Annotated in this window: 192 protein-coding genes, 4 tRNA genes, 2 other RNA genes, 2 pseudogenes and 1 CRISPR repeat array (1 of these 201 cut by a window edge); of the genes and pseudogenes, 22 read left to right on the forward strand and 178 right to left on the reverse strand. The window is 27.0% G+C overall.

Going from position 1 to position 186,387, the window contains the following annotated elements:
- From ftsH to dltD (VJI95_RS01965), 7 genes are all read right to left on the reverse strand, one after another.
- Window positions 1–1,707, reverse strand: partial view of an ATP-dependent zinc metalloprotease FtsH gene (gene ftsH / locus VJI95_RS01935; protein ID WP_324010045.1) — the 5' portion only. Its footprint begins 252 nt before the window's first position; only the first 1,707 of its 1,959 coding nucleotides appear in the window; it begins with the start codon at window positions 1,705–1,707; its stop codon lies off the left edge, out of view.
- Between the two features lie 18 nt (window positions 1,708–1,725).
- Entirely contained in the window at window positions 1,726–2,286 is a 561-nt protein-coding gene (gene hpt / locus VJI95_RS01940; protein ID WP_323998754.1) for a hypoxanthine phosphoribosyltransferase, read from the reverse strand.
- A complete protein-coding gene (tilS, locus tag VJI95_RS01945) occupies window positions 2,274–3,647 on the reverse strand; it encodes a tRNA lysidine(34) synthetase TilS (RefSeq protein WP_324010046.1) in 1,374 nt (457 codons plus the stop codon). Before tilS ends, hpt begins: the two co-directional genes overlap by 13 nt.
- Window positions 3,648–3,699: 52 nt before the next feature.
- Entirely contained in the window at window positions 3,700–3,987 is a 288-nt protein-coding gene (locus VJI95_RS01950; protein ID WP_324010047.1) for an FtsB family cell division protein, read from the reverse strand.
- Between the two features lie 60 nt (window positions 3,988–4,047).
- Window positions 4,048–4,287: an RNA-binding S4 domain-containing protein gene (locus VJI95_RS01955; protein WP_323998757.1), complete on the reverse strand. Its 240-nt coding sequence runs from the start codon at window positions 4,285–4,287 to the stop codon at window positions 4,048–4,050.
- Entirely contained in the window at window positions 4,287–4,805 is a 519-nt protein-coding gene (locus VJI95_RS01960) for an adenine phosphoribosyltransferase (RefSeq protein WP_323998758.1), read from the reverse strand. The genes VJI95_RS01955 and VJI95_RS01960 overlap by 1 nt, the downstream gene beginning before the upstream one ends.
- A 104-nt stretch (window positions 4,806–4,909) precedes the next feature.
- On the reverse strand, window positions 4,910–6,064 hold the full coding sequence (dltD, locus tag VJI95_RS01965) for a D-alanyl-lipoteichoic acid biosynthesis protein DltD (RefSeq protein WP_323998759.1): 1,155 nt from the start codon (window positions 6,062–6,064) through the stop codon (window positions 4,910–4,912).
- A gap of 481 nt (window positions 6,065–6,545) precedes the next feature.
- Here dltD (VJI95_RS01965) and dltD (VJI95_RS01970) point away from each other — a divergent pair, with 481 nt between their 5' ends.
- Window positions 6,546–7,688 (forward strand): D-alanyl-lipoteichoic acid biosynthesis protein DltD, encoded by a 1,143-nt coding sequence (gene dltD, locus VJI95_RS01970; protein WP_324010048.1) that lies wholly within the window; start codon window positions 6,546–6,548, stop codon window positions 7,686–7,688.
- A 235-nt stretch (window positions 7,689–7,923) separates the two neighbouring features.
- Here dltD (VJI95_RS01970) and dltB read toward each other — a convergent pair whose 3' ends face one another.
- The 26 genes from dltB to uvrB form a co-directional block, all read right to left on the reverse strand.
- The gene (dltB, locus tag VJI95_RS01975; protein WP_323998761.1) at window positions 7,924–9,096 is read right to left on the reverse strand and encodes a D-alanyl-lipoteichoic acid biosynthesis protein DltB; all 1,173 of its coding nucleotides are present in this window, start codon (window positions 9,094–9,096) and stop codon (window positions 7,924–7,926) included.
- Between the two features lie 2 nt (window positions 9,097–9,098).
- A complete protein-coding gene (gene dltC, locus VJI95_RS01980; RefSeq protein ID WP_323998762.1) occupies window positions 9,099–9,326 on the reverse strand; it encodes a D-alanine--poly(phosphoribitol) ligase subunit DltC in 228 nt (75 codons plus the stop codon).
- A 10-nt stretch (window positions 9,327–9,336) separates the two neighbouring features.
- The gene (gene dltA, locus VJI95_RS01985; protein ID WP_324010049.1) at window positions 9,337–10,851 is read right to left on the reverse strand and encodes a D-alanine--poly(phosphoribitol) ligase subunit DltA; all 1,515 of its coding nucleotides are present in this window, start codon (window positions 10,849–10,851) and stop codon (window positions 9,337–9,339) included.
- Between the two features lie 366 nt (window positions 10,852–11,217).
- Entirely contained in the window at window positions 11,218–11,589 is a 372-nt protein-coding gene (locus tag VJI95_RS01990) for a RidA family protein (RefSeq protein WP_323998764.1), read from the reverse strand.
- A 17-nt stretch (window positions 11,590–11,606) separates the two neighbouring features.
- The gene (rsfS, locus tag VJI95_RS01995; protein WP_323998765.1) at window positions 11,607–11,915 is read right to left on the reverse strand and encodes a ribosome silencing factor; all 309 of its coding nucleotides are present in this window, start codon (window positions 11,913–11,915) and stop codon (window positions 11,607–11,609) included.
- 4 nt (window positions 11,916–11,919) lie between these two features.
- Window positions 11,920–13,065 carry a nicotinate (nicotinamide) nucleotide adenylyltransferase gene (gene nadD, locus VJI95_RS02000; RefSeq protein ID WP_324010050.1) on the reverse strand — a complete coding sequence of 382 codons (1,146 nt, stop codon included), beginning with the start codon at window positions 13,063–13,065 and terminating at the stop codon, window positions 11,920–11,922.
- Window positions 13,065–13,361: a ribosome assembly RNA-binding protein YhbY gene (gene yhbY, locus VJI95_RS02005; RefSeq protein ID WP_323998767.1), complete on the reverse strand. Its 297-nt coding sequence runs from the start codon at window positions 13,359–13,361 to the stop codon at window positions 13,065–13,067. Before yhbY ends, nadD begins: the two co-directional genes overlap by 1 nt.
- A 12-nt stretch (window positions 13,362–13,373) precedes the next feature.
- Window positions 13,374–14,639 (reverse strand): GTPase ObgE, encoded by a 1,266-nt coding sequence (obgE, locus tag VJI95_RS02010; RefSeq protein ID WP_323998768.1) that lies wholly within the window; start codon window positions 14,637–14,639, stop codon window positions 13,374–13,376.
- A gap of 72 nt (window positions 14,640–14,711) precedes the next feature.
- A complete protein-coding gene (rpe, locus tag VJI95_RS02015) occupies window positions 14,712–15,371 on the reverse strand; it encodes a ribulose-phosphate 3-epimerase (protein ID WP_323998769.1) in 660 nt (219 codons plus the stop codon).
- Window positions 15,372–16,247, reverse strand: a complete 876-nt coding sequence (gene rsgA, locus VJI95_RS02020; protein WP_323998770.1) for a ribosome small subunit-dependent GTPase A — start codon at window positions 16,245–16,247, stop codon at window positions 15,372–15,374.
- Window position 16,248: 1 nt separating this feature from the next.
- Window positions 16,249–18,189 (reverse strand): Stk1 family PASTA domain-containing Ser/Thr kinase, encoded by a 1,941-nt coding sequence (pknB, locus tag VJI95_RS02025; protein WP_323998771.1) that lies wholly within the window; start codon window positions 18,187–18,189, stop codon window positions 16,249–16,251.
- A complete protein-coding gene (locus tag VJI95_RS02030) occupies window positions 18,183–18,935 on the reverse strand; it encodes a PP2C family protein-serine/threonine phosphatase (RefSeq protein WP_323998772.1) in 753 nt (250 codons plus the stop codon). The genes pknB and VJI95_RS02030 overlap by 7 nt, the downstream gene beginning before the upstream one ends.
- Before the next feature lie 116 nt (window positions 18,936–19,051).
- Window positions 19,052–20,263: a S41 family peptidase gene (locus tag VJI95_RS02035; RefSeq protein ID WP_323998773.1), complete on the reverse strand. Its 1,212-nt coding sequence runs from the start codon at window positions 20,261–20,263 to the stop codon at window positions 19,052–19,054.
- Window positions 20,264–20,275: 12 nt separating this feature from the next.
- On the reverse strand, window positions 20,276–21,472 hold the full coding sequence (locus tag VJI95_RS02040) for a murein hydrolase activator EnvC family protein (protein WP_323998774.1): 1,197 nt from the start codon (window positions 21,470–21,472) through the stop codon (window positions 20,276–20,278).
- Window positions 21,473–21,482: 10 nt separating this feature from the next.
- Window positions 21,483–22,379, reverse strand: coding sequence for a permease-like cell division protein FtsX (gene ftsX / locus VJI95_RS02045; protein ID WP_323998775.1), 897 nt, complete (start codon window positions 22,377–22,379; stop codon window positions 21,483–21,485).
- A complete protein-coding gene (gene ftsE / locus VJI95_RS02050; protein WP_323998776.1) occupies window positions 22,366–23,055 on the reverse strand; it encodes a cell division ATP-binding protein FtsE in 690 nt (229 codons plus the stop codon). The genes ftsX and ftsE overlap by 14 nt, the downstream gene beginning before the upstream one ends.
- Window positions 23,056–23,193: 138 nt before the next feature.
- The gene (gene ptsP / locus VJI95_RS02055; RefSeq protein ID WP_324010051.1) at window positions 23,194–24,858 is read right to left on the reverse strand and encodes a phosphoenolpyruvate--protein phosphotransferase; all 1,665 of its coding nucleotides are present in this window, start codon (window positions 24,856–24,858) and stop codon (window positions 23,194–23,196) included.
- A gap of 46 nt (window positions 24,859–24,904) precedes the next feature.
- On the reverse strand, window positions 24,905–25,165 hold the full coding sequence (locus tag VJI95_RS02060; RefSeq protein ID WP_323998778.1) for an HPr family phosphocarrier protein: 261 nt from the start codon (window positions 25,163–25,165) through the stop codon (window positions 24,905–24,907).
- A 267-nt stretch (window positions 25,166–25,432) separates the two neighbouring features.
- Window positions 25,433–25,900, reverse strand: coding sequence for an OsmC family protein (locus VJI95_RS02065; RefSeq protein ID WP_324010052.1), 468 nt, complete (start codon window positions 25,898–25,900; stop codon window positions 25,433–25,435).
- On the reverse strand, window positions 25,893–27,074 hold the full coding sequence (locus VJI95_RS02070; protein WP_324010053.1) for a cobalamin-independent methionine synthase II family protein: 1,182 nt from the start codon (window positions 27,072–27,074) through the stop codon (window positions 25,893–25,895). The genes VJI95_RS02065 and VJI95_RS02070 overlap by 8 nt, the downstream gene beginning before the upstream one ends.
- Window positions 27,075–27,081: 7 nt before the next feature.
- Entirely contained in the window at window positions 27,082–27,903 is an 822-nt protein-coding gene (locus tag VJI95_RS02075; RefSeq protein ID WP_324010054.1) for a phosphate/phosphite/phosphonate ABC transporter substrate-binding protein, read from the reverse strand.
- Window positions 27,904–27,976: 73 nt separating this feature from the next.
- A complete protein-coding gene (locus tag VJI95_RS02080) occupies window positions 27,977–29,104 on the reverse strand; it encodes an acyl-CoA dehydrogenase family protein (protein WP_324010055.1) in 1,128 nt (375 codons plus the stop codon).
- 418 nt (window positions 29,105–29,522) lie between these two features.
- Window positions 29,523–30,569, reverse strand: a complete 1,047-nt coding sequence (rlmN, locus tag VJI95_RS02085) for a 23S rRNA (adenine(2503)-C(2))-methyltransferase RlmN (protein ID WP_324010056.1) — start codon at window positions 30,567–30,569, stop codon at window positions 29,523–29,525.
- On the reverse strand, window positions 30,559–31,149 hold the full coding sequence (locus VJI95_RS02090; protein WP_324010057.1) for a DJ-1 family glyoxalase III: 591 nt from the start codon (window positions 31,147–31,149) through the stop codon (window positions 30,559–30,561). The genes rlmN and VJI95_RS02090 overlap by 11 nt, the downstream gene beginning before the upstream one ends.
- Entirely contained in the window at window positions 31,142–33,979 is a 2,838-nt protein-coding gene (gene uvrA, locus VJI95_RS02095) for an excinuclease ABC subunit UvrA (protein ID WP_324010058.1), read from the reverse strand. Before uvrA ends, VJI95_RS02090 begins: the two co-directional genes overlap by 8 nt.
- On the reverse strand, window positions 33,972–35,945 hold the full coding sequence (uvrB, locus tag VJI95_RS02100; protein ID WP_324010059.1) for an excinuclease ABC subunit UvrB: 1,974 nt from the start codon (window positions 35,943–35,945) through the stop codon (window positions 33,972–33,974). The genes uvrA and uvrB overlap by 8 nt, the downstream gene beginning before the upstream one ends.
- 308 nt (window positions 35,946–36,253) lie before the next feature.
- Here uvrB and VJI95_RS02105 point away from each other — a divergent pair, with 308 nt between their 5' ends.
- Both VJI95_RS02105 and VJI95_RS02110 read left to right on the forward strand, forming a co-directional pair.
- Complete coding sequence (locus VJI95_RS02105) at window positions 36,254–36,952, forward strand: ABC transporter ATP-binding protein (RefSeq protein WP_324010060.1); 699 nt, start codon at window positions 36,254–36,256, stop codon at window positions 36,950–36,952.
- A 1-nt stretch (window position 36,953) separates the two neighbouring features.
- Window positions 36,954–39,263 (forward strand): ABC transporter permease, encoded by a 2,310-nt coding sequence (locus VJI95_RS02110; protein ID WP_324010061.1) that lies wholly within the window; start codon window positions 36,954–36,956, stop codon window positions 39,261–39,263.
- Window positions 39,264–39,425: 162 nt separating this feature from the next.
- Here VJI95_RS02110 and VJI95_RS02115 read toward each other — a convergent pair whose 3' ends face one another.
- The gene (locus tag VJI95_RS02115) at window positions 39,426–39,845 is read right to left on the reverse strand and encodes a hypothetical protein (RefSeq protein WP_324010062.1); all 420 of its coding nucleotides are present in this window, start codon (window positions 39,843–39,845) and stop codon (window positions 39,426–39,428) included.
- 419 nt (window positions 39,846–40,264) lie between these two features.
- On the opposite strand from VJI95_RS02115, the gene VJI95_RS02120 reads away from it, so the two are divergent.
- Window positions 40,265–41,152 carry a PSP1 domain-containing protein gene (locus VJI95_RS02120; RefSeq protein WP_323998785.1) on the forward strand — a complete coding sequence of 296 codons (888 nt, stop codon included), beginning with the start codon at window positions 40,265–40,267 and terminating at the stop codon, window positions 41,150–41,152.
- A 123-nt stretch (window positions 41,153–41,275) separates the two neighbouring features.
- On the opposite strand, the gene VJI95_RS02125 is transcribed toward VJI95_RS02120, so the two are convergent.
- The 6 genes from VJI95_RS02125 to VJI95_RS02150 form a co-directional block, all read right to left on the reverse strand.
- A complete protein-coding gene (locus VJI95_RS02125) occupies window positions 41,276–41,701 on the reverse strand; it encodes a deoxycytidylate deaminase (protein WP_324010063.1) in 426 nt (141 codons plus the stop codon).
- 14 nt (window positions 41,702–41,715) lie between these two features.
- Window positions 41,716–42,486: a DpnI domain-containing protein gene (locus tag VJI95_RS02130; protein WP_324010064.1), complete on the reverse strand. Its 771-nt coding sequence runs from the start codon at window positions 42,484–42,486 to the stop codon at window positions 41,716–41,718.
- A gap of 7 nt (window positions 42,487–42,493) precedes the next feature.
- A complete protein-coding gene (locus VJI95_RS02135; RefSeq protein ID WP_323998789.1) occupies window positions 42,494–43,015 on the reverse strand; it encodes an NYN domain-containing protein in 522 nt (173 codons plus the stop codon).
- Window positions 43,005–43,742 carry a 23S rRNA (guanosine(2251)-2'-O)-methyltransferase RlmB gene (gene rlmB / locus VJI95_RS02140; protein WP_324010065.1) on the reverse strand — a complete coding sequence of 246 codons (738 nt, stop codon included), beginning with the start codon at window positions 43,740–43,742 and terminating at the stop codon, window positions 43,005–43,007. Before rlmB ends, VJI95_RS02135 begins: the two co-directional genes overlap by 11 nt.
- Window position 43,743: 1 nt before the next feature.
- Entirely contained in the window at window positions 43,744–45,129 is a 1,386-nt protein-coding gene (gene cysS, locus VJI95_RS02145) for a cysteine--tRNA ligase (RefSeq protein WP_323998791.1), read from the reverse strand.
- Window positions 45,130–45,414: 285 nt separating this feature from the next.
- Window positions 45,415–46,311, reverse strand: coding sequence for a glycerophosphodiester phosphodiesterase (locus tag VJI95_RS02150; protein ID WP_324010066.1), 897 nt, complete (start codon window positions 46,309–46,311; stop codon window positions 45,415–45,417).
- A 146-nt stretch (window positions 46,312–46,457) separates the two neighbouring features.
- Here VJI95_RS02150 and VJI95_RS02155 point away from each other — a divergent pair, with 146 nt between their 5' ends.
- Genes VJI95_RS02155 through VJI95_RS02170 form a run of 4 tightly spaced genes read left to right on the forward strand, consistent with a single transcriptional unit; the run spans window position 46,458 to window position 49,528 of the window.
- Window positions 46,458–47,324, forward strand: coding sequence for a YitT family protein (locus VJI95_RS02155; RefSeq protein WP_324010067.1), 867 nt, complete (start codon window positions 46,458–46,460; stop codon window positions 47,322–47,324).
- A 12-nt stretch (window positions 47,325–47,336) separates the two neighbouring features.
- Window positions 47,337–48,167, forward strand: a complete 831-nt coding sequence (locus VJI95_RS02160) for an aminoglycoside 6-adenylyltransferase (RefSeq protein ID WP_324010068.1) — start codon at window positions 47,337–47,339, stop codon at window positions 48,165–48,167.
- Window positions 48,168–48,199: 32 nt separating this feature from the next.
- Window positions 48,200–48,628, forward strand: coding sequence for a GNAT family N-acetyltransferase (locus tag VJI95_RS02165; protein WP_324010069.1), 429 nt, complete (start codon window positions 48,200–48,202; stop codon window positions 48,626–48,628).
- Window positions 48,629–48,682: 54 nt separating this feature from the next.
- Window positions 48,683–49,528, forward strand: coding sequence for an amidohydrolase family protein (locus tag VJI95_RS02170; protein WP_324010070.1), 846 nt, complete (start codon window positions 48,683–48,685; stop codon window positions 49,526–49,528).
- Window positions 49,529–50,499: 971 nt separating this feature from the next.
- On the opposite strand, the gene VJI95_RS02175 is transcribed toward VJI95_RS02170, so the two are convergent.
- The 36 genes from VJI95_RS02175 to VJI95_RS02350 form a co-directional block, all read right to left on the reverse strand.
- Entirely contained in the window at window positions 50,500–50,775 is a 276-nt protein-coding gene (locus VJI95_RS02175) for a hypothetical protein (RefSeq protein ID WP_323998795.1), read from the reverse strand.
- Between the two features lie 143 nt (window positions 50,776–50,918).
- Window positions 50,919–51,377, reverse strand: a complete 459-nt coding sequence (locus VJI95_RS02180) for a methylated-DNA--[protein]-cysteine S-methyltransferase (RefSeq protein WP_324010071.1) — start codon at window positions 51,375–51,377, stop codon at window positions 50,919–50,921.
- An 8-nt stretch (window positions 51,378–51,385) separates the two neighbouring features.
- The gene (locus VJI95_RS02185) at window positions 51,386–52,528 is read right to left on the reverse strand and encodes an acyltransferase family protein (RefSeq protein ID WP_324010072.1); all 1,143 of its coding nucleotides are present in this window, start codon (window positions 52,526–52,528) and stop codon (window positions 51,386–51,388) included.
- A 47-nt stretch (window positions 52,529–52,575) separates the two neighbouring features.
- On the reverse strand, window positions 52,576–53,670 hold the full coding sequence (dprA, locus tag VJI95_RS02190) for a DNA-processing protein DprA (RefSeq protein WP_324010073.1): 1,095 nt from the start codon (window positions 53,668–53,670) through the stop codon (window positions 52,576–52,578).
- Between the two features lie 2 nt (window positions 53,671–53,672).
- On the reverse strand, window positions 53,673–55,199 hold the full coding sequence (locus tag VJI95_RS02195; protein WP_324010074.1) for a YifB family Mg chelatase-like AAA ATPase: 1,527 nt from the start codon (window positions 55,197–55,199) through the stop codon (window positions 53,673–53,675).
- Window positions 55,200–55,206: 7 nt separating this feature from the next.
- Window positions 55,207–55,698 (reverse strand): MogA/MoaB family molybdenum cofactor biosynthesis protein, encoded by a 492-nt coding sequence (locus tag VJI95_RS02200; protein ID WP_004833040.1) that lies wholly within the window; start codon window positions 55,696–55,698, stop codon window positions 55,207–55,209.
- A gap of 8 nt (window positions 55,699–55,706) precedes the next feature.
- On the reverse strand, window positions 55,707–56,051 hold the full coding sequence (locus VJI95_RS02205; protein ID WP_324010075.1) for a YraN family protein: 345 nt from the start codon (window positions 56,049–56,051) through the stop codon (window positions 55,707–55,709).
- Entirely contained in the window at window positions 56,041–56,673 is a 633-nt protein-coding gene (locus VJI95_RS02210; protein ID WP_324010076.1) for a ribonuclease HII, read from the reverse strand. Before VJI95_RS02210 ends, VJI95_RS02205 begins: the two co-directional genes overlap by 11 nt.
- The gene (gene ylqF, locus VJI95_RS02215) at window positions 56,663–57,544 is read right to left on the reverse strand and encodes a ribosome biogenesis GTPase YlqF (protein WP_324010077.1); all 882 of its coding nucleotides are present in this window, start codon (window positions 57,542–57,544) and stop codon (window positions 56,663–56,665) included. The genes VJI95_RS02210 and ylqF overlap by 11 nt, the downstream gene beginning before the upstream one ends.
- A 134-nt stretch (window positions 57,545–57,678) precedes the next feature.
- Window positions 57,679–57,933, reverse strand: a complete 255-nt coding sequence (locus VJI95_RS02220; protein ID WP_324010078.1) for a hypothetical protein — start codon at window positions 57,931–57,933, stop codon at window positions 57,679–57,681.
- Between the two features lie 195 nt (window positions 57,934–58,128).
- On the reverse strand, window positions 58,129–58,656 hold the full coding sequence (locus VJI95_RS02225) for a hypothetical protein (RefSeq protein ID WP_324010079.1): 528 nt from the start codon (window positions 58,654–58,656) through the stop codon (window positions 58,129–58,131).
- 382 nt (window positions 58,657–59,038) lie between these two features.
- Window positions 59,039–60,523: a CRISPR direct-repeat array (repeat unit 36 nt; unit sequence GTCTTAGTACCTATGTAGATTACATTACTCTCAAAC).
- 53 nt (window positions 60,524–60,576) lie between these two features.
- Complete coding sequence (gene csn2 / locus VJI95_RS02230) at window positions 60,577–61,242, reverse strand: type II-A CRISPR-associated protein Csn2 (RefSeq protein ID WP_324010080.1); 666 nt, start codon at window positions 61,240–61,242, stop codon at window positions 60,577–60,579.
- Complete coding sequence (gene cas2 / locus VJI95_RS02235; RefSeq protein ID WP_248166768.1) at window positions 61,239–61,544, reverse strand: CRISPR-associated endonuclease Cas2; 306 nt, start codon at window positions 61,542–61,544, stop codon at window positions 61,239–61,241. The genes csn2 and cas2 overlap by 4 nt, the downstream gene beginning before the upstream one ends.
- 4 nt (window positions 61,545–61,548) lie before the next feature.
- Window positions 61,549–62,430: a type II CRISPR-associated endonuclease Cas1 gene (gene cas1 / locus VJI95_RS02240; protein ID WP_324010081.1), complete on the reverse strand. Its 882-nt coding sequence runs from the start codon at window positions 62,428–62,430 to the stop codon at window positions 61,549–61,551.
- Entirely contained in the window at window positions 62,430–66,404 is a 3,975-nt protein-coding gene (cas9, locus tag VJI95_RS02245) for a type II CRISPR RNA-guided endonuclease Cas9 (protein WP_324010082.1), read from the reverse strand. The genes cas1 and cas9 (VJI95_RS02245) overlap by 1 nt, the downstream gene beginning before the upstream one ends.
- A complete protein-coding gene (gene cas9, locus VJI95_RS02250; RefSeq protein WP_324010083.1) occupies window positions 66,385–66,657 on the reverse strand; it encodes a type II CRISPR RNA-guided endonuclease Cas9 in 273 nt (90 codons plus the stop codon). Before cas9 (VJI95_RS02250) ends, cas9 (VJI95_RS02245) begins: the two co-directional genes overlap by 20 nt.
- Before the next feature lie 403 nt (window positions 66,658–67,060).
- Entirely contained in the window at window positions 67,061–67,591 is a 531-nt protein-coding gene (locus VJI95_RS02255; protein WP_324010084.1) for a hypothetical protein, read from the reverse strand.
- A 248-nt stretch (window positions 67,592–67,839) separates the two neighbouring features.
- On the reverse strand, window positions 67,840–68,196 hold the full coding sequence (locus VJI95_RS02260) for a PBECR3 domain-containing polyvalent protein (protein ID WP_324010085.1): 357 nt from the start codon (window positions 68,194–68,196) through the stop codon (window positions 67,840–67,842).
- Between the two features lie 98 nt (window positions 68,197–68,294).
- An RNA gene (gene ffs / locus VJI95_RS02265) (signal recognition particle sRNA large type) lies at window positions 68,295–68,561 on the reverse strand.
- Window positions 68,561–68,651, reverse strand: a tRNA-Ser gene (locus tag VJI95_RS02270). Before VJI95_RS02270 ends, ffs begins: the two co-directional genes overlap by 1 nt.
- 54 nt (window positions 68,652–68,705) lie before the next feature.
- Window positions 68,706–69,260 (reverse strand): tRNA (mnm(5)s(2)U34)-methyltransferase, encoded by a 555-nt coding sequence (locus VJI95_RS02275; RefSeq protein WP_324010086.1) that lies wholly within the window; start codon window positions 69,258–69,260, stop codon window positions 68,706–68,708.
- Complete coding sequence (locus tag VJI95_RS02280) at window positions 69,241–69,630, reverse strand: hypothetical protein (protein ID WP_323998807.1); 390 nt, start codon at window positions 69,628–69,630, stop codon at window positions 69,241–69,243. The genes VJI95_RS02275 and VJI95_RS02280 overlap by 20 nt, the downstream gene beginning before the upstream one ends.
- Window positions 69,630–70,322, reverse strand: a complete 693-nt coding sequence (locus tag VJI95_RS02285; protein WP_324010087.1) for a pseudouridine synthase — start codon at window positions 70,320–70,322, stop codon at window positions 69,630–69,632. Before VJI95_RS02285 ends, VJI95_RS02280 begins: the two co-directional genes overlap by 1 nt.
- Complete coding sequence (scpB, locus tag VJI95_RS02290) at window positions 70,309–70,890, reverse strand: SMC-Scp complex subunit ScpB (RefSeq protein WP_324010088.1); 582 nt, start codon at window positions 70,888–70,890, stop codon at window positions 70,309–70,311. The genes VJI95_RS02285 and scpB overlap by 14 nt, the downstream gene beginning before the upstream one ends.
- Window positions 70,883–71,617: a segregation and condensation protein A gene (locus VJI95_RS02295; RefSeq protein WP_324010089.1), complete on the reverse strand. Its 735-nt coding sequence runs from the start codon at window positions 71,615–71,617 to the stop codon at window positions 70,883–70,885. The genes scpB and VJI95_RS02295 overlap by 8 nt, the downstream gene beginning before the upstream one ends.
- On the reverse strand, window positions 71,617–72,228 hold the full coding sequence (locus VJI95_RS02300; protein WP_324010090.1) for a site-2 protease family protein: 612 nt from the start codon (window positions 72,226–72,228) through the stop codon (window positions 71,617–71,619). The genes VJI95_RS02295 and VJI95_RS02300 overlap by 1 nt, the downstream gene beginning before the upstream one ends.
- A gap of 1 nt (window position 72,229) precedes the next feature.
- Window positions 72,230–72,748, reverse strand: a complete 519-nt coding sequence (locus tag VJI95_RS02305) for an NUDIX hydrolase (RefSeq protein WP_324010091.1) — start codon at window positions 72,746–72,748, stop codon at window positions 72,230–72,232.
- The gene (recN, locus tag VJI95_RS02310; protein WP_324010092.1) at window positions 72,733–74,451 is read right to left on the reverse strand and encodes a DNA repair protein RecN; all 1,719 of its coding nucleotides are present in this window, start codon (window positions 74,449–74,451) and stop codon (window positions 72,733–72,735) included. The genes VJI95_RS02305 and recN overlap by 16 nt, the downstream gene beginning before the upstream one ends.
- A gap of 7 nt (window positions 74,452–74,458) precedes the next feature.
- Window positions 74,459–74,911, reverse strand: a complete 453-nt coding sequence (locus VJI95_RS02315) for an arginine repressor (protein WP_323998814.1) — start codon at window positions 74,909–74,911, stop codon at window positions 74,459–74,461.
- Between the two features lie 8 nt (window positions 74,912–74,919).
- Entirely contained in the window at window positions 74,920–75,654 is a 735-nt protein-coding gene (locus VJI95_RS02320) for a TlyA family RNA methyltransferase (protein ID WP_324010093.1), read from the reverse strand.
- Complete coding sequence (locus tag VJI95_RS02325; protein WP_324010094.1) at window positions 75,654–76,502, reverse strand: polyprenyl synthetase family protein; 849 nt, start codon at window positions 76,500–76,502, stop codon at window positions 75,654–75,656. Before VJI95_RS02325 ends, VJI95_RS02320 begins: the two co-directional genes overlap by 1 nt.
- Window positions 76,502–76,759 carry an exodeoxyribonuclease VII small subunit gene (gene xseB, locus VJI95_RS02330; RefSeq protein ID WP_029949726.1) on the reverse strand — a complete coding sequence of 86 codons (258 nt, stop codon included), beginning with the start codon at window positions 76,757–76,759 and terminating at the stop codon, window positions 76,502–76,504. Before xseB ends, VJI95_RS02325 begins: the two co-directional genes overlap by 1 nt.
- The gene (xseA, locus tag VJI95_RS02335) at window positions 76,749–77,948 is read right to left on the reverse strand and encodes an exodeoxyribonuclease VII large subunit (protein WP_324010095.1); all 1,200 of its coding nucleotides are present in this window, start codon (window positions 77,946–77,948) and stop codon (window positions 76,749–76,751) included. The genes xseB and xseA overlap by 11 nt, the downstream gene beginning before the upstream one ends.
- A gap of 15 nt (window positions 77,949–77,963) precedes the next feature.
- Window positions 77,964–78,311, reverse strand: a complete 348-nt coding sequence (locus tag VJI95_RS02340) for a hypothetical protein (RefSeq protein WP_324010096.1) — start codon at window positions 78,309–78,311, stop codon at window positions 77,964–77,966.
- Window positions 78,312–78,333: 22 nt separating this feature from the next.
- Window positions 78,334–78,738, reverse strand: a complete 405-nt coding sequence (gene nusB / locus VJI95_RS02345) for a transcription antitermination factor NusB (protein ID WP_324010097.1) — start codon at window positions 78,736–78,738, stop codon at window positions 78,334–78,336.
- Between the two features lie 9 nt (window positions 78,739–78,747).
- Window positions 78,748–79,086 carry an Asp23/Gls24 family envelope stress response protein gene (locus VJI95_RS02350; protein ID WP_323998820.1) on the reverse strand — a complete coding sequence of 113 codons (339 nt, stop codon included), beginning with the start codon at window positions 79,084–79,086 and terminating at the stop codon, window positions 78,748–78,750.
- 404 nt (window positions 79,087–79,490) lie between these two features.
- On the opposite strand from VJI95_RS02350, the gene VJI95_RS02355 reads away from it, so the two are divergent.
- Window positions 79,491–80,285, forward strand: a complete 795-nt coding sequence (locus VJI95_RS02355) for a hypothetical protein (RefSeq protein WP_324010098.1) — start codon at window positions 79,491–79,493, stop codon at window positions 80,283–80,285.
- A gap of 50 nt (window positions 80,286–80,335) precedes the next feature.
- Here the strand turns inward: VJI95_RS02355 and VJI95_RS02360 are convergent, their stop codons facing one another.
- Genes VJI95_RS02360 through VJI95_RS02370 form a run of 3 tightly spaced genes read right to left on the reverse strand, consistent with a single transcriptional unit; the run spans window position 80,336 to window position 82,425 of the window.
- Window positions 80,336–80,785, reverse strand: coding sequence for a pyridoxamine 5'-phosphate oxidase family protein (locus VJI95_RS02360; protein ID WP_324010099.1), 450 nt, complete (start codon window positions 80,783–80,785; stop codon window positions 80,336–80,338).
- A gap of 13 nt (window positions 80,786–80,798) precedes the next feature.
- Entirely contained in the window at window positions 80,799–81,398 is a 600-nt protein-coding gene (locus VJI95_RS02365; protein WP_324010100.1) for a response regulator transcription factor, read from the reverse strand.
- Complete coding sequence (locus tag VJI95_RS02370; protein WP_323998824.1) at window positions 81,379–82,425, reverse strand: sensor histidine kinase; 1,047 nt, start codon at window positions 82,423–82,425, stop codon at window positions 81,379–81,381. The genes VJI95_RS02365 and VJI95_RS02370 overlap by 20 nt, the downstream gene beginning before the upstream one ends.
- A gap of 178 nt (window positions 82,426–82,603) precedes the next feature.
- Between VJI95_RS02370 and VJI95_RS02375 the strand changes: the two genes are divergently transcribed.
- The 3 genes from VJI95_RS02375 to VJI95_RS02385 are packed head-to-tail and all read left to right on the forward strand — an operon-like array spanning window position 82,604 to window position 85,691.
- Window positions 82,604–83,533 carry an ABC transporter ATP-binding protein gene (locus VJI95_RS02375; RefSeq protein ID WP_324010101.1) on the forward strand — a complete coding sequence of 310 codons (930 nt, stop codon included), beginning with the start codon at window positions 82,604–82,606 and terminating at the stop codon, window positions 83,531–83,533.
- Window positions 83,533–84,576, forward strand: coding sequence for an ABC transporter permease (locus VJI95_RS02380; RefSeq protein WP_324010102.1), 1,044 nt, complete (start codon window positions 83,533–83,535; stop codon window positions 84,574–84,576). The genes VJI95_RS02375 and VJI95_RS02380 overlap by 1 nt, the downstream gene beginning before the upstream one ends.
- Window positions 84,576–85,691 carry an ABC transporter permease gene (locus tag VJI95_RS02385; protein WP_323998827.1) on the forward strand — a complete coding sequence of 372 codons (1,116 nt, stop codon included), beginning with the start codon at window positions 84,576–84,578 and terminating at the stop codon, window positions 85,689–85,691. Before VJI95_RS02380 ends, VJI95_RS02385 begins: the two co-directional genes overlap by 1 nt.
- A gap of 153 nt (window positions 85,692–85,844) precedes the next feature.
- Here the strand turns inward: VJI95_RS02385 and VJI95_RS02390 are convergent, their stop codons facing one another.
- The 7 genes from VJI95_RS02390 to queA form a co-directional block, all read right to left on the reverse strand.
- Window positions 85,845–86,447, reverse strand: a complete 603-nt coding sequence (locus VJI95_RS02390; RefSeq protein WP_324010103.1) for a hypothetical protein — start codon at window positions 86,445–86,447, stop codon at window positions 85,845–85,847.
- Window positions 86,448–86,456: 9 nt separating this feature from the next.
- Window positions 86,457–87,059, reverse strand: a complete 603-nt coding sequence (locus tag VJI95_RS02395) for an ABC-2 transporter permease (RefSeq protein ID WP_324010104.1) — start codon at window positions 87,057–87,059, stop codon at window positions 86,457–86,459.
- Complete coding sequence (locus VJI95_RS02400) at window positions 87,060–87,890, reverse strand: ABC transporter ATP-binding protein (RefSeq protein ID WP_324010105.1); 831 nt, start codon at window positions 87,888–87,890, stop codon at window positions 87,060–87,062.
- A 2-nt stretch (window positions 87,891–87,892) separates the two neighbouring features.
- On the reverse strand, window positions 87,893–88,258 hold the full coding sequence (locus tag VJI95_RS02405) for a GntR family transcriptional regulator (protein WP_269755411.1): 366 nt from the start codon (window positions 88,256–88,258) through the stop codon (window positions 87,893–87,895).
- A 171-nt stretch (window positions 88,259–88,429) separates the two neighbouring features.
- A complete protein-coding gene (locus VJI95_RS02410) occupies window positions 88,430–89,116 on the reverse strand; it encodes an SdpI family protein (RefSeq protein ID WP_324010106.1) in 687 nt (228 codons plus the stop codon).
- A gap of 2 nt (window positions 89,117–89,118) precedes the next feature.
- Window positions 89,119–90,237 carry a tRNA guanosine(34) transglycosylase Tgt gene (gene tgt, locus VJI95_RS02415; protein ID WP_324010107.1) on the reverse strand — a complete coding sequence of 373 codons (1,119 nt, stop codon included), beginning with the start codon at window positions 90,235–90,237 and terminating at the stop codon, window positions 89,119–89,121.
- Window positions 90,237–91,280 carry a tRNA preQ1(34) S-adenosylmethionine ribosyltransferase-isomerase QueA gene (gene queA, locus VJI95_RS02420; protein ID WP_324010108.1) on the reverse strand — a complete coding sequence of 348 codons (1,044 nt, stop codon included), beginning with the start codon at window positions 91,278–91,280 and terminating at the stop codon, window positions 90,237–90,239. The genes tgt and queA overlap by 1 nt, the downstream gene beginning before the upstream one ends.
- A gap of 212 nt (window positions 91,281–91,492) precedes the next feature.
- Here queA and VJI95_RS02425 point away from each other — a divergent pair, with 212 nt between their 5' ends.
- Window positions 91,493–92,128: an ABC transporter ATP-binding protein gene (locus tag VJI95_RS02425; protein WP_324010109.1), complete on the forward strand. Its 636-nt coding sequence runs from the start codon at window positions 91,493–91,495 to the stop codon at window positions 92,126–92,128.
- Window positions 92,115–93,272: a hypothetical protein gene (locus VJI95_RS02430; RefSeq protein WP_324010110.1), complete on the forward strand. Its 1,158-nt coding sequence runs from the start codon at window positions 92,115–92,117 to the stop codon at window positions 93,270–93,272. The genes VJI95_RS02425 and VJI95_RS02430 overlap by 14 nt, the downstream gene beginning before the upstream one ends.
- Window positions 93,273–93,349: 77 nt before the next feature.
- Here VJI95_RS02430 and ruvB read toward each other — a convergent pair whose 3' ends face one another.
- The 28 genes from ruvB to VJI95_RS02570 form a co-directional block, all read right to left on the reverse strand.
- On the reverse strand, window positions 93,350–94,357 hold the full coding sequence (gene ruvB, locus VJI95_RS02435; protein WP_004833004.1) for a Holliday junction branch migration DNA helicase RuvB: 1,008 nt from the start codon (window positions 94,355–94,357) through the stop codon (window positions 93,350–93,352).
- Window positions 94,358–94,365: 8 nt separating this feature from the next.
- On the reverse strand, window positions 94,366–94,965 hold the full coding sequence (gene ruvA, locus VJI95_RS02440) for a Holliday junction branch migration protein RuvA (RefSeq protein WP_324010111.1): 600 nt from the start codon (window positions 94,963–94,965) through the stop codon (window positions 94,366–94,368).
- Window positions 94,966–94,972: 7 nt separating this feature from the next.
- On the reverse strand, window positions 94,973–95,467 hold the full coding sequence (gene ruvC / locus VJI95_RS02445) for a crossover junction endodeoxyribonuclease RuvC (protein WP_324010112.1): 495 nt from the start codon (window positions 95,465–95,467) through the stop codon (window positions 94,973–94,975).
- A gap of 132 nt (window positions 95,468–95,599) precedes the next feature.
- Window positions 95,600–96,118 (reverse strand): hypothetical protein, encoded by a 519-nt coding sequence (locus VJI95_RS02450; protein ID WP_323998842.1) that lies wholly within the window; start codon window positions 96,116–96,118, stop codon window positions 95,600–95,602.
- Between the two features lie 113 nt (window positions 96,119–96,231).
- Window positions 96,232–97,161 carry a DMT family transporter gene (locus tag VJI95_RS02455; protein WP_324010113.1) on the reverse strand — a complete coding sequence of 310 codons (930 nt, stop codon included), beginning with the start codon at window positions 97,159–97,161 and terminating at the stop codon, window positions 96,232–96,234.
- Window positions 97,162–97,188: 27 nt separating this feature from the next.
- A complete protein-coding gene (locus tag VJI95_RS02460) occupies window positions 97,189–98,493 on the reverse strand; it encodes a glycoside hydrolase family 73 protein (RefSeq protein WP_324010114.1) in 1,305 nt (434 codons plus the stop codon).
- 202 nt (window positions 98,494–98,695) lie between these two features.
- Window positions 98,696–100,150 carry an alanine/glycine:cation symporter family protein gene (locus VJI95_RS02465; RefSeq protein ID WP_323998845.1) on the reverse strand — a complete coding sequence of 485 codons (1,455 nt, stop codon included), beginning with the start codon at window positions 100,148–100,150 and terminating at the stop codon, window positions 98,696–98,698.
- Window positions 100,151–100,397: 247 nt separating this feature from the next.
- Window positions 100,398–101,465 carry a peptide-methionine (R)-S-oxide reductase MsrB gene (gene msrB, locus VJI95_RS02470; RefSeq protein WP_323998846.1) on the reverse strand — a complete coding sequence of 356 codons (1,068 nt, stop codon included), beginning with the start codon at window positions 101,463–101,465 and terminating at the stop codon, window positions 100,398–100,400.
- 117 nt (window positions 101,466–101,582) lie between these two features.
- Window positions 101,583–102,227 (reverse strand): deoxyribose-phosphate aldolase, encoded by a 645-nt coding sequence (gene deoC, locus VJI95_RS02475; protein WP_323998848.1) that lies wholly within the window; start codon window positions 102,225–102,227, stop codon window positions 101,583–101,585.
- Complete coding sequence (deoD, locus tag VJI95_RS02480; protein WP_324010115.1) at window positions 102,227–102,925, reverse strand: purine-nucleoside phosphorylase; 699 nt, start codon at window positions 102,923–102,925, stop codon at window positions 102,227–102,229. The genes deoC and deoD overlap by 1 nt, the downstream gene beginning before the upstream one ends.
- An 80-nt stretch (window positions 102,926–103,005) precedes the next feature.
- Window positions 103,006–103,473 (reverse strand): 2-amino-4-hydroxy-6-hydroxymethyldihydropteridine diphosphokinase, encoded by a 468-nt coding sequence (gene folK / locus VJI95_RS02485; RefSeq protein WP_324010116.1) that lies wholly within the window; start codon window positions 103,471–103,473, stop codon window positions 103,006–103,008.
- Between the two features lie 8 nt (window positions 103,474–103,481).
- Window positions 103,482–104,456, reverse strand: coding sequence for a dihydropteroate synthase (gene folP / locus VJI95_RS02490; RefSeq protein ID WP_324010117.1), 975 nt, complete (start codon window positions 104,454–104,456; stop codon window positions 103,482–103,484).
- 119 nt (window positions 104,457–104,575) lie between these two features.
- Window positions 104,576–105,964, reverse strand: coding sequence for a beta-Ala-His dipeptidase (gene pepD, locus VJI95_RS02495; protein ID WP_324010118.1), 1,389 nt, complete (start codon window positions 105,962–105,964; stop codon window positions 104,576–104,578).
- A gap of 1 nt (window position 105,965) precedes the next feature.
- Complete coding sequence (gene pepT / locus VJI95_RS02500) at window positions 105,966–107,177, reverse strand: peptidase T (RefSeq protein WP_324010119.1); 1,212 nt, start codon at window positions 107,175–107,177, stop codon at window positions 105,966–105,968.
- A 77-nt stretch (window positions 107,178–107,254) separates the two neighbouring features.
- The gene (locus tag VJI95_RS02505) at window positions 107,255–108,037 is read right to left on the reverse strand and encodes a J domain-containing protein (RefSeq protein ID WP_324010120.1); all 783 of its coding nucleotides are present in this window, start codon (window positions 108,035–108,037) and stop codon (window positions 107,255–107,257) included.
- 1 nt (window position 108,038) lies between these two features.
- Window positions 108,039–108,260: a YdbC family protein gene (locus tag VJI95_RS02510; protein WP_324010121.1), complete on the reverse strand. Its 222-nt coding sequence runs from the start codon at window positions 108,258–108,260 to the stop codon at window positions 108,039–108,041.
- Window positions 108,261–108,269: 9 nt separating this feature from the next.
- Window positions 108,270–109,088 carry a hypothetical protein gene (locus tag VJI95_RS02515; RefSeq protein ID WP_324010122.1) on the reverse strand — a complete coding sequence of 273 codons (819 nt, stop codon included), beginning with the start codon at window positions 109,086–109,088 and terminating at the stop codon, window positions 108,270–108,272.
- Window positions 109,085–109,372 (reverse strand): GIY-YIG nuclease family protein, encoded by a 288-nt coding sequence (locus tag VJI95_RS02520; RefSeq protein WP_323998855.1) that lies wholly within the window; start codon window positions 109,370–109,372, stop codon window positions 109,085–109,087. The genes VJI95_RS02515 and VJI95_RS02520 overlap by 4 nt, the downstream gene beginning before the upstream one ends.
- Complete coding sequence (locus VJI95_RS02525; RefSeq protein ID WP_324010123.1) at window positions 109,369–109,986, reverse strand: regulatory protein RecX; 618 nt, start codon at window positions 109,984–109,986, stop codon at window positions 109,369–109,371. The genes VJI95_RS02520 and VJI95_RS02525 overlap by 4 nt, the downstream gene beginning before the upstream one ends.
- A 99-nt stretch (window positions 109,987–110,085) precedes the next feature.
- Window positions 110,086–111,199 (reverse strand): peptide chain release factor 2 gene (gene prfB, locus VJI95_RS02530; protein WP_324010124.1). Its coding sequence is split into 2 segments (ribosomal slippage): window positions 110,086–111,123 and window positions 111,125–111,199, totalling 1,113 coding nucleotides; the frame shifts between segments, so codons are not numbered across the junction.
- A gap of 192 nt (window positions 111,200–111,391) precedes the next feature.
- On the reverse strand, window positions 111,392–111,889 hold the full coding sequence (locus tag VJI95_RS02535; RefSeq protein WP_324010125.1) for a hypothetical protein: 498 nt from the start codon (window positions 111,887–111,889) through the stop codon (window positions 111,392–111,394).
- A gap of 156 nt (window positions 111,890–112,045) precedes the next feature.
- Entirely contained in the window at window positions 112,046–112,744 is a 699-nt protein-coding gene (locus VJI95_RS02540; RefSeq protein ID WP_324010126.1) for a DNA alkylation repair protein, read from the reverse strand.
- A 16-nt stretch (window positions 112,745–112,760) separates the two neighbouring features.
- Entirely contained in the window at window positions 112,761–113,279 is a 519-nt protein-coding gene (locus VJI95_RS02545; RefSeq protein WP_324010127.1) for a nitroreductase family protein, read from the reverse strand.
- An 11-nt stretch (window positions 113,280–113,290) separates the two neighbouring features.
- Window positions 113,291–113,500: a DUF951 domain-containing protein gene (locus VJI95_RS02550; RefSeq protein ID WP_009372460.1), complete on the reverse strand. Its 210-nt coding sequence runs from the start codon at window positions 113,498–113,500 to the stop codon at window positions 113,291–113,293.
- Window positions 113,493–114,323: a mechanosensitive ion channel family protein gene (locus VJI95_RS02555; RefSeq protein WP_324010128.1), complete on the reverse strand. Its 831-nt coding sequence runs from the start codon at window positions 114,321–114,323 to the stop codon at window positions 113,493–113,495. Before VJI95_RS02555 ends, VJI95_RS02550 begins: the two co-directional genes overlap by 8 nt.
- Window positions 114,316–114,588: a DUF3343 domain-containing protein gene (locus tag VJI95_RS02560; protein ID WP_314720443.1), complete on the reverse strand. Its 273-nt coding sequence runs from the start codon at window positions 114,586–114,588 to the stop codon at window positions 114,316–114,318. The genes VJI95_RS02555 and VJI95_RS02560 overlap by 8 nt, the downstream gene beginning before the upstream one ends.
- An 11-nt stretch (window positions 114,589–114,599) precedes the next feature.
- Entirely contained in the window at window positions 114,600–115,616 is a 1,017-nt protein-coding gene (locus VJI95_RS02565; RefSeq protein WP_324010129.1) for a hypothetical protein, read from the reverse strand.
- Window positions 115,617–115,624: 8 nt separating this feature from the next.
- Complete coding sequence (locus VJI95_RS02570; protein ID WP_324010130.1) at window positions 115,625–116,917, reverse strand: NAD(P)H-dependent oxidoreductase; 1,293 nt, start codon at window positions 116,915–116,917, stop codon at window positions 115,625–115,627.
- A 237-nt stretch (window positions 116,918–117,154) separates the two neighbouring features.
- On the opposite strand from VJI95_RS02570, the gene VJI95_RS02575 reads away from it, so the two are divergent.
- Entirely contained in the window at window positions 117,155–118,213 is a 1,059-nt protein-coding gene (locus VJI95_RS02575; RefSeq protein WP_324010131.1) for a rod shape-determining protein, read from the forward strand.
- A 1-nt stretch (window position 118,214) separates the two neighbouring features.
- Entirely contained in the window at window positions 118,215–119,132 is a 918-nt protein-coding gene (locus VJI95_RS02580) for a TIGR01212 family radical SAM protein (protein WP_324010132.1), read from the forward strand.
- 55 nt (window positions 119,133–119,187) lie between these two features.
- On the opposite strand, the gene VJI95_RS02585 is transcribed toward VJI95_RS02580, so the two are convergent.
- The 12 genes from VJI95_RS02585 to VJI95_RS02640 all read right to left on the reverse strand — a co-directional run bounded on the left by VJI95_RS02585 (window position 119,188) and on the right by VJI95_RS02640 (window position 130,277).
- Window positions 119,188–119,667: a GNAT family N-acetyltransferase gene (locus tag VJI95_RS02585; RefSeq protein WP_324010133.1), complete on the reverse strand. Its 480-nt coding sequence runs from the start codon at window positions 119,665–119,667 to the stop codon at window positions 119,188–119,190.
- Between the two features lie 16 nt (window positions 119,668–119,683).
- Window positions 119,684–119,947, reverse strand: a complete 264-nt coding sequence (locus VJI95_RS02590) for a DUF2087 domain-containing protein (RefSeq protein ID WP_323998869.1) — start codon at window positions 119,945–119,947, stop codon at window positions 119,684–119,686.
- A gap of 303 nt (window positions 119,948–120,250) precedes the next feature.
- The gene (locus tag VJI95_RS02595; RefSeq protein WP_324010134.1) at window positions 120,251–120,688 is read right to left on the reverse strand and encodes a GNAT family N-acetyltransferase; all 438 of its coding nucleotides are present in this window, start codon (window positions 120,686–120,688) and stop codon (window positions 120,251–120,253) included.
- A gap of 501 nt (window positions 120,689–121,189) precedes the next feature.
- On the reverse strand, window positions 121,190–121,954 hold the full coding sequence (locus VJI95_RS02600; RefSeq protein WP_324010135.1) for a class I SAM-dependent methyltransferase: 765 nt from the start codon (window positions 121,952–121,954) through the stop codon (window positions 121,190–121,192).
- Between the two features lie 338 nt (window positions 121,955–122,292).
- Complete coding sequence (gene rsmB, locus VJI95_RS02605) at window positions 122,293–123,597, reverse strand: 16S rRNA (cytosine(967)-C(5))-methyltransferase RsmB (RefSeq protein WP_324010136.1); 1,305 nt, start codon at window positions 123,595–123,597, stop codon at window positions 122,293–122,295.
- Complete coding sequence (gene fmt, locus VJI95_RS02610; protein WP_324010137.1) at window positions 123,597–124,520, reverse strand: methionyl-tRNA formyltransferase; 924 nt, start codon at window positions 124,518–124,520, stop codon at window positions 123,597–123,599. Before fmt ends, rsmB begins: the two co-directional genes overlap by 1 nt.
- Entirely contained in the window at window positions 124,520–125,014 is a 495-nt protein-coding gene (gene def, locus VJI95_RS02615) for a peptide deformylase (RefSeq protein ID WP_324010138.1), read from the reverse strand. The genes fmt and def overlap by 1 nt, the downstream gene beginning before the upstream one ends.
- Before the next feature lie 9 nt (window positions 125,015–125,023).
- Window positions 125,024–127,420: a primosomal protein N' gene (priA, locus tag VJI95_RS02620; RefSeq protein WP_324010139.1), complete on the reverse strand. Its 2,397-nt coding sequence runs from the start codon at window positions 127,418–127,420 to the stop codon at window positions 125,024–125,026.
- Complete coding sequence (gene coaBC / locus VJI95_RS02625; protein ID WP_324010140.1) at window positions 127,414–128,595, reverse strand: bifunctional phosphopantothenoylcysteine decarboxylase/phosphopantothenate--cysteine ligase CoaBC; 1,182 nt, start codon at window positions 128,593–128,595, stop codon at window positions 127,414–127,416. Before coaBC ends, priA begins: the two co-directional genes overlap by 7 nt.
- 1 nt (window position 128,596) lies before the next feature.
- Window positions 128,597–128,794 (reverse strand): DNA-directed RNA polymerase subunit omega, encoded by a 198-nt coding sequence (gene rpoZ / locus VJI95_RS02630; protein WP_068473103.1) that lies wholly within the window; start codon window positions 128,792–128,794, stop codon window positions 128,597–128,599.
- Between the two features lie 12 nt (window positions 128,795–128,806).
- A complete protein-coding gene (gmk, locus tag VJI95_RS02635) occupies window positions 128,807–129,379 on the reverse strand; it encodes a guanylate kinase (RefSeq protein ID WP_324010141.1) in 573 nt (190 codons plus the stop codon).
- 13 nt (window positions 129,380–129,392) lie between these two features.
- Window positions 129,393–130,277: a YicC/YloC family endoribonuclease gene (locus tag VJI95_RS02640; RefSeq protein ID WP_324010142.1), complete on the reverse strand. Its 885-nt coding sequence runs from the start codon at window positions 130,275–130,277 to the stop codon at window positions 129,393–129,395.
- A 198-nt stretch (window positions 130,278–130,475) separates the two neighbouring features.
- Between VJI95_RS02640 and VJI95_RS02645 the strand changes: the two genes are divergently transcribed.
- The 6 genes and pseudogenes from VJI95_RS02645 to VJI95_RS02670 all read left to right on the forward strand — a co-directional run.
- On the forward strand, window positions 130,476–130,862 hold the full coding sequence (locus tag VJI95_RS02645) for a hypothetical protein (protein WP_324010143.1): 387 nt from the start codon (window positions 130,476–130,478) through the stop codon (window positions 130,860–130,862).
- Between the two features lie 58 nt (window positions 130,863–130,920).
- Window positions 130,921–131,268, forward strand: a transfer-messenger RNA (tmRNA) gene (ssrA, locus tag VJI95_RS02650).
- Window positions 131,269–131,498: 230 nt separating this feature from the next.
- Window positions 131,499–131,927 (forward strand): sunset domain-containing protein, encoded by a 429-nt coding sequence (locus VJI95_RS02655; RefSeq protein WP_324010144.1) that lies wholly within the window; start codon window positions 131,499–131,501, stop codon window positions 131,925–131,927.
- Between the two features lie 40 nt (window positions 131,928–131,967).
- Entirely contained in the window at window positions 131,968–132,522 is a 555-nt protein-coding gene (locus VJI95_RS02660) for a hypothetical protein (RefSeq protein ID WP_324010145.1), read from the forward strand.
- A 344-nt stretch (window positions 132,523–132,866) separates the two neighbouring features.
- A pseudogene (locus tag VJI95_RS02665) lies at window positions 132,867–133,919 on the forward strand (YeeE/YedE family protein).
- A gap of 52 nt (window positions 133,920–133,971) precedes the next feature.
- A pseudogene (locus VJI95_RS02670) lies at window positions 133,972–134,145 on the forward strand (sulfurtransferase TusA family protein); the annotation flags it as partial.
- Window positions 134,146–134,293: 148 nt separating this feature from the next.
- On the opposite strand, the gene VJI95_RS02675 reads toward VJI95_RS02670, so the two are convergent.
- The 52 genes from VJI95_RS02675 to VJI95_RS02930 all read right to left on the reverse strand — a co-directional run bounded on the left by VJI95_RS02675 (window position 134,294) and on the right by VJI95_RS02930 (window position 186,145).
- A complete protein-coding gene (locus tag VJI95_RS02675) occupies window positions 134,294–134,476 on the reverse strand; it encodes a hypothetical protein (RefSeq protein WP_324010146.1) in 183 nt (60 codons plus the stop codon).
- A gap of 11 nt (window positions 134,477–134,487) precedes the next feature.
- On the reverse strand, window positions 134,488–134,808 hold the full coding sequence (locus VJI95_RS02680) for a hypothetical protein (protein ID WP_324010147.1): 321 nt from the start codon (window positions 134,806–134,808) through the stop codon (window positions 134,488–134,490).
- A gap of 120 nt (window positions 134,809–134,928) precedes the next feature.
- Window positions 134,929–136,662 (reverse strand): Rqc2 family fibronectin-binding protein, encoded by a 1,734-nt coding sequence (locus VJI95_RS02685; RefSeq protein WP_324010148.1) that lies wholly within the window; start codon window positions 136,660–136,662, stop codon window positions 134,929–134,931.
- A gap of 17 nt (window positions 136,663–136,679) precedes the next feature.
- Window positions 136,680–137,498, reverse strand: a complete 819-nt coding sequence (locus VJI95_RS02690) for an energy-coupling factor transporter transmembrane component T family protein (RefSeq protein WP_324010149.1) — start codon at window positions 137,496–137,498, stop codon at window positions 136,680–136,682.
- Window positions 137,498–138,352 (reverse strand): energy-coupling factor transporter ATPase, encoded by an 855-nt coding sequence (locus VJI95_RS02695; protein ID WP_324010150.1) that lies wholly within the window; start codon window positions 138,350–138,352, stop codon window positions 137,498–137,500. The genes VJI95_RS02690 and VJI95_RS02695 overlap by 1 nt, the downstream gene beginning before the upstream one ends.
- The gene (locus VJI95_RS02700; RefSeq protein ID WP_324010151.1) at window positions 138,352–139,197 is read right to left on the reverse strand and encodes an energy-coupling factor transporter ATPase; all 846 of its coding nucleotides are present in this window, start codon (window positions 139,195–139,197) and stop codon (window positions 138,352–138,354) included. The genes VJI95_RS02695 and VJI95_RS02700 overlap by 1 nt, the downstream gene beginning before the upstream one ends.
- Window positions 139,198–139,321: 124 nt before the next feature.
- Complete coding sequence (locus tag VJI95_RS02705) at window positions 139,322–139,738, reverse strand: cytosine permease (protein ID WP_324010152.1); 417 nt, start codon at window positions 139,736–139,738, stop codon at window positions 139,322–139,324.
- Between the two features lie 26 nt (window positions 139,739–139,764).
- Window positions 139,765–140,754 (reverse strand): cytosine permease, encoded by a 990-nt coding sequence (locus tag VJI95_RS02710; protein ID WP_324010153.1) that lies wholly within the window; start codon window positions 140,752–140,754, stop codon window positions 139,765–139,767.
- Window positions 140,754–140,936 carry a hypothetical protein gene (locus VJI95_RS02715; RefSeq protein ID WP_324010154.1) on the reverse strand — a complete coding sequence of 61 codons (183 nt, stop codon included), beginning with the start codon at window positions 140,934–140,936 and terminating at the stop codon, window positions 140,754–140,756. The genes VJI95_RS02710 and VJI95_RS02715 overlap by 1 nt, the downstream gene beginning before the upstream one ends.
- Window positions 140,929–142,719 (reverse strand): NTP transferase domain-containing protein, encoded by a 1,791-nt coding sequence (locus tag VJI95_RS02720; protein WP_324010155.1) that lies wholly within the window; start codon window positions 142,717–142,719, stop codon window positions 140,929–140,931. The genes VJI95_RS02715 and VJI95_RS02720 overlap by 8 nt, the downstream gene beginning before the upstream one ends.
- A gap of 143 nt (window positions 142,720–142,862) precedes the next feature.
- On the reverse strand, window positions 142,863–143,399 hold the full coding sequence (locus VJI95_RS02725) for a hypothetical protein (protein ID WP_324010156.1): 537 nt from the start codon (window positions 143,397–143,399) through the stop codon (window positions 142,863–142,865).
- Window positions 143,400–143,414: 15 nt separating this feature from the next.
- On the reverse strand, window positions 143,415–144,026 hold the full coding sequence (locus VJI95_RS02730; RefSeq protein WP_324010157.1) for a hypothetical protein: 612 nt from the start codon (window positions 144,024–144,026) through the stop codon (window positions 143,415–143,417).
- 226 nt (window positions 144,027–144,252) lie between these two features.
- Window positions 144,253–145,761: an oligosaccharide flippase family protein gene (locus VJI95_RS02735; protein WP_324010158.1), complete on the reverse strand. Its 1,509-nt coding sequence runs from the start codon at window positions 145,759–145,761 to the stop codon at window positions 144,253–144,255.
- Window positions 145,762–145,778: 17 nt separating this feature from the next.
- Window positions 145,779–146,591, reverse strand: coding sequence for a LicD family protein (locus VJI95_RS02740; protein WP_324010159.1), 813 nt, complete (start codon window positions 146,589–146,591; stop codon window positions 145,779–145,781).
- A gap of 9 nt (window positions 146,592–146,600) precedes the next feature.
- Window positions 146,601–147,410: a LicD family protein gene (locus VJI95_RS02745; protein ID WP_324010160.1), complete on the reverse strand. Its 810-nt coding sequence runs from the start codon at window positions 147,408–147,410 to the stop codon at window positions 146,601–146,603.
- Window positions 147,410–148,387 carry a glycosyltransferase family 2 protein gene (locus VJI95_RS02750; RefSeq protein ID WP_323998893.1) on the reverse strand — a complete coding sequence of 326 codons (978 nt, stop codon included), beginning with the start codon at window positions 148,385–148,387 and terminating at the stop codon, window positions 147,410–147,412. The genes VJI95_RS02745 and VJI95_RS02750 overlap by 1 nt, the downstream gene beginning before the upstream one ends.
- A 116-nt stretch (window positions 148,388–148,503) precedes the next feature.
- Window positions 148,504–149,277 carry a class B sortase gene (gene srtB / locus VJI95_RS02755; protein ID WP_323998894.1) on the reverse strand — a complete coding sequence of 258 codons (774 nt, stop codon included), beginning with the start codon at window positions 149,275–149,277 and terminating at the stop codon, window positions 148,504–148,506.
- A gap of 3 nt (window positions 149,278–149,280) precedes the next feature.
- Entirely contained in the window at window positions 149,281–149,781 is a 501-nt protein-coding gene (locus tag VJI95_RS02760; RefSeq protein ID WP_323998896.1) for a dihydrofolate reductase, read from the reverse strand.
- 242 nt (window positions 149,782–150,023) lie between these two features.
- Window positions 150,024–150,674 (reverse strand): TipC family immunity protein, encoded by a 651-nt coding sequence (locus tag VJI95_RS02765; protein ID WP_324010161.1) that lies wholly within the window; start codon window positions 150,672–150,674, stop codon window positions 150,024–150,026.
- Between the two features lie 87 nt (window positions 150,675–150,761).
- On the reverse strand, window positions 150,762–151,433 hold the full coding sequence (locus VJI95_RS02770; RefSeq protein WP_324010162.1) for a TipC family immunity protein: 672 nt from the start codon (window positions 151,431–151,433) through the stop codon (window positions 150,762–150,764).
- Window positions 151,423–153,222, reverse strand: coding sequence for a hypothetical protein (locus VJI95_RS02775; RefSeq protein WP_324010163.1), 1,800 nt, complete (start codon window positions 153,220–153,222; stop codon window positions 151,423–151,425). The genes VJI95_RS02770 and VJI95_RS02775 overlap by 11 nt, the downstream gene beginning before the upstream one ends.
- Before the next feature lie 18 nt (window positions 153,223–153,240).
- Window positions 153,241–153,375 carry a hypothetical protein gene (locus tag VJI95_RS02780; RefSeq protein WP_324010164.1) on the reverse strand — a complete coding sequence of 45 codons (135 nt, stop codon included), beginning with the start codon at window positions 153,373–153,375 and terminating at the stop codon, window positions 153,241–153,243.
- Between the two features lie 176 nt (window positions 153,376–153,551).
- On the reverse strand, window positions 153,552–153,821 hold the full coding sequence (locus tag VJI95_RS02785) for a hypothetical protein (protein WP_324010165.1): 270 nt from the start codon (window positions 153,819–153,821) through the stop codon (window positions 153,552–153,554).
- A 336-nt stretch (window positions 153,822–154,157) separates the two neighbouring features.
- Window positions 154,158–155,075, reverse strand: a complete 918-nt coding sequence (locus VJI95_RS02790) for a TDT family transporter (protein ID WP_324010166.1) — start codon at window positions 155,073–155,075, stop codon at window positions 154,158–154,160.
- A 74-nt stretch (window positions 155,076–155,149) separates the two neighbouring features.
- Entirely contained in the window at window positions 155,150–155,950 is an 801-nt protein-coding gene (locus VJI95_RS02795; protein WP_324010167.1) for a DUF169 domain-containing protein, read from the reverse strand.
- A 302-nt stretch (window positions 155,951–156,252) separates the two neighbouring features.
- Window positions 156,253–158,346, reverse strand: coding sequence for a Tex family protein (locus VJI95_RS02800; RefSeq protein ID WP_324010168.1), 2,094 nt, complete (start codon window positions 158,344–158,346; stop codon window positions 156,253–156,255).
- 57 nt (window positions 158,347–158,403) lie between these two features.
- Window positions 158,404–159,804: a dihydrolipoyl dehydrogenase gene (gene lpdA, locus VJI95_RS02805; RefSeq protein ID WP_324010169.1), complete on the reverse strand. Its 1,401-nt coding sequence runs from the start codon at window positions 159,802–159,804 to the stop codon at window positions 158,404–158,406.
- A gap of 152 nt (window positions 159,805–159,956) precedes the next feature.
- Window positions 159,957–160,664 carry a CPBP family intramembrane glutamic endopeptidase gene (locus VJI95_RS02810; protein WP_324010170.1) on the reverse strand — a complete coding sequence of 236 codons (708 nt, stop codon included), beginning with the start codon at window positions 160,662–160,664 and terminating at the stop codon, window positions 159,957–159,959.
- A 49-nt stretch (window positions 160,665–160,713) separates the two neighbouring features.
- The gene (locus VJI95_RS02815; RefSeq protein ID WP_324010171.1) at window positions 160,714–161,433 is read right to left on the reverse strand and encodes a CPBP family intramembrane glutamic endopeptidase; all 720 of its coding nucleotides are present in this window, start codon (window positions 161,431–161,433) and stop codon (window positions 160,714–160,716) included.
- Between the two features lie 67 nt (window positions 161,434–161,500).
- Window positions 161,501–162,223: a CPBP family intramembrane glutamic endopeptidase gene (locus VJI95_RS02820; protein ID WP_324010172.1), complete on the reverse strand. Its 723-nt coding sequence runs from the start codon at window positions 162,221–162,223 to the stop codon at window positions 161,501–161,503.
- A gap of 60 nt (window positions 162,224–162,283) precedes the next feature.
- Complete coding sequence (locus VJI95_RS02825) at window positions 162,284–163,009, reverse strand: CPBP family intramembrane glutamic endopeptidase (RefSeq protein ID WP_324010173.1); 726 nt, start codon at window positions 163,007–163,009, stop codon at window positions 162,284–162,286.
- 30 nt (window positions 163,010–163,039) lie between these two features.
- Window positions 163,040–163,753 (reverse strand): CPBP family intramembrane glutamic endopeptidase, encoded by a 714-nt coding sequence (locus tag VJI95_RS02830; RefSeq protein ID WP_324010174.1) that lies wholly within the window; start codon window positions 163,751–163,753, stop codon window positions 163,040–163,042.
- A gap of 947 nt (window positions 163,754–164,700) precedes the next feature.
- Window positions 164,701–165,351, reverse strand: a complete 651-nt coding sequence (locus VJI95_RS02835; protein ID WP_324010175.1) for a YaaA family protein — start codon at window positions 165,349–165,351, stop codon at window positions 164,701–164,703.
- Between the two features lie 206 nt (window positions 165,352–165,557).
- Complete coding sequence (locus tag VJI95_RS02840) at window positions 165,558–165,776, reverse strand: GIDE domain-containing protein (RefSeq protein WP_323999920.1); 219 nt, start codon at window positions 165,774–165,776, stop codon at window positions 165,558–165,560.
- Window position 165,777: 1 nt separating this feature from the next.
- Window positions 165,778–166,152, reverse strand: coding sequence for a hypothetical protein (locus VJI95_RS02845; protein ID WP_323999923.1), 375 nt, complete (start codon window positions 166,150–166,152; stop codon window positions 165,778–165,780).
- 109 nt (window positions 166,153–166,261) lie between these two features.
- Window positions 166,262–168,019: an ABC transporter ATP-binding protein gene (locus tag VJI95_RS02850; RefSeq protein ID WP_324010176.1), complete on the reverse strand. Its 1,758-nt coding sequence runs from the start codon at window positions 168,017–168,019 to the stop codon at window positions 166,262–166,264.
- Complete coding sequence (locus VJI95_RS02855; protein WP_324010177.1) at window positions 168,012–169,766, reverse strand: ATP-binding cassette domain-containing protein; 1,755 nt, start codon at window positions 169,764–169,766, stop codon at window positions 168,012–168,014. The genes VJI95_RS02850 and VJI95_RS02855 overlap by 8 nt, the downstream gene beginning before the upstream one ends.
- A gap of 88 nt (window positions 169,767–169,854) precedes the next feature.
- Complete coding sequence (locus tag VJI95_RS02860; protein ID WP_324010178.1) at window positions 169,855–171,027, reverse strand: cation diffusion facilitator family transporter; 1,173 nt, start codon at window positions 171,025–171,027, stop codon at window positions 169,855–169,857.
- A 2-nt stretch (window positions 171,028–171,029) separates the two neighbouring features.
- Window positions 171,030–171,524 carry an anaerobic ribonucleoside-triphosphate reductase activating protein gene (gene nrdG, locus VJI95_RS02865; protein ID WP_323999937.1) on the reverse strand — a complete coding sequence of 165 codons (495 nt, stop codon included), beginning with the start codon at window positions 171,522–171,524 and terminating at the stop codon, window positions 171,030–171,032.
- A 12-nt stretch (window positions 171,525–171,536) separates the two neighbouring features.
- Window positions 171,537–173,660, reverse strand: a complete 2,124-nt coding sequence (nrdD, locus tag VJI95_RS02870) for an anaerobic ribonucleoside-triphosphate reductase (protein WP_324010179.1) — start codon at window positions 173,658–173,660, stop codon at window positions 171,537–171,539.
- A 234-nt stretch (window positions 173,661–173,894) separates the two neighbouring features.
- On the reverse strand, window positions 173,895–174,296 hold the full coding sequence (locus VJI95_RS02875) for a YbaN family protein (protein ID WP_324010180.1): 402 nt from the start codon (window positions 174,294–174,296) through the stop codon (window positions 173,895–173,897).
- Window positions 174,297–174,356: 60 nt separating this feature from the next.
- Window positions 174,357–176,012: an ABC transporter ATP-binding protein gene (locus VJI95_RS02880; RefSeq protein ID WP_324010181.1), complete on the reverse strand. Its 1,656-nt coding sequence runs from the start codon at window positions 176,010–176,012 to the stop codon at window positions 174,357–174,359.
- Complete coding sequence (locus VJI95_RS02885) at window positions 176,002–177,792, reverse strand: ABC transporter ATP-binding protein/permease (protein ID WP_324010182.1); 1,791 nt, start codon at window positions 177,790–177,792, stop codon at window positions 176,002–176,004. Before VJI95_RS02885 ends, VJI95_RS02880 begins: the two co-directional genes overlap by 11 nt.
- A 119-nt stretch (window positions 177,793–177,911) precedes the next feature.
- The gene (locus VJI95_RS02890) at window positions 177,912–179,615 is read right to left on the reverse strand and encodes a proline--tRNA ligase (RefSeq protein WP_324010183.1); all 1,704 of its coding nucleotides are present in this window, start codon (window positions 179,613–179,615) and stop codon (window positions 177,912–177,914) included.
- Between the two features lie 389 nt (window positions 179,616–180,004).
- Entirely contained in the window at window positions 180,005–180,448 is a 444-nt protein-coding gene (locus VJI95_RS02895) for a Dps family protein (protein ID WP_323999952.1), read from the reverse strand.
- 115 nt (window positions 180,449–180,563) lie between these two features.
- Window positions 180,564–181,247 (reverse strand): aspartate/glutamate racemase family protein, encoded by a 684-nt coding sequence (locus VJI95_RS02900; RefSeq protein ID WP_324010184.1) that lies wholly within the window; start codon window positions 181,245–181,247, stop codon window positions 180,564–180,566.
- Complete coding sequence (locus tag VJI95_RS02905; RefSeq protein WP_324010185.1) at window positions 181,247–182,437, reverse strand: carboxylate--amine ligase; 1,191 nt, start codon at window positions 182,435–182,437, stop codon at window positions 181,247–181,249. Before VJI95_RS02905 ends, VJI95_RS02900 begins: the two co-directional genes overlap by 1 nt.
- A gap of 11 nt (window positions 182,438–182,448) precedes the next feature.
- The gene (gene asnB, locus VJI95_RS02910) at window positions 182,449–184,272 is read right to left on the reverse strand and encodes an asparagine synthase (glutamine-hydrolyzing) (protein ID WP_324010186.1); all 1,824 of its coding nucleotides are present in this window, start codon (window positions 184,270–184,272) and stop codon (window positions 182,449–182,451) included.
- A 73-nt stretch (window positions 184,273–184,345) separates the two neighbouring features.
- Window positions 184,346–185,821, reverse strand: a complete 1,476-nt coding sequence (locus VJI95_RS02915; protein WP_324010187.1) for a UDP-N-acetylmuramoyl-L-alanyl-D-glutamate--2,6-diaminopimelate ligase — start codon at window positions 185,819–185,821, stop codon at window positions 184,346–184,348.
- Between the two features lie 87 nt (window positions 185,822–185,908).
- A tRNA-Cys gene (locus VJI95_RS02920) sits at window positions 185,909–185,982 on the reverse strand.
- A 9-nt stretch (window positions 185,983–185,991) separates the two neighbouring features.
- Window positions 185,992–186,066: transfer RNA gene (locus tag VJI95_RS02925), tRNA-Gly, on the reverse strand.
- A 3-nt stretch (window positions 186,067–186,069) separates the two neighbouring features.
- A tRNA-Phe gene (locus tag VJI95_RS02930) sits at window positions 186,070–186,145 on the reverse strand.
- Window positions 186,146–186,387 lie beyond the last annotated feature (242 nt).

Consider the following 186,387-nt stretch of genomic DNA (forward strand, 5'->3'; position numbering starts at 1 on the left):
ATTTTGAGCAGTTTCATAAGCTTGATCAAGAAGATCTTTAACTTCTCCATCTATAAGTTTAGCAACATCTTCAGAATAAGACCTGCCTTTACCAAAGTCTTTTCCTAAGAAAGTTTCTTCTTCTCCAATATCATAATTTATTGGTCCAATTTTACTACTCATACCATAAGTTGTAACCATACTTCTTGCAATTTTTGTAGCTCTTTCAATATCACTGGATGCGCCAGTTGTAAAATCTTCAAAAATTATAAGTTCAGCTGAACGCCCACCAAGCATCGTTGCAAGTCTTGACTTCATAGCATTCACAGTCATATATTGACTATCTTCATCTTGAGAATAAGCAGTAAATCCACCTGCTCTTCCTCTTGGTACAATAGTAATCATTTGAACTGGATCTGACAATGGTACAAATCTTGAGACAATAGCATGTCCCGCTTCATGGTAAGCCGTAATTTTTCTATCTCTATCAGTTACAACAGCTGATTTCTTTTCAGGTCCTGCAACAACTTTTATTGCAGCTTCTTCAAAGATTCTCATAGGAATACTATTTAAGTTTTGTCTTGCAGATAAAAGAGCAGCTTCATTACATAAGTTTTCAAGATCTGCAGGAGTAAATCCTGTTGTATGTTTTGCAATAGCTTTAAGGTCTACATCTGGATCTAATCTTTTATTTCTAGTGTGAACCATAAGAATTGCTTCTCTCTCTTTTACATTTGGAATTCCAACATAGATTTGTCTATCAAATCTACCTGGTCTTAAAATAGCTGGGTCAAGTATATCAGGTCTATTTGTTGCAGCCATAACAATGATTCCTTCATTTACACCAAAACCGTCCATTTCAACAAGTAATTGGTTTAATGTTTGTTCTCTTTCATCATGTCCACCACCAAGTCCTGCACCTCTTCTTCTACCAACAGCATCTATTTCATCGATAAATATTATACAAGGAGCATTCTTTTTAGCTTCTTCAAATAAATCTCTAACTCTTGAAGCTCCTACACCGACAAACATTTCAACAAAGTCAGAACCACTTATGCTGAAAAATGGAACTTTTGCTTCTCCTGCTACAGCCCTTGAAAGATATGTTTTACCAGTTCCCGGAGGACCAACCATCAAAACACCTTTTGGAATTCTTGCACCTATATCACTATATTTTTTTGGAGATTTCAAGAAATCTACAATTTCTTGTAATTCCTCTTTTTCTTCCTCAAGCCCAGCAACTTCAGCAAAAGTAACATCATTTTTCTTGTCCTTATGAAGTTTTGCCTTGCTCTTTCCAAAGTTCATTACTTTTCCGCCACCTTGAGCTTGTTTCATAAATACGAACCAAACGACTCCAAGTCCTACCAAAAGTAATAGAGTTGGTAAAATTTCAATATAAAAAGGCTTTGTAGGTTCAGCTTTACCATTATATTTCAAAGTATTATTCTCTACCTTTGATTTTAAATAATTTTCATAAAATTGAAATCTAAATTCTTGTGGTAAGTAAGCTTTAAATTCAGTTTTATCCTTATCATTTAATTTTCCGGTAATATAGGCACCTTGAGTTGTTATCTCTGAAACTTCATCATTTTTTATTTTTGATACAATCTCTGTAACTGTATATTCTTTAACTACAGGAGTTGAAGTTTTTATTACAAAAAAATACACAGTTAAAAATATAATTGGTATCAAATATATAAGATACGCTTTACTTTTTTTATTCACGTTTTTCCTCCTATTATTTTATTTATAAACTTCTTCTTTTAGTGAAATTATATATGGTAGATTTCTATATGATTGATTATAATCTAAACCATAACCAACAATAAAATCATTTGGAACTGCAAACCCTACAAAATCTCCTGAAATTTCAACAAGTCGTCTTTCAGGCTTATCCAACATGCTAGAAATTTTAACAGTTTTAGCTCCCCTTTCTCTAAAATAATTTAATAGATATTTTAAAGTCTTCCCTGTATCAATAATATCTTCAACTATCAAAATATTTTTTCCAGTAACATCTGCCTCTAAATCTTTTATGATTTTTACAACTCCACTTTCAGATGTATTACCATAAGATGAAATTGCCATAAAGTCTATGGAAATTGGTAAATTTATATATCTAATCAAATCCGCAAAAAACAAAGTAGATCCTCTTAAAATTCCAACCACAACAAGTTCAGATTCATCATCTTCATAATGTTTAGTTATTTCTTTTCCAAGTTCTTCAACTCTACTTTTTATAGTTTTTTCATCAAATAACAATTCTTTCATATCCAACTTAACGACATTATCTAATCTCTCCATAAAATCTCCTTTGATAAAACTTTAATTTTTATAATATCCTCATTTCCTTCAACTAAATATCTGTTAGATCTTCTAATATTAGGAACCCAAACAATATTATTTTTAATTTCAAAAATAGGTATGTTTTCTCGAATATCTTTACTGATTTTTTCATCAATAAAGATATCTTTCAACTTCTTTTTCCCAAAATCAAATTCTAAAAAATCTCCATTTTTTCTTTTTCTGATTTTTATAAAATCAAGATATTTTTTATTTATAAAAAGCAAGTTCTTATTATGTTTTAATTTTTTAAATTCTTCAAAACATGACTGCTCTATAATTATATCAAAAAATTTTGTAGAATACAAAGAAAAATCTAAATTTTCAAAATAAAAATTCGACTCTAAATTTTCAAAAATATTTTTATCATAAATGAGAAGTTTATCATATTCAATTTTAAAAATTACATTTTTAATTTCTATATATTTACCCGTTTTTGAAAAAATCAAATTATCAATTTCTTCAATTATTTTATAATTTATTCCATCTGGATTCTTACTAAAAAATTCAAAGAATTCTCTATACATAATATTTCTAAAAGACCTAGATTGAAGTTTTAATTTTTCAATATAAACCAGTATTTTTCCCTTATTAAATTCCCATAATAATCCTTCTTTTGAAGCAATATATTCTCTTGAAATGCTACTATAATCAAAAGCAATATTAGACAATCTAGAAAGAGCGTCTAAAATTTTAGGATTATATTCATTTTTTAATATTGGAAATAAATTTAATCTAATTTTATTTCTTAGATACAAATCCTCAAAATTAGTTTCATCTTCAACAAAAGGTATATTATTATATTCAATATATTTTTCTATTTCATCTCTTGAAAAATTTAAAATTGGTCTAATTAAATCTCCTCTTTCAGATTGTATCCCTACCAGTCCGTTAATACCGGTTCCTCTTAAAATTCTCATAATAACAGTTTCTGCTAAATCATTCTTATTATGAGCAGTTGCAATATATTCAATATTTTCAGCTCTTTTAATTTCATCAAAAAATTTATATCTTAAAAATCTTGCTCCCTCTTCAGTAGATAATTTATTTTCATTTGAATAAAGGAGAACATCTTCTTTTTTGGAATAAAATTTTAATCCATATTTTTCACATTGAGATTTTACAAATTTTTCATCTCTGTCAGCATCTTCTCTTAAAGAATGATTAAAATGGCAAGCAACTAAATCTAATTTTAATTCATCTTTAAAACAATTAAACAAATCTAGCATAGTCATAGAATCTTTACCACCTGATATGGCAAGTAAAATTCTAGAATTTTCAAGATTATAGTCTTCTAAATTTTTTAAAAATTCATCTTTCATAAAAATTAAAAAACCGAGTAAAAACTCGGTCCCCTTTCTTTACTAAATTAAACTAATCGTTATCCTTATACTTTACTACTATCTCGTCTTTTTCAACCATTTTAAGTTTTTCTCTAGCTACTTTTTTAATAAATTCTTCAGTATCAACTTTTTGAAGATTGTCTTTTGCTTCTGTGATTTCAGAATCCAACTTATCTTTTCTATCTTTTAAAGTTTGAATCTTGTTATTTAATCTGTTTTTTTCCTTGACTTGATAAATAAAAGTCTTTCCAAAAACAATGCAAAGAGCAAAAAATATTAAACTGTAAACCCTGATTCGACTTTTATTTTTCTTTTTCATCAAGTCATCACCCCTATCTACTATAGATTATATAACAAAAAATATAAATTTTCAATACTTTTAGAGATTTTCATACATTTTTTGTGCATCTTCTTTCTTTTGACTGTCAGTAATATCTAAAACTTTAATTTTAACTTCAGAATTTCCGAACTTTAACTCTATAATATCTCCAACTTTTACCTCATCAGAAGGTTTCATAGCTTTTCCATTTCTAAAAACTCTTTCTTTTTCACAAGCTTCTTTAGCTACTGTTCTTCTCTTTATAAGTCTTGAATTTTTTAAAAATTTATCAATTCTCATTAAATATTATACTCCATAACAGCATCTATCTGATATTCTTTATTTTTTTCTCTACCTTTTAGGTCTGTCAATTCCATTAAAAATTGCATTGATACAACTTCCGCCCCTTGTGATTCGATTAATTTTGCACAAGCATTAATAGTTCCACCTGTGGCAAGCAAATCATCTACTATTGCAACTCGATCTCCTGGCTTTAACACATCTTTACAGATTTCAAGTACATCTGTTCCATATTCTAATGCATATTCAAAAGATACAGTTTTTCCAGGTAATTTTCCCGGTTTTCTAACTGGAATAAAACCTATATTTAAGGCATAGGCAACGGCAGAACCAAAAACAAACCCTCTCGCTTCAGGCCCAACAATATAATCTATATTTCTATTTTCTAAATTTCTTTTCATAATATTAACAGCTTCATTAAAAGCTTCTGCATCACTAATTAAAGTAGTTATATCTTTAAAACTGATTCCTTCTTTAGGAAATCCATCAATAACTCTTATCTTTGATTTTAAATCCATAATTTCCTCCTAAAATTTTGCTGGCTACTCATTATATAACATTTTAACTTTTTTTGCAATGATTTAGGACAATTAATTGAATTTAAAATACTTTTTTCTAATAATTAGTCATTATATTTTAATAAATCTTCTTGTAATTGTAGAAGCCCTAGTCTTCCTAAATGTGTAGCATCTTTAAAGAAATATGGAGTATAAGAATATTTACTATAATCAATCAAATTCACATTATTTTTCGCTGAAATATCTCTGATTTTTTTGTAAAAATATTCTATCTCTGATTTTGGAACTCCGGTATAATCAGCCCATTGCCCTTGTAATGGAACTAAAACCAAATTAACTTTTATTCCTAAATCTTTGGCAACATCTAAAAATAATTGTAAATCTCCATATTCTTCTTTACTTCTATACTTTGTATCCTTTGCAGAATCTTTTAACTTATCCAAATTTTTCTTGAAATTCTTATCAAAATATTTATTTTCTATAAAAAATTTATTTTCATTTGTTTCTGCTTTTGCAGTTTCTATTGCTTCTTTCTTTAATTGTTCCCAATCAAATTTTTCAGGTGCTTTTTTATCATTTACACTATCGTCCCTATGATATGAACTTAGAAATTTACTATTTGCAATCAATTTGTATTTTTCATAATTTACATTATTCATTGTTCTATCTATAGGATTGTCTCGTTTTAAACTTTCAACCATCCTTTTAACAATAGGATTGCGCTTAGAAAGTTGTAAAATTCTATCATAAATTTTTTCTTTAGTTTCTTGAGATATTTTTTCACTCTTATACAAATTGTATAAATGATCTATTGAAAATCTGGATTGAAATGCTTCAGGCAAAATTCCCTTCTTTTCAAACCATTGCATTGATAATATTAAATTAACAGTTTTCACCTGAGATTTTTCCCCTATTGAACCCAAAGTTATGGCTTGAATTAGAGATTGATAATATCCTTCTCCTATCTGCATTATATTTTTATCTGAATAATCTAAAAGTTGTTTTGGATGCTCTTTCCAATCATTTGTTACAATTAACTCAGAAGAACCTAGAAGTAAGATAGTTCCCTTTCCTATATTCTTCACTATAGCATCATGTGATTTGTACTTAGAAGGAGAATCACTATATCTTATTGAATTATTCTTGACAGATAATTCATCAAAAGCTTGTTGCTCTTTTTTTGTATAAAAATTTAAAAATGTAAAAGAAATAATTGAAGATAAAATAATTGCTACTGCTAATGCTTTTAACCTTTTCATAAACGCTCCTAAAATTTGATGTATAAATTTTTACGATATAAAAATCGTACAATATGCTAAAATTATAGACTTTTAAAAATTCTTAATAAACTTATTTTAATTTAAAAACTTCATAAATTACTCCAAGTAATTCTACAATATAAACTTTAAATTAAACTAAAATTATCATATTACTAATTTCAAAAATAATGTAAAAATTTTTTTAAAATTTTAAGATATCTATATTTAACGAATACTATTATACCATAAAATCAAGAAAATTCAAAAAATTTTATTTATTATTTTATATGTTTGATAGTTATATACTATTGTGAAATCTTAGTAACGAAGAATTGAAATTTTTTTCTGCATATGCTATAATTCCCTCATTAAAAGTTATAGATTTTTGTATATTATACAAATTTTAAACGTACTAGAACATAAAAATATTGGTTATATTTGTTTTTATAAATTTCAAATATGGTAAAGTTTAGGAGAATTTATGAAAAGATTAAAAGCATTAGTAATTTCATTAATTTTGTCTGTTATTATATCCTCTTTTATACTAATGTATTATTCAAAAAATATTGAAAAAAATATCGTTGTAAAAAATAATAGTATAAAATATAATACTTTATACTCAAAGTATAATTCTTATGATGTGTTGATAAAAAATATAGATAAAAATACAATTTTACTTATGGGTTCATCGGAACTTGTAACAACACTAGAAAATGAAGAACATCCAAGACAATTGTTAAATTATTCAGATAAAAATATAATGCAAATAGGCGGAGGTAATTATCAGAGTTTATTACAGTCCATTGTTTTAGGTTCTATTGGAAGTGATATACCTGTTAAAAAAGTTAACTTAATATTATCAATGCAATGGTTTGAAAAAAAGGGTTTAGAAAAAGAAGCTTTTGAAAATAGAGTTTCATTAGATCATCTTTATCATTTCTTTGATAATAAAAATATTTCTAATACTACTAAAGAAAAAATGTATAATAGAATAAAAAATTTAACTGATTCAACAAGTTTTATCAATTCAACTGTAGATAATATCTATTTCCCTAATTTTTTCTACAAGCTTATAAACCCTATTTTAAAGTTTAAATATAATTTACAAGAAAAGAGAAATTTCGTTAAAAAATATGAATATGATAGTTCTGTAAATAATCTAAAATTTAAAGGAATAGATTGGGAAGTTTTAGAAGAAGAAGCTACAAAAAGAGCAGAGAAAGAAACTGATAATAATAAATTTTATATAGAAAATAGATATTATAATAAATATATAAAGGATGATTTTAAAAAATATGAAGGCTATATGAGTAATCAAAGTTATTCAGCAAGTCCAGAATACGATGATTTAAGATTATTTTTAACTGTTGCAAAAGAGCTTGGTTTTGAAGTAAATCTTATAATGATTCCATTGCAGGGATATTGGGCAGATTATACAGGTATTTCTAAAGACTCAATAAATGAGTATTATGATAAAATAAAAGAGATTGCCAAAGAAAATCAAGTACAACTTACAGACTATAGTATGTATTCCTATAAACCTTACTTTTTTAACGATGTAATGCATTTAGGAAGGTTAGGTTTTATAAAATTACAAAAAGATTTATTAAAACAGAATGACTAAAGTATGAAAAAATAAGGAGTAACTATTATGTAAGCTACTCCTTTTTAATAGTTAGATTTTTCACAAAAAAAAGATTGAGAATACTATTTTCTCAATCTTAAAATTTATACCTAAAAATTACTATATATAAATTCTTTTACGACGTTAAAATCATATAATACACAAAAAATTATAATACTGGTGATCATCACAGTATAAAAAACAACTCTGAATATAAATTCTTGTGTTTCTTTTTTTACCATAATCTACCTCCTAATATTCGTAAAATGTAAACAAATTTTTCTGAGAATATGAAAAATCCAAACATAACCAAATTAAAAGTAATAAAAATAGATGAATATTCAAACCATTTTTTGCTTTTATTATTTTTATAAAATTTAGTTTTTTGGAATAATTCTGTAAATGCAAGAACAACTCCATGATAAAATCCATATAAAAGATAGCTTAACTTTAATCCATGCCAAACACCCATCACAGACATATTAACAATATAGGCAACCATAGCAGTAGTTAATGAACTTTTTAAAAGTTTCCTTTTGAACATTCCAAAAACTAATCTACTAAAAACAAAATCTCTAAACCAATGTGATAAACTAATATGCCATCTGTTCCAAAAGTCTTTCATATCTTTTGCCAAAAATGGTTTATTAAAATTCATTGGAGTTTCAATTCCGAATATTTTGCTAACACCAACAGCCATTAAACTATACCCAGCAAAATCAAAAAACAAATAAAATCCATATAGATACATATATATTAATAGATTAGGAACTGTGTAGTGTCTTTCAGCAACAACATTCATCTTATCAAAAATTAACTGTGATAAAATCATTTTGTAGACAAGCCCTTGTAAAATATATTCTATCCCTTTTCCTAATTTATCTAAGTATTCACTTTTAGTTATTGTAGATTCCAAGTCTTTAAAAAATCTTCTGCTTCTATCAATTGGTCCTGATGAAAGGGTTGGAAAAAATATCATAAAAGATAAATAGTCAACAAATTTTACTTCTTTTATTAAATTATCTTTTATTTCTACAAGTATTTGCATTACTTTAAAAGTGATATATGATATTCCTAAGAATCCTAATCTATAATGTATTTTTGTAAAAGGTAATACACGAGCTAAAATAAGTGGTAGTAAACTTAAAAGTACAAATATATAAACTTTGTCAAAATTTTTCTCTTTTTTAAGCTTTAAAAATAATTTAATCAATAAAAACTCATATATTACAAATATAGTTAATGATATTAATGAATTTATTTTTTTCGAATAAACCATAACGCAAAAAACAAGAGAAACTCCTAAGATATAGTATTTACTTTTCTTTTCTCTAATACCTATAATAACTGCAGGTATGGACATTAAAATAAATACCAACCAGAAATTTAATCCGCTAAAAAAACTCATTTCTACTTCCTACTATTTAAAAATTCAATTATTTTATTTGGTGTATTAACTACTTCCTTATCTAATTCCATTATTCCTAAAGTTATTCCCAATCTTTCTTCAACTTCAACAATAAATCTAACAAGCCCAAGAGAATCCATAAGACCTTCTTCAAAGATATTCACATCAGGAGTATCTCTTAAATCCTCTTCACAAATGTCTTCTAAAATTTCATAAACTTTTTCTTCCATGTAAATCTCCCTATCTATTTTCTAAAATTTTTTTTAATTCTTTTCTATCAACTTTTCCATTATTATTCATTGGTAATTTTTCTAAAAATTTGAATTTTTTTGGTACCATATAACTTGGAACATATTTCTGTAATTCTTCTTTTAAAAACTTTATATATTCTTTTTCATCATCAATCACTTTACTTACTATGAAAGCTGTTATGCTCTTAACTTTATTATCTGAATCATAATTCGGCAATGCACAACAAGAACTTATACCATCAATATTTAAAAGATTGCTTTCAATATCTCCAAGTTCAATTCTATACCCATTTAATTTAACTTGAAAGTCTTTTCTATTGGAAAAAAATAAATTTCCATCCTTATAATATCCTAAGTCCCCTGTTTTATAAGCTCTTTTATTATCTTCAGTAACAAAAAATGCTTTTTCAGTTTGAACAGGATTTTTATAGTATCCGCTACTTACTGTATCTCCAATAATGACAATTTCTCCAATTTCCCCATCACCAAGAATTTTATCATCTTCTCGTATTTCAATCTTACTTCCATTTTTAACATCTCCAAGTGGAAGTATATCAAACTTTTCTAAAACTTCGTCTGTAATTAAAATATCAGTAACACATACTGTAGATTCAGTAGGCCCGTAAGTATTAATAACTTTTGCATTTGGAAATCTCTTCCTTAACCTTTGTGCTGTTTTTTTTGTCAAAACTTCTCCACAAAATAGAAAATAATCTATATTCTTTATATTTTCAGAATTAAATTCTTGTAAAGACAAACACATATCTGCAAATGAAGGAGTAGAAACCCAATTTGTAATACCAGATTTTTCCAAATTTTGATAAAGTTTAGAAAAATCTTGTTGGTCTTCCTTCGTTATAGCAAATAAAGTGGATTCAGAAAACAAAGATAAGTATAAATCCATTACTGATAAATCAAAAGAAAAAGGTGCTTGATTTAAGTAAATTTTATTTTTCTCATTTCCTACAACATTATGTATCCATCCAATATAATTATTTAAATTATCATATGTTATTTGAACTCCCTTAGGCTTTCCTGTACTTCCAGATGTAAAAATTATATAAACAATATCTTCTGGTTCAATTTTATATAGGCCATCATTTGAAATATCATCATATTTTTCATCATTAATAATATTCAAAATCTCTTTTTTATTTAAAATATTAAATTTTTCATCTACAGTCAAATCTTCTGTAAAAATTGAAAATTTTGAATCAGTTACAGTCAACACATCTTCAACTCTATTTCTAGTAAAAGATATATCCATCGGACAATATGGATGCCCTGATTTTGTACAGGCTAAAAAACTAACCAACATTAAAAAATCTTTGTGTCCATAAACTGCAATTGCATCTTTATTCCCAGCTCCAAAATTTTGTAAAATATATTTTGCAAGTCTATCAGAATATAACATAAGCTCCCTATATGTAATGGATTTGTCATCACAAATATAGGCAATTTTTTCTGAACTCTTATAACTATTAAAAGTTTCTAAATACTTCACAAAAAATCCTCCAAATCATTAAAAATTTCAAAGTGTATCTCTCCGTAATATTACTTTTTTATTTTATTTTATTTTTAATCTAATATTTAATATCTTCAATATTAAACTAAACTCAAAATAAAGTATATCGTAATACGTTTATATTTTATACTATAAACTTTAAATAAACCTAAAATACTAAATTTATTTACGATAATTATATTCTCATAGGTTATATTATACCAAAAATAGAAGAAAAACAAAAGCCTGATAGCGCAACTATCAATAAATAATTTAACTTTTTAACAAAATAATTGAATAATTGTACCGCAAAAATATATTTTTGCAAAAAAATACTGATGTATTTAAACATCAGTATAAAAATTTTTAAACAGCTGCTACTGCTTCTATTTCTATTAGAGCATCTTTTGGTAATTTAGCAACTTGAACTAAAGCTCTTGCTGGTTTATGATTTCCAAAAAATTCAGCATAAACTCCATTAATTGCTTCAAAATCATTCATGTCTTTTACAAAAACATTAACTTTAGCAATACTTTCTATGCTTCCACCACCTGCTTTAATAATTTCTAAAACATTAGTTAAACTAGCAAGTGTTGCAGCCTTTATTTCAGTTTGTAATTCTCCATTTGTAATTGGTAATTGTCCAGAAACAAATATTAAATTACCAACCTTTCCAGCTTGTGAATAAGGTCCAATTGCTGCTGGAGCCTTATCAGTTTTTAAAAATTCTACGCTCATTTTTTTACCTCCTAAATCTATGCCCACAATCTTTCAAGATTGTAATAGCTTCTATAATCTTCTGTCATAATATGAACTATAATTTCTCCACAGTCCAATAAAATCCAATTTCCATCTTTATATCCTTCTGTACTTAAACAGTCCATATTATTCTTTTTTAATTGGAACTCAATTTCATCACAAATAGCTTGATTGTGATTAACCACGCTCCCAGTTGCGATAACAAAATATTCAGCAATTGATGATCTTCCTTTTAAATCAATGCTTACAACATTTTCTGCAATCTTATCATCCAATGCTTTCAATATAACATCAAGTTTTTCCATAAAATCACCTCATATTTACTAAATAATCTCTTGCTTTAATTGACAAGGGATGAATTTTTTGAGAGTTTTTTTCTAAATATTCAAAACTATCATTTAAAAACTTTATTATAGCTTTATCTATATCATAATCTGCAATTTTTCTAAGCTCATCAGCTGTATCATACATTCTATTAGGCTCAATCTTGTCTGATATAAACAAAATCTTTTCAATTAAAGACATATTTTCCCTTGCTGTTGTATGATAACGAACCGCTGAAATAATTTCATCGTCAAAGATACCATATATATTTTTACAAACAGCTGCCCCTATTGGTGCATGTTGAATTTTTGGATTATTTTTTTCTTCAACATCCAATATTATATCAGAATTTACTATTTTATTCAACATATAATATTCTTCTAGATTCTTTGCACAATCATGAACAAGTCCAGATAAATAAGCCTTGTGTTCATCAGCATTATATATTTTAGCAAGTCTTTTACAGTATTCTGCAACCCTTAAAGAATGTTCATATCTATTCTTTGAAAGTTTTTCCTTTAAATCTTTTCTTATTTTAAGTATATCAAAATAATTAAGCTCTTCATAAATATAGTCTCTTACTTTTTCGGGTATAAGATATTCTATAGATTTCTTTTCATTCATTCTATTTCTAATTTCTGTAGATGAAATTGAAATAACAGAATTTGTAATAATATTAATATCATATTTTTCAATTATTTCTCTATTTTTTTCTAAAATAAAATCATAATCGTATTTTCTTAGAAAAACTATAACTGAAGTAAGCTCTAAAAGTTTTTCATATTCATACCAAGACCTTACACTTAAAAACTCATCATCTCCCATTATGAAATAAAATTTATCTTCACCATTGTAAAAATTTTCACTAATGGTATTATAGGAGTAATGAACTTTTGTAGAATCATTTTCGACAAGAGAAATTTCAAAGTTTTCATTATCTTCTAAAGCTAATCTTAACATTTCAACTCTTGTATCAAAACTAAATTTATCTACAGCCTTATGTGGAGGATTTGAGTTTGGAAGAAAAATTATCTTATCAAGTCCTATTTCTAGCAAACAGTCCTCAGCAATTTGTAAATGACCATTATGAATAGGTGAAAAACTTCCACCAAAAATTCCAATTTTTTTCATTATTCTGGTAACTCTATTCTATCTTTATCTTTTCTTTTTCTTCTATAAATAACAAATTTATTTCCAATGTGTTGTACAAATTCTGCTCTAGTTTTTTGTAAAACTAAATCTACTATTTCTTTGTTATCGTCCAAATTGTTATTTAGAATTTTGATTTTTACAAGCTCTCTTTTCTCTAAAGCCAAATCTAATTGTCTTATAGTTTCATCATTAACTCCATGCTTTCCTATATTCATAATAGGTTCCATAGAGTGAGATAAAGACTTTAGAAATGCTCTTTGCTTTGGGTTTATCATATTTTCTCCTTATTATTCAAAAAATTCAAATTCCATTTCTCCAATTACAATGGATTGACCTTCTTTTACTCCTTTTTGTTTTAATTCTTCAATTACTCCCTTATCAGTTAAAACTTTTTGGAAATATTTTAAAGAATCATAATCTTCAAAATTAGTTATATAGACTAAATAGTCAATAAGAGGTCCTTCAACATAGAATGTCCCGTCTTCACTATAAATTTCATAAGCCTCTTTTTCAACTTCTTCTATATATTCATAATCTTCATCAAAAGTCTCATAATCTATTTCGATTTTTGATAATTCATCAAATATTTTATATTTTAATTCCTTTACTCCCATTTGTGTAACAGCAGAAATTTCTAATACTGTTCTATCTTTAAAATATTCCTTTACTCTTTTTAAATTCTCATCAGAAGTAAGTAAATCTATTTTATTTGCAACAATTATCTCTTTTTTATTCTTAATATTTTCATTATAAAGCTCTAATTCCTTATAAATAGTATTGTAATCTTCAATAGGATCTCTACCTTCAATTCCAGAAATATCCAAAACATGAACTAAAAGTCTTGTTCTTTCAACATGTTTTAAAAATTCAAATCCAAGTCCAATCCCATCACTAGCACCTTCAATAAGTCCAGGAATATCAGCTATTACAAATGATTTGTTTTCTTCAACTCTACAAACTCCTAAATTAGGTTCCAATGTTGTAAAATGATAATTTGCAATCTTAGGTTTTGCATCACTTAAAACAGAAAGCAAAGAAGATTTTCCAACATTTGGAAGACCAACAAGTCCAACATCAGCAATTAGTTTTAATTCTAATTTTATAGTTCTCTCTTCTCCTTTTGTTCCGGGTTGTGCAAAACGAGGTGCTTGTCTTGTACTTGTGGCAAATCTTGCATTTCCCTTACCACCTCTACCACCTTTAGCAACTATAAATTTATCATCTTTAACTTTAAAATCATGAATAACTCTATTAGTTTCAAAATCCTTAATCAATGTACCAACGGGAACTTTTACAATTAAATCTTCCCCTTTTTTCCCATATTGTTTTTTAGTTTTTCCATTTTCTCCGTTTTGAGCGAAGTAATGTTTTTTATATCTGAAATCCATAAGAGTTCTTACACCTTCATCAGATATAAAAATTACACTTCCTCCATCTCCGCCGTCGCCACCGTAAGGTCCGCCATCAGGTTCATATTTTTCTCTTCTAAAAGAAACACAGCCATCTCCGCCTTTTCCGGCTTTTAATTCTATTTTTGCAATATCTATAAACATATTAACCTCTTTTTCTTATTTAATTTTAAAAAAGATTGAAAGCTCAATCTTTTTTTAATGACAAGCTCATAATTATTTTTCATAATTTTTAAAAATTTCTTTATAAGCTCTAATTCTATTTTCTTTATCCGCAAAAACGTCTGAACCTGAAACTATCAAATCTGCTCCGGCTTCAATGACATCTTTAACATTAGTAGTTTTTACACCACCATCAACTTCTACTATAACATTTAAATTTCTTTTTATTATCTTTTCTTTTAAATTTTTTATTTTATCAATAGCTGAAGGAATAAAACTTTGTCCCCCAAAGCCTGGATTTACACTCATAATTAAAACTAAGTCTAAATCTTCCAATACATAATCTAAAACGTCAATATTAGTTGCAGGATTTAAAGAAACTCCAGCTTTCATTCCCAATGATTTAATATAAGAAATAGTTCTATGAAGATGTTTGCAAGCTTCATAATGTACAGTTAAAATATCGGCTCCTGCGTCCTTAAAATTTTGAACATATCTATCAGGTTCTTCTATCATCAAATGAACATCAAAAACCATATTTGTTAAAGGTCGTAACTGCTTAATTATCATTGGACCAAAAGAAATATTTGGAACAAACATTCCGTCCATTACATCTAAATGTAAATACTTAACTCCATTTTTATCTAAAACTTCTATTTCAGATTTTAAATCTGTAAAATCAGCTGATAATAATGATGGTGATAATTCTAACATTTAATACCTCCTATTTTTTAGATATTCATTTAAGTAAAATATATAACTGTCATATCTACTTTTACTTATACTTCTGTTTTCTAATTTAACTTTCACATAACAATTAGGTTCATTGATATGCCTACAGTCTGAAAACTTACATTTAGAGCCAAATTCAAATTCCACAAAAGCATCTCTAATTTGAGCCTCGCTATCTATAAATTTAGTAAGATCAAGAGAAGTAAACCCTGCTGTATCAATAATGAATGAGTTGTCAAAAAATTCATATAAAGTAGCAGCTCTTGTTGTATGTTTACCTCTTTTTGTCTTATTACTTATCTCTCCAACCCAAATATTATAATCTGGATTTAAAAAATTTAAAATCGTACTTTTACCAACTCCTGAAGCACCTGTAATAACCGAAATTTTGTCTTTACAAATTTCTTCAAATAGTTTTCTATTATCTAAGTTAATGCTATTAAAAATTATCTTGTAACCAAGTCTTTCATAAGTATTTCTAAAATCAATTTCCGTTTCTTTATTGATTAAATCACATTTATTTAAACATAAAATTATTGGAATTTTCATTACTTCATAATACATTATATATCTATCAATGATTTTATATGAAATTTCTGGTTCTTTCAAAGAAAAAACTATTATAGCTTGATCTACATTTACAACTGGAGGTCTTAAAATTTTATTTTTTCTATCAAAAACTTCTACAATGTAGGCAGTATTATCTTCGAAAATTTCAATTTTAACATTATCTCCAACCATTGGGGAAAATTTTTGCTTTCTAAAAACCCCTCTTGCTTTTGACATATATCTTTCAGTTGGAGTTTTTACATAATATAAATCTTTTGAAATATCAAATATAACGCCAATTTCAAACATATTAATTTTCACCTGATAGAATAAGTTCTCCATTTACATAAATATTGAATTTATCACTAGATTTAGCTTTTATATTTATTGTCAATTTTCCACTACCTGTAACCATTGTTTTTTCATATATCTTTGTTTCACCCTTTTCTGTATTTTTGGTAATCCGTAAAAGATAATTTTTATCGGGTTCATTAATAGTATACCTCTTTGTAACTGCATCATCTTCCGTATAATGGCTTAAATTTAATACATTGTCCTTTGTTGCTTTCCCTGAACTTACAACAATATCAATCTTAGTTGACGCATCAACCTTTACGCCTTTGCCATAAGATTGCCAAATTACAGTTCCAGCTTTTTTAGAATCCGCCTTTTTCTCTGTTCTACCAACTGCAAGCCCACTATCGTATAATGCTTTAATAGCTTCAGCTTCAGTTTTTCCAATCAAATCAGGAACTTCTACCTTTTTATCTTCTTTTCCCCTACTTACTACAATGTCAATTTTAGTTCCTTTTTCAACCTCATCACCATAATTCACACTTTGGCTTATTACCTTGTTTTCATCAACTTTATCGTCATATTTTCTTTCAACTTTACCTAATGATAAATTACTCTTTTTTAATAATTCTTCAACTTTTTCAAACTCAACATTTGAAAGATTAGGAACTATCGTTTTATTTTTGCCTACACTTACAGTTAGTTCAACATTTGTTCCCTCTTTTGCTTCAGCGTTAGGAGCTGGGGATTGTTGAACAATTTTTCCTGCCTCAACAGAATCATCATTTACAGTCTTGACTATAAGTCCATTAAGTTTCTTTTCTTTTAATACTCTAATTGCTTCATCTTTATCCAATCCAATTACTGGAGGAACTTTTACAGTATTTGTAGCTTTATTAGAAACTGCCAATCTATATATAAAGAATACGGAAGCTACTATGAGTAAAGCTAATACAACATAAGTTATACTATAATCAAAGATTCCCTTTTTCTTTTTTAGACTTTCTCTATTTTTATTATTATTTTTTATAATCGGTTTGTTAAAATCTTTTTGCTTATCTGCCTTATAAACAGATTCTCTATATAAAGCTCTGTCTGTATTATCGTTAAATGCAACTGTTTGGTTAGTTCCTACATTCTTATCTTCCAATGCCCTAATTAGACTTTCAGCACTTTCAAATCTGTTTTCTGGATCTTTTTCCATACATTTTACAATTATTGCATTTAACCAAGGTTCCATATTTGGAACAAGTCTAATTGGCTCAACCAACGGTTCATTTATATGTTGCATTGCTATTCCAACTGCATTATCCGTATCAAAAGGAACTCTACCTGTTATCATTTCATACATAACAACACCTAAAGAGTAAATATCAGATTTTTCATCAATAAATTTTCCCTTTGCTTGTTCTGGAGAAATATAATGAACTGTTCCAAGTACAGAAGAAGTGTAAGTTATAGTTGAACTTGTTGCAATTCTAGCTATACCAAAATCTGTAACTTTAACATTTAAATTTTCATCAATAATAATATTATGTGGCTTAATATCCCTATGTATTATATGATGTTTATGAGCGCAATCTAAAGCATTAGCTATTTGCTTAGAGATTGAAACAACTGCATTAGAATTTAGTTTTCCATTATCCTTTATTAATTCATTTAGAGTCTTTCCTTTAATATATTCCATTACAATATAGTTAAATGTTTTTTCATTTTCAATATGTTGCCCTACATCATAAATCTTAACTATATTTTGATTGTTTAAATTAGCAACAGATTGCGCTTCAATAACAAATTTTTTTATAAATTCTCTATCTTCAAGATATTGTTCCTTCAAAACTTTAACGGCAACAATTCTTTTTAAATAAATATCCTTAGCTTTGTATACTATGGCCATTCCGCCAATTCCAACTTTTTCAATTATCTCATATCTGCCATTTAAAATTGATCCTAACATATAATCTCCTCATCATTTTTAAAAATTCCAACAGTAACATTATCTCTTGCTAAACCATTTTTAACAGTGGAAATAATATTATAAACCATTTCTTTTGCATTATATTTAAAGTCTAACATTTCTGAAATTTCGTTATCTTCAAGTTCATTTGTAAGTCCATCAGAACAAACAAGTACAATATCTTTAGGTTTAATTCTAATTGAATCAACATCGACTTCTACATGTTTTTCCATCCCGATTGCTCTCAAAATAGAATTTTTATCATTATAATTTTTTACTTCCTCTTCTGTTAATGCCCCACTTGAATATAAATATTGAACTAAAGAATGGTCTTTAGTTAACAATCTAAAATTATCATTTTTAATATATATTCTACTATCACCAACATGTCCAAAGTATAAAATATCTCCATCAAATAAAAGAACTTCTAAAGTTGTTCCCATAAGTCTATTTGATATTTTATTTTCTCCTGAATTTTTTTCTAAATTTATCTCATAAATAACTTTATTGGCATCACAAAAAGCATCAACTAATAAATGCAAATAATCTGAATATAGTTTATAGTTACTTTTTATGTATTCCATAACTATATTTACTGCATAACTTGATGCAATTTCTCCATCTTCATGTCCTCCTACACCATCAGCTAAAATTAAAATATTTAGTTTTTCAAATTGTTCAAAAAGAAAACTGTCTTCATTATTCTGTCTAACATTTCCTTTATCCGAATCCATATAAAAAGACATAAAACACCCCTTTAAAAAAATACCTTTATGAAAACCAACAATTTTCATAAAGGTATTATATCATTTTTTTTTTAATTTAACAACTAATAAGATTTTTCAACAATTAACAGACAAAACTACTTTAACAATTCTATAGCTTTCTGTAATTGTGGGTCTGTATCTAAATGTTCTATCCCTATTTTAGAATTTCCTTTTTGCTCAACTTTATGATCAGGTTCCAATCCTACTTTATTAATCTTAGTACCATTAGGTCCAAAATATTCAGCAATAGTCATTTTTACTCCTTCTGTTTTACCATCATTATCTATAGGGAAAACTGTTTGAATAATTCCTTTACCAAAAGATTTTTCTCCAACCAATGTAGCTTTTTTATTATCACGAAGTGCAACACTTAGTACTTCAGATGCTGATGCTGAACCTTTGTTAATCAAAACTACTATCGGAATATCAGTTCCTTTTCCAGTTGCTTTTTCAAGAGTTTCGTTCCCCTTACTATCTACAATTTTCATAATTGTAGAAGCAGGTAAAATTTTATCTGCAACTTGCTTAACGGCAGTTAATAATCCTCCTGGATTATTTCGAAGGTCAATTATCAAAGATTTTGCACCCTTACTAATACCTTCATCAACAGCCTTTTCAAAATCAGCTCCTGTCTTTGCAGCAAAATTAGTAATTTGCACATATAAAACTCCATTATCTAAAAGTTTTGAATTAACAGATTCTGTAGTTATTTCTTCTCTCTTTATTGTAAAATCTAAAATCTTTTCTTCTGAATCTACAATTCTCTTAACTGTAACCTTAACTTCTGAACCAACTTCTTCATTTCCTCTCATTAGTTTGATTGTTGATTCTAAATCATTTTTTTTGACTTCTTCATCATTTACTTTTACTATAATATCTTCTGATTGTATTCCAGCCTTTTGGCTTGGACCTCCTTTTATAGGAGCGACAACAACTATTTCTCCATTTTCATTTACACTTACTTGAACTCCTATTCCAACGAATTTTCCAGAACTCACTTTTTGAAGCTCCTTCATATCTTTTTCAGTAAGATATTGAGTATACGGATCTCCTAAAGAAGAAAATATAGCCTTCTTTATTTCAGTATTCATTTTTTCATAGTCTATATTGAAATAATACTTCTCTTTTATTGAGTTTACAAATGACTGAAATTTTCCATAATCTGTATTGTCTTGATCAGTAGTATTATTTGTTGTAGTTGTTTTGTTAAAAACAGCTGCAGAATTTTTTCCAGCCTTATATGATATAAATGAACACAAAAATATCATTAAGACTAGAAACGCAGTAAGCCTTTTATTTTTTATCATATATTATTACTCCTAGTGATTCAAATATCTAAGTGGATCTACTGGTGAGCCGTTATATCTAACTTCAAAGTGTAAATGTGGCCCTGTTGAATTTCCTGTAGAACCTACTAAAGAAATAACTTGTCCTTTACTTACTCTTTGTCCAGCTTTTACAACTAAGCTTGAATTATGTCCATATACAATAACAATATTATTTGTATATTTAATCATAACAGCATTACCATAACTTCCATTCCATCCTGCTGAAATTACTACTCCATCTGTTGCAGAGTACACAGGTGTTCCTGTTGGAGCAGGAATATCAATTCCTCTATGTCTTTCTCCACCACTACCAATTGGTGCATTTCTCCATCCAAATGGACTTGAAATTCTATAATATCCCTTCAACGGCCACATCATTTCTCCATTTGAAGGACGTGCATCTATTTTACCGTCATCAATATCTTTTTGAATTTTTCTTTCGTTTATTCCTCTTAGAATATCTGCTTTTACTTTTTCTTCAAAACTTATATTTGCATTTAAATTTTTAACTTTACTTTGTAATTGGTCAATTTCAGATTTTGTATACTCTATATTTTGTTCCAATTTTGCTATAAGTTGTTTGTTTTTTTCAACTTCTTCAGTATAAGCTTGATACTTTATTTCCATTTCTTTTTTCTTAACTACTTTTTCTTCTTTTCTTGATTCAAGTTCTTCTTTTTCTGCTACTAAGGCAAGTTTATCATTTTTCAAACTTGTAATTAATTTTTTATCATAATCAGCAATTGATTGCATCATAAAATATCTTGAAATAAAATCTCCTATACTAGATGAAGAAAACAGAACTTCAATAGAGCTTAAATCTCTATTACCATACATAACACGAACTCTCTTTTTAAATAGTTCTTGTTTTTCAGTAATTCTATCTTCTAAAATTGATATTTTTTCTTTAGAAACTTGAATTTCTTCAGAAATCTTATTAATCATATCTTCTAACTCTGTAAGATCTTTATCCAATTGGTCAATATTTTTTTGTTTTTCAACAATTTCTTTGAATGCTGTATCTTTTTCAGTAGTCATATCATTAATAGATTTTTTCTTGTTTTCTAGATTTTTTTCTTGATTTTTTTTCTCTTTCTTTAGATTGTCTACTTTATCAGCATAAGAAATCACACCTGAACCAAGCATTGAAAGCATAAGTATCAACGCTACAAATCTTCTCTTTTTCATATACAACCTCCTATACATTCATATACTTTCTACTTGAAAATATTGATGCTAATATTCCAATGCCCATACCTATTATAAAATAAGAAATAGCTATATAAATTCCAAAAACATTAACAGGCAAAAAATAATTAGAGAATATACCACCTATTCCCCAAGCAAAACTCTCATAAACATACTTATAAGCAAAGAAAATAATTGCAAAAGATATTCCTGCACCAAGTCCTCCGAGCAAAATACCTTCAACAATAAACGGACCCGTAATACTCATATTCGTAGCACCAATATATTTCTTTATACTTATTTCTTTCTTTCTTGCAATAACTGTCAATTTTATAGTTATAGACATTATAAAGAAACTTACTAACAGTAATACTCCAACCAATGTAATTCCTACATATTTAACTATCTCTGATACTTTTGCAATCTTTTCAACAATATCTTTATAATAAACAACTTTTTCCACATCTTTAATATTATAAATACTAGATGCAACAGCATTTGAATTTTCTATATTTTCAACTTTTAACTCATAACTTTCAGGCAGTGCTGATTCCATTCCGTCTAATAAAAATGCATTTTCCTTCCATTGTGCTTTCATCTTTGCAAGAGCTTGTTCTTTTGAAACATAATTTACAGATTTTACATTTTCAATTTTTTGCAATTCTTCTTTTATTTTTAAAACTCTGTCGGATGTAACTTCGGGTGTCAAAAGAACGTCTATTTGATCAACTTTGGTCTTCATATCTTCTACTATATTATTAGCCACAAAAACTCCAAAAGTAATCCCGCCAAGAATTAAAAGCATTGAACAAATTGAAACTATCGACGCAACACCCATGGATTTATTTCTCCAAATACCAACCAAGCCTTCTCCTATCGCAGAAAAAAATCTTCTAATTGAACTCATCGAAATAACCTCCACGTTCTTCGTCATTAATCATTTCTCCATGGTTCATACTGATAACTCTCTTTTTGAGCTTGTTAACTATATCTTTATCATGAGTAGAAACAATTACCGTTGTTCCTTTGGCATTTACATCCAAAAGCAACTTCATTATATCTTCTGAAGTATTTGGATCTAAATTTCCTGTAGGCTCATCAGCTATTAAATATTTCGGCCTATTTACAATTGCTCTAGCAATACAAACCCTTTGTTGTTCTCCACCAGATAGTTGATTTGGGAAAGAATTCGCTCTTTCTGATAAACCAACCAGTTCCAAAAGTTCCTTAACTCTTCTATTTATTTCTCTTTTTGAAACTCCTAGAATTTGTAGTGGATACTTTATATTATCAAAAACTGTCTTTCCTTCTAATAATCTAAAGTCCTGAAAAACAATACCCATCTTTTTTCTAAGATGAGGTATTTTTCTATTTCTTAATTTAACTATATCAATATCATCAACTATTATTTCACCTGATGTAGGTTTTACTTCTCTTAAAAGCATCTTTATAATACTTGTTTTACCAGCTCCACTGGCTCCTATTAGAAATACAAACTCTCCATCTTCAACCCTAAAACTCAAATCTTTCAGGGCACAAACGTCATTTTTATATATTTTAGTTACTTCTATAAATTCTAACAAAATATCACCTCAAATAAATTTCTAACTAATCGATAGTACTATTATATCATAAAATTTATAAAAAGTAGTAAAAAAACCAAAAAAGTTACAAAATAATGACAAAAATATTACAAAAACTTAATAAATCTTTGTTTTATTTTATTTATTATCAAAATAATATAGAACTGAACGTCCTGTTTTAAACTTATTTAACTTGTCAAAAAAGTCCAAATAATTATTATAATCAAACAACTTTATCCTTTTCTTTATTTTTTGTAAAACATCATTAGTAACACTGAATTCATCAATTCCCAGTAAAATTAAAAGTTCAACAGCATCCAACTCACTTGCAAAGTTTCCACACATTGAAACAATTTTTCCGTTTCTATGAGCAATATCTACTACACGATTAATTGAGCGAATAACCGAAGGATGATAGCAATCATAGAGTTGTTGCATCTTAGAATTTTCTCTATCACAAGCTAACATATATTGAACTAAATCATTTGTTCCAATACTTACAAAATCAACCTCTTTAACCAAGATATCAAAAAGAAACACCGATGCAGGAGTTTCTATCATAATTCCAAATTCAATATTTTCATCAAAATCGACTTTTTCTTCTCTCAATTCATCTTTAATTTTTAAAATTTCATTTTTTATCCACAAAACCTCTTCAAGTGTTGTTATCATGGGAATCATAATTTTTACATTTCCAAAAGCTGAAGCTCTTAGAATTGCTCTTAAATGCTTTCTTAATTCTTTATAAAATTCTTTATATATTCTAAAACCTCTAAGACCCAAGAAAGGATTTTTTTCCTCATCAAGTCTAAAAAATTTTGATTTTTTATCTGCTCCAATATCAAAAGTTCTAATTACAATAGGTTTTTCTGTACTTTGTGCAAGCTTTTTAAAAATCTCAAATTGATATTCTTCTGTTGGAGATTCATCAGACATATATAAAAATTCTGTTCTAAATAATCCACAGCCGTCTGTACCATTATTCAAAGATACTTCAAACTCTTCAAAACTTGAAATATTACTACAAACCCTTACATATCTATTGTTTTTTGTCCTAACAATATTAGTATCTAAAAATTCTTTTTGAGATGCTTTTAATGATTTTTTATATGAATTAACAGTGTCTCCATCAGGATTTATAATCAACTTTTCTTGATCACAATCCAGAATACAATCAAAACTTTTATTTTTTAACTCTTGAAAATCCAATGAATTACAAATTATATAAGGAATTTGTAAGTTTTTAGCATACAAAGAAGCATGTGAGGTTTTTCCACCATTTTTTGAAACTATTCCTATTAATTGATCTTTATACTTATCAATTAGTTTTGGAGATAAATTTTCAGTAAAAAGAATAAATTTATTTTCATAAATTTTAATTTCCTCAACTGATGTTAAAGTCCTAATAAATTCTTCTTGAATCGAAATATAATCATAAATTCTGTCTCTCATATAGTCAGAATCAAGACTATTTAATTCATAACAAATATGACTGAATGTCTCTTCTATTGATTTTTCTAAAGATTTATTTTCAGTCAATATTTTATTTTTTACCGTATCTTTTAAGAATGGATCATCTATCAATTCAATATGAACATTTAATAAATTTTCTAGTTTTTCATCCTCGTCCATTATTCTATCCGATTCTAAAAAACCTGATAATAAACTTTCAAATCTTAAAAGTTCTTTTTCTTTTTCATTATCAAGAATTTTATCTTGAATAAAAATCTTTTCATAAAATAATGTAACAGCTTTGCCATATGCTATTCCGTCAGAAACGGAAAATCCATCATATATTCTCATAATACTCCACCAAAAAAGCTTCTCTTTTGAGAAGCTATCCTTAAAATTAATCAGCTAAATTTTCTATGAAGTTTACAACTTCTCCTAAAGTTTTCTCTTCATTTTCCCCATCAACTCTCAATGTTATTTCCATTCCCTTAGAAATACCTAAACTCATAACATTAAAAATACTTTTCGCATCTGCAACCTTGTTATCTAAAATAATTTCAATACTCTCATCAAATTTCTTAACAAATTGAACTAAAGATGCAGCAGGTCTTGCATGTAATCCTGTTTCATTTTTTATTATAACGTTTTTTTCAATCATAATAAGCCTCCTAAGTTTCTCATATTTAAACTACATATATATTTTACCATTATTGTTTAAACAATTCAATAGTTTTATCAAAAATTTTTAAAAACGTTTTTCATAATTGTTAAATTAATTTAGTATGTAATTTTTTACATAAAATATAATAAAATTCATAAAAAAATCTATATTAATAAATTTTAATATTGTTAAAAACATCTATCAAAAAAAGACTTCAAATAATTAATCTTTTTATTAAAAATTTGAAGTCTATTATTAATATTTTTATAAAATTGAAATAAATCTTATATTAATATTCATTACATCCTTGAGTGTATTATAAATAAAACAACTATTCAAAGATTTCTTACAAAAATCAAATAACTCATCATCTTCAAGATCTGAAAATAAATATACTATGATATCACAACTATCAATTTTAGCTTCCTCTGAATAGCCTTTAACAGCTAATATTGTCAGTGGATTTTTTAATTTTATTTTAATTTTTCCCTCAATATCCTCTAATTTTATATTAAGTTTTTTTGAAACAAAAATTAAATTATGAATTATCCCCGAAATAATTGAGCTTGCAAAATAATTAAAAGAAGTTTTATTACTATCTTCTACATCAAAACTTATCTGAGAATTCACTTCAATAAAATCTTTTTCTGTAAAAACTTTTACAACATCGTTATAACTTAAAATAGCCCTGTAAGAAGCATCATAATTATATGATTCATATAAACTACTCATACATTTCCCTTAAAGCATTTTTAGCTATTTGTAATTGTTCCAACTTCTTTTCAATTATTTCAAATGTACTTACAGGTCTATTTGAAAAAGTAGCAAAGCCACAATCGGGATTTAACCAAAGTCTTTCTTTAGATATAAATTTCAACGCTTCTCTAGCTCTATCAATTATTGATTGTGCTGTTTCAATAATGTCTGTCCTAGGATTTATAACTCCAAGTGCAAGAATTGAATTTTCTTTGATTTTTTCACTTGATAATAAAGAATCAAGTTCTCCTGCACGAGGAGTCGAAAATTCAAGTGCCAAAATATTTGGAGATGTTTCTTCAAAAAGAGGAACAAGAGGTGTATATGGTCCTTCAAGCAAAATACTCTCATCCTTACTCCAGTTTCCTCTACAAACATGAAGTGAACTAAGTATAGGTTTATCTTTCATATAATCCATAACACATTTTATTAAATTAGTAGCAAATATTAATTCCTCTGTAGGATCCTTTCTTTCAGAAAGAGCAGCACACATAAAAGATCTTGTTTTTCCTTCAGAAAAAACAACTTCTGTAAGTACAGGCTCATCGAACTGGATTATATCAACACCAGCTTCTATTAAATTGTCAATCTCTTGTTTTAAAATTTTTACTACATCTTTACCTAATTCTTCTTTGCTATTATAAAATTTTTTACTAAGAGCAGGAAGCCACATAGATCTTGTCATAAGATAGGGACCCGGAAGTGTTGCTTTTACAGAAGAAGTTGTAATTTTTTTCAAGAATTTTATCTCATCGGAAACTAAACTTTTATTATATTTCAAAACACCGTTACAAATAGCATTTTTTATACTAACAGATGGAACATCAAGTGTTTCCAAGATTTGTTCGAACGCCTGTTTATCGTCTATATATTCAAGCATATCACCCATATTCATCATAACAACTCCATCTATCCTATCTGCTACAAAAGAAACATAATTATCTCTTGCCAATTCTCCATTAGTTATTATATCTATTGAATATTTTTCTTGAAGTTTAACCAATTTTTCCGTTTCGATTTTTATTAATTCATCATATTCCTTTTTGAAATCTACATCAGATTTTAATCTTCTCTTCAAAGCCATTATCTCTTTACTTCTTGGCAGACTTCCTATAAGAGAAGTTGTAAATGGTTTAAAAGTTTTTTTCATCTCATACCTACTTATAAAAAGTTTCTAAAAAATTAATATATTCATTTGCATTTTTAATTTGTTCAAATCCTGTTGTTCGACCAATAACCCACTTTTTTAGCCCTTCCATATCCATCATTTCTTTATGTTCAGGGTTATTGTAATCCATTTTGTGTAAAATTTTTGCAAACATTTCAAATTTTTCAACTTTAAGATCAGGTCTTCCTGAAAAAATGCAATGATCAAAAAACGGAGTTTTATAAATTATATCAACTTGATTTTTATCAATAGTTCCGTCTTGTATCCATGCATCATAATTCAAATCCAACATCCAAGTAGCATCAACTTCGCCATTAAGCATAGCTTTTGCTGAATCCAATTCTCCACCGACATGATCTCCATAAAGTCCAATTCCTATATCAAATCTTTTTTCAACATAATCTTTATTAAATTCAAGACCATGTTGATATAAATTATATATAGGTATAAGTCTGGCTTGAGGAGAATCAATAGCACCAAAGCCTATTATTTTTCCCTTTAAATCTTCTATAGATTTTATATTTGAAGATTTTTTTACAACCAAATAAGTTGAACGATCATTATCTGTATCTCTCATAGAACCATTTAGTGCTTTCCCATTAGTTCTTAAATTAGCATCTAACCACGCAAGAGGAGAATTCCAAGCAACATCAATTTCTCCTTTCATAAGTCCGTCAACTTGTGATCTATAGTCTTTATAATAAATAGGTTCAATTTCAAAACCTTCTCCTTTAAAGAAATCAGCGATTATTCCCCAAATAACGGTTACTCTAGGTGCATAAACTACTGCACCGACTTTTAATTTATTCATATATGTTCCTCCTATTTTGTAAATATTTAAGATAAATCTAAGCAAAAAAGCTTATTTATTAAAAAATTAAAATTTAGATTAAAGGTAATCCTAAAAGAGCTCTTCCTAACCAAAGAATCAAAACATCAACACTTGGCGCCATAATTTGTCCTGCATAAGAATCCCTTAAAAGTCTTTCCATTATTCCCATTTTATTATAAGCTTTTCCTCCACCAACTCTCATTCCTAATCTCGCAACTTCAATAGCAGCCTCTGACGCAAAAATTCTAGCTGATATAATTTTCACTATAGCATCACTCTCTCCAGCATCAGCAGCTCTGGCTGCTTCTTTTGTTCCTAAGATTGCAGCATTAGTTTGAGAATATATTCTTGAAATATGTGTTTGTACAGTTTCATATTCTGCAAGTTTAGAACCAAAAGTATGTTTCCTATTTGTTGCATGACTTAACGCTTCTGAAAGAACAGCTTCACAAACACCTGTATAAACTGAAGCTAAACCTGTAATAAAGAAAGGTGCAACAACTTCAAAAATATGAGTCATAGCATCTCCAATTTTACCTATTCTATATGATTTCGACAAATGAGCATCTACAAATTCCATAGGACAAGAAACATTTCCTCTCATTCCTAAACCTTGCCATTCGCTTTGCTTAAATTCAACACCTTCAGTTTCAATAGGAACAATCCAGTTATCAATTCCTTCACCTGATTCTGAAGAAGAAAGCAATAGATAATAAGAAGCTTGTCCAGCAGATGTAACCATACTCTTTGTTCCATTTAAAATTACTTCTTTCTCATTAAACTCAGCTTTAATATCAGGTCGATAAAAATTTGTCCCTGATCCAAACTCTGAATAAGCAAATCCTAAAAACTTATTATTTTCAACAACATCTTTAACAATTTTGCTTTTTAGCTCATCGCTAGCATATTTCAAAACAATACTTAAACAAACATTATGCATCATATAACAAAGTCCGGCTGTTGCGCTACTTTTAGCAAAAGCCATACATGCTTCAGAATGCTCTGTCATTCCTTTTCCTAATCCCCCAAGTTCAGTAGGAATCATCAATTTGAAATATCCAGCTTTTCCCATTTCTTTAAAAGATTCAACAGGAAATTCCATCTTTTCATCAATCTCTTTTGCATAAGGCAAAATATGTTCTTTAGCAAATAATAATGCATCTTCATAAAACTTACTCATACTAACCTCCAATTTTAAAATATAAACAATCTTTATAATCATTAAAGATTATTAAATGTTTGCCCATTATAGCATAATAATAATCATTTTTAAAAATTTGATTTGATAGTCTAAATAATTTTTTCTTATTTTATAATTTATTGAAATTTCAATATTTATAAGCGTTTATCAATAAATATTACTTATTATATAAAATACATATATATAAATTTTTTATATAATTAATTTTAGTAAATATTGAAATTTACAAATAATAAAATTATCAAATTATAAAAACTTTTAATAATGAATATTGATTGTTCTAAATATTTTATTAGAAATTTTTTTAATAAGAACCCAACCCTTCCACGATGCTTCGCATCAGGTGGGTTCCCGGGAACCTTGTTGTTTTACAATAAAAAACTGACTTCACAGTCAGTTAATTCTCCTCTTCTAATACACCTTGTCTAAGTTGTCCACAAGCTCCATTTATATCATCACCCTGTTTCTTTCTTATCGTGGCATTAATTCCGTAGTTTTCAAGCATTGACTTAAATACATAAATATATTTTGTACTAGGAGCTTCTCCATCAAACTCTTTTATTGAATTTAAAGGTATTATATTAATATGACAATTTAAGCCTTTCAAAATATTCTTAAGTTCTAAAGCGTGTTCTCTTGAATCGTTTTGTCCTTTAATTATTGTATATTCAAAACTCACTCTTCTTGAAGTTTTATCAAAATAATATTTACAAGCCTTTAATATTTCATCAATTGAAAAACTATCTGAAATAGGCATTATCTCTCTTCTTTCCTTTTGGAACGGATTATGTAGCGAAATTGTAAGTGTTATGGGTAATTTTTCATCAGCTAATTTATATATATTATGAACAAGCCCACATGTTGAAATTGTAATATTTCTTAGGCTCAAATTTTTACCTTTTTCAGAATTTATAATTTTCAAAAATCCTATTACATTATTATAATTATCAAGTGGTTCTCCAATACCCATAATAACAACATTATTTATAGTTAAATTCAAATCATTCTCTATTAGATAAATTTGATTTAACATTTCACCAGAAGTTAAATTTCTTTTAAAATTTTCTTTTGTTGAAGCACAAAAAGTACAGCCCATTCTACAGCCTACTTGACTTGAAATACAAACTGTACAATAACTTCCATAGTCCATAAATACAGTTTCAATTATTCTATTATCAAATAATTTAATCAAATATTTTTTTGTATTATCTAGCTTTGATTCATACTTTGTATAAATTGAAGAAGTATTTATATATCCTATATCCTTTAGTTTTTCAATTAAAACTTTAGGTAATTGCTTGCAATTTTCTATTTCAAAGTTTTTCTTTTGATGCATAAATCTAAAAAATTGTTCAGCCCTAAACTTCTTTTCTCCCAAACTCAAAAATAAATCTTCAAGCTCTTCAATTCTCAAAGAGTTAAATTCTATTTTTTTATTTCCCATTCTTTTCTTCCTTTAGAATAAAATCCCTCAACAAATAATCAACGGACATAAAACGAACTTGTTTTTCTTGAACTTTTCCTTTTATTTTTCTAATCAATGTATAAGCAAGTTCTCCTGCAAGTCCTGCTCCTCTTGCAGTAATTATATTGTCATCAATACAAATTGCATCTTCTTTAACATTTGCATCAAGCAACTCATCTTCCATTCCCGGATAAATTACAGCATTTCTTCCGGATAAAACACCTGCTTTTGCAAGAACTGAAGGTCCTGCACAAATTGCAGAAATTAATTTATGCTCTTCGTCAAATTTCTTTATTATTTCTAAAACTCTTTTATCCTCTCTGATGTCAAAAGCAGCAGGAAGTCCACCAGGAATAATAATTCCTGCATATTCTTTTAAATTTATATTTTCAATCAAATCATCTGCTAAAACAGTTATTCCTCTGTTACTAGGAACTTGAAGTTTTCCTGTAATTGAAATCATATCTACCTTAATATCCGCTCTTCTAAGATAATCAACTTGAGTAAGTGCTTCAACTTCTTCAAAAGTGTCTGTTAAAATTAAAATATATCTATCCATTTTGTCCTCCTAATATTTTTCTTAAAAATTGACCCGTATATGACTTCTCACATTTTGCAACTTCCTCCGGAGTTCCTGTTACGACAATAGTTCCACCACCGTCTCCACCTTCAACACCTAAATCAATTATATGATCTGCAATTTTTATCATATCTAAATTATGTTCGATAACAATAACAGTATTTCCTTGTTCAACTAAGGTATTTAAAACTTCAATCAATTTTTTAATATCATCAATGTGTAATCCTGTAGTTGGTTCATCTAAAATATAAACAGTTTGTCCCGTTCCACGTTTAGCAAGTTCAGATGCAAGTTTAACTCTCTGAGCCTCTCCTCCTGAAAGCTCTGTTGAGCTTTGACCAATCTTAATATAATCCAATCCTACATCATATAAAGTTTGTAATTTTCTTTTTATTGAAGGATGATTTTCAAAAAATTTAAGTCCATCTTCAACAGTCATTTCCAAAACATCTGAAATATTTTTTCCATTATATGTTACTTCCAAAGTTTCTCTATTATATCTTTTACCACCACAAACTTCACAAGGTACATATACATCAGGCAAAAAGTGCATTTCAACCTTTATTGTTCCGTCTCCTTTACAAGCTTCACAACGACCACCATGAACATTAAAACTAAATCTACCTTTGCTATATCCTTTCATTTTTGCCTTTGTAGTCATGGCAAAAACATCTCTTATATTATCAAAAAGTTTAGTATAAGTTGCAGGATTTGAACGCGGAGTTCTACCTATCGGACTTTGGTCAATTTCAATAACTTTATCAAGTTTTTCATAGCCCTCTATCCTATCAAATTTTCCTGTTTTTTGTTTGCTCCTATTTAATTTGTTTGACAATTCTTTATTTAAAATTGAATTTACCAAACTGCTCTTTCCACTTCCGGAAACACCAGTTACACAAGTAAAAACACCGATAGGAAATTCAACATCAATATTTTTTAAATTATTTTCTCTTGCTCCAAAAACTTTAATTGTATCTGTGTATTTTCTTCTTTGTTTAGGAACTTCTATTTTACTTTTTCCTGAAAGATATGCACCTGTAATAGATTTTTTACTCTTCATAATATCTTTAAGAGTTCCCTGTGCAACAACCTCTCCACCATGAATACCTGCTCTTGGTCCAATATCTACAATATGGTCGGCACAACGAATAGTATCCTCATCATGTTCTACTACAATCAATGTATTTCCAAGATTTGTTAAATTTCTTAAAGCATTTAAAAGTTTTTCATTATCTCTTTGATGTAAACCGATACTTGGTTCATCCAAAACATAAACAACTCCAACAAGCCCAGAACCAATTTGAGTTGCAAGTCTAATTCTTTGACTTTCTCCTCCTGAAAGAGTTCCTGCACTTCTTGCCAAAGTTAAATATTCAAGACCTACATCTTTTAAAAATTTAAGTCTTTCTCTAATTTCCTTTAAAATTCTTTCACCAATAATACTTTCAGTTTCTGTTAATTCTAAATCATTAAACCATTCATTTAATTTTTGAACAGACATTGCAGTAACATCTGAAATATTTTTATCTCTTATAAAAATTGAAAGAGCTTTTTCATTAAGTCTTTTTCCTTTACAAGTTTCACATTCCATTTCAGACATCACTGTTTCAATTTTTTCTCTCATAGAAGACATTGGAGAAGAAGCATATCTTCTTTCCAAATTCTTTACTATTCCTTCAAATGGTTTATTAAAAGTTTTATTTTCATTTGTGAACTTACTTTCAAACCTAAATTTTATATTTCTTGATCCTGTCCCATAAAGAAGTTCATCTATAGTTTCTTTACTTAAATCTTTAAAAGGAGTATTTTCATCAAAACCGTTATATTTTATGATTTCGTGAAATATTTTGTAATAGTATCCATCTTCCCCAGTAGTCATGTTGTAACATTCAATAGCTCCCTCTAAAAGTGATTTATTTTTATCAGGAATTACCAAATCCGGATCTATAATTTTATGGCTTCCAAGTCCATTACAATCATGACACATTCCAAAAGGACTGTTAAAAGAAAAAGTTCTAGGTTCAATTTCATCAAATGAAATATGCCCGTTAGGACAGGACATTTTTTCAGAAAATAAAATCTCTTCCCCATCAACAACTTTAACCTTAACAATACTATCACTAAATTTAAAAGCTGTTTCTAGACTCTCTGTAAGTCTTGACTCAATTCCTTCTTTTACAACAAGTCTATCAACTACGATATCAATATTATGTTTTTTATTTTTATCTAATTCAATTTCTTCAGTAAGTTCATATTCTTTATCGTCGATAATTACACGAACAAAACCTTGAATTTTTATATTTTCTAAAAGTTTTTTATGCTCTCCCTTTTTTCCACGAATTACAGGAGCTAACACAAATATCTTACTTCTCTCTTCAAGCTTCATAACTCTATCAACCATTTGGTCGATACTTTGACTTTTAATTTCAGTACCACATATTGGACATTTTGGAATTCCAATTTTTGCAAAAAGCAATCTTAAATAATCATAAATTTCTGTAACTGTTCCAACTGTAGATCTTGGATTTCTATTTGTAGTTTTTTGATCAATAGAAATTGCCGGACTTAGTCCATCAATATATTCAACATCAGGTTTATCCATTTGACCTAAAAATTGTCTTGCATAACTTGATAAGCTTTCAACATATCTTCTTTGCCCTTCGGCATAAATTGTATCAAAAGCCAAAGATGATTTTCCACTTCCACTTAGACCTGTAAAAACAACCATTTTATCTCTTGGAATTTCCAAATCTATATTCTTTAAATTATTTACTTTTGCTCCTTTAATTCTAATTGTATTTTTAGACATCTAATCCCCACATTTCTTTTAACCTCTTTATTTCATCTCTTATTGATGCTGCTCTTTCAAAATCTAAAGAATCGGCAGCAGATAACATTTCATTTTTCAAATCTTCAATGAAACTTTCATAATCTGTAATTTCAACATCTTCTGTTTTATAATCCACATTATCCTCAGCAACCTTTGTAGCTTGAATAATCTCTCTAATATCTTTCTTAACACTCTTTGGAGTGATATTATGCTCTATATTGTATTTATTTTGAATTTCACGTCTTCTATTTGTTTCCTTAATTGCCACATCCATTGACTTTGTAATTCTATCAGCATACATAATAACTCTTCCGTTTACATTTCTTGCAGCACGTCCGATTGTTTGTATCATAGAAGTTTCAGAACGCAAAAAACCTTCCTTATCTGCATCCATAATTATAACCATACTTACCTCAGGCAAGTCAAGTCCTTCTCTTAATAAGTTTATTCCAACCAAAACGTCAAACTTTCCAACACGCAAATCTCTAATTATTTCCATACGTTCAATCGTATCAATATCGCTATGCAAATAAGTTGTTTTTATTCCTACATTTTTTAAATAGTCTGTTAAGTTTTCAGCCATTTTTTTAGTCAAAGTTGTAATTAAAATACGCTCTCCTTTTTTAATAACTGAATTTACTTCACCGATTATATCATCAATTTGTCCTTCTGTTTTTCTAACTTCAATTAAAGGATCTAATAGTCCAGTAGGTCTTATAATTTGTTCAACCTCTTCTAAATTATGGCTTTTTTCATACTTGCCGGGAGTTGCAGATACATATAAAATTTGATTAATCATATTTTCAAATTCTGTAAATTTTAAAGGTCTGTTATCTAAAGCTGAAGGCAATCTGAAGCCGTAATCAACTAAATTTTGTTTTCTACTTCTATCTCCTTCATACATTGCACCTATTTGTGGAACAGTAACATGACTTTCATCTACAATAATTAAAAAGTCATCAGGAAAATAATCAATCAAAGTATAAGGTCTAGAGCCTCTTTCTCTACCGCTTAGATGAGCAGAATAATTTTCTACACCACTACAAAATCCAATTTCTTGTAACATTTCCAAATCGTATTTTGTTCTCTGTTCAAGTCTTTGGGCTTCAACTAATTTATTTTCTTCATTTAAAACTAAAAGTCTTTCTTCCAATTCTTTTGAAATTGTACCGATAGCTCTTTCTATTTTTTCCGAACTTGTGGCGAAGTGAGATGCTGGATAAATTGCAACATGCTCACGTGTTCCAATAACATTACCTGTTAAGGCATCAATTTCTGAAATTTTATCTATTTCATCTCCAAAAAATTCTACCCTAATACTATTTTCAGATGAAGAAACCGGAAATATTTCTAAACTGTCTCCCCTTACACGAAAAGTTCCACGAATAAAATTAATATCATTTCTTACATACTGAATCTCTACAAGTTTTCTAATAACTTCATCTCTATCTTTTATCATTCCTGGTCTTAATGAAACTACTAAATTTTCATAGTCAATCGGGTCTCCTAAACCATAAATACAAGAAACGGAAGCAACAATAATTACATCTCTTCTTTCAAAAAGAGACATTGTCGCGGAGTGTCTTAGTTTATCTATCTCATCATTTATAGAGCTGTCTTTTTCTATATAAGTATCGGATTGCGGTACATAGGCTTCAGGTTGATAATAATCATAGTAGGACACAAAAAACTCAACAGCATTGTCCGGAAAAAATTCCTTAAATTCACTCGCAAGCTGATAAGCCAAAGTCTTATTATGTGCAATTACAAGTGTTGGTTTCTGAACTTTCTCAATAATATTTGCCATTGTAAAAGTCTTTCCACTTCCCGTAACTCCCTTTAAAATTATTTCTTTATTTCCTTTTTTAATTGAATCCGATATTTTTTCAATAGCCTCAGGTTGATCTCCCGTAGGCTTAAATTTTGAATTTAAAACAAACTCCATAATGTACTCCCATTTATTAATCAAATATTTTTACTATATTTAAAAGAATTCATCTATATTATACTATATTTTTTATCTATAATATAATTAATATACCACAAAATTATATTTCATAATCGAATTAAAAAGTTCTTTTTATTATATATTTTTTATAAATATACAATAACCTAAAATTTTAATATTTTAAATTATTTTTGCTAAAAAATCATTTAATCTATGACAAATAATTTTAAATTCCATTTGTTGATAACGTATATTGAAAGTGCTATAATTGGTTTATAATGAAATATATTTTTAAGGAGGTATTTATGTTTTTAGTTGTAAAAAATTTAAACAAATCTTATGGAACAAGTGAAAATAAAATTTCTGTTTTAAAAGATATAAATTTTTCTTTGGAAAAAGGTGCACTTTGTACTCTATTAGGACCTTCCGGGTCTGGAAAGTCAACATTGCTTAATGCTATTGGTGGACTTGAAAAAATCGACAGTGGTTCTATAGAGATAAATGAATATGAAATTTCAAGTTTAAAACAAAATGCCCTTTCAAATTTTAGAAGAAAATATTTAGGTTTTATTTTTCAATTTTATAATCTGATTCCAGATTTAACTGTAACAGAAAATATTCAAGTAGGTTCTTTTATACATAACGACCCTATGGATATTGAAAAATTAATAAAAGATTTGGGTCTATGGGAACATAAAAATAAATATCCTAGACAATTATCAGGTGGACAACAACAAAGATGTGCAATAGGCCGTGCTTTAATAAAAAAACCTGAAATATTACTTTGTGATGAGCCTACGGGTGCTTTAGATTATAAAACTTCAAAGGATATTTTATCCCTACTTCAAAGAATAAATAAGGAATATAAAACTACCATTATTCTTGCAACTCATAATGAAGAAATAACAAAGATGTCTAATATTACAATAAGGCTAAAAGATGGAATTATATGTCAAGAAATTGAAAATGACAAGGTAATGGATGCACAAGAATTGGAGTGGTAACATGAGAAATTTAAATAAAAGAATTCTTAGAGGATTAAAAGCTCAATGGTCAAAAAATTTATTTCTCTTTATACTTCTGTTTTTTATGATTTCCACAACTTCAGGCACGTTAGTTTCATCAGGAAGTATCAAGACTTTATATTATGAACTTATGTCAACTGGAGTTGTTGAAGATGGAAAAATATTATTCGCATTTGACCCTACAGATGAAATATTAAAATCCATTGAAAAAACTAATGTTAAAGTCGAAAAAGCTCCTTACGTTGATGCAAAAATTAATAAAATTAAAGATGATAAAGATGAAAAAACAATTAGACTTTATACAAATAGAAAAAATATAAATTTCCCTGTTATAAATGAAGGTAATCTTGCAAAAAATAAAAATGAAATAGCTATTAATAGACTATTTGCTGAAAATAATAATTTAAAAATAGGTGACAATATTACTTTTAAAAAAGAATTTTTTAAAGATAATAAAGAACGTATTTTTAAAATAGTTGGTTTAATAGCAACTCCAGATTATAATTCATCTTTTCAAAAATCTACAGATTTAATATTTAATGCAATAGATTTTGGAGTAGGATTAGTATCTGATAAAGACAAAGATATCTTTAACGAAAGCAAGTTAAAATATCAAGTTTCATATAGATTTAACGATAGAAACCTAAGTGAAAAAGAAACGAAAGAAAAAAATAAAGAAGTTGTAAATTCTGCAAATATTTCAAAAACAGTTTTAGAACAACTTCCAAAAAAAGATAATAATGCTATAAGTTATTTGATTGACGATATGGGTGGAGATAGGCCTATGGTCATTGTTATGCTTTGTCTAATGGTAACGCTAATAGGATTCATATTTGCACTTTCTATTGTGAGTAAAATACAAGAAGAATCTGAAATAATTGGAATACTTCTTGCGAATGGATATAAAAAATCAGAGCTCGTTTTAAATTATATTGCAAACTCTGTAATAATAACTTTTTTAGCTGCTATTTTAGGAAATATTCTAGGTTATACTGTTTTTACAAATTTGTTTAAGTCTGTTTACTACAAAACATTTAATATGCAGAACTTCACTCCTAGTTTCAACTTGGAAGCATTAATAATTACAACTATAATTCCTATTTCAATAATTTTAATTTTTAATTATATCTATATTTATAGGAAATTAAATTTTACTCCTTTAGATTTTTTAAGAAAGAATTTAAAACATTATAAAAATAAAACAAAATCAAAACATGAAAACGAATTAAAAGTCAACAAAAACTTTTTAGGTTCATTTAGAAAATCAATTATAAAATCCAACAAAGGAGATTATGTAGCAATAATACTCGGAATATTTATAACTTCAATATTATTCCTTTTTGGTATTTCTGCAAAACCTACATTCGACAACTACGGAAATAACTTAAAAGAAAATTTGATTAGTAAATATCAATATGTATTAAAAGCTCCTATAGAAACAAATAACAAAAACGCTGAAAAATATACAACTGCACCCGCACGAGTTTATCACAGCATCAAAAAATCAGATGAAGATATCCTACTTTTAGGAATTACTGAAAATTCAAAATACTTTGAAAATACCAAACTTCCTGAAAATAAAAATGAGATAGTTATTAGTGAAAACCTCTCAAAAAAACTTAGAAAATATGTCGGAGATGAAATAACAATTAAAGGAAAATTATCTGACAAGGAAAAGATTTATAAAATAGTTGATATACACAAAAAGTCTGCTAATCTTTCAGCTTTTATAAAACAAGAATATTTGAATGAGGAATTAGAACAAAATAAACAATTCTTTAATGGATATTTTAGTGATGAAAAATTGGATATTGATGAAAAGTATGTATCAACAACAATAGATGAAAATTCAATGACAGATGTTTCTAAACAGATGTCTAAACTCATGGGACCAATGCTATCTGCATTTATAGCTGTATCTACAATATTCTTAGCAGGCTTTACTTACAGTCTAATGAAAATAATAACAGATAAAAATACTATCCAAATTGCATATTTAAAAATTTTCGGTTACACGAATAGAGAAATTTCAAAAATCTATATTCGACCAGTAACTCTAACAGTATTATTAAGTTTAATAGCTTTAATACCACTTGAAATATATACAGTAAAACAAATAATGTATTATTCAATGCTAAAATTTTCAGGATATTTAGAGCTTGATATTTCGCCAAAAATTGTAATAATGTCAATTGTGATAACTATTGCTACTTATTTATTTGTAAGTATATTACAATTTTATAGAATATCAAAAATGAATTTCAGCGAAGTTTTAAAAAACAGAGAATAATTTACTATAATTTAACTCTATTATGCATCAATATAATTTTATATTTAACATAAAAAACAGTGGACAAAAATGATGTGAACCCCTAAATCCTAACAAAGGATTTAGGGGTTTTTATACATCTGTATCATAACAATTTAAAATTTATTTAAAATATATATGTTATTATTTTGGTAATTCTTCCAATATCCAAGGTAAATAAATATAAAATCGCAGGTCAAAATGTGGAGTTGGAAAATCTGAGGCTGCATAAGGGTATCTTTCATGATAACAACTTACGTCTTCAAAATCTTCATTAGAACTTTCTTTACTGATAATGTTTCCGGCAACACGATAACTAAGTTCATAATAGTGTTGATTGTTATCTCCAAACAATTTACATACATAAGTTGCTTTTTCAAGTGGAATATTTAACATATCCAATAAATCTCTATAAAAATCCGGAAATTCTCTTTTTCTTGCAACCTCTGAATAATTTTGACAATCTCCACACTCACAGTTCCATCCATCATAAGTTTCATACCAACTTTTAGTTTTTTCTTCATCAATTTCTACTTCATACAAACCTATTTTATATTTTTTCATAATTTATCACCTTTTTCATATTTAACTATAAAAGTATAATAGAATCTATTATCCTAATAATATATATACAACAAAAATATATTTTTAAAATTTTTCAATGTCTATAATTTAATCATTTAAGAATATAAATTCCATTTTTTGTTTATAGTAGCAAATTAACACAGTACATTATACATATATACTAACATATATTATACTAATTTTCAATAGTTTATAGAAATATTCTTACTTTAAGTTAAAATATAAAATGTAATATCATCCGTTTATATAAAAAACAAAAAAATTTAGAAAGTAATTATTCCCTTATAGTTTTTTATGCATATTAATATCGAAATAACTTTAAATCTAGTGCATTTATATATCTAGTATTCACCAGAAAATTGTGATATAATATTTATGGATAAATTTTAGGAGGAACAATGAAAAAAGTAGTCGGGATAAGATTCAAAGAAGCCGGAAAAATTTATTACTTTGATCCCTGTAACTTTAGTATAAATAAAAATGACAATGTAATCGTTGAAACTTCTCGTGGTATAGAATATGGAAATGTAGCCATTGAACCAAGAGAAGTTGAAGAATCAAAACTCGTCTCTTCATTAAAACCTGTTTTGAGAATTGCCGACAATATGGATGATTATATACATGAAGAAAATAAGAAAAAAGCTAAAGATGCTATCGAAATTTGCAAAGTAAAAGCAAATGAACACGGCTTAGATATGAAATTAGTTGATTGTGAATATACTTTTGACAATCAAAAAGTAATTTTTTATTTTGTTTCTGATAATAGAATTGATTTTAGAGAATTGGTTAAAGACCTTGCATATATATTTAAAAACAGAATTGAACTTAGACAAATTGGAGTGAGAGATCACGCAAAAATAGTTGGTGCTATCGGTTCTTGTGGACAAGTTTGTTGTTGTAAGAGATTTTTAGGAGAATTTGCTCCTGTAACTATAAAAATGGCAAGAGATCAATCTTTATCTTTAAATCAAAACAAAATATCTGGAACATGTGGTAGACTTATGTGTTGTTTGAAATATGAACAAAATGTCTATGAAGAAAAATTAAAAAAAATACCACCTTGTGGAACATATGTCATAACAAATGAAGGTAAAGGCATTATAGTTGACAGTTATACTCTATCAGAAATTGTAAAAGTAAAAATAGTTAATGAAGATAATAATACAGAAACTATTAGGCCGTTTTTTGTAGATGATATTGCAGTTACAAAAGAAAGAGATATGGCTTACGCTAAAAAAGATGAAGATATTCAATTTGAATATATTGAAGAATTATTACAAGGATAAAAACTACACCCTTCCTCGATGCTTCGCATCGGGTGGGTATCCGTGAACCTTCTTATTTCATAATTAAAAAATAGAGTTGAAACCAACTCTATTTTTTTGTTCAATCAATTAGTTTTTTATAATCTAATCTCCAATTTTAATATATTCTATCTTGTTTTTTTCCAATAATTCTATTGCGTATTCATCCATTCTATAACTATTTTCATAGTAAATTTTTGAAATTCCCGCTTGAATTAATGCCTTAGTACAATTTAAGCAAGGAAAATGAGTTACATAACAAGTACAACCCTTTACTTTTATTCCTTCTCTTGCACAATATAAAAGTGCATTTTGTTCTGCATGGATTGTAGCAATACAATGTCCATCTCTCATTGTATGACCTATTTCATCACATTGAGGATTCCCTGAAATTGAACCATTATATCCAGTTGAAACAATTCTATTGTCCTTATTAACTAAAACACAACCAACATAAGCCCTATCACAAGTTCCTCTTGTTGCGACCATCTTCGCCAAATCCATAAAATATTCTTCCCAAGGTTTTCTCATATTCCCTCCTATTTTTAAAATAATTTTCTATATTTCCCTCTTCCGATAAATTCTATAACTTTTCTATCCCTTAAAATTTGTAATTGTTGTCTAATTTTAGCTCTTACATTATTATTGTTTAAAAATTTTTTGTGAAAATAATCTTCAAAATTATACATATCAGCCAAACTAAACTCAACTGTTGGAATAAGATTTATACAATTTAATATTTCCATTAACCAACCTCTACTTTTTATATCTTTAGTTATAAGTCGATTACTAATATTTACATAATTAATAATATCAGTCTTATTACAGATTTCTCCATTCGAAATAATAAATATTTTTCCTTGAATAGGAATTTTATTAACTAAAATATTACAACCTATCCACCCTGCTCTTTTTGCACTTTGAGATAAGGGATTTCTCTTTTCTATTATTTCAGGTACAAAAAAATGCTTTGGAACAAATATTAAATCATTAACTTTCCATTCTACATTAGAATACCTCATAAACAAAAAATCAGGATTTTTATTACTTATTATTCTCCTTATCATAGTTTCATAAAAACCATCATTAATTTTTAAACTTACATTTTTAGTATTACTTTTTAATTCATATTCGTTTTTACAAGAAGGGCAAAAGAAGTCCGCCACCGGTCTATTATTTTCAAAATGATTTAAATTAAAATTCCCACATCTAGGACAATACATATTTTCATTAACCCAATTTTCGGTTAACACTCTAGCTTTTTGAGAATTTGATTTGTAATTTTTAATTTTTTCAATATCAAATTTTAAATTCATAACCCTTCTACTTTCCAAATAATTTTTTCTCTATTTCATCCAATTGATTTAAAGCTTTTTCGTCTAAGGAATTGAAATAGCTTTTGTTTGTAATTCTGTTTTTAGTTTCATAACGGTTACTTTTGTTTTTTAAATTTTCGTAACGATACAATAATTCTTTGGAAGTTAATACAATCCCACCTCTTTGTGTTACGAGTTTTTGAATAAGAGTGTCATCCGTTCCGACCGAAACTGAAATTTTTCTTCCTATTTCATCCAATTTTTTTTCAATAAATTGGTCTGCAGTTTCATTCTGTTTCGTGTAGATAACTTCAATTCCTTTTATAACTTCCGAACTTCCTTTAAAATTAATTTTATATGCGTCAAAGACAAGTAGCAAATCTATTCCAATTAATTTTGAAAATTCACCCATATCATTAATTAACTCCTGTCTTGCATTTTCAAAACTCAAATTTAAAAATGGTTTGTATTTTTCCCAAGCATTTAGAATATTGTAACCATCGATTATTATTAATTTTTTAGTTTTCATCTCTCTGTCTTAATGCCTCATAAACTAGAATTGCACAGGCATTTGATGCGTTAAGGCTTGAAACTTTACCCTTCATTGGAAGTTTAGTTAAGAAATCACATCTCTTTCTTATGAGCTGTCCTATTCCCTTACCTTCATTTCCAATTACTATTGCAACATTTCCTTTAAAATCCATGTCTGTGTAAATTTTTTCGGCCTCTCCACAAGCACCATAAACCCATACATTTTCTTTTTGTAATTTTAAAATTGTATCTGCAATATTAGCAACTTTTGCTATTTTTATGTGATTTACTGCTCCGGCAGATGATTTTTGAACAATTGAAGTAACCGGTGCTTGATTTCTTTTTGAAACTATAATTCCATGAACACCAACCGCTTCACAAGTACGAATAATCGCCCCAAAATTATGTGGATCTTCAATTTCATCAAGAATTACCAAAAATAAATCTTCATTTTTATTTTTTGCGATTTGTAATATTTCTTCAATAGTTGAATATTCAAAACTTGAAATCAATGCACAAACTCCTTGATGAACAACTCCATCTGCCATATTTTCTAATTTATGCTTATCAATTTCTGAAATTAATATACCATTTGCCTTTGCTTTCCCAATTATTTTATTTATTGAACCTTTTAAATCGCCTTTTAAAATATATATTTTCTCTACTTTTTTATCACTTTCTAATGCCTCTAAAACAGCATTTCTACCAAATATATAGTCACTCATATTACACCCTTTTCCAAATAACACCATTTCTAGTATCTTTCAATTCTATATTCATTTCTTTTAAAGTATCACGAATTTCATCCGCCCTTTTAAAGTCTTTATTCTTTCTAGCTTCTTCTCTTTCTTCAATAAGTTTTTCAACTTTTTCATCTAAATCATCATCTTCTTCCTTATAGAGAAGGCCTAAAACAGAAGTTAAGTCGGAAAGCAACTTAACAGCTCCTTTTACTAATTTTAAATCAGTATTTTCATCAAATGTATTTGTATAACGAATAAGTTCATAAACTTTAGAAATAGCGTCAGCAGTATTTAAATCGTCATCCATAGAGTCTAAAAATTCTTTTTTAAACTCAAGTAATTTAGAAACATCTGCATTTTCTCTTTCCTCACAAATTTCCAAAAGTCTTTCTAAATGTTCTTTACCATTATACATTCTTTCAAGTCCGTTTTTAGTTTGTTCCATAACTTCTCTACTGAAATTTAGAGGATTTCTATAATGAGTTGATAAAATCCAAAGCCTAATTACTTCCAAATCATATTCTTTTTGAATATCCTTTATTGTAAAGAAATTTCCTTTTGACTTACTCATCTTTACATTATCTATATTAATCATTCCATTATGCATCCAATAATTAGCAAAAACTTTTCCATTACAACATTCTGACTGAGCAATTTCATTTTCATGATGTGGAAATTGTAAATCTTCTCCCCCTGCATGAATATCTATTGTATCACCCAAGAATTTTTTTGCCATAACGGAACATTCAAGATGCCAACCAGGTCTTCCCATTCCCCAAGGACTTTCCCAAGCAGGTTCTGTTTCATCTTTTCTTTTTTTCCAAAGTGCAAAATCAAGAGGATTTTTCTTTTCATCAGAAATATCAATTCTTGCCCCAGCTCTTAAATCATCAATATTTTTTTTAGATAGTTTTCCATAATCTTTAGCCTTTGTAATATCAAAATAAACATTACCATCTACATTATAAGCAATTCCTTTTTCTTCTAGGACTTTTACAAATTCAATCATTTCGTCAATACATTCTGTAGCTTTTGGATGAATTGTATGACTTTCAAAAAGATTTAATCCATAACTATCTTCAAGATATGCATCAATGTATTTTTTTGTAATATCTGTAAAAGGTACATTTTCATCTTTTGCTCTATTTATAATCTTATCATCAATATCCGTAAAATTACTAACAAATTTAACATCATAACCAATATATAAAAGATATCTTCTCAAAGTATCATAAACAATCATAGGTCTTGAATTTCCAATATGAATATAATTATAAACAGTTGGTCCACAAACATAAATCAGTACCTTTCCTGCTTGTATAGGTTTAAAATCTTCTTTTTTTCTTGTTAATGTGTTGTAAATCTTCATGTTACACCTCTCTATTTTTATTCATTGTATTCGCCACTTAAAAAATTTTTATATAAAACAAAACGTCCCTTGAAAAAACAAGAGACGAAAAAATTCCGCGGTTCCACTCTAATTGAAAAATCTACTTAAATTGCTATAAAGTAGCAAACAATACTCCAAGGATGCACCTTCAACTTGATGTTTCTCACCACACAACATCTCTCTTAAAATCGTTGTTTCTTTTCCTTTTCAACATATATATTCATTTATAATAGAATACTAAATTATTAAGAAAAAGTCAATATTTTAATTAGACTTTTCTTCTTTTATTTTTAAAAGCAAATCAACTCTATCAGTAATAATTCCATCAACTTTTTTATTTATAAGCTTTCTCATATCTTTTTCTGTATTAATTGTCCAATAACATACAGAGATATTATGTTTATGGAATTTATAAATTAAATATTTTGTATCTAAAGGCAATTTTTCAAATTTCGGAATCATCATTGCATGAGTATTAAATTTTTTAAAACTATCATATCCAAAATATGAAGCCAAAACGACTTCAGTAGTCTTTTTCATAGATCCAGAAATAATTATTTCTCCATGACTTATTTTTCTTAAATGTTTAAGATTATCTTCGCTGAAACTTGAAAAAATTACATTTTTTTCTAAATTGTACTCTTTTACGAATTTGTATAAAAGTTCTGCAGACTTTAAACCAATTTCGCCCTCATCCTTAACATCAATACTATACACAACCTTATCTCCAAATTTTTCAAAAAGTGCTGAGACTTCCATTGGAAATAACCCATATTCTCTATTATCTACATAAGGAGAATCTCCATTGATATCTTTAAACTTATAACCAAAATTAAATTCCTTTAATTCATCATATGTATAATCAATAACATTCCCTGTTCCATTTGTTGTTTCATCAATATCTTCATTATGCTGAGTTACTATTTTGCCATCTTTTGTAAGTCTAATATCAGTTTCAAAAGCATCAACTCCCATTTCAAAAGATTTTGTAAAAGCTAATTCAGTATTTTCTGGAAATAAATGACTTGATCCTCTATGAGCAAAGACAAGCGGAAAATCTCCATTTCTAAAAACTTTTCTAGCCTTTCTTTCCTTTTTAAAACACGAAAATTGTAATAAAATATAAATTGTCAATATTAAAATTAATAAAAATAAACTCATAAACTCATCTCCTAAAATTTTAATTACATTAATTTAAATATTTGTAAGAAAAATATGATATAATTAGTATAATTATATCATATAAATAAAAATTATGATATAATTATGTTGTTATATTTTATTAGAGAAATTAGCAGAGGTGTGTTATGTTAGAAGAATTCTTTGGAGATAAAAAATATTTTTTAAGAACTATTTTTTATATCCTATTAGGTGATTTAGTTTGCTCATTTGCAGTTGTCAAATTTTTAGTACCTGCTGGACTTCTTTCAGGTGGACTAGGTGGTATTGGACTTATGATTGAGTACTTAACAGGTCTTCCTACGGGAGTATCGGTTTTTGTATTGAATTTGCCAATGATGATTGTCGGTGCATTTTTTTTGAATAAAAAGTTTATGACTTACGCATTTTTATCCACATTCATCTATTCATTTATATTAATTGCTATGCGTCATATTCCGATCGACTTAAAACTTGATAACAATATGTTATATGCAATTTTTGGTGGTTTCATAAATGGTCTTGGAATGGGAATTTTATTCAAAAATGGCGCTTGTCAAGGTGGACTTGATATTTTAGCAACTATTTTTAAAACAAAACTTAATGTAAACATCGGCTCATCTCTCCTGGCTATAAATGCAATCATAATAGGAGTTGCCTCTTACATATTTAGTCTTGAAAGAGGACTTCTAACTATTGTTGCAATGTATGTAGCTTACAAAATGCTTGATAAAATCCAAATGGGTTTTGGAGATACAAAACAAATTATGATTATAACATCTAGACAAAGAGAAGTTACAGACAGAATTTTATCAGATTTGCATAGAGGTGTTACTCTTCTTCATGGAGAGGGTGCATTCACTCATAAACAACAAAATGTCGTATATTGTATTGTAAGTACAAGACAAGTAGTGACTATAAAAAGAATATTAAGCGAAGTTGATCCGGCTTCATTTTTAATAATATCTGAAGCGTATGAAGTTAAAGGTAGAGGATTTAGAGTACAAGAAATTTAGGAGGAATTTGTTTTGAATAATATTTTAACATATAATGAACTTAAAGAGATAGCAAAAAAAATAGCAATGAAAGATAGCAGAGTTGAAAAGCTCTTTATTGAACAACTTGAATCACAAAGTATGTCCAGTAATGTAGGATTTTTTAATGTTCTATTTTTAGTAAAAGATTTATCATTTGATGATGACTCCTTTGAATATATTGGCGATTTTGGCGATATATTAACAATGTTTGAAAATACTGAAAATGAAAATGTAATTGAATATAAAATAATTTATGAAAATTTCACTCAAGGACTTTTTAGAATAGTTTCAAAAGATTCAATGGACTCTTTAGGAGAATTAGAAGAAAAATATATTTGTGTACTTAATAAAGATGAGACCAAAAAAGCCAGTGTATATATTGAAAGAAAAACACATAAACTAACAGAAGAAGCATTTTTGGAAAATACTTGTGAATTTTTCTGGAATATCTTAAAATTTGGAAATAAATTATATACAAAAGAATTTTTAAATGTATCAGAAGAATATAGAAAAGTTTTATCTTTACTAGATGAACATTTAAAACACTATGTTTTATCAGAAAACAAATATGTTATAGATCTTGGAAAAGATAATAAATTAGTTTTTAACTATGTTGATACGGAAATTTTCGAAAAATATCTACACTGTTACTCAGAATTAGAACTAGAATCTCTTTGGTCTGCACTATTTAACATCTGTGGACTTTTCAGAAGACTTTCTCTTCAAATATCTCTTAACTTAAGATTTGACTACGCAAAAGAATTAGATAGAAACACAGTAACATTTTTAAGAGAATTAAAACAAAAAGCAATTAATAGATAAATCGGATAATTATTTTTTCAGGAAAATAAAGTATGGATAATATGAAATTTATAAAAATAACAAATGATAAGTTTGACGAATTAAAAATTTTACAAACAAAATATAAATCTGAAATAGGTGAAGAAGAACCTACTTATGAAAATTTTCTAAATTTAAAAAGAGCAATATCAGACGAAAATATTTACTTTTTTGGTTGTATCTGTAATGGTAATTTAGTTGCTTGTTGCTCAATAAGTATGATATTTTCTACTTTTAACTACGAAAAAGGAGGAATCCTTGAAGATTTTTTCATTATCAAAGAATATAGGCACAAAGGAATAGCTAAACAATTAATAAAATTTGCATACAAAGAAAGTAAAATAAGTTCTTTGATAGTTGGTTCTGCAGATTGTGATGTTGATATGTACAAATCATTAGGATTTAAAATTTTAATTGGAAATATGTTAGCATTTGAAAATTAATTTTAACTTTTATAATTCCATACTTGTCTATAAATTTTTTACAAAGGAGAAAATATGATTGATTGGAAACAGCTTCCCAAAATTGATGCTCATATTCATCTAACTCCACAAGATGTAATAGATGCAAATATCGAATATGACGGTGTATTTATTACAAATGGTTCTATTGATGATTATATTGAAATAATGAAAAAATACAATATAGAATGTGCTTTTATTATGCCATTCAATGACCCATATATGTTATCTATGGATTTCACAGTAGAAACGTCTCATAAAAATCTTTCAAAAATGATAAAAGATAAGCACTCAAAATTTTATTGTTTTGCCGATATTGACATTAGGAAAAATATAAAGGACACAATTAAAGAAATAGAAAAAATCTTAAAACTTGAAGAATTTATAGGAATAAAAATTCACTCAACGAATACTTATTACCCTATTGATGGTTTTTATTATGAAAAAATATTTGAATATGCGAGTAAAAATAATATTTTAATAGAAATTCATTCTTATCCCAGAAATCATTTGTCAGATGATGTATGTTCTCCAAGCAGAATAAAAAATATTCTTAGTAAATATCCGAATTTAAGACTATCAATAGCACATTTAGGCGGTTTTCAATATGAAGAATTAATTGGACTAAGTACGTATTTTAATATGTCAGCAATTTTGCCTGATATGGTTAATAAGTTAGGAATAGAAAAAACAAATAGAATATTACGTTCATTAGGTGTGGATAAATTAATTTTTGCTTCAGATTATCCTGACAGCAGATGCTTAAAACCAAACGAAATTTATGATAAATATTTTGAAATATTGGAACAAATGGATTTTTCACAAGAAGAAGCCGAAAAAATTTGTAAATATAATGCTTTAAAGATGATAGGTAAAATATAAAAGCAATAAGAACTTCACCCTTCCACGATGCTTCGCATCAGGTGGATTTCCAGGAACCTTGTTGTTTTACAATAAAAGTGCATCAAATTATAAAATGATGCACTTTTTATATCTAAATATTTAATTTTAGTTTTAACGAAATCCAAATTTCTTTACACTTGAACTTCAATTTTAGTTTTTGTAAATCTATCAAAAATAATACTTTAGCATAATCTAGCTAATCACCGATATATCTATTCTATCAACAACCCTCTTTTCTTATTCTACACATACAACCTTATGATAAATCTACAACCACATTGCTTGTAATATCTTTTGTGTCTATATATTACTTCACATTGCATCTTTAGTATAATTTAGTTTTACTATTCTTTAATCACCGTATTAGTATATACAACACCAAACTGATATAATTTTTAAATACTCAAACATCTTAACATCCTCATATCTCTTCTATAAAATACTAGAATCTTTTGCTTCCTTTATATTTAATATTAACACTCAAATATCTTAATATTCTCATATTTAACTTTAATACCAAAATTTTTATCATACAACTTAACACTTCGATTTTGTTAAAAATTTAGATTAGTTTTTTGAGTTAATTATACTATTTTCCAACCTTCTAATTCACAAAATATATTATCTGCTGCTCAAGTTGCTGGCATCGTAAGTTTTTACTAAAAACCAATGATTCAGCAACTCTGATGAAATTGTTTTTAAAATTTTCATTGGTCTTACCTCCAGTCTTCAAACTATTTAACGCGTTATCTTGTTTGTTATCTATATTATACCCCATTAAATTTAATTTGTCAACACTTTATTGTAATTTTTTTAAATTTTTTTCACTTTTTTTGCTATTTTTTAAAATATTTTCGTTTTTTATGTTTTCTTCTTATTTTTTAATTAATTTTTTACACTAAAAAAGCAGTTTAAAAGTTTTAGACTAACTCCAATACTGCTTTGTTTTTTTATTTATTAGTAAATAATACCACAATTGCTAAAATGGATAATATTATTGTTACTAATAGAAGTAATAATATTTTTTTGTTAGAAATTTTATTATTATCGTCTTTATTTAGAAAAATATTAAGTCCAAATGTAAAAATATTTAATAATAACAATGCATACAATAAGCTTCTTCCTTCATCATAACCAATTTTCCCAGAAATACTTAATATAAAGAAAACGGCTAATAAAATATTAATTACGATACCAGCAATAATATTCAATTTTTTAAAATTCATAATTCGCTCCTTTCAGTTTTGAAGAAATTTAGATTATTTGTATTATTCATCATTTATATTTTTTTACTTTATCTTTTTTACTAAATTCATTATACAATATAAAAAAATATTTGTAACTTTTTGTAAACTCTTTATTTTCCTTATTATCTTAAATTTTTTCTTTCCAACTCCAAAAGTTTTTGTTTTATTTCAATTCCATCTGCATATCCAACAAGTTTTCCATCGCTTCCTATAACTCTATGGCATGGAATCAAAATTGGTAATTTATTTCTATTATTCGCCCCACCGACTGCTCTTTGTGAATTTTCATTTCCGATTTTTCTTGCAATGTCTTTATAACTACAAGTTTCTCCATAAGGAATTTCCATTAAAGTCTTATAAACCTTTAATGCAAACTCACTACCATTTACTTTAAACGGGAATGTAAATTTTTTTCTTTTTCCACAAAAATATTCTACTAATTCTTTTTTTGCCAATCTTAAAATTTCTGTTTTAGGATTAACATTTTTCTCATCTTTTACAAATTTAATCTCAATTACTTTATTATCTTCTTCTATTACTTTAATCTTTCCAACTAAAGACTCAAAAACTATATAATTCATAAATTCTCCTATTTATTCAAGTTCAAAACTATATATAATTTTTTAAAAAATAAGTTCAAAAAATACGAACTTATTATAGTTAATCCAAATAGAGTTAAAAGATATAATATATCTACTTTCAAATATACAGCTAATATTCTCATAATAAGTCCATGAATCATATACATTTCAAAAGAAATTTTTCCTAAAAAAGATAGTATTCTATTTCTTATCAAAACAAATTTAGAATAAAACTTGTTGCTTTCTGCAATGAAATTCACATTATATTTTCCAATAGACTTTGTTCTTTTACTTTTATGAATTACAAGTTCTCTAAAATTGATCTTCTTTGAAATTAATAATATCATGATTATAAAATTCAAACAAAGCATATTTTGAACAATTGTACAATTAGAGTATATTCCTACTTTTGAAAGATTTTTTATAATATTATACTCTCTATTGTTAGCAAAATAGAATGACCAGATGGACAAAATCAACAGTATTTTATAAAAATGAGTACTTAACACTCTTTTAATTTTTTCTTCAAAAATTTCAAAACACATTCCAAAGATTATTCCAATCATACTGTTATACCACCACATTCCAAAGCCAATTCTTTTTAAAACAAAGATATAAGCCAATATCAAAAATGAAAAACTTAAATATGATATTTTTATATTTTTGAAAAATTTAAAACTAAAGTAAAATATTAGATATATAACTAAGATGGAATTTAGATACCAACCATTATTTATTATAGATGAGCCACTTTTATATACATTAATTATTGAATTTATTGTATATGATTTATGGAAAACTAAAATATTTAAAACTATATAAATAATAGTTACTATAGATATTGGTAATAACAATTTAAAAATTCTCTTTTTTAAAAATCCACTTAAATATTTTTCTCTGTTAAGTTTTAGCTGTTTCGTAATTCCATAAGCAGAAATGAAGAAAAAAACACCAACTGCATACATTCCAAAATTTGCAAAGTAATGTATTATTGGTAAATTATTTTCCACTTGAGAAATATGATGCAAAATTACTATAGTAGATAAAATCCCTTTAAATGCTAAAGTATCTTCCTTAGACATCAAATCATAATTTCGATTTGGTATAAACATAATTATAAAAGGTAAAATTAAAAAAAATATTTTAATCATAAATCCTCCATTTTTATAAAAAAAGAGATGAAATTCATCTCTTAAAATTAATCAACTACAAAAATTCCCCCATTTAGTTCTTTTATAAATCCCTTAAGTTCCAATGCAGTTAAAATTGTATTTGTTTCTATAATTGAAAAACCTGTTATTGTTGAAATTTTATTTTGAGACTTTGGTTCTTCATTTATTAAATTATAAATCAAAAGTTCTTTTGCATCTAAAATATCCAAATCTTTTTCTTCTTTATTTTTATTTAAAATAAATTCTGAAAAATCAATAACACCATCTATAATATCCTGATAATCCGTAGCAATCAATGCTCCATCTTTTATCAATTTATTCGTTCCTTTGCTGTATAGACTGTTTATATTTCCTGGAAGTGCAAAAATTTCTTTTGACTGTTCATTTGCAAATCTTGAAGTTATAAGTGTACCTGAACGATCTTGTGCCTCGATAACCAATAAAGCTTTTGAAAGTCCTGAAATAATTCTGTTTCTAACAGGAAAATTATGAGCTAAAGGTGGCATTCCTATAGGAAATTCACTCATAACTGCACCATTTTCTATAATTACATCATACAATCTGTAATTAGTTTTAGGATATGCTATATCAACTCCACAACCTAAAACAGCTATTGTTCTTCCACCTGACTTTAAAGCAGATCTATGTGAAATGGAATCAATACCCAAAGCCATTCCTGAAACAATTCTTATTCCAAGTTCTGAAATTGACCTTGCAAAATGTTCCGTTGCCCAAGCCCCATAATTAGTACATTTTCTGGATCCCACAATTGAAAGTGCAAATTCGTCTTCAGGTAAAATATCTCCCTTATAGTAAATAACTTGAGGAATATACTCAATATCCCTTAAATTAATTGGATAATTTTCACTCAAAATACTTACATATTTAACTTTCTTTTTCTCTAAAAAATCTCTATAAGCATCTGAATTAAATTTTTCTCTCTCTTCAACTAATTTTTCAATATTATTTTTAGTTAAAAGCTTATTTTCTTTAAAATATTCTCCGGATAAATCAAAAATCTCCTCGATATGTTCCAAAGTAAAATGATTTAACAATTCATCTTTAATTTTATAATCAAAATTCAAATAACTCAAAAACAGTAAAGCATCTTCATTTTTCATAACTAACTCCAATATTTATTACTCAAACTTCTATATCTGATAGCTTCTAACAGATGTTCTTCCTTGATTTCTTCACTTCCGTCCAAGTCTGCAATTGTTCTTGTTAACTTCAAAATTTTATTAAAAGATCTCGCTGAAAACTTAAACTTTTTAAATGCAAACTCTATAATTTTTTCAAGTTTTTCATCTAAAATAATATATTTCTTAATCTGTCTTGCAGAAAGATTCGCATTATTATATATTTTTTCATTTTTATATCTTTCAAGTTGAATTTTTCTAGCTTTTTCAACTCTTTTTCTAATATCAGCAGAAGTTTCTAAAACTTCCTTTGAGGATAAATCGTCATATTTTACAGGCTCAACTTCAACTTGAATATCAATTCTATCAAGTATCGGTCCTGAAATTTTACTTAGATATCTTTGAATTTGTAACTGTGAACAAGTGCATTTTTCAGTTTGTGATCCATAATTCCCACAAGGGCAAGGATTTAATGCACAAACAGTTACAAAGTTTGAATAATAAGTAATTGATGAATTAGCTCTTGAAATAGTAACTTTTCCATCTTCCATAGGCTGTCTTAAAACTTCAATAGCCTGTTTTGAAAACTCAGGAAATTCATCCAAAAACAAAACTCCATTATGAGCAAGAGAAACCTCTCCAGGTTTTGGAATTTTACCTCCACCTACAAGAGAAATAGGACTGCTTGTATGATGTGGAGATCTGAAAGGTCTTTGAGTAACCAATTTATTATTTTTAAGTTTTCCTGCTATTGAATAAATTTTTGTACATTCAATACATTCATCAAAAGTTAATTTAGGTAAAATTGTCGGTAATCTTTTAGCAATCATAGTTTTTCCACTCCCCGGAGGGCCAACCATCAGCAAATTATGTCCTCCTGCAGCAGAAATTTCCATTGCTCTTTTTAAATTTTCCTGACCTTTTATATCTGAAAAATCTATATCATATTTTATTTCCTCATCTAAATTTACTTTTACAATATCTTCTTTCTTTATTTCGATAACTCCATTTAAACAATCAACTAATTCTTTTAAATGTGAAATTGGATAAATCTCTATTCCTTGAACTACATTAACTTCATTTTTAATAGCATTAGGAATAAAGAATTTTTTAAAACCAAGTTCTTTTAAAGAGATAATCATAGGTAAAGCTCCGTCAAAAGTTATAACTCTTCCATCAAGAGAAAGCTCACCTAAAAAAACAGTTTTATCATCAGGCAAATACTCGATAACTCCAATAGCAAGTAACATACTCACAGCTATTGCTAAATCAATTTGAGAGCCATCTTTTTTTAAATTTGCAGGAGCTAAATTTATCGTAACTCTCCCTGGTGGAATTGAAAATCCACTATTTGAAATCGCTGATTTAACCCTTTCCTTAGATTCTTTTATAGATAAATCAGGAAGCCCTACAATATTAAAAGCCTGAAGTCCACTTGATAAATCTGCTTCAACATCAATATCATAACCATTTAATCCATTTAACACACAAGTCTTAGTCTTTGAATACATATCTTACCTACTTTCTAGCACATTCGGATGCCGTTCCCAAAAGTATTTGAAGTCCATGCTCTACAGAATCTATAATATACTCTAAAGATTCCCTAACAGCTTTCGGACTACCGGGTAAATTTATAATTAAGCTGTCGTTTCTAATAACTGAAACAGCTCTTGAAAGCATTGCTCTCTTTGTAATTGTCAAACTGTATTGTCTGATAGAATCACAAATTCCAAATGCATTTTTAGTCGCAACATTCAAAGTTGCTTCAGGCGTAACATCTCTCTTACTAAAGCCTGTTCCACCTGTTGTTAAAATTAAATTAGCCCCTAAAACATCACTAGCATATTTTAATTTTTCTTCTATTATTGCTTGATCATCCGGAATAATAATCTTATCAAGAACTTCATAATTATTTTCTTTTAGTATCTCAACAATTACTTCGCCTGAAGTATCAACTCTCTCCCCAATTGAACCCTTATCAGAAACGGTAATTACATAAGCAGTAAACATAAATCCTCCTAAAAAGCATTTTCTATATGTGTAATTTTATGATTGTCAAAAATTATTTCTATAACATCAAAACGAATTTTTGCTCCAAACAATTTTTTCTCCATCATATAAATCTGTGCAACATCTTGTATCTTTTTTATCTTACTTCCATTTACAAACTCTCTGGGAAAACCGAAATTTATATTTTTTCTAGCCTTAACCTCAATAAAAACTAAAAAATCTTTATCCTTTGCTATTATATCAATCTCTCCAAAAGGTTTTAAAAAGTTTCTCTCAACAATTTCATAACCCTTTTCTAAAAGAAATTTAACAGCCCTTTCTTCCCCTAAATTTCCAATATCTTTAGCTTTCATAATCTTTTTTCTTTTCAAAATATTTTTTCAAAAAAGTTACTCTATGAATAGGAGTAACCCCATTTTCATCAATTCCCTTATAATGAGCCTTTGTTCCGTATCCTACATTTTTTATAAAATTATAGTTCGGATACTTTTTCTCATACTCAACAAACATACTATCTCTGTATTCCTTTGCAATTATTGAAGCACAAGAAACTACATAAGAAAGCTCATCTCCATGAATTAAATTAACCTGTGGAATATCAACATCAACTTTTTCTGCATCGGTTATCAAAAAATCACCTGAAACTTTATTTCCTTCTAAATCCTTTATATTTGAAATTGCAATCTTCATAGCAAGTCTACTCGCCTGCTTAATATTAATTTCATCAATTTTTACATTATCTACAATTCCAATTCCATATCCTACACATTCTTCTAAAATCTTATCATAAAGTGCAAGTCTTTTCTTTTTAGAAAGTTTCTTACTGTCCGTTACTCCCTCAATCTTACTATCTTTTTTCATAATAATTGCACAAGAAACCACAGGGCCGGCAAGACAACCCCTTCCAACTTCGTCAACACCGATAATTAAATTATATTTTTTGTAGATATTATCCAGTTCTTCTCTAATTTCCATTATCTTCCTCAAATTTTTCAATATCTTCTACAGTCTCTAAAGTTATTCTTCCAAGTTTTACTTTTCTAAAATCATCAAAAACTAAATTTGCAACCTTAAAATAATCAATTTCATTTTTCTTTAAAATTGCTCCTCGATTTCTTCCAATTTCATCCATTAAATACAAAATGTCCTCATAAGAATCTTCAGATAGATTATATCTATTTTTCAAAATATTTACATCTCTTTTATTTAACTCATCAATAAAACGAAAAGCTAAATTTTCAATATCCATAATCTCATCCTTAATTGCACCGGTAAAAGCTAAGTGCAAACCAATTCTTTCATCTTCAAACTTAGGCCAAAGAACTCCAGGAGTATCTAAAAGCTCTAAATCATTCTTTGTCTTTATCCATTGAACCTGTTTTGTAACACCAGGTCTATCTCCTATTTTTGCACTCTTTCTCTTTGAAATGGAATTAATAAAAGTAGATTTCCCAACATTCGGAATTCCTACAATCATCATTCTGATTGTCTTTGAAGAAAGATTTTTTTCTTCAAGCTTTTTAAACTTATCAGCCAACATCTCTTTAGCAACTGAATAAATCTTATCTAAACCCTTTGAATGAAGTGCATCTACGACAACAGCTCCATAACCTTTTTTTCTATAATAACTAAGCCACTTCTTAGTCTCATTTTCATCAGCCATATCCGATTTATTTAAAATCATAATTCTTGGCTTATCCTTTAAAACATCATCAATAACAGGGTTTTTACTGCTTATTGGAATTCTTGAATCAATAATCTCTCCAACAATATCAACCAACTTTAATGACGCTCTTATATTATCCATAGTCTTTTTCATATGACCTGGATACCAATTTATATTCATTATTTCCTCCAAATTTATAAATCAAAATCTATTATAATTAAAATGAATTTTTATTTGTTTGTATACAAGTAAGGAGGTAGAACATATCTCCCTCCTTATATAATTTTACGAATCTCAAAAATGATTATAAAAAACTATTTTTCTTTTTCAAACATTTTTATAAAATAAACTATAGCTGATATTACAGATAACACTAGTAAAATACCACAAAGTACAACACCTATAATTTTAGTAGTATCTAAATTTCCAGCTTTAAGAGTACAATATAAAGTATATATAATCACCAACGATAACATTAACATCAATGAAAAATAAATATGATTTTTATAACGGGTACTGTCAATCTTTTTTATAACTGCGTTTGCTAAATATCTACTAATTAATCTCATAAAATATACCTCCTATTATCATACTTTTATCGTATAAAATAAATTCTTTTTAATAATATAACACAATTAAATTATAAATCTATAAAAGTATTTTGTCAATGTTTAAGAATTTAGTACTTTATTTTAATTACAAAAAAAGAGTTAAATATTATAACTCTTTCATAAAATATTTACAAAGGCTATTTTATCTAATCATTATCGTGTTAATATATATATTATAGATGGACAATAGAATAAATATGGTGCTGTAAAAACAGCCAAACTCAATGCTAATTTTTTCTTATCTTTTATGTCTAAATCTAAATTTTTAAAACTATAGTTTAGGTTTAATTTATAGATACAAAATCCTGAAATTACAACTGGAATAGTTATTACTATAAATGCATAAATACTATAAAAAGCAGTAGTCATCAAACCCTCAACCACATTATTACTAATCCATCCAACAATTCCGGACATATCAGCTCCTATTCCAACCATAATTGTTATAAAAAATAGACAAATTATCCCTACAATGTTTGCTAAAATTCCATACAGAAATACTTTCCTGATGACTTTACCGGCCTTTTCAATAATATCATATGTATTTAAAAATTTTAAAGTGATACAAAGTACAAAACTTTGTCTGAGAAGATCTAAAGGCAAAGCTATAATCCAAGTTAAAGGAAACAGGAGTACTATCCATGCTGGAAAAAAAATACTATAAAGTTTATTATTTTTCATAATTACCTCCTTTTAGTTGCTATTATCAACTTATAAAATAATTGTCAAAAATAAAAGCTATAAAATACTTATTTATTCCACTATAATATACCTATTTTTTTACTTTTTGTCAATTATTTAAAATCTAGAAATTATATTTTAACTATACAAAAACAGAGTCAGATTGACCAACTCTGTTCTTTAACTGTTTACTAAAACTTTATATTAATTATATAATTACTTTGCATTCTATATAAGGAGGTGAAACTATTGACCTCTATTGATGCTATAATTTTATTAACGTTATTGATTCTGTTATTAAAATTGCTAAAGAATTTTAAACAATCAACATAAAAAGTCAACTCTTTTAGAAAAATATATTGTAATTTAATAATTTTTCTATATATTAGTACCTATGTAGATTACATTACTCTCAAACTTTACACTTTAAATGTTGAAATATCAACAAGTCTTAGTACCTATGTAGATTACATTACTCTCAAACAATCAAAATTATTATTAAACATTTTTTTCTGTCTTAGTACCTATGTAGATTACATTACTCTCAAACGTGTGTATTTTAGTTCTAAATCTTTTGCTAGTCTTAGTACCTATGTAGATTACATTACTCTCAAACCAGATGTTGGTAATCCTGAATTTGAAACAGGTCTTAGTACCTATGTAGATTACATTACTCTCAAACCTTCTTGTTTTTCTCTTTCTTCTTCTTTTGTCTTAGTACCTATGTAGATTACATTACTCTCAAACGTTATTCTCTTTTTGTTTTATAAAAGTCAAGTCTTAGTACCTATGTAGATTACATTACTCTCAAACGCAAGTCGATTAAGATTATATGGAATACTTGTCTTAGTACCTATGTAGATTACATTACTCTCAAACTATAGGATATAGGATGATTTTACAAAAGAAGTCTTAGTACCTATGTAGATTACATTACTCTCAAACGTATATCTTGTATGCCATTATAAAAATCAGTCTTAGTACCTATGTAGATTACATTACTCTCAAACTGTAAATTCATCTGCTTGTTTATTTGTATGTCTTAGTACCTATGTAGATTACATTACTCTCAAACATATTTTTTAGTATACAATATTGAAAACTTGTCTTAGTACCTATGTAGATTACATTACTCTCAAACTACCCTTTATTTTTTCTTTATATAGGAGAAGTCTTAGTACCTATGTAGATTACATTACTCTCAAACATAAGCAATCCCAATATGCTCTAAATCCGGGTCTTAGTACCTATGTAGATTACATTACTCTCAAACGAATATAATAATTTAGAAGATTTTAATGAAGTCTTAGTACCTATGTAGATTACATTACTCTCAAACCATCTTTTCTTATTCTTAAAGTTGCACTTGTCTTAGTACCTATGTAGATTACATTACTCTCAAACCATAATGATTGCAAATATTCAACCTCTTTTGTCTTAGTACCTATGTAGATTACATTACTCTCAAACCTAAGTAGAGATGAAGAAGAGTCAAGAAAGGTCTTAGTACCTATGTAGATTACATTACTCTCAAACTTTTGCTATGTTTAAAACTGTTTCTCCGTTGTCTTAGTACCTATGTAGATTACATTACTCTCAAACCAATTTCATATCATTTAATATAAAGTTTTTTGTCTTAGTACCTATGTAGATTACATTACTCTCAAACTATATACTCAACATCTTCAATAAATTTATTGTCTTAGTACCTATGTAGATTACATTACTCTCAAACTTCGTTTGTTAGAAATTGCAATTTTTCAAAGTCTTAGTACCTATGTAGATTACATTACTCTCAAACCCAATACTTTCAGAAGTTTTTATTTTGCCAGTCTTAGTACCTATGTAGATTACATTACTCTCAAACCTCAAATGTAAGATTTGAGGTGAAAATTTTTACGGTTACGAGCCGATATGTAATCAATATATTTCACATAGGTCTTCGTCAATAACATAAATTTTTTCTTTAGTTTGAACAGTTTTTAGATTATTAGGTTCAACTAAGACTATACTAAAATCATTATAGATTATATATTCAAAAAAGTCAAGAATTTCATCTTCTGTAAAATACTCTTTAAAACCAATAAATACAAAATATTTAATTCCAAATATTTCATTTATTACATTGATATAATTTATAATTTTATCAAGTAGTAATTCACTATATTGTTTTATTTTTACATTCAAAGATTTCAATATTTCTGTAACATCCAAATCGCAAGATATATCCAAATACATATCATATTGCTTAGTAAGATTATACACATATTCTTCAATTTTACTTTTTAAATTCGCAGTTTCAATTGAATATTCCAATATGGATATTTCTTTTAATTTTTTATAAAACTTAGTAAGTGCATATTTATTGATATCAAAAGTAAAATAATCATAGAAAGTGAATAAATATTTATCTGGTACTAAAAGCTCAATATCCTTTGATAGTAAAATATTTCCATCTCGGATATTTAATTCATTAACAAACGAATTTACAATCTTTCTATATTCAATTTTATTTTCAACAATAATTGTATTAATTTTTTCATCCAAATCAATACTAAAATTAAAATTTTTTAATTGTAGTTTCAAAACACTTCTATCCTTTCATCACTATCTAAAATAGCAGTTTCATATTCACCAACTAAAGTTTCCATTTTTTGAAATTGCTTCTCTGTTATTGTAATTACTTGAACTAACCCTTTTGGAGGCAAGTTTTTCTTTAATTTAGATAAAAAATTGTCTGCAGAGGTTGAGTTCAAAAGCATTTTTACATAGCAAGATTCTTGTAACATCATAAATCCGTTACTTATTAAAAACTTTCTAAAATGTCTATACTCTTTTAAATCCTCATTTTCTAAAGTTGGTAAATCAAAAAATAATAATATTCTCATAAATCTATAACTCATTTTCGTAAAACCATAAATTTGTTAAATCTCTTTCGTCTAAACCATCTAATAAACTTTTAGTATAAATTTTAATAACATCCTGTAAATAATATTCTTTATTTTTTATATATAATTGAGTAGATAAAAGTTGTTGTAAATTTCTTTTTTCATCAGTGCCAAAATTGTCAATTCCTATTTCTACTACCAATTTGTCAACTAAAGGTCTAAAAGGTTCCATCAAATCACAAGATAAATTAAAAGGATTAAATTTGTTTCTGTGAAATAGCCCAATATTCGTTATATAACCATTGCTAACAACTTCTCTATTAAAAAGAGACAGCAAGATAGAGTAACCATAGTCCAAAGCCATATTTATAACATTTTCTTTATCATCTCTATTAAAATTAACTCCAAAAAGTGAATTAAAATATACTTTTGCAGCATGTCCCTCTCTGTTTGTTGCATCAAAATGTTCTACTTGAAACATATAATTTTCTAAAAGTTTATACTCCTTAAGATTAAAATACTTCAAAACTTCCATTTGTTTTCTTATCTTTTCTGATACTATTAGTGTCCAAAGACTTTCTTTGATTTCATCGTCCCAAAAGATTTGACTTTTTATTCTTTCACTTGAATCATAACCACCATAATAAGGAATTAATTCTGATTCAGGATTATGAGTTTCATCACAAAAAATAACTTTAATTTTATTTTTCATAAGTTCACTAAGTAAAGCAGAAGTTATAGAAACAGATGTGCTTTCTATAATAAGAACACCTATTTCTGAAATATTAACCTGTTTTAAACTTTCATTTTTTCTTATATTCATATTGTTATATCTTAAATCAAGCTTACATCTTTCCGTTATTACTATTGTTCTCCATCCTGCCATTATTCAAGCCTTTCTTTTTCAACAAATAGTCCTGTAACTGATTCATCAATTATTTCAACACCCAATTTTAATAATACATCTAAACTCTTTCCATGTAATTTCCCAAAACTGTTTACCAACCCAATTTTTCTTAAGTCACTTATTGTTTGTCTATTAAATAATTTCAATACTTCTGTTATCACTTGTGCTTTTTCATATAATTTTAATTTCAAAAACTTATCTTTAGATGTAACTATTTGTATTGATTTTTCACTATTCATATAATTTTCATAAAAACTTTTATTAAATGATTCACATAAAATATCAAAAATAATATTAAATTCTTTATGGTATCTAGAAATTGCTTCATCATAATCTTCATTCTTGCTACCATTAATTTTCTTTTTTTCAAAACTTATAATGTAATCTTCAATATCTTCAGAATTTTCACCTTTTTTCCTATTAACTTCTATTTTATCAGCATTCACTTTTAATAAATTTACAGCATTTTTTATCATTTTAAGGTTTACATCATCTAAATATAAAGAGTTAGCATTTTTCAATTCTAATTTGCCATCTGTAAATCCAGATATTCTGTAAGGGAATCCTTTTATCATAACTTTTTGTTTTAAATTAATTTTTCTTAAATATATAGGATTTTTATATTTCAATTCTTCTTCAAGATAATTTTCTACTTTTTCTGTAGATTTTATTTTATCTTTATCTACAATACATATTCTATCAAATCCATACTTTCTTTTTCCTTTATTATCTTCATAACTAAAAAGTATGAAATGAGCTGGATTTAGTGTTCCATAATATCCATATTTTCTTGCAATATCATAGCAAGGAATATTCTTATTTTTTAAACTTTTTGGAATATTAGCTACTATTCTTAATTTTTTATTACTAACATCTTTAAATTTCTTCTTTAAATTTGCATCAAAAAATCCATATCTTTTTCCTCGTTTTTCTCCTTTTCCCTCAACAAGCATTTCAGTAATATTTGCTGTCCTCTTATTTACAATATCTTTTACAGTATTTATTGTATTAATTTCTTTATTTTCTTTTGAAAATACCCATGCCACATTTTCATTTCTTATTACATCATAATTATATATTTTTTTAAAATTAGTACTCTCCTTAATTTCTTCTTTACCTCTATCCTTAATAAATTTCCAATAATCTTTTGTAAATTTAGTATCAAAAACATTTCCTACAACTATATTTAAATAGGCATCTTGAGCATGATGGGCATCATTTACTTCTCTTACCTTAATAATATCAAATTTTTCTCTAAAATCACTAACAAGATGTGCTTTTGTACATACAACATCAGCTATCTCTGTTTCAGTTGAAAAAATTAATTCAAAAAGTTTTTTTACTTCTAAAGTAGCTTGTCTTGTGGTAACTAACTGTCTAGCAATAAAATCAGCTAATTCATTATCAGTGAATTCTGTACTCCTATTTAATCTATTATATTTTTCAATACTTATAAATCCTTTTTCACGTAAAAATCTCCAAAAACTTTTCATATTATTTCTAATAGAAAAATCTAAATAGTCATGATTTAATTTATCTTCATTAATAGTTTTTTCAGTTAATACTATATTATCAAAACTATCATCTTTAGTTTTTGACTGAGGAATGATATGATCAATATCATAGGTGTTAGTTCTAAGTAATACATTTAAGTCTATATCTTTACCTGTATACATAGATTTTCCCATTTGCATAAAATACAAAAATAGTTTCTTTTGTCTTAACTCATTATTTTCGAAAGATTCAATATTTTCTTTTAAACTATCTAAATTATTTAAAAATTCATTATTTGGTTCTTTCATATCATCATATAATTTTTTTATTCGTGTTTTTCTACTTTCAGGAACTTTTCCTTTTTCACCTTCACCTCTTGCCATTTCAATAAATATTTTTTTTGGATTTTTACCTGTAATTTTCTTTATTTCCATAGCTATTTTATAAGTTTGAATAATCGAACGCTTAACTGATGGTGATACATATAAATCATCAACATATTCATTAATATTAAATTTTTCTAAACCACTATCAAGAACATTATCTTTTATTTTATCTAATAAATTAAACTTTTTAGACATAAATTCCATAAAATGAAAATTAGTTTGTCTTAAAGCATCAATAATACTTTCAAAAAATTCTCCATCAATCATATCTTTAAAAGAAATTTCTTTTAATAGTTTTTTAGAAAATCTTCCCCACTTATTAAATTTCATTTTATTAATCTTTTTTAATTCATCATCAGTTATAGAATTCTCAACATAATCTTTAAACTCTGTATTTTTAATAGCTTTTTCAAATAACTCTTTATCATCTCCATAATAACATTTAAACTCTATACATTTTTCTACGAAATTATATCCTTGTGTAGTATCTATTTTTTCTCCAATTATTTTTTTAAATTTAATATAACTATCTAATTTCGATTTAAACTCATCACCAAGTCCAGATATGTCTTTTTTTTCTACAAAAACTTGTTTCGTCTTTAAATAATTTATAAATTTTGTTATAGTAACTTTTGAAGTCGTTTTAAAAAGTTCATTTATAATTTGATTTTTTAAATCTAGACTTATTAACTCATTTTTTATTTTAATTTTATTTAATTCATTTAAAAGGTCAAACTCAGATAATAATAAAGAGTTTTTAGGAAGAACATTTTCCGATTTTAAATAAGTACATCTATTTGTCATTCTTTTAATGAATTCTCTAGCACTATATTCCTTATTTATTGCTTTTTCAAAGTTCCACGGTGTTATTTTCTCCATTTCAAATTCTTTATTAAATACTGTCCAAGAATATTTTCCTTTTAAAGGTCCAATGAAATATGGAATTCTAAACTCAAAAAGAGTTATAATTTTTTTACAAACATTTTCGTTAAGAAAAGGGTGATGTTTAGATTGATTGCTTAAAATTTTTTCTAACTCAACTTTATTAATTTGATATGGTATTACTACATTATCTTTTGTTTTTAACTTTGGAAATAATTTCTTTTCTTTAGCTTTATTTTTTATGCTTTCAAATACAACTTTATCACTTTTTTCCAAATCAATTTTTGAAGAAGAGTTCTTTTCAATTTTTATAATATAATTATAAGCTAGATTATTCAATTTATCTTGACTGGATAGATTAATATTTTTTCCATCATCTAAATGTGTTAAAACATAAGATACATAATTGTTTGGTTTTTTGTCATTTTGAAAAAAATCAAAATAATCCTTTTTACTTAGATATTTTTTAAATAGATTTTTTAATTTTCCCAAATCTTCACTATGTCCCATATATAATTCCAATTTAGCCTCAGAAATATATTGTTTTCCTTTTAATATATCACTTAAAATCATAAAGTCGTAAATTTTTTTACATATATCAAATAATAAAATATCTTCTCCAAGTTTTAAAACTTTATCTTCTCTTTCTTTTTCATAATCTGAAGATAAAGTAATGCTATCAGTAGAATTTTCATAATTAGAAAAAATATTTTTTAATTTAATTGACCCTCCAACACAACAGTATAACACTTGTTGTATAACTTCATTCCCTATTAGTGAAGAAAACTTTGTACCTTTGTCTTTTAATTTTTGCTTGCTACAAATTATTTCTTTTAACCTATCTCTTAAATTAGGATTAATTCCTTCTCCAAAATTTTCACTCAAATAAGTTGACAATTCATCAAATAATTCATTAAAATCTGTTATAGAGTTAAAATCTTGTCCTTCAAAAATAAAATGTCCTCTATACTTCATAATATTATGAATAGCAAGATAAACCAATCTTATATCAAATTTTTTATCTGTGAATTTTATTAAATCATTTCTTAAATGATAAATCGTTGGATAGTCCTTATAATAATTTTTATCAGTATAGTCTTTGTCATTAAAAATAGGAAATCTAAAATCAAAAGATTTATCTTCAGTATGCAAAGAACTCTCTTCTAATCTTCTAAAAAAAAGTATTATCAACTTTTGATATCTCATCTAAAAATAGTTCTTCCAAAAGTTTTAAACGTCTTTTTCTTCTATCAAGTCTTCTCCTACTATTTCTGTAAACTCTTCTATCTTTTGCTGTTTTTGCTTCGTCAAAAAGTCTACTTCCCCACATATCTTTTTTATTAAACCTTAATAGTTTATACTGTAAGTCAGTAACAGCCCAACCTACAGAGTTTGTTCCAATGTCAAATCCTAAATAATAATCATTAAATTCTTGTTTTCCCATTTTAACAACCTCCACAAAAAATTTTAGTCTTTATATTGACTTTTATAGAATATGTGTTATAATTTATATGTAGGAACTTAGTACCTATGTAGATTACATTACAAAGTTCAAATAAAAATTTATTCAAGCCGCTATTGCACCAGCGATGGCTAACCTAAGTCGTTTAGGTCAACTCACGAAAGTGAGTTTTTTTATTGCAAAAAATAACGCTTCAAGCTTAACCCCAAATAAACATCCCAAAAGAAAACCTTTTATTACAAGTCGATTAGCACAATACAATTAGATTATATAGCTATTAATGTTTTTTGTCAATGTTTATAATTTTACAAATCTATTTTAACCATAAAAAACAGAGTCAGATTGACCAACTCTGCTTGAAAACTTTTTATTTAATAATTAAATTCTAATAACCATAATTCTTTAATAGGGATATAGGAACGTAAAAGAAATATGGTGCAGTAAATATTGCCACATATAATGCTAATTTTTTCTTGTCTTTTTCATCAATTTCCATCTTGGCAAAACTATTTTTTAAATTGAAATAATAGATACAAATACCTGCTAATAAGATTGTAATTGTAACTATAATAAAAGCGTAAATATTTTCTAAAGGATTTGTCATAATATATTTAATTACATTATCACTAATCCATTTAAAAAATTTAACATTTTCTTCTAAACGTCCAACTAAACTTGTAAAAGCTAATAAAAAAACTGAACCAATAAAATCTGCTAAAAACCCAAATAAGAATACTCTTACAATCACTTCTTTATATCTTTGTAGAATATCATCAGTTTTTAGGAATTTTAATGCTAAACATATTACAATAGAATCAATTAAAAAATTTACCGGCATTACTATCAGCCAAGCCAAAGGAAATAAAAGCAAAAACCAAATTGGAAATACAACATTGTAAATTTTATTATTTTTCATAATTACCTCCTTTTAGTTGTTATTATCAACTTATAAAATAATTGTCAAAAATAAAAACTACAAAACACTACTTACAGTTTTAAGAATTTTCAAACAAAAAAGAGTTAGACTACTCTAACTCTCACAGATTTGAATTAAGTAGTCGGTTGGTCGGTGTATCCAACATCTCAGATACCTTATTACAGGTGTGGCAGGAACCCTTTCTGCCCTCAACTACTTCTTTACTTAACTATAGTATACCCAATTTTTTACTCTTTGTCAACCTTTTTTAATCTTCCACTAAATTTTCTGCTGTTTAATTTATAGTCATTTATGCTATACATGCTGACAATAAAAAATTTATCTTTAGTTTTATTAACTTTTAAAGCTAGTAAAACATTCTTTTTATAACATTTTACATATTCTAAAGCTAATTTATTTCCATTTCTATTAATCCCTACATAATCTGGATTTTCTATCATTTCTTTAACATTATCTACATATTTTAAAACATCATAATGCTTTCTTTTTTCAAGATGTCTTTTTAAACCATGCCTAGAATATTCTATTTCTGATAAGTCTGTTTCAAGACCTAATAATTTTTTAATACTATCCTTTACTATCATAGCTACACCTCTTGACTATATTTTAGCATAAAATCAGTATAAATCAAATATATTTTCATAAAAAAAGAGCTATCTTTACAGATAACTCTTTAGTATGTAAGCACACCCAAGGTCGCTTAACAAGAAATGTACGGTACCCTTGCAGTTAGCTCAAAGCAAGCAATCTTACGGCACATAGAGTATTTTACTTATGGCTGCTTCCGTCAAGACCTGACCAGATTCGTAAAGCTCTATTGCGTAAGGACCCACTCGTCAACACCACTTACAAAAGTCGGCTACACCCCTTGAAAATCTAACTTGGGAATTCAGCCCTGCTATAGCAGATTACAGGTTACAAGGTACTGCTAACACCCCACCTAGTGCATGGCGGAGAACGAGGGATTTGAACCCTCGAAACGCTTTTGACGTTTACACGATTTCCAATCGTGCTCCTTCGACCGCTCGGACAGCTCTCCACGACACCCATATATTATAATGTATTTTTATTATTTAGTCAATATAAATACAATTTATATTTTTTGAATCATAACCACATAAGGTGGATTGTTTTTTTGATTTTCAAATGTACATTTAAGTATAGTATATTCTTTTTGATTTAAATTTTGTAAAAATTTTGATATTTCTAAACTTTCAATCTGTCCAGCAGAATGTCCTATATAAAAAGTTATAAAAATTGCTCCTTTGGAATTTAATTTCTCTAACAATTTCTTCAAACTTTCTTCAACATCTTTTGCATTTGTAGTTATATATTTATCTCCTTTAGGTAAATAACCTAAATTATAGATTGCAAAATCAATATTTTCTTTTATATATTTATCAAAATTTTTATGATTTTCTAAAATCAATTCACAATTTGAATATTTTTCAAGCAAAATTTTTGAATTATCCAAAGCTTCTTGTTGAATATCAAAACAATAAAGTTTTTCTGGTTGTAATATCTCTAAAATGTTTTTAGAGTCAAATCCATTTCCAACTGTCATATCAATTGCGATTTTAACATCTTTAATATAATTTCTCATGAAAAATTCAATTAAAGTCTTAGTTTTATTTATTTTTACATTCACTGCAAGTTCTTCCTTGTTCTAAAATTTCATCAACATCGTAAGTATATAAATCATCTTCTAATTTAGTAACTCCTGAAATTCCTTCAAAAAACAATTTAGAATAAAATTTCTTTTTCCTCTTCATATAGACTTTATAAGCAATACATTTTATAAAAAATCTATTAAATTTTTCCATTCCTTCATCATATTTTATTTCTTCCAAATAATAATCTTCATCTCTAAAAGTAAGTTTTACATATCCGATTATATTTTCTTCCATAACTAAACTGAAATAAAATGTTGGAACAGATAAATCTATACTACCACCTATTCCATATTTGACATAAAGTTCTTCAAATTCTTCAGGAGTGGCATTTTTTAATCCTATCATTATAAACTCCTTAAATATTCAATCTCTTCTCTACTAAGTTCTCTGTAACTTCCTACTTTTAATTTTCCAAGTTTTATTTTACCAAAGGCAGTTCTCTCAAGAGAAATAACCTTATAGTCCAAAGTTTTAAACATTTTTCTTATCTGTCTATTTCTTCCCTCTTTTAGAAAAACTTTTACCATATTATTTTTAAAGTCAAAAATTTCGAATCTTGCTTCTCTTGTCAATTTCCCTTCAATCATTATCCCAGAAGATAATTTTTTTAAATCATTTTCTTTTAAAGCCTTATCAACCTTTACAATATATTCTTTTTCAACATTATGACTTGGATGTGTCAATTTAAAAGCTAAGTCCCCGTCATTTGTTAAAAGTAAAAGCCCAAAACTGTCCTTATCAAGTCTCCCTACGGGATAAATTCTCTCTTTAGAATCCATTAAATCCAAAACAATTTTTTCTTGAAATTGAGCTTTAGCTGTACTGGAATACCCAATAGGCTTATTTAAAAGATAATATTTTTTAGCTTCTTCTAATTTAATTTTTTTACCTTCAATTAAAATTTCATCATTTTCTAAAACGTCAATTCCCTTATTTGCAAGTTTTCCATTTATAAAAACTTTTCCCTGTTCTAAAAGTAAATCTGCATTTCTTCTTGAACAATAACCGGAATTTGCAATAAATTTATTTATTCTCATCTTCTATTTCCACAATATCTTCATCTTCAACTATTTTGTTTTTTTCTTCATCAGAAATAAATTTTTCAATATTAGGCAAGTCTTTTAGAGATTTTAAATTAAATTGATTTAAAAAGTTCAAAGTTGTCTTATAAATAATTGGCTTACCAATTCTATCAAGTCTTCCTGCTTCTTCAATGAAGTCCTTTGACATCAGAGTTTCAATAGAGCTGTTACATTTAACTCCTCTTATCTCTTCAATTTCTTGCCTTGTAATTGGTTGTTTATATGCAATTATAGCCAAAGTTTCCAAAGTTGAATTCGTTAAATGTTTCATTGTAACTTTTTCAAAAAGTTTTGAAATAATATCATGATATTCTTTTCTTGTCTTTATCTGATAATAATTAGAAATTTTTTGAATTACGAGTCCTCTTTTTTGAAATTCAAACTCCTCTACAAGTTCATCAGCCAAAACAGTAGCATCTTTTACTGGAATATCCAAAACTTTTGCAATATCATCAATTTTTAAAGGATCTCCATATACAAACAACAACTGTTCGATAACTTGTTTATATTCTCTACTATTCAACTTCTTCCCCCACTAAATTAAGTTTAATATTTTTATCTTTATCTTGAAAAATCTTGATAATATTATTTTTAACAAGCTCCAAAATAGATATAAATATTGTTATAAGCTCACTTTTTGTTCCATTATAAAAAATTAAATCTTCAAAATAAAGCTCTTTTTTTTCATAAATTTTGTCCTTTATCATTGAAACATATTTTTCAATAGGAAATAAATCTTTTTCTATGATTTTTTCAAAAGAATTTTCTTCATTTTTACTTTGATACTGGTTTATAATATTTTCCATTAAAGAAAGCAATACATTAACATCAGTATTTAAAATAATTTCCTTATCTTCAGTCATATATTCAGTAATATCAGACTGCATTTTTGAATATGCTTTACTTCCCTCTGCTTCCAGATTTTTAAAGTATTCTCCAACCTTTTTAAACTTTCTATATTCAATAAGTCTTTCAATCAATTGTTCTTTTGTAACAATTTCTTCTTCGTCTTCATCTGTATTTTTAGGAATTAAACTTCTTGATTTTATTTCAACTAAAGTACTAGACATTAGCAAAAAAGCTGATATATCAGTATCTTCACTATAAACAGAATTTTCAATTACTTCAAGATAATGTTTAGTTATTTTACTTATTTCAATATCATAAATATCAACCTTTTGTTTTGAAATTAAGTCAAGCAATAAATCCAAAGGACCCGAGTAAGCATCTAAATTAACTATTAACTGCATTACATCACCAACATATAAGCAATTTTAATTATAAATTGTCCAACAGTACTAGCAATAGGTGATAAAAATGTTCCAAAAGTTCTTGTCAATATTAATGCAAGCAGAATAAGAGTTGTATAATTTGAAAGTTTAAAATATTCATATTCTACTTCTCTCGATAAAAATGCACTTATAAAAATTGCTCCATCAAAAGGTGGCAAAGGTATCAATCCTATAATTCCAAATACTATACTGATAGAGAAGATATCTCTAAATAGTAAAAATAACATTTTGTTATCAGATCCAACAAGTATATATATAATTGCTGAAATTAAAGCTATTAGGAAGCACATAAAGGCATTTGATAAGGAGTAAATTATCTTACCCCAGAATCTGTTTTTAAAATTAGATACATTTACTTCTATAGGTTTTGCCCAACCGAATTTGAAAATTATAAAACAAATAAAGCCCACTATATCTATATGATTTGCAGGATTTAAGCTAGTTGCTCCATTTAATTTTGGTGTATTATCTCCTAGAGCTAAAGCGACTTTTGCCTGAAAAACTCTACAGGCTATAATTACAAACATTACTGCAATTCCAACAATTAAATTTTCCATTATAATGTTCATACTACCCCCTATTTATTTCATTTAAAATAGCTATTGCCGTTTTAAAATCTTTTATTTCTCCATTAAAATACATCTTTTTTAATTCATCAAAATGAATTTTAATAATACTTAAATTTTCATCCTCATCTTCTGGTAATTTTGAAGAAAATAAGTTATCAGCCCTGTAGACTACAACTTTTTCTGTACAAAATCCAACACTTGTATAACCTTCAAAAATTTTTTCTAAATTATTAGAACTAAAACCTATTTCTTCTTGCAATTCTCTAAGAGCGGTTTCTTCATAATTTTCTCCTATTTCAACAAGTCCGGCAGGAATTTCTAAAAAGTCCTCTTGAATTGGAAATCTGTATTGTTTAACTAAATATACATATCCTTTTTCGTCAATTGGAAAAATTGCAACTGCATCTTTATGCTCTACAATTTCTCTTTTTAAAATTTTATCATCTTTTTCAAAGTATTCAAGTTTTAAATTCAAAATTTTTCCGTCAAAAATTTCTTCTGATTTTACTTTTCTATACATCTTAATCTTTCCTTTTTTTCATTTGCAATTTCAATCATTTCTTTAGATTGTCTTATAGTTGTTTCATTAATATTTGCTCCACCTATAAGTCTTGAAATTTCCATAACTTTTTCATCATAATTTGCACATAAAACTTTTGATAAAGTTATATCTCCAACTGTTTCTTTGCTTATTATAAAATGCGTATCTGATAAAACAGAAATCTGTGGTAAATGAGAAATTACAAGAAGTTGATGATTTTTTGAAATTTCTGCAAGTTTTTCTCCAACAATTTGAGCAGTTACTCCACTTATACCCGTATCAATCTCATCAAAAACAAGAGTTGCTATCTTATCCCTATCGGATAAAACCTTTTTAAAACCTAACATAATTCTGCTAAGTTCCCCACCAGATGCAATTTTATATATTTCTTGAAGTTCTTCGCCTTTATTTGTTGAAATTAAAAAAGTAACTTCATCAAAACCAATGTTTGTAATTTTATTATTTGTCTTTATATCTATTTTAAAGATTGAATTTTTTAAATCTAAATCCAAAAGTTCTTTTTCAATTAATTTTTCAATTCTCTTTGCTACTTCTTTTCTAGAATTTGAAATTTCTATACCAAGTTTCTTATATTCTTCACTTAAATTTTTAAGCTTATTGTTTTCTTCAAATAACAAATCTTTTGAATGTTCAAGTAAATACAAATCTTCCTCTAATGAATTTTTATATTTTACAAGTCCCTTTTTATCTGTCCTATGTTTCCTTTTCAAGTCATTCAAAAGATTAAATTTTTCCTGTAGAATCATTAAACTTTCTTCGTCAATATAAACACTTGAGTAATAATCTTGAATTTTTGTATAAATTTCTTTTAATCCAAAAGAAATATTTTCAAAATCTTCACTAAATTTTACATTTTTATCATTTTCTTCCAATATAACAAGATTTCTATTTATTTCATTCAAGATGGAAAAGGCATTTACTTCTGAATTTTCTCCATCAAAAAGCTCAACTAAATTTCCACAGCAAACTAAAATAGTTTGACTATTATTAAATTTATCAATTTCATTTTCAATAAATTCTTCATCCAAAGTTTCAAGTTCCAAACTATTTAGTTCTTCAATTTCTGATTTTATTTCCTCAACATTTTCATCAAAATTATTTACTCTATTCTTTAGCTTCTTTAAGTCGGAACTTGTCTTTTTTATTTTGCAATATAATGTTTCTAATTCTTTTAATTTTTTTCTAAACTCATCATCGCAAAAACTATCTAAAATTTCAACAAAATCAGCTCTATTAAACAATGTATAACTATCATGTTGCCCACATACATTTAAAATATTTAACATAATATCAGATAGAATAGAATTATTCACAGTTCTATTATTTATCTTTGAAACTGATCTTCCGTTTTTGCTTATAGTTCTTGAAATAACTAGCATATTATCTTCAATTTCTATATCTAAACCTAGCAATTCAAACTTATTTCTTAAAATTTCTTCATCATATCGAGAAAGAAAAAATACTCCTTCAACATAAGCAGTATCACTACGTTTCCCAATAGATGAAGTATTAGCTCTTCCACCACAAAGCAAAGAAATAGCACCGATAATTATAGATTTACCAGTTCCTGTTTCTCCTGTTAAAACATTAAGTCCTTCAGTAAAGGAAATTTTTATTTCATCAACAATTGCTAAATTTCTTATATATAATTCAGATAACATAAAATCCCTACCTTACAAGTTTCCTTATATCTTCGACTACGGAATCTAAAAAAGCTTTATCATCAATAGCTATAAAGATAGTATCATTTCCAGTTACGATTCCACTTACCATTTTTAACTTGGCACTTTCTAGATATGAGCCACAAATACTTGCAGTATGTGGAATAGTCTTTATAAGTATCATATCTTCATTATGCTTTATAGATAAAATTGCAAGTTTACAAATCTTATTCAATCTTTCATCTAAAGAATCATAGAGTGAATCAACGACCTTATACTTATATTCTCCATTTTTCGTTTGTACCTTTAAAATTTTTAATTCTTTTATATCTCTTGAAACTGTAGCTTGTGTGGAACGAATTCCCTTTTTTTCCAAGCAGTCTGAAAGTTCCTCTTGTGTTTTTATTTCATTATTTTCTATTAAATCTAAAATAATTCTCTGTCTTGTATATTTTTTCATAAAACCTCTTAAAAAATCCCTTTTATAAGTGCTAATTTTTCTTTATTTCCATCTCCACCAAGTATTGGAGAATCAATTATGGAAATTACTTCAAGTTTATTTCCAAGTGCATAGAGTCTGACTTTTTCAATTACATTTTCTATAACTTTTTCAGACTTAACTACACCCTTTTTATTTAAACTCTTTCCTTCACATTCAAATTGTGGTTTTATTAGTGCCACAATTATACTGTCCTCTTTTAAAAATTTATACAAATTTTCAAAAATATATTTTAAAGAAATAAAAGAAACGTCAATAGAAATAAAATCAACCTTCTCTCCTATAACTTCAAAATCTAAATATCGAAAATTTGTATTTTCCAAACTTACTAATCTATCGTCATTCAACAAACTCTTTGCAAGTTGATTAGTACCAACATCGATAGCATATACTTTTTTTGTATTTTCATTTAGCATAATTTGAGTAAATCCACCAGTTGATGCTCCAATATCCATACAAACTAGATTTTTCAAATCAAGCTTAAAATTTTTAATTGCAGAGTCTAACTTTATGGCTCCTCTTCCCACATAACTATCCTCAAAAGTTGAATTTATAGTTATTAATTCAGGTTTTTCAATCATCATTGAAACTTTTTCTATAATTTTTCCATCATAAAAAGCTCTTTTTTCTGCAATAATCCTCTTTGCATGAGTTCTTGACTTTACGAGTCCCAAATTGACTAAACAAATATCTGCTCTTTCCATTAGTAAGTCCTTTTTGCCATATAATCAATGAAATTTACAAAAAACTCTTTTCTTCCTGAAATTTTATTAATTTCTTGCAATGAAATTTTATTTAATTCTGCAATTTTCTTTTCAACCTCACTCTTTCCTAAAACAGTTGCAAAAGTTTTTTTATTTAAATTAATATCCTCATCATAGTCGAATAAATCATCTTGCAGTTGGAAAACTAAACCTAGGTTTTTAGCGTAAATCTCCAAATGTGCTAAGTCATTATCATTTGCTCCACCCAGTTTTGCTCCCGATAAAATTGCAGCTTTAAAAAGTTCTCCTGTCTTTAGAGAATTAATCTTTTCAATATCAGTTAAATTTTCTACATTATTTTCAAGATCTAAAAATTGACCATAAATCATTCCATTGATTCCACTTGAATTTAAAATTATTTCACTTGCAGAAATCGCAAGCTTTATTTCATCAAAATTTTCAAGATTTTTCATAGCTTTAATCATAATTAAATTTGCATTATTTAAAAGCTCATCTCCAACTAAAACAGCATTTGATTGTCCATATTTGCCATAAACGGATAATACCCCTCTTCTAAATTTATCATCATCCATTTCCGGTAAATCATCATGAACTAGAGAATAGTTATGAATAAGCTCTAAAGCAATCGAAAAATCTATAGCTATATCTGAAATATCTCTATAAATTTTAAAAGCTTCTAAAAGCAAAATTGCTCTTATTCTCTTTCCACCAACAGAAAAAGAATAAGCACACATTTTTTCAAACTTATTATTATCCGTATAGACTTTACTTAATCTTTGTTCTATTATGCTTTTATCATTATGAATTAATTTTATAAAATCTTCCATTATAGCTCTAAACTCACTTGTCCATCTTCTAAAGTTTTCTCTACAAATTTTTCTTCTTCATCTTGAGCCTTTTCGTCAAATAAGAATAATCTACCTTCTTCTTTTTCCAGAATATCAACCAACTCTTTATGAAGTTTCATTCCCTTTTTATACAGTTCAATACTTTTTTCAAGACTTAATTGCTCTTTTTCTAAAGTATTTACAATTTTAATAAGTTCTTCTATTCCCTTATCATAATTTTCTAACTTAATTGCCATCTATAATCTCCTTAACATCGGAAATAATCTCTCCATTAGAAACTCTAAGTTTCAAAGAATCCCCTACATTTACACTTTTAATATCCTTAACGATTTCATTCTTATCATTATAAACAATACTATACCCTCTGTCTAAAATACTATTCGGGTTTATAATTTCTAAAGATTGTCTTTTAAAATCAAGTAATTGTTTGTTATATTTAAAAATTGAAACTATCTTTTCATCTAAAGATTTTTTCAAATTCTCAAGATTTTCTTTCAATGTAGTTATTCTATTAACTGGATTGTAATATTCCAATTCTTTTTTAAAATGTTCAAGCTGAACTTTTTCAGCAGAAATTTCTTCTAAAATGTTTTTATTAAGTTTTTTCTCAGCTTGATTTAAAAATTCTTTTATCTCATCCGTACTTACAGATGAAAGCTCTGCCCCTGCTGTAGGAGTCGCTGCTCTCTTATCTGCAACATAATCTGTTAGCATTGTATCTATCTCATGACCAACTGCTGATATAATAGGTTTTCTACAATTAAAAATGGTTCTAATGAGATTTTCATCATTAAACGCATTCAAATCTTCAAAAGAACCTCCACCTCTACCGACAATTATTGTGTCAATAAAATCAAGTGAATCTAAATATTTAACACCTTCAGCTATTTCTTCACTAGCACCAATTCCTTGAACTTTTGCAGGATAAAAATAGATATTTGCAATTCTAAATCTTCTTCGTAGAGTATTTAGAATATCACGAATTGCAGCACCATTTTTAGCTGTAACAACTCCAATATTCTTCGGAAATCTTGGAATTGGTTTTTTAAATTCAGAATTAAAGAGGCCTTCCTTTGAAAGTTTTTCTTTTAGAGCTAAAAATTGCTCATATAAATTTCCACGACCGACCTCTTCAACATTTTTACATAAAATCTGATAGTAGCTTCCTTTTTCATATGTCATAACAGTTCCCGTTACGACAACCTTTTGTCCGTCAGTTAGATTCAAACTTTGTGCAATTGGAATAGTTTTAAAAACTACACATTTAAGCATAGCTTCATCATCTTTAATACTAAAGTAACTATGTCCACCCGATTTTTTAAAATTAGATACTTCGCCTTCAACACTTATGTTAGATAAAAAAGAATCTCTCCTAAGTACATTCGAAATATACTTACTAACTTCTTTAACCTTAAATGTTGTCATCAAAATTCTCCTATTTTAGAATATCATTAAAAGAATTCCACCAATAGCAAATATACTTACTGCAGGAACTATACTTTCTTTTAATGCTTTTAAAGATGTTTTAGGGATAGCTATAAATGCCATTAAAGTACAAACCACAGGAACATAGAATGTAAGAATCAAATAAGCATTTCTCCAAGGAAGAAAGTTTAAGTTCATTGTATTTTTAAAAAACAAAAATATTCCTATACAAATCGCACAGAAAACTGGATAAACTAACCATCTAGTTTTTCCTTCAGTTCCAACTAAATAAGTTGATACAGCTATACCTGAAAAAACAATACCAACAAATATAATTAACAATAAAGTATTAAGCAATCCCATAACTACCTCCCAAAATCAATTATTATTTTTTTGATCTAACGATAGTTCCCAAAATACCATTTATAAATTTATATGAAGCATCAGTAGAATATTTATTTGCAATTTCTATGGCTTCATTTATTGCAACACTTTCAGGAATATCGTCCAAGTAATAAATTTCATTTACTGCAACTCTAAGAATTGCCAAATCAATTTTAGCTATTCTATTGTAGTTCCAGCAACCTTCTAAATTTTCTTTTATAATATTATCAATGTCATCAAGATTATCAATTATAGATTTGCAATTTTTCCTAATGTATTTAACTTCACTACTAGGTAAATCAAAATATTCTATAAAACTTTCTATCTCATCACATTTAAAATTGTTCTGTATACTTAGTTGATAAATCAACTTCATACACCATTCTCGTGCTTCACTTCTAGTCATATAAGCACTCTACTTTTCAATAGATTCAATACAAATATTCACACCTAAAACTTTAATACTTGTCATAACTTCTACTTTTAACTTTATATTTTCTTGAATTTTTTTAACAATTTCTTCAAATTTTTGTCCATACTCAATAGAAACTTTGACACTAATTTGAATTCCTTTTTCTAAAAATTCTATTTCTATTCCTTTCTTAGAATTTTTTGCATTAATTTTTTCAATGTCAGCAGGAACTCCAACGATAGATTTTACCCCTTCAACTTCAATAGCTGCCATAGCAGCAATCATATAAAAAATATCGTTTGATATCTTAACACTGCCATTTTCGAATTTATTTTTATTCATAATTAATACACCTCCACTTACTATGTATTATAACAAAATTTGTAAATTTATTCAATTAAAATTAAATATTTATACAATAAATTTTTATAAATAAATTTTCGACGATGTTAAAGAAGTAAAAAATCTATTAAGATATATTATTTACTTCTGATTTTAAGTTAAAGCAATTTTTAGTATTCACTATTTTAATAAAAGGATACATAAAAAATCAACATATAAGTTACATCAGTTAGCACAATATAAATATTTGTAATATAGTGAAGTTTCTATTGAAATTTTAAATTATAACAATACTTTAAACTCTTGAATTAAAAATAAAAATATGATAAAATTTCTGTAATTGTGTAATCATTAGGCTATGTTTGATTATATAATTTTTAATATGTAGATAAGGAGGTGAAAATGTGGAAAATTATGATAATGCAAAAAAATCATATGGGCTTAAATTATCTTTAAAAATAATTGCAATAATGTGTTTCTTATTATTTAACGGATTTTTGTTCACTTTTACTAAATTTTTTCTAAAGAATACAGATAAAATTTCAAAAAATGGAAACTATAATATGGCATTACTTATTCTTATAGTAGGTGATATATTTCTAATCCTATTTGCATATGTATTACCATACTATTTGTTTAAGATGTATCCTAAATTATTTTATTTTGACGATGGTGTTATTATCGGAAAAAATGGAGATGATAAAATTCTTTATAAAGATTTAGATTATTTCTTTATTCCAAATCCCTTAAATCCTATAGAAATTTTAGCAATATGGTATAAGAGAAATGATAAATGGAAGTCCTTATCTGGAAACGGGTATCCTAGACCAGCTTTTCGACCATGGCAAGATGATTTTGTTAATGTGAATTATCCTATTTATATGCAAAAAATATTAGGCGGAGAAACTGTTGAATTTATATACCATGATCCAAAAAATAACAAGTTTAATTTAAAATCAGTTAGAAAAATTTTAGAACAAAGTTCTAAAATTGAAATAACAAAAGACTATTTTAAAGTAGATGGTAAAGCTTATAAGTGGAATGAATATGATATCATAGCTAAAATTGGTAATGTAGTTGTAAAAAACAGCCAAGGAAAAGCTGTATTTAAATTGCCACAAAAAGCTTATATTCACAAAGTAAATTTATTGGAATCAATTGTTTTTGCTTTAAATAGTGGAATAGAAGGAAATAAGTAACAAAATTTAAAGCCTTCAACGATACTTTACATCGTGGAAGGCTTGCCTTTTTATCTTACATATTTTTTCATAGTATATTTTTTATTTTTAACATCAAATACTTCTATATAAGGCACTCCTTCAATATAATGCCAACATTCAATATATGCAGGTTCAATTTCCAATAAACGTTCACTTTCTAAAAGTGAATAATTTTGGTATGAACTTGGATATTTTTCTTTAAATATTTCACAAAATGTTTTGTTTTCAATAGGTCTCCCAACATCACAACATATCCCATTAATCTGAATGTTATCAATACACAGAGATACATTAGGATTTGCAATTATCTGATTATATTTTTTAAAATTTTTATCTGTTTGAAAATAAAATTTTTCATCAATCACAATTATACTCATCATTCTTGATGTTACGAAGTCATCTTTTGATGTTGATAACACCATAAATTTACTTATTCCGATTTTTTCAAAAAATTCAAAATATTTTTCTTTAAACACCATGTTCTCCTTTCAATTATTTCGTATAATAATATATAGCAAGTTGAGTTCTATCTCTAAGTTCTAATTTTTCTAAAATTCCTGAAATATAATTTCTTACAGTTCCCTCACTCAAAAATAATTTTTCAGAGATTTCTTTGTTAGATAATCCCTTAGCAATTTGTTCTAAAATTTCAACTTCTTTTTGTGTTAGAAGATCAAAATCTTTTTTTGTAGTACTAAAAAGACTATGTAAATTCAATTCATTATCTAAAATTTTATTTCCAAGACTCACACTTTCGATTGCAGGAATTAGTGATGCGACATTGTCCTTTAAAATAACTCCCAAAACGCCCCTATCCAATGCTCTCATTATATCATCTCTATCATTAAAAGTAGTAAGTAACATTATTTTGGCATCTTTGTCAAAATCTAAAATCTCAATTGCAACATCAACTCCATTTACTTCTTTCATCCTAATATCTAAAATTACTACATCAATTTCATTTTCTTTATAAGTTTCAATTGCTTTTTTAGAATCAGTAGTTGCCAATACAATCTCATAACCACTTTTGCTCAAAATTGTACTTAAAGCATTTAATACTAGTAAATCATCATCAACCATTAAGATTTTCATTATTTTCTCCCTTATCTATTGCAATATTTATTTTAAATCCATCATCAGTAATAACATTGAAAAGTCCATGATATTTTCTAGCAATTTCTTCCATTGATAAAACACCAAGACCTTCAGATTTATCAAATTTAATATTTTTTCCATTATCAAAAATCGTAATAATAAATGAACTTTCATTTTCTATTATTCTTACAGTAAAACTATCTCCATTTGAATGTTTAATAAAATTAGAAAATGCTTCTTTAACAATACTTACAATATCAAAACTTAAATTTTCATTTATCTTACTTTTCACTCTATATATAAACTTTGTATTTATATTTGGAAAAGTAATTATCTTTTCTATAGAGTTCTCCAAGTCAAAAGAAGATTTGTACATATTATGAATTATCTTTCTTATATCTACCAATCCTCCGGATAGATTTTCCCTTACTCTTATAAGCGACTCTTTTACTTCTTCGTCCTGACAAATATACTCCAATGCTCTAAGTTCCAAAACAGAAGCTGAAATTGTATGCCCTATTGAATTATGTAATTCCTTTGAAATTTTTTCTCTTTCTTTTAATATGCTCTCATAATTCTTTTTTTCCTCTTCAAGATACATACTTTTCAAATCTTTTTGCAATTTATAATTTGTCTTATAAAAATTCAAAAACTCTCTATGATAAAAAACTTTTCTTTCATAAAGCTCCCTATCGTATTGCGATAGACAGACAATAAGCAAAGACAATGTGAAATAGTCAATTTCTCTTGTAATTAAAAATACAAAGAATATTGGAATATTGTATATTGATTTGCTGTAAATTGCATAAATAAATGAAAAACTGAAAAATCTAAATTCTGGAAAAAAATAAATTATAATCAAAAATATTATTGATAAAGCAAAACTATAATAAATATTTTCTTTAATTTCTACAATAAGTACAAAAATTAACGAAATCATGCTAAAAATTGCAACATTAAGAAAATTTTGATTCCCCGAAAATAAAAACAAAAAATTTAATAAAAAATATTTTAAAAATACCATAAAATCTCCATATAATTTTTTAAAAAATAAATTTATATATTTATTTTTATTCTAATTAATATTACTACATCTATTTTACCATATTTTTCAAAAAATTACATTTGTCATATGCAAAAAATTACATAAAGCACTAAACTTTTAAAGTAACTATTGCTATAATATTGGTGAGGTGATAATTATGATTATAAAAGTAGAAGATTTGATCAAAAAATTTAAGGAAAAAATAGTACTTGATCATTTTAATTTATCTCTTGAAAAAGGAGATGTTTTAGGTCTTATTGGACCTAATGGTTGTGGAAAAACAACTTCTATAATGTGTATGTTATCTCTTTTGAGATATGACAGTGGAAATATTGAGGTTTTCGGTAAAAAAGATATTTCAAATGAATATGAAATTAAGAAAAAAATCGGAATTGTTCCTCAAGAACTTGCAGTTTTTGAAAATTTAACGGTAAAAGAAAATATCGATTATTTCTGCGGTCTTTATGTTTCAAATAAAAATGAAAGAAAAAAACTTGTTAATGAAGCAATAGAATTTACAGGACTTCAAAGTCATGAAAAGATGTTGCATAAAAAACTTTCTGGAGGACTTAAAAGACGTTTAAATATCGCTTGTGGTATTTCTCATAAGCCTGAACTTGTAATTTTAGATGAACCTACTGTTGCGGTTGATGCTCAAAGTAGAAAGTTTATCTTAGATGGAATAAAAAATTTAGCAGAAAGAGGCTCATCAATTCTTTATACCACTCACTATTTGGATGAAGCTGAATATCTTTGCAATAGAATTTCTATTATGGATAATGGAAAAAATATATTAACAGGAGATATGCAAACTTTAATTAATGGAGTTAGTGTAAAAGAAAAAATTACAGTAGTAGGTTTTATAAAACCTGAAATTATATCAATTTTAGAAAAACAAGATGAAGTAATAGATGTTGAACTAAAAGAAAACCAAGTAACTTTAAGTTATTCAAGTGATATTGGAAATATTAAAAAGTTAATATATCTACTAGATGAAAATAATGTTGTTTATGAAGAAATCTTTTCTAAGAAACCTAAACTTGAAGATATATTTTTAGAAATGACTGGAAAGGAGCTTAGAGAATAATGCAAATTTTATCTGCTTTAAAAATAAGTTTTTTACAAATTACTAGAGATAGAATGACCTTTTTTTGGAATACTTTTTTTCCTTTAATTTTAGCTACATTTTTTTGTATTGTAATTCCTAATATGGGTAAGTCTTTTGATAAGGTAGATGTTGGAATAGACAAAAGCAATCCACATATGTCAATTTTAAAACAAATACCATATCTTAATATTAAAGAAGTAAAAGAAGATATTCAAACAGATATAAAAAACAAGGAATATAAGGCATTTATAGAAAATGATTTATCCTTAAAAATTGCATCTTCTAGTTCCGATATAATGGTTGTTAAAAATATCCTAGATCAAATAAAACAAATGTATGAAACAAAAATAAATCAAGGGGAAATATTGAAAAGTATAAATAAAGATTTTATAGAAGACAAAAACCATGGTGTTACAGGAGTCGAAACAATACTCTATTCTATAATAATTATGACAAGTCTTTATACAATGTTTGACGGGGTTAATCATATAGATAATCTTTTATATGACTCATCAGATTTTGCTGTAAGAATGTTAGTTTCCCCTTTAAGAAAGTCAAGTTACTTAATTAATGGAATAATATCAGCACTAATATCAACAGGTTTTAATACCCTATTATTAATTGTATATTTAAAATTAGTATTTGGTATAACCTTGATAACAAACTATTTTGCTTCCAGTATTATAATTATTTTAATTATGCTTTTTGGAATTACATTAGGAATGGTGCTTTCTGTTACATTAAAAGCTAAAACCGAAACTAAAACAATGGTGGGACTTGGAATTATTTTACTAATGAACTATACTTCAGGGATGATTGGACCAGCTGTTACTAATGCTATAGCTTCAGGATTTCCTCTAATAAAGTATATAAATCCTGCAATATACATGGAAAATGCCCTACTAGGCGTAAATATTGCAAATGACAACAGTTATTTAATTTCAATGATTCAGTATGTAGTTCCGTTTTCCTTAGTATTATTCGGAATTGCATTAATATGTTTGAGGAGGCATAAGGCATAATGATATTCAAGAATTATATGAAAATATTTGTTAAAAATATAAAATCAGTTATACTTTCTTTTATGATTTTTATGGTTATGTTGATTATATTCACCAGCTCAAAAAATAGTGATACTGAATTTAAACCAACAAAACTAGATATAATGATAAATGATGAAGACAAAAGTGAAGAATCAAGAGCGTTAATAAATTATCTAAAAGAAAAACATAATGTTAAAGAAGATAAAATCACGGATAGTGAAGCGAGAAAACAACTTGTTGAAGATAAAATTATAGCTTATATTGTTATTAAAAAAGACTTTAAACAAAATTTACTAAATGATAAAAAAGCTGTTTCAATTTTAGCTCCAACTAAAACTTCAGCTATAACATTTTTAAAAATTGATTTAAAAAGCTATTTAAATTACACTTTGGCTGGAATTAACTCAAATGTTGATCAACAAGAAGTATTAAATACATTAAATACTAAGATTGATGTGAAAGTAATAGATACAAACTTATACAATCAAGAAAAAGATAAACAGTCTTTTAATATTACCTTTGCAGTCCTAAGTTATATTGTTTTTATGAGTACTATTTCAGTGATTATTAATATAGATGCTGAATTTAAAAAAGAAAGTCTTTTAAAGAGAATGGCATTATCCCCTTATAGTCAAAAATCACAAACAATACAACAATTTGTTGCTCAAATAATAATCGCCATTATAATAACGAGTTTTTATTTAGCAATTTCTGTATTTATGGCAAGAAATTCCATCCCTAAAAATTCATTATTTTACACAAGTATAGCGGTATTTATTTTCTCTTTCACTGCTATTTCAATCGGGCAACTATTAGTATCTATATCAAAAGATGTAAAAGTTGTAAATGGTATAAACTCTGCATTCAGTATGATAATGGCATTTTCATCTGGAGTATTTTTCCCAATACAATACATCCCACAAGGAGTAATTAATTTTTCAAAATTTATGCCACAATATTATTTTGTAAAGTTTTTAGAAGAAATTACTTTTGACAAATTTTTACTATTTGTTGCTTCACAGGCTGTATTTATAGTATTCTATACCCTATTGGGAATATTTATAAGAAGACACAAATTAAAAGAAGTTGCTTAGCGACTTCTCAGAGCACAGACAGAGTATAAATTTTGTCTGTGCTTTTTTATGTTTATACTAGCAATATTTAGTATAGGTTTTATTGGAATTTTTGATTTGCCGTTTTTGTTGACATTACCACCGGTCTTGAAATTATAACTTCTTTTAGTTTTTCTAAAAATCTTCACATTCAATACTCTTAAAAGTTGCTTTTAGCAAATAAATATTCCACAAGATATTTAGAATAAATATAGTTATAAAACTTAATATTAATATATACATATTTTCATACAGTCCAATATAATTAGGTAAATATTTAAACCCCAACAAAATAAAAAGTAGAGGAAATGCAATCATAACAAAAAATGGAACTATATCATCTCTATCTTTAAATACAAAATATGAATACTGAACTATTGGATTTATAAATATAGCCGTAAAAAAATATCCTAATAAACTTAATAAAAAACTTGAATTAAAAATTCTAACAAATACAAATAAAAAAATAAAATAGACTAAAGTTTTTAGAGTTGAAACTAAAAACTTTGAAAAAATTAAATCTTTTCTTGAAAATTTAGTTGTTAAAATATATTTGTTTATTTTTTTATTTCTTTCAAAATTATTTCCGACATCTCTACTTCCAATTAATGAAATTATAAAAATATAGGCGAATGGCATTTCAAGATAAGCCCCTAAACATAAAAGCATTAAATCTAATGCAAACAAATACCATTTTTTCTTTATTTCAAGATATTCTAAAAGTAACAAACCTTTCATAACAAACTCCTAACTTATCCTTCTTTTAATAAATTTCAAACTCAATAAAAAAGAAAATACAAACAAAATTAAATCAATTATAATTAAAATTATAAAAATATTTAATTTATTTCCAATTTCAAATTTTAAAATAGTATTATTTTTTATTAAATAAAAAACTCCTACGATATAAATAACAGTCCCAATTACATTAGTAACAGCTATAGCGATTTTCCCAAATCTAAAAAATATTGGAATAAGTATTTCATAAAGCAAAATATTTATACTTGAAAAAAGCAAAAATCTATAAAATGTTTTGTCATAACCAGTTACAAATGCAATTAAAAAGTTGAATAAAAAGACTGAAATTACAGTTGAAAATATCAAAAAATATCTGTAAATAACTATAGATTTTTCATCAACTGCATTGGAAATTATATATTTATAAAAATTATTCTTATAATCACTTTCAAAAATGATTATAAAAAAGATTACCAGTCCAAATGTCGCAATCAAATACGCTATATCAACATTGCCAGATATTATAGCAATAATCAAAAAAAATGATAGTATTGAAATTACCACAGAATTATTCTTTAAAATTATTATATCTTTATAAAGTAATGCTTTCAATTAAATCACCCCTTTATTTAAAAATATCATTATATCCTCTAATGTAGGTTTGTCAAAATTTTCTCCTTTGAATGAATTTCTATTAATGCATGCTTCAATTCCATAATGACCTTGTTTTACTCCTAAAATATCACATTTTGCAATTCCATTTAAAATTCTCTCATCTCCTCTTACTATGCAATATTTTTCAAGCAAATCATCTTTATATTCGGAAAAAATTAATTTTCCATTGTCAATATAAGTTATTATATCTGAAATTTTTTCAATATCAGATAAAATATGTGAGGACATTAAAATTGAATGTTTACCGTCTCTTACAAACTCAAAAAGCGAATCTAAAAGTTCATCTCTTACAATCGGGTCAAGTCCAGAAGTCGCCTCATCTAAAATTAGCAACTTTGGATTATGTGAAAATGCTACAGCTAATTGCAATTTCATTTTCATTCCCTTTGAAAGTTCACTGACTTCCTTTATAATTTCTATTTCATAGTCAGCAAGTAACTTCCTAAAAAGACTTGTATCCCAATGTTTATAAACTAAACTACAAAATTTTTCAATTTCATATATCTTAAAGTTGTCTGGAAAATGAATTTCATCAAAAACAATTCCTATATCTTCTCTTTGAATCGGAGTTAATTTATTGTTTTCCGTTCCAAAAATCATACAACTTCCACCATCTTTTACAATTATATTTAAAATCGTGGAAATCAAAGTTGTCTTTCCTGAGCCGTTTTTTCCAATTAAGCCCATAATACAGCCCTCTTCCAAATCAAAAGTCATATTCAAATTAAAATTTTTATAATTTTTTTCAAGATTCTTAATTTTTAACATAATTACCTCCAATTTTCAAAAATTTCCTTAAGCTCCTCCTTAGATAGTCCTAAAGCATCTGCATAAGTGTAAACATTTTTAATTGAGTTTTCCAATAATCTGTAATATTCATCTTCGATTACATTTACAGTTTTATTCGTAACATAAGTTCCCTTACCTGCAACAGTTTGTATAAACCCATCCTTTTCAAGCTCCATATACGCTCTTTTAGTCGTAATTACACTTACTTTTAAATCTGTTGCTAAAGCTCGAATTGAGGGCAATAAATCTCCCTGTTGTAGATTTTTATTCATAATTTCCTTTTTTATCTGTTTTACAATCTGTAAATAAATCGGGTCTTTATCGTCTTTATATAAATTAATTAACATATAATCCTCCTCTCTATCTACTGTATATATACATTATATACACTTAAAATAAATTTGTCAACATTTTTATAAAATTATTATATATTTTTATATTATTATTCTAATTTAATTCTATTTTTTCCACTAAAAAAGTGTCAATATTTTCTAATTGACACTCTATTTTAAAAAAATTTATATTTTCTTGTCTTTTTCCTTATACATCATTTTGTATTTCATACCTATTGTTCTACTTATATAGTTTGATGATATTGCACAAATTATTAAAGTAAATAATGTTGTTATATATAATTGACTTTGATTTCCAATAATCCAAGATACTATTGAAAGAAATATTCCACCCGCTATAAAGACAATTCCTGAAAATTTATTAGCAAAGCCAAAAACTATATCATTACTCATTGTCCATTTATTTCTTATTGCAAACTCACTATCTCTATTTACTTTTCTCAAATAAATTCCATATAATGCCGTCAAAATTGCAATCAAAGTGAAAACCAATCTAATTACATAAAAAGGAATTTCCATTTTTGAATTTCTTAACATAAGTTTTAAAACTGAAAAAGTAAAGTAATTACACATAATAGAAATAAGTAAATTTACAAAAGCTACAACAGTTACTCCTGTTGGGTAATTTTCATCATTAAATTTCTTTCTAACTCTTCTTAAATATGTTATTCCAAAGAATGATAATACTGCATTTACTAAAGCGAATGTATAAATCATAAAAGATCCGATAAAAACTTCTTTTCCGTCTTTTATATAAGCAAAAACTGATGACGGCAATACAGCAAAGCCTGCTGTTGCTAAAATTATCGGTGTAATCACTAAAATTAACAATAATTTTAAAAATTTATTCATTTCTAGTCCTCATATCCATACTTTTTATAGAATTCTTTTTTATATTCTAAAAATCTATCTTCTCTAATTGCTTGTCTTATATTTTCCATTGTTTTTAGTAAAAATCTTAAATTATGGATTGAAAGAAGTCTTGCCCCTAATATTTCATCAACATTTATCAAATGTCTTATATAAGCTCTTGTGTGATTTCTACAAGCATAACAATCACATTCATCATCAAGTGGAGCAAAGTCCTTCGCATATTTAGCATTTTTTATAACAAGTTTTCCCTTTGAAGTCATTGCAGTTCCATTTCTTGCAATTCTTGTAGGAAGAACACAGTCAGCCATATCAATACCCGCTTCAACAGCTTCAAATAAATAATCCGGAGTTCCCACTCCCATTAAATATCTAGGCTTATTTTCAGGCATAAATTGTGTTGTATAATTTAGATATTCAACCATAATTTCTTTAGGTTCTCCTACACTAAGCCCTCCAATAGCATAGCCCGGTAAATCCATATCAATTGTAGCAAGCGCAGACTCTCTTCTTAAATCCTTAAACATTCCACCTTGAATAATCCCAAAAAGTGCTTGATTATCTGTGTTTTTATGATAATCCTTACATCTCTTTAACCAATGTAAAGTTCTTTCCATAGAATTTTTTACATAATCATAACTTGCAGGATATGGTGCACATTCATCAAAAGCCATCATAATATCAGAGCCTAAATCATTTTGAATTTCCATTGATTTTTCAGGAGAAATAAAATGCTTTGAACCGTCAATATGAGATCTGAATTCTACACCCTCTTCAGTTATCTTCCTAATATCTCCAAGGCTGAAAACTTGAAAACCTCCACTATCTGTTAAAATTGGTTTGTCCCAATTCATAAATTTATGAAGTCCACCAGCCATTCTAATAATTTCTTGACCGGGTTTTAAATATAAATGGTAAGTATTTCCTAAAATTATTTGTGAGCCTATCTCTTTTAACTCATCTACATTCATAGCCTTTACAGTCGCTCTCGTTCCTACAGGCATAAAAATCGGAGTTTCAATAACACCCCTATTTGTATATATTTTTCCAAGTCTTGCATTACAATCCGAAGACTTTTTTATCAATTCGTATTTTAATTCCATTATTTCTCCTTTTTAATAAGCATTGCGTCGCCAAAACTAAAAAATCTGTATTTATTTTTCGTAGCCTCATTATATGCATTCATTATTATCTCTTTTGATGCAAAAGCACTAACAAGCATAATTAAAGTTGATTTTGGCAAATGAAAATTTGTAATAAGACAATCAACAACCTTAAACTCAAAACCCGGATATATGAAAATATCCGTATTCCCCTTACAAGCTACAAGTTTTCCATTATTTTTATAAACTGTTTCCAAAGTTCTTACACTTGTTGTTCCAACAGCAAAAATTCTATTTCCTTTTTCCTTTGCAGAATTAATTATTTCAACACTTTCTTCTGAAATTTCATAATACTCATCATGCATCTTATGTTCCAAAACATTATCAACCTTAACAGGTCTAAAAGTTCCAAGTCCAACATGAAGAGTAACTCTTGCAATCTTAACTCCCTTTTCTTTAAGCTCTTTTAAAAGCTCATCTGTAAAATGAAGCCCGGCAGTCGGTGCTGCAGCTGAACCATTATGCTTTGCATAAACAGTTTGGTATCTATCTCTTTCTTCCAATTTTTCGTGAATGTATGGTGGAAGTGGCATTGTTCCAAGTTCGTCCAAAATTTCTTCAAAAATTCCATCATAAGAAAATTTTACAAATCTCTCTCCATCCTCACTTATACCTACAACTTCTCCAAGCAATTTTCCGTTCCCAAACTCAACCTTTGAGCCTGTCTTCATTTTCTTTCCGGGCTTAACTAAAGTTTCCCAAGTATTATCCTCGTGCTTTTTCAAAAGTAAAACTTCAATCGCTTCGTTCTTACCGGGTCTTGCTCCAAAAAGTCTTGCAGGAATAACTTTAGTATCATTAATTACCAAAACATCATCTTTTTTTATATAATCAACAATATTTTTAAAATTTTTATGTTCCAAATCAAAATTTTCTCTATTTACAACTAAAAGTTTTGAACTTGATCTATCCTTAAGTGGAAACTGAGCAATCAAAGACTCATCAAGCTCAAAATCAAAATCATCTGTTTTTAAATTATTCATTAACTCTCTTCCTTTATTAAAATATAAAATACATCTACAAGCATATATTATATCTTGTTTTTCAATATTTTTCAAATTTTTTTAATCTCAACGAATTAACTAAATAACTAAATCGTTGACAAAAGATATTTTTGTAATATAATTAACTTAATAGCAAGCACATTTTTCAAATTCTATATAGAATAATTATTTATTTTTACTAGGAGAGTTTTATGATTTTAAAAAAGTTGAGTCATTCTTTTGAAAATTTTTCAATATATGTTGAAAATTTAAGTTTTGATAAGGGAAAAATTTATGCACTCATTGGAAAAAATGGTGCAGGTAAAACGACATTGATGAATGCAATAACAAATAATTTAAACTTAAATGGTAATATCGAAATGGATATTGACGAAAACAAAATTCTTTATATCCCAACTAATCTTAAAGCCTACGAGTTTTTAACTGTAAAAGAATTTATAAATCTTTTATTAAAATATAATGATACAAACTCAAATTACAATTATGTTATAGAAAAATTAAATTTAAAAAACAAAGAAAATGAATTAATTGCAAATCTTTCTCAGGGAATGAGTAAAAAAATCGCCCTATCTCCTATATTTATACGAAATTTTGATTTTTTAATTCTAGATGAACCATTTAATAGTATAGATATAAACTATATATTTGAACTTAAAACCTATCTAAAAGAGATTTCTAAAGATTGTTCCATTTTGATTTCTTCGCATATTTTAGATACTCTTTCAGATATATGTGATGAATTTTTTATAATGAAAGACGGAAAAATTGTAAAAATTTTAGATAAAAGTACAGAAAAATTGGAGAGTGAAATTCTTGAATGTATTTAAAATAAATTTTGAAATATTTAGGAAAAGATTTAAAATAAAAAATAATTTTAACCTAATAGAATTTTTTGCATTGATACTGTTTATAATTTCATTAATTCATATTGGATTTATTCTGTTTGGCAAATATGAAGATATGTATCTTCTAAAAAGTTTATTATTTTTTACAATAATTATTGAATTTATCTTTCCAAACTATAATTTAAACAGCAAAGTAAAACTAAAATCATTTTTTGGAAAATTAAAAACTGATGAAATAGAAAAATACTATTCTTCAAAGAGTTTAATCATATCTTTAATCGTCGGCTTTTTTGTATATATTCCATACAGATTAGATTTAATAAACTTAAGCCTATTCTATATGACAATTGTATCCTTGCTATTTTTAATTGTTATAGGACTAAGAAAAATATTCAATAAAATTGATTTTCAGTCATTTTTACTATTGATTAGATTTAGTATAATTTTTTTGCTTCTAGTATTTGTAAAAAAAGGAACGGGAGAAATGATAAAAAATTTTGCAAATAAAATTCCTTTTTTTGTTTACTTTTTAGTATTTTTTGTATCTGTCTATATATCAATAAAAATATTAAATTCTATAAAATCAAATTATATTAAAAAACATAATTTTTCAAAACTTTTAATAAATTCAGAAAAATATTTTGGATATAATTTTTTATACATAATACGAAGTGGAAATTTTATAAAAAATATCTCACTTTTTTATACAATATCTTTTATAACCGTTTGGAGAGAAACCCTTGAAAATATAATAATTTTCTTTGCTATTTCAATTGTTCTTAATGGTATTTTAAATTTGTTTAACATTTTTAGAATAGAACATAATATTTGTAATTTTATATATAATAAAAATTCATTAAAAAATATAAATAAAATTAAAATAATAGATAATTTAAAACTTCATTTTACTTCAATAATTTTTTTCTTACCGATAATTTATTTTAAATTGGGAATTATTTTAACTGGAAAACTAATCCTTATATCATCATTAGTTACTATATTTTCAACAATTGTAGTATCAAATTATATACAAAAAAAGAATTATAAATACAATAGAAATGATATAGTTACAATTACAATTGTAAACTTAATACTAGCAATAATTGGAATTAACTTAATAGTATAATTCCCTAATTTTTTCCATTGGGTAGTGTCGGAAAATTTTGTTGTTCCACAATAAAAAAAGTAACGGTTTAATAATCGTTACTTTTTTATCCTTCCAAAATGCTTATATGCTTTTTCAGTTACAATTCTTCCTCTACTTGTTCTACTTAGAAATCCTATTTGTAGTAAATAAGGTTCATAGACATCTTCGATTGTAATTCTCTCCTCGCCTGTTGAAGCTGCTATTGTATCAATTCCAACAGGACCCCCTGAAAAATTATCTATTATTGTAGTTATTATTTTTCTGTCTATTGTGTCAAGTCCAAGAGAATCCACTTCTAAAATATCAAGTCCGTCTTTACTGGTTTGTAAATCAATTTTTCCATTTCTCTTAACCTGAGCAAAGTCTCTAACTCTCTTTAAAAGTCTGTTTGCAATTCTTGGTGTTCCTCTGGAACGTCTTGCAATTTCAAGTGCTCCCTCAGGTTCAATTTCAATTCCCAAAATTCCTGCAGATCTTGTAATTATCTTTTGTAAGTTTTCAATACTATATAATTCAAGACTCAACATAATTCCAAATCTGTCACGAAGTGGACCTGTAAGTTGTCCTGTTCTTGTCGTTGCCCCTATCAAAGTAAATTTTTCAAGGTCAATTCTAAGGCTTCTGGCACTTGGACCCTTTCCTATTATTATATCAAGTGCATAGTCTTCCATTGCAGGATATAAGATTTCTTCAACACTTCTATTTATTCTGTGAATTTCGTCTATAAACAAAACATCATCTTTACTTAAATTCGTCAAAATACTTGCAAGATCACTTGGCTTTTCTATTGCTGGCCCCGAAGTAACTCTGATATTAACTCCCATTTCATTTGCTATTATATTTGCAAGAGTTGTTTTTCCAAGTCCCGGAGGACCATAAAGCAAACTGTGGTCAAGAGGCTCATTTCTAGTTTTTGCTGCCTCAATAAAGATTTTAAGTCTTTCTTTTGCTTTTTCTTGACCAATATATTCATCAATCCATTTCGGTCTTAAACTGGTTTCTATTTCAATATCTTCTCTTGAAAAACCCGTCCCTATAATTCTATCTTCATAATCTTCAAACATACTAACACCTATAATTTTTTCATACTAAGTTTAATTATATCTTCTATTTCCATTTCATCAATATTTATACTTGAAAGAAATCTCTCAATATCATTTTTCATAAATCCTAAATTAATTAAAGCATCAGAAACAAGTTCTCTCTTTTCCAAGTCTTTTCCACTATCTAAAGTTGTTTCCATACCTGAAACATCTTTACTACTTATACTGTCAATTGAAATTTTATCCTTTAATTCCAAAATAATTTTCTGTGCTGTTTTCTTGCCCACACCTTTGGCTGTAGCAAGAGCAACTGCATCTCCATTTACAATAGTCAATTTTAAACTATCAACAGACATTGAGGATAATATTCCACATGCAACCTTTGGACCAATGCTATTTACGCTTACAAGTAATTTAAACATTGAAAGTTCATCCATAGTTTTAAAACCAAAAAGAGCTACATAATCTTCTTTAACTATGTAATCTGCATAAATTGTATAAAAATCTCCAACTGTTACATTAAATAATGTATTGTTGGAAGTAAAAATCTTATAACCTATTCCACCATTATCTATAACAATATAATCATTATAGATAAATTTAAGTTCTCCACTAATATATTCGTACATAAAACACCTATTTCATTCTAAATTGTTCTTTAAATTTTAAGCTAAAAAAATGGCAAAGTGCAATAGCCAAAGCATCTGCAGCATCATCCGGTTTTGGAACGGATTTAAGTTTAAAAATCATCTTAACACTCTCCTGCATTTGCTTTTTATCCGCCCTACCATAGCCTGTAATAGCCTGTTTAACTTGTAAAGGAGTATATTCATAAGCTAAAATATTCTTCTTTATAAAAGATAAAATTTCAACCCCTCTTGCCTGTGCAACATTTATTACAGTTTTAACATTTTTATTAAAGAAAAGCTCTTCAATTGCAAGTTCATCAACATTATGTAAATCAATTAATTTATTCAATTCTTCATCAATGCTTTTAAGCCTATCAGGAAGTGGAATTCCTGCTTTTGTTTCAATTACTCCATAATCGATAAGTCGTACTCTATTCCCGATAGCCTCAATAATTCCATAACCAACAATTGCAATTCCGGGGTCTAATCCAAAAATAATCACAAAAAATCCTCCAATACTATCAAATATGATAACATAAAAAACATATTTTTTCAATTGCAACACTTTTATGATTTTATCATAAAGGAATTTTATGCACAAAAAAAGCAAGAATTAAAATTCTTGCTCATATTTTTATTCGTAATCTTCACAACTAAGTAAATCTTCTCTCTTAACTTTTCCTTTTTCGTCATAAGTCATTTTACTAAAGTTGATTAAATGTGGAATACCATCTAATTTTCTACATTCAATTAAATGAACAACTTTATTCAAATCTCCAACTTCTTTAGCTTGAGTTTTCATGATTTTCATCATTGAATATTTAAGTTCAGTTTCTTTAAAAGTAATTGTTGACATTCCTTTTTTATTAAAAGCAGCTTGAACCATTGATTCACAGTTTTCTTCAGTAAGTGCAGGAATTAAAATATAATCTACATCACTTGCAGCTTCGATTCCAGCTTCGTCTTTAACTTGAACAGTCTTATGTGAACCTTTTGCAACAGCCATAACAGCTGCCATAAACGGTCTTATTCCGGCAGATCTATGTCCTGAAATAATTAAAGTTTCTCCTTTAGCAATAGCTTCTTCGATGTATAGACCATGTTCTTCTTTCATATAACCTGTGTCTACACTTTTTTGTAACATTGGATGCATACAAATTTCCTCCTTTTATTTTTCGTATATATTTATTATACTACATTTTCAATTTTAAATAAATACTTTACCATAAAATTATTAAAATATTTTATATACCATCAAACGAATTTTTACTCACTAAATGATAAACCTATTACTGATATAGTTACTATAGCAACACCAATCAATAAGGTTACGGTAAGTGGCGTAGATAAAAAAATAACCGATAAAACAACACTCCATAAGCTAAAAGTGCTATTTAAAGCCATTCCCTTTGGAACTCCATTTAAGTTCATTCCTTTATAATAAAGTAAATAACTTAAACTTGCAAAAAATCCAGCAAAGAGTAAATATCTTATTATAGCAATACTTCGTATTGTTGTAATAAAGCTACCAAACAAATTTAAACAAGGTAAAACTAAAAACAATATACTAATTCCAGATATTATCTCCCTTATATTTAGTATTATTTCCTCTTCAAGTTCCTCTTTTGTTGCAAAACTTACAATAGTTGCTTCAAGTCCCCAACTAAAACCTGCAAGTAAAGAAAATAAAATTCCAAGATAAAAATAAGGGTAATTGCCTGTGGGTTTCGTATAAGAAAGAACAAATGTTCCAATAATACAACCAATAATACAAACAATAGTTTTTAAGTTAATTTTCTCTTTTAAAAATATAAATGATAAAATAGTACCAAACATTGGACATAATGCAGAAATTGGAATTGCATAAGCAGGACCTGCCAGAGAAATCCCCATTATATATGAGCACTGTCCAACAGGTCCTCCAATTAAACCCGCAAAGCAGACCCATTTACCAGTCTTTGTCTTCAATGCAGGTAATATCATCTTCAATTTTCCTAAAAATCCATTATATCCAAGAACTAGTAATCCCGCAAATAAGTCATTAAATCCTGCAAAAACTAAAGGTAGAAAAAATATAATTTCCACATTATAGTTTTTAATCAATTCGCTTCCCATCAGCAAAGAAAATACTATACCATTGACCGCCCACAGAAATCCTGAAGATAGTCCGATAAATTCGTTCTTAAATTTTTTCATCTAAGGTTTTACTCCATTCGGAAAAATTTATTTATCTAATTCTCTTAATCCGTACTTATCAATTATGTTAAGAAGCTTTTTACCATAATTAGGATCAGTTGCATAAGTACCTGTTAATGCTCTTGCAGCTTCTTCCGGAGTTCTGGCAGACAATACACCTGAATAATAATTTCTTAACCATTTGTTCTTTGTAAATAGCTTAGCATAATATTCAAAAGCTTCATCATATCCTGTAAATTTCATAAACCTAGCAGTAATATAATATTTTACTCCATTTTTATATTCTGCAGTTCTTATTTCATGATATCTTGAAGGTGGAGTACCTTTAGGAGCTTTTATTCCAAATAAATTATAAATAGGTGGAGGAGATAAACTATCTTTTCCAAATCCAGTTTCCAAACAAGCTTGTGCAACTGCCACTGAAGGGAACAACCCTTTACCTTTAACAGCTTTTAAAACTCCAGGATAAATCTTATCTATAAAAGCATTGTTAAATGATTTTCTTCTATATTTCCCATTTACAAAGTCTCTATATCCTGACTCATCTTTAGCTCGTCCAGTAAATTTTTCACCATTTTTGAAAAAGTACCAATCTTCTCCATCATCGTACCAGCCGTCTGTATATTTCCCATTGTAAAAATATTTCTTTCCGTTGCCATCTGTTCCATATCCGTGATGTTTTGATCCATCTTTGAAAAAGTACCAATCTTTTCCATCATCATACCAGCCACCAGCATATTTTCCATTGTAAAAATATTTAGTTCCATTGGCGTCTATTCCATAGCCGGAATGCTTATATCCATTTTGGAAGAAGAACCAATCTTCATCATCTTCACACCAACCATTTGCATATTTCCCATTGTAGAAAAATCTCTTTCCAGAATTATCTTTTCCATATCCATTATATTTCTTTCCGTTTTGGAAAAAGTACCAGTCTTTACCATCATCATGCCACCAGCTTGCATATTTTCCGTTGTCAAAAAATTTCTTTCCGGAAGCATCTTCTCCATAACCACTATGTTTTTCACCTTTTTGGAAAAAATACCATTCCTTTCCATCGTCATTCCACCAGTTTGCATATTTTCCGTTGTCAAAAAATTTCTTTCCGGAAGCATCTTTTCCATATCCATTATGTTTCTTTCCGTTTTGGAAAAAGTACCAATCTTTACCGTCATCGTACCACCAGTTTGCAGGCTTCCCGTCATCCCCATAAAATATTTTATGTCTATATTCTGCAGCCTCGACTATTTTTTCTCTAACAAATGTATCCTTAGAAACTAATACACTTGACAACAATAAAGAAAACACTAAAACTTTCTTTTTTATTTTCATAAATACCTCCTATTAATTATTTTATAATAACTATCTAACGTAAATAATTTTAACATATTTTTTTTATAACATCAACAAATAGCTAAAAATATGCACTAAAAATTACAAAATTATTACAAAAGTGTTACAAAATTATTAAAAACCTATTTTTGCACTAAAAAAGGAGAGATAAAATCCCTCCTAAATTTATATAATTTAATTACTATTTTACTTCGTAATCATAATGCACATCATTATTTAATAGACATTTATTATAATCTTTCATAATAGCTCTAGCTTCAAATGACAACCAAAGGATAGCAACCAAGTTCGGCAACACCATTAAAGTATTAAAAATGTCCGCTAGTGACCAAACAATAGCAACTTCTCCTAGAGAACCAGCTATGATACAAATAAGAACTATAGCTCTGTATGGTAAAAGTCCTGCTTTACCAAATAAATATTTGATATTTGATTCTCCAAAATAGTACCAACCTACAATAGTTGTAAATGCAAAGAATGATAAACAAATAGCTAAGAAAATAGCTCCACCTGATCCAAATGCAGATCTGAATGCTTGTTGAGTTAACTGTGCTCCAGCTAAGAATTTTCCATCAGCTCCCTTAACACTATAAGCACCTGTTACTAAAATAGCAAGTGCTGTTGCAGAACATACTAAAACTGTATCAATGAATACACCAATAATAGCTGTTAAACCTTGTTCGGCAGGGTGTTTTACATTTGCAACTGCGTGAGCATGTGGTGTAGAACCCATACCAGCTTCATTAGAGAACAAACCTCTTGCAACCCCTTTTTGAACTGCAACCTTAACTGCTGCTCCTGCAATACCACCCATTGCAGCAGTTCCACTAAATGCACTTTCAAAAATCCATGCAAAAGTAGGCCCTATTTTATTTGCAAACATAAATAGAATAACTATACTCCCTAAGATATAAACTGCTGCCATTACAGGAACTACAAGTTCAGCAAATTTTGCTATTCTGTCAATACCACCAATAAAAATTAAAGCTGCTAAAACAGCAACAATAACACCAATAATAGCTGGATTAATACTTTCAAGTCCTTGAATACCTTTAATACCTGACGCTATTGAGTTTGATTGAACTGCATTACCCATAAATCCTAAAGCTAATACTATTGCAATTGCAAAAAATCCAGCTAAAACCTTAGAAAATACACCAGCCTTTTTAAGACCTTTTGATATGTAATATGCAGGTCCTCCTACAAATTCTCCATCAATTTTAGATCTGTACTTTTGAGCTAAAACTGCTTCTACGAAAATTGTTCCCATTCCAAAGAATGCTGATAACCACATCCAAAAAATCGCTCCAGGTCCCCCTGCAGTAATAGCAGTTGCAACCCCTGCAACATTACCTGTTCCTACTTGTGCAGCTACCGCTGTAGCCAATGCTTGGAATGAAGACATAGAACCCTCTTCTTTAGGTCCTTCTTTCTTTTTGAAAAGTCCTCCAAAAACCAATTTAAAAGCCTTTCCCAGTTTTGTAATTTGAGGGAAACCCAAAATAAATGAAAGGAATAATCCAGCAAATAACAAACCAGTTACTAAAATTTTACCAGCGATAAAATCGTTTATTTTGTTGATAGTATCAACAAGTTCCGAACCGCTTAGTAATACAAAATTAGATAATAAGTTCATATAATACCTCCTATAAAATTTATTAATTGTATTATACTCTTAATTGATATATAAGTCAATATGTTTCGGGAAAACTTTTGAGATTTTATAACCTTTTTACTTACTTAAAAAAGCTCAGTTATTAGCAATTTTTGAACATTTTGCACAAAGCAAATACTTAATAGTATTATTATTTCACAACAAAAAAGGTATATAATTAAATTTATAAAATTATATACCTTTTCCCAACTAAATATTTAAAATTTTTTTATTTGACTTTATCAATATATTTCCCATATCCTTCTTTTTCCATATCCTCTAAAGGAATGAATCTTAAAGAAGCTCCATTAATACAATACCTTTTTCCTCCTTTATCCTTAGGACCATCATCAAAGACATGTCCTAAATGTGAATCTCCACCTTTACTTTTTACTTCAACCCTCTTAAGACCATGACTATCATCTTTTTTGTAATTTATATTTTCATCAATTGGCTTTGTAAAACTTGGCCATCCACAACCTGCATCGTATTTATCTTTTGAAGAAAAAAGAGGTTCTCCTGTTACTACATCAACATATATTCCCTTTTTATCAAATTTATCATATTTACTTGAAAATGGTTTTTCAGTTGCTCCATTTTGAGTAACATTGTATTCCAAGTCGCTCAATTTATTTTTTAATTCTTCTTCACTTGGCTTTTTATATTTTCCATCTCTTCTTTCGAGAGGTTTATCTGCAAGACCTAAGTCAATATGACAATATCCATTTGGATGTTTCTTTAAATAATCTTGGTGATACTCTTCAGCGACAACAAAATTTTTAAGTTTTTCAACTTCTACAGTTATCGGCTTGTCAAAATTCGCTCTCTGTCCGTCAATAAATTTTTCTATAACAGATTTATCATTTTCATCAACATAGTAAACTCCTGTTCTATATTGCCTACCACTATCATTTCCTTGTTTATTAACACTTGTAGGCTCAATTATTCTAAAATAATGTTGTAAAATTTCTTCAAGTGAAATTTTATCCTTATCATAAACTATATGCACAGTTTCTGCATGGTCTGTACTTTTAATTTTTTCATAACTTGTCTCTGAGCCATTTCCATTTGCATATCCAACAGTTGTATCCGCAATGCCCTCTATTTTTGAAAAATATCCTTCAACACCCCAGAAACAACCTCCTGCTAAATAGATTTCTCCTTTGTTTTTAATTGAACTTAAATCAACTTTTGGTTTGTCCATAACTTTCTCTCCTTTTTTTGATTTTACTTTATATGTTACTACAAATCCTATTATAAAAACACATAAAATAAAAGGTATTAAAAATTTTTTCATAAAAATCATCCCCTTCCTGATTTTATAAAAAATATACCCTCCGAAAGATAATAACAATCAAATGTATTAAAAAAATCGTAATTATAAAAAAAGGAAGCTGTTTCCAACTTCCATAAATTATTCTGAAATTATTTTTACACTTGCACTTACGCCCAATCTGTCAGCACCTAATTCAATCATTTTTAAAGCTGTAGCCTTATCTCTAATTCCTCCACTAGCTTTCACTTTTGCATTTTCTCCAACAGTTTTTTTCATAAGTGAAACAACATGTTCATTTGCTCCTGAAGTGCTAAATCCTGTTGAAGTTTTTACAAATTCTGCTCCCGCCTTAACACAAAGTTCAGAAACTTTTACAATTTCTTCATCAGTTAAAAGACAAGTTTCTATAATAACTTTTAAAAGTACTTTTCCTCTTGTAGCATCTACAAGTGCCTTTATATCATTATATACAAAGTCTAAATCATTTGATTTTAATGCACCTATATTGATTACCATATCAATTTCATTTGCACCGTTTTTAATTGCATTTTCTGTTTCAAAAACTTTACTTTCAGTTGTCATTGCTCCTAGTGGAAATCCTACAACAGTACAAACTTTAGTATTTGAACCTTTTAAGTTTTCAGCACATCTTTTTACATGACAACCATTTACACAAACAGAGAAAAAGTCATATTTTTTAGCCTCTTCACAAAGTTTGTCTATCATTTCATAAGTAGTATCTGCTTTTAATGCAGTATGATCCATATATCTATTTAATTTCATTATGCTATCTCCAATGCTAATTTCATCATCGTTGTAAAACTGTTTTGTCTTTCTTCAGGAGTTGTAATTTCTTTAAAATGGAATGAATCTGAAACAGTTAAAATTGTAATTGCATTAACTCCGGCATAGTTAGCATTGCAATAAAGTGCATAACTTTCCATATCTACCGCTAGAACACCCATCTGTGCCCATTTTTTCCAATCTTCAGGTGAAGCATTATAGAAAATATCTGAACAGAAAATATTTCCAACATTGATGTCAATATTTTGTTCTTTTGAAGCTTCATAAGTTTTTCTTAAAAGTTCCCAAGAACAATTTGCTGAGTATGTTCCATCTAATTTATATTGATGAGCAAAATTTGAATCTGTTGAAGCAGCCATTCCTACAACTACATCATATAATTTAAGTTTGTCGCTATACGCTCCACAAGAACCAATTCTGATTAAATTTTTGACTCCATAAAAATGGATTAATTCATAAGAATAAATTCCAATTGATGGAACACCCATTCCACTTCCCATAACTGAAACTTTTTTACCCTTATAAGTTCCTGTATAACCTAACATTCCTCTTACATCATTAAATAATGTTACATTTTCTAAAAAATTTTCTGCAATAAACTTTGCTCTTAAAGGGTCTCCCGGCATTAAGACAGTTTCTGCTATTTCTCCTTTTATCGCTCTATTATGTGGTGTCATAAAAAAACCTCCTTAATTCTCTTTTATTTTACATAATCTTAACATAAAAACTCTATTTTTTCAAGAATTATAGCTTTAATCTACATATCACAAGCATTTAAATCCAATAACAACTGATTTACAGTCTTTTTAAATACAGGATGAATTTTATCAGGGCTTATTTCATTCATAGGTTCTAAAACGAAAGACCTTTTTTGTATTTCAATATGTGGAACTTTAAAATCCTCTTCATCTATTATTAAGTCCTCATAGAATAAAATATCTAAGTCAATAAGTCTTGGCCCCCATTTGATTATTCTAACTCGTCCCATATCAAGCTCTATTTTCAAAAGAGTTTCTAAAAGCTCTCTAGGACTAAGTTTCGTTTCAGCTATGCAAACTGCATTTACAAAATTATCCTGTTCAGTATAACCATAAGGCTCAGTTTCTATATAATTTGAAACTTTTTCAACTAAAACTCCTCTTTCATTCATCATCTTAATTGCTAAATCAAGATTTTTCCGGCCTTCTCCCATATTACTGCCCAACGCAATCCAAACTTTACTCATAAACCCTCCTATTTTTTATATGCTTCAAAATTAATATCTTCACTTTTATCTGCCATTCTAATTGCATCACCAATTAAAGTAGCTGAAAAATGTTTATCAAAATTATGAACTCTCAATATATTTATACCTTTAAAAGATGCAATTGCACTTAAATATGCAGATGCCAAATCCACATTAGACAATCCTTCTTCTATTTTTATATCTGCTTCAATATTATTTTCAGCTAAAATATTTACTACAAATCTCTTTCTGGAAACTCCTAAAAAGGATAAATATCCCATATTATGAATTCTATCTATTCCCTTAATCAATTCTAGATTTTCTCTTTTTGTAAGAGCAAAACCAATACCGGGGTCTAAACAAATTCTAGACTTTTCTATTCCCTTTGAAATGGCAATATTTATAGTTTTATTAAAACACTCTTCCATCATATCTAAAATATCCAAACTTTGAAAATATTCCAAATCTTTATCTGTCATAAAGGCATTTTTCCCAAACTTTGGAAAAATTTTAGAGCCTTCATGTTCAGGTCTTATAATCACGGGATTAAACATCATAATATATCCGACATTTGAATCTGCAATCACATCAGCCATTTTTTCATCTCCAAGTAATCCTGTAATATCATTAATAATATCTGCTCCTGCATCTATTGCTGCCTTAGCAACTTCAGATTTCCAAGTATCTACGGAAATAACAACATCCATTTCAGGCTTAATCGCTTTGATAATCGGAACAATTCTTTCAATCTCTTCTTCTACGGAAATTAATTTACTTCCAGGTCTTGTGGACTCTCCACCTATATCAATCATATAAGCCCCGGCTGAAACAAGTTCTCTTGCTCTTTTTACAGCTCTATCAATATCAAAATATTTTCCACCGTCAGAAAAAGAGTCAGGTGTAATATTCAAAATTGAACATAGCTTCGTACTTTCTCCATTTTTTATTGACTTACTTCCAAACTTAAATTCTATATTACTCATAAAGACCCCCATATAAAATACTCTTTATTCATTATATATTTATTATATTAAATAAAACTTAAAATATCAACATAAAAAATCAGCTAATTGCTTAGCTGATTTTCAATAAAATTTTAAAATTAATTTTTTGCAATTTTTTCAATTAATTTTAGTGTAAAGTCATAAACTCTCTCAGTTGATGAAATTGAAAGATTTTCTTGCGGAGTATGTGCTCCTCTTATGTCAGGCCCAAATGAAATCAATTCAAGATTTGGATATTTTTCATAAATTGCTCCACACTCAAGTCCTGCATGAACTATAATATTTTCAAATTCGTTTCCAGTTAACTCTTTATAAACTTTGTTTGCATATTTTTGTAGTGTTGAATTTTCTTTCTTTTCCCATGAAGGATAACCACCTGAAAATTCATAATTCAAGCCAAATTTTTCTCCGATTTTACTAAAAGATGACTTCATATCTGCTAAAATACTCAATGAAGATGAACGAATAGAGTCGCGGATTATAATTTCATTTTCAGTAGTTTTAACTATTGCAAGATTTGATGAACTTATAATTCCAGTTTCATCTTTAGAATTAACTCCTGTTGGCAATTCTTGTAAAATATCAACTAGAGTATTTTTTAATGCGTTTGTTAAAACTTTTCCATTAAATATTTCTTTTTTATCTATTGTAAGTTGTTCTTCCCCATTGTATTTTTCTGTAAATTTAGAAATTAATTCATCTAATTTTGGCGAATTTTCAATTACAATTTCTCCAACCCTAGGAATTGCATTGTCTTTATTTCCACAGTTTACACTCGAGATTGAAAGTCCGCTCTCTTTTATAAATTCAGCAATTGTTTTAATCATATTTCTTCTATTTTTACCGATTTCCATTCCTGAATGTCCACCCAAAAATCCGTCAAAATGAAGTTTAACAAGTTCTACTTCCTTATTTTCAAATTTTAATTCTAAATTTGTTTTAAATAAAGTACCACCAGCTGAGCCAAGAGTTAAAATACCTTCTTCTTCAGAATCGATATTAAAAAAGTACTTTCCTTTTAATAGTCCTTTTTCAAGTCCCAAAGCTCCTGCCATTGTAGTTTCTTCAGTAACTGTAATAAGAACTTCAAGTTCAGGATGAACTAGAGTTTCATCTTCCAAAATCGCCATTGCCATTGCAACTGCAATTCCGTCATCTGCTCCAAGTGTAGTGTTATTTGCAAAAAGCAAATCATCTTTAATTACCCATTCAATTTTATCTGTTGCAAAATTATGTTTTGAGCTTGTAGCTTTTTCACAAACCATATCCATATGTCCTTGTAAGATTATTCCAGGTTTATTTTCATATCCCTTAGTTGCAGGCTTTCTTATATAAACATTAAGAATATCATCTTGTTTTGTTTCAAGTCCTAGTTTTTTTCCAAAATCATAAATATAATCCGATACTGCCTTTTCATTGTGTGATTCACGAGGAATATCTGAAAGCTCTCTAAAATAGTGAAAAACTCTTTCCGGTTTTAAATTCATATTATTCTCCTTTTACAATATTTTCTACAATTTTTACAAGTAATTCTGATCCTTTTTCCATATATGAAATAGGAACAAATTCATATCTACCGTGGAAATTAAATCCACCAGCAAAAATATTTGGACAAGGTAGACCCATGAAAGAAAGTCTTGATCCATCAGTACCTCCTCTAATTGCTTGAATTTTTGGAGTAATTCCAATTTCAACCATTGAATTATAGGCAAGGTCGATTATATCTTTTCTATCTTCCAATTTTTCTCTCATATTGTAATATGAATCTTTAAGTTCCAAAGTGATTGAATTATCATATCTGAAATTTAAAATTTCAACTATTTTTTTCATATATTCTTTTTTATTTTCAAATTTTGCTCTATCAAAATCTCTTATGATAAATTCCATATGAGTATTTTCAGTATCTCCGTTCATTTCCAATAAATGATAGAAACCGTCATATCCTTCAGTATGTTCAGGTCTTTCATTTGCAGGTAACATTGATAAAAGATTATGAGCAACCATAAGTGAATTTCTCATAATATCTTTTGCTGAACCCGGATGAACATTTTTTCCTTTAATATCTACAACTGCACTACAAGCATTGAAACTTTCATATTCAAGTTCTCCAATAGGTCCACCGTCAATTGTATAAGCAAAGTCTGCTCCAAATTTTTTTACATCAAAATAATCAGCTCCACGCCCAATTTCTTCATCGGGAGTAAATCCTATTGAAATATCTCCATGTGGTAAATTATTTGATATAATTTTTTGAATTGCATCCATAATAATTGCAATACCCGACTTGTCATCAGCCCCCAATAAAGTATTTCCATCAGTTGTTATAAGTCTTTCTCCTACAACTTCATTTAAACAAGGGAATTCTTTTACGGACATTGTAAATTCATCATTTAACTTAATATCTCCTCCTTTGTAATCAACAAATTGAGGATTTACGTTTGCTCCGGTAAGTTCTGTTGCAGTATCCATATGTGCAATAAAACCAACTTTTTTAAGATTCTTTTCTACATTTGATTTCAAATGAGCATAAACATAACCCTTTTCATCAATATGAGCATTTTCAATTCCCATTTCTTTTAATTGCTTTACAAGTAAATTTCCCAAGTTCTTTTGTTTCTCTGTTGAAGGAACGGTTTTAGACTTAGGATTTGATTGAGTGTCCATTTTTGCATATTCCACAAAACGATCTACTATATTCATAACTACCTCCAAATATTTTATTTCATATTTATTTTACCACAATTTTAAAATTAAAAAAAGATAGCAATTATCTTCTGCTATCTTTTCATCTGATTATATCTTTTTATATTTTCTTCTGTTAAAAACTCAAAAGCTGAATTAATTTCTTGAAATTTCTCAGTTGTATCCCTATCTCTATTCAAATCAGGATGATATTTTTTAGCAAGTTTTCTATATTGTAACTTAACCTGATAAAAATCTATATCATAAGAATTAAACTCCAAAACCCTACAAGCATTTTCAAATTTATTTTTAAAATCGCTATATGGATCATAACTTGCACCGGTATTTTGATAATATCCTTGATTTCCTTGATAACCACTATAGAACCCACCATTATTTGAAAAAAATTCATTAAAAGAATTAAATCGTCTTTCCCATTCTTCTTGCTCTCTTCTTTGTCTTTCTTCTCTTTCTCTTTGACGCTCTTCTTCTTGAACCCTTTCATATTTTCTTTTATAATCTTTAAAAGATGAATATCCCTTGTTGTTCCCTAATAAAAAATTTCCATAATCATTTAGATATTCACATAGTGAATAATTAATATATCTTAAAAAAGAAATAAATTTCTTTCCTAAAAACGGAACTATGAAAAAAACAAATATTATTAGCCAAAAAACCGGATTGGAAAGTAAAAATATCAGTAGCAAAGGAAGCAAAAACGAACCTAAAGTTAAAAAAGCTATTCCAATTAATACCAAAAATATGGAGATACTACTTAGCAAATTTACAATATATGATAAGCCAGTTACCATTGCCCCTAAAATTTTATCTAAAACTTTAGAAAGTCCTAAAATAAATTTCCCAAAAAGTTTTTTCACACTATTCTCCAAATTCTTCCTTTAAAATTTCATAAAGTGCTTGTGCTTCTTCCTTTGTAAGAGTTATTCCCTTAGACATTCTCTCATGACTTGGATTCCAATCTCTTATATCGTATTTTGGTTCTCTCTCATTCCAACTCACTAAATTTAATTCTTTCCTCCAACCTTTTTCATTTTCAGAAAGAACCCCTAATTCCTCTGTAATTTCAAATTTTAATTCCATTTTCTCCTCCTAATTTAACATTCCATTTTTATTTGTAGGCAAAGACGCTATAAATCCATCCATTAAACCATTTTTTATTTTTATTAAAACCTCAATTGAATGATTTATATCTGCCTTTCTATGCTCAACTTTTTTCAATAACTTTTGCATTCTCTCAACCTTTTTTTCATCAAGAGTATCTTTGCATGATTCTCCAAGAGTTTTTACTTCTCTTTGCAAAAATTCCAAATTCTTTTCTAAAGTTCGAATATTTTCTGAATATTCATCAATATCAAAATCTATCGGATTTTTTATCAATCTTTCTTCTTCAATAGTTTTAAAAATTTTATTCATTGTTCTTTTGCTGTCATCAGCTTTAGCCTTTAGCGTCTTTTTCCAAAGCTCTTTATCCCAATTTTTACTATTTGTCTGTGGAGAAATTTCCTTTGCAATCGCTTTAAAGACATCATCACAAGTGCTATTTTCTTCAGTATCAAGTTCATCAAATAATCCTACAAAATTTTTAACTTCATTTGAATTAAATTTTTTGCTATTTTTATTCTCTGAATCTATGATTGTATAAACTTGACTTACATCTACAAAATTATCTGCAAATTCAAGAGTTTTTAAAATTTCCCCTGCCCTAAATAGATTCATAACATCTCTTTCAAGAGACTTTTGAATTTTCATAAGACTTTCAATATTCTTTTTATATAAAAGTTTAAACTTTTCATCATCTTCTAAAACTAAGTCGTTTCTAATTGAAATAATTTCCTCTTTTAGAAGTAATAACTCCGCTAAATTTTCTCTTAAATCATCATATTGATTATATAAATTTTCATTAATCATAAAACATCACCTTCCATATAAGTAGAAAATTTGCTTTTATCAAAATTTAATACTAATTTTTCTTTCTTTAACCTATTCATCTTTTTTATCTTAATTTCTCTTTTGAGTGCTTCTGATTTCGTTTCAAAAATTTCAAAATAAACGAGTTTTACAGGAGTTCTTCCTCTTGTATATTTTGCACCACAGCCTGAATTATGTTTTTCAAATCTGGCTTTTAAATCAGTCGTATAGCCAGTATAAAAACTTCCGTCCTTACACTCCAACATATAAACAAAAGTCATCATAATATTTCCTTTAAAACATCATTTATAACATCAAATCCAAAACCACGATAAGCCAAATAATTTATAATTTTTTGCCTTTTCTTGAAATTATCCTCTTCATTTGACAATAGGTTCAACTTTTTTATACCCATTTTAAGAGCATTATCAAATTCTTCATCGTATTCAAACTCATCCAAAAAATCTTCAAAAATATTTTTAGAAATTCCCTTTTGAATTAATAAAGATTTGATTTTATTTTTTCCATAGCCATTTAATTTTTTCTTATCTTCAATAAATATTTCACAATAGACTCTGTCGTTTAAATATTCCTCTTTTTCTAAAATATCCAAAACTTCGTCTATAACATCTTCTGCAAAGTCATTTTCTTTAAGTTTTAATCTTACTTCATACTTAGTTTTCAACTTTCCTGAAATATAATTTATTGCTCTCGACTTTGCTCTTTCAATATCTGAAAAATACTTCATTTCTAAAATTTCATTTTCTGAAAAATCCATATCAACTGAAACTTTATACTTTTCAAAAATATTGTAATTCAAAAGAAGCTTTGTTTCATCCTCAAAAATTACTTCAAAAACTTCTTTAGACTTACTATAATTTATTTTTATAACTTGCATTATCTAAATAATCCTATAATTGTTGGCAATATTCCTACTACCATCATCAAAGCTAATATAAGTGCAACAATTCTAGTTGCTGTTTCTCTTTTCATAAAATCACCTGCTTTTTTTAACTAACTCACATAAATACTGATTTATAAATTCATCAATATTCCCATTTATAACAGATTCCACATTTCCAGTTTCATAACCTGTTCTATGATCTTTGACAAGTGTATAAGGTTGAAATACATAAGATCTTATCTGTGAACCCCAAGCTATTTGAGAATATTTCCCTTGAATATCTTCTATTTTTTCTCTATTTTCTTCTTGTTTTATAATTAAGAGTTTTGCAATAAGCTGTCTCATCGCTGTATCTCTATTAAATATTTGACTTCTTTCGGATTGACAACAAACAGTTACTCCTGTTGGAATATGAGTTATTCTGACTGCTGAATCCGTTTTATTGACATGTTGTCCTCCGGCACCACCAGATCTATAAGTATCAATCCTTAAATCTTTAGGATTTATTTCAATATCGGTAATTTCTTCAATTTCTGGAAAAACATCTACACTTGCAAAACTTGTATGTCTCTTATTTGAAGAATCATAAGGAGAAATTCTAACAAGTCTATGAACTCCTTTTTCCCCTTTTAAAAATCCATAGGCGTTTTTGCCGTCAACTTTTAAAGTAACAGACTTAATTCCACCTTCAGTATCAGAATTGTAATCTAAAATTGAAAATGAAAAACCCTTACTGTTAATCCATCTTGTATAAAGACGTTGTAACATTTCAGTCCAATCTTGGGCGTCTGTACCACCGGCTCCAGCATGAATTTCTAGAATGGCATTATTTGAGTCATATTCTCCAACCATTAAAGTATTTAACTTCAACGATAAATATTCTTTTTCAATATTGTGAATATTTTTTAATGCTTCTCTTTCATACTCCATAAATTCTTCGTCAGATAAAATTTCTAAAAATTCTATTGAGTCTACAATCTTCTGGCTTAGACAAGTAAAAGTTTCAATCTTAAATTTCAAATTTTTCATATTATCCAAAATTGACTTTGCATTTTTAGAATCATTCCAAAAATCTTCTTTGAAACTTTGAGCCTCAAGACTCCTATACTCATCCTCTAACTTAGAAATGTCAAAGTGAATCACCAATTTCTAACAAATTTTGTTGCAGTTTTTTTAGTCTTTCAATAACCGTACTTAAATTTTCCATCTCTCCCCCAACGACAACAATAAAATACAATCTTTTTTATTTTAAAATAGAGTTAATTACATTCAATAATGAAAATATAATTACAGTTAATTTTATACTATTAATATATTTTCGTCAAGTCCAACAAAAAAGGTAGTGTGTCAAAATACAAAATTTTTACACTACCTTTCATATTAAATTCAACCCATATGTTCAATTTTTTCTCTTTGCAAATACTTCACCATTTGTAACCCAACTCTTGCCATTATCAAAAGATGTTTTGCTTTCCCAATGAAATGTGTCGAGAGTAATATTTGAAAATATCCATTGATTAAGACTCTCTGTTTTCTCTTTATTCACTAGTACAATTTTATCATCTATTTTTTCTGCTTCCAAACAAACCATCTTTCCTAAACAGGAATAGCAAATATCCCATTTTTTCTTTTTTGGATTATATATTCTTATAGTTGTACCATATTCAGCATCCGGTTGTGGAGTTGCAACTCTTTCTACTCTTGACGGACAAATGAAAACATCTTGAATTCCTTGACCGTTCAATATCTCTGAAAACAACCATTCTCCTATTACATGCCTTTCTTTTTCAGTTCCTTTTCCATCAACCCATTCAATTTCCCATTCTCCAATTAGAGGAGAAAATATATTTTTGCTTTCTGATTTTTCTCCTACCAATGCTTCAAAAAAATTATTCATATATAAATACAAACCTCCCAAATAAATATTTTTAAAATCTATAACATAATTTGACAATTATATTATAACATATTTTTATTGCATATAAATTATCAATAAAAAAATTGAGAAGTCCCTTTAAAAATTTACTTCCCAATCTTAATTACAGAATATTTTTTATTGTCTCACTATTTTTACTTTTAAACTTCTTAGATACGCTTTTTCTTCTTCAGTAATTCTTCTACTTTCTATTGCCTTTTGAATGGCTTTATTATGAGTCCAATCATCAAGTTTTTTATTTTCTATAAACTTTATAGCATACTTTTGTTGTTTTGCAAGAGCAGTGGCAAAATACCAAGCAATCATCATATTTACATAATATTCTTCAGACCTTACTTTTGAAACAATTTTCAAATGTTCATCTTTAAAATTTTCATCCAAATAATTTGAAAGCAAAAGGCCAATTCCGTATCTTATAACATAAGTTTTTTCATCTTTTATCCAATCTAAAATATATCTATATGTCTCATTTGGATATTTCTTAAAAACTTTCGGAGAAAATAAGTCGCAAGTTGCCCAATTATCAATAAAAGGAATAAATTTTTCTGTATATTCCATTGCTAAATCAAAATCTTTTATTTGCTCAATTAAACATCCATGTAAATTATTTTCTTCATAGTATTTATGCGGAATATTATTTAAAAATTCAAAAGTTCTTTTTTCATCTTCTTTAAATAATTTTTTTGCATAATTTCTTAAATCAGGGGTTCTAACTCCAATTATTAAGTCTTTATCTACTGTTGGAATAAGTTTAGCATTAAAATTTTTATATTCGATATCTTGAAAAGAAAATAAATCATTCAATATTTTATCCATATATTTTCCTTTCCGATTATCTTATTTTTAATTTCTCAAATAATTCTTCGTCTGATTTATAAGTTTCATGCATTGGTGAAGGCATAGCATTATCAGATTTATATCCCATGAATAAAAGTAATTCTACTTTGTTTTGTTCAGGAATATCAAATTTTTCCTTAACTATTTCAGATTTAAATGCTTTGATAATAACTGAACCTAATCCTAAATCTTCAGCTTCAAGAACCATATGTGTTGCAACAATTGCAGAATCAACAACTCCACTTGGAATTCCGTCTTCATATTTACAACATTCATCCGAATTATATGTTATAACAAACATAAGTTGTGAATTATATTCACAAGGAGATGACTCATTTAAAAGTTTTAATTTTTCGTCATCAGTACAATAGTATATTTTTATCGGTTGGCTATTTTTTGCAGTTGGTGCAATTTTTCCAGCTTCTAAAATTTTTAAAATCTTTTCTTTTTCAACCTTTTTACTTGAAAAATCTCTTACTGAATATCTCTTTTTTGCTAATTCTAAAAAATTCATAACTACCTCCTTTATAGATTTGCAACTTTGAAAAGTTTCCCATCTATTTCAACTTTTCTAAGTCTTTTTTCAAAATCAATTCTTTTAATCCAAACTTCCCTTTCACAACCTAGACATTTCAATTTTATTTCAATTCCCGTTTTTAAAATCTCCCATCTATTTGTTCCACAAGGATGTTCTTTTTTTAGCACTACAATATCCGATACTTTATATTTATACAATTTTATCACCCTTTTCAAGTTTCAAAAATTCAATATTTTTTTCTTTAAATTTTTTATACAATTCTTCTCTTAAATTTTTTTCATTTTGCCATTGTGTTGACTGTTTACTCCAAAGAGCAACAGCTATTTTTATATAATAACTTCCCATTTCTGTAACTCCGAAAAATACCGGATCTTTAATTACACTTTTATGTTTCTTTGAAAATTCTGTCGAAAAATCGCTTATAATTTTCTTAATCTTTTCAACATCAACATCCGTTGGAAAACAAAATGTCACAACAGATCTTTGATTATTTTTACTAAAGTTTGTAACAGTCGTTATACTTCCATTTGAAATTGTATTTATACTTCCATCATAACCTTGTATCTGAGTATTTCGCATGTTTATAGACATAATATTGCCAGAAATTCCATTTATAATAACATCATCCCCAATATTATATTGGTCGTCTAACAGAATAAAAACTCCACTGAATAAATCTTTAATAATACTTTGAACTCCAAATGCAATAATAATACCACCAACTCCAGCAGTTGCTATTAAAGATAAAGTATTTACATCAAAAATGCTTAAAATTATAACTATTACAATAAAATAAATTATATATTTCAAAACACTTGATGATATAGAAACTATCGAGTTTACCTTTTTAGAGTTTCTAAAATCATTTGATTTATACGTTTTAACTAAATTTGTCAAAGCTTTTGTAAAAATATAAATTATAATTTTAGCCACCAAGAAAACTATTATAGATAAAATTACTTTTATAATTATACTTCTAATAGACTCCGAATAAATCAAATTTTCAAAAAATTTACTCATTAATATTTATCTCCGTTACAACATTTCCTCTATCTTGTGTCTTTTCAAAAAGCCAAAGATAATCAACATTTTTACCCGCTTCTTTTAGTGATTTTACTGTTTCAAGTTCACTTGGATCAAGTAAAATTGCAAGACCACAAGAACGACTTACTTCCCTTGGTGTTGGAATTGTTTTAAATTTCTTATCTAAATTCTTAAGTTCTTTCTCTAATTGCATTGTATGATTAACTGAATTAAAAGTCAATAATAAATATTTTTCGTCCAAAAAAACCCCTCCTATTTTATTTTTTTGTATTTATCTTTTTGAATCAAATAAACTGAATCTTCACTTTGAATAGAATCTACTATTTCACCTGAAAATTCTTTAGTTTTAAAAGTGGATTTATCAATCAATACATACCCATTTTTTTTGACTAACAGAATATCTTTACTTAAAATATAAGATTTCACATAGTCATTACCAATATCAACAGTTTTTTCCAATTTTAAATCCTTAGCATTAAAGACTTTTAAGTCTTCAGAAAATAAATAAATTTTTCCAGAATGATAAATAACATTTTTTAAATTTTTTATATAATATTGATTTTTTATGATGTTTTTTTCAAACAAATATAATTTTTCATTTGTTGCAACAAAAAGTTTGTCATCTGAATCATTTACAAAGCCAAATTCTATTATAAATTCATTAAAAAATGTAAAATCGCAAACAGTTGATTTATCTTTTAAATTCAAAATATGAAATCTTGATTTAATAGTATTTTCAGACTTTACATAATCTGTATAAACAAAATTATTTTTACTTTTTGAAAACTTTACATATCCAGGATTTTGAACATCTTCATTTGAATATATTTCTGTCAAATTCTCATCGAAAATTTTAAAACTCGCATTATTGATTAAAATAATTTTATTATTTTCAATAATAAAATCCTGAGTTTCTTTTTCTAATGAAACTCTTTTAATTTCATCAAAATTCTTGCTATACATAATTATTTCATTAGGCATAAGTGAATAGATAACATCATTAGAAACTCTGATTTTCCCATTGTTTTCAATCTCTTTTTCTAATTTTAGTTTTCCATTTTTATTATATCTTGAAAATTTATTATTATTAAAAACAAACATTTCATCTTTAATAAATTCAATTTTAGTATAAGGTTTTGAAAAATCATAAGGCACTTCTTTATTAGAATTGCTCGAAAAGTTATGACTTAAAAATATAATCAATATAATTACTGCAATAGCCGAAATTCCTATTGCAATTCTATTTTTATATTTTGAAATTATTTCCATACTTTCTCCTAAAGACCTAATTTATCTTGCTTTCTTCTAAGTTTAGTTATAATATGGTCTTCATCCAATTCAACCATATCAAGAGTGATAAGTTCATCTTTTTTAACATCAACTTTTAACTTGGTTTTTTTAGTAATCATAGCAATTGGTAAAAGATTTTTTCTTTTTTGATATGCATGGCTTGTTATCTTTCCAAATACAGATTTGCCGCCAATTCCCTCTAAGATTTCTCCTGCTTTCAAATCTCTTTTTGCAACTGTAATTGTATCTGAAACTTGTCCACAAGCTGGAACAATAGTTGATTCTTTTTCAACAATTGCATTATATATTGTGATTGGTGTTTCCAAACTTGTTAAATGATAAGGTCTGTAAATTGCATAATTCGGCCCATCCCCCATTTTTAAATATTTCATTAAATCGTGAACCTCATCACTATCACTTGTTACGATAGCATAAACTCCTGGTGCAACTCCAAAAGCAAAATCTACAGTCTTATAATTATTTAAAATTCCCCCTTGTTCTTTAAGAGAGAAAATTTTCGCTAAATCAGCAGGTGTAGCATCTGGACCATGACAGCCAATGACATCAGGGATAAATCCCAAGGCATTTGCAGTACTTGTAAGTTCAATCATGGTATTAGTTCCATCAATAAAACCTGCAAGCATTTTTGGATAGAGTCCTTTTGAAATTGCTTCCTCTCTAACATCATCCTCTGTTATATAATGATTAAGTGGATTATTTTTCCCTTTTCCAACAGCAAGAAGTTTAAAACCTGCACCTAAAGCAAAATCAGCAAGTTCCATTATTGCTCCAGGTTCATCTCCTGCAGAGCCAGTATAGATTACATTTTTCTTTTTAGCTAAATTAAATAAATATGGCCCAATAACTGCATCACATTCAACATTTAACATAATTGTATGTTTTCTATTTTCAATTGCCTCCATTGCTAAGATTGCTCCAAAAGGAGGATTTCCTGTTGCATCAACAACTCCTTTAATATCTTGTAATTTGCAAGCAATGGTATAATCATCAGAAACGACATACATTCCATTCTTTATAGAATTTTCAATTATCCTTATATTATCACTTGTAGTAATATCTGACTTTCTAACACCGGATGAAATAAGAGCTTCCATAGCTTTTTCAGGTTTTTCATCTATTACAACAGAACTTGTAAGACCTTTAATTCTGGAAAGTTGATTAACAAGTCCCTTTCCCATTTTCCCGGCTCCAATAAGAGCAAACTTAACTTCTCTATTTGCATTATATAAATTATTAAGCTTGTTTTTCATTCTAAACATAAAGTCCTCCAAAATTTATTATTAATTATATTATTCTTATTTTACTACAACATATAAATTTTATCAAATTTTTTTATATAAAAATTACTCTTTACTATATGTAAATTTTAGTGTAAAATTATAGTAGTAAAATTTCATTTAAAATAAAAAATTATATTTAAATTAAATTTATAAATAAAATTATTCAAGACTTTAAATTTTGAATAATTTTTAGAGTAAAATAGATAGGGGATTTTTATGAAGTATTTTAGAAAAACTCTTGCCATTGATTTTGGAACATCAAAGGTAGTAACTTTCGTAGAAAATAAAGGTATCGTAGTTAATGAACCATCAGTCGTTACTATGGATACATATAAAAATAAAATTTTAAATTATGGAGAAACCGCAAAAAAATTATTAGGACGTATTCCGGGAAATGTAGTTGCAAAAAGACCTGTTGTTGGAGGAAATATTGTAGATTTTAATGCAACAGAAGCTATTATAAAAAGAGCTATAAAAAAATCTGTTGGAAATAATTTTTTCAGACCGAATGTTTTAGTTTGTATTGCGAGTGAATTGACACAAGTACAAAAAAGAGCTATAACTCAAGCAGTAAAACTTGCTGGTGCAAACAATGTTGTTCTCTTAGAACAAACAATAACTGCTGCCATTGGTTGTGGTGTAAATGTAAACGATCCATCAGGTACTATGGTTGTAGATATTGGAGCTGGAAAGACAGATATTTCTGTAATTTCAAATGGAGAAATAATTATTGCCAAAAGTATGAGTGTCGGTGGAAATACAATTGATCAAGCAATTGCAGATTTCATTCGTACGAGATATAATATGTTGATTGGAGAAAATACAGCAGAAATTATTAAATTATCAGTTGCAAGAGCATATCCAACAAATGAAGGCTCAATGTATGAAATTAAAGGAAGAAATGTTATGAATGGTCTTCCAATGCATATTTTTGTAAATGATTCAGATATTTCTCATGCAATTGGAATGACTTTAAATAAAATTTTAAATGCAATAACTGAAACTTTGGAAAAAACTCCACCTGAATTAATCGCTGATATTTCTGAAAAGGGATTAATTCTAACTGGAGGTTCATCATTAATTCCTGGACTTGTTGAATTAATAACAGATAGAACACATTTAGAGGTTTTAAATCCAGAAAATCCTGAATTAATGGTAATAAAAGGAGCAGGAAAATTTTTGAAAAATGTTGATTTTTCAAATGATGAAATAGAATATTTAGACGAATTAAAGCGCCATGTTTTAGAACAAAAAGAACAATTAAGAAAGAGATAATATGCAAAGATATAATGATTTAAGTTCTTATCTAAAGGAAAAATTCGGTTCAAAACTTTTAAAACTCTCCATTGATGGAGGGTTTTCTTGTCCAAATAGACAAAACGGAAAAAGTGGTTGTAAATTTTGCTCCGAAAGTGGAAGTGGAGAATTTACAACTAAAAGAAAGTCAATTACCGAACAATTAAATGCTCAAATAGATTTTTTAAAAGAAAAAGATAAAAACAATGGTTATATAGCCTACTTCCAAAGCTATACAAATACATTTTTGCCTATAGAAGAACTTAAGAAAATGTACTATGAGGCAATAAATTTCCCAAATGTAAAAGTGCTATCTATTGCTACAAGAGCAGACTGTTTCAATGAAAAAATTTATAATTTGCTTGCAGAACTGAATAAAAAAATTGAAGTATGGATTGAACTTGGATTACAAAGCTCAAATGAAAATACAAGAAATAATATGAATATCAGTTATAGTACAGAAACTTTTGAAAATTGTGTAAAAAAATTAAAAGAATTAAATATAAAAACTATCTTTCATATAATTTTTGGCCTTCCAAATGAAACAAAAAAAGATTATAAAAATACTATTGATTATGTAAATACTCAAAAACCTTGGGGAATTAAAATTCACAGTCTTTATATTCAGAACGATTGTGAACTATATGAAGAATATTTAAAAAATAATTTCAAAGTCATAACTTTGGATGCATATATAAATGCTTTAATTATGGCAATTGAAAATTTAGACAAGGACATAATTATTCATAGACTCACAGGAGATGGTGACAAAGAAAAACTTGTTGCTCCCCTTTGGTCAAAAGATAAAATTAAAACAATTGGAGAAATTAGTAAAATTCTAAAACAAAAAAATTCATATCAAGGAATAAACTACAAAAAGGACAAAGGAGCTTTATAAAAAGCTCCTTTAACATTTCTCTATTAAATTAATTATCTATAAAAACTTTGAAAATCTAATACAGTCTAAACAATTTCATACCCCATTCATCAATTCCATTTTCTACAAATCCTATTTTTTTCCAAAATCTAATTGAATTTTCTTTCATTGAATTTAAAACATAATGTGTTGCTCCAAGTGGTTTTGTATATTTTTCTAACTTCTTAAAACATTCCAAACCTTTTAATTTATTTCTAAATTCAGGATATATCCAAAAATCCATTATAAAACATTCTCTAAAATATTTTCCATCTTCATTAGTATAAATCGTAAATTGAACAGCACCAATTTCTACATCATTTTCGAAAAAATAAGCAATATAATGTCTATCCTTATCAACAATCATACGATTTTCTAAAAAATCTCTGTACTCGCTACTTAAAAAGTATTCTATATCTTCCTTATCTGTAATAATTTCATCTTCAATTAAATACTTAATATGTTTCTCCCAAAACAAATTAATATCCTTAGCCGAAATTTCTTTTATATATATCATATCTCTCCTACTAAATTCAATCTAATACCGACTTATCAAAGAAATACTCACTTCCATCATCAGTCCTTTTTAAAAGTTTAAAATCAACCATAGATCTTCTCAAATAACAATAATCTACATAATATTTCTTTAAAATTTCATTAATTTCTTTTTCTTTATATTTTCTCTCATCAAAACAAATAGAAGCTAAATAAACAAAAAGTTCATATTTATCTTGCTGTTTTTTTGGCATATTTAAAATCTTACCGTCTTTTATCCATTTATCTTTATTAAATTCCATAAATTTTCTCCAAAACAATTTATTAATTACTATAAATCTTACATTTTAGAAATATTGGCAACTAACTGTTCCAAATATAAAAACAAAAACAGGAAAATTTACAATTTATCACTCCTATTGATACTTTTTAAGGACTTTTAATCAAAATTATCTTTTTTTCATTCAGTTTTCTCCACAACTCCATAAGCATTATTCTGTCAGCTTATTATATTGTTTCAGTTTCATTTTTATTGAAGTATCCGATATTTTCTTTTCTATTGAAGATATTATTTAATTGTTAAAGTGCGACAAACTGGGATTTACTCATTCAAAAATTTTAATAAATCTCTTTTGAGTCTTATCACATACATATCCAATTTTTTCATAGAATTTATGTGCCCCTGTTCTTGATTCTCCTGAATTTAACCTAATAAACTTAATTAATTTTTGTTGAGAGTCCATTTCTAAATGATTGATCAATTTTTTGCCAATACATCTCCCTTGAAACTCTGGTAAAACAGCTAATCCTAGAATATTTAATCCGCAATCCGAATAAAGACTCTCATATATTTCAGCATGTATAAAGCCAACTACTTTATGTGAATCCTCATCCTCATAAACATAAATCAAATGATGATTTTTATCATTCGATAGTTTGGCAATTTGCTTCTCCACTAACTTAGTAGAAACAATATATCCTAAAGAAACATCACATATTTCTCGTATAGATTTAGCATCTTCTTTTTTTATGTTTCTAATCATTTCATTACTCCACAAATTCAAATTTGTCAATTTCTCGTTCTTTCGATTATATCACATTTCTCATTTTTTGTCATTTATTCAACCTAAATATTTATTTTTATAACTATGTTTTTTAATCCAACATAAAATAGTACAAGATTTTTAAGGCTTTTTTCTCTTTTAACTTATTTTATCCTTAAATAGTTCATCATCTTGAATCATTTCCTTACCTTTACTAATTTTTGATTAAGATAATTTTCTTATAAAAAAAGATTGAAGACTAGTCCTCAATCCCTTAATTCTCTTTAATAAATTTTATTATAAAAAATCCATTATATTTTTGCTTTTCTGGTAATAATTTTACAAATTTCTCTGATTTACCCAAAATTTCCACTTCTTCTCTTTTACTAAAAGAACTTTTGTAATTATTATTTAATAGTTTTATTTCGACAAACTGAAATTTAGATTTTAACCCTTACGAAAAATAAAACGGGCTATTCTCCTGAAGTATGTTCTATAATATTATAGTTTAATGCAAAGTGTAGCTATATAGTCATTTCCATAACGTGATAATCTATTTCTTTTGTCACAAGACTCATAAAAATCTATCATAGCGAGACCATTTTTAAGTTGTCCTCTAATCTGAGTTTCTAAGGTATGGCTAAATTCATATCCATATTCTGGATTTATGGTTATCTTGCCTTCCTCTTCAAGCTCTTTTGAATTAAAAGGTATTGAAAACTTTAAAAATAATTCCTCATCGGGTTTGTCCCATACAATGTCAGCATCATACATGTATATCCAAGGATTCATAAATCCGACCATTAACAATCCACCCTTTTTCAATACTCGAGAGGCCTCTTTATATATGTTTTCTAAATCTTCTACATATACATTTGAAACCGGATTAAAAATAATATCAAAAGTTTCATTTTCAAACGGAAATGGTTTTGTCATATCGCCTTGAACTGTGTTGATTTTTAAGCCTTCTCTTTTAGCAACCATATCATCTCTTTGTAATTGTGATTTAGAAAAATCCATTATAGTTACATCATAACCTTTTATAGCAAAAACTGGTCCTTGCTGTCCACCACCACAAGCTAAACCTAATAGCTTTTTTCCGTTTGCTTTTTCAAACCATTCTTTTGGAACTTTTTTCCCAACAGTTAATGCAACAGAAATTGGATTTTTTCTAACTTCTTCTAATTCTTCATGTGTCAATGGCTCAGTATAGTCATTTTTTACATTATTCCATCTATCTTCATTTAATTTTATATAATTGTTCATCTTATAATCTCCTCGTAATTTTATATTATTTCGATTTAAGTTGAATATGTTGCCATTACATTTTTCTCGCCTTTACAAATTCCAATTTGTCAATTTCTCGTCCATCTCATTATATCACTTTTTCCACATTTTGTCTTTTACTCAAGCTAAATATTCATTTTTCTAACTGTATTTTTTTAATCCACTATAAAATAGTACAAGATTTTTAAGTTTTTTTCTTTTTTAACTTATTTTATCCTTAAATAGTTTATCATCTTGAGCCATTTCCTTCCGCTTTACTAATTTTTGATTAAGACAATTTTCTTATAAAAAAAGATTGAAGACTAATCCTCAATCCCTTAATTCTCTTTAATAAATTTTATTATAAAAAATCCATTATGTTTATGTTTTTCAGGTAATAATTTTATAAATTTTTCTGATTTACCAAAAAATTCAACTTCTTTTATTTTTAAATTTTTATGTTTTTCTAAAAAATATTTGACATTTTCTTCATTTTCACATTTCAAAACAGAGCAAGTGCTGTAAACTATCCCTCCTTTATCTTTTAGATATTCTACTGCATTATCAAAAATTTTTCTCTGTAATTCAATTATTTCATCAATAGTTTCTTGACTTCTGAATAATTTTATTTCAGGTTTTCTATCCATAACTCCAATTCCTGAACAAATTACATCACAGAGTATATAGTTAAATTGTTCTTTATATTCCTCTTTGTAAATTGAAGCGTCAAAATTTAGTAATTTTACATTTTTTATATTAAGTCTTTTACAATTTTCTTCTATCTTTTTTAATTTACTTTTTACAATATCGTTCGCAAAGATTTCTCCACTATTTTTCATCTGAAAAGCTATATGACAAGTTTTTCCACCCGGTGCGGAACAAATATCTAAAACTTTTGAATTTTCTTTTGGAGCTAAAACTTCTCCCGTTAAAATACTTCCAACATCTTGAACCGTAAAATCTCCTATTTTAAAACTTTCAGTCTCCAATATATTAGTAGGATTTTCTACAAAATAAGTAAGTTTTGAAATTTCAGATTTTTTAAGCTTATATCCGTCTTTTTCCAAATCCTTAACAACTTTTTCTTCCATTCTTTCAAAAGATGAAATTCTTATTGCAAAATGAGGTTTGAACATTGAATTTTCAAGAATTTTTATAGTTTCTTCCCTGCCATAATCTGCAAGTAAATTTTTTACAATATCCATATTTGCAGAGTATTTTATAGAGATAGCTTCCTCTACATCGTCAGCTTCAATCTTCATAAAGTCTTCTTTATTTCTCAAAAAATTTCTTAAAGATCCATTAACAAAAGAGGAAAATTTTTTAAGTTTAAAAACTTTTGTAAGATTAACAGCCTCATTTATTATTGCAAATTCAGGAATTTTATCCATAAAAATAATCTGATAGATAGAAATTCTTAGAATATTTAAAATATACGGATTGAACTTTTTAATTCTTAATTTACAGAGCTTTTTGATTATATAATCAAGATAAATTCTGTTTTCCAAAGTGCCATATACAATTTCTCTTAAAAATTTGCTATCTAAATCAGAAATATTTTTTGTTTTTTTATTTAATAAATTTGTTGAATTTGAATTTTCATCTTTGATTTCACAAAGAATTTCAACTGCAAGTTTTCTCATTATTTTAAAATTTCTCCAACTTTTATAGAATTACCACAAAGATAGTCTTTAACCAAAACTCTTTTTTTACCTGAAAATTGAATTTCTAAAAGTTTTATACTTCCGTCTATAGTTTTAACAAAAATTCCATCATCTGAAACTTTAAAAATTGTTCCTACAATTTCATTCGGGTTTTCTTTTGAAATTTCAGCTCTATGAATTTTTATGTTTTCTCCCATATATTCACAAAACGTACTTGGCCAATTATAAAAACCTCTTACTTTGTTGAAAATATTTCTTGAAGTATCATTAAAATTAAGTTTTCCCATTTCCTTTTTAATCATTGGAGCATAGGAAAAAATATCTCCCTGTTTAACTCTATTTTCATATTTATTTTCAAAGTCATTGATAGTTTTAACAATCAATTTTGAACCCATTTTTGAAAGTCTTTCATAAAGAGTTTCAGCATTATCCGACTCTAAAATTTCTGTTTCTTCAATATCCAAAACATCTCCCGTATCAAGCCCAACATCTATTGACATAATGCTTACACCCGTTTTTTCTAGTCCATTTACAATAGCCCAATTTATTGGCGCAGAACCTCTAAGTTCCGGTAAAATTGAAGCATGAATATTTAAAATTCTACCTTTCATAAAGTCGATTAACCTTTTGTCAATTATCTGTCCAAATGCAACTACAACAATAAAATCAGGGTTTATTTCTTTTACGAATTCAAAAAATACATCACTCTTTACACTATCAGGAGTTACAACTTCAAGTCCAAGCTCCAATGCTCTTTGCTTTACGGGAGTTGGTAATAATTTTTTTCTATTTCTAAGTTTATCTTTTTGAGAAACAACTAAAGAAACTTCAAAATTTTCATTCAAAGTTTCTAAAGGTGGGACTGCGAAATCCGGAGTTCCCATAAAAATTATTTTTTTCATTATTCTGCCTCACCATAATACAATTTTTCATACATTTCAGCTTCTTCTCCTTCTAAAGCTAAATCTGTAAATAAAATTCCATTTAAGTGATCTATTTCGTGACAAATGCAAACGGCTAAAAGTCCTGTTGCATCTATAATTTGTTCATTTTCATCTACATCCGTATATTTGAATTTTACTTTTTCAGGTCTTTTTACAAAACCTCTAACATCAGGAATTGAAAGACAGCCTTCAGGTCCAACTTGTTCTCCGGAACTTTCTAAAATTTCAGGATTTATCATTTTAATTAATCCATGTTCATCTCCAACATCAATTGTTACAAGTCTTTTTAAAATTCCAATTTGAGGACATGCAAGTCCAACTCCGTCTGAATTATACATTGTTTCTGCCATATCTTCAAGCAGATTTTTTATTTTATCGTCAATAACTTCAACTTTCCTTGCCTTTTTTCTAAGAACAGGATCGTCGTCAATTCTAATATTTCTTAATGCCATTTTACCTCCTTAATCTATCGTCAAAATTAATTTCCCATTTTTTTCAGTATTAAATGAATACTTTTTATTGAAAATTAATTCTGTTAAAAATTGTCTAAAGACCTCATAGTCTTCTAGAACTTTTATAGTCAAATTATATCTATACACCATATTTACCCATTTTATAGCATCTGGATTAGGCCCTAGAATAATTATATTTTTTAAATTTATTTCTTTTTTAAATTTATCAAAAATTAAATCTCTTATTTTTTTCAATTCTTCCATACAATTTTCAACACTTTTACTCTTAAATTGAAAATTCACTATATGAGCCTTTGGCGGATAGAGAAAACTTCTTCTAAAATTAATTTCCTCTTTGAAAAACTCTTCATAATTATGGTCTGAAGAATTAACAATGCTGTAATGACTTGGTTTATATGTTTGAATTATTACTTTTCCTTCTTTATCTCCACGACCTGAACGACCTGCAACCTGTGTCAAAAGTTGAAAAGTTTTTTCAGCAGATCTGAAAGATGGAATATTCAAACTTATATCGGCAAGTACAACTCCTACCAAAGTTACATTCGGAAAGTCGAGTCCTTTTGAAATCATCTGAGTACCGATTAAAATGTCAATTTCTTTATTCTTCATCTTTCGATAAACTTCTTCATAGACTCCTTTTTCCTTTGAAGTATCCGCATCAATTCTACAAACTTTAGCATCTTTAAAAGCATTTTTGATATATTCTTCCAATGCTTCTGTTCCAAAACCAAATTCTTTTATGGATTGTTTAAAACAATTTGGACATATTTTAGGCTTTTGTTTAGTTCTTCCACACATATGACAGATGCAAATATCTTTTCTATTATCTTTATGATAAGTCATAGAAATATCACAATAATCGCATTTTTGAACATAACCGCAACTTCTACAAAAAACAAAAGAGCTTCTTCCACGTTTATTTAAAAATAAAATTACCTGTTCTTTTCTATTCAAAGTTTTTTGAATTTCTTCATACAAACTATTACTTAAAATACTCTTATTTCCAAGCAACAATTCTTCACGCATATCTACAATTTCAACTTCAGGTAAAGAATTTTTTGTAGCTCTGTTTTTTAATTCTAAAAGTTTTATATCATCACTATTTGTTCTTGCATAGATATTTACAGATGGAGTTGCAGAACCTAAAACAAGTTTTGCTCCGGACAATTCGACTAAATATTCTGCCACTTCGTGAGTATAATATTTTGGATTTTGATCACTTATATAACTTGATTCATGCTCTTCATCAATTATTACAAGTCCCAAGTTTTTTATAGGAGAAAAAATTGCAGATCTTGCTCCTACAACAATCTTTATATCCTTATCTTGAATTTGTTTCCATTGATTTAATTTTTCAATCATTGTAAGTCTGGAATGAATAATTGCAATATCATTTCCAAAACGTCCTGAAAATCTTTCTATGGTCTGTGGTGTAAGACTAATTTCAGGAACTAAAATTATACTGCTTTTTCCCTGTTCTAACATATTTTCAACGAGTTGCAAATATATTTCAGTCTTTCCACTTCCAGTTATTCCATGAATTAAAAATTTATTGTTTTCGGAATTTAAAATATTATCTAAAACATCTTTTTGTTCTTTATTTAACTTTAATTTTTTATAGCTACTTTTTTCTTCAATAGAATTTTTATAAATTTTATTTTCAGTTAAAACAAGTGCCTCCATTGAAATCAAAGAATCTACTACAGCTTTTGTAAAGTTGTTTTCTCTTAAATTTTTAACGCTTACAAAATCTTTTCCTTTTAAAAAATTCAAAAGCTCTAATTGTTTTACTGCATTTTTACGAATTTTTGAAAAATCAAAGTCTTCGTTAAGTTTAACAAATTTTTCTAAAAATTTATTTTCCGAGTTGTTATATTTGTATTTTTTTACTAAAATTTCATTTTCAATTAGATAATTTACCTTTTTATCATCATTATAAAATTCTCGAATTTCTAAAATGTTTCTTCTCTTTGATAAAAATTCAACCTCAACAATAGAAAGCTCGTTCGATTTTTCTTTATTTAAAACAAAAAATTCTTCAATTTTACTCCAGTCTCCGGGTGGCAAAACACAATTTAGACAATAGGAAAGATTTGTAATGTATTTTTCACTCATAAACTTTGCAAGTTTAATCTGTGTTTTACTTACAATTTCCTTTTCATCTATAACCATGTTAATTTCTTTGAACTTTATATCTGTTTCAACATCTTTTTCATCTAAAATATTTATAACAAGTCCAACTGTTCCCTTATTACCTTTACCAAAAGGAACAATTACTCTCTTACCTACTGAAATTTCTTCTTCAATATTTTTAGGAATTTTATAAGTAAAAATATTTTTAGCTCTTGATAGTAAAAAAGACTTAACAACAACTTCTGCTAACATATTTTCTCCAAAATAGCATCTAAAATTTTATCTGCAATTTCTCTCTTAGTTAAAACTTCTGTTTCAATCTCACTTTCTTTCGTAATGATAGTAACCTTATTAAAATCAGAGCCAAAGCCACTATCTTTTAGTGAAACATCATTTGCAACTATCATATCCAAATTTTTATTACTCATCTTTGAAATTGCATAATCTTTAACTGAATTTGTTTCAGCTGCAAAGCCTACAACAAATTGGGATTTTTTATATTCTGAAATACTTTTTAAAATATCAATATTATTTTCAAGCTCAATATTTTCAAAATTTTCTGTCTTTTTGATTTTAAAATCTTTTTTGTTTTTAACCTTAAAATCAACAGGTGCAGCGGGCATAATTAAAATATCTGCTTCGTCAAAATTTTCTTTTATTGAGTTATACATATCTTCATTAGTTTTTACATCAATATATTCAATTCCAAATTTTCTGTAATCACTATTAACTTTTCCGCACACTACTTTTACATCAGCTCCACGTCTTTTAGCACATAGTGCCAATTCATTTCCCATTTTTCCACTACTATAATTTGAAATGTATCTAACCGGATCAATGTCTTCAATTGTTGCACCATTTCCTATTAATACCTTTTTTCCAAGCAAATCTTTTTTCACAAAATAGCTCTCAATTTCCTCGAAAATTCTTTCTGTTGTAGGAAATTTTCCTTTTCCATAATCACCACAAGCAAGACGACCATAATCTGGACTTACAACTATATGTCTTTCTTTTAAAGTTTCAATATTTTTTTGAGTTACTGGATTTTCATACATATTAACATTCATAGCTGGAACTAAAATCATCTTTTTAGTATGTGCAAGTACAATATTTGTAATTAAATTATCAGCAATTCCATAAGCAATTTTAGCCATAGTATTTGCAGTAAGTGGCGCAATAATAATACAATCTGCATTTTTTGCAAGTTTTATATGCTTAACTTCACTATCCATATCTCTTTCAAAAACATCACTATAAACCTTATTTTGACTTATTGTTTCAAAAATCAAAGGATTTATAAGTTTAGTTGCGTTTTCAGTCATAACAACATTAACTTCATATCCTGCCTTAACCAACATACTAACCAAGTCTAAAGACTTGTAAATTGCAATCCCCGAAGTTACTCCAACTAAAATATTTTTTTTCATATTAATCTTCCTTTTCTTTTTTAGTTACCTTTTCAGCTACTATTTCTTGAAGTGCTTGAGTAATTGGTTTTTGTGCATCTGTTTCCATTAAATTTTTAGATCCGTTTACAATTCTTCTAGCTCTTTTACTTGTCATTACAACTAGAGCATATCTACTCTTATCAATTTTTTCTAATTCTTTAAATGATGGATTTATCATCTTTCATTCCTCCTATTTCTTAATCTTTAATCTTTCGGCTTCAATAATCGCCTTCATTTTATCTACACTTTCATCTATAAAATCATTCACTATGGAATAATTATATTCATTTAAAAATTCAACTTCTTTTTTTGCATTATTCATTCTTACATTTATAGTTTCTTCATCTTCCGTTCCACGTTCTACAAGTCTTCTCTTTAATTCTTCAAAATCTGGTGGCAAAACAAAAACTAAAACTGCATCAGGATAATTTTTCTTAACTTGTAGTGCTCCTTGAACATCAATCTCTAAAATTACTACATCTCCATTATCAATAGAATTTAAAACAAAATCCTTAGGAGTTCCATAATAATTTCCATGAACTCTTGCATACTCTAAAAGTTTTTCATCTACTATCATCTTTTCAAACTCATCATTTGAAATGAAAAAATAATTTTTCCCATGTTCTTCATTAGGTCTTTTATTTCTACTCGTTGCAGAAATTGAATACTTAATATCTTTATTATCTCTTAATAAAATATCACAAATAGTACCTTTACCAACTCCTGACGGACCTGAAACAACCATCAAAAATCCCTTTTTCATATTACCTCCAAAACTATTCAACATTTTGAATTTGTTCTCTAAGTTTCTCTATAATAACCTTCATTTCAATAACATAAGTTGAAATCGCATAATTATTTGATTTACTTGCTATTGTATTGATTTCTCTATTCATCTCTTGTAATAAGAATTCAATTTTCTTACCAACTTGATTTTCTAGATTTAAAAACTTCTTAAAATTTTGAATATGTGAATGAAGTCTTGTAATTTCTTCGCTTATATCAAGTTTATCAGTATAAAAAATCACTTCAAGATTTAATCTATTAACTTCACTTTCAGACAATTCTTCTGAAAATTCATTAAGTTTTAATTTCAATTTTTCAATTTGATTATTTAAAACATCTTCTTTTCTTTCTTTGATATTTTCTAAATTATTTTCAAAAGCTAAAAGATTATCCAATAAATCCTTATTCAGATTTTCTCCCTCAACAATTCTCATTGAAACAAGTTCATCAACCGCCTTTTCAATGGACTCCAAAACATTCTTTTTCAAATAATCTTCGTCTATTTCAGAAGTTTTAACATCAACTACATTCTCATTTCTAACAATATGCCCTATACTTACAGAACTTTCAATTCCAAGATTTTTAGAAATGCTTTTATAAGCCTCAAAATAAGCAGAAGCTAAATCATAATTAACATCTAAAGCAGAATTACTTTCAGAAAACTTTTGTTTTCCTCTTATAAAAATATCAACCCGTCCTCTTGATAATTTTTTTCTCACAACTTTTTTTATATCTTCTTCACAAAAATTTAAAAAATATGGTAATTTAACTTGAATATCTAAAAATTTATGATTTACAGCTTTCATCTCAAAAGATAAATCATAATTTTCATCAACGAACTCACTTCTACCATAACCGGTCATTGATTTTAACATCTTTTTCTCCTTAAAAATTTATATTATTTTTATATTAATAAATTATAAATCGAGTAAAAATATTTTACAATACTTTATTACGAAAATTTAATAATTTTTCTTTTAGACTATTTTTTTAAAAAAATACTTTACAAAAAAGCTTTATAATCTTATAATAAAGTTATAAATTGCTAATGTTCATATAAAAAGGAGGATACTATGAAATTAATAAAAGAAAAAATTTACTCAATATTTAGTTTTTTAATATTTTTATTATACCTTTTGATTTTAGAACTATCAGCTGGATCTTATCCTTCTGATGAACCATATATGCATAGTTTAACAATATTTAAAAATATTCCATTAAGTATTTCTCTAATTTTTATATTTATATTTGTTTTATTATTGGTAACAAAAAATACAAAATATCTTTTAACTATAAATGTTGGTATAATTTTATTTTTTATATTAAGAATTTATAACTTTTATAGATTTTATAGAAGATTATTTGACGATGGAATAACTATGATTTTATTTTTCCTTGCTATTTTTTCAATAATTACAATTTTTATATCAATTTCAAGAATTTTAAAAAAGTCTAATTGATTTTTCCTTTTTTGAATTTGACATGATATAAAAATATGGGTATACTATTTAGTAATATGGGGATGAACTGGCTTCGACGGGGAAGTTGCAGTATCATAAGCGAATTGTTGTATCCAATCAACATAAAAAGTGGTAAATTAAATATAAACGCAGAAAATAATAATTTTGCATTAGCTGCCTAGTCAGCTATTTGGAGTCTATTCTTTTCCCACAAAAGTCTAAACTCTATCATTAAATTCGTGGGCAACCTTTACAAAAGTTCTTAGATTTGTAATTGTATTTATAAGATACTTTTAACTGATTTTGTTAGTTTATAGGTTATTGGAAAATTTAAAATTGACTGTATTCGGAGAAAGTGATATGAATGCTTTTTCGGACGTGGGTTCGACACCCACCATCTCCACCAAAAAACTCTTGTATAATAAGTTTATAAAATGACTTATATACAAGAGTTTTTTAGTTTTATGTAGAATCCCCCCTATTCATCAATCGATTTTTATTGACATTTATAAATTCTAAATGTATAATTATTTTAAACAATGTAATTTTATATGTAAAGTAATACTATTATATATAAATTTTACTATTTATATTTAAAGCATTTATTATAAATATTTATTTTTAGGAGGAAATAAAATGAAGAAAAGTAAAACTCGCTTTTTGGCACTATTGCTGGCTTCTTTAATTTTTGTAAGTTGTTCTTCTAAAGAAAAAAGCGACCAACAAAAAATGGAGCAACAAGCCAAACTAGAAAAAGAGCAAAAGTTAAAAGAAGAAGAAAATAAAAAGCTAGAGGAAGAGAAACTCAAGGAAGAAGAAAGGCAAAAACAGGAAGAACAAAAGAAAAAAGATGAAGAAGCTTATGAACAAGAAAGAAAAGCTAATGAGAAAAACAGTTCGTCAAATTATAATAATGAATCAATAGAAATTCATGCCAATAGAAAATCTAAAATTTACCATATGCCAGGTCAAGCACATTATAACAGAATTTCAAGCAAAAATTTAGTTATATTTCATAGCGAACAAGAAGCTATTAATGCAGGATATAGAAAAGCAAAAAAATAAAATTAAAATACTTAAAAAATATATTTAAGGAGATTTTATTATGAAAAAAATTGTTATTATGCTATTAATAAGTATTATGTTAGTTAGTTGTTCTAATAAAAATAATGAAGAAAATAAAGTTGTTAAACAGTTGCAAGAGCAAAAAGATTCTTTGGAAAAGAAAAATAGTGAGTTACAAGAAAAAATTAATTCTCTGGAAAAGGAAAATAAAGAATTAAAAGAAAAAGTAAAAAATACAGAAAATGAAACTCTTACAAGTGAATCTATTGCAAAGATTAATAAGTATTTACAAGAATTCAATAATTCTAATAAACATTTCGCTAAGGCTACATTTGATGAAAATAATAATACAGTTAATATTGAATTAGTTGAACAAGCTGCTTCAGATGTATCAGGAATGATTGATTCTAAAAATAACGGTAGAGCTAACAAAAATGTTCGTGATTTATGGGAAAAAGAAATTACAGGAACTGCTTTGAAAATATCGAAAAATACTAGCGATAATATAACAGTAAAAATTTTACAACCAACAGATAAAACCAAAACTATAGTTGAAGTAAAAGCTGGAAAAGTAATTAAAGATATAATGAAATAGTTTAGTTAAAATCATATTATATTATAAAAGAATAATTCCCAAACAAACATTGGAGCCTACGCTCCTTTTTTGTTTGATTTGTTTCTATTTTTCATCAAAATTGTAAAATAGATTTTTCAACTTAATCTGTAAAAACTCAATTCAGATAAAATTATTAATAATTTTAGAATTATTAGTTTTGACATTTTTTAAAAATATATTTTAATTATTATGTCATAAAATATAATTAAATTTTTCTTTAATTTTCTCACAATAAGCTAATAAATCCATAAGTAAATTTAATTGACCTTTTAGCAAATATTTGTTAAAATTGTACTTGACAATATTTAAAAAAGGAGGATAATATGATTTATACAGGATTACTTTTTGGTTTTCTTTTTGGCTTTTTATTAAAGAGATCTAGATTTTGTCCAACAGGAACTATTCGTGATATTTATCTTGAAAAGAGATATTATAACCTAGTTTTACTCTTAGCAATTATTTTTACTAATGCTTTGATTTATCATATATTACGTTATTTTAATCTTGTTCCTATGACTTTTTTCGTTGATTTCCCAGTAATAGCAATTGCATTTGGTAGCTTCATATTTGGTTTTGGTGCGATTATGTGCAATGGATGTTTAACAAGCACTCTAATAAAAAGCGGTGATGGTAGAATTATAGGATTAATTTCTCTTGTAACCTTCACAATAACATCATATATTGCTGTAAAAGGACCTTTAAAGCCAATTTCGAAGTATTTTGAATCAGGAAAATTGACTTTGCCGGATAACTTTTTAGAAAAGTTGCCTTTTTCACCAATTATATTATGTGCAATTATAGTTTTAGTATTATACTTCCTAATGTTCAGACATTATAAATCACATAAATTAAAATTTAAGTTGCCTAGTAGATATACAGGTATTCGCCATGTATTTTGTGAAAAAATGTGGTCAAAAGAACTTACTGTTATTCTAATAGGACTTTTAATGGGATTGACTTTCTATTTTAGTAGCCTTACAGGACGTGTTGGTAGTTTTGGAATTTCAACTCCAATTTTAACTTGGGCAGATAAAATTTGTCCAATTGAAACTGCAGGCATAGGATGAGGCGTCGATGGCCAAGGTCTTGGCTGGGGAAGTATGTTTGTTTTAGGAATTATACTCGGCTCTTTCTTTACATCTTTTATTAGTAAAGAATTTTCAATCATTATGCCGAATAAAAAAACAATAATATATACAATCATAGGTAGTGCATTGATGGCACTTGGAGCTATTTGGGGACAAGGTTGTATCATTTCAAACGGATTTGTTTTCACTGCTCAATTATCTATGAAAGGCTGGTTTGCATTTGTATTTTTAATGATAGGAATTTGGATAAGTGCAAGAATATTTTTAGTTAGTAAACAAAGGAGTTAAAATGAACGTAATAAAAGTAAATACACATGGACTTGATTGACCTCTTCCACTTCTAGAGCTTAAAAAAGCTTTGGGTGATGCTCAGGTTGGGCAAATTATTGAATTGGAATTTACATGTCCAGAAGCTGTTGGAACTTTACCTTTATATTGTCAAGAACATAATCATGAAATTTTATCTTTTGATAAACTTGACAGAGAAGGTTGGGTAATAGTTTTAAAGAAATAGAAAATAAATAATATAAAAATATTATTTTATAATTCAAAAAATCCATAAATACTCTTCAGAATACTTATGGATTTTTTATTATAAAAAATACCATCATACAATAACTGTAACGACTAACAGCTTATTTCTTAACCACTACTGATATTCACTACATTTTTTTATTTCCATTTTTATACTTTTTATTAGCTTTAGCAATACCAGTGGTTAGTGCAATAAGCACAAAAATCACTGCATATTCAACTTTATTATTTACATAATTAAACATTATTAAATATATCAAAGTCAAGAACAGCAAATTTTTAAAAAATTCTTTAAATATTAATTTAATCATATCTTTCTCATTTAATCAACAAGAGCCATTAATCTTCCTATTAATATTGATATCATTGCTGATGCAGTAGGATTCCCATGAACCATTCCTGCTAACACATTAAGAGTATACAATGCTGCTTTTGTATTTTGTATGCTAGACTTTCTCAAAAACTCTTGTTGTTCAGGAGTCAATTCATCATACAATTTGTCTATCTCAACTTTCAAATAATAAGGAAGTGCTCCACTCCAGTCTTCTTGAGCATAAATTCTAGATTCGTTCAATGAAGATACTGCTGGTAAAATACCTATCATAAAAGCCAATAACAATACAATCCTTCTTTTACATTTCATAACAAAACCTCCAAAAATTTATTTAGTACATCTGTACTATGGTCTTATTATATCATAAAGTTTTTTTTAAAAAAAGACTATTATTTTAAAAAAAATATGGTACAATTAAAGGGTTAAAGTTCATTTTTTATATTTATCATACAATTTATCTTTAAAGTCAATAAATAGGGTTTTGTAATTATCGTAATAGACCATTCCAAGTCCTGTTCCCTTTGCTTTTCTAATATGTTTTTTTTCTGTGTAATCTACATTTGCATATCCTTCATTTTTAAAATAACTGTAATATCCGGCTAAAAATCCTGCGATTTTGTAGTCATCTTCTGTTAGATTTGATCCTCTTAAGATTACATGGCTTCCCGGAACATCTTGCGCATGGAAAAATATATCATTTTTATTTGCAAATTTTAATGTTAAATTTTCATTTTGTAAATTATTCTTTCCAACATAAATCAATGCTCCTGAGTCAGTTTCAAAAATATAAGGTTTTGACTTTTCAAGTTTTTGTTTATTTTTTTTACTTTTTCTAACATATCCCAAAGAAATAAGTTCTTCTTCAATTTCAGAAAGCTCATTTAATTCTGTTATAATTTCAATAGTTTCCAAAATTTGTTTTATATACTTCATTTCTTCTTCAATTTTCGGTAATTCAGCCTTTATTATTTCGTCAGCAGTTTTTAATTTTTTATATTTTTTATAATATGATTCAATATTTTCTCTTGGAGATTTCTTTTCATCAAGGGAAATTTCAATCTCCTTCATATTATCATAAATATTTTCTACAGAGATTTTTTTCATTCCCTTTTCTATCTTATAGATATTTATAGAAAGCAAATCTGCATTAATCTTTAAATCTTCTTTACTTTGGTTATTCAAAAGTTCATCATTCATTGCTAAATACTTATTTGTAAGTCTATTTAATTTTGTAGTCAAAATCTTTTTAAATCCTGATGCCTTTTGATTAATCCTATCTCTTAAGGAATTGTTATGATAAAAACTTTCGACTAATTTCGATAAACTATCAACCCTTTCTTTTTTTTCATATAAGTCCAAATCAAAACAATAAAAATCTTTATTGTTATTCATCTCATCTTTAATAAAAATAGGAGAATAGTTTTTATCTTTAATATTTTCAACCAATTTTACAAAATTTTCATCAATTCTTTGTATATTTTCCACACTTAAATTTGCAGAGTTTATATCCGTATCAACATTTGAATTATGTAATAATTCATAGGAAATAATCGGAGAAAAGCCCAAATAATTTGTATAAAAGAACTTTTTCATTGAAATTTGTTCAGAATTTTTTAATATTTCAGAAGGCAATTTATAATTTTCATCTAAAATATTCTCTTTTTCATCTTTTACGAAAAAGTAATCCTTATTTGGAAAAACCTCCCTTACACTACTTTGTCTGGAGTCTATATGCTTAATTGCATCAATAATTTTATTACTCTCTTTATCAACAAGAATTATATTTGAATGTTTTCCCATAATTTCAATGATTAAAAGTTTTTTACTAAGTTCTTTTAATTCATTTAAATTTTCAATTTCAAAGCAAACAACCCTATCCATTTTATGTTGATATATATTTTTAATAGTACCTCCAACTAAATGTTTCCTTAACAACATACAAAAATTATATGCAGTTATCGGATTTTTTTTGCTTTTTTCACTCAAATGAATTCTTGAAAGATTATTCGCACAAGAAAGTAATAATTTATAATTCTCCTTGTTATAAATCTGTATATTTATTTCATTTTTATCTGGTTGATTTATTTTATTTATTTTTCCATTTAATAAAAGCGGATATATTTCATCAACAACCGCTTTTGTAAAAATTCCATCAAAACTCATTTTTCTTTCCTTTATTTCTAATTAAAAATCCAAATATTCAAGAAATATCTTGATGCTATTACAAGTCCAAAAAATACTGTTATGAAAGCCATAACTATATAATCCGTTCTTGAATATTTTAGAACATTCATTCTAGTTCTTCCTTCTCCCCCTCTATAACATCTAGCTTCCATTGCAACAGCTAATTCATCTGCACGTTTTAGAGCATTTACAAAAAGTGGAACAAGCAAAGGAATCAAACTTTTTGCTCTTGATATAATACTTCCAGTTTCAAAATCTGCACCTCTTGCAGTTTGAGCCTTAGTAATTTTATCCATTTCATCTAAAATTGTTGGTATAAATCTTAGGGCTATTGTCATCATCATAGCTACAGAATGAGCAGGAAACTTGATTTTTTCAAAAGGTTTCATAACATATTCCAAAGCATCAGTAAGCACAATTGGACTTGTTGTAAGAGTTAAAAGGCTTGTACCTATAACTAAAAGAATTATCCTAACACTCATAAATGCACTTAGTTTAATTCCTTCTTTAGTTATATTTATAATCCATATTCTAAATAAGACCTCTCCCGGTGTTAAAATTAAATTCAAAATCACCGTAAATAAAACAATATAAAAAATTCCTTTTAATCCCTTTAAAACCATTAAAATCGGTAATTTTGCGATTTTTATAATTGAAAATAAAAAAATTGCAAGTGGTATAAAAACAAGAAAACTTTTTATAAAAAATATGGAAAGTATAAACATAAAAATAAAATATAGTTTAAGTCTAGAATCTAGTCTGTGAACAATACTATCTCCTGGAAAAAATCTACCTATTGATATATTTTTTACCATTAATTTTTCCTCAATTCTCTTTTAATTTCGTTAAAAGCTTCATCAACTGTTAGAATATTTTTGCTAAAATGATATCCTTTTTTTCTTAAAATATCCATAAGTTCCGTAATTTGTGGAACATTAAGTCCGACTTTCTTTAAATCATCTACATCGCTAAAAGCTTCTTTTGTACTTTTGTCTAAATGGATATGTCCATTTTTCATTATAATAATCCTATTTACTAGTTTTGCAACATCTTCCATGCTATGAGAAATCAAAACTATTGTAATATTATTCTTCTCATAAAGCCTTTTAATTTGAAAAAATAGTTCATCTCTTCCCTTAGGGTCAAGTCCCGCCGTAGGTTCATCTAAAATCAAAATATCAGGTTTCATAGCCAAAATTCCAGCTATTGCAACCCTTCTTTTTTGCCCGCCAGAAATTTCAAAAGGAGATTTATCTTTTTTAGCTTCATAATCAAGTCCTACAAGCTCCATTGCTTCTTTTACTCTCTCTGTAACTTCTTCTTCGCTAAGTCCCATATTCTTAGGTCCAAAAGCAATATCTTTTTCAATTGTTTCTTCAAAAAGTTGATATTCAGGATATTGAAAAACTAATCCAATTTTATATCTTAAACCGCTTTTAGCAAGTTCCTTATCTTTAGTGTTCATATCTCCTATAAAAACATCTCCACTTGTAGGCTTTAGAATTCCATTAAAATGTTGAATCAATGTTGATTTTCCACTTCCTGTATGCCCTATAACACCAACAAATTCTCCGTTTTTTATAGTTAAATCTATATTGTCTAAAGCAAGTTTTTCAAAAGGAGTTTTTTCTCCATAGACAAAACTTACATTTTTAAAATTTATATCCATTATTTTAATTTTCTCTCCAAAAATTCTATCATTTCATCATTCGTTAAAATATCGGAAGGAATTTCTACTCCTTCATTCTTTAAAAGATAGGCAAGTTCTGTAACCTGAGGAATAGAAAGTCCTAATTCTCGTAAAGTTTCAACGTTTGAAAAAACTTTTTTAGGGCTGTCATCAAACTCAACCTTTCCCTCATTTAAAACAATAACTCTATCGGCAAGAACAGCTTCTTCCATATAATGAGTTATATATAAAATAGTTTTATTTTCTTCTCTATTTAATTTCAAAATAGTATCCATAATATCTTTTCTTCCAATAGGATCAAGCATTGCTGTTGATTCATCAAAAATTATTACTTCCGATTTCATTGAAAGAATTCCAGCTATCGCAACTCTCTGTTTTTGCCCACCTGAAAGCATATGTGGAGAATGTTTTTTATACTCTTCCATCTCAACAATTTTTAAAGCTTCATCAACTCTTTCTCTTATTTCAGCAGAAGGAACTCCTAAATTTTCAGGACCAAAAGCTACATCTTCCTCTACAACTGTCGCGACAAGTTGATTATCAGGATTTTGAAAAACCATCGCACATTTTTGTCTAATATCCCAAATTCTATTTTCATCCTTTGTATTAATCCCAAAAATTTCAATTTCTCCATCTGTTGGAGTAATCTGAGCATTTAAAAGTTTTGCTAAAGTAGATTTTCCACTTCCATTATGTCCCAAAATAGAAATCAATTCCCCCTTATTCACAGAAAAACTGACTCCGTCCAAAGCGGTACTCTTCTTATCATCCTCACCAGTATATTCATATCTTAAATCTTTTATATCAATTATTTTTTCATTCAAAATTTATCACCTACTAACAACTTATGATAACATAAACAATACTTTTTTTCAATAATAACAAGTATTGAATACCCAAAAATCAAACAAAAAAAGACAACTTTCGTAAAGTTGCCTTTAAAATATTCTATACTATTTCTAAATCATTTCTATCTTTTAACATATATGACTTTAATGGACTTAAGCTTGCTAGCCAATATAAAAGTCCTCCAAAAATTGCAGTAAATCCACTACCTGTTGTAATTAAGAACAGATTGCTTTTAATTGCTCCCGTCATTGGATTATATACAAATAACATTGCTAATGCAAAAGTTATTATTACAATTCCAAGACCTACTAAGTTAAAACCATTTGTAAATTTATAGGAATCATGTCCTCTAATGAAAAACGCAGATTTTAAAGATAACATTCTTTTTCTAACTATTAAATAATCTACAACAATCATCCCTATTATTGGACCTTGAATATATGCCGCTAATGAAATAAATGAACCAAAATATTCTTCAACTCCACCCCAAATAGTCAATCCACTAACATAAATCATAGCTATAATTACTAATTTTTTGTAACTTAATTTAGGCGCATACCACTCTTTATTATCATACAATTAACATAGGAACCAGTTCCCTGTGTTCCAATATTTGCAAAGGCAACTAAAAGCAAACTCAATAATGCAAATCCCGGAGTTGCCAATGTTGATAACATTTTTGTAGGATCACTTTCATATACACCAGTTCTTACAAACATTGCCAATGCCATAACACCTCCTGTCGCTACGAAAAATGATGCTACAGCTCCATAGGATAAACTTGTTGCCCAATATCCACTTTTTTCAGATTTTGCAAGTCTAGGAAGTACTAGAGCCTGTGTTGACCAAGAAAATGCAAAAGCAATATTTCCTTCTCCAGATAACATAAAGTTTTGTAATTTTGTAGTTCCTTCAGCTAAGATAGGTTTAACTTTTAAAATATCAGAAATTGGAACCGCAAAAAGACAAATTGCAACTATTATAACTCCAACCACAAGCAAAGTCATAACTAAAAACCTGTTTGTCCACTTAATAACCTCCGGCCCTCCAAGTGCAATTAAAGTTCCAAGCACAACACATACTGTTCCAAGTAACGGTTTGAAAATTATAGGATTTAATTCAACTCCAAAACTTAATGCAAGATTAATCATAGATGAAGCAAAGAGATTTGCTGCAACTGCATACCAACCAAAGTTTGCAAAACTTATAACTGTTGATAAAATTGCAACTCCTTTTTCTCCCAAAACACTTCTCAACCATATCCACAAATCTATTCCATAACGCACGGCAAATAACACAGGCAAACATTCTATCATTACAAATATTAGATTGAAACAAAAAATATTTATAATCATCTGTTTAAATCCTAAAAATTGTGCAACATAGGCTCCTTGTGTATAACACCAAGTTGCTATTGCAAAACCACTTGTGGTTAAAAACAAATCTAAGAAAGAATACTTCCTTTCGGAATTCATCATAGGAACAACACCTGTTACCGTCTCCTGCTGAATATAATTTAATTTCCCACTCATTATTCAATTACTCCTATCATACATAATATAACTAAAAATATAGAAATTATTACAATTCCACAAATAAGAATCCAATCTATTTTCGTGATTTTTTTAGGAAATTCATAATCTTCTTTAGACATTATATCCAATCTTTTTTCTGTTTCTTCATAAATAATTTTTTCAATAGACAGATTATTCATCACTATCTCCTCGTTCATATAATTTCAAAGCATAGTCAGCATATTCTTTAGTATGATTATACCAAATATACAAATATTCCCCAATGCTCTTTCCTTGAATTTCTTGATTAATTGCCCATAAGAACCAATAAAATGAACTTACTGCAACATAGGCAATATAATGTCTTAATTCTTTAGCTGTAGGATTTCCACTAAAATATTCTTTTATTATATCAACTGCTTCATCAAAAGAATATTTTGAACAAGTAATAAAACAGCCAAGATCTCCTGCAGGATCTGACATTGCAGAATATTCCCAATCTATTAAATACATTTTATCTCTGTTGTCCAATAAAAAATTCAAATTATAACTGTCGCAATGGCAAATGCACTCTTTTATATCATCTTTGTCTAAAAAATTCTTTAATCTATAGATTTTATCGTTCATAAAACTCATATCATCAAAATCATCTCTATGCGAATTTTTTATTTTGATTTTAAAATTCTCAATTTCCTCAAAAATATTGAATTTAAATTTCGTTATTCTACCACTTGTATGCAATTTTTTAAGCATAGAGATAGCTCTTTTTACACTCTTTTTATCGGCATAATCTAGAATTTTTACATTTTCTATATATTTTGAAATTTTCCAACCACTATCCTTATCCATATAGATATAAGTATCATCTAACTCTAATTCTTTTGCAATTTTCATTGAGTCAAACTCACTTTTTCTATTTATGATTAATTCAGTTCCAGGACCTGGATGTCTATATACATAGGACTTTCCCTTACAACTGAATTTAAAAGAAGTATTTGTCATTCCCATTTTTATAGGTTTAATATCCTTTATTTCCTCTTCATTACATTTTAAAACAGAGCAAATATTTTGGAAAATTTTAGAGTCAGAGTTAGTAACATATTTTTCGTCAAAAAGTCTTAACTCCTCCAAAGAATCAAATTCTTTTATATCCTCTACATCATATTTTCTAATATACATATTATCCAATTCTTTTATATGTCGCATATAAAAAGTTTCCCACAAATTTTCATGAACTATCGGCTCATGATATTCAGCTTTCAACAATTTCACAAACTTATTACTGAATTCTCTGTTAAAAAAAACATGACCCAGCATTATCCAATCGTCTTTTCCCCCAATTGTTATTCCTTTTATTCTTCCCTTTTTATCACATTCTGCAAAATATTCATCGCTTTCTCCATCTTGATAAACAGCTGAATAATATGCTCTGTAAACATATTTTTCAAAAGGATTATTTGGAAAATAATTATCTGAAGAACAGATGTAAGTGTTTTTTAATTTATCAGTAACCAAAATTAGAGATGAAGTATTGTTAAATCTGTAATAATCTTCATTAACGACTATATCTACTCCATATTTTTCTGCAAGATAAAACATCTTTTCCTTCATATAACCTACAACTAAAGTAATATCTTCAATTCCCGCTTCTTTTAGTTGTAAAATTTCTCTTTCAATTAGTTTTTCCCCTTTTACATTTAAAAGACCTTTTGGACTTTCATAACAAAGAGGAGCGAATCTTGAACTCATTCCAGCTGCCATTATTATTGCATTATCAACTTTATATGGCTCTAATGTAGAAAATCCTTTAGCTGTAATTTTGAAATCTTTATCTATAAATTCATTATTTTTTAATTTTTTTAAAATTTCATTAACTTTTCCCAAAGAAATTTTTGTAATTTCTGAAATTTCTCTTTGAGTATATTTTTTATTTGGATTTTTAAAAAATAGATTTAAAATATCAAATTGTTGTATTGTTAACATAAATACCTCCTTAAATATCTTGTTCACAAATTATACCACACTATATAAAAATGAACAAGAAAAAAGTTCTAAAAATTTAATGTTTTAGAACTTTTTATACATTTTTAATTTAATTTTTTATAATTTATACAAAATAATATTATTTAAAGTATTATTGAAAAGAAAAATATATATGGTGCAGTAAGTATTGCTAAGACTAATGCTAATTTCCTCTTGTTTTCTTCTTCAATATCAAGTTTTGAAAAGGTATATTTTCTATTTAATTTATAATTTATAAATCTTGAAATTAAAATAGCCAAACACATTGCAAATAACATACCTTTATTCTCGAATATATTCCCATATAAAGACTTCAAAGTAATCCCTGATTTATCATCAAGTTCAATCAATAAATATAAAACATATAGAAAATGAACAATGAAAAGATCAGTTAAAAATCCAAAAAAAGAAAATTTTACTATTGATTTTTTTAATATATTAAAAGGTCTATCTATTTTTAAACATAACATTGTTATTATCATTACTATTAAATAAAATATAGAAGTTATAGGTATAATAAAAAACCAAAACATTGGAATCAACCATAAAAACCATACTGGCATTGTAAGACCATATTCTCCAAAAAATTTTTGTAAAAAACTTATTAAAAAAATATAGTTTAAACTAAAAAGTAAATTCATTTTCCCTCCTTAAATTTACATAAAAGTATTTCTAAAAAAATCTATTAATTTAAAAAACCACCCTACAGGAACGAAAAATACATAAATGCTTGTAACAGGTATCAAATATAATGCTAGTTTTTTCTTTTTTTCTTCGTCTATATCAAGTTTTTTAAAAATAAAACTCTCATTCAATTTATAGTTTAATAGCCTTGTCAAAAAAATTAGAAAACATATTATTAAAATTACGAAGACATTATTAATTAATCCACCCAATATTGCTACATATAAAGGACCCATCCACTTTTCAAAAAAAGGTTCAATTTCTTTAGAATACATAACTCTTGCTAAAACTACATAACCTAAAAAATATATTATAATTAACATATCACAAAAAATTCCAAAAAAGCTTGCCTTAAATACTGATTCCATAAGGACTTTTGAAGGATTATATATTTCAAGATGAGTAATAGCTATATATAATATTATAAAATAAATTACAAAGTATATAGCTATTACAAAAGGCCATGTAGGAGGGAAAACTAAAAATATCCATCCTCTTAATTGTTTAACAAATTCATCTAAGTCATTACTTCTCGCTAGAAAGCTAATTGCAAAAAAATTATATAAACTAAAAAATGTATTCATTATTCCTCCCTTTGGATACGAAACAGAATTATTTATTTCTCCCACTTCAAACCACTTTATATCTCATAAAAGTATTTTCCTGATATATTATACGAGAGTTATTATATCATATAAAATTTACAATTTCAATATTAAATAAAAACTTTTTAGTTATATTATATTCCTTAATTAAAAATTATATGCATTAAAAAAGTTCTAAAAATTTAAAATTTTTAGAACTTTTTGATTATCCATTATATTTTTTTGCTTTAAGTTTATACTTCATAGATCTTAATTTACTTTTTATTCCATCAATTGTAACAAATAAAATTTTGTCCTTTGTAATTAACATAATTATAAAATAGTATAGTACGCATGATATAATTATAGCTAAAACTCTTATAAAGAATTGTAAATTCAATGTCAGTGAATATTTTAAAATATGATTTATTCCATAAGTTATTGCAAAAAATGGAATGGAACATAGTACATATTTAATATAAGATTTTAATATTCCATTTATAGAAACAATATTTCTCTTAGTTATAAAATAAACTTGAATTATCAATACTACAATTTCTGAAAATAAAGTAGTATATACAAAATATTCAGCTTGAATAACTCTTAATTTGAATAAAACTATATTTAAAATTAAGTTCATAAATCCGCCTATAAAATAAAATGCGGTTATATTTTTTTCATATCCCCTTACAAATAAGACCTGATTTGCAAGAAGTTGATCCAATGCCCACATAACTATTCTAAGCGAAAACAATTTTAAAATAAAACCAGCTTCCAGATATTTTTCCCCTGCATATATAAGCATTACTTCGTCAGAAACACAACTTAATCCAATCCCCATAGGAATTACCAAGAATAAAAATGTCTTGGCAACTTGATTTAGCAATTCTGTATAATTTTTCTCATCACCATTTCCATAGTAATACGAAAGTCTTGGAATACTTACAACTATTATCGAATAAACTACACTTGTAATTAATTGAGCTATTGATAAAGCAAAGGTATAGTAGGAAACTGAAATCTTTGCGTCTAATAATGAAAGTACAGCTCTATCCAATGCAGTATATAGCATATATGAATTAGCTAAAAGCAACATTCCAATTAAAGGCTTTATATGTATCAAAATATCTTTTATTTTGACTTTTACAAATTTTACTTTTTTCTTTATATAATAAAAACTAATTAAATAGTTTATAAGATTTGTAATAGATAAAATGAAAGCATAATTTACTATATCATCAGCTTTTTTTACAAACGCAAAAATCGAAACGAGCATAAGTACACGGATAAATAATGTCTTAAAGAGAATAAATCCGTAATTTTCAAAAGCCTCATTCATCCACTCTATTGTTACAAATTGAGTAAAAATTTGAATACTTAATGCGAGATATAACATATACATATTAGAATTTACATTTAAAAGCATATATCCAATATATAAAATTCCAATACTCAAAGAACTAATTACATTTATAGAAAAAAGAACAGTAAAATTCTTACTTATTTCTTTTATATTATTTTTAACTCTACTTATTGAACGAATCCCATAACTATATATCCCAAATGCAGCAAATGGAATAAACAAATTTAATATAGAATTTGCAGCATTAAATTCCCCATAAGCCTCCTTGCTCAAAATTCTGGCAAGGTATGGACCTGTAATTAATGGGAATAAAATATTAAAAACTCTAACTAAAATACTCGCTAAAGCATTTACTTTTATATTTTTTGCCATAACTAAAATTATTCTCCCTATTTTATTATATAAGCATCTAAAAGATGTGATTTATATTCAATTTCCTCATCAGAAGGCTTTTTCATATAATCTCCATAAAATTGAGTTAAAATCTTGTCATAATTTTTAGGAGCAGGTACCATCATATCTTCAAAAGGCAATTCTATTAATTCTTCATAAGTTCCTGTTTCAAAAACTTCCTTCATTCCAGTTTTATCAAGCCCAATAGCACCCTCATAAATTCCATTTTTATCAACATATTTTTCAACTAATTTTTCAATTTTTTTTGTAAAAAATCTTGGATTTACAAACGCCAACAAATGCCAAAAGACAACTCTGCAAAAATCTTTTATTCTACTATCTTTATGAATTATATATTTTTTCTTTATGAAACAAATATGTTTTAAAGTTACCATCAAATGTGCTTTTTTCACAAAATTTAAATCATTGAATCTATCAATTGGAAAAATATCAACAAAAATATTACTATCTTTTCTATTTCGCTTTACGCTATCTTCCAACAGAGTGTGTTTATCTATGACTACAAAAAAGTTTTGAAAATACCAATCACTATTATCCTTTGATAAAATTGTGTATCTTTCATTATTTTCTTCAATTACAGCTTTTTGAAATCTCTCATAATCTTCTCTATACATTGCAACATCAATATCATCATCCCAAGGAATAAAGCCCTTATGTCTTACTGCCCCAAGTAATGTTCCATAACTTACAAAGTATTTTATGTTATATTTTTTACAAACATAGTCAATAAACTTTAAAATATTTAATTCATAATTTTTAAGCTCATCGACCGTTAGCCTTTCTTTCATCTTAATCTCCTAATCTATATAATAAGCTTTAATTTCATGAGGATATACCCTCTTTTCAACAGGTGGAAATTCCATATAATCTCCATAATATTTTTTTAAAATCTCATCATATTTTTTTGGTGCAAAAAATTTACAATCTTCAAACTCTAACTCTATTAATTCATCAAAAGGATTATAGTCAAAAACGTCATCATATTTCCACTTAGAGCAACCAACAAGTCCCAAATACTTTCCATTATCTTTAACATTTACATCTACTAGTTTTTTTATTTTCTTAGCAAAAATTCTTGGGGAAACCGGCTTTAATATTGCCCATAAAAACAATCTTATAAAATCTTTCAGCTTACTGTCCCCATATTGAATATTTTCTTTTTTTGAAAAAGATAGAAGCTTAAAACTTTCAAATTTATATGTTTTTTCAACTAAACTTAAATCATCAAAAAAGTCCATTGGAAAAATATCAACAAAAATTCCTGAATCATAAGTTTTATAATTTCTTTCATCTTCAATTTTAGTTTTTGAATTTACAACCTTAATAAAATTGTTATAGTATTTGTCATTAGTTTCTAAAGATAAAATCTTATAAATTCCATCATCTTTTGAAAATAAATCTATAAACTTTTCATAGTCTTTCCTAAGCATACAAATATCTATATCATCATCCCAAGGAATAAATCCTTTATGTCTTACTGCCCCAATTAAAGTTCCATAATTTATAAAATATTTTATATCATTTTCAATGCAAAAATTGTGAATATATTTTAGAATTTCAAGCTCTACAGATTTTATTTCATCTATAGAAAGATATTTTATTTCCATTAAGCATTTACTCCCTTTCTCTTCAAATCCTTAAAAAGCAAAAATCTATATAATTTAATATTTATTTTTAACATTAATACAGCTATTCTTCTACCTTTTCTAAAATTTTTATTTTTGTAAATTTTCCAAAAGTTTTTCTTTAAGAATCCTAAAACTTCTCTATATTCTTTAATTTCTTTATAATTTTCACTCAATAACATTTTATCAAAAACCATAAAATGTGCATAGGAAAGTCTAAAAAAAGCAAATTCAGAAAGAAACGGTATTTCTCTTTTTATATAGTCATAAAAATTGGAATAAATTTCTATGCAGTCCATATTTTTTATAGTATAAGGCTTTGTTGTTATACTATTTTCTCGATGAAAATAATAATAATATGGCTTTGTTGTTACAACATATTTTTTTGCATATTTTACAAGTTTAAACTGATAAAAAGCGTCTTCATAGATTTTACCCACAGGAAATGAAATCTTACTTGCAATTTCATAGGAGATGAGTTTATTACAAATGGTTCCTGGAATTTTTTCTCCAATAAAATATTCTTTTAAAAATCCATCCCTATCACAACTAAAATAAATTTCTTCCTTGCATTGTGGAGATTGACCATCTGAATAAACATTATAAACTCCACATACAGAAACATCTGCACTTTCAGCTTTTATATTATTATAAAGTTCTTCAATCATTTCCTCTGAAATATAATCATCAGAATCTATAAACAACACATAATTTCCAGTTACAAATTGCATTCCATGATTTCTTGCACTTGACAATCCACCATTTTCTTTTGTATAAAGTTTTGCTCTATCCTCGTTTCCCACAAATTCTCTGCATATTTTTTCACTATTATCAGTTGCTCCGTCATTTACTATTATAATTTCTATATTTTTATATGTTTGATTTGAAATTGACTCCAAACATTTTTTAACATATTTTTCTACATTATATACAGGTACAATAACACTTATCTTGTCCATAAGTCTCCTTTATTTTCTAATCGTATTATATTAATGTCAATACAAATTATACTATAAATCATTAAAATTTACAATTTTTCACAATAAATAAAGGAGATAAAAATCTCCTTAACAAATTACTTCTCTTTTAATTTTGCAAACAAAATTCTTCTCGCCGCATTGTCATCAGGCGTTTTACAAGTTACAAGCATCAAAAGTTTTGTGTTTTTATCAATTTTATCAACTTCAGCCTTTGGAATATGTTTACTCAATTCTTTTTTCATTGCTTCTACATCTTCATTTCTATTTGAACTGAGCTCATAAAGTGGCGTATCAGGATCTACAAGGTCTATTCCCAATACTTCATACTCCATTTTTCCTTTTTCTGTATAAAGATAAAATGTCTTATGACTTTCTAAAAATTTTGAATCTTCAAACTTTTTTAATTCATAAAATTTTGTCTTATCCCAAATATTATGCCCAAATATATAACTGATTCTATCTGAAAAATCTGCTTTATTATACATATCTAAAAATAGTGTTCCTGTTACGGGATATTTATTTTTCTTAAAATCTCTCCAAAGATAGTAGTCATTATCTTTTCCTTGAACTAAAGGCTCATCTATATTCGTTCCCGGTATTTCAAGCCATCCAATAGCATCAGAATTAATCTTTTTTAATTCTTCTATATTTACTACTCTTTCAGTATCTTTATCACCATTAAAAGCAGTTTCCCTTAGAACACTTAAATCTTTACCTGCCTTGTATGAACCATAATAATCTTTGATTAGATTTCCTGCAGAATAAATAAAAACTCCCAAACAGATTACAAAAAGTATATTCCAAAACCATTTTTTTCTTTTATTTCGTCTTTTTCTCCCCTTTTTTATCCTTATATCTTCTCTTTGCATATCTTAAATCCTTTCATAAATATAAAATGTTAATTTTGGATTATCGTTTTTTCCATCAATCTTTTCACTAACTTTCCAAATATTTTCGTCAATTTCTGGAAAATGACTATCCGCTTCTATTATTTCTTTTTCTACATATTTTGTAATATACATTCTCGAACAAAAGTCAATTAATTGTTTATAAATACTCATCCCTCCACAAACAAAAAACTTTTCTTTTGGATTTTCTTTTACAAAACTAATTAAATCATCTATATTTTTAAATATTTTTACCCCATTAAATGAGAAATCACTATTTGTTAAAACAATATTATTTCTTTTTGGAAGTGGTTTTATTTTAAATCCTTCAAATGTTTTTCTACCACATATTATAGAATTACCACAAGTTTTTTCTTTAAAAAAATTCATATCTTCTTTTATAAAATACAATAAATTATTATCTTTGCCTATTGCATTACTTTTTTCAGTAATTGCAACTATTAAATATAAATTATCTAAAACCATATTTTTATCCTTTTTATTTTTTATTAAATTGCAACTCCTTTTGATAAATCTTTTCCGTTGTTGCAATGTAACCATTATACCACAATTCCATATTTTTATCTAATTTTTGTTATTAAAATATGGTATTTATAACCTATAAAAATATATTTTTTTCTATTTCTTTAATGCCATTGAATTTAATGTCCATTCTATATATCTTAATATATCTAATCAAATATCTCCTTAAACTTATTTATTTTTCCCTAATCCACTCCGTCAAATAATGGACTTCTTTCTATTTTTACTGTCCCTAAATTGTCCTTTGAATATCTTGAATTTGTATATTTTTCCCAATCTCCTATTACTTTTTCATACAGCAATTCGTCTGCTGTTTCTTTTAAGTCTTTTATGGATATATCATATTTTTTCAAATACTCTTTTATCTTTGATATTTCTTTAGTTTTTGATTCATGTAAATTTTCTGAATCATTATAAAAACGAACTTCTTCAATCAATCTCTTACTTCCAACATCATACTCATTATGTATAGATATAGATATTTTTTTTTCAGGTATTTCATTATAAAAACTTATATCTATTTCTTTTGTATCAAATATAAATTCAAAATTGATTTTCCATTTTCCTATTTTTTTCGTTTTATATTTATTTTTGTATCTCTCATCTACTATTGTATCTTCTCTTATTGATGTATCTTTCATGTCATTTCTATTCCATTGTTCTATCCCTGGTATATCCCAAAATGGAGTTTCTCCAAACCAACTATATACTTTTTTCTCTCCATAATACATTTCATCAAATATATTCTTTACTTTTGGGTCTATTATTTTATATGCTATTATAACTATTATAACTGATAATAGTACTACTAATACTTTCTCTGTTTTATTCTTCATTTTCTTTCTCCTGTTTTGCATACTTTATATATTTATTATTATTTCTCAAATTTTTTATAAAGTCAAACAGTTTAACTTAATTTTTCCCTAATCCACTCCGTCAAATAATGGACTTCTTTCTATTTTTACTGTCCCTAAATTGTCTTTTGAAAATCTTGAGTTTGTATATTTCTCCCAATCTCCTATTACTTTTTCATACAGCAATTCGTCTGCTGTTTCCTTTAAATCTTTTATGGATATATTATTTTTTTCTAAATACTCTTTTATCTTTGGAATTTCTTCAATTTCAGCTTCTGACATTTTTTTTGTATTATCAAAAAAATCAACATATTCTGTCACTATCTTAGTTTCTACATTATACTTGTAATGTATAGAAAATGTTATTTGTTTTTCTGGTATTTTATTATAGAAACTTATATCAATTTCTTTTGTATCATATCTAAATTCGATATCTATTATCCAATCTCCTATCTTTTTAGTATTATATTTGTTTTTATATTTTTCTTTGACTGTATTATTTCTATAGTTCAATTCCTTAACATCTGGATTAACCATAAAATCATTTCTATTCCATTGCTCTATTCCTGGTATGTTACTAAATGGTGTATTAGCACCCCACTTATATACCTTTTTCTCTCCATAATACATTTCATCAAAGATATTTTTTTCTTTTGGATTTTTTTCTTTATATATTGCAAATATTAAAACTAATGATACAAGTATTGTTATTACTAATGTTACTCTTATTTTACTTTTCATTTTCTTTCTCCTGTTTATCATACTCTGTATATTCATTGTTTTCATTTATCAAACTCTTTATAAAATTATATCCTACCGGATTTAATTTTTTTAATTCTTCCATCGTTGCAGGTCTTGTTTTTACTTCTTCCATGTTTGCAGGTATATCTTCAAATAAATCTTTTTTCAAATTTTCTAGAACTGGAGTTGCCTTTCTAATTTCATCTTCAATATATTTAAGACCTACAATTTCCTTAAACATTTTAGCTCTATTTATTGTTCCTTCTCGTACTCCTTTATAGTATTCATTATACACTTCAATAGGATCTCTACTTTTGTCTTTGCTGTAAAGATGTAAAATATTTACTGCATCTAAATCTGCTTTATAGTCATCTATATTCATTGATGGTTTCGTAAAAGCTTGATTAGTAACATCTCCTCTCCATCCAGCAAGTTCAGTTGTAAAATTATGAATTTCTTTTAAAGTATAATATTCTGAAGCTTTATGGAATAATCCTGCTATATTTGCCAACCTTAAATATACTTTATATTGATTTGAAGCCATTGTTATTGCTTGGTGAGTATAATCTCCCTTTCCATAATATCCATATCTATCCCTATCGCTATCCCACTTCTCTATAAAATCAGTTTCTGTTAAATGGTCTCCATATACTCGCTTATATTCAGCAAACTCTTTTTTGAAGTTTTCTTTTTCTTTATCCTTCATAATTCTTCCTTCAATTTGCTTTTTACCAGAAAATCTATGTTGATTATTTAATTCATACATTAACTGTGAGTACTCTTTTTTACTTAACCCTAGTTCTTTATATATCTCTTCTAACTTATATGGTGTTTTTATATTTTTCACTCTTCCCAATCCGACTGTTACTATTTCTTCTCTATAAAAATATTTTATCAATCCTCCAGCTGTTCCATTCCACTTAAGTCCTTTATAATGTAATTCTCCTATAATTCTATTAAATATATAAAATCTTTCTTCCTTACTTAAATGTGCAAACTTTTTATCTATTGCTCTTTTTAACTTTAGTATTAAATTTGCTATTCTTTCGTCAAAGCCAAAATCTTTCATTAAGACTTCTTTGTATTCCTTCTCTTCTCTAGTTTCTATTTTTCTTGCTTCATTTAGTTCGTTTAGTATATTTAGTTTTCTTAGCCATTCTTCTCCCTTTAACTCTTTTATATCAAATTCTCCTGACATTTGATTATAACAGCTTGTATTTTTTATTGCTCTTAAGCCTGATTTTATTGCTCTACTTAGCTCTTCTATTTCTCTTGTTAGATTTTCTGTGCTTCGATTAAATATTCTTAATTTCCATAGTAATTCTTCATAGTATCTTCTCATATCTCTATATACATTGGAACTTACTAGAAGATGATTTTTATATTCATATTCTCCTTGCCCAATTTCATTTGGTAAAAGTACAATGTCATTTGATAAAAGTCTTTCCAGTCTTCTTTCTTGTGCTTTATACTCTGCTATTATTAATTCTAATTCTTCTTCATTTAAACTACTACTATGTACTTCTCTTACATATCTTTCCGGTAATTCTTTTGCCACTTTTGTTGTTAATTCTGATAACAGTTTTCCTCCCTTTACTATTGGCATTAATATTTCTTCAAAATATTCTCTCATTGCATCATAGGCTTGTCCTTTTAATTCCCCTGTTGTATAGCCTATCTTTGTTATTGCTCTTATTAAACCTTCATATCCTTCTATTTTATTTTTCATTTCTTTTTCTATACTTTCTGCTTGTCTCCTTGAATCTTCCAAGTTCATATTTATTCCCATTTTCTATCTTTCTCCTTTTTACTTCTTTTCATTTTCTATTTTATTATTTATATATTTTAAACTTGTTTGTAAATTTTCCTCTTCATCTAATATCATAGTATTAATATATTTTATCTCTTCTTCCAAAACTTCATAAAAACCTTGAATTTTCATATCGACTTTTTCATAGTTTATATTTCTTTTTCTTTCCTTGTATATTCTTCAAATTCCATTTTAAAATTATTTATTTTTCTTAATTTATCTTTTATAAATTCCTTTTTCTTTTCTAACTCTTTCATTTTTAATACTCCTGCCTCTTTTTTATGTATAATTTTTTCTATGTATTATATTTATCTTTTTAAAAATTTTTCTCCTATTTCATTATCTGCTTTTTTTAATGTTGATTCAACTACTGAAACTTTTTTTAATGAAATTTCAAAGAAGCCTTTTATTTCTGAAGTAATAGATATTCCTTCTCTTATAGATTGTTGTATTTTTCGATTTGCTATAACTGTTGTACTAAAATCTAAACTTATACCTACTAGATTTCTTAGTGATTTTAGTTCTGCTTCTATTTCTTTAATCATATCTTCAACTATTATACTATTGCTTTGTATCATTTTCATTCACCTCGTTTAACATATATTCCAATTATAAACCATTAATTAGATTAATTCAATTTTATTCACAATAGAAGTAAGTAAAGATATTTTTAAACTAATTTAGCTAATTTCCTCTTTAAAAACTTCTAAAACTTTGCCTAAATTTTAAAAAAACATATTCTGCTTTTGTTTAATTTTTCTTGACATAATAAATCCTCCTGTGTGTTTTTATTTTTACACATCAGGAGGATTTTTCATTTACAATATATTTCACAATCTCTGATTATCCTAAAAAACTATTTAATTATAAAATAACTTTTGAAATTTTTTAATTGGCTAACTTATTTTTTCAATTTAACTTTCTTTTTCTAATAAAAATTTCATATAACCAATAAAAACATACAATACGATAAGCACTGCGACTATTTCTTGGAAATTAACAAAATATTTTAAAATTAAATTTTTACCATGTAAAGCCATCACATATCCAGTAAATAATTTACTTGAAACTGCACTTATTACAAGTGGGAATGTAAAGCCTGAAAATCCAGGAGAAAATTTCAATTTTACTAAATTTGGCATATTCAATAAAACTATAATATAAAAGAAAACTGAAATTGCAAATAATACTGTTGCAAATGTAAAATTCTTTTGTGGAAAAGCAACTAAATATCCTGCCAAAACAAGAGATCCAGGTGCAGATAAAATTGCAAAAGTTGGCTTTGCAGGTTCAGGAATTTCTTTGACTTTAAACACTCTAAAACAAACAACAGGTATCAAAACTAAATATGAAGCTAAAGCAAACCAAAAACAAATTTGACCTATTCTTAATTGTCCTACAGCTCCTGCAGAAACGCTAGCAGTTGCAATTCCTACATATACTATATACCAAGATGGAAAAACTTTTTTGATTGAAAAATTTGATATAAATTTAAAACTAAACCAAGCCATAAGTAGAACATGCAGTATTACACCTATAAACCAAATAATAACTGCTAAACTTGAAATATATGACTTAACATAAGTGCTTATTAGCATAGTTGCCATTGTGCTCGTTAAAAGTACACTTGCAACCACAGGATTATCTAAAACAGTTTTTAATTTTAAATTTAACAAAACAATTTTTAAAACAAAAATAACATATAAAATAAGTGCTACTCCACCTATACATAATCTAACAACATTACTATAAGATTGTAATAAGTTTCCAAGTGCAAACATTGCTAAAATCAAACCTGCAATAGGAATAGGTAATTTTTTTAAAAGATCCATACAATTCTCCTTTACTAATTTTTTTAAATTATAGTTAGGAATTTCTAAAAAAGAAATCCCTAACTATAATAAATTTATTTATCTATTGGTCCACCTAAGTATGCTCCAGTATCATAGTTTTTGTTTAACTCAATTACAGAATCATCCATATGATTCATTTTCATCTTCTTAATTATTTTTCTCTTATTTCCATTACGTTCAAAAGGATTTGTAGTTTCAATAATTCCTTGAACAACATTGTACCAATGTTTCCAAGCCATTCCAATTCCTAATTCATCCGGATGCCAGTTCGCCATAAGTCTTGTACCTGGACATAGGAATGTAATATTAATTGTTCCATGTTCATAAGGAAGAGTTGTAAGATCATGACAAACAGCTTGCAGTCCAACAGTTTTCATTTCTGGAGAATATCCATTAAAATAAGAATATCCATGGACAACTCTCATTATATTGTAAGCTTTTTCAACCATGACAACAACATCTGGTTCAACTGTAAAATTTTCTAAAGGCATTATTGCAATACCATAAATTTGTCCTTTTAAAAATATCATTTCATCAGAAACGCTTTTTGAAGTTTCAAGATTTTTATAAATATTTTTACTTAGTCTAGCTTCTCCTGAAGCTAATTTTGGTGGTGCTTGGTTAAATCCGAAAGCAACAGATCCATTTGGACAACCTTGATGTACCTTTCTTACCTTTACGTTTGACCCCTTTGATGCTAAATTAACAGCATTACAATATGTAACTTTATTTGCTCTTTCAGGTACTTCAAAATTTTCATAGCTTTCTTCATCGTGAAAAAATTTCACACCTACAACTTTACGATTCAAATCTAAATATGAATTGATAAGTTTTACACTCTCTTGAATATCCATTAAAAACCTCCTTTTTATATTTGATAAATTTTTTTGCTAATTTACAAAAAAATATAATCACGACCATATTAACATAAATTTATAAATAAGTCTAATAGTTTTTTTCTATGGATAAACATTATTAATAATTATTTTTTATTATAAAATTAATTAGTTGATTTTTAAATATTTAACAACTTAATTAAAATACAAAAAAATCTTATGATAAAAAATTCACTATTTATTTATACACCTAATATAAGGTTGGTATTGATATCCTTATTAATTTAAAGCAAAAAAAGAAATGCATTTTATCGCATTTCTTACTTCATTGTCAATTTTACTTTTTGCTTTTCAAGGTCAATTTCTAAAATCTTAACCTTAACTATATCTCCAACTTTTAAAACTTCAGAAGGATGTTTAATATATTTGTTAGAAATTTGTGAAATATGAACAAGTCCGTCATTTTTAATTCCAATATCTATAAAAGCCCCAAAATCAACAACATTTCTTACAGTTCCCTTTAATTCCATTCCAACTTCCAAATCTTCAATGGAAAGAACATCAGATCTTAAAATTGGTTTTGGCATATCTTCTCTTATATCACGACCAGGTCTTTTAAGCTCTTCAATAATATCTTTTAAAGTCAATTCACCAACTTCTAATTCTTTTGAAAGTTTTGGAACATTAATCTTATCTAAATCTTTTCCATAAAGTTTTTCTGCAATTTCATAGCTTTCAGGGTGAACTGCAGTATTGTCAAGAGGATTTTCTCCATTTCTAATTCTCAAAAAGCCTGCTGATTGAGTATATGCCTTAGGTCCTATTCCCTTTACTTTTCTAATTTCATCTCTATTTTTAAAGGCACCATTTTCATCACGATATGAAACTAAATTTTTAGCCATAGTTTTTGTCATTCCTGAAATATAAGACAATAAAGAGAAAGAAGCAGTGTTAATATCAACACCAACCTTATTTACACAGTCTTCAATAACATCAGATAATGTTTCTGTCAATTGTTTTTGATTTACATCATGTTGATATTGTCCTATACCAATATGTTTTGGTTCAATCTTTACAAGCTCAGCCATCGGGTCTTGAATACGTCTAGCTATCGAAATTGCACCTCTAACAGTTACATCTAAATCCGGAAATTCTTCTTGTCCAAGTTTGGAAGCTGAATAAATTGAAGCTCCCGCTTCATTTACTATTGAATAGAATAAATCATCTTTCTTCAATTCATTTATCAATTCAACAACAACTTTTTCAGTTTCACGGCTTGCAGTTCCATTTCCAATTGCAATTAAACTTACATCATATTTTTTAATAAGTTTTGCTAAAATCTCTTTACTTTCCTTTATCTTTTCTTGTGGTTTTGTAGGATAGATATTTATATGGTCTAAAACAGATCCAGTTTTTGAAATAACGGCTACCTTACAACCCGTTCTATAACCTGGGTCAATTCCCAAAACAACTCTATCAAGAATTGGAGATTGCATAATATAAGGTTTTAAATTTTTACCAAAAACTTCAATGGATTGAGTATCCGCTTTTTCCTTCAAATTTGCTCTTATTTCAGTTTCTATTTGTGGAAATAATAGTCTGTTATATCCATCAATAACCGCTTCTTTTAAGAATTTATAGCAGAAGTTTTCATCATCCATACATAGTGCAAATAAAATCTCACCAATATTTTTTTCATCACTTAACTTAATTGAAACTTTTAGAGCTTTTTCTTTTTCTCCTCTATTTATAGCAAGTATTCTATGAGCAGGAAGTTTTGAGATTTTTTCAGAAAATTCATAATACATATCATAAACATTGTTTTCTTCTTTTCCTTTTTCAGAAACCAAAACTCCATTCTTGTCAGCATCTTTTCTTAAAATATCTCTAAAATCTTTATCTTCAGAAATCATTTCCGCAATGATATCTAAAGCTCCTGCCATAGCTTCGTCAATATTTAAAACTTCTTTTTCTTCACTTATAAAATCAGAAACTTTTTGTTCAAAATTATTTTCCTTAAGCTTTCTATCTAAAATTAAATCAGCAAGCGGTTTTAAGCCTTTTTCCTTTGCAATAGTTGCTCTGGTTCTCTTTTTAGGTCTAAATGGAAGATATATATCCTCAACTTTTGAAAGAGTTTCAGCATTTAAAATTTCATTTTTTAATTCATCTGTCAACTCTCCAAGTTCGTCAATTAATCTTATAACATCTTCTTTTCTCTGTTCTAAATTTCTTAAATATTGTAATTTTTGTTCTAAATTTCTAAGTATTTCATCATCTAAATTTCCTGTAACTTCTTTTCTATATCTTGCAATAAAAGGAATTGTATTTCCTTCATCTATAAGTTTTACAGTGTTTTCAACTTGACCTACTTTTATATTTAACTCTTTTGCAATTTGTTCAAAAATATTCATAATAACCTCTTTATATAAAAAAGGGAGCATATGCTCCCTAAAATTCTAACAAAATAATTATTTTGCTGGTGCACTATGGATTGATTTTCCTTCTAATTGGTGAATTGCTTCCATAAATGCTTCTGATAGAGTTGGGTGAGCGTGAATCATCTTGCCTATTGACTCAACTCCCATATCATTTGCCATAGCAACTATTCCTTCATGAATTAAGTCATTTGCATGAGGTCCGATAATATGGATACCTAAAATTCTCTTTAAGTCTTCAGTTGCAAGAACCTTTACAAATCCATCAGCTTCTCCTAATGAAACAGCTTTACCATTTCCACTGAACATAAATTTACTCTTAACATAAGGAATATTTTGAGCAATAACTTCTTCTTCAGTTAAACCAACTTGAGCAACTTCAGGTAAAGTAAATGTACAAGCAGGAACGATATCCAAATTAATTTCAGGATGTTCTCCCATTAATTTTTCAACAACATGAATTGCTTGAGCACTTGCAACGTGAGCAAGTTGAACATTTCCATAAACAACGTCACCAATAGCATAAATATGGTCAACATTTGTTTTAAATCCTTTATCAGTAACTACAGCTCCTCTTTCAGTAACAACACCAGCTTTTTCGATTTCTAATCCATCGATGTTAGCTTTTCTTCCTGTTGCTAAAAGAACCATTGTACCTTCAGCTTCTTCAACTTTATCTTTATCAACTCTCTTAGCTGTAACTTTTAATTTTCCGTTTTCTTGTGTAATTTCACTAGCACGAACTTTATTTACAATCTTAATTCCCGCTCTTTTGAAAATACTTGGAATTCTCTTTTGGATTTCTCCGTCAGTTGCAGGTAAAACACCGTTAGTCATTACAGTTACTTTTGAACCGAATTGAGCATAAATACTTGCAAATTCCATTCCAATAACTCCACCACCAACAACGATAAGTTCTTCAGGAATTTCTTTTAAATCTAAGAATTCATCACTTGTAATTACATTAGGTAAATCAGTTCCTGCAATTGGTGGAACACTTGGCTTAGAACCAGTAGCAATGATTATGTAATCAGCTGTTACATCTTTTTCTGAACCATCATTTAATTTAACATGAATTTTATGAGGATCAACAAAAGAACCAAAACCTTTTAGGTATTCAATATTTGGATAAGAACCAATTAAGAATTCTACCCCGCCTACGATTTTTTCAACAACTTCGCATTTTCTTTCATTAAGTCTTATTGGATCAATTTTACATTCGTCCATAAGTAAGCCGAATTCTGCTTTTCTATGAATATTTTCCATAATTTCAGCATTTTTCCAAAGTGTTTTTGTAGGGATACATCCTCTATTTAAACAAGTACCACCCGGTCTATCAGCCTCAATAAGTACAACTTCTGCTCCCATTTGTGCAGCTCTAATCGCAGCCTCATATCCTCCTGGGCCTGCTCCAATAACAGCTATTTTAGTCATAAAACACACTCCTTAATTATTTTATTTTAAGTTTTCACTCATCTAAAATTATATATCAAAAACGAATTTTTTTCAAGTTTTTGCCTAAACTTTAATAAATTTAAAACACATATACTATTAAATATAATAATTAATAATTAATATAATACATTTTATAAAACACTTGTTTTTAAAACAAATGAAAGTATTACAATGCCTGTACTAAATACGATATGTCCAATTATTGCACTTTCTATTCTTTTTGTCTTTAAAAAAACATATCCAAAAGTTAAGGAAATAATTACCGCCTCTACCACTATAGGAAGTGCATGTTTTACATTTATAAGTGCAAACAAAATTCCTGATAAACAAGCTGGTGTGAATAATCGAACAAATTTGTATCCACCCTCATATAAATCATATAGATAACCAAATACAATATTTCTATAAACTATTTCAGTTACAAAAGGAATAATAAATACTATATTTATCAATGCGATTTTATTATTAGAAACTACATTTTTAATTCTAATAAACTCCCCTGTCATATCATAAGGATAACCTAAAAATCCTAAAATTTTAAATAAAATTTGAATTACAACTAGTAAAACTATCCCTGAACATGCCCCAATCAAAATAGATTTTAATAAAGATTCCTTTTTGCTATCTTTAGATATTAAATTTGTAGGGAATTTTTTACAAAACAAATATACAATAATCGCAAAAATCAAAGTTAAAGCAATATTTATATTTGTTAAGTTTTTAATCACAAATTCTGATTTTAAATACTTATTTGCCAATGTAGGAAATCTTGAAATTCCTAAAAAATATACCAATGATATCAAGAATGATACAATAAAATTTTTTGTCTTAACACTCATAACTTCCTCCTAAAATTTTGATTATATAATAAGTTTTTTTATGTCTAAACTAGAAAAAAACATTCCTAATTATTAAAAATATATTAATTAAAACATGAACCGTTATAGAAGCACTGATTCTCTTAGTATACAAATATATTGCTGAAAAAGATATTCCATATATAATATATCTAACCATAGCATAAGCAAAAACACCATCATGTATTGAGCCGAAAATTATAGATGATACTATTACAGATGTTATTCTCCTAATATATTTGTTACAACCCGTATGTAAATCATACAAATATCCAAAAAGTATTCGTCTATACACCATTTCTTCATATATACTCACCAAAGGCATCGAAAATAAACTCACAAAAAAATTAAGTCTTTCAGTACCTGAAACATTTTTTGCATTCAAACTATAAACCTCAAGTTTGAAAATACTTTCAATGTACAAAGCAAAATATATAATCAACATAGTAAAAACAAAAACTAAAATTGAAATAATTATAGATTTTTTTAAGTCCATTTTTTCTGAACTATCTATAGAATTTAATTTTCCATTAAATACATACTTTATAATCAAAAATATTATACAATTCCCAAATAGGCAACAAATCCCACCAACAAAGAAATTATTTACAATTGGATTTTCAAAAAATTTAAAAACAAATATTTTTCCAGAAAATATAGAATTTAAAATTTTCTGCCTAAAGATGAATTCAAAAAATAGAAACATTAAAGCAGGAAAAATCCACTTTTTAATGTTTTTTACATTTATCAAAATATCCTCCTTTGCAATATTTTTTTAATATGAATTATTTTTTCTAAAAAAAGTTATTTTGATTAAATTACAAAAATGTATCTTTAACTATTAAAAATATATTAATTAAAACATGAACCGCTATGGAAGCACCGATTCTCTTAGTATATAGATATACTGCTGAAAAAGATATTCCATATATAATATATCTAACCATAGCATAAGCAAAAACACCATCATGTATTGAACCGAAGATTATTGATGATACTACTATAGATGTTATTATCCTAATATATTTATTACAACCCGAATGTAAATCATATAAATATCCAAATAATATTCGCCTATACACCATTTCTTCAAAAATAGATATACAAATACTTGAAAATATACTCACAGAAAAATTAAGTTTTTCGATAGCAAGAATATTTTTAGTATTTAAACTTATGTTAGATATATTAAAAATATAATATTCAATATACTTAGTAGTATAAACTAATATCATAGTAAATACAAAAAATAAAATTGAAATAATTATAGACTTTTTTAAATCCATTTTTTCAGAATTATCTATAGAATTCATTTTTCCATTAAATACAAACTTAGAAATTAATAAAATAATACAAGCAACAACAAAACACCATAATCCCAATGAAAAATATTTATTTACTACAGTATTATCAAAAAAAGCAAAAACTAATAAGTCATCATAAAATATTTTTTTTGATATTCTTTGCCTAAAAATGAATTCACAAAATATAAACATTAAAATTGGAGCTACCCATTTTTTTGAATTTTTTATATTTCCCACAATTTCACCTCTGCAATATTTTTTATAATATTTATAATTTTCTTAAAAATTTTATTATAATTAAATTCCAAAAATATCCATCATTGCTAAAAACAAATTATTTAAAACATGCACCGTCATAGATGCAGAAATTCTTTTCGTATAAAAATATACACTAGAAAAAACCAATCCATATACTACATATGTAATCATAGCAGGATGAAAAACCCCATCATGAGTTGCTCCAAAAATTATTGAAGATACAAGTGCAGACGTTATAAATCTTACATATTTATTGCATCCCAAATGTAAATCGTATAAATATCCAAATAAAATTTTTCTATATACTATTTCCTCAAACATAGGTCCTGTAAATACTATAACAAAAATAGAAAATAAAGTTTTTTTCAAAAAGAATACTGTAATAATAGTATTCTTACTTTTTCTAACAATACCTAAAACATTTACTAAAAAATTCTTGAGCATAAATAAAAATATTATAGTTAAAATTAAGATTACAATAGAAAATAAAAAACTCTCTTTCAATCCTTTTTTTGAAGAAGCATCTATTGAATTAAATTTTCCATTATATACATACTTAGAAATTAACAATACAGATAAAATTATAAAAATATATCCTAATCCATCAAATAAAATACCATCAAAAAAATAATCTCCAGTCAATACGAACTTTCTAAAAATAGGTAAAATTTTTCTTTTAAAAATGAATTCGCAAAAAACGAACATTAAAACAGGTAATATCCACTTTTTAAAGTTTTTTACATTTAATAAATTAGCATTTAGCATTATTTTCTCCTTTATTTTATTTTCATAATATTAGAAATAAATTATAAATCTCCTAAGGTCTAAAAGTAAGTTAAATAAAACATGTACAATTATTGGAGATGATATTCTTTTTGTATATAAATAAAGTCCAGATAAAATAAATCCATGAGTTATGTATTGAAGCATTGCAGGATGAAAGAAACCGTTATGTATTGATCCAAATATAATTGCAGATATTAATGCTGAAGTTATATATCTAATATATTCATTACATCCTGAAAATAAATCATACAAATATCCAAACAATAGTTGTCTATAAACTATTTCTTCAAGTGTTGATGTTACAAAAGCAAGCCCAACTACCGGTAAGGGATTAGATTTAAATTCTTTTGTAATAGCATCTGCATTGGAACTATTTAAGCTAATATGACTAAAAAGAAAAGATTGTATCCACATAACCCCATATATAATTCCTATAGTTAAAAATAACACAACTATTGAAATAATAATAGATTTTTTTAAGTCCATTTTTTCAGAACTATCAATCGAATTTAATTTTCCTTTAAATATAAATTTAATTAACAAAAACAATATAATTGCAACAATAAAATTACCAATTAAAATCGATTTAGAAAAATTACCTGCCCTATTTATTACAATATAAGAAATCATCTTATCAAATATAAATTTATAAGAAATTAATAAAATAATTGGTAATATCCATTTTTTAATGTTTTTACTATTTAATAAATTAGTTTTTCCCATAAAAACTCCTTGACCATACATTTTATTGAATAACAATTTGTTAAAATTCATCTAAAGAAAGTATAAATGCAGTATAATAATCGCTATGCAAAGTAATGGTACCATAAAGAAAACGTATTTGTCAAGATAAAATAACAAAATATTATTAAAACAAAAAATACTAATTTTTATAAAATATCATTATTGAAAAAACAGTGTTTTTTATTTAAGTAAAAATTAATTTATTAAATATATTTATAAAAAGCTAATATAAAATTTATTATATATCTATATGCAAACATTTCGATATAGATTATTTTAAACTCAATAAAAAACTCCAAAAGTTTTTACACTTTTGAAGTTCTAATTATAAAATAAAAAACATTAACTTAATATTAATCTGTAAATCTAATCCCTATTATGTATTCTCAATAGGAATTAAATGACTTGAAAAAATCTAGTCCTTATTTTGTTTACTCATAATCTAAAGTTATGAGATTTCCAGAGCAATTGTATCTAATGATACAATTGCTCTGTCAGACCTACTTTTATTTGCAAGCAAACAAAGTTAGGGCTAGATTCACTACGCTTCGCTTCAGTCGAAATGGCGTATAAGGAGAAAACCTCGTTTAATAGCTTGACGTTAAAAGTAAATAAACTTAAAGCCATATTTATACTCTATAAACATAATAAAATATTAATGTCGTATTGACTTTTAAATAAATTCCATATTATGTCATCTCGACCGAAGTTGAGCGACGCGAAACGAAGCGGAGAGATCTCATAAAGCTCCATTAAAAATTGGATTTGCTAGTTTATTACATTCCGAATCAAAGATTTGGATAATCTTTACGTCAGACTTACTGTCTCATTTGTAAACAAAATCACCTCTTATATCGTCATCATATCTTTTATACAATTACTTTCGATAACTCAAACAACGTACAACAACTGAACTTATAATATTTCTAGATATTTTTCACAAATACAAATTTATTTTCTGAAGACATTTCTTCAACAAAACCATACCCATCTTTGTCAAATTTCTTTATGTCTTCAATATTTTCAATTTTATTTTTAGTCATAAAATTAAGCATCATTCCTCTAGCCTTCTTCGAAATTGTAGAATGTTTTTTAAGTTTTTCATCGACTTTTTCATAAAATTCAAAATCCAAAATTTGATTCTCTGAAATGTACTTTCTAACTGTTTTTGAAAATTCATCACTTGCAAGATTAACAATAAAATCCGTATCTTTTAAAATTTTTTTTGCAATATCATCTTCCCAAAAATTATATAAATTTCCCATTTTTGTTTTTATAATAAAATCAAGTCTATATGGATTAATTAAATCAAAAGGTTTAAGCACTCCATAAAGTGCAGAAATAATAATTAAATGCTCCTTTATATACTCTAAATCGCACTCATCAAATTCTTCTCTTTTTATATTTTTATAACACATTCCATCATACATATAAAAAGCCTCGCAATAATCTTTTGAAACCAAAACTTCCGGAACATTCTTTAAAATTTCATTTGTTTTATCAGAAAAATCAAACCCTGAAGAAAATCTCTCACAAGTTTTAGAAATTGTCTTTGCAGGTGATAAAATTATTTTCATATTCTCTCCTTAAATCTATTTTTCAAGATCTATCAATTTATTACAAATAGATAATGGTAATTTTCTATGAGTTATTATTAATATTATCTTATCTTTACTAATTTTTTCAATATTTTTAACAACTTCACTTCATTGCTTGTGTTACACAACTTTGTTATTTCACAATTAAAATGCTGTTAGTTTTTTACTAACAGCATTTTTCCAACTTATTTACCTACAATTTTATAAATAATTGTTCCGAATCCTGCTATTGTAGCAATTCCTCCAAATAGTGTAAACATAGCATTACTTTTATATCCTTTTACCAAATCATCTTCAGATTTAGTTGATATTAAAAAAGGCTTATTTTCCTCGGAAGGTGTTCCAATGTGTAATTCTTCTCCAACATAGTATGCTTCTCCAAGTACATAAAGGATTTGATTCATTTCAATTGTTTTTTCTTCTATTTAAAACTCTAAACAACAGACCTGATCCTACAGCAATTAATCCAATTATAAGAATATAATCAAACACACCAGTATGTCTTAAAAAAGTCTTAGTACTCAACAAAATTGATACTAATATAATAATTGCGCCGATTAAAATTACTTTTTTAGCAATAGAGGATTCAGGTTTTATAAAACGCCATATAATCCCAATAAATAGTGGCATAAACGCAATCCCCGTATTCATACCAAAAGATTTGCCATCCAAAAAACTAATATATACAGTAACTATTTTTGCAAGTAAAAACAGCCCTATGGACAACATTAACAATCCCGCAAAAAAAATTAGTAAATCACTATCTGATTCTTTTTTCATAATACCTCCTCTTCTAAGTTATCATCTATAAACATCTACGGTTGGATTATACCCCAATATATACAATTTGTCAAATTATTTACTATAATTAAGAGCTCAGTTTTTTACTTTAATTATATTTATTCGCTTGAGAGAAGTATAACTCCTTATATTCCAAAGAATTTTCGATGAGCTTATTATGATTTCCAAAATGAATTTTTCCATCTTTCATAAACCATATTTCATCAGCAACATGAACTGATGCCATTCTATGAGAAATCATAAATATTATTTTATCTTCTTTTATATTTTTTAAAATTTTATAAACAGAATTTTCTTTTTCAATATCAAGACTTCCTGTTGGTTCATCTAAAACCAATATAGGACTGTTTTTATAAATTGCCCTTAAGATTGCAATTAGTTGAGCTTGACCTCCTGACAATTCAATATTTCCATCATCAAGTTCAACTCCAAGTTTATCATCTAAATTAAATTTAAAATCTTCTTTTTTTATACCGAGTTTATCAACAATTTTAAAAATTTCCTCATCTACAATTTCTTTTTCGTCGTCATTTTCAATTAATTTACAGCAAATATTTTCTCTTAAAGTTATATCATCAATCAACTTAAAGTCTTGAAAAATTGTACTTATATACTTATTTTCAGTTTCATAAATAGACTTTCCGTCATAAGTTAAACTTCCTTTTGAAGCCTCATAAAGTCCTGAAATAAGTTTTATTAAAGTACTTTTCCCTGCTCCGTTTTCTCCAATAATTACTACAATTTTAGGTTTTTTTACTTCAAATGAGATATCATTTAGAACATAATTTTCACAATCTCTATATTTAAAGTAAATATTTTTTGCGATTAATCCCAAATCTTTACTCTCAACACTTCTCTCTACATTTTTCCCAATGTCAAATTCAATGAAATCCAAAACAGGAATGGTATATTTTGAAAATCTGTCCAAATCAATTATATTTTCAGATAATTCATTCATACTGCTTGTAAATTTTAGTATCCCTACTACAGTAAAACTAAAATCAGAAAAGCTGATTTCATTTTTATAAACCCTACTTGCACTAAAAATTATTACAAATAAAGTACAGATAATTGAATTTATCACTTCAATTATATTTACAATAGCCTTATTCCTATAAAAAAGCTTAAAACATTTTAATATATCTTTTATAGTTTTAGAAAATTTATTATCTATAAAAGTTTCAAATTCATTTGATTTTATATCTAATACATCATCTCTATTCAAAACCATATAGCTATAATACCAGTATTTTCTATTTATCGGAGATAAATTTTCATAAAATTTACTCTCTTCCTTACTGTATTTTTTCTTTGCAAATATATTTATAACAAATAGGATAAGTAATACTATGCTTAGATAGAAAGAAAAATATCCTATGGCAATAAAAGTTGTTAACATAATTGAAATATGTTCTATGCTTTTTACAATTGCCTCTAATAAATTTTCAAGACAATATTGATTTCTAAGGGAAAATCTTGCCCTTTCTTGTAAATTATGAAAAGCAGGACTTTCTAAATTAGAATAGTCTATTTCCGTTGATTTTTTCAAAAGTTCTTTTTCCATTTTAAGTAAATACTCTCTTGCAGAGTATTGAACTCTCCACTCTAATACTTCTTTAAAAATCCTTAATACAACAAAAACAATAGCCTCAAAAATCAATTTAATAGATAGATTTTTAATATTTCCAATTTGTAAATATTCTGTAAAATCTCTAACCATAAATAAAGCTAGTAAAGTCAATAGAATATTAATTAAAATATCAATTGAAATTCTGTAAATAAATTTCTTATCTATTTTAAAAGACAATTTTAAAAATCTGAAAATAGTTTTAAATGAATTAATCATTTTCATCACCTACTTTCAATTTAAACATACTTTTAGTCAATTCTTTTAAGTATCTATAATATTCAGATCTTTCAATTAATTCAAAATGAGAACCTGAATCCAAAATTTTTCCATTATTTAAAATATAAATTTTATCTACAATATTAGAAACAGCCAATCTATGAGAAATAATAATAAATCCCTTTGTCTTTTCTTCAAGAGATAATCTATTATAAAAATCCATTTCTTTTTTAGCGTCAAGTGCAGATGTGGGTTCATCTAAAATTAACATCGTTCCATTTCTTACTAATGCTCTTAGAATAGTCAGCATTTGTAATTGACCACCTGAAGGTTCAAAAACATCATCAAAAAACTCTTTTCCAAATCTGGTATTCAAATCTATCAATTTTCCATTTACATTGTCAAGTTTAGAACTTTTTAAATATTCTTCAACATAATTTTCTTCATAGTTTTTCACACTTTCAAATCCGAATAAATTTTCTTTAAGTGTTCCTGCAAAAAAATGTGAATTTTGAAAAACAGCTGAAAAGTAAGCAAGTCTTTCTTTTGCTGAAACTTCTTTCCCATTAATTAGAATTTTTCCGCTTGTTTGATTGTAAATACCCATAATTACTTTTATAAGCGTACTCTTTCCAGCACCATTTTCTCCAATTATTCCAATTTTATCGAAAGATGAAAACTCCATATTTATATTTTCTAAACTGTATTTGTCAGCATTTGGATATTTAAAGTAAATATTTTTAAGTTCAAAGGATACTTCTTTATTTTCTATATTAGCATTTTTACTTTTTAAACTATTTTCTTCTAAATGTAAAAGGTATTTATCAAACATTTTAATATTTTTCTTCAAATCGGATATAATTCTCAAAGTTTCCTTTTCATTGGTTACAAAAAGTTGATACATACTGAAAACTATGAAAATTGTAGAAATAGAAATGGAATTAATACTAAATAAATATATCAACATTCCAATTGTAAAAATATCAGTTATGATTTCCAAAAATATTGAAATTATCCCTAATTTTGTACCTAAATTAGTTTTATTTCTTATAATAGCCATCGCTTCATTAACAATTTTCTCATATCTCTTTAAAATTAGATTTCCTAAATTAAATATACGAATATCCTTTCCATATTCATTTCTCATACTAAAATTATTGTAATATTCAAGTTTTGCTAATACATTTCCCTGTTCTAAATCTGTATCTAAGTCAAATTCATTAATTTTTTCTCTTAAAGGATATGCTCCAAGTTGAATTAAAAATGTAAAAACTAAAATGTAAAAAGAAGTTTTTGAAATAATAAAGCCTGAAAAAATAAGCAACACAAAAATAGGAACAAAATTTATTAAATCCATTAAAATTGCACTAAAACCTGCATTATCATAAGCCAAAAAGTTCCAAGCTCTATTCATTGAATATTCAAATTTAGGATTTTCAATATCTTCCATATTCTTTTGTAAAATTGAGTTATTCAGTTTTCTTGCTAACTTAAATCTAAAACGAACTACTTCATAAGATAGCTTCGAAAATAAAATACAAGACATAATTTTAGAAAATATAATTATTAAAAACAAAAAAAGTATAATAGAGATAAACTTATTATAACTATATATTTTATTTTCGACTAAAGAAAAAATATATCCAAAATAATAAGCATCTAAAAAATATGCAATTATAAAACAAATATTATAAATTAAAATTTTAAAAATATTTTTTCTAATAAAAGGTAATACTAAATTTTTCATAAATTTCTCCAAATAAATTATTACCTTGATTATATAAAAAAATTACATAGACGTCAACTTATACAAAAAATAGCACCGAAGTGCTATTTTAAAAGTATTCATATAAAATTGTTATTGAAGTTTTTAATTCTTCATCATAATTTTTTATCAATTCTTCAAGCTCTGATTTTAAACAGTTTTCGTCAAAATTTTTATCTAGTTTATTTCCATCTAAGGCTAATTGCAAACCTACAAAGTATTTATCTCCTTGTTTGTAAATTGCAAAATCATGCATTGATTTTATATAGATAAACTCATTTTTCCAATTTTCAGTAATTTCTTTTAATTCAATTTCTCTTTCCGTAAAGTTTCCTCCTACAGGTTCGACATGGATTACTAGAACAATTTCATACTTTTCATAAATTTCTTTTTCAATCAAACTCATAAGATTATGTGCTTTGATTAAACTCATTTCAGAATCAACTTCAACATCAACTGTTGCAATTGTTTTAAGATGTCCATATCTATGAAAAGTATAATTGTGTATTCCCAAAATTTCACTGTGCTTTTCTATATCTGACAAAACTGCTTTTATCAATTCTACACTTGGTGCCTCTCCAATAAGTTGACTTATTGTTTCCTTTGCCAAAGAGAAACCAGAGAATAAAATAAATGCTGAAACTATTAGCCCTACAACTCCGTCAATAGGAAAAGTAGTATAATCTGCAAAAATCATTGCAATTAAAACAACTGAAGTTGTAAAAACATCACTCAAACAGTCAATTGATGTTGCCTTTAAAATACTTGAATCTATTGCTTTGGAAAGTTTTCTATTGAATAAACTCATCCAAAGTTTTATAAAAATAGAAATTACTAAAAAAGCAATTCCTATTTTCCCCATTATAATTTTTTCAGGATTTATAATTCTTTCGATAGATGTCTTTGCAAATTGAACTCCTACAATCATAACCATCATTGAGATTATTAAGGTCGTTATATATTCAACTCTTCCATGACCGTAAGGATGATCCTTATCCGGTGGTACAGAAGAAAATTTAAAGCCTAAAACTGTTGCAAAGGAATAAATAGCATCTGAAAAATTATTTACTGCATCTGCAGTTATTGAAACTGAATTTGCTAAAATTCCTATCACAAATTTTGACACTCCCAAAGTAACATTTAAAAATGTTCCTATAATTCCTGAAAGATATCCAACTTTTTTCCTGTCATATTTATCTGTATTTTCAATTTTTGAAATATTTAATATTTTTTTCTCTAACATATTTACTCCATAAACAGTACAATATTTCCAGTTTCAATTGTCTTTTTTATGTCTATAATTCTTTGGTTTGAAGACCCACGAAATTTCAAAGTTAAATCTTTTAATCTATAATCAAATCTTCCATCAACCAAAACATCACATTCTTTTAAAAGTTCAAATCTGTCATCATCTTCAAGAATTTCTTCAAAAGTATATCCTGAATAAATCCAAATATTTTTATTCACGCTTCTTTTTATATCTCTCACAATTTCAAGGAGTTCTTTTGCATTTTGCATTGGCTCTCCACCAAGTAAAGTTAGACCAGCTACATTTTTATCACGCAAATAGTCTATGACTAAATTGGTAGTTTCTTTAGTCCAAAGTTCTCCAAAATTGAAATCCATATATTTTTTATTAAAACAATCTTTACAATTATGTGTACAGCCAGTTACGAAAATACTAGTTCTGATACCAACACCATTTGCAACATCATAAGATCTTATCTGACCATATCTCATTTTAATCCCTCACTATATATGAAGAACCCTAGATTTTATTTCTTTTGTTCTGCCTTCATTCCAGAAGTTTTCTCCAAGATAACCACAAGTTCTTCTAGTTACATTCATTTTTTGTTTATCTTTATTATGACATTGAGGACATTCCCATTCATTATGTTCATTTATGATTATTTCTCCATCAAACCCACAAACATGGCAATAATCTGATTTTGTGTTAAATTCAGCATATTGAATATTATCATAGATAAATCTAATCATTTGTTCAACTGCTTCAACATTATGATTCATATTAGGAATTTCTGCATAGGAAATACAACCTCCAGTTGATAATTTTTGGAACTCTTCTTCAAATTTGAATTTATCAAAAACTGAAATATTTTCTCTAACATCAACATGATAACTATTTGTGTAATATCCCTTATCTGTTACATCCTTGATTTCTCCATATTTTTTCCTATCTACAGTACAGAATCTATGAGTTAAACTTTCAGCAGGGGTTCCATATAATGAGAATGCCATTCCTGTTTCTTCACTCCAACTATCAGCTGCTTCTTTTATTCTCCTCATAACTTTAAGGGCAAATTCTTTTCCATCCTCAGTCGTATGACTAACACCTCTTACACAAATTGTAGCTTCATACAATCCAATATATCCTACAGAAAGAGTTGAATATCCATTTTCAAGATATTTTTTAATACTTTCCCCTTTTTTAAGTCTTGCAATGGCTCCATATTGCCAGTGAATAGGAGAATTATCGCTCTTTACATTTTGAAGAAGTGCGTTTCTTAATAAAAGTGCTTTTTTTACTATTTCAAGTCTCTTATCCAACATTTCAAAGAAACCTTCTTCATTTCCTGTATTTAAAATTCCTATTTGTGGTAAATTCAAACTTACAACACCTTGATTAAATCTACCTTCAAATTTATAGTTTCCATTTTCATCTTTATAAGGTACTAAGAATGACCTACAACCCATAGGTCCGAATACATTTCCTTCATAATGTTCTCTAAGTTTTTTAGCAGAAATATAATCAGGATACATTCTCTTTGCAGTACATTTTGCAGCAAGTTTTGTTAAATAATAATATTTACTGTCTTCTTTAACATTGTTTTCATCCAAAACATAAATCAATTTTGGAAAAGCAGGTGTGATATAAACTCCTTTTTCATTTTTTATTCCTTGTAATCTTTGTTTGATTATTTCTTCAACAATTTGTGCAACTTCATCTTCATACTCATATCCATCTTCAACATACATAAATAGAGTAACAAAAGGACTTTGCCCATTTGTAGTCATCAAAGTATTTATTTGATATTGAATAGTTTGTATGCCTGCTTCCAATTCTTTCTTAGTCATTGCTTTTGCAATATTTTCAATATCTCTTTCATCAGTTAAAATTTCTTTCGCAAGCTTTAAATGCTTTTCATAACTCTTTCTTAAATATTTTCCTAGATGGGCAATATTTAAACTTTGACCACCAAATTGACCTGATGCAACTTGTGCAATTATTTGAGTCATAACTGTACAAGCAACTTGGAAAGATTTTGGAGTTTCAACCATTTTACCATTTATAACAGTTCCATTATCCAACATATCTCCGATATTAACTAAACAACAGTTGAACATAGGTTGAATTAAATAGTCCATATCATGAAGATGTATTGCTCCCTCGTCATGTGCTTGAACAATATCTACAGGAATTAGCATTCTTCTTGCGATATCCTTTGAAACTTCTCCAGCAATCAAATCTCTTTGAGTTGATGCTAGAATTGCATTTTTATTTGAATTTTCATTTATAACATCTAAATTTGTCTTATCAAGAAGTCCTAAAATACTTTCATCAGTAGTATTTTTTAGTCTTTTAAAAGTTTGAACCGCCTTATAATTTTCATAAGCTCTTGCAGTTGCAGGATTTCCATATTTAATTAAACTGTAGTAAACATGATCTTCTATATCATATATACTCATCTTCTTTCCAATTGTAGTTGCAAAAGTTTCTATCTCTGATGCAATCTTTTCTGCCAATCCTTCTTCATATACTCCCGTACTGCTATGCATAGCTTTTTTTATCGCTATTGCGATTTTATTTGCGTCAAAATCTACTTCTTGACCATTTCTTTTCATAACTTTAATCATATACTACCTCCAAAAATACTTTAAAATTGTTCGACAATAAAATTATATCATCAACAATATGTATTGTCAATAGAAATCCAAAATACTATATATAGTATATTTACCCATTTTCCCCCTTGAAATCCATTGTAAAATATTTTATATCAACAAGTAGAATAAAAATTTTTTTAAAAATTTAAAAAATATTTTTTTGCAAGAAAAAACTGATATAAATTTTTAAAAATTCATATCAGTTTAAATACTTTTTATTTCTTCTTCATTTTTTATTGTTTTTATTCCAAACATAAAATACACTACATGAAAAAACCAAACTATAAATAAAATAATTCTTCCAATCTTTGTGTTTCTCATAAAATAAAAACCCGTTCCCATTGTCAAGGTAAAAAAGAATATTATCTTTAATTTTTGTTTTAATAAAAGACCTTTTCTGTTTACTATTTTTTCTAAATTATTTTTATATAATTTAGTTTCAACAAACCAATTATGCAATTTTTTTGAACTTCTTGCAAAACAAAACAATGTTACAATATAAAAAGGAAAAGTAGGCAATATTGGTAAAAAAACACCAATTGTACCTATTGCAAAAAATATCAGTCCTATTATAATCCAAGTATATTTTACAATCTTTATTTTCATACATTACCTCGCATAAATTTTATACGATAATGATAACACATTTCATCTTAATCTGCAAGACTATATTTTAAAACATTTTCCATTTTCTACTTTATATATGACATCTGAAAATGATACAGTACTCATTCTGTGAGAGATCAAAAATACCATTCCCTTACAATTTTCTTTAATCAAATTCAAAATTACTGATTCATTTAAAGTATCTAAATTGCTTGTAGGCTCATCAAAAATATAAACATCAGCTCTTTTTAATAATGCTCTCATAAGTTCAAGTCTTTGCATTTCTCCACTTGAGAAAATTACTTTTTCAGAGTTTATTTTAGTGTCAAGACCATTTTCAGTTGATAAAATTACATCCTTTAATCTACATTTTTCAGCAATTTCTAAAATTTCTTCATCAGTAATCTTATCATTTCCTAAAACTAAATTTTCTCTGATTGTTTGAGAAAAAATTTGTGGAAATTGAGGAATATAAGCAATTTTTTCTTGTAGTTTTCTATTATCTATTTCTATAATATCTTCCTCATTTAAAAATATTTTTCCAGATTTAGCCATATACCATTTCATTACCATTTTCATCAATGTGCTTTTTCCAGATCCGCTCTCTCCTACAAGTCCGACAATTTTTTTATCTTCAAAATGTAAATTCAAATCTTCAAAAATAAGTTTATATCTATTAGGATAAGAAAAGTCAACATTTTCAAATTTTATTTCATTTATTTTTTCAATTTCGCTACTTCCTTCATTTCTAAGTGGTTCGATTTCATCCAATAAACTAAAAGTTTGTTTTGCTGCTTGTAATGCACGACCAAGTCCTAAAGGAAGTCTGCTTAACTCTAAAAAAGGAGCAAAAGACGAACTGAAAACCACCAATGTAATTACAGCATCTTTTACACTAATTACATTATTATTAACTAGTAGAAAATTTACTAATGAAAAAACTAAAACTCCAAAGCCTATTGTTAAAAAGCTGAATGAAAATTGTAGGAAATTTAATTTTGCAACATTTCTTTCCTTTTTATTTACAATCCTACTCTCTTGTGATAAGTTTTTAAATCTATCTTTTTCAACTCCAAGTTGAAGTAAATCTTTCATCCCTCTTAAACTTTCTAAAAAATAGGAAGTATATGATTTTCTATATTTTTGTTGAACTTCGAGATGCGGTTTTAATTTATTAGAAAATACATTAGGTATAATAACAGCAAGTGTAAAATACACTAAAAATGCAATTAATCCCAATAGAATATCATATTGTAAATAATAAATAATTAAAACTATTGAAACAATAGTACCTGTTGTAATTGGAGCTAGTGTATGTGCAAAAAATACTTCCAATGCTTCAACATCTTCTCCTATTAGTTTCAATAGAGCCCCACTGTCTTGAGAGTCAAGTTTTGAAGGGGCAAGTCGTCTAAGTTTTGAAAAAATTTCTCTTCTAAAGTCAGCCAAAACCTTAAAAGCAACATAATGTCCAAAATAATGTTCTCCATATCTGAAAAGTCCTCTTGAAATCGCAAGAACAACTAAAACTATTAAAGATATTATTTTTACCTTTTCTCCACTAAGTGCATCAAATCCCAAAGAAATAATTTTTGCAGGAATATATACTGTAATTAGAAAACCAAAAACCGCAAAAAATACAGCTAACAAAATTATAGGGAGTAATTTTTTCATAAAATTTATAAGTCTAGCTACCAATCTTAAACTATCTTTCATTTAAAATTTCCTCCATTTCATTTTGTTTATCTAATAATAATCTATATTCAAAGTTTGAATTGTATAAATCTTCTGGTTTTCCAAAATCCCAACTTTTTTCTTTTCCCATAAATAAAACAAAATCTGCTTTATTAACTTGCTTCATCTTATGAGAAATAAACATAACAATGGAATTTTTAGAAATCATTTTGATTAAATCCAAAATTGCTATTTCATTTTCAGTATCAACACTTGAAGTCATTTCATCAAAAATATAAATTTTTCTATCTGCTAGCAAACTTCTAACACAAATTATCTGTTGTCTTTGTCCCGGAGAAATCAATCTTCCATTTTCACCAATAATTGTATTAAAACCTTCAGGCAAAGTTTTTACAAATTTTAAAATATTTTTTTCTTCAATCCAGTTTAATATAGCTTTTTCTGGTAATTTTGTTGCTTTTTTTAAATTATCCATAATGCTTTCGTTAAAGACATAAGAATCTGGAGATACATAAAAACCTAATGCATTTATATCTAACCTTGAAAAATCTTTTAAAGATTTCCCATCAATTAATATTTCTCCAGAATAATCTTCAAGATTTTTAAACAAGATCTTTGCAAATGTACTTTTTCCAAGTCCACTCTCTCCTGCTATTGCAAATAAACTACCTTTAGTAATCCTTAGATTAATATTATTTAAAACATTTCTATCATCATATGAAAAAGATAAATTTTTAAATTCAATATTATCTATACTTTCTAATTTGATATTCACAACTTCTGATTTCTTTTCACCTTTAACACTATCTAGAAAAGTAAAAATTCTATCTGCCATTTTAGTATTCATCATAAGTAAATGCATACAATATCCCAATTCTCTAATTGGCGTAAAAAACTCAGTTGCAATCAAAACAAAGAATATAAAATTAAAAATTGACATATTGCCTTTTGATATTGACAGAACAGCTAAAAATCCTGAAATTGCAATTCCAAGATACATAACCCCATCCATATATCCAACGGATTGAAGTTGAAATTTCAAAAGCTCCATAGTAGAAAGTCTAAAGCTTTCAGCAGACTCATTAAATTTCTTCTCATAAATTTCATCAGCACTATAAGAATAAAGAGTATTCAATCCTTTTAAATCGTCCATAAATAAATTACTTACATCCATATAAGTTGACCAATAATGTTGCATAATTTTTGCTGAACGCTTTTGTATTAACACTATTGAAACCGGAATAAATGGAATACTGATTAAAAATACTAAACCACCCAAAGGATAAATAAAGGTTACAATTAATAAAATTGTTCCACAGTTAAAAAAGGTCCTTAAAGTTGTGGATAAATAAGTGCTGTAAAAAGTATCCAAAGTATCAATTCCTTGAGACGCAACAGTAAGTACATCTGCTGTAGAATAACCTTTAAAAACTTCTTCATCACTTTTGGAGAAGGCGTCAAAAAACTTTGATTTCAAATTATCTCTAGCAAACTGAGAAGCTACCCCTTGATATCTTTTAGCAAGAATCGAAATTCCAAAGCCTAAAAGATTTAAGCCAATTGCAATTACAGCATAAACAAAAATATTAAAATCTATTTTTTGATAAAGATTAGAAAATCCCTTTGCAATAAAACCAAAAGAAATTATTCTCATCAAAAACTGAATCCAAGACAAAAAAGATGATATATAGACAAATCTCATCCTATCTCCCAGTTCTTTTTTTAATCTATGTTTTAATTCTTTTCGCCTTTCACGACTAATTTTTTGCTTTTGAATTTTTGTACTGAAATCACTATCCATAAAAAACTCCTTGAACAATTTAATATTAGTTATCTGTAAGATACCCAATATAAATTTAAAAATATAATCAATCTCAATTGATGTGTCTGAAAAATACCACATTATGTGGTATTTAAATATTATTTTATTTTCCTAACTTCTTCTACAACTCTATTAATTGCATCTTCAGAAGACATCTCAACATTTTCCATTTCTCTTCTTGTTGAAAACTCGATTATATTTTCATTAGCTTTTTTACCAACAGTTATTCTTAAAGGAATACCAATTAAATCTCTATCATTAAATTTAACACCTATTCTTTCTTTTCTATCGTCAAGCATAACTTCAACACCTTTAGATTCTAATTCGTCATGAATTTTTCCTCCAAGTGCCATTTGTTCTTCATCATTTATATTTACAACTGTAACAATTACATGATAAGGTGCAACTTGAATTGGCCAAATAATTCCTTTTTCATCATTATTTTGTTCAATAATCGCAGTAATACTTCTTGTAATTCCTATTCCATGACTTCCCATCCAAAAATATTTACTAACTCCATTTTCATCCAAGAAAGTCGCATTTAAAGCCTTAGAATATTTTGTTCCAAGTTGGAAGATATTTCCAACTTCTATACCTCTTACAAATTTTAAAGGATGTCCACTAATAGGACAAACATCTCCCTCTTGAACCATAAGTAAATCTTCTGCAATTTCTCCGTCAAAATCTCTTCCAAAATTACAGTTTATATAGTGATGATCTTCCTTATTTCCACCAACTACAGTATTTTTCATAAGAGTAATTCTCTTATCTAAAATTTTTCTAACTTTCAAGTTTACAGGTCCTGTATATCCTGCAGATGATCCAATTTGTAAAATTGTTTCTTCATCCATCATTTCAACTTCATGTTCTGGAACTCCTAGATAAGCACAAAGTTTTGTCATATTAAGCTCTCTATCTCCAGGAACAAATACTACAATAGGTTCTCCTGCTACAACTAAATCTACCGCCTTAATACATTTTGAAGCCTCTTGTTTTAAAAAGTTTGCAACATCTTCTATTGTTTTGCAATTTGGAGTATAAACTAATTCAAGTTCCTTTTCATCTCCACTTTCATCAACTTTGTAAATAACTTCTGCTTTTTCGTCTGTTGCTGCATATCCACTTTCATCACAATAGCAAATAACTCCCTCTCCAACATCAGAAAGAGCGACAAATTCATGTGAGCTATTTCCTCCCATTGCTCCAGCATCTCCGGCAACAATTTTATAATTAAGTCCTAATCTATTAAATACTTTTTCATAAGCTTTCCACATTTCTTTATAAGATTCCATCATCATTTCAGGGCTTACATCAAAAGTATAAGCGTCTTTCATTGAAAATTCTCTGGCTCTATTTATACCAAAACGTGGTCTTTTTTCATCACGATATTTAGTTTGAATTTGATAAATATTTAAAGGTAGTTGTTTATAACTTTTAATTTCTCCACTTATCAAAGTTGTAAAATATTCTTCTGCAGTCGGTCCAAGACAGAATTCTCTTTCATTTCTATCTTTAACTTTAAACATTTCTGGTCCAAAAGTTTGCCATCTTCCTGATTCTTCCCATATTTCTTTTGGTTGAAGTGCAGACATTAAAATTTCATATCCACCCATTCTATCCATTTCTTCCCTTACAATATTTTCAACTTTTCTAATTGCTCTGTATCCAAGTGGAAGATAGGAGTAAATTCCAGCAGCACTCTTTCTAATCATTCCTGCTCTTAAAAGCAATTTATGACTTATAATTTCTGCCTCTTGAGGATCTTCCCTAAGTGTAGGCATATAATATCTTTTCATTTTCATAATATAATTCCTCCATAATAATAAATTAATTTTTCAGCGACGATTTTTATAAAAATAGCTTTCCTAGTTTCACAATAAAAAAACGGCAATCATCTCCAAGAGACGAAAGCCGTGGTACCACTCTAATTTATACTCAAAAGCTATAAGGCACAACCCTGTAATTTTAATACAAGTTCAAAGATAGGTTCAATTACCTGCATAAAAGTTTTTCACCAAACAACTTCTCTCTACATATACATAAATAATTTACTATTTCTTATCATCACTAAATATTTAATGAGTAAATTATATTAGATTTAGTAAAAAAAGTCAACTATAAAAAGATTAAAAATTTTCACAAAAAAAGGTCGAAGACTTATCTCCAACCTAAATTTTTAAAAATATTTTTCTTACTTACAACATGGTTTAGAAGCTCTGAAGAACCAAATATTCTTTTCTAATTCTCCAATATGGTCTTCTAACATTCCAACAATTATGAAATCTCCATCATTATCAGCTTCTTCTCTAATCTTTGTAGCTTCTTCTTTAAGTGTAGATAAATCATTCATAACTATTTCATTAACTTCATCAACTGTTACTTTCTTAGATTCTAATTCTTTGATTGTAGCATTAGCAACATATTCTTTTAATGATGCGAATGGGAATCCACCTCTCATTTTAATTGATTCAGCAACTTCATCATACCATTCAAAGAATTTGTCATATAATCCTTCTGTAAAGGTATGTGTTTGATAGAAATTTCTTCCTTCTACATTCCAATGTAAGTTATGTAATTTAGTAGTCATAACTGCAATGTTTGATAAATAAACATTTAAACTTTTAAAATCTTTCATTTTTGTATCCTCCTATATTTTATCATATACAAGCATTATATACCCAAATTTTTAAAAAATAAAGTTATTTTATAAATTTTTTAATTTTTTTGAGAATATAAAGTTAGAATCACATTTATTTTTTAATCTTTGCTCCACTATATTCAATACTCTTGTTTACAAGAACATCCAAAGCATCAATTGTATTCATATTTTTAGAGATATCTAAAAGACTAAGTTCAGTACAAGCTATTATTCCAATGGTTTCATCATCACAATATTTATTTAAAATTTCAACAAATTTTTTATTTTCTAAATTATTGGTTTCCTTAATCTTGTAAATAATATCCATAACAGAATTTTTATCTTCTAAAGATAATTCTTTTACTTCAATACCATTTTTTTCTGCATACTTATTATAAACTTTTGAATTTAGAGTTCCAAGTGTTCCAAAGACTGCAACTTTTTTTATTCCTCTTCTTTTTATTTCTAAAATTGTTTCTTCAATCATATTTATAATTTTTAAATTTGCAAAGTTTTTAAACTCATCATAAAAATAATGACTTGTATTACAAGGAATAGCAACAATATCCACACCAATTTTATCCAGAATTTCCAAATCTTTTTTTATTTCATTTAAAAATTCAGTATTTTTATTTTCTATGATACATCTTGTTCTATCAGGCATAGTTGAATGGTTTAAAACTATTAAATCAATATGTTCATTATCATTATATGCCTCAGTATTTAAAACGACTTTATCATAGAATTTTACAGTTGCTAAAGGTCCCATTCCTCCAATAACTCCTAATTTGTACACTATTTCCTCCTAAATATTTTTCTAAAAACTTTTCCCAATAAAATTTTATTAAAGAAACACCAAGGTTTCAAATCATCTGTAGCAAAAATTGCAGGAGCCCATTTGCTTGAAAATGAAATCTTTAAAGATTTCAAAATTCCAACTTGTTTAGTTTTCTTATAATGCCAAATTGCAACCATATCTTCAAAACCGTAAATAAAAGCGTAATTTGTATCATAGTCAATATATTTACAATCACTTTCTTTTAAATTTCCAGTTAAATCAAGATATGCAATATAAGGCATATTAATTCCAACTTTGTAAATCAAATTGTTGAAATTAGTAGTTCTTGCATTTATTTCTATCAGATAGATCTCTCCTGTTTTTTCATGTCTTTTATATTCTATTTCACCAAAACCTCTATAGCCTATATTTTCCAAGAAAGGCTTTGACATATCAATTAATTTTTGATTGTATTTTTGAATTGTAAAAACAGATGCTCCAAAATTTATCGGCCATTGTCTTTGTTTTTGAGCAGTCATATAATGAGTAGTTTTTCCGTTTTTATCAATGTAATAATCATAAGTCAACATACAATCGTCAAAACCCGGAACAATTTCTTGAACAAAGATTTCTATATTATTTTCCTTTGCTTTTTTTATTCCGTTTTCCATCTCTTCAACATTATTACAGATAAAAACTTTATTTCTAAAAATCTTAGTAAATTCTACAGTATCAACAGGCTTGATGATACAAGGAAATCCAACTTCATTTTTTACTTTTTCAACCAAATTTTCATCATTTGCATTAATTGTTGCTGGAATTTTTACTCCATTTTCTTTTGCAATATCATATAAAGTCCATTTATCCAATAATTTTGAATTAAGTCCTTTAGCTTGACTAATTAAATAATATTTTTCCAATTCGTCATAACATTCATCTATAAATTCAACATATTTATCATGTGTTGGGAGTAAAACAGGTTTTTCATCTTGCTTTTTTCCATATTCAATTAATCCTATAAAAGCCTCTTCTCCAAATTTATTCAAATCATCAATTTTTAAAAATTCAGATATATATTTAGACTTTGCTCCATAGGAATTATCAAAGTCATAATCACAAGCTACAACATGAACTCCTTCACGTCCCAAACATCTTATTATGCTAAGTCCTATATAGTAATTACAACCTAAAACAACAGCTTTGTTCATCTTTTTACCTCTTAATTAAAATATTGTTCATACCATTTTAAAAATGTATAAATAGTATATATCTTACGACCATTATTGTTTTTATTATTAAAATGATCGTCAAGAAGTGAATTAATTTTTTCCACATCAAAAAATTCACTTACAAAATTCTTATTGAAAGTTTCTTTAACAATATTATAATATTTTTCTTCTTTTATCCATAAAACAAAAGGAACGACAAAACCTAACTTTCTTCTCTTAGCCCAATCATCGGGCAATTTGTTTAAAGCAGCTTTTCTAAAAGCATATTTTGTTATTTCATTATGAACTTTATGTCTTACAGGAATTGTTCTTGCAAGTTCCCACATCTTTTTATCTAAAAGTGGAACTCTAAGCTCAATAGAATTTGCCATAGTCATTTTATCAGCTTTAAGCAAAATATCGTCAACTATCCACATTTTCATGTCAAGATATAATCTCTTAGAAACGTCATCCATATCTTTAACTTCATCATAATATTTTTTTGTTAAATCTCTTGATGTTTCAGAATTTTGATATTTTTCTTTTAAAAGTGTATTAGCTTGTTCATCAGACATTATTTCTGCAGGCCCAATGTATCTATCTTCAACCTTTTGACCATATTTCATTATGATAGTCTTTCCACTAAAATGCTTTTTATCTTTATATTTTTTATATAACTTATTTCTTAAACTAAATGGTAATTTTTTATAAATTCTTTGTGGGAGCGCTTCTGCATATTCATTATATCCGGCAAATAATTCATCTGCTCCTTCTCCAGATAAAACTACCTTAACTTGTTCTGATGCAAGTTTTGACAAAAAATACAGAGCAACAGAAGAAAGATTTGCATGTGGTTCATCTGAATAATATTGCACTTTATTTATTCCTTCAAAAAATTCATCGGGAGTAATTATTTTAGAAAAATTTTCTATTCCAAGTTTATCTGAAAGCTCTTTTGCATAAACTGTTTCATCAAAGCCTTTATTATCAAAACCTACTGAAAAAGTTTTGTTGGGCATAGCTGTTGCAACAACATAACTTGAATCAACACCGCCTGACAAGAAAGAGCCAACTTCAACATCACTAATTTTGTGATATTTAACTGATTCTTCAACTTCTTTTTCTATCTTGCTTACAGCTTCATCAAAAGTCATTTCCTTATAATCAAGAGTTAAATTGTAATAACTCTTTATTTCAAGTTTCCCATTTTCAAAAATATAATAATGTCCAGGTCTAAGTTTCTTCACACCTTTGAAAAATGTTTCTTCTAAAGGATTATATTGAAAAACTAAATAATGCTTTAATGCTTTTTCATTTACTTCTTTTTTAAATTTTGGATATTTTAAGAATGACTTAACTTCTGAACCAAAAATAAAATCTCTGTCAATCATTGTATAATAATATGGTTTTATTCCAAAATGGTCTCTTGCTCCAAAGAGTCTTTCTTTCTTACTATCCCAAATAGTAAAGGCAAACATTCCCCTTAATTTAGCTAAAATACCTTCTGCACCGTATTCTTCATATCCATGTAAAATTACTTCAGTATCAGTATTTGTTTTAAATTTATATCCTTTTTCTAACAAATCATCTTTAATTTCTTGATAATTATAAATTTCTCCATTAAAAATTATAGCTACATCATTATTTTCATTTAAAATCGGTTGAGAGCCTTCGTGTAAATCAATTATACTAAGTCTTCTAAAACCAAAATTAATTCCTTTATCAAAATAATATCCGTCACTATCTGGACCACGATGAATAATTTGATTATTCATTTCTTTTATTACATTTTCGTCTTTTATATCTTTACTGTAAAATCCTACAAATCCACACATAATTTCTCCTTAAATACTACTTAAAAGAATTAACAAATTATTAATTAATTATATCATATAGAACAATTTATTTCTAATTTTTTAAAATTTCCTTAACTGTATCTATCTCACTATAAGGAAAATATTCATCACCAATTACTTGATATGGCTCTGCACCTTTCCCAGCAAGTAATACAATATCATTTTCTTTTGCTATTTCAAAAGCATATTCTATTGCTTCTTTTCTATCTTCAACAACAGTATAATTACCCTTATCACATTCAGAAACCAATTCTCTTACAATTTTGCTAATTGACTCATGTCTAGGATTATCTGCTGTAAATACAACTTCATCAGAATTTTCTAAAGCTATTTTTCCTAAATCAGGTCTCATACTGGAATCTCTATTTCCACCACTATGACCTATCATAGTAATAATCTTATTATGAGGAACTTTATTCAAAGTTTCAAGTACATTTATAAGTCCATCTGGAGTATGAGCAAAATCAATTATTATTTTGTAATTTCTATTTGATTCTACTATTTCCATTCTACCACTTACCCCTGTAAAACTCTTTAAAGCTTCTAATATATCTGAGATTGAAATTCCCTTTACATATCCTGCACAAATTGCAGCCAACACATTATATACATTAAAAACTCCAACTAAATTAGTTTCAACTCTATATACTTCATCTAAAAAATGTAAATCAAATCTCATTTTCCAATCATCAAATGAAATATTATCAGCAAAAAAATCAGCGTTTTTATCATTTATTCCATAAGTAATAATTTCTGATGGAATATGTTCAGCAAATCTTTTTGAATATTCATCATCACTATTTAAAATAGCTGTTTTTAACTTTCCATTCTTTAAATTATGTCCTAATTGTGTAAATAAAAGCTCCTTTGTATTTGCATAATTTTCCATTGTCTTATGTAATTCTAAATGTTCATGAGACAAATTTGTAAAAATTGCACAGTCAAAATCACAACCTAAAACTCTATCTAAAGCCAATGCATGTGATGAAACTTCCATTACACAACATTTGCAATTTTCAACTACCATTTCATTTAAAAATCCTTGCAAATCAACAGAAATAGGTGTTGTATTTTTAGTAGGAATTACCTTATTTCCTATTTTATGATGTATAGTTCCCATTAGTCCTGTTTTCATATTACAAGTTTCAAAAATATGATTAATTAAATAACTTGTAGTTGTCTTTCCGTTAGTTCCAGTTATTCCAACCATAAATAATTTCTCACTTGGACATTTATATAGCACATTAGCTAGAAGTCCCATAACTTTTAAAGTATCCTTAACATAAACAATCGGAATATCCCCTAACTTGTCAGATACCTCTTTTGATGCTATCACCAATTTTGCACCATTTTTTACGGCACTTTCAACAAATGAATGTCCATCTACAGTATTACCTTCTATGCAAATAAAAGCAGTATTTTCTTTTATATTTCTATTATCTTGAGAAATGTATTCTATATTTATATTTTCAATATTTCCACAAATCTTTTTTACCTTTAAATAAGATAACAATTCATTAGCTAACATATCTTACTCCTATCTATAAAACTCCATATAATATTTTAATTATTTTATTATTCTTTACATAAACAAAAAAGGTCTCATAAGAGACCTTGGAGGCGACATCCAGATTTGAACTGGAGATGAAGGTGTTGCAGACCTCTGCCTTACCACTTGGCTATGTCGCCAAATTGAAATGGAGCGGAAGACGAGATTCGAACTCGCGACCCTCGCCTTGGCAAGGCGATGCTCTACCACTGAGCCACTCCCGCAAATGGTGCCCAGAGGCGGAATCGAACCACCGACACGAGGATTTTCAGTCCTCTGCTCTACCGACTGAGCTATCTGGGCATATAATATTCAATTTTTTCAAAATTTTTATAATTTCTATACTTACTTTCATTTCAATTTTTAGATAGCTCATTCTCTCGTGCTTCGCACTAGACTAAGATATTAACTCAAAATATCTTCGATTTCATCTCGATATTTTGGTTACTCTCTTATACCGACTTTTCACTATCTGGGCATATAATATTCAATTTTTTCAAAATTTTTATAATTTCTATACTTACTTTCATTTCAATTTTTAGATA

Source organism: Parvimonas sp. C2, from assembly GCF_035282405.1.
In the GTDB taxonomy this organism is placed as follows: domain Bacteria; phylum Bacillota; class Clostridia; order Tissierellales; family Peptoniphilaceae; genus Parvimonas.

What these genes read in the sequence shown, in the direction of transcription:
- hpt (WP_323998754.1), bottom strand. Translation starts at nt 2,286, where the DNA reads ATGGAGAGATTAGATAATGTCGTTAAGTTGGATATGAAAGAATTGTTA.
- tilS (WP_324010046.1), bottom strand. Translation starts at nt 3,647, where the DNA reads ATGAAAGATGAATTTTTAAAAAATTTAGAAGACTATAATCTTGAAAAT.
- VJI95_RS01950 (WP_324010047.1), bottom strand. Translation starts at nt 3,987, where the DNA reads ATGAAAAAGAAAAATAAAAGTCGAATCAGGGTTTACAGTTTAATATTT.
- VJI95_RS01955 (WP_323998757.1), bottom strand. Translation starts at nt 4,287, where the DNA reads ATGAGAATTGATAAATTTTTAAAAAATTCAAGACTTATAAAGAGAAGA.
- VJI95_RS01960 (WP_323998758.1), bottom strand. Translation starts at nt 4,805, where the DNA reads ATGGATTTAAAATCAAAGATAAGAGTTATTGATGGATTTCCTAAAGAA.
- dltD (WP_323998759.1), bottom strand. Translation starts at nt 6,064, where the DNA reads ATGAAAAGGTTAAAAGCATTAGCAGTAGCAATTATTTTATCTTCAATT.
- dltD (WP_324010048.1), top strand. Translation starts at nt 6,546, where the DNA reads ATGAAAAGATTAAAAGCATTAGTAATTTCATTAATTTTGTCTGTTATT.
- dltB (WP_323998761.1), bottom strand. Translation starts at nt 9,096, where the DNA reads ATGAGTTTTTTTAGCGGATTAAATTTCTGGTTGGTATTTATTTTAATG.
- dltC (WP_323998762.1), bottom strand. Translation starts at nt 9,326, where the DNA reads ATGGAAGAAAAAGTTTATGAAATTTTAGAAGACATTTGTGAAGAGGAT.
- VJI95_RS01990 (WP_323998764.1), bottom strand. Translation starts at nt 11,589, where the DNA reads ATGAGCGTAGAATTTTTAAAAACTGATAAGGCTCCAGCAGCAATTGGA.
- rsfS (WP_323998765.1), bottom strand. Translation starts at nt 11,915, where the DNA reads ATGGAAAAACTTGATGTTATATTGAAAGCATTGGATGATAAGATTGCA.
- nadD (WP_324010050.1), bottom strand. Translation starts at nt 13,065, where the DNA reads ATGAAAAAAATTGGAATTTTTGGTGGAAGTTTTTCACCTATTCATAAT.
- yhbY (WP_323998767.1), bottom strand. Translation starts at nt 13,361, where the DNA reads ATGATAAACCCAAAGCAAAGAGCATTTCTAAAGTCTTTATCTCACTCT.
- obgE (WP_323998768.1), bottom strand. Translation starts at nt 14,639, where the DNA reads ATGTTTATAGATATTGCAAAAATAGAATTAAAAGCCGGAAAAGGCGGA.
- rpe (WP_323998769.1), bottom strand. Translation starts at nt 15,371, where the DNA reads ATGTTAGAATTATCACCATCATTATTATCAGCTGATTTTACAGATTTA.
- rsgA (WP_323998770.1), bottom strand. Translation starts at nt 16,247, where the DNA reads ATGTTTGAAATTGGCGTTATATTTGATATTTCAAAAGATTTATATTAT.
- pknB (WP_323998771.1), bottom strand. Translation starts at nt 18,189, where the DNA reads ATGTTAGGATCAATTTTAAATGGCAGATATGAGATAATTGAAAAAGTT.
- VJI95_RS02030 (WP_323998772.1), bottom strand. Translation starts at nt 18,935, where the DNA reads ATGTCTTTTTATATGGATTCGGATAAAGGAAATGTTAGACAGAATAAT.
- VJI95_RS02035 (WP_323998773.1), bottom strand. Translation starts at nt 20,263, where the DNA reads ATGATAAAAAATAAAAGGCTTACTGCGTTTCTAGTCTTAATGATATTT.
- VJI95_RS02040 (WP_323998774.1), bottom strand. Translation starts at nt 21,472, where the DNA reads ATGAAAAAGAGAAGATTTGTAGCGTTGATACTTATGCTTTCAATGCTT.
- ftsX (WP_323998775.1), bottom strand. Translation starts at nt 22,379, where the DNA reads ATGAGTTCAATTAGAAGATTTTTTTCTGCGATAGGAGAAGGCTTGGTT.
- ptsP (WP_324010051.1), bottom strand. Translation starts at nt 24,858, where the DNA reads ATGAGAATATATGATGGATTTTCCGTTTCTGACGGAATAGCATATGGC.
- VJI95_RS02060 (WP_323998778.1), bottom strand. Translation starts at nt 25,165, where the DNA reads ATGATTGAAAAAAACGTTATAATAAAAAATGAAACAGGATTACATGCA.
- VJI95_RS02065 (WP_324010052.1), bottom strand. Translation starts at nt 25,900, where the DNA reads ATGAGTAGTTTATATGAATCATATAATTATGATGCTTCTTACAGGGCT.
- VJI95_RS02070 (WP_324010053.1), bottom strand. Translation starts at nt 27,074, where the DNA reads ATGAAAAAAACTTTTAAACCATTTACAACTTCTCTTATAGGAAGTCTG.
- VJI95_RS02075 (WP_324010054.1), bottom strand. Translation starts at nt 27,903, where the DNA reads ATGAATAAATTAAAAGTCGGTGCAGTAGTTTATGCACCTAGAGTAACC.
- VJI95_RS02080 (WP_324010055.1), bottom strand. Translation starts at nt 29,104, where the DNA reads ATGAGTAAGTTTTATGAAGATGCATTATTATTTGCTAAAGAACATATT.
- rlmN (WP_324010056.1), bottom strand. Translation starts at nt 30,569, where the DNA reads ATGGGAAATAAAAAAATAGAATTTAACTCTTTGAGAATTGAAGAGCTT.
- VJI95_RS02090 (WP_324010057.1), bottom strand. Translation starts at nt 31,149, where the DNA reads ATGGATAGATATATTTTAATTTTAACAGACACTTTTGAAGAAGTTGAA.
- uvrA (WP_324010058.1), bottom strand. Translation starts at nt 33,979, where the DNA reads ATGTCTAAAAATACAATTAGAATTAAAGGAGCAAAAGTAAATAATTTA.
- uvrB (WP_324010059.1), bottom strand. Translation starts at nt 35,945, where the DNA reads ATGGAGTTTGTTTTAAATTCAAAATTTAAGCCTACGGGAGATCAACCT.
- VJI95_RS02105 (WP_324010060.1), top strand. Translation starts at nt 36,254, where the DNA reads ATGTTTTTAGTTGTAAAAAATTTAAACAAATCTTATGGAACAAGTGAA.
- VJI95_RS02110 (WP_324010061.1), top strand. Translation starts at nt 36,954, where the DNA reads ATGAGAAATTTAAATAAAAGAATTCTTAGAGGATTAAAAGCTCAATGG.
- VJI95_RS02115 (WP_324010062.1), bottom strand. Translation starts at nt 39,845, where the DNA reads ATGAAAAAATATAAAATAGGTTTGTATGAAGTAGAAATTGATGAAGAA.
- VJI95_RS02120 (WP_323998785.1), top strand. Translation starts at nt 40,265, where the DNA reads ATGAAAAAAGTAGTCGGGATAAGATTCAAAGAAGCCGGAAAAATTTAT.
- VJI95_RS02125 (WP_324010063.1), bottom strand. Translation starts at nt 41,701, where the DNA reads ATGAGAAAACCTTGGGAAGAATATTTTATGGATTTGGCGAAGATGGTC.
- VJI95_RS02130 (WP_324010064.1), bottom strand. Translation starts at nt 42,486, where the DNA reads ATGAATTTAAAATTTGATATTGAAAAAATTAAAAATTACAAATCAAAT.
- VJI95_RS02135 (WP_323998789.1), bottom strand. Translation starts at nt 43,015, where the DNA reads ATGAAAACTAAAAAATTAATAATAATCGATGGTTACAATATTCTAAAT.
- rlmB (WP_324010065.1), bottom strand. Translation starts at nt 43,742, where the DNA reads ATGAGTGACTATATATTTGGTAGAAATGCTGTTTTAGAGGCATTAGAA.
- cysS (WP_323998791.1), bottom strand. Translation starts at nt 45,129, where the DNA reads ATGAAGATTTACAACACATTAACAAGAAAAAAAGAAGATTTTAAACCT.
- VJI95_RS02150 (WP_324010066.1), bottom strand. Translation starts at nt 46,311, where the DNA reads ATGAGTTTATTTTTATTAATTTTAATATTGACAATTTATATTTTATTA.
- VJI95_RS02155 (WP_324010067.1), top strand. Translation starts at nt 46,458, where the DNA reads ATGTTAGAAGAATTCTTTGGAGATAAAAAATATTTTTTAAGAACTATT.
- VJI95_RS02165 (WP_324010069.1), top strand. Translation starts at nt 48,200, where the DNA reads ATGGATAATATGAAATTTATAAAAATAACAAATGATAAGTTTGACGAA.
- VJI95_RS02170 (WP_324010070.1), top strand. Translation starts at nt 48,683, where the DNA reads ATGATTGATTGGAAACAGCTTCCCAAAATTGATGCTCATATTCATCTA.
- VJI95_RS02175 (WP_323998795.1), bottom strand. Translation starts at nt 50,775, where the DNA reads ATGAATTTTAAAAAATTGAATATTATTGCTGGTATCGTAATTAATATT.
- VJI95_RS02180 (WP_324010071.1), bottom strand. Translation starts at nt 51,377, where the DNA reads ATGAATTATATAGTTTTTGAGTCTTTAGTTGGAAAGATTAAAGTAATA.
- VJI95_RS02185 (WP_324010072.1), bottom strand. Translation starts at nt 52,528, where the DNA reads ATGATTAAAATATTTTTTTTAATTTTACCTTTTATAATTATGTTTATA.
- dprA (WP_324010073.1), bottom strand. Translation starts at nt 53,670, where the DNA reads ATGAAAAATGAAGATGCTTTACTGTTTTTGAGTTATTTGAATTTTGAT.
- VJI95_RS02195 (WP_324010074.1), bottom strand. Translation starts at nt 55,199, where the DNA reads ATGTATTCAAAGACTAAGACTTGTGTGTTAAATGGATTAAATGGTTAT.
- VJI95_RS02200 (WP_004833040.1), bottom strand. Translation starts at nt 55,698, where the DNA reads ATGTTTACTGCTTATGTAATTACCGTTTCTGATAAGGGTTCAATTGGG.
- VJI95_RS02205 (WP_324010075.1), bottom strand. Translation starts at nt 56,051, where the DNA reads ATGAAAGCTAAAGATATTGGAAATTTAGGGGAAGAAAGGGCTGTTAAA.
- VJI95_RS02210 (WP_324010076.1), bottom strand. Translation starts at nt 56,673, where the DNA reads ATGGAAATTAGAGAAGAACTGGATAATATCTACAAAAAATATAATTTA.
- ylqF (WP_324010077.1), bottom strand. Translation starts at nt 57,544, where the DNA reads ATGAATATAAATTGGTATCCAGGTCATATGAAAAAGACTATGGATAAT.
- VJI95_RS02220 (WP_324010078.1), bottom strand. Translation starts at nt 57,933, where the DNA reads ATGAGATTAATTAGTAGATATTTAGCAAACGCAGTTATAAAAAAGATT.
- VJI95_RS02225 (WP_324010079.1), bottom strand. Translation starts at nt 58,656, where the DNA reads ATGAAAAATAATAAACTTTATAGTATTTTTTTTCCAGCATGGATAGTA.
- cas2 (WP_248166768.1), bottom strand. Translation starts at nt 61,544, where the DNA reads ATGAGAATATTATTATTTTTTGATTTACCAACTTTAGAAAATGAGGAT.
- cas1 (WP_324010081.1), bottom strand. Translation starts at nt 62,430, where the DNA reads ATGGCAGGATGGAGAACAATAGTAATAACGGAAAGATGTAAGCTTGAT.
- cas9 (WP_324010083.1), bottom strand. Translation starts at nt 66,657, where the DNA reads ATGGGAAAACAAGAATTTAATGATTATTATTTAGGATTTGACATTGGA.
- VJI95_RS02255 (WP_324010084.1), bottom strand. Translation starts at nt 67,591, where the DNA reads ATGAAAAATAATAAAATTTACAATGTTGTATTTCCAATTTGGTTTTTG.
- VJI95_RS02260 (WP_324010085.1), bottom strand. Translation starts at nt 68,196, where the DNA reads ATGATAGTAAAGGATAGTATTAAAAAATTATTAGGTCTTGAAACAGAC.
- VJI95_RS02280 (WP_323998807.1), bottom strand. Translation starts at nt 69,630, where the DNA reads ATGATAGGATTAAAAAATGCCACTCCTGAAGAATTTGAAGAACTTTAT.
- VJI95_RS02285 (WP_324010087.1), bottom strand. Translation starts at nt 70,322, where the DNA reads ATGAGAATAAATAAATTTATTGCAAATTCCGGTTATTGTTCAAGAAGA.
- VJI95_RS02295 (WP_324010089.1), bottom strand. Translation starts at nt 71,617, where the DNA reads ATGCAGTTAATAGTTAATTTAGATGCTTACTCGGGTCCTTTGGATTTA.
- VJI95_RS02300 (WP_324010090.1), bottom strand. Translation starts at nt 72,228, where the DNA reads ATGAACATTATAATGGAAAATTTAATTGTTGGAATTGCAGTAATGTTT.
- VJI95_RS02305 (WP_324010091.1), bottom strand. Translation starts at nt 72,748, where the DNA reads ATGTATAGAAAAGTAAAATCAGAAGAAATTTTTGACGGAAAAATTTTG.
- recN (WP_324010092.1), bottom strand. Translation starts at nt 74,451, where the DNA reads ATGTTATCTGAATTATATATAAGAAATTTAGCAATTGTTGATGAAATA.
- VJI95_RS02315 (WP_323998814.1), bottom strand. Translation starts at nt 74,911, where the DNA reads ATGAAAAAATATACAAGACAGAGAATTATTTTAGATTTAATAGAAAAT.
- VJI95_RS02320 (WP_324010093.1), bottom strand. Translation starts at nt 75,654, where the DNA reads ATGGAAAGAGCAGATATTTGTTTAGTCAATTTGGGACTCGTAAAGTCA.
- VJI95_RS02325 (WP_324010094.1), bottom strand. Translation starts at nt 76,502, where the DNA reads ATGGAAGATTTTATAAAATTAATTCATAATGATAAAAGCATAATAGAA.
- xseB (WP_029949726.1), bottom strand. Translation starts at nt 76,759, where the DNA reads ATGGCAATTAAGTTAGAAAATTATGATAAGGGAATAGAAGAACTTATT.
- xseA (WP_324010095.1), bottom strand. Translation starts at nt 77,948, where the DNA reads ATGACAACATTTAAGGTTAAAGAAGTTAGTAAGTATATTTCGAATGTA.
- VJI95_RS02340 (WP_324010096.1), bottom strand. Translation starts at nt 78,311, where the DNA reads ATGGGATTGCTTAATACTTTATTGTTAATTATATTTGTTGGTATTGTT.
- nusB (WP_324010097.1), bottom strand. Translation starts at nt 78,738, where the DNA reads ATGACTAGAAGTGAAGCACGAGAATGGTGTATGAAGTTGATTTATCAA.
- VJI95_RS02350 (WP_323998820.1), bottom strand. Translation starts at nt 79,086, where the DNA reads ATGAATAAAAATAAATTCGAAAATGGCAGTGTTAAGATATCAAACGAT.
- VJI95_RS02360 (WP_324010099.1), bottom strand. Translation starts at nt 80,785, where the DNA reads ATGGTGTTTAAAGAAAAATATTTTGAATTTTTTGAAAAAATCGGAATA.
- VJI95_RS02365 (WP_324010100.1), bottom strand. Translation starts at nt 81,398, where the DNA reads ATGAAAATCTTAATGGTTGATGATGATTTACTAGTATTAAATGCTTTA.
- VJI95_RS02370 (WP_323998824.1), bottom strand. Translation starts at nt 82,425, where the DNA reads ATGGTATTTTTAAAATATTTTTTATTAAATTTTTTGTTTTTATTTTCG.
- VJI95_RS02375 (WP_324010101.1), top strand. Translation starts at nt 82,604, where the DNA reads ATGATTATAAAAGTAGAAGATTTGATCAAAAAATTTAAGGAAAAAATA.
- VJI95_RS02380 (WP_324010102.1), top strand. Translation starts at nt 83,533, where the DNA reads ATGCAAATTTTATCTGCTTTAAAAATAAGTTTTTTACAAATTACTAGA.
- VJI95_RS02385 (WP_323998827.1), top strand. Translation starts at nt 84,576, where the DNA reads ATGATATTCAAGAATTATATGAAAATATTTGTTAAAAATATAAAATCA.
- VJI95_RS02390 (WP_324010103.1), bottom strand. Translation starts at nt 86,447, where the DNA reads ATGAAAGGTTTGTTACTTTTAGAATATCTTGAAATAAAGAAAAAATGG.
- VJI95_RS02400 (WP_324010105.1), bottom strand. Translation starts at nt 87,890, where the DNA reads ATGTTAAAAATTAAGAATCTTGAAAAAAATTATAAAAATTTTAATTTG.
- VJI95_RS02405 (WP_269755411.1), bottom strand. Translation starts at nt 88,258, where the DNA reads ATGTTAATTAATTTATATAAAGACGATAAAGACCCGATTTATTTACAG.
- VJI95_RS02410 (WP_324010106.1), bottom strand. Translation starts at nt 89,116, where the DNA reads ATGAATAAATTTTTAAAATTATTGTTAATTTTAGTGATTACACCGATA.
- tgt (WP_324010107.1), bottom strand. Translation starts at nt 90,237, where the DNA reads ATGGAATTAAAATACGAATTGATAAAAAAGTCTTCGGATTGTAATGCA.
- queA (WP_324010108.1), bottom strand. Translation starts at nt 91,280, where the DNA reads ATGAATAATTTAAAAACAGATGATTTTGATTTTGAGCTTGATGAGTCT.
- VJI95_RS02425 (WP_324010109.1), top strand. Translation starts at nt 91,493, where the DNA reads ATGATTTTAAAAAAGTTGAGTCATTCTTTTGAAAATTTTTCAATATAT.
- ruvB (WP_004833004.1), bottom strand. Translation starts at nt 94,357, where the DNA reads ATGTTTGAAGATTATGAAGATAGAATTATAGGGACGGGTTTTTCAAGA.
- ruvA (WP_324010111.1), bottom strand. Translation starts at nt 94,965, where the DNA reads ATGTACGAATATATTAGTGGAGAACTTAAATTTATCTATAATGATTAT.
- VJI95_RS02450 (WP_323998842.1), bottom strand. Translation starts at nt 96,118, where the DNA reads ATGCATCCAATGTTACAAAAAAGTGTAGACACAGGTTATATGAAAGAA.
- VJI95_RS02455 (WP_324010113.1), bottom strand. Translation starts at nt 97,161, where the DNA reads ATGAAAAAATTTAAGAACGAATTTATCGGACTATCTTCAGGATTTCTG.
- VJI95_RS02460 (WP_324010114.1), bottom strand. Translation starts at nt 98,493, where the DNA reads ATGAAAATAAAAAAGAAAGTTTTAGTGTTTTCTTTATTGTTGTCAAGT.
- VJI95_RS02465 (WP_323998845.1), bottom strand. Translation starts at nt 100,150, where the DNA reads ATGAACTTATTATCTAATTTTGTATTACTAAGCGGTTCGGAACTTGTT.
- msrB (WP_323998846.1), bottom strand. Translation starts at nt 101,465, where the DNA reads ATGAAAAAATTTTTAATACCTTTTATTTTATGTGTTTTTATAATAGGA.
- deoC (WP_323998848.1), bottom strand. Translation starts at nt 102,227, where the DNA reads ATGAAATTAAATAGATATATGGATCATACTGCATTAAAAGCAGATACT.
- deoD (WP_324010115.1), bottom strand. Translation starts at nt 102,925, where the DNA reads ATGACACCACATAATAGAGCGATAAAAGGAGAAATAGCAGAAACTGTC.
- folK (WP_324010116.1), bottom strand. Translation starts at nt 103,473, where the DNA reads ATGAGTAAAGTTTGGATTGCGTTGGGCAGTAATATGGGAGAAGGCCGG.
- folP (WP_324010117.1), bottom strand. Translation starts at nt 104,456, where the DNA reads ATGAGTAATATAGAATTTAAGTTTGGAAGTAAGTCAATAAAAAATGGA.
- pepD (WP_324010118.1), bottom strand. Translation starts at nt 105,964, where the DNA reads ATGAATTTAAAACCGGAAAGAGTTTTTCACTATTTTAGAGAGCTTTCA.
- pepT (WP_324010119.1), bottom strand. Translation starts at nt 107,177, where the DNA reads ATGAATATAGTAGATCGTTTTGTGGAATATGCAAAAATGGACACTCAA.
- VJI95_RS02510 (WP_324010121.1), bottom strand. Translation starts at nt 108,260, where the DNA reads ATGGAATTAAAATTTGAAATTACAGAGGAATTAGGGGTTCTTTCTGAA.
- VJI95_RS02515 (WP_324010122.1), bottom strand. Translation starts at nt 109,088, where the DNA reads ATGATTAATGAAAATTTATATAATCAATATGATGATTTAAGAGAAAAT.
- VJI95_RS02520 (WP_323998855.1), bottom strand. Translation starts at nt 109,372, where the DNA reads ATGATGACTTTTGTTTATATGTTGGAGTGTAAGGACGGAAGTTTTTAT.
- VJI95_RS02525 (WP_324010123.1), bottom strand. Translation starts at nt 109,986, where the DNA reads ATGCAAGTTATAAAAATAAATTATAGTAAGTCTAAAGAAGTTTTTGAA.
- VJI95_RS02535 (WP_324010125.1), bottom strand. Translation starts at nt 111,889, where the DNA reads ATGAATAATTTTTTTGAAGCATTGGTAGGAGAAAAATCAGAAAGCAAA.
- VJI95_RS02540 (WP_324010126.1), bottom strand. Translation starts at nt 112,744, where the DNA reads ATGGATAAAATATTGAATGATTTATTTTCTTTTCAAGATATCGAATAT.
- VJI95_RS02545 (WP_324010127.1), bottom strand. Translation starts at nt 113,279, where the DNA reads ATGAATTTTTTAGAATTAGCAAAAAAGAGATATTCAGTAAGAGATTTT.
- VJI95_RS02555 (WP_324010128.1), bottom strand. Translation starts at nt 114,323, where the DNA reads ATGAGTAAATTTTTTGAAAATTTGATTTATTCGGAGTCTATTAGAAGT.
- VJI95_RS02565 (WP_324010129.1), bottom strand. Translation starts at nt 115,616, where the DNA reads ATGGAAATAATTTCAAAATATAAAAATAGAATTGCAATAGGAATTTCG.
- VJI95_RS02570 (WP_324010130.1), bottom strand. Translation starts at nt 116,917, where the DNA reads ATGTTTAGAATGAAAAACAAGCTTAATAATTTATATAATGCAAATAGA.
- VJI95_RS02575 (WP_324010131.1), top strand. Translation starts at nt 117,155, where the DNA reads ATGAAGTATTTTAGAAAAACTCTTGCCATTGATTTTGGAACATCAAAG.
- VJI95_RS02580 (WP_324010132.1), top strand. Translation starts at nt 118,215, where the DNA reads ATGCAAAGATATAATGATTTAAGTTCTTATCTAAAGGAAAAATTCGGT.
- VJI95_RS02585 (WP_324010133.1), bottom strand. Translation starts at nt 119,667, where the DNA reads ATGATATATATAAAAGAAATTTCGGCTAAGGATATTAATTTGTTTTGG.
- VJI95_RS02590 (WP_323998869.1), bottom strand. Translation starts at nt 119,947, where the DNA reads ATGGAATTTAATAAAGATAAATGGATAAAAGACGGTAAGATTTTAAAT.
- VJI95_RS02595 (WP_324010134.1), bottom strand. Translation starts at nt 120,688, where the DNA reads ATGATTAGAAACATAAAAAAAGAAGATGCTAAATCTATACGAGAAATA.
- VJI95_RS02600 (WP_324010135.1), bottom strand. Translation starts at nt 121,954, where the DNA reads ATGAACAATTATATAAAATTAAATGAAGATAGATGGAATAATGTAAAA.
- rsmB (WP_324010136.1), bottom strand. Translation starts at nt 123,597, where the DNA reads ATGAGAAAACTTGCAGTTGAAATTCTTTGTGAAATCAAAGATGAAAAT.
- fmt (WP_324010137.1), bottom strand. Translation starts at nt 124,520, where the DNA reads ATGAAAAAAATAATTTTTATGGGAACTCCGGATTTCGCAGTCCCACCT.
- def (WP_324010138.1), bottom strand. Translation starts at nt 125,014, where the DNA reads ATGGCATTAAGAAATATTAGAATTGACGACGATCCTGTTCTTAGAAAA.
- priA (WP_324010139.1), bottom strand. Translation starts at nt 127,420, where the DNA reads ATGTTAGCAGAAGTTGTTGTTAAGTCTTTTTTACTATCAAGAGCTAAA.
- coaBC (WP_324010140.1), bottom strand. Translation starts at nt 128,595, where the DNA reads ATGAAAAAAAATATTTTAGTTGGAGTAACTTCGGGGATTGCAATTTAC.
- rpoZ (WP_068473103.1), bottom strand. Translation starts at nt 128,794, where the DNA reads ATGATAAATCCATCATTTAAAGAATTAGAAAAAATTGATAAGAGTAGA.
- gmk (WP_324010141.1), bottom strand. Translation starts at nt 129,379, where the DNA reads ATGAAAAAGGGATTTTTGATGGTTGTTTCAGGTCCGTCAGGAGTTGGT.
- VJI95_RS02640 (WP_324010142.1), bottom strand. Translation starts at nt 130,277, where the DNA reads ATGTTAAAATCAATGACCGGTTATGGTAGAAGTGAGTTCGTTGATGAA.
- VJI95_RS02645 (WP_324010143.1), top strand. Translation starts at nt 130,476, where the DNA reads ATGAAATTAATAAAAGAAAAAATTTACTCAATATTTAGTTTTTTAATA.
- VJI95_RS02655 (WP_324010144.1), top strand. Translation starts at nt 131,499, where the DNA reads ATGAAGAAAAGTAAAACTCGCTTTTTGGCACTATTGCTGGCTTCTTTA.
- VJI95_RS02660 (WP_324010145.1), top strand. Translation starts at nt 131,968, where the DNA reads ATGAAAAAAATTGTTATTATGCTATTAATAAGTATTATGTTAGTTAGT.
- VJI95_RS02675 (WP_324010146.1), bottom strand. Translation starts at nt 134,476, where the DNA reads ATGATTAAATTAATATTTAAAGAATTTTTTAAAAATTTGCTGTTCTTG.
- VJI95_RS02680 (WP_324010147.1), bottom strand. Translation starts at nt 134,808, where the DNA reads ATGAAATGTAAAAGAAGGATTGTATTGTTATTGGCTTTTATGATAGGT.
- VJI95_RS02685 (WP_324010148.1), bottom strand. Translation starts at nt 136,662, where the DNA reads ATGAGTTTTGATGGAATTTTTACAAAAGCGGTTGTTGATGAAATATAT.
- VJI95_RS02690 (WP_324010149.1), bottom strand. Translation starts at nt 137,498, where the DNA reads ATGGTAAAAAATATATCAATAGGTAGATTTTTTCCAGGAGATAGTATT.
- VJI95_RS02695 (WP_324010150.1), bottom strand. Translation starts at nt 138,352, where the DNA reads ATGGATATAAATTTTAAAAATGTAAGTTTTGTCTATGGAGAAAAAACT.
- VJI95_RS02705 (WP_324010152.1), bottom strand. Translation starts at nt 139,738, where the DNA reads ATGATTTATGTTAGTGGATTGACTATTTGGGGTGGAGTTGAAGAATAT.
- VJI95_RS02710 (WP_324010153.1), bottom strand. Translation starts at nt 140,754, where the DNA reads ATGAGTGGGAAATTAAATTATATTCAGCAGGAGACGGTAACAGGTGTT.
- VJI95_RS02715 (WP_324010154.1), bottom strand. Translation starts at nt 140,936, where the DNA reads ATGAATAATCTGTCTATTGAAAAAATTATTTATGAAGAAACAGAAAAA.
- VJI95_RS02720 (WP_324010155.1), bottom strand. Translation starts at nt 142,719, where the DNA reads ATGTTAACAATACAACAATTTGATATTTTAAATCTATTTTTTAAAAAT.
- VJI95_RS02725 (WP_324010156.1), bottom strand. Translation starts at nt 143,399, where the DNA reads ATGAATTTACTTTTTAGTTTAAACTATATTTTTTTAATAAGTTTTTTA.
- VJI95_RS02730 (WP_324010157.1), bottom strand. Translation starts at nt 144,026, where the DNA reads ATGAATACATTTTTTAGTTTATATAATTTTTTTGCAATTAGCTTTCTA.
- VJI95_RS02735 (WP_324010158.1), bottom strand. Translation starts at nt 145,761, where the DNA reads ATGGCAAAAAATATAAAAGTAAATGCTTTAGCGAGTATTTTAGTTAGA.
- VJI95_RS02740 (WP_324010159.1), bottom strand. Translation starts at nt 146,591, where the DNA reads ATGAAAGAAAGGCTAACGGTCGATGAGCTTAAAAATTATGAATTAAAT.
- VJI95_RS02745 (WP_324010160.1), bottom strand. Translation starts at nt 147,410, where the DNA reads ATGGAAATAAAATATCTTTCTATAGATGAAATAAAATCTGTAGAGCTT.
- VJI95_RS02750 (WP_323998893.1), bottom strand. Translation starts at nt 148,387, where the DNA reads ATGGACAAGATAAGTGTTATTGTACCTGTATATAATGTAGAAAAATAT.
- srtB (WP_323998894.1), bottom strand. Translation starts at nt 149,277, where the DNA reads ATGCAAAGAGAAGATATAAGGATAAAAAAGGGGAGAAAAAGACGAAAT.
- VJI95_RS02760 (WP_323998896.1), bottom strand. Translation starts at nt 149,781, where the DNA reads ATGGTTTTAGATAATTTATATTTAATAGTTGCAATTACTGAAAAAAGT.
- VJI95_RS02765 (WP_324010161.1), bottom strand. Translation starts at nt 150,674, where the DNA reads ATGAAGAATAAAACAGAGAAAGTATTAGTAGTACTATTATCAGTTATA.
- VJI95_RS02770 (WP_324010162.1), bottom strand. Translation starts at nt 151,433, where the DNA reads ATGAAAAGTAAAATAAGAGTAACATTAGTAATAACAATACTTGTATCA.
- VJI95_RS02775 (WP_324010163.1), bottom strand. Translation starts at nt 153,222, where the DNA reads ATGGGAATAAATATGAACTTGGAAGATTCAAGGAGACAAGCAGAAAGT.
- VJI95_RS02780 (WP_324010164.1), bottom strand. Translation starts at nt 153,375, where the DNA reads ATGAAAATTCAAGGTTTTTATGAAGTTTTGGAAGAAGAGATAAAATAT.
- VJI95_RS02785 (WP_324010165.1), bottom strand. Translation starts at nt 153,821, where the DNA reads ATGATACAAAGCAATAGTATAATAGTTGAAGATATGATTAAAGAAATA.
- VJI95_RS02790 (WP_324010166.1), bottom strand. Translation starts at nt 155,075, where the DNA reads ATGGATCTTTTAAAAAAATTACCTATTCCTATTGCAGGTTTGATTTTA.
- VJI95_RS02795 (WP_324010167.1), bottom strand. Translation starts at nt 155,950, where the DNA reads ATGGATATTCAAGAGAGTGTAAAACTTATCAATTCATATTTAGATTTG.
- VJI95_RS02800 (WP_324010168.1), bottom strand. Translation starts at nt 158,346, where the DNA reads ATGAATATTTTTGAACAAATTGCAAAAGAGTTAAATATAAAAGTAGGT.
- lpdA (WP_324010169.1), bottom strand. Translation starts at nt 159,804, where the DNA reads ATGACTAAAATAGCTGTTATTGGAGCAGGCCCAGGAGGATATGAGGCT.
- VJI95_RS02810 (WP_324010170.1), bottom strand. Translation starts at nt 160,664, where the DNA reads ATGAGTGTTAAGACAAAAAATTTTATTGTATCATTCTTGATATCATTG.
- VJI95_RS02825 (WP_324010173.1), bottom strand. Translation starts at nt 163,009, where the DNA reads ATGCTAAATGCTAATTTATTAAATGTAAAAAACTTTAAAAAGTGGATA.
- VJI95_RS02830 (WP_324010174.1), bottom strand. Translation starts at nt 163,753, where the DNA reads ATGGGAAAAACTAATTTATTAAATAGTAAAAACATTAAAAAATGGATA.
- VJI95_RS02835 (WP_324010175.1), bottom strand. Translation starts at nt 165,351, where the DNA reads ATGAAAATAATTTTATCACCTGCAAAGACAATTTCTAAAACTTGTGAG.
- VJI95_RS02840 (WP_323999920.1), bottom strand. Translation starts at nt 165,776, where the DNA reads ATGAATCAAATCCTTTATGTACTTGGAGAAGCATACTATGTTGGAGAA.
- VJI95_RS02845 (WP_323999923.1), bottom strand. Translation starts at nt 166,152, where the DNA reads ATGAAAAAAGAATCAGATAGTGATTTACTAATTTTTTTTGCGGGATTG.
- VJI95_RS02850 (WP_324010176.1), bottom strand. Translation starts at nt 168,019, where the DNA reads ATGATTAATTCATTTAAAACTATTTTCAGATTTTTAAAATTGTCTTTT.
- VJI95_RS02855 (WP_324010177.1), bottom strand. Translation starts at nt 169,766, where the DNA reads ATGAAAAATTTAGTATTACCTTTTATTAGAAAAAATATTTTTAAAATT.
- VJI95_RS02860 (WP_324010178.1), bottom strand. Translation starts at nt 171,027, where the DNA reads ATGTTAGAGAAAAAAATATTAAATATTTCAAAAATTGAAAATACAGAT.
- nrdG (WP_323999937.1), bottom strand. Translation starts at nt 171,524, where the DNA reads ATGAGATATGGTCAGATAAGATCTTATGATGTTGCAAATGGTGTTGGT.
- nrdD (WP_324010179.1), bottom strand. Translation starts at nt 173,660, where the DNA reads ATGATTAAAGTTATGAAAAGAAATGGTCAAGAAGTAGATTTTGACGCA.
- VJI95_RS02875 (WP_324010180.1), bottom strand. Translation starts at nt 174,296, where the DNA reads ATGAAAATAAAGATTGTAAAATATACTTGGATTATAATAGGACTGATA.
- VJI95_RS02880 (WP_324010181.1), bottom strand. Translation starts at nt 176,012, where the DNA reads ATGAAAGATAGTTTAAGATTGGTAGCTAGACTTATAAATTTTATGAAA.
- VJI95_RS02885 (WP_324010182.1), bottom strand. Translation starts at nt 177,792, where the DNA reads ATGGATAGTGATTTCAGTACAAAAATTCAAAAGCAAAAAATTAGTCGT.
- VJI95_RS02890 (WP_324010183.1), bottom strand. Translation starts at nt 179,615, where the DNA reads ATGAAAATGAAAAGATATTATATGCCTACACTTAGGGAAGATCCTCAA.
- VJI95_RS02895 (WP_323999952.1), bottom strand. Translation starts at nt 180,448, where the DNA reads ATGAAAGATTTTAAAAGTTTAAATGTTTATTTATCAAACATTGCAGTT.
- VJI95_RS02905 (WP_324010185.1), bottom strand. Translation starts at nt 182,437, where the DNA reads ATGAACAAAGCTGTTGTTTTAGGTTGTAATTACTATATAGGACTTAGC.
- asnB (WP_324010186.1), bottom strand. Translation starts at nt 184,272, where the DNA reads ATGTGTGGATTTGTAGGATTTTACAGTAAAGATATAAAAGACGAAAAT.
- VJI95_RS02915 (WP_324010187.1), bottom strand. Translation starts at nt 185,821, where the DNA reads ATGTTAGCTAATGAATTGTTATCTTATTTAAAGGTAAAAAAGATTTGT.